172 protein-coding genes, 1 other RNA gene and 1 pseudogene (2 of these 174 only partly in view) are annotated in these 230,686 nt (G+C 41.0%); 63 read left to right on the top strand and 111 right to left on the bottom strand.

Translation table 11 applies throughout. The features are described 5' to 3' along the window. Positions 1-369, top strand: the end of a protein-coding gene (locus DSM08_RS07540) for a flavin reductase family protein (RefSeq protein ID WP_149525586.1). The gene continues 528 nt to the left of window position 1, outside the view; the window shows 369 of its 897 coding nt (coding positions 529-897); its start codon lies off the left edge, out of view; its stop codon occupies positions 367-369. Here the strand turns inward: DSM08_RS07540 and DSM08_RS07535 are convergent. After that, on the bottom strand, positions 358-2,121 hold the full coding sequence (locus DSM08_RS07535) for an aromatic amino acid hydroxylase (protein WP_149525585.1): 1,764 nt from the start codon (positions 2,119-2,121) through the stop codon (positions 358-360). The two genes, DSM08_RS07540 and DSM08_RS07535, sit on opposite strands and share 12 nt — an antisense overlap. A gap of 250 nt (positions 2,122-2,371) precedes the next feature. Here DSM08_RS07535 and DSM08_RS07530 point away from each other — a divergent pair, with 250 nt between their 5' ends. The 5 genes from DSM08_RS07530 (at position 2,372) to DSM08_RS07510 (ending at position 7,044) form a co-directional block, all read left to right on the top strand. Continuing rightward, on the top strand, positions 2,372-4,147 hold the full coding sequence (locus DSM08_RS07530; protein WP_149525584.1) for an AMP-dependent synthetase/ligase: 1,776 nt from the start codon (positions 2,372-2,374) through the stop codon (positions 4,145-4,147). Between the two features lie 210 nt (positions 4,148-4,357). After that, positions 4,358-4,675, top strand: coding sequence for a GNAT family N-acetyltransferase (locus DSM08_RS07525; protein ID WP_149525583.1), 318 nt, complete (start codon positions 4,358-4,360; stop codon positions 4,673-4,675). 54 nt (positions 4,676-4,729) lie between these two features. Further along, positions 4,730-6,058: an amidohydrolase gene (locus tag DSM08_RS07520; protein ID WP_149525582.1), complete on the top strand. Its 1,329-nt coding sequence runs from the start codon at positions 4,730-4,732 to the stop codon at positions 6,056-6,058. Between the two features lie 108 nt (positions 6,059-6,166). After that, the gene (locus tag DSM08_RS07515; RefSeq protein WP_149525581.1) at positions 6,167-6,604 is read left to right on the top strand and encodes an RrF2 family transcriptional regulator; all 438 of its coding nucleotides are present in this window, start codon (positions 6,167-6,169) and stop codon (positions 6,602-6,604) included. 50 nt (positions 6,605-6,654) lie between these two features. Beyond that, the gene (locus DSM08_RS07510; protein ID WP_149525580.1) at positions 6,655-7,044 is read left to right on the top strand and encodes a group III truncated hemoglobin; all 390 of its coding nucleotides are present in this window, start codon (positions 6,655-6,657) and stop codon (positions 7,042-7,044) included. 4 nt (positions 7,045-7,048) lie between these two features. Here DSM08_RS07510 and DSM08_RS07505 read toward each other — a convergent pair whose 3' ends face one another. Both DSM08_RS07505 and DSM08_RS07500 read right to left on the bottom strand, forming a co-directional pair. Further along, on the bottom strand, positions 7,049-7,558 hold the full coding sequence (locus DSM08_RS07505; RefSeq protein WP_149525579.1) for a thioredoxin family protein: 510 nt from the start codon (positions 7,556-7,558) through the stop codon (positions 7,049-7,051). 105 nt (positions 7,559-7,663) lie between these two features. Further along, positions 7,664-8,488 (bottom strand): endonuclease VIII, encoded by an 825-nt coding sequence (locus DSM08_RS07500; RefSeq protein WP_149525578.1) that lies wholly within the window; start codon positions 8,486-8,488, stop codon positions 7,664-7,666. Between the two features lie 377 nt (positions 8,489-8,865). Between DSM08_RS07500 and DSM08_RS07495 the strand changes: the two genes are divergently transcribed. Continuing rightward, positions 8,866-9,324 (top strand): hypothetical protein, encoded by a 459-nt coding sequence (locus DSM08_RS07495; protein ID WP_149525577.1) that lies wholly within the window; start codon positions 8,866-8,868, stop codon positions 9,322-9,324. A 144-nt stretch (positions 9,325-9,468) separates the two neighbouring features. On the opposite strand, the gene DSM08_RS07490 is transcribed toward DSM08_RS07495, so the two are convergent. From DSM08_RS07490 to DSM08_RS07470, 5 genes are all read right to left on the bottom strand, one after another. Beyond that, positions 9,469-10,377, bottom strand: a complete 909-nt coding sequence (locus tag DSM08_RS07490; RefSeq protein WP_149525478.1) for a transposase — start codon at positions 10,375-10,377, stop codon at positions 9,469-9,471. Positions 10,378-11,087: 710 nt separating this feature from the next. Further along, positions 11,088-12,554 (bottom strand): efflux transporter outer membrane subunit, encoded by a 1,467-nt coding sequence (locus DSM08_RS07485; protein ID WP_149525576.1) that lies wholly within the window; start codon positions 12,552-12,554, stop codon positions 11,088-11,090. Beyond that, a complete protein-coding gene (locus tag DSM08_RS07480) occupies positions 12,554-15,709 on the bottom strand; it encodes an efflux RND transporter permease subunit (protein ID WP_149525575.1) in 3,156 nt (1,051 codons plus the stop codon). The genes DSM08_RS07485 and DSM08_RS07480 overlap by 1 nt, the downstream gene beginning before the upstream one ends. Before the next feature lie 78 nt (positions 15,710-15,787). Next, positions 15,788-16,951, bottom strand: a complete 1,164-nt coding sequence (locus DSM08_RS07475; RefSeq protein WP_246172520.1) for an efflux RND transporter periplasmic adaptor subunit — start codon at positions 16,949-16,951, stop codon at positions 15,788-15,790. Positions 16,952-17,324: 373 nt separating this feature from the next. Beyond that, entirely contained in the window at positions 17,325-19,115 is a 1,791-nt protein-coding gene (locus DSM08_RS07470) for a chloride channel protein (RefSeq protein ID WP_149525573.1), read from the bottom strand. Positions 19,116-19,216: 101 nt separating this feature from the next. Here DSM08_RS07470 and DSM08_RS07465 point away from each other — a divergent pair, with 101 nt between their 5' ends. Continuing rightward, positions 19,217-21,376 (top strand): S46 family peptidase, encoded by a 2,160-nt coding sequence (locus tag DSM08_RS07465; RefSeq protein WP_149527672.1) that lies wholly within the window; start codon positions 19,217-19,219, stop codon positions 21,374-21,376. 146 nt (positions 21,377-21,522) lie between these two features. Here DSM08_RS07465 and DSM08_RS07460 read toward each other — a convergent pair whose 3' ends face one another. From DSM08_RS07460 to pckA, 3 genes are all read right to left on the bottom strand, one after another. Further along, positions 21,523-22,377, bottom strand: a complete 855-nt coding sequence (locus tag DSM08_RS07460) for a DUF6265 family protein (RefSeq protein ID WP_149525572.1) — start codon at positions 22,375-22,377, stop codon at positions 21,523-21,525. A gap of 434 nt (positions 22,378-22,811) precedes the next feature. Then, positions 22,812-23,840: a class 1 fructose-bisphosphatase gene (fbp, locus tag DSM08_RS07455; RefSeq protein ID WP_149525571.1), complete on the bottom strand. Its 1,029-nt coding sequence runs from the start codon at positions 23,838-23,840 to the stop codon at positions 22,812-22,814. Positions 23,841-23,858: 18 nt separating this feature from the next. Further along, positions 23,859-25,421: a phosphoenolpyruvate carboxykinase (ATP) gene (pckA, locus tag DSM08_RS07450; RefSeq protein ID WP_149525570.1), complete on the bottom strand. Its 1,563-nt coding sequence runs from the start codon at positions 25,419-25,421 to the stop codon at positions 23,859-23,861. 390 nt (positions 25,422-25,811) lie between these two features. On the opposite strand from pckA, the gene DSM08_RS07445 reads away from it, so the two are divergent. From DSM08_RS07445 to hisD, 3 genes are all read left to right on the top strand, one after another. Then, positions 25,812-28,382, top strand: a complete 2,571-nt coding sequence (locus DSM08_RS07445; protein ID WP_149525569.1) for a DUF5686 and carboxypeptidase-like regulatory domain-containing protein — start codon at positions 25,812-25,814, stop codon at positions 28,380-28,382. A gap of 743 nt (positions 28,383-29,125) precedes the next feature. Further along, positions 29,126-29,977 carry an ATP phosphoribosyltransferase gene (gene hisG / locus DSM08_RS07440; protein WP_149525568.1) on the top strand — a complete coding sequence of 284 codons (852 nt, stop codon included), beginning with the start codon at positions 29,126-29,128 and terminating at the stop codon, positions 29,975-29,977. A gap of 1 nt (position 29,978) precedes the next feature. Next, positions 29,979-31,268 carry a histidinol dehydrogenase gene (gene hisD / locus DSM08_RS07435; RefSeq protein ID WP_149525567.1) on the top strand — a complete coding sequence of 430 codons (1,290 nt, stop codon included), beginning with the start codon at positions 29,979-29,981 and terminating at the stop codon, positions 31,266-31,268. Between the two features lie 59 nt (positions 31,269-31,327). Here hisD and DSM08_RS19025 read toward each other — a convergent pair whose 3' ends face one another. Then, positions 31,328-32,332, bottom strand: a complete 1,005-nt coding sequence (locus tag DSM08_RS19025; RefSeq protein WP_187774007.1) for a hypothetical protein — start codon at positions 32,330-32,332, stop codon at positions 31,328-31,330. 252 nt (positions 32,333-32,584) lie between these two features. On the opposite strand from DSM08_RS19025, the gene ssrA reads away from it, so the two are divergent. After that, positions 32,585-32,952, top strand: a transfer-messenger RNA (tmRNA) gene (gene ssrA, locus DSM08_RS07420). 212 nt (positions 32,953-33,164) lie between these two features. Here ssrA and DSM08_RS07415 read toward each other — a convergent pair. Then, positions 33,165-33,578 carry a hypothetical protein gene (locus DSM08_RS07415; protein ID WP_149525566.1) on the bottom strand — a complete coding sequence of 138 codons (414 nt, stop codon included), beginning with the start codon at positions 33,576-33,578 and terminating at the stop codon, positions 33,165-33,167. A gap of 476 nt (positions 33,579-34,054) precedes the next feature. On the opposite strand from DSM08_RS07415, the gene DSM08_RS07410 reads away from it, so the two are divergent. Further along, on the top strand, positions 34,055-34,336 hold the full coding sequence (locus DSM08_RS07410) for a hypothetical protein (protein ID WP_149525565.1): 282 nt from the start codon (positions 34,055-34,057) through the stop codon (positions 34,334-34,336). 202 nt (positions 34,337-34,538) lie between these two features. Here the strand turns inward: DSM08_RS07410 and DSM08_RS07405 are convergent, their stop codons facing one another. The 7 genes from DSM08_RS07405 to DSM08_RS19015 form a co-directional block, all read right to left on the bottom strand. Further along, the gene (locus tag DSM08_RS07405) at positions 34,539-35,117 is read right to left on the bottom strand and encodes a hypothetical protein (protein WP_149525564.1); all 579 of its coding nucleotides are present in this window, start codon (positions 35,115-35,117) and stop codon (positions 34,539-34,541) included. Continuing rightward, positions 35,050-35,481, bottom strand: a complete 432-nt coding sequence (locus DSM08_RS07400; RefSeq protein WP_149525563.1) for a hypothetical protein — start codon at positions 35,479-35,481, stop codon at positions 35,050-35,052. Before DSM08_RS07400 ends, DSM08_RS07405 begins: the two co-directional genes overlap by 68 nt. A 189-nt stretch (positions 35,482-35,670) precedes the next feature. Further along, positions 35,671-36,198, bottom strand: coding sequence for a thermonuclease family protein (locus tag DSM08_RS07395; protein ID WP_187774006.1), 528 nt, complete (start codon positions 36,196-36,198; stop codon positions 35,671-35,673). Positions 36,199-36,214: 16 nt separating this feature from the next. Continuing rightward, on the bottom strand, positions 36,215-36,394 hold the full coding sequence (locus tag DSM08_RS19020; protein WP_187774005.1) for a hypothetical protein: 180 nt from the start codon (positions 36,392-36,394) through the stop codon (positions 36,215-36,217). A gap of 81 nt (positions 36,395-36,475) precedes the next feature. Beyond that, the gene (locus tag DSM08_RS07390) at positions 36,476-37,141 is read right to left on the bottom strand and encodes a response regulator (RefSeq protein WP_149525561.1); all 666 of its coding nucleotides are present in this window, start codon (positions 37,139-37,141) and stop codon (positions 36,476-36,478) included. Between the two features lie 5 nt (positions 37,142-37,146). Next, positions 37,147-38,853 (bottom strand): tetratricopeptide repeat-containing sensor histidine kinase, encoded by a 1,707-nt coding sequence (locus tag DSM08_RS07385; protein ID WP_149525560.1) that lies wholly within the window; start codon positions 38,851-38,853, stop codon positions 37,147-37,149. A gap of 80 nt (positions 38,854-38,933) precedes the next feature. After that, positions 38,934-39,101, bottom strand: a complete 168-nt coding sequence (locus DSM08_RS19015; protein WP_187774004.1) for a hypothetical protein — start codon at positions 39,099-39,101, stop codon at positions 38,934-38,936. Positions 39,102-39,471: 370 nt separating this feature from the next. On the opposite strand from DSM08_RS19015, the gene DSM08_RS07380 reads away from it, so the two are divergent. Together DSM08_RS07380 and DSM08_RS07375 are read left to right on the top strand one after the other, a co-directional pair. Next, positions 39,472-40,335 (top strand): hypothetical protein, encoded by an 864-nt coding sequence (locus DSM08_RS07380; protein ID WP_149525559.1) that lies wholly within the window; start codon positions 39,472-39,474, stop codon positions 40,333-40,335. An 88-nt stretch (positions 40,336-40,423) separates the two neighbouring features. Next, positions 40,424-41,233 carry a hypothetical protein gene (locus DSM08_RS07375; protein WP_149525558.1) on the top strand — a complete coding sequence of 270 codons (810 nt, stop codon included), beginning with the start codon at positions 40,424-40,426 and terminating at the stop codon, positions 41,231-41,233. A 138-nt stretch (positions 41,234-41,371) separates the two neighbouring features. On the opposite strand, the gene DSM08_RS07370 is transcribed toward DSM08_RS07375, so the two are convergent. Together DSM08_RS07370 and DSM08_RS07365 are read right to left on the bottom strand one after the other, a co-directional pair. Beyond that, entirely contained in the window at positions 41,372-41,842 is a 471-nt protein-coding gene (locus tag DSM08_RS07370) for a hypothetical protein (protein ID WP_149525557.1), read from the bottom strand. Between the two features lie 31 nt (positions 41,843-41,873). Beyond that, entirely contained in the window at positions 41,874-42,404 is a 531-nt protein-coding gene (locus DSM08_RS07365; protein ID WP_149525556.1) for a hypothetical protein, read from the bottom strand. 233 nt (positions 42,405-42,637) lie between these two features. Between DSM08_RS07365 and DSM08_RS07360 the strand changes: the two genes are divergently transcribed. The 3 genes from DSM08_RS07360 to DSM08_RS07350 are packed head-to-tail and all read left to right on the top strand — an operon-like array spanning position 42,638 to position 44,373. Further along, positions 42,638-43,282, top strand: a complete 645-nt coding sequence (locus DSM08_RS07360; protein WP_149525555.1) for a histidine kinase — start codon at positions 42,638-42,640, stop codon at positions 43,280-43,282. A 48-nt stretch (positions 43,283-43,330) separates the two neighbouring features. Then, on the top strand, positions 43,331-43,657 hold the full coding sequence (locus DSM08_RS07355; RefSeq protein WP_149525554.1) for a LytS family sensor histidine kinase: 327 nt from the start codon (positions 43,331-43,333) through the stop codon (positions 43,655-43,657). Then, a complete protein-coding gene (locus DSM08_RS07350) occupies positions 43,654-44,373 on the top strand; it encodes a LytR/AlgR family response regulator transcription factor (RefSeq protein ID WP_149525553.1) in 720 nt (239 codons plus the stop codon). Before DSM08_RS07355 ends, DSM08_RS07350 begins: the two co-directional genes overlap by 4 nt. An 84-nt stretch (positions 44,374-44,457) precedes the next feature. Here DSM08_RS07350 and DSM08_RS07345 read toward each other — a convergent pair whose 3' ends face one another. The 7 genes from DSM08_RS07345 to DSM08_RS07315 all read right to left on the bottom strand — a co-directional run bounded on the left by DSM08_RS07345 (position 44,458) and on the right by DSM08_RS07315 (position 55,178). After that, positions 44,458-44,670 carry a hypothetical protein gene (locus DSM08_RS07345; RefSeq protein WP_149525552.1) on the bottom strand — a complete coding sequence of 71 codons (213 nt, stop codon included), beginning with the start codon at positions 44,668-44,670 and terminating at the stop codon, positions 44,458-44,460. A gap of 131 nt (positions 44,671-44,801) precedes the next feature. Next, positions 44,802-45,698, bottom strand: coding sequence for a BT_3044 domain-containing protein (locus DSM08_RS07340; protein WP_149525551.1), 897 nt, complete (start codon positions 45,696-45,698; stop codon positions 44,802-44,804). A gap of 22 nt (positions 45,699-45,720) precedes the next feature. After that, complete coding sequence (locus tag DSM08_RS07335; RefSeq protein WP_149527671.1) at positions 45,721-47,754, bottom strand: RagB/SusD family nutrient uptake outer membrane protein; 2,034 nt, start codon at positions 47,752-47,754, stop codon at positions 45,721-45,723. A gap of 20 nt (positions 47,755-47,774) precedes the next feature. Then, on the bottom strand, positions 47,775-50,900 hold the full coding sequence (locus DSM08_RS07330; protein WP_149525550.1) for a SusC/RagA family TonB-linked outer membrane protein: 3,126 nt from the start codon (positions 50,898-50,900) through the stop codon (positions 47,775-47,777). A gap of 56 nt (positions 50,901-50,956) precedes the next feature. Next, positions 50,957-52,294, bottom strand: coding sequence for an IPT/TIG domain-containing protein (locus DSM08_RS07325; protein WP_149525549.1), 1,338 nt, complete (start codon positions 52,292-52,294; stop codon positions 50,957-50,959). Between the two features lie 1,229 nt (positions 52,295-53,523). Next, positions 53,524-54,432, bottom strand: coding sequence for a transposase (locus tag DSM08_RS07320; RefSeq protein WP_149525548.1), 909 nt, complete (start codon positions 54,430-54,432; stop codon positions 53,524-53,526). A gap of 140 nt (positions 54,433-54,572) precedes the next feature. Then, a complete protein-coding gene (locus DSM08_RS07315; RefSeq protein WP_149525547.1) occupies positions 54,573-55,178 on the bottom strand; it encodes a porin family protein in 606 nt (201 codons plus the stop codon). Between the two features lie 365 nt (positions 55,179-55,543). On the opposite strand from DSM08_RS07315, the gene DSM08_RS07310 reads away from it, so the two are divergent. Further along, complete coding sequence (locus tag DSM08_RS07310) at positions 55,544-57,958, top strand: TonB-dependent receptor (RefSeq protein ID WP_149525546.1); 2,415 nt, start codon at positions 55,544-55,546, stop codon at positions 57,956-57,958. A 25-nt stretch (positions 57,959-57,983) separates the two neighbouring features. Beyond that, positions 57,984-59,288, top strand: coding sequence for a DUF4374 domain-containing protein (locus DSM08_RS07305; protein ID WP_187774003.1), 1,305 nt, complete (start codon positions 57,984-57,986; stop codon positions 59,286-59,288). Between the two features lie 84 nt (positions 59,289-59,372). Here the strand turns inward: DSM08_RS07305 and DSM08_RS07300 are convergent, their stop codons facing one another. After that, positions 59,373-60,380, bottom strand: a complete 1,008-nt coding sequence (locus DSM08_RS07300) for a helix-turn-helix transcriptional regulator (RefSeq protein WP_149525544.1) — start codon at positions 60,378-60,380, stop codon at positions 59,373-59,375. A gap of 159 nt (positions 60,381-60,539) precedes the next feature. Here DSM08_RS07300 and DSM08_RS07295 point away from each other — a divergent pair, with 159 nt between their 5' ends. From DSM08_RS07295 to DSM08_RS07280, 4 genes are read left to right on the top strand one after another with little or no spacing between them, the layout of a single operon-like run. Next, on the top strand, positions 60,540-62,024 hold the full coding sequence (locus tag DSM08_RS07295; RefSeq protein WP_149525543.1) for an ankyrin repeat domain-containing protein: 1,485 nt from the start codon (positions 60,540-60,542) through the stop codon (positions 62,022-62,024). Between the two features lie 6 nt (positions 62,025-62,030). Continuing rightward, the gene (locus DSM08_RS07290; protein ID WP_149525542.1) at positions 62,031-62,516 is read left to right on the top strand and encodes a DUF2271 domain-containing protein; all 486 of its coding nucleotides are present in this window, start codon (positions 62,031-62,033) and stop codon (positions 62,514-62,516) included. Between the two features lie 9 nt (positions 62,517-62,525). Continuing rightward, on the top strand, positions 62,526-64,727 hold the full coding sequence (locus tag DSM08_RS07285; RefSeq protein ID WP_149525541.1) for a PepSY domain-containing protein: 2,202 nt from the start codon (positions 62,526-62,528) through the stop codon (positions 64,725-64,727). Next, the gene (locus DSM08_RS07280) at positions 64,669-65,700 is read left to right on the top strand and encodes an FAD:protein FMN transferase (protein ID WP_246172518.1); all 1,032 of its coding nucleotides are present in this window, start codon (positions 64,669-64,671) and stop codon (positions 65,698-65,700) included. The genes DSM08_RS07285 and DSM08_RS07280 overlap by 59 nt, the downstream gene beginning before the upstream one ends. A gap of 15 nt (positions 65,701-65,715) precedes the next feature. Here DSM08_RS07280 and DSM08_RS07275 read toward each other — a convergent pair whose 3' ends face one another. Beyond that, positions 65,716-66,696: a helix-turn-helix domain-containing protein gene (locus DSM08_RS07275; RefSeq protein WP_149525539.1), complete on the bottom strand. Its 981-nt coding sequence runs from the start codon at positions 66,694-66,696 to the stop codon at positions 65,716-65,718. Between the two features lie 161 nt (positions 66,697-66,857). On the opposite strand from DSM08_RS07275, the gene DSM08_RS07270 reads away from it, so the two are divergent. The 5 genes from DSM08_RS07270 (at position 66,858) to DSM08_RS07250 (ending at position 71,045) form a co-directional block, all read left to right on the top strand. After that, positions 66,858-67,592 carry a siderophore-interacting protein gene (locus DSM08_RS07270; protein ID WP_149525538.1) on the top strand — a complete coding sequence of 245 codons (735 nt, stop codon included), beginning with the start codon at positions 66,858-66,860 and terminating at the stop codon, positions 67,590-67,592. A 259-nt stretch (positions 67,593-67,851) separates the two neighbouring features. After that, positions 67,852-68,397: a lipocalin family protein gene (locus tag DSM08_RS07265; protein WP_149525537.1), complete on the top strand. Its 546-nt coding sequence runs from the start codon at positions 67,852-67,854 to the stop codon at positions 68,395-68,397. 43 nt (positions 68,398-68,440) lie between these two features. After that, positions 68,441-68,947 (top strand): pyridoxamine 5'-phosphate oxidase family protein, encoded by a 507-nt coding sequence (locus tag DSM08_RS07260; RefSeq protein WP_149525536.1) that lies wholly within the window; start codon positions 68,441-68,443, stop codon positions 68,945-68,947. A 77-nt stretch (positions 68,948-69,024) separates the two neighbouring features. Next, complete coding sequence (locus tag DSM08_RS07255) at positions 69,025-70,284, top strand: putative DNA modification/repair radical SAM protein (protein WP_149525535.1); 1,260 nt, start codon at positions 69,025-69,027, stop codon at positions 70,282-70,284. After that, on the top strand, positions 70,281-71,045 hold the full coding sequence (locus DSM08_RS07250) for a TIGR03915 family putative DNA repair protein (RefSeq protein ID WP_149525534.1): 765 nt from the start codon (positions 70,281-70,283) through the stop codon (positions 71,043-71,045). Before DSM08_RS07255 ends, DSM08_RS07250 begins: the two co-directional genes overlap by 4 nt. A 20-nt stretch (positions 71,046-71,065) precedes the next feature. Here DSM08_RS07250 and DSM08_RS07245 read toward each other — a convergent pair whose 3' ends face one another. Both DSM08_RS07245 and DSM08_RS07240 read right to left on the bottom strand, forming a co-directional pair. Next, positions 71,066-72,646 (bottom strand): ATP-dependent DNA ligase, encoded by a 1,581-nt coding sequence (locus DSM08_RS07245; RefSeq protein WP_149525533.1) that lies wholly within the window; start codon positions 72,644-72,646, stop codon positions 71,066-71,068. Next, positions 72,643-73,659, bottom strand: a complete 1,017-nt coding sequence (locus DSM08_RS07240) for a ligase-associated DNA damage response exonuclease (RefSeq protein WP_149525532.1) — start codon at positions 73,657-73,659, stop codon at positions 72,643-72,645. The genes DSM08_RS07245 and DSM08_RS07240 overlap by 4 nt, the downstream gene beginning before the upstream one ends. A 197-nt stretch (positions 73,660-73,856) precedes the next feature. Between DSM08_RS07240 and DSM08_RS07235 the strand changes: the two genes are divergently transcribed. Beyond that, positions 73,857-75,110, top strand: a complete 1,254-nt coding sequence (locus DSM08_RS07235; protein WP_149525531.1) for a YaiO family outer membrane beta-barrel protein — start codon at positions 73,857-73,859, stop codon at positions 75,108-75,110. A 6-nt stretch (positions 75,111-75,116) separates the two neighbouring features. Here DSM08_RS07235 and DSM08_RS07230 read toward each other — a convergent pair whose 3' ends face one another. The 5 genes and pseudogenes from DSM08_RS07230 to DSM08_RS07210 all read right to left on the bottom strand — a co-directional run. Beyond that, positions 75,117-78,521, bottom strand: a complete 3,405-nt coding sequence (locus DSM08_RS07230; protein ID WP_149525530.1) for a sulfatase-like hydrolase/transferase — start codon at positions 78,519-78,521, stop codon at positions 75,117-75,119. Next, positions 78,518-79,585 carry a hypothetical protein gene (locus tag DSM08_RS07225; RefSeq protein ID WP_149525529.1) on the bottom strand — a complete coding sequence of 356 codons (1,068 nt, stop codon included), beginning with the start codon at positions 79,583-79,585 and terminating at the stop codon, positions 78,518-78,520. Before DSM08_RS07225 ends, DSM08_RS07230 begins: the two co-directional genes overlap by 4 nt. Positions 79,586-79,592: 7 nt before the next feature. After that, complete coding sequence (locus tag DSM08_RS07220; RefSeq protein WP_149525528.1) at positions 79,593-79,952, bottom strand: response regulator transcription factor; 360 nt, start codon at positions 79,950-79,952, stop codon at positions 79,593-79,595. 3 nt (positions 79,953-79,955) lie between these two features. Further along, the gene (locus tag DSM08_RS07215) at positions 79,956-83,840 is read right to left on the bottom strand and encodes a PAS domain S-box protein (protein ID WP_149525527.1); all 3,885 of its coding nucleotides are present in this window, start codon (positions 83,838-83,840) and stop codon (positions 79,956-79,958) included. Between the two features lie 535 nt (positions 83,841-84,375). Further along, positions 84,376-85,917: pseudogene (locus DSM08_RS07210) on the bottom strand (IS1182 family transposase); the annotation flags it as partial. Positions 85,918-86,141: 224 nt separating this feature from the next. Here DSM08_RS07210 and DSM08_RS07205 point away from each other — a divergent pair. Genes DSM08_RS07205 through DSM08_RS07195 form a run of 3 tightly spaced genes read left to right on the top strand, consistent with a single transcriptional unit; the run spans position 86,142 to position 88,547 of the window. Next, positions 86,142-86,621 (top strand): HmuY family protein, encoded by a 480-nt coding sequence (locus DSM08_RS07205; protein WP_149525526.1) that lies wholly within the window; start codon positions 86,142-86,144, stop codon positions 86,619-86,621. 23 nt (positions 86,622-86,644) lie between these two features. Beyond that, on the top strand, positions 86,645-88,096 hold the full coding sequence (locus tag DSM08_RS07200) for a S8 family serine peptidase (protein ID WP_149525525.1): 1,452 nt from the start codon (positions 86,645-86,647) through the stop codon (positions 88,094-88,096). Further along, complete coding sequence (locus DSM08_RS07195) at positions 88,080-88,547, top strand: hypothetical protein (protein ID WP_149525524.1); 468 nt, start codon at positions 88,080-88,082, stop codon at positions 88,545-88,547. The genes DSM08_RS07200 and DSM08_RS07195 overlap by 17 nt, the downstream gene beginning before the upstream one ends. A gap of 78 nt (positions 88,548-88,625) precedes the next feature. Here DSM08_RS07195 and DSM08_RS07190 read toward each other — a convergent pair whose 3' ends face one another. From DSM08_RS07190 to DSM08_RS07135, 13 genes are all read right to left on the bottom strand, one after another. Continuing rightward, positions 88,626-89,303, bottom strand: coding sequence for an anaerobic ribonucleoside-triphosphate reductase activating protein (locus DSM08_RS07190; RefSeq protein ID WP_149525523.1), 678 nt, complete (start codon positions 89,301-89,303; stop codon positions 88,626-88,628). Then, positions 89,284-89,469 (bottom strand): anaerobic ribonucleoside-triphosphate reductase, encoded by a 186-nt coding sequence (gene nrdD, locus DSM08_RS19360; protein ID WP_149525522.1) that lies wholly within the window; start codon positions 89,467-89,469, stop codon positions 89,284-89,286. Before nrdD ends, DSM08_RS07190 begins: the two co-directional genes overlap by 20 nt. Further along, positions 89,453-91,567: a ribonucleoside triphosphate reductase gene (locus DSM08_RS07180; protein ID WP_149525521.1), complete on the bottom strand. Its 2,115-nt coding sequence runs from the start codon at positions 91,565-91,567 to the stop codon at positions 89,453-89,455. Before DSM08_RS07180 ends, nrdD begins: the two co-directional genes overlap by 17 nt. A 188-nt stretch (positions 91,568-91,755) precedes the next feature. Then, the gene (locus tag DSM08_RS07175; protein WP_187774001.1) at positions 91,756-93,765 is read right to left on the bottom strand and encodes a TonB-dependent receptor plug domain-containing protein; all 2,010 of its coding nucleotides are present in this window, start codon (positions 93,763-93,765) and stop codon (positions 91,756-91,758) included. Positions 93,766-93,833: 68 nt separating this feature from the next. Then, positions 93,834-94,619, bottom strand: a complete 786-nt coding sequence (locus tag DSM08_RS07170; RefSeq protein ID WP_149525519.1) for a FixH family protein — start codon at positions 94,617-94,619, stop codon at positions 93,834-93,836. A gap of 31 nt (positions 94,620-94,650) precedes the next feature. Continuing rightward, positions 94,651-95,616, bottom strand: coding sequence for a DUF542 domain-containing protein (locus tag DSM08_RS07165; protein WP_149525518.1), 966 nt, complete (start codon positions 95,614-95,616; stop codon positions 94,651-94,653). Positions 95,617-95,646: 30 nt separating this feature from the next. Next, the gene (locus tag DSM08_RS07160) at positions 95,647-96,414 is read right to left on the bottom strand and encodes an ABC transporter permease subunit (protein WP_149525517.1); all 768 of its coding nucleotides are present in this window, start codon (positions 96,412-96,414) and stop codon (positions 95,647-95,649) included. Further along, a complete protein-coding gene (locus tag DSM08_RS07155; RefSeq protein WP_149525516.1) occupies positions 96,407-97,144 on the bottom strand; it encodes an ABC transporter ATP-binding protein in 738 nt (245 codons plus the stop codon). Before DSM08_RS07155 ends, DSM08_RS07160 begins: the two co-directional genes overlap by 8 nt. Then, a complete protein-coding gene (locus DSM08_RS07150; protein ID WP_149525515.1) occupies positions 97,141-98,391 on the bottom strand; it encodes a nitrous oxide reductase family maturation protein NosD in 1,251 nt (416 codons plus the stop codon). The genes DSM08_RS07155 and DSM08_RS07150 overlap by 4 nt, the downstream gene beginning before the upstream one ends. Before the next feature lie 10 nt (positions 98,392-98,401). Further along, positions 98,402-98,851: a nitrous oxide reductase accessory protein NosL gene (locus DSM08_RS19125; protein WP_223110878.1), complete on the bottom strand. Its 450-nt coding sequence runs from the start codon at positions 98,849-98,851 to the stop codon at positions 98,402-98,404. A gap of 2 nt (positions 98,852-98,853) precedes the next feature. Further along, positions 98,854-99,450 carry a hypothetical protein gene (locus DSM08_RS19120; protein WP_246172516.1) on the bottom strand — a complete coding sequence of 199 codons (597 nt, stop codon included), beginning with the start codon at positions 99,448-99,450 and terminating at the stop codon, positions 98,854-98,856. A gap of 11 nt (positions 99,451-99,461) precedes the next feature. Continuing rightward, positions 99,462-101,450, bottom strand: a complete 1,989-nt coding sequence (gene nosZ / locus DSM08_RS07140) for a Sec-dependent nitrous-oxide reductase (RefSeq protein ID WP_149525514.1) — start codon at positions 101,448-101,450, stop codon at positions 99,462-99,464. Between the two features lie 38 nt (positions 101,451-101,488). After that, positions 101,489-101,965: a c-type cytochrome gene (locus DSM08_RS07135; protein WP_149525513.1), complete on the bottom strand. Its 477-nt coding sequence runs from the start codon at positions 101,963-101,965 to the stop codon at positions 101,489-101,491. A 270-nt stretch (positions 101,966-102,235) separates the two neighbouring features. Here DSM08_RS07135 and DSM08_RS07130 point away from each other — a divergent pair, with 270 nt between their 5' ends. Further along, entirely contained in the window at positions 102,236-102,847 is a 612-nt protein-coding gene (locus tag DSM08_RS07130; RefSeq protein WP_149525512.1) for a Crp/Fnr family transcriptional regulator, read from the top strand. Between the two features lie 232 nt (positions 102,848-103,079). Here DSM08_RS07130 and DSM08_RS07125 read toward each other — a convergent pair whose 3' ends face one another. The 16 genes from DSM08_RS07125 to DSM08_RS07050 form a co-directional block, all read right to left on the bottom strand. After that, complete coding sequence (locus tag DSM08_RS07125; RefSeq protein WP_149525511.1) at positions 103,080-105,005, bottom strand: fimbrillin family protein; 1,926 nt, start codon at positions 105,003-105,005, stop codon at positions 103,080-103,082. A 29-nt stretch (positions 105,006-105,034) separates the two neighbouring features. After that, positions 105,035-105,226 carry a hypothetical protein gene (locus tag DSM08_RS07120; RefSeq protein ID WP_149525510.1) on the bottom strand — a complete coding sequence of 64 codons (192 nt, stop codon included), beginning with the start codon at positions 105,224-105,226 and terminating at the stop codon, positions 105,035-105,037. A gap of 387 nt (positions 105,227-105,613) precedes the next feature. Then, positions 105,614-107,527, bottom strand: a complete 1,914-nt coding sequence (locus DSM08_RS07115; RefSeq protein WP_149525509.1) for a fimbrillin family protein — start codon at positions 107,525-107,527, stop codon at positions 105,614-105,616. A 46-nt stretch (positions 107,528-107,573) separates the two neighbouring features. Beyond that, on the bottom strand, positions 107,574-107,765 hold the full coding sequence (locus tag DSM08_RS07110; RefSeq protein WP_223110877.1) for a hypothetical protein: 192 nt from the start codon (positions 107,763-107,765) through the stop codon (positions 107,574-107,576). A 240-nt stretch (positions 107,766-108,005) separates the two neighbouring features. Then, positions 108,006-109,001 carry a helix-turn-helix transcriptional regulator gene (locus DSM08_RS07105; protein ID WP_223110876.1) on the bottom strand — a complete coding sequence of 332 codons (996 nt, stop codon included), beginning with the start codon at positions 108,999-109,001 and terminating at the stop codon, positions 108,006-108,008. A gap of 274 nt (positions 109,002-109,275) precedes the next feature. After that, the gene (locus DSM08_RS07100; protein WP_149525507.1) at positions 109,276-110,409 is read right to left on the bottom strand and encodes an NAD(P)-binding domain-containing protein; all 1,134 of its coding nucleotides are present in this window, start codon (positions 110,407-110,409) and stop codon (positions 109,276-109,278) included. Positions 110,410-110,630: 221 nt separating this feature from the next. Next, complete coding sequence (locus DSM08_RS07095) at positions 110,631-111,308, bottom strand: hypothetical protein (protein ID WP_149525506.1); 678 nt, start codon at positions 111,306-111,308, stop codon at positions 110,631-110,633. Between the two features lie 53 nt (positions 111,309-111,361). Then, complete coding sequence (locus DSM08_RS07090) at positions 111,362-111,799, bottom strand: hypothetical protein (RefSeq protein ID WP_149525505.1); 438 nt, start codon at positions 111,797-111,799, stop codon at positions 111,362-111,364. Positions 111,800-112,483: 684 nt separating this feature from the next. Beyond that, positions 112,484-113,986: an acyl-CoA dehydrogenase family protein gene (locus tag DSM08_RS07085; protein ID WP_149525504.1), complete on the bottom strand. Its 1,503-nt coding sequence runs from the start codon at positions 113,984-113,986 to the stop codon at positions 112,484-112,486. Positions 113,987-114,185: 199 nt separating this feature from the next. Next, on the bottom strand, positions 114,186-115,055 hold the full coding sequence (locus tag DSM08_RS07080; RefSeq protein ID WP_149525503.1) for a helix-turn-helix domain-containing protein: 870 nt from the start codon (positions 115,053-115,055) through the stop codon (positions 114,186-114,188). 143 nt (positions 115,056-115,198) lie between these two features. Beyond that, the gene (locus DSM08_RS07075; RefSeq protein ID WP_149525502.1) at positions 115,199-116,212 is read right to left on the bottom strand and encodes a LacI family DNA-binding transcriptional regulator; all 1,014 of its coding nucleotides are present in this window, start codon (positions 116,210-116,212) and stop codon (positions 115,199-115,201) included. Between the two features lie 408 nt (positions 116,213-116,620). Continuing rightward, entirely contained in the window at positions 116,621-118,240 is a 1,620-nt protein-coding gene (locus tag DSM08_RS07070) for an NADP-dependent glyceraldehyde-3-phosphate dehydrogenase (protein WP_149525501.1), read from the bottom strand. A gap of 39 nt (positions 118,241-118,279) precedes the next feature. Beyond that, positions 118,280-119,680: a glucuronate isomerase gene (uxaC, locus tag DSM08_RS07065; protein WP_149525500.1), complete on the bottom strand. Its 1,401-nt coding sequence runs from the start codon at positions 119,678-119,680 to the stop codon at positions 118,280-118,282. A gap of 11 nt (positions 119,681-119,691) precedes the next feature. Then, a complete protein-coding gene (locus tag DSM08_RS07060; protein WP_149525499.1) occupies positions 119,692-121,338 on the bottom strand; it encodes a UxaA family hydrolase in 1,647 nt (548 codons plus the stop codon). Positions 121,339-121,342: 4 nt separating this feature from the next. Beyond that, on the bottom strand, positions 121,343-122,833 hold the full coding sequence (locus tag DSM08_RS07055) for a tagaturonate reductase (RefSeq protein ID WP_149525498.1): 1,491 nt from the start codon (positions 122,831-122,833) through the stop codon (positions 121,343-121,345). Positions 122,834-122,854: 21 nt separating this feature from the next. Then, complete coding sequence (locus DSM08_RS07050; protein ID WP_187774000.1) at positions 122,855-125,374, bottom strand: glycoside hydrolase family 88 protein; 2,520 nt, start codon at positions 125,372-125,374, stop codon at positions 122,855-122,857. A 631-nt stretch (positions 125,375-126,005) separates the two neighbouring features. Between DSM08_RS07050 and DSM08_RS19010 the strand changes: the two genes are divergently transcribed. Together DSM08_RS19010 and DSM08_RS07045 are read left to right on the top strand one after the other, a co-directional pair. After that, positions 126,006-126,179 carry a hypothetical protein gene (locus tag DSM08_RS19010; protein WP_187773999.1) on the top strand — a complete coding sequence of 58 codons (174 nt, stop codon included), beginning with the start codon at positions 126,006-126,008 and terminating at the stop codon, positions 126,177-126,179. 50 nt (positions 126,180-126,229) lie between these two features. After that, positions 126,230-128,008 (top strand): hypothetical protein, encoded by a 1,779-nt coding sequence (locus DSM08_RS07045; RefSeq protein WP_149525496.1) that lies wholly within the window; start codon positions 126,230-126,232, stop codon positions 128,006-128,008. A 64-nt stretch (positions 128,009-128,072) separates the two neighbouring features. Here DSM08_RS07045 and DSM08_RS07040 read toward each other — a convergent pair whose 3' ends face one another. From DSM08_RS07040 to DSM08_RS06955, 18 genes are all read right to left on the bottom strand, one after another. Then, positions 128,073-129,272: a glycoside hydrolase family 88/105 protein gene (locus tag DSM08_RS07040; protein ID WP_246172513.1), complete on the bottom strand. Its 1,200-nt coding sequence runs from the start codon at positions 129,270-129,272 to the stop codon at positions 128,073-128,075. A gap of 6 nt (positions 129,273-129,278) precedes the next feature. Next, positions 129,279-131,087: a RagB/SusD family nutrient uptake outer membrane protein gene (locus DSM08_RS07035; protein ID WP_149525495.1), complete on the bottom strand. Its 1,809-nt coding sequence runs from the start codon at positions 131,085-131,087 to the stop codon at positions 129,279-129,281. Between the two features lie 11 nt (positions 131,088-131,098). Beyond that, on the bottom strand, positions 131,099-134,341 hold the full coding sequence (locus DSM08_RS07030) for a SusC/RagA family TonB-linked outer membrane protein (protein WP_246172512.1): 3,243 nt from the start codon (positions 134,339-134,341) through the stop codon (positions 131,099-131,101). 46 nt (positions 134,342-134,387) lie between these two features. Beyond that, the gene (locus DSM08_RS07025; RefSeq protein ID WP_149525494.1) at positions 134,388-135,524 is read right to left on the bottom strand and encodes a glycoside hydrolase family 88/105 protein; all 1,137 of its coding nucleotides are present in this window, start codon (positions 135,522-135,524) and stop codon (positions 134,388-134,390) included. A 3-nt stretch (positions 135,525-135,527) separates the two neighbouring features. Then, positions 135,528-137,675, bottom strand: coding sequence for a hypothetical protein (locus DSM08_RS07020; protein WP_149525493.1), 2,148 nt, complete (start codon positions 137,673-137,675; stop codon positions 135,528-135,530). 54 nt (positions 137,676-137,729) lie between these two features. Continuing rightward, entirely contained in the window at positions 137,730-141,311 is a 3,582-nt protein-coding gene (locus DSM08_RS07015) for a DUF4450 domain-containing protein (protein ID WP_149525492.1), read from the bottom strand. A gap of 2 nt (positions 141,312-141,313) precedes the next feature. Then, positions 141,314-142,717, bottom strand: a complete 1,404-nt coding sequence (locus DSM08_RS07010; RefSeq protein WP_149525491.1) for a glycoside hydrolase family 28 protein — start codon at positions 142,715-142,717, stop codon at positions 141,314-141,316. A 363-nt stretch (positions 142,718-143,080) separates the two neighbouring features. After that, positions 143,081-144,589, bottom strand: a complete 1,509-nt coding sequence (locus DSM08_RS07005; protein ID WP_149525490.1) for a RagB/SusD family nutrient uptake outer membrane protein — start codon at positions 144,587-144,589, stop codon at positions 143,081-143,083. A gap of 3 nt (positions 144,590-144,592) precedes the next feature. After that, positions 144,593-147,772, bottom strand: coding sequence for a SusC/RagA family TonB-linked outer membrane protein (locus tag DSM08_RS07000; RefSeq protein WP_149525489.1), 3,180 nt, complete (start codon positions 147,770-147,772; stop codon positions 144,593-144,595). A 61-nt stretch (positions 147,773-147,833) separates the two neighbouring features. Then, positions 147,834-150,575 (bottom strand): glycosyl hydrolase, encoded by a 2,742-nt coding sequence (locus DSM08_RS06995; RefSeq protein WP_149525488.1) that lies wholly within the window; start codon positions 150,573-150,575, stop codon positions 147,834-147,836. 12 nt (positions 150,576-150,587) lie between these two features. Beyond that, positions 150,588-153,551 carry a sugar-binding domain-containing protein gene (locus DSM08_RS06990; RefSeq protein ID WP_246172510.1) on the bottom strand — a complete coding sequence of 988 codons (2,964 nt, stop codon included), beginning with the start codon at positions 153,549-153,551 and terminating at the stop codon, positions 150,588-150,590. Next, complete coding sequence (locus DSM08_RS06985) at positions 153,551-154,615, bottom strand: glycoside hydrolase family 88/105 protein (RefSeq protein ID WP_246172508.1); 1,065 nt, start codon at positions 154,613-154,615, stop codon at positions 153,551-153,553. The genes DSM08_RS06990 and DSM08_RS06985 overlap by 1 nt, the downstream gene beginning before the upstream one ends. Before the next feature lie 429 nt (positions 154,616-155,044). Continuing rightward, entirely contained in the window at positions 155,045-156,631 is a 1,587-nt protein-coding gene (locus DSM08_RS06980) for an arylsulfatase (protein WP_149525486.1), read from the bottom strand. 4 nt (positions 156,632-156,635) lie between these two features. Beyond that, positions 156,636-157,427 carry an SGNH/GDSL hydrolase family protein gene (locus DSM08_RS06975; protein ID WP_149525485.1) on the bottom strand — a complete coding sequence of 264 codons (792 nt, stop codon included), beginning with the start codon at positions 157,425-157,427 and terminating at the stop codon, positions 156,636-156,638. Further along, a complete protein-coding gene (locus tag DSM08_RS06970) occupies positions 157,414-158,184 on the bottom strand; it encodes a rhamnogalacturonan acetylesterase (RefSeq protein ID WP_149525484.1) in 771 nt (256 codons plus the stop codon). The genes DSM08_RS06975 and DSM08_RS06970 overlap by 14 nt, the downstream gene beginning before the upstream one ends. A 48-nt stretch (positions 158,185-158,232) precedes the next feature. Continuing rightward, positions 158,233-160,023: a rhamnogalacturonan lyase gene (locus tag DSM08_RS06965; RefSeq protein ID WP_149525483.1), complete on the bottom strand. Its 1,791-nt coding sequence runs from the start codon at positions 160,021-160,023 to the stop codon at positions 158,233-158,235. An 83-nt stretch (positions 160,024-160,106) separates the two neighbouring features. Continuing rightward, positions 160,107-161,429, bottom strand: coding sequence for a rhamnogalacturonidase (locus DSM08_RS06960; protein WP_149525482.1), 1,323 nt, complete (start codon positions 161,427-161,429; stop codon positions 160,107-160,109). 190 nt (positions 161,430-161,619) lie between these two features. Further along, positions 161,620-162,684 (bottom strand): GntR family transcriptional regulator, encoded by a 1,065-nt coding sequence (locus tag DSM08_RS06955; RefSeq protein ID WP_149525481.1) that lies wholly within the window; start codon positions 162,682-162,684, stop codon positions 161,620-161,622. 281 nt (positions 162,685-162,965) lie between these two features. Between DSM08_RS06955 and DSM08_RS06950 the strand changes: the two genes are divergently transcribed. After that, complete coding sequence (locus tag DSM08_RS06950; RefSeq protein ID WP_149525480.1) at positions 162,966-166,670, top strand: two-component regulator propeller domain-containing protein; 3,705 nt, start codon at positions 162,966-162,968, stop codon at positions 166,668-166,670. 592 nt (positions 166,671-167,262) lie between these two features. Then, positions 167,263-169,080, top strand: coding sequence for a hypothetical protein (locus tag DSM08_RS06945; RefSeq protein ID WP_149525479.1), 1,818 nt, complete (start codon positions 167,263-167,265; stop codon positions 169,078-169,080). A gap of 495 nt (positions 169,081-169,575) precedes the next feature. On the opposite strand, the gene DSM08_RS06940 is transcribed toward DSM08_RS06945, so the two are convergent. After that, positions 169,576-170,484, bottom strand: a complete 909-nt coding sequence (locus DSM08_RS06940; RefSeq protein WP_149525478.1) for a transposase — start codon at positions 170,482-170,484, stop codon at positions 169,576-169,578. Between the two features lie 458 nt (positions 170,485-170,942). Here DSM08_RS06940 and DSM08_RS06935 point away from each other — a divergent pair, with 458 nt between their 5' ends. The 7 genes from DSM08_RS06935 (at position 170,943) to DSM08_RS06905 (ending at position 182,181) form a co-directional block, all read left to right on the top strand. Beyond that, positions 170,943-171,488 carry an RNA polymerase sigma factor gene (locus DSM08_RS06935; protein WP_149525477.1) on the top strand — a complete coding sequence of 182 codons (546 nt, stop codon included), beginning with the start codon at positions 170,943-170,945 and terminating at the stop codon, positions 171,486-171,488. A 52-nt stretch (positions 171,489-171,540) separates the two neighbouring features. Further along, positions 171,541-172,719, top strand: coding sequence for a FecR family protein (locus DSM08_RS06930; RefSeq protein ID WP_149525476.1), 1,179 nt, complete (start codon positions 171,541-171,543; stop codon positions 172,717-172,719). 209 nt (positions 172,720-172,928) lie between these two features. Next, positions 172,929-176,816, top strand: coding sequence for a SusC/RagA family TonB-linked outer membrane protein (locus DSM08_RS06925; RefSeq protein WP_187773997.1), 3,888 nt, complete (start codon positions 172,929-172,931; stop codon positions 176,814-176,816). Then, positions 176,816-178,225 carry a RagB/SusD family nutrient uptake outer membrane protein gene (locus DSM08_RS06920; protein WP_149525474.1) on the top strand — a complete coding sequence of 470 codons (1,410 nt, stop codon included), beginning with the start codon at positions 176,816-176,818 and terminating at the stop codon, positions 178,223-178,225. The genes DSM08_RS06925 and DSM08_RS06920 overlap by 1 nt, the downstream gene beginning before the upstream one ends. A gap of 13 nt (positions 178,226-178,238) precedes the next feature. Further along, the gene (locus DSM08_RS06915) at positions 178,239-179,642 is read left to right on the top strand and encodes a TlpA family protein disulfide reductase (protein WP_149525473.1); all 1,404 of its coding nucleotides are present in this window, start codon (positions 178,239-178,241) and stop codon (positions 179,640-179,642) included. 11 nt (positions 179,643-179,653) lie between these two features. Next, on the top strand, positions 179,654-180,532 hold the full coding sequence (locus DSM08_RS06910) for a S1 family peptidase (RefSeq protein WP_149525472.1): 879 nt from the start codon (positions 179,654-179,656) through the stop codon (positions 180,530-180,532). A 365-nt stretch (positions 180,533-180,897) separates the two neighbouring features. Continuing rightward, positions 180,898-182,181 (top strand): sensor histidine kinase, encoded by a 1,284-nt coding sequence (locus DSM08_RS06905; RefSeq protein ID WP_149525471.1) that lies wholly within the window; start codon positions 180,898-180,900, stop codon positions 182,179-182,181. A gap of 13 nt (positions 182,182-182,194) precedes the next feature. On the opposite strand, the gene DSM08_RS06900 is transcribed toward DSM08_RS06905, so the two are convergent. Then, entirely contained in the window at positions 182,195-183,079 is an 885-nt protein-coding gene (locus DSM08_RS06900) for an SMP-30/gluconolactonase/LRE family protein (RefSeq protein WP_187773996.1), read from the bottom strand. Positions 183,080-183,370: 291 nt separating this feature from the next. On the opposite strand from DSM08_RS06900, the gene DSM08_RS06895 reads away from it, so the two are divergent. After that, positions 183,371-183,763, top strand: a complete 393-nt coding sequence (locus DSM08_RS06895) for a hypothetical protein (RefSeq protein WP_149525469.1) — start codon at positions 183,371-183,373, stop codon at positions 183,761-183,763. A gap of 52 nt (positions 183,764-183,815) precedes the next feature. Here DSM08_RS06895 and DSM08_RS06890 read toward each other — a convergent pair whose 3' ends face one another. From DSM08_RS06890 to DSM08_RS06880, 3 genes are all read right to left on the bottom strand, one after another. Beyond that, positions 183,816-184,001: a hypothetical protein gene (locus tag DSM08_RS06890; protein ID WP_149525468.1), complete on the bottom strand. Its 186-nt coding sequence runs from the start codon at positions 183,999-184,001 to the stop codon at positions 183,816-183,818. Between the two features lie 70 nt (positions 184,002-184,071). Further along, on the bottom strand, positions 184,072-185,406 hold the full coding sequence (locus tag DSM08_RS06885; RefSeq protein ID WP_149525467.1) for an SWIM zinc finger family protein: 1,335 nt from the start codon (positions 185,404-185,406) through the stop codon (positions 184,072-184,074). Positions 185,407-185,410: 4 nt separating this feature from the next. Then, positions 185,411-188,548: a DUF6493 family protein gene (locus tag DSM08_RS06880; protein WP_149525466.1), complete on the bottom strand. Its 3,138-nt coding sequence runs from the start codon at positions 188,546-188,548 to the stop codon at positions 185,411-185,413. Positions 188,549-188,853: 305 nt separating this feature from the next. Between DSM08_RS06880 and DSM08_RS06875 the strand changes: the two genes are divergently transcribed. The 4 genes from DSM08_RS06875 (at position 188,854) to DSM08_RS06860 (ending at position 192,698) form a co-directional block, all read left to right on the top strand. Then, the gene (locus tag DSM08_RS06875; protein WP_149525465.1) at positions 188,854-189,513 is read left to right on the top strand and encodes a DUF6266 family protein; all 660 of its coding nucleotides are present in this window, start codon (positions 188,854-188,856) and stop codon (positions 189,511-189,513) included. Between the two features lie 126 nt (positions 189,514-189,639). Further along, positions 189,640-190,779 carry an alpha/beta hydrolase gene (locus tag DSM08_RS06870; protein ID WP_149525464.1) on the top strand — a complete coding sequence of 380 codons (1,140 nt, stop codon included), beginning with the start codon at positions 189,640-189,642 and terminating at the stop codon, positions 190,777-190,779. Positions 190,780-190,823: 44 nt separating this feature from the next. Next, the gene (locus DSM08_RS06865) at positions 190,824-191,639 is read left to right on the top strand and encodes a siderophore-interacting protein (protein WP_246172507.1); all 816 of its coding nucleotides are present in this window, start codon (positions 190,824-190,826) and stop codon (positions 191,637-191,639) included. An 87-nt stretch (positions 191,640-191,726) separates the two neighbouring features. Continuing rightward, on the top strand, positions 191,727-192,698 hold the full coding sequence (locus tag DSM08_RS06860; protein WP_149525463.1) for a helix-turn-helix transcriptional regulator: 972 nt from the start codon (positions 191,727-191,729) through the stop codon (positions 192,696-192,698). Here DSM08_RS06860 and DSM08_RS06855 read toward each other — a convergent pair. Genes DSM08_RS06855 through DSM08_RS06845 form a run of 3 tightly spaced genes read right to left on the bottom strand, consistent with a single transcriptional unit; the run spans position 192,681 to position 195,378 of the window. Then, positions 192,681-193,496 (bottom strand): heme ABC transporter ATP-binding protein, encoded by an 816-nt coding sequence (locus DSM08_RS06855; protein WP_149525462.1) that lies wholly within the window; start codon positions 193,494-193,496, stop codon positions 192,681-192,683. The two genes, DSM08_RS06860 and DSM08_RS06855, sit on opposite strands and share 18 nt — an antisense overlap. Before the next feature lie 3 nt (positions 193,497-193,499). Continuing rightward, positions 193,500-194,534, bottom strand: coding sequence for a FecCD family ABC transporter permease (locus DSM08_RS06850; RefSeq protein WP_149525461.1), 1,035 nt, complete (start codon positions 194,532-194,534; stop codon positions 193,500-193,502). Position 194,535: 1 nt separating this feature from the next. Next, positions 194,536-195,378 carry a heme/hemin ABC transporter substrate-binding protein gene (locus DSM08_RS06845; protein WP_149525460.1) on the bottom strand — a complete coding sequence of 281 codons (843 nt, stop codon included), beginning with the start codon at positions 195,376-195,378 and terminating at the stop codon, positions 194,536-194,538. A 318-nt stretch (positions 195,379-195,696) separates the two neighbouring features. Here DSM08_RS06845 and DSM08_RS06840 point away from each other — a divergent pair, with 318 nt between their 5' ends. From DSM08_RS06840 to DSM08_RS06805, 8 genes are all read left to right on the top strand, one after another. Continuing rightward, positions 195,697-198,045, top strand: a complete 2,349-nt coding sequence (locus DSM08_RS06840; RefSeq protein WP_149525459.1) for a TonB-dependent receptor — start codon at positions 195,697-195,699, stop codon at positions 198,043-198,045. 5 nt (positions 198,046-198,050) lie between these two features. Beyond that, on the top strand, positions 198,051-198,755 hold the full coding sequence (locus DSM08_RS06835; protein ID WP_149525458.1) for an HmuY family protein: 705 nt from the start codon (positions 198,051-198,053) through the stop codon (positions 198,753-198,755). A gap of 19 nt (positions 198,756-198,774) precedes the next feature. Next, the gene (locus DSM08_RS06830) at positions 198,775-199,335 is read left to right on the top strand and encodes a biliverdin-producing heme oxygenase (RefSeq protein WP_149525457.1); all 561 of its coding nucleotides are present in this window, start codon (positions 198,775-198,777) and stop codon (positions 199,333-199,335) included. A 6-nt stretch (positions 199,336-199,341) separates the two neighbouring features. After that, a complete protein-coding gene (locus DSM08_RS06825; RefSeq protein WP_149525456.1) occupies positions 199,342-199,938 on the top strand; it encodes a hypothetical protein in 597 nt (198 codons plus the stop codon). A 260-nt stretch (positions 199,939-200,198) separates the two neighbouring features. After that, positions 200,199-201,233, top strand: coding sequence for a DNA topoisomerase IB (locus DSM08_RS06820; RefSeq protein WP_149525455.1), 1,035 nt, complete (start codon positions 200,199-200,201; stop codon positions 201,231-201,233). Positions 201,234-201,335: 102 nt separating this feature from the next. Next, complete coding sequence (locus DSM08_RS06815; RefSeq protein WP_149525454.1) at positions 201,336-201,794, top strand: PA2169 family four-helix-bundle protein; 459 nt, start codon at positions 201,336-201,338, stop codon at positions 201,792-201,794. A 220-nt stretch (positions 201,795-202,014) separates the two neighbouring features. Further along, a complete protein-coding gene (locus DSM08_RS06810) occupies positions 202,015-203,112 on the top strand; it encodes a sensor histidine kinase (RefSeq protein WP_149525453.1) in 1,098 nt (365 codons plus the stop codon). Between the two features lie 58 nt (positions 203,113-203,170). Further along, on the top strand, positions 203,171-204,061 hold the full coding sequence (locus tag DSM08_RS06805) for an SDR family oxidoreductase (protein ID WP_149525452.1): 891 nt from the start codon (positions 203,171-203,173) through the stop codon (positions 204,059-204,061). Here the strand turns inward: DSM08_RS06805 and DSM08_RS06800 are convergent. Further along, positions 204,058-204,552 carry a CinA family protein gene (locus DSM08_RS06800; RefSeq protein WP_149525451.1) on the bottom strand — a complete coding sequence of 165 codons (495 nt, stop codon included), beginning with the start codon at positions 204,550-204,552 and terminating at the stop codon, positions 204,058-204,060. The two genes, DSM08_RS06805 and DSM08_RS06800, sit on opposite strands and share 4 nt — an antisense overlap. Before the next feature lie 128 nt (positions 204,553-204,680). Between DSM08_RS06800 and ku the strand changes: the two genes are divergently transcribed. Then, positions 204,681-205,436 (top strand): non-homologous end joining protein Ku, encoded by a 756-nt coding sequence (gene ku, locus DSM08_RS06795; protein ID WP_149525450.1) that lies wholly within the window; start codon positions 204,681-204,683, stop codon positions 205,434-205,436. On the opposite strand, the gene ligD is transcribed toward ku, so the two are convergent. From ligD to DSM08_RS06780, 3 genes are read right to left on the bottom strand one after another with little or no spacing between them, the layout of a single operon-like run. Further along, positions 205,433-207,913, bottom strand: coding sequence for a DNA ligase D (ligD, locus tag DSM08_RS06790; RefSeq protein WP_149525449.1), 2,481 nt, complete (start codon positions 207,911-207,913; stop codon positions 205,433-205,435). The genes ku and ligD overlap by 4 nt on opposite strands. Before the next feature lie 60 nt (positions 207,914-207,973). Beyond that, positions 207,974-208,633: a response regulator transcription factor gene (locus DSM08_RS06785; RefSeq protein ID WP_149525448.1), complete on the bottom strand. Its 660-nt coding sequence runs from the start codon at positions 208,631-208,633 to the stop codon at positions 207,974-207,976. A 3-nt stretch (positions 208,634-208,636) separates the two neighbouring features. Further along, complete coding sequence (locus DSM08_RS06780; protein ID WP_149525447.1) at positions 208,637-209,716, bottom strand: sensor histidine kinase; 1,080 nt, start codon at positions 209,714-209,716, stop codon at positions 208,637-208,639. A 502-nt stretch (positions 209,717-210,218) separates the two neighbouring features. On the opposite strand from DSM08_RS06780, the gene DSM08_RS06775 reads away from it, so the two are divergent. Further along, positions 210,219-210,713, top strand: coding sequence for an RNA polymerase sigma factor (locus DSM08_RS06775; protein ID WP_149525446.1), 495 nt, complete (start codon positions 210,219-210,221; stop codon positions 210,711-210,713). A gap of 624 nt (positions 210,714-211,337) precedes the next feature. Here the strand turns inward: DSM08_RS06775 and DSM08_RS06765 are convergent. Continuing rightward, on the bottom strand, positions 211,338-211,853 hold the full coding sequence (locus DSM08_RS06765; RefSeq protein WP_246172505.1) for a YciE/YciF ferroxidase family protein: 516 nt from the start codon (positions 211,851-211,853) through the stop codon (positions 211,338-211,340). A 327-nt stretch (positions 211,854-212,180) separates the two neighbouring features. Between DSM08_RS06765 and DSM08_RS06760 the strand changes: the two genes are divergently transcribed. Then, positions 212,181-213,161 (top strand): 2-hydroxyacid dehydrogenase, encoded by a 981-nt coding sequence (locus DSM08_RS06760; protein WP_149525444.1) that lies wholly within the window; start codon positions 212,181-212,183, stop codon positions 213,159-213,161. After that, the gene (locus DSM08_RS06755; protein ID WP_149525443.1) at positions 213,161-214,291 is read left to right on the top strand and encodes a glycerate kinase; all 1,131 of its coding nucleotides are present in this window, start codon (positions 213,161-213,163) and stop codon (positions 214,289-214,291) included. Before DSM08_RS06760 ends, DSM08_RS06755 begins: the two co-directional genes overlap by 1 nt. Before the next feature lie 133 nt (positions 214,292-214,424). Here DSM08_RS06755 and DSM08_RS06750 read toward each other — a convergent pair whose 3' ends face one another. Beyond that, a complete protein-coding gene (locus DSM08_RS06750) occupies positions 214,425-215,417 on the bottom strand; it encodes a transposase (RefSeq protein ID WP_149524930.1) in 993 nt (330 codons plus the stop codon). Between the two features lie 444 nt (positions 215,418-215,861). Continuing rightward, positions 215,862-217,535 carry a glycoside hydrolase family 10 protein gene (locus tag DSM08_RS06745; RefSeq protein WP_149525442.1) on the bottom strand — a complete coding sequence of 558 codons (1,674 nt, stop codon included), beginning with the start codon at positions 217,533-217,535 and terminating at the stop codon, positions 215,862-215,864. Between the two features lie 270 nt (positions 217,536-217,805). Between DSM08_RS06745 and DSM08_RS06740 the strand changes: the two genes are divergently transcribed. Next, positions 217,806-218,120 (top strand): hypothetical protein, encoded by a 315-nt coding sequence (locus DSM08_RS06740; protein WP_149525441.1) that lies wholly within the window; start codon positions 217,806-217,808, stop codon positions 218,118-218,120. A gap of 4 nt (positions 218,121-218,124) precedes the next feature. Here the strand turns inward: DSM08_RS06740 and DSM08_RS06735 are convergent, their stop codons facing one another. The 11 genes from DSM08_RS06735 to DSM08_RS06685 all read right to left on the bottom strand — a co-directional run. Continuing rightward, positions 218,125-219,048: a bestrophin family protein gene (locus tag DSM08_RS06735; RefSeq protein ID WP_149525440.1), complete on the bottom strand. Its 924-nt coding sequence runs from the start codon at positions 219,046-219,048 to the stop codon at positions 218,125-218,127. 179 nt (positions 219,049-219,227) lie between these two features. Further along, positions 219,228-220,403 (bottom strand): AGE family epimerase/isomerase, encoded by a 1,176-nt coding sequence (locus DSM08_RS06730; protein ID WP_149525439.1) that lies wholly within the window; start codon positions 220,401-220,403, stop codon positions 219,228-219,230. Between the two features lie 9 nt (positions 220,404-220,412). Then, a complete protein-coding gene (locus tag DSM08_RS06725; RefSeq protein ID WP_149525438.1) occupies positions 220,413-221,348 on the bottom strand; it encodes a DUF4434 domain-containing protein in 936 nt (311 codons plus the stop codon). Continuing rightward, positions 221,348-222,031 carry a GDSL-type esterase/lipase family protein gene (locus tag DSM08_RS06720; protein WP_149525437.1) on the bottom strand — a complete coding sequence of 228 codons (684 nt, stop codon included), beginning with the start codon at positions 222,029-222,031 and terminating at the stop codon, positions 221,348-221,350. The genes DSM08_RS06725 and DSM08_RS06720 overlap by 1 nt, the downstream gene beginning before the upstream one ends. 1 nt (position 222,032) lies before the next feature. Then, positions 222,033-222,710 (bottom strand): GDSL-type esterase/lipase family protein, encoded by a 678-nt coding sequence (locus DSM08_RS06715; protein ID WP_149525436.1) that lies wholly within the window; start codon positions 222,708-222,710, stop codon positions 222,033-222,035. A 31-nt stretch (positions 222,711-222,741) separates the two neighbouring features. Beyond that, on the bottom strand, positions 222,742-224,154 hold the full coding sequence (locus tag DSM08_RS06710) for a DUF5009 domain-containing protein (RefSeq protein ID WP_149525435.1): 1,413 nt from the start codon (positions 224,152-224,154) through the stop codon (positions 222,742-222,744). A 78-nt stretch (positions 224,155-224,232) separates the two neighbouring features. After that, complete coding sequence (locus tag DSM08_RS06705) at positions 224,233-225,411, bottom strand: copper amine oxidase (protein ID WP_149525434.1); 1,179 nt, start codon at positions 225,409-225,411, stop codon at positions 224,233-224,235. Between the two features lie 9 nt (positions 225,412-225,420). Further along, positions 225,421-226,734: an alpha amylase family protein gene (locus DSM08_RS06700; RefSeq protein ID WP_149525433.1), complete on the bottom strand. Its 1,314-nt coding sequence runs from the start codon at positions 226,732-226,734 to the stop codon at positions 225,421-225,423. A gap of 9 nt (positions 226,735-226,743) precedes the next feature. Beyond that, on the bottom strand, positions 226,744-228,138 hold the full coding sequence (locus DSM08_RS06695; RefSeq protein WP_149525432.1) for a family 10 glycosylhydrolase: 1,395 nt from the start codon (positions 228,136-228,138) through the stop codon (positions 226,744-226,746). A 65-nt stretch (positions 228,139-228,203) separates the two neighbouring features. After that, positions 228,204-229,880 carry a DUF5018 domain-containing protein gene (locus DSM08_RS06690; RefSeq protein WP_149525431.1) on the bottom strand — a complete coding sequence of 559 codons (1,677 nt, stop codon included), beginning with the start codon at positions 229,878-229,880 and terminating at the stop codon, positions 228,204-228,206. Positions 229,881-229,899: 19 nt separating this feature from the next. Further along, positions 229,900-230,686: the end of a RagB/SusD family nutrient uptake outer membrane protein gene (locus DSM08_RS06685; protein ID WP_149525430.1), read on the bottom strand. The gene runs 908 nt beyond the window's last position; 787 of the gene's 1,695 nt are visible here — the last part of the coding sequence; its start codon lies off the right edge, out of view — the gene reads right to left on this strand; the stop codon is at positions 229,900-229,902.

Raw genomic sequence — 230,686 nt, 5'->3', positions numbered from 1 at the left:
GATCTAGTCAACCAGGCAGATCTGGATCTTGTTGCGCGCTTGGGCGGAGATTGGTATTGTCGGGTAACCGAAGAAAACCTGTTCGAAGTACCAAAACCATTGAGGAAACTTGGAATCGGCGTGGACCAGCTACCCGAACACATCAGACTTTCCAGCATATTAACGGGCAATCAACTAGGTCTTTTAGCGAATATCGAAGCACTTCCAGAGGAAACTGATCTGGCAAGAAATGATTCTCACGTGCAGCAATTGCTAACCATGTGGGAAAATGATAAGGTTCAATTAACAAATGAGCTGCATCGATATGCAGCCCAGCTTCTTGACCAAGACGAAATAGACTTCGCTTGGCAGGTATTATTACTGGCATAACGTCAGACTGATATTCCTGTCTTTCGCCAAGCGTATACCATCCTGAATAAGTTTATCTAATTCAGGATGTTTTGTTTTCATCATCCTCAAATAGCCTTCTGCATCTATTGCCAAGTCTTGTTTTTCGCGATCTAAAGCGATTTCTAAAATCTCCATCGCTGCTAACCAGGTATCCGAAAAATTCGCATCTAAACCTGCCAATTTCTTGACCAAGGTATCCACATCACCTTCCGCTTCGCGCACATCGCGAATAGACTGATATACCTCTTGCAAAGCTTTAACGCGGTCCGAATAGACGCCTGCAGCAATTGGCTCACCTGTACCGGTCCCTGCACCTTCATAGGCATCCTTATCTGCGGCACCAGCAAAAACAGACACTATTTTATGACCGACGGCCATATCATAAGTTCCCCATTCGGGTTGAAAATAAACTTTGCCCGATGCATCCTTCACCGTACAATCGCTGAACGAAATTATCAATAATCGGTCATTCCGAAAAGTCAGCGCATCAACAAGGCCGCGTACCTCTAATCCTGATTCAAAATGTAACTCAGCAGGCTTTCCTTGAACTATTCCGAGTTCGCTTAACTCGTGTACCGAAAAGTCTTCTAAAGGTTTAGAAATCCCTTTTAATAGACCTACAGGCGAGCTAAAACCATCTTTATGATAATTCTTCCCGTGCCCCTCTAGCTGCTTGTCCTCGAACGCCAATGAAGTGGGACTGCTCGTCTTTACGCCAATGAGTTCTTTACTATCAGCGAAATCTACAAATACGCCCGAAACCTGCAGTCCGGAACTATATACCACGGTACAAACCGTGCGGCTATCGATCGCTTTATCAACGCTCTCTTTCCCGCCTACGCGGAAAGCCATTTGATTCGCAAATTCATCTAAGACATCGTAAACCTGATGAAAATCTGCTGTTACAAACAATTGGGGTTGAGGCTGCGTAATATCATATGCATAATTGATCGCATCTATAGTATAAGGAAGCTTACTCACTTCCGGGCGCATACAATTCGCGCTTTCACCGATTGAAGAAAGTAAGCCCGCTCCATATATTTTTGGCTCTTCCAGGGTTCCTATCAAGCCATACTCCACTGTCCACCAATGTAAGCGACTTAATAAAGCCATCTCCGAAGGCTCGCCCATATTTTTCGAGATTGCCTCAAACTTAGACTCTGCAGCATCAATTTCTTCCTGCGAGGCCCCTTCCTTCTCTTTCACGATGGATAACTCTCGAATCGCCTCATACAGTTCCATGTCTTTCCCAGAACTTAAAGCATTGGTACCGACGGATCCGAAATACTGCAGATAGTCGGCATATTCCGGCTCTCCGATAATTGGCGCATGCCCAGAAGACTCATGGATGATATCTGGAGCTGGCGTATAAGAGATATGATCTATACTACGGATATCCGCCGCAATCACCAAAACACGATGTGCTTGAAACTCCATGAATGCCGAAGGCGGAATAAATCCATCAACAGTGACGGCTCCCCAACCTATTTTTTTCAACGCATCGTTCATCGACTGCAGGTTCGGAACTTCCTCAATGCTAAGGCCTGCCTTCGTCAACCCTGGTATGTATGGGTAGTAAGCTATCTTACGCAAATAAGCGTAGTTCTGGCGCATAACATAGCGCCATACCGCCTGGTCAATCGCTGTATATCTGGAATAGTCTTGCGGAACAATGTATTTTAACAAATGCTTAGGTAGCTGAGCAACTACCGGATTATCATAATGATTCATTTATAACCGTTTTAACAAACATAATTATTTTAATTGTTAATCACAACGAATATTAGTTGGTCTAAAAACAAACGAGTTAAATGTCAGGCAGGATTATCCTTACAATCGTTTTAATTGAAAACTTAACAATTTCATAAAATTCAACCCTTTATAAACCAACATTTTTTTATTTTTGCAAACTTCTCCTCTTAGTCGATGTTTAAATGAGGAGGAAGTCAGTCCCTAAAAAAGACTGGTAATTTGAATTGAAATGGATGAAAAACTTAGACTGTTCGATCTAGCGTTTAGACAGGTCGAACTATTTCCAAACCTTGATATTTTCTCGCATAAAAAGGAAGGTGAATGGAAACCAATAAAAACCGAACAATTTTTAACGGAAGTAAATGCAATCGCTAAGGGGCTTATTGAATTAGGCGTTAAGCCAAGTGAAAAAGTAGGCCTTATTGCGGATAGTAGTGTGGAATGGCATATTGTAGACTTTGCGATTCAGCAGATTGGTGCAGTAACCGTTGCCATTTACCCTAATATCACGGATGCTGATTATCAATTCATCTTCAACGATGCAGAGATCAAACTTTGTATCGTAAGCAACAAATCCCTTTATAATCGAATTCTCTCATTAAAAGACTCCATCTACACCTTAAAATACGTGTTTGCGATGGAGAAACAGGAGAATGTTAGGCATTGGGACGAACTGAAGACCCTAGGAGAAAAGATTTCTGACGAACAATTAGAGCTCCTTCGCGATGCTGTAAAACCAGAAGATCTTGCGACTCTGATTTATACATCAGGAACGACTGGCAAACCTAAGGGTGTGATGCTAACGCATAACAACATCATGGCCAACGTGGAAGCCGCTCGTGAAATTACTCCGTGCCAGGCATACCATCGCTCCCTTACCTTTCTTCCTCCCTGCCATGCCTATGAGCGTATGGTCATCTATACCTATCTCTATATCGGTATTACAACTCATATTGCGGAATCATTAGACAAAATAGGCCAGAACATTAAGGAAGTGCAGCCACATATCATGACAGCCGTGCCTAGAATTCTTGAGAAAGTCTATGAAAAGATCATGAAAACAGGCCTTGAGCTGACCGGCATGAAGCGTAATATCTTCGATTGGGCGGTAAAAGTTGCGGAAGATTATGATCCAGACCCAAAGAAAAGAAGTTTTGGATATAATATCAAACTGAAACTTGCTAAGAAGTTAGTTTTAGATAAATGGTATGAAGCATTAGGCGGCCAGTTGATGACTGTAGCGTCGGGCAGTGCCTCTCTACAAGCCAAGCTTGCGCGTGTATTTTTAGCCGCAGGCATCCCCCTATATGAGGGCTATGGAATGACCGAAGCCTCTCCACTGATTTCTGTGAATCACTATATCAAAGGAACCCGTGTGGGCACCGTAGGTCTTCCTGTAAAATATGTGGAAATTAAGCTAGCCGAAGATGGTGAAATCCTAGTGAAAGGTCCTAACGTTATGCAGGGCTATTACAAAAATAAAGAAGAGACAGATAAGACGATTATCAATGGCTGGTTGCATACCGGTGATATCGGAACTTGGGAAGAGGGTCGTTTCTTAAAGATCATCGATCGTAAAAAGGAAATGTTCAAGATTTCCGGCGGTAAGTACGTAATCCCACAGCCGATCGAAAAGAAGCTGTTAGAATCAAACTACATCGAACAAGCTATGGTAATCGGTGATGGACAGAAATTCGCTTCGGCCTATATCGTTCCGAATTATGCGCATTTGATAGACTGGAGTAAATCTGAAGCACCAGAGCTACGTGATCTGCCGAAAGATCAGTTCTTGAAACAGGATAAGGTGGTCAGAAAAATCAATAAAGAAGTACAATTGGCGAATAAACATTTCGGAAATTGGGAGCAGATTAAGCGCCCGATTATTCTAGCAAATGAATTTACAATTGAAGATGGAGAATTGACTCCTACTTTGAAAATGAAAAGAAAGGTAATTCTCGAAAAATATAAAAAAGAGTTCGAAGATCTTTATCATACAGCAGAGTAACAAGTAATTTTACCCTGCGCGTGTTACATGAAGAGCCCCATTAGTTGATGGGGCTCTTCGTTTTTTCTGTTTTGTAAGTTTTAAGAGCCGAAAGAACTTTTATCCCTATCCGCGATTCAATGGAAACATGAAAGATTTCTTATCTTACATCAACAAGCACGAACAAAATCTTTCCGATTTTGTGATACTATTAATAAATAAAAACAGAATATGAAAGAGCAATTCGAACCCATCCCTGTAGTAAAAAACGAGGAAAAGAGCAGATTTGAGCTAGATGTAGACGGCCATATCGCCTTTATAGACTACAAAGAAACCCCCAGCAATATTGCATTGATCCATACCGAAGCACCGGAGGAACTGGCTGGAACAGGTGCCGCAGCTGCGTTAGTAGAAAAAACGTTGGTCTACATACAAGAGTCAGGCAAAAAATTATTGCCCTACTGTCCTTATGTCTTCGCATTTATTAAAAAGCATCCAGAATGGAAAACTTTGGTCGCTCCTCATTTCCCGGGATATGATAAACTCTAGCAATCGCTATATTTGAGATTGCTATTGGTAAAATCGTGAATTAAGGAAAGTGGAATGGATAAAAAAGAACATCTAAGTAGAAAAACATTTATTAGGAACACCGCATTGGGAATCGCAGGCATAGGCGCAGCGCCGCTATTGACAGGTTTTCAGCAAGTAGAATCTACAGCCAACAAAAGCAAACCGATGAAACTGTTAAAAAACGTACGCCTGGAAACAGGCTTTGAATATGACGGCGATGAAGTGGTTGCAACTAAAACAGAGCTGTTTTGTATCGAGATTGCTGATGGCAAAATTACCAGCATCAGAAAGAATGATCCTAAAGCCGACGCTTTTGATGCCAAGGGCATGCTGATGTTACCTGCATTCAAGGATATGCACATCCACCTGGACAAAACCTTCTACGGTGGGCCGTGGAAGATAGTCAAGCGCCGCTCCGGAGGGATAAAGGGAATGATTGCATTAGAACAAGAAATCCTGCCGGAGATGTTGAAAACTTCGACGTATCGAGCGGAGAAGTTAATCGAACTTTTACAATCCAAGGGTTCTAGTTTCGCCAGAAGTCACGTCAATATTGAACCAACTTCCAAACTACAATCCCTTAAAAATCTACAGATAGCGCTGGAGAATAAAAAAGCTGGTTTTGAAGCGGAACTCGTTGCTTTCCCCCAGCATGGTCTGTATTATACAGATTCCGTTCCTTTCATGAAAGAGGCAGCACAAACTGATATAGATTTTATTGGCGGTCTTGACCCCTACTCAATTGACGGATCGATCGAGAAACCCATTGATTTTACTGTACAACTCGCATTGGATCATAACAAAGGAATCGACATACACTTGCACGAATCTGGACAATCGGGAGTGGATACGATCGAATACCTCATCAAGAAGGTTTTGGAGAATCCAACTCTCAAAGGGAAAACTTATTTGAGCCATTGCTTTGCGCTGTCCGCTATCAACGCAGCCAGACAAGAGGAATTAGCAGAAAAGCTCGCTGAAGCACAAGTAGGAATTATCTCTACCATTCCGTTCGGCGGAAGAGTAATGCCGATCCCAACGCTGTATAAACATGGCGTTCATGTGGCTACAGGAATCGATAGCGTCATCGACCATTGGGGCATTTATGGCACAGGATCAGTATTAGATAAAGCCAGTTTGATGGCGCAGTTATACGGTTTTGGAAATGAATTTATGCTTTCTCGAAGCCTCCGACTTGCTACTAACAATGTTCTGCCGCTCGACGATCAAGGAAAACAGCAATGGCCGAAACTAAATGACAAAGCTAATTTTGTATTGGTCAATAGCAGCTGCTCCGCAGAAGCGGTTGCTCGAGTTCCAGAAATAGAACACCTGATACATGCCGGGAATGTAGTCTATTAACTATAATTTTCACCTCAATATCATAAAGCTTCTTATTTAAGACAAAACAGTCTTAAATAAGAAGCTTTTCTCTTATCTTTGAAAAAAGAACAATTATATCAGTAAACTATGTTCTCAAAAGCAGCTGAACACGGTATTAAAGCAATCATCTATATCGCCACGCAATCTATGGAAGGCAAGCGGGTGAAAATTGGTGAGGTATCGGAACATACCGCAACGCCCGAAGCATTTACGGCCAAAGTATTAGGGACTTTAACGAAACACGACATTCTACAATCTATCAAAGGACCTTACGGCGGCTTTGAGATGACTGCAAAGCAGATTGAGCATGTAAAGGTCGCAGATATCGTGAAAGCGCTGGATGGCGACAATATCTTTACCGGCTGCGCATTAGGACTAACGGCCTGCAATCATAAAAATCCATGCCCCATGCATGAACGGTTCGTGAGCATACGCCGTGAATTGAAAAGTATGATGGAAAGCACAACAATACAGGATCTTGCCACAGGATTGATCGCCGGAGATAGTGTGCTTATTCGTGCGTAGAAGCTAGCGAAATAGATAATATCAAATGATAACAAAAAGAAAAAGAACCCATGAAAACAGATATCCAAAATATAGAAGACATTAAACTACTTGTGAATACCTTTTATGATCATATTCGTGAGAACGAGTTATTGGGAAAGATCTTTGATAACATCATTCAAGATCGTTGGCCGGAACACCTTGAAAAGATGTACCGCTTCTGGCAAACGGTATTATTCGACGAACATACCTACTTCGGAAGCCCCTTCCCCCCTCATATGCACATGCCTATCGAAAAGAAACATTTTGATACCTGGATTGCCATCTTCAGTAAAACCGTAGATGAACTTTTCCAAGGGGAAAAGGCTGAGCGAGCAAAATGGCAAGGCGGACGCATGGCTGAAATGTTCCAGCATAAAATTGCTTACTACAAGCAGCAGAGCGGAAAACCCCTAGCTTAATATCTTATTTCGCAATCCATTCATTGAAGAAAGCTAAGACTTTCTCTTCATCGTAGCTGCTATCCTTCTCTAAATTGCCGCTCTCCCGAACCTTCAGTACCTTTCCATCTTTACCCAACACAATAAAGAACGGAAAGCCTAATGCCGGTCCATTGGGAGCATATTTCGTAAAGAAGGCTTCGTTCTTATTCTCTTTGGAATAGTTTACATGGTAATACAGGAACTTATCTTTCAATAATTTGCTGACAGCAGGATTTTGCTGAATGTAATTATTGAAACGAAGGCACCATATACACCAATTCCCCCCTGCTTGTACAATAATATTCTTATTCTCTTTCTGAGCCTGAACAATCAATTTATCCAAATCTGCCTGTGCATCCGCCTCCGGGTGGTATGGCTTCGCATAGGCGTCAATCTCCTTTGGTTTTTCCGTCTGCGCATTTACATCCATCGACCCAAGACCCAAAAACAATACGCATGCGCTGTAAACTAACGGTAAAATCTTCCCTTTCATATCAACTCTCTTTTAATTCCTGAACCTAAATTAGCTATTCTTATGTATTTTTATGCCAATTTTTTGTCAAGCTTTACTATTGATATATCATTTATTTATACCTCACTATTTCAAAGGCTGACAATTTCTACAGTAATACACAGTTCCACCCATGTAATTTTCTTTAACTATTGATCCATGGCATCTAGGACAGGGATCACGATATGTGTTCTTCGACATCAATGTCTTATAACCACCTCCACCATATAGCGTTTTTTCGGTATCGCGTCCGCCAGCCTCAATCATTGCGCGAAGTGTTGATTTTATTGACTTTAAGATGTTTATCTTGTCCTGATCGGCGAGTGATAAAATTTTGCGTTTAGGGTTAATGGGAGCCTGAAAAAGAATATCCTGTAATACGCCATTGCCAATTCCGGGGATACGTTGCTCTGTCGCTAAAAGCGCTTTAACAGATATGTTCTTCGTTTCTTTATTGATTAAGTTTTCAAAATAAGTCTTATCAAACAGCTCGCTCATAGGCGAAACACTGTTTAAACTTTTTGAATAATACTTGTTATGGAATTCTCCCTGATAAACTGCGATCATACCATACATGGCAACAGTGAGCGCGAGAAAGCTTTCATCATCAAAGGTGAGCAACAACTGATATTTAGGGGGTATCTTCGATGCATCCTTACTGTAATGAAAATTTACCCCATCATTCAGACTGATGCGAATATCATCTTCAAGAATAATATCGACAAATATTCCACACCCCTCCGCGGAGAGGATCTTTTTACCGGTCAGTAATTCATTGTATGTTAGTGGATCGCCATAGAAAAACGTGAATCTATGCGGGCTATTGGAATTAAACACATCAGTTATTGTTCTTCCGCACAATGTTTCGTTGATCTGACGTCCTAGTGTTATTGCTTCAGGTAATTCAATCATGGCTTTAATCTAAAATGTTTTCAATTGTAAAACATATATCCGTTATCCGTTCTTCATAAATGCTATTCGAATACTCGATAAGCTTTTTTTAGTTTTTTACGCTATAACATTATGAATCAAGTTTCCTGCAAAGGGCTGGCAATTCATCCTAAATAGCGATATTTCTAACGCAATATATCTTCCAAAAAGAGAATTATAAACACCTCATACACTTATGGTATTTTTGCCGTATGTAATGAGTTGGTAACGGAACTTTGTTTTACCTTTGTCTTCTGCTATCCGAAAACGACAGGCCAAATTAAGGAACGATAAAGATGTTACTGATTGATCGTTGTCGTTAGGCTGATGCTTGCTTTTTTATAAGATTTTTGTTCTAAATGAATTACTCGCACTGGTTACTTTATCATTCCTACTATCGATGGATCGTTTTAATAGCAATGCTCATCCAAATCGTTTGGGTATATATTAATCATCGCGACAAAACAACATTCGAATTAAAGCACTATCAATGGCTTGTACTTTTTTGCATGGTCTACAACATTCAATTAGTACTAGGTTGGATGCTCTACCTGACTAGCCCCATCAGCAATGCCTTTTGGGATGACCTTCCCGCTAACCTCAAGAATAGACAACTCCGCTTTTTTGGCCTCGAACATATGAGCATGATGACCTTAGGAATTATCCTAATGAATACGCTTACCTTCCTTGTTAAAAAGAAAGTCGGAACGTCAGCATTTACCTACCTTTGGAAACGCTATATATTTATTTACATCATCATACTCGCATCCGTTCCCTGGTCGTTTTCGCCCTTTACAAGCCGTCCAAACTTTAGATAGGGAACTGGTATCAGTCTAAGCCTCTTCTTACCTTATTCAAACCCATATCAAAGCCTTTTCCAAGCGGTTTTGATTGGGCTATACATTGGGTTTGAATTGGGAGAGTAAGGGTTTTAGCTAGTAGTTAGTATTTAGTAATGCGAATTAAGGGTTGAAAATAGGCTTTATGAAACAGGCTGTTAATTTACCGAACACATGTACTAATAGTCCTTTGGTAGATCTGACCTTACTTGCGTTTTGTATCTGTGTTTTTTCATTTATCCAATTAAAAAAGGATTCGATTGGTTGTCTTACCTTAGATACTGCTCTTGAAAACAGATCATTATAAGCACGATCCCTGTTTTTTAAACAATCCGGTTTTCCTTGGGTTTCCCTTATCGGAGTATACATAATTGATTTTTTTTCTTTATAAAACCACTCGAAGAATGGGGCGTCACGGTATATCTTGTCACCAAAGAACGTCCTACCTGCGATGGATGCCCAATTCTCCTTAAATATGTTCAGGTCACTTTCAGATGCCTTGCTTATTACTATGCTTTCCGGACGAGGCAGCGTGGATTTGTTATAGCTGTTGAGCGCATGAAGTTTTAATCCAAAATACCAAAGCCTCTTCGTTGAGCAGAAGCTTTTATCCATTATCTCCAGAGCTACCTTTGCCCTTCTAGTCCCACTGCAGGTTATGATGGGCATAGAGTCCAGTAGGGAAAATTCTCTGGAGCACTCTTCTGGAGCAAAGTCCTCTACAACTGACTGACAGAGAGATCTCAAAACATCAAAAAGGCGGTTGATACGGGTGTTGAATGCTACGTACGAAGTTAGCTTGGGAAACCAATCCATCAGATAATCCGAGGCGAATTTATGAATCTGCTTGATCCTTAGCCGCTGTTCCTCGTGCACACTGAATAAATAGATGGTCAAAACCTCCTGATCAGTAAAGTCAGGTTTGTTATTGTTTGAAAATCGCTGACAGTAATATTGCAGTTCACTGTCATATTTATCACACACATACTGGTATAATTTTATTAATTTTAGAGCCTTGGCCTGATTGATCATGTTGTTTAATAATGCGTAAGGAACATTATAAGTATACTGATAATCAGGCTTTTATGAAAGTTTTCACCCCTCTTTTTAAGAAGCTTTTTCCAATATATTTCAACCCTTAATTCGCATTAGTAGTTAGTATTTAGACCTATGGCGGCATTCGATGTGAGATATTAGTATTTTTTCTTTAGCAAAAATTGTCTTGAATCAGGAAAAAAAGGATTTAAGGATTGACAGGATGGGTTGTCTTTGAACCAGGAAAAAAAGGATTTAAGGGTGGGCAGGATCGGGCATTGTCGGGAAAAAAGGAATGAATTTTATTTTTCATAGGAGACATTTAGTGAAACGTCTCCTATAACGCACGATGCCCATACCGTCATCCAACACTACACTAGATCCTGTCAATCCTTAAATCCTTCCTTTCCTGGTTCAGAAAAGAATAATCCTTTCAACCCCATCCTGCCAATCCTTAAATCTTTCCTTTCCTGGTTCAAAAAAATTCCCTTTCCTAGTTCAGAAAATCATAACACAAATGCACAGTTCTAAAATCTAACATCTAACTTCTCACATCTAACAAAAGAAGCTGCCCTTTTTTGGACAGCTTGCTTTTAAGTTATCTTCACCCCATTTAGCGAGGTAAAGATAGAGGAAGTGTATCGGTTCCGATACTGTGAAGATTCTTTGTGGTTATATATCTTTAAAACGTGATTTTCACAATTAAATTATCTCCATCCGCCCCCGAGCGCACGATAAAGATCAACATAGGATTCCAGGTGTTCTTGTCGTAGTTCTACCAGGGCTAGATCGGAGTTCAAGGCGTTTCCTTGTGCGGTGATAACCTCTAAATAAGTCGCATATCCACTGCGGAACAGTAGATTCGCATTTCTAACGGCTTTTGCGGAGTTTTCGACACGTAATCTCGCAAATTCCAATTGCTCACGCAATTTATCTACGGTAATTACGGCTCCGGAAACTTCCGATACGGCTTCGACAACGGTTTGTTGTAAGGCAAGCTCTGATTTCTCACGTTCGATTTTTGCGACTTCCCAATTTGTCTTTAAGGTTTTGTTTTTAAAGATCGGTGCTGTCAATTCACCTGTGATCCCTCCTAACAATGCTCCTGGAATGGAAAACCAATTTTTTGGCAACATCGCATTCACCCCTAAGTTACCGCCTAGGGTTAATGATGGATAGCGCATCGCTTGTTGAATATTAGCTGCGGCATTGGCGGCAATCAAATCATATTCGGCCGTGCGAATGTCAGGTCTATTACGGATAATCTCTAATGGAGATCCAAGAGAAATATCCTTGTTCTCCGCAAACAGGTGTTCGAAACTTGTTCCGCGCTGGATGGAATCGGGCATCTGCCCTGTCAAAACGCGTAATGCATTTTCTTGAAGTATAATCTCTCTTTCCAGTTCGGGGATCAAAGAGGCAGCGATCAAGCGTTGCGACTCCGTCTGTTGTATCGCAAGTGAGGTGATCTCTCCGGCCTCGTATTGAAGCTTGATCATCTGCAGGGTGCTGTCGTTCAACTGCACGTTTCGTTTCGCAACTTCGATCTTTGCGTCAAGCATCAGCAGATTGAAATAGCCTTTGGCAACATCGCTGACGATCTGCGTTTGGATTGCGTTTTTCGCTTCGCGCGTATTCAGGTATTGCGCTAGCAACTGATCTTTCGAGTTTGCGATCTTTCCCCAGATATCGATCTCCCAATTAAAACCGATCTCTGTTCCAAACTGAGATAAATAAGTAAACATATTCTCCGACGCCTTCGTTCCGTGTCGCTCATACCATTTTGAAGATGGTCCTGATCCGAACTCTTTGGAGCGCCATTGCTTATTCGCTCCGGCAATGGTCATATCAACTTGGGGCAAATAGTCTAGCTTATTTCTACGAAGATCCTTATTAGCGATTTCGATATTCAACAAAGCAGTTTTCATATCGAAGTTATTGCTCAATGCCGAGTCAATCAGGCTCTTTAAGGTTGGATCATGGAAGAACTGCTTCCAAGTCGTTTTGCTTATACTTGTCGTGTCGCCAAAATAGGCTAATGTATCCCCGCGATATTGATCGGGCAAATTGAGCTCAGGCTGGCTATATTTCTGCCCGACTTTACAGCTTTGTATAAAGACGACCGCAGCAAATAAGCAGGCCAAGCTTAGTTTTGTTATTGATATCTTCTTCATTATTCTTCCTCTGTTTTTATTTTACTACGTACTAGTTCATCCAGCGATTTGAACACAACAAATAGCATTGGTATAATGAAAATACCGAACGTTACTCCGAACAGCATCCCTCCTGCAGCACTGAAACTGATGGAATGGTTACCGATTGCTGATGGTCCTACCGTCCACATTAAAGGAACCAAACCTGCCACAAAGGCTAGCGAGGTCATTAGGATTGGACGTAGACGCAATTTTGCTCCGTTGATCGCTGCATCGACAATGCTCATTCCCTTCTGCCGTTCTTGAACAGCAAACTCCACAATAAGGATAGCATTCTTTGCCAAGAGACCAATCAACATGATTAAACCAACTTGTACATAAATATTATTTTGTAATCCTACTAACGCGATTGTTCCATATACACCGATCAATCCAACCGGGACAGAAAGCAATACCGCCCATGGCAAAATATAGCTTTCGTACTGCGCCGCCAGCAAGAAATAAACGAATAGGATACTCAAAGCAAAGATGAGAACGGTCTGCGAGCCGGATTGGCTCTCCTCAAAACTCATCCCTGTCCACTCATAACCGTAGTTTCCTGGCAGCTTTTCTTCCGCATATTTTTCAATGGCAGCCATTGCATCCCCTGTACTGTAGCCTTCCGCAGGCTCAGCATTGACGGTGATGGCATTATACAGGTTATATCGGGTAATAGTCTCTGGTCCTACAATTTTCTCCAAAGTAAGTATCGTATTGATGGGCACCATCTTGCCTTGATCGTTACGCACGAAAATTGAGTTAAAGGACTCGGGATCTTTACGGAAATCAAAGTCTGACTGAACATAGACACGATATTGTCTACCGAATCGACTGAAGTCGGATGCTTGTACCCTTGCGAAGTACGAACGAATGGTAGACATTAAGCTGTTGATACTGACACCCAAGGCTTTTGCTTTCACCACATCGATATTAACTTCATATTGTGGGAAGTTTGATTTGAACGAGGTATAGGCATTTCCCACTTCGGGTAGTTGGTTCAATTCACTGATAAATGTATCGGCAACTACGTTAAAGTCACGAATATCTCCTCCCAAGCGATCCTGCAAGACCATTTCAATACCGGCAAAGTCTCCGAAACCCTGAACCGTTGGACGTGGGAATACGGTAAACTTGGCCTCGTGCAATTGGGATAGATCCTGACGGATGGTATCCATGAAGGCTGTGATATTCTTGATTTTCTTACGTTCGGCATGTGGAACCAAGTTGATATATCCCGCAGCAAATGCCGGACTGGAACTTGCATCCAAAGCATTATAACCCGATACCGTGGTCATCCCGGCAATATCTTCGTGCTTCTTCAAAATGCTATCTGCCATCCTTAACACTTCCGTGGTACGCGATAATGAAGCCCCTGGAGGCATTGCCAAGTTGTAAGTGATAAATCCATCATCCTCTGTAGGGATAAAGGCTTTAGGCGACTTATACATAGCGAATACGCCAATTGCCGTGATTAATGCTAATCCCGCCCAAGCGACATTCTTCTTTTTGATCAGGTATTTGACGCCACCAATGTATTTATTCGTGAAATTGTCAAATGCTGTATTGAAGGCTTTAAAGAAACGTCCTTTATATTTTTCAAACTTATTTTTGTCTTTTTCTTCTTCCAGTTCATCTTGCGCAGGTTTTAATAGCAAGGCACATAAAGCCGGACTTAAAGTTAGGGCGTTCAATGCCGAGATTAAAATAGCCGTAGCCAAGGTATAGGCGAATTGTCTGTAGAAAATACCGGCTGGTCCTTCCATAAATCCTACCGGCAAGAATACTGCCGCCATCACCATCGTAATGGATAGGATTGCTGATGTAATTTCCGACATGGTCGATAAGGTCGCGGCCTTGGCTTTTAAACCGGTATGGTGCATCTTCTGGTGGATGGCCTCGACGACGACGATTGCGTCATCGACCACAATACCAATCGCGAGCACCAAGGCAAACATCGTCAATACATTCAGCGAGAATCCGAAAAGCCCCAAGAAGAAGAATGTACCCACCAAGGAAACCGGAATAGCGATCGCCGGGATCAAGGTCGAGCGAAAATCCTGCAAGAAGATAAATACAATGATAAATACGAGAATAAACGCCTCAAATAGGGTGTGCTTCACTTGCGAGATAGACTCATCAATCTGATCGCGCACGGAATAGGTAATCTCGTAATTGATACCCTTAGGGAATGTTTTTGCTTGTTCTTCCAGAACTTTACGGACTTCCACATCGATATCATGGGCGTTGGATCCACTGGTCTGCGTTAAGTTCAACGTTAAGCCGGGATGCCCATCGACTTTGTTGTCCGAGTTTAGGTTGGTCGCGCCGAACTCAACACGAGCGACATCTTTGAGGTATAATACCGAACCATCTTTATTGGTTTTGATGACGACGTTTTGGAACTCTTCAGGCTGTGTGAAACGCCCCTTATGTTTGATCACTGTTTCGAAGGCTTCATCGGAGGTCTCCCCGAACTTACCTGGTGCAATTTCAAAGTTTTGATCTTTGATCGCATCAGTCACGTCTTTTGGCACTAAATTATAAAGTGCAAGCTTCTCGGGATTTAACCATAGACGCATGGCGTAGTCACGCGCTCCCAGGCGGGATACTTGAGCGACTCCATCCACACGAAGTAAGGGGCGCATCAAGTTGATCTGTGCGTATGCCTGCAAAAAGGTCTCATCATAGATGCTATCGCGATGATCAGAGAATAGGTTGATCGTCATGATAACCCCACTCTGCCTCGGCATCGTGGTGATACCAGCTTCATTTACTTCGGCTGGAATAGAACTGATGGCCTTAGAAATACGCGTTTGGACGTTTACTGAGGCTACATCAGGGTTAGTTCCTGTTTTAAAATAAACCGTCACATTACCGGAACCGGAGTTGGATGCTGTAGAGCGTATATAGGTCATGTTCTCTACCCCATTGATGGCTTCTTCGATGGGTAAGAGTACACTCTTTGCGACCGTTTCTGCAGTCGCGCCCGGATAACTCAACGATACCACTACTGAAGGCGGCGCAATTTCAGGAAATCGCGTCACAGGTAGCAATTTCATCCCCACTAATCCGAGAATAACTAATATGATAGATACAACCGTAGCCAGGACGGGTCGATTTACGAATGTCTTTAACATATAAAATATTTAGATAGACGATACTATCCTACCGCTCTGGCGAGCGGTAGAAATAGCTTGTATAAGTCTTGAGTATTCTTACTTCTTTTGTTCGATTGGGATAATGGCTGAACCGTCTGTTAGCTTATCAAAACCACTTAAAATAACACGGTCACCTTCTTGCAATCCCTCTGACACAATGTAGTTATCCTTACTCTTACCGGCAACTTTGATATTGCGACGCTGAGCCGTATTGTTCTTGTCTACAACAAAAACAAAGGTCTTGTCCTGCAGCTCGCTTGTTGCGACCTGTGGAATCTGGATTACATGGTCCTTAACTTCTGAGATTTTTAAGGTACCTGTACTTCCTGAACGCAGGATGTTGTCTGGGTTAGCAAAGGATGCACGTAATGAAATAGCCCCCGTAGTACGATCGACTTGTCCATTCACAGCGTCAACTGTGCCTTTGTATTTATAGTCCTCTCCGTCGGCGAGTACTAGCGTAACATCCGGGAAAGTTAGTTTTTTGAGTTTATCGTATTTGCGTCCTTCGATACTATCCTTCCTCGCCTGCGCTTTGGAAAAGTAGAGGAAATCAGATTCGTTCATCGCGAAATAAACGTAGATTTCTTGAACATCAGAAAGGTAGGTTAAAGGCTCTTTATCGCCCTTTGACACTAAGTTACCGATACGTTTCGGAATACGTCCGATATATCCACTAACCGGCGCTGTAACAACAGTGAAGTCTTTAGATAACTGCGCGGAGCGGACTTCTGCGTTTGCTTGATCTAATGTAGCTTTAGCAACTTGATAATCTGCCTGTGCCGATGCTAAACGAACTTCGGAGATAACCTCGTTATCTACCAATGGCTTCAAACGATCTACTTCTAACTGCGCGTTTTTTAGCTTCGCACGAGCGACCTGTTGACTCGCTACAGAATTATTTAAATCCTCTTGATAAAACGATGGGTCTATCTTGAATAGCTTCTGCCCTTTTTGCACAAAGGCACCCTCATCGACATAGATTTCCTGCAATAGCCCTTCCACTTGCGGACGGACATCGACATTCACCTTACCTTCGATAGTACCCAGATAATCTTTCACAGTAACCGCATTGTCGCGGGATACCGTGTAAACTGGTAATGCTAATGCTTTGTTGGATTCTTTTTCTTTTGATTTGCTCTCTGAACAGCTTGATAAGATACTTAATGAACTGAACAATACGAGCGTTCCTTTTAAAAATGATAAATTTAGTTTCTTCACAGTAATTGTATATGTTTAATTCTTCCTTCGTAATATTTTTATTACACTCCCCTCTTATTAACGTACTATTTAACAATTATTGTACCGTTTAACATTTGTTAACATATTATTTTATAGTTAAGAAATTGGGATTAATAGATTGTATTCGTGTTAAAACACTGGTTTTCAATGCATCTAATACCTTAGACAAACGATAGCGTTAAATAGTTGGAAAAAGTAGCTTATTTGTTCAAAGGAGTAATAAACAGTCGCTTGAATACGATTGTGTACAAGGTATGGGACGATGTAGCGTAAAGTTCAGAGGCCTATTAAGGGAAGGCTTCAATACAAAAAGCAATTGCTAAGCTAGATTAAAGGTTGTTGGTTAATCTTGTTACTCCAAATACATTCCTTGACGAACGAGAAGCCCTCTATACTTATTGAATACGGAAGACTTCGATACAAAACCTAGATATTGGTCGTCTTTATTTACGACCGGCAGTATCCATACATCATCACGATTCATTTTCGTCATCACGACTTCCATATTCTCGTTTTCTAGGATAATATCATTGGGTTTCTGGGCTAAGACAGCGAAGTTCTTGTCCTTGCCTTCCTGCTCAGCAAGTAGTATGGAGAATAGGCGCTCGCTATAGATAATACCTAAAAGCTTTCCTGAATCATCTACGATTGGAAAGATATTACGTTTAGAATGGATAATATCAGATTGGCGGTCTAAGGGCGTCTCTTCTGGTTTTAGTACAACAAAGTTAGTCTCCAAGACATAGCGTAATTTCATCATACTAAGCACCGTACGATCCTTATCCTCATAAGACAGCAAGTCGCCCGATTCCGCTAATACTTTAGTGTAGATGGAGTGCTTCATCACCGCTCTGTTGATAAAATAGGATATAGACGCAACCAACATCAGGGGCACCATGAGGGTGTATCCACCGGTGATCTCTGCAATCAAGAATATTCCTGTTAAAGGGGCATGCATTACGCCTGCTAAGGCGCCAGCCATCCCTGCCATCACAAAGTTAGGGACGTTCAACTGTACAACGCCGAGCTGATTCATGCCGAATGCGAATGCGAAACCGATTAATCCACCCATCACAAGACTAGGTCCGAATACACCACCATTACCACCGCCATTGATGGTAAATAGCGAAGCAATAGACTTGGCAAATAGAGTCAGCACGGTATAGCAGATGACTACCCAGGCCATATCTTTATAATCGGCGAATAAGCTATTCTTTACAATAGCATCAAAACGGCCATCCAATATCTGTTGGATGGTGATGTATCCTTCACCATAAAGCGCCGGGAAGATAAAGATTAAAATCCCAAGCGATACACCGCTTATCCAGACTTTATTATAAGGATTTTTAATACTGGCGAACCAATCCTTCACCCATTGGGATATCTTCGAAAAATAGACGGTATAAACGCCTATAATAACAGCTAATAACAAGTAAAAGAATAAGGCGTCTACTTCCCAACCTGTGGTTGCTGTATGGAAAAGAGGCTCGCTATATAAGAGTTTGGAAATCACTGATGCTAGCGCAGCTGAAATCAATAAAGGGATGAACGCAGGGATAGAAAATTCCGGAAGGAGAATTTCGATTGCAAAGATCATCCCAGCGACCGGGCTATTGAATGCACCGGAAATACCGGCTGCAGCACCGCAGGCTAGCAACATCGTGATCTCCTTATAGCTCAAGCCAAAGAAACGCCCGATGTTGGATCCAATTGCCGACCCAGAGTAAGCAATCGGCGCCTCCAATCCTGATGACCCACCAAATCCTACAGTTAAAGCACTCGTGACAATCTGCGAATAGATGTTGTGAAAATCAATCCGGCTAGATTTTCGGGAGATAGAATAGATAATCGGCGTGATACCGTGTTCTAGTTTCTTGCCTCGTAAGAATTTCCGTACGAAGAGTACACTTAAGAAAATACCTATTAACGGAAATATTAGATAGAGTGAGTATTTATAATGCCATTCCACATCATCCTGTAAGGAGGATGCAATAAAATGAGTCATTCCTTTCAACAATGCAGCCGCTAATCCGCCAACTATACCCACCACAAAAGCTAACACTACCAAGAAGTTCCGATTGGAAATCTTCTTCATCCGCCATTGATTGATATACTCTAGTCTTTTTAGCAAGCGCTCTCTCATATTATATGCAAATATAGAAACACTTTCTCAGATACCTAAAATGATTCAACCCTCACAAAAACATTTTGTATTTTTGGACTGAAACAAATACAATGATTATGATGAATATGTTAAAGACGGGAGTCTTGCTCTCGGCGCTAGCGCTCGGAACATTCAACTTCTCGGCAACCATTCCTGATGAAGGGATGTTCCCTCTTAGTGAATTGAGCCGTGCGGGATTGAAAAAAGCGGGTCTAAAGATTAGTGAAAAAGATATTTACAATCCGGGACAGATTGGTTTGGTGGACGCCCTTGTGCAGGTTAGTGGCTGTACGGGATCTTTCGTCTCTAGAACAGGATTAATCATCACCAACCATCACTGTGCCTTCTCTGCGGTTCAATTAGCATCAACACCAGAGCATAACTATTTGCAGAACGGCTTTGTCGCAAATTCGCACGAGCAAGAGATAGAAGCGAAAGGACTAACTATACGTATTACAGACTCTTACGAAGATGTATCAAAACAAGTTCTTGATGCTGTTGCTAATATCACGGATCCTATCCAGCGTATTGACTTAATCAATAAAAAGCGTGTAGAGTTGGCGAAAGCTGCAGAAGCTGATGACCCTACGATTAAAGCTGAGGTTTCTGAAATGTTTATAGGAAAGAGCTACGTCCTTTTCAAATACAAGACTATTGAGGATGTTCGTTTAGTATATATCCCACGTCAGGATATTGGGGAATTCGGAGGCGAAACGGACAACTGGGTATGGCCAAGACATACAGGGGATTTCTCCTTCTTGAGAGCGTATGTTGCGCCGGATGGTAAATCTGCAAAATATTCAAAAGATAATGTTCCTTACACTCCAAAGAAACACTTAAAAGTAAATCCTAAGGGAGTTAATGAAAACGACTTCGTATTTATCCTAGGTTATCCAGGACGTACGTTCCGTCATCGCCCTGCGCAATATATTGAATACCAACAGAAGTTCTTATTACCATATACTTCAGAACTCTACGATTATCAGAATCAACAAATGCTTCTTGCTGGTAAGGATGATAAAGCAACGGAACTAGCCTTAGCAACACGTATAAAACGCAACGCGAACGTAATGAAAAACTACCGTGGTAAATTGAAAGGCTTAAGAAACATCGACCTTATCAATACCAAAGAAGCGGAAGATAAAGCTTTGTTAGACTTCATCAATAGCAAGCCGGAGTTAAAACAGAAGTACGGTACGCTGATGTCGGATATCGATCAGCATTACGATATCGTATTTGCGGATGCGGAGAAAGAACTATGGTATAACAATATCTATTCTGGAATCCGTTTATTACAAGTTTCTAGCTTGGTGAACTCATTTAAAGAGGCGTTAGGAAAAGAGCTTTCAACTGCGAAACGCGAAGAACTCTTTAAAGTCAACATAGATCAGTTTAAGAAACAATTAGCTCCTCTATACGAAGGTTACAACTTAGCGGTTGATAAAACTATAGGCGGACATATGTTTGAGCAAGCATACCAATTGAACGGAGCAAACAGTATTGCGTTTGTACAGGCAAGAAACTTTAAATCGCAACAGGACGCTGCTAACTATATTCAATCAGCAATTGACAAGTCTGCGATGAACAACATGGACAATTTTGTAAGCACTGTATTGAAGAATGCATCAACACTGATGGCCTACAATGACGAATTGTTGAAATTCCAAGATGACTTGTACAAGGAGACTGCTCCATTCCGCGATGAGCAGAAACGTCGTGAAGGAAATTTGAATAAACTGATGGCAGATTATGTAGCGGTTAAAGAGCAATTCCAATCGAAGAACTTTATCCCGGATGCGAACTCTACGCTTCGCTTGACTTTCGGAAATATCAAAGGATATAGCCCAGTTGATGCTACGTACATGGAGCCATTCACCACGGTACGAGGGCTAATCGAGAAAGGCAACTCAGGTGCTCCTGAATTTGCTTATCCACAAGCTATTAAGCAAAACTGGTTAGACAAGAACTTCGGCAACTATTTCAAAAAAGAAATCAACGATGTGCCTGTAAATATCCTATACAATATGGATACTACCGGTGGAAACTCCGGATCGCCAATCATGAATGCACATGGTGAATTAATCGGGGTTAACTTCGACCGTGCCTACGACGCAACCATCAACGACTTCGCATGGAACGAAAGCTACAGCCGCTCCATCGGTGTCGATATCCGCTATGTATTATGGATCGCTGATAAGATCGATAATGCACAGTTTATCTTAAAAGAAATGGGAATTTAGTAGTAGAGATTAGATATAAGACATTAGATATTAGACTTTGATGCGCAAGCAGAAGGACCTTTATCTAATGTCTATATTATCTTAGATGTTTGATAAGGACGCTATAGGTCTTAATACTAACTACTAAATACTATCTACTACAAAAATTATCGACTTATTTTCTTTGAAAAAGGCAGATACATAGGCAGTGCTGCCGATCCGCACCAAGGGTAAATCTTAAAATCCAATAGACTATTTTTAATAGCCGGATCTGTCTTCAGGATAATCGCTAATTCTGATTCATTGGCGACATTATGGAAAATAAATAGTCCGCGGTAATTATCCTGATTCTTTCCGAACGGACCTGCAACAATTAATTTATCTTCATTTACAAGGCGATTTATGTTTGCCATGTGTCCTGTAAAGCTTTCATTGATTAGGTTCTTATCTTTGGTTTGATTAGTTCCAGTCTTCAGGACCACAAAGAAATAGGATTTCATCCCACGCTCGTCGGCGTTTAATTTCTGTGCTAAAGCTTCATCATAAGTTGTATCTACAATGGCGGTTGATGTATGATTGCCCGTAGTTACTTGACGAATCATATTAAAAGTGTACTCCTTCCCTCCTGCTCCAATTGCGACGTGCATGGTATCCTCACTAAATTTCTTATATAAAATCTTCTTAGGAAAATCATGTTCAGGGTTTAAAAAAATATAATAATCTTTACCGCTGCTGCCTTCGAACTGTATTGCTTTCCCATCATTCTGACCGATTACATTCGCCTCGAAAATGAGTTTTCCATTTGTTGCCTTCAGGTCGATATATTCGATTGTTGAGATCCCCTTACCTTCTGAGAACCCATATGAAAAGCCTTTCAGATGATCATCAGAAAGCCTATCCCAATGTTCATACAATTCTTTGCCCTCTACTTTCCATGTTCCAGAAAAGAATGAGGATATGTTTTGCTGTGCATACAAGCCTTGTATTGCCAGCAAACTGAGGAGGGTGAATAGGTGTTTCATAGTCAAATATAAGGATAGTAGTTAGTATTTAGTAGTTAGTATTAAGACCTAGGGCTGGTATTTGGGGTTAGATATTAAATGTCAGATGTTAGAGTTTAGACCTATGTCCGCCTTTTAGACTTGGAAAGGGATGATTTGGATTTATATTAAGTCTGAACTTTTGGTTTAAACAAGAAGGGAAGGTTGTCTTGAACCAGGAAAAAAAGGATTCAAGGATTAACAAGATCCTGCTCATCTTTAAAATCCTTCCTTTCTTGGTTCAAAACAGCTCATATTCCTATTCTAAAGCAAGTTCCCCGCTATTGTACCCCATATCCTTTCCCTTAACAGGACAAAAAAAATTAGACCTACTATCATCATTTCCAGTTTTTATAAACTAGAAATGACGACATAGGTCTAATTACTTAATACTAAATACTAACTACTAAAAAAAGCTATACCAAAGTTGGCTCCACGTCTGCATATTCGTGGATGTACTTTTCTACCATTTCGACCATCTTTTCACTACCGATGATCAATGGTGTTCTTTGGTGTAGTTCTTTAGGTTCGATATCCATGATGGGTGCAACGCCTGTAGATGCCTTTCCTCCAGCTTGTTCGGCGATGAAGGCTAAAGGATTACATTCATACATTAAGCGTAGTTTTCCGTTCGGATATTGTACGGTGCTTGGATAAAGAAATATCCCGCCTTGTATCATGTTGCGATGGAAATCAGCCACTAGAGAACCGATATAACGCGATGAATACGGTCTACTTGTCTTTGGATCTATTTCCTTGCAAAATTGTAAGTAATGCTTAATTGCGGAAGAGAACTGATTGTAATTGCTCTCGTTTACAGAGTACACACGACCGTCTTTTGGGATGGTCAAACCAGGATGTGACAGGCAGAATTCACCAATAGACGGATCTAGGGTAAAGCCATCGACTCCCTTTCCAGTGGTATAAACCAATACGGTCGACGAGCCGTAGATCACATAGCCAGCAGCTACCTGCTCGCGGCCAGTTTGCGCGAAGTCTATCGCTTGCACCTCTCCTTCAGCACTTTTGCGCTTGTAGATGGAGAAAATCGTACCGACAGAGACATTCGAGTCAATGTTGGAAGAACCATCCAAGGGGTCGAAGTAGACCATGTATTTTCCTACACGATAACGTTTGGTCTGTGTTAAGTCGATACCATCTTCATGCTCTTCTGAAGCTAGATAACAACATTCGCCACCACGTTTAAGCGCATCCATAAAATGGTTGTCAGCAAAAACATCAAGCTTTTGTTGTTCCTCGCCCTGCACATTGCAATTGCCTTGTTTCCCTAGAATATCGGCTAATCCAGCCTTATTCACTTCGCGATGAACAATCTTTGCCGCCAGGGAAATTGCCTGCAACAAACGGGTAAATTCACCTTTTGCGGTTGGAAATTGAGCTTGTTGCTCAATAATAAACTGTTCTAATGTTTGTATACTCATTATTCTATCCGCTTTTTTCGATTAAGCTTCCTCTAATTTGACATACTGTACATAATTTTCTTCAAACATGCCCTTTAGCTTCTCAGCCATTTCGACATATCCCTCTTGATTTGCCCATACACGTTTCGGATTTAACAGCTCCGAAGGGACGCCCGGACATTCCCTAGGCATTTGAAGATCAAAGATTGGGTGCACCTCATAACCAGCCTCGCCGATGACATTCTCCATCGCGCTGCGGATTAACTGACGGGTATAAGCCAATTGGATTCTACGCCCAACTCCATATGGCCCCGCTACCCAGCCGGTGTTTACCAACCAAACCTGAATATCTTGATGATTTTCTAATCGTTGTTTCAACATCTCTGCATAGCGCATCGGATGTAAGGGTAAAAATGCTGCTCCAAAGCATGCTGAAAAAGTTGCCGTCGGTGTTTTTACGCCCATTTCCGTACCTGCCACTTTCGCGGTATAGCCGTTGATGAAGTAAAACATCGCCTGCTCTGGCGTCAGCTTGGAAATTGGAGGCAACACGCCGAATGCATCTGCACTTAAAAAGAAAATATGCTTTGGTGCATTACAGCAGTTCTTGTCGCTTGTATTCTCAATAAATTCCAAAGGATAAGAAACGCGTAAGTTCTCGGTGATGCTGATATCATTATAATCAATCTCGCGAGTACCTGGTTTGAATTTCGCATTTTCAATCAATGCGCCAAATTTGATCGCGTTGAAAATCTGCGGCTCATGTTGATGCGTCAGGCCAATACCTTTTGCATAACAGCCACCTTCGAAGTTAAAGATTTCGTTGTCTGCCCAGCCATGCTCATCATCGCCGATTAAGTAACGCCCCTCATCTGAAGAAAGCGTCGTTTTACCAGTACCCGACAGGCCAAAGAATAGAGCAGTGTCATTATCCTTACCAACGTTTGCAGAACAGTGCATGGTAAGCACATTGTGTTTCAATGGTAATAAGTAATTCAAAGCACTGAACACACCTTTTTTAATCTCGCCGGTATATGCTGTACCGATGATCAGGATTACCTGGCGCGTTAAATCTACTGCAACGCAGTGAGATGTCGGCAAGCCAAGCTCTTCATAATCCTCCAATTGTAAATCTGAAGCCACTAAAACCGACCAATCTATGCGTTCTTGCTTCTGAATATCTGTTTCGATAAACATGTTATCGACAAAATGGCTTTGAACGGGACGTTCACAAACCACAAGGACCTGCTGCGCATAAGCTTTATGGTTGCAAGCTTGTACCGAACGGATATACAGCGGAATCTGCGATAAATAGCGGCTAACCCGATCTTGAAGTTGATCGAACAGCTCTACAGTCATCGCTTTGTTTACTTTACCCCAATTAACTTGATCGAAAGTAAACTCGTCTTTAACGATAAAACGGGACTCTGGTGAGCGCCCCGTAAATTTTCCGGTGGCGAAACTTAATGCACCACTATCCGTAAGAGTTCCTTGATTTTGTTTTACAGCGTGTTCCACTAGTTCGGGAACCGGGAGCTGGACATAGATTGGCTCTTCTGGTCGAATGCCAAGAGCCTCTAATTGAATACTGATTACGTTTGTCATTATATAGGCTTTATTTTGCGACAAAGCTAGATATATTTTTAGCAACTAAAAAAGAAAATTTAGCATATTGTATGAAATACACAATTTTAAAACACTGTATTTCAATATATTATAATTTAAAAAAATTGTCACAAGTTTTTAGCTAAAAAAAGAATTAACCTTTAGCATTTGAATATTTTTTAAATCAGACAATATAGGTTAACTCAAACGGATAAAATACGTGTAGCGTTTAACTGACACAGCAATTTGTATGTCATAACATGGAAATTTTGGCTGGAAATATCATAAAATCGTCAAAACGAAGAAATGCCTCTTTTTTATCTAAAGAATAAAGCTGTTATTTGCATAACTTTTTGAACAAAAGGATACAAAAGTCAAAAAGTAAGCATTATGAAATCACATATACAAGGCATCCTATTCGTCCTGTTTACATTCTTTGGAATTTCGGCTGCGTGGGGACAGCAGACAGTCACTGTAAAAGGTAGAGTGATGAACGCGGAAACTTACGAAGCAATTCCCTATGCATCGATCAGCATTATCGGAACCAGCAAAGAGTCGGGCGCATCATCAACCGCTAACGGTACTTTTACGCTTAGCCTTCCGAGCAATTTGAGCAAGCTGCGCATTAGTTCTGTAGGATTCGACGCGGAGGAATTTGTAGTGACAAGGGATAATGCCGGAAATGCGAAAATATTCCTATTCCCTTCTAATAAAATTGAAGAGGTCGTCATCAAGCGCCCTCGCAGGGGAAAATATTCGAATAAGAATAATCCTGCCGTTGAGCTGATCCGGAAGGTTGTAGAACATCGTGATCAAAACCGATTGACTGGTCAGTCTTTTGCCGAATTCAACCAATATGAGAAGATAAGCTTAGGTCTAAGCAATTTGGATGCGAAATTTAAAAACAAAAAGGTATTCAAAAAGTATCAATTCCTATTTCAAGAAGATGACACGGCCAGTGTCAATGGCAACTATGTATTGCCCGCATATATGGAGGAAAAATTCTCGAAGGTATATTACCGGAAAGATCCAAACGCGAAAAAGCAATACGTGATGGCGGAGAAGAAGGCACAGTTTGACCCCAAATTTGTAGACAATGACGGTTTGAGCAAGTATTTCAACCGTTTATATGATGAAGTCGAAATCTACGATAATAACATCGAGATCTTGACCAACCAGTTTTTGAGCCCGATTGCTAATAGCGCGCCTACCTTCTATCGTTTCTATATTACCGACACGATCAAAACAGCGCAGCCCAACTTGGTGGAGCTGAGCTTCTTTCCTAGGAATAAAAACGATTTATTATTTACAGGTAAACTCTACATCACATTGGATGGTAACTATGCCGTACAACGTGCTGCAATGACCGTTGCCGACGATATCAACTTAAACTTTGTGCGCGATCTTGACATAGAATTAGCCTTTGACAAAGATCACAATAATAAGTTCTACCTAAGCAAATCCAGCTTGGGCATTGACTTCGCGATTACAGGCAAAGGAAAGGGAATAAAAGGAAAACGCGTAGTGTTGATCAATGATTACCAACAAGGCGTACAACGTCCAGACAGCACCTACTTAGTTCCTGACGTATATGTTGTTAAGAAAGAGGAAGAAATCGAGGCCGAACCGGAAAGCTATTGGGCGACGTTAAGACCGGAACCGTTGAGCAAATCGGAGAGCTTGATCTACCATAATATCGATAGCCTACAACAAATGCCATCGTTCCGCACCTTTATGGACATCAGCGCCCTTTTATTATCGGGTTACAAGCAGGCCGGACCGGTAGAAATCGGCCCTGTTAATACTTTTTATTCTTATAATCCAGTAGAAGGGTTTAGATTGCGCGTCGGTGGTCGTACGACAGATCGATTAAGCAAAAGGTTCTATCTTGAGGGATATACGGCCTATGGCTTCGACGATCAGAAATGGAAGTATTTTCTAGCAGGAACTTACTCTTTGAACAACAAGTCGATTTATAATTTCCCGCAGCATTATATCCGTGTTTCGGCGTCATACGACACGAAAATCCCTGGCCAAAAATTAGAATTTATTCAAGAAGACAATGTTTTGTTATCATTTAAGCGAGGCGAAAATCAAAGTTACCTTTATAATGAGGAGTATCGGGTTGACTATAAGGTAGAATTTAGCAATAACTTTTCCGTGACCGCAGGCTTGGGACGGTGGAAACAAACCCCAGCAGGAGTACTATCCTATCGTTTACCACAAGCAGACGGCAGCTTCAACAATTTGCCACACCTTCAATCTACCGAATTCAATGTAGGGGTACGTTACGCACCTAAGGAAGAGTATTATCAGGGAAAACTATACCGTACGCCCCTATTTAACAAATATCCGATCTTCCATCTGAATTACACAGCTGGCGTTAAAGGTTTATTTGGCGGAGACTACAACTATCATTCGCTATCTGCCGATATCTTTAAAAGGTTTTATTTGTCGCAGTTTGGGTATGCTGACGTTAATTTGGATGGATCTTACACCTTCGGGAGCAATATTCCCTATCTATTCTTAAATATTCATCGTGCCAACCAAACGTATGCCTACCAGTTGCAATCCTACAACTTGATGAACTTCATGGAATTTGTATCGGATCATCATGCGAGCATCAACGTACAGTATTATATGAATGGTTTTATTTTCAATAAAATTCCATTATTAAAGAAATTAAAACTTCGCGAAGTATTTAGCTTCAAGGGTGTATATGGAGGCTTAAGAGATAGCAACAATCCTTCACTCAACAATGAGGTTTTCGCATGGCAAACAAACGGTAAGGGCGAGCAATCTAGCTTTACCTTTGGTAGCGAGCCGTATATGGAAGCAAGCGCAGGTGTATCGAACATCTTTAAAATATTACGCGTCGATTTAGTAAAACGCCTGAATTACTTAGATAATCCTGATGCTCCAGAATGGGGTGTCCGCGCCAGAATTAAGTTTGATTTCTAGGTAAGTTAGTCACTATTAGCAATACAGTTGTACGCTACGAGCGACCAACGAAAGATCACAAGCCTTTTACAACTATTACAAACACCTATCATACCCGCTCGGAAAGGGTTATGATAGGGGTTTGTATTGGGTTTGAATTGGGAGTGAAAGGGGTTATACTTGTAGTTGATATATTAGACATTAGATATTAGACATTAGATTTTAGACCATTGTCTGAACTAGGAAAGGAAGGATACAAGGATGGGCCGGATCGGGTCTGATGTCTGTTATCTGATATCTAATGTCTGTTCTGAACCAGGGAGGAAGGATACAAGGATAAGCAGGATCGGGTCTGATGTCTAATATCTGATATCTAATGTCTGTTCTGAACCAGGAAAGGAAGGATACAAGGATGGGCAGGATCGGGTCTGATGTCTGTTATCTGATATCTAATGTCTGTTCTGAACCAGGAAAGGAAGGATACAAAGGATAAGCAGGATCGGGTCTGATGTCTAATATCTGATATCTAATGTCTGTTTCATATCTAATTTCATAAAAAGGATAAAAAATATTAAAAAAGTTTGCATAAAAAAGGCTGATACATTACATTTGTTTCATTAATAATATGAAGATCACTCGCACATACCATTACAGTATCCATCATCGCCATTGTGGCGATAGATATTAGTATTGGCTCTACGCGAGGCAACATTCCCCCCGGATCGTATTTTATTATTAATTCTTTACTTACAAAAACCGACATTTTGAAAAATCTGAAAATTGCTATCCAGAAATCGGGTAGATTAAATGAGAAATCTGTACAACTATTAAAAAACTGTGGACTAGATTTCGAAAACTATAAAAGCTCTCTCATCACCACTGTATCTAACTTTAACCTTGAAATCTTATTCCTTCGCGACGATGATATCCCAGGATATGTAGAACAAGGTATTGCCGATTTAGGTATAGTCGGTGAAAATGTGATCGACGAAACGCAGTCTAAAGTTCAATATCTGCAACGCTTGGGCTTCGGGAAGTGTACTTTAAAATTAGCTATCGCCAAAGACTCTCCGATCGAACGCCTTGAAGACCTAAACGGCAAATCAATCGCAACCTCCTACCCTAACATCCTTCAACAATTTCTTAACGATTTCAAGATCAAGGCAGATATTCAAGAGATATCTGGTTCGGTAGAGATTGCGCCTGGATTGGGTTTGAGCGATGCTATTTGTGATATAGTTTCTACGGGTGGAACTCTAAAAAGCAATGGCTTGAAGCCATTTGCCGATGTTCGTTCTTCAGAAGCGATCCTGATTGCAAGAGATGGCATTGAAGAGAATCCTATTATTTGTGAACTGCTGCAACGTGTTCAATCGGTATTGCGTGCGAAAGAGACCAAATATGTGGTTTTGAATGTGGAAAAGAAAAATTTAGAGCAGATTACCGAACTATTGCACGGTGTTAAGAGTCCTACAGTTGTTCCCTTGGCGGAAGAAGGTTGGGTTGCTGTACACACGGTTATTTCGGAGGATGATTTTTGGGAGAAAATCAATAAATTGAAAGCTGCCGGCGCACAGGGAATCGTGGTGATGCCGATAGAAAAAATCATAATGTAATATGCTAAAGACTTATTCATATAATCAGCTTGATCAAGCAAAGATCCAAGAACTTACCAATAGAAACACGGACCCGAATAACGCTATCCAAGATACTGTGTCTGGGATCATCAATGAGGTAAGGACACATGGCGATGCCGCATTGAAATCCTATGCTGCACAGTTTGATAAGGTTGAATTAGAAAAATTATATTTAGACGCTTCTGATATTGAAGAATTGGCGATGGGAATTTCCCGCGACCAGATGCGCGCATTGGAAATCGCGTTTCAGAATATCCATAAGTTCCACTCCTATCAGACGAAAAGAGAACGCACGGTAGAGACGATGCCTGGCGTTAGCTGTTGGCGCGAATTGCGCCCCATCGAGAAGGTGGGGCTTTATATTCCTGGAGGGTCCGCGGTTTTGCCGAGCACGCTATTGATGTTGGGAATTCCGGCACGGATTGCCGGCTGTAAAGAAATAGTGGTTTGTTCGCCGCCACAGAATAACGGCAAGATTAACGGTTTCGTAGCATACTGTTTGAAGCTTTTACGTATTGAGCGCGTTTATTTAGTTGGTGGTGCGCAGGCGGTTGCTGCAATGGCTTTTGGCACGGAGAGCATCCCGAAGGTAAATAAGATTTTTGGACCCGGAAACCAGTTCGTGACTAAAGCTAAGAGCCTTATTCAAGGAATTACCGATGTGGCTATTGATATGCCGGCGGGTCCTTCTGAAGTATTGGTTATTGCGGATGAATCTGCGAATCCGGCTTATATCGCGGCGGACTTATTAGCACAAGCGGAACATGGCATTGATAGTCAGGCGGTGTTAGCAACGAGCTCAACATCGATTGCAGCACAAGTGAACGAGGAACTTAGCAAGCAGTTGGCTATCCTTCCGAGAAAGGAGCTGGCAGCAAGGGCGCTGGATAATTCCTACATAGTCGTATGTGATGATTTGATCAGTTGTATGAACTTCTCGAATGCCTATGCTCCGGAACACTTGATTATCGAATCGGATCAGTGGAAATCTTTGGTTAATAAGGTCCAAAATGCGGGATCGGTATTTTTAGGACATTTGACACCAGAGAGCGCGGGTGACTATGCATCCGGAACGAATCATACTTTGCCCACATCAGGCTATGCACGCTCCTATTCTGGAGTGTCTGTAGACTCGTTTGTCAAGAAGATAACTTTTCAGCACATCACCGAGCAAGGCCTAGAACAGATCGGGTCGACAGTCGAAATATTGGCGGAATTAGAAGGCTTACAAGCGCATAAAAATGCGGTAAGCATTCGAAAGAAAGCATAAAGAAAAAGGAGTCGCAGCAAACTGTGACTCCTTTTTTTATATTAAGAAATGCAGGTTTCTTATTTCTTTTTCTTCTTACCTTTTTTCTTATCATCTCCAACAATCTTATTATAGATTTCAGAGATAGCTTTCTTTAGTTTACCGAAAGATTTAGCTTGTTTCTTATCTTGCTTTTTCAGCTTCTCCTCTTTTACTTTTTTCACTTTCTTTGCCGAAACTTTTGCTTTTTTCTTATCCTTGCTGTCTTTCTTAACCTTCTCGACTTTTTTATCGTTCGCCTTTTTATCCTCTTTTACAGCTTTAGCAGCCTTCGCTTTCTTCTTATCGTCTTTTTTAACTTTAACTTCTTTTACAGGAGCTTTTTCTTTGTAGGAAGCTTCTTTCTCCAACTTAGCTTCTTGCGCCGCTGGTGCCTTCTCTACGGTTTTTGTTTCGAGCTTGCTCTCTGTAGTTGCAGGTTTTGCCGATGCTGCTTTTGGTGCGGGTGTCTTAGCCCCTAGACCATCGCCGTCAGTCTTTGGTGCTGCCGCCTTTTTAGCGGTTGTGGAGGAAGGGGTTGCTTTCGATGCTGCCGTTGTCTTGGTCGCTTGGTTTCCTGAAGTTACTGGCTTCGCAGGTGCTGCCTTTGGCTTAGCAGCTGTCGTGCTTCCGGCCGCTTTAGTAGCAGGCGCTTTTGCAGGCGTACTCGCTGCATTTGCCGCTGCAGGTTTTGCTGCGGCCCCAGCCGGTTTTGCAGCAGGCTTAGTAGCCGTTGCTGTTTTCGCTGCTGGTTTTGAAGCAGCATCTGTCGACTTAACCGCAGGTTTAGCCGTAGTTGAACTTGCTGCTTTCGCTGTACTAGCTGCTGGTTTTGCAGCATTTGCAGTTGTTGCTGGCTTTGCAGCAGCCGTTTTATTTGCTGCAGGTTTCGCTGCTGTAGTAGTAGCTTTTGGTGCTGCAGGCTTTTTAGCAGCGGTTGCAGGTTTTGCTACCGATTTAGTAGCAGGTTTAGCTGCAGTAGTCGTTTCTTTTTTATCATCAACAGCTGGGGTCGATGGATTATTAGCATTTGTTGGTTCTGCCATATTCTTTAATAATTTGCGTTTCAGTGATCCAATGGTATAATTATGTAATCTTATTTTTTGGGTGATTAAGACGTTTAATTCGTTTAAAAGCGTCATAAATTTTCAAAAAGAATAAGCGTTGCTTATCTTTTTGGTTTCTACCACTTTAAAAACCTTAATATACCAAAAATGTTTGCAATGACGTGCACAATTAAACTTTTTCTTGTTTCAGAGGTCAAATAGAATGATTACATTTGTAACCCATACATAACTGGGGTCGACCGGAATTGACAGGATAGCGATGGTTATGTAAGCATGCAGTGCATTGTTAGTCTAGCACTTAAATCTGAACTTTCAACTTTATAACTGGCGAAGAAAACTACGCCTTAGCTGCTTAAGTTAGACTTAACATAGCTATTTGTCCCGTTAGATCCTGTTCTTTGGTCTAACACCCGGGGCATCGAACAATAGAACTGGTCTTTGTGATGTTGCTAATCAAAGACGAGAAACAGCAACTACGGAGAACGGTATAGGTAAGCGACTCACCTTCCCTCTCCCGACAATTAAAGAGAAGCTAAGCATGTAGAAAGCGTAGATCATACTATGTTTGGACGAGGGTTCGAATCCCTCCGACTCCACAAGGAAATAAAAGCTCAACGAAAGTTGGGCTTTTTTTGTGGGAAGAGAGGTTGGACGGGGATTGTAAGCGTTCGACATCGAGGGGTTTAGGGTTTGAGTGCGGGATTGCGGGACTGAAACAATCCCTCCGGCTCCACAATTAGCCTGAATATCATTATCTTTCGAGCATCATCACAGAAATTGCATTACTGCAAGCACCGTAAATAGCATTTTTTTACCAATCATCATCAGTTGTTTGTTTCATTATTTGAAATTCTTTTTCAATCGCCTTTCCCATTATGACACTTTCTTTTCTAATAAAACCTTTCTTCAATCCTTTGCCATTCCCTACAGATTCTTCTATTGGTAAGTATTGCCATGTTTCCGGATCTTGCGTGTACATTGGATTTCCTAAATGAATTACAGGAGATTTTGAGGCGATATTAACAGCTGTAATCCTATATCGACCCTGTTTATAATCTAAAGTAAAGTAAGCTCTTATATCCCCAAGCGCATAGAATGATGTACTCATTCTAGAAAAACCTAATGCCGAAGGATTAGTTTTTATTCCATCCCCAAGAAATGTAATCTTATCATCGAATACTTGGATATCAGAAAACACGCGATTCCCTTTTATCGTATTAATCAAATCTTCAAATGAGACGCTTTCATCTTTATATACCTTCTGCCAATTTACTCAACCTTCATCTGTGACATAAAAATCTCCAGCTCTTAACTGAGCAAAAGATATTGTAGGAATTATTAAAAATAGTATTAGTAAGTTTTTCATATTTAGTCGGAAACTATATTATTAATTTCTTTCGTTTAAACGTTGTAAAGGATCTAATCTTTTAATTTAGTATCGCGTTAAAAGCGTTTTTGCTCAAAGAACCAATATCTCTACGCTTTCTAATATAAATATCAGATAAAATAATATATTTATACTATTTCGGGTCTGAAATCATAAAGGCTAGTAGCAATATCGCCAAGGAAGTTTATTATACTGTCGCATTACTCATCCGATTAAAACTTTTGTCCTTCTAGAATAGCAACATAGATTTATTGATTTAAATTCTACAAAGTTTCATTTACACTGTTTTTGTGCTATCTTTAAATCACCTAATTATGAAAACGACACTTTATATCTTCATGTTGCTTATGCTAGGCTTAAGTTCATGTAAAAAGAACGACGAAACTGATAAAACTCCTGAGGAAATTTACTTAAATATCGAAGGCAAAACATATTCATTATCTGAACTTACAGATATAATGGTTAAATATACTCGAGTAAGTTCCGATCGATTAGTTTATAATGCCAGCGATACTACGTTTAATATTAAAAATTATGAAGGGCTAAGGTTCAGAGTTGTTGATGTATTAAGAGATCTTAACTATGGTGTTAGATAGAAAGTCGGTTGACTATCAGCTAACAACTGTGACAATGATCCACATGACGAATATTTAATTGCATTGGAACTAGCTCCGGCCCCAATCATTGTTGAGGCGTGTGCAGACATAAATTCACTAAGCGTATATGCAATCAGTTACGATCTATAGAGTATACATTATTTTTCACAGACATGGATTAGTTCCGGGCGTAAATATTATGTCACTTAGCAGTTGATTTAAGAATAAAATCTTTCGCAAAATCTAATTTCTGTTCCGTTGTAAGACCATTAAATTCCACCATCGCTATCATTCTAATTTTATGAATCTTTGACCTGATAAGCATAATAATAGAGTTATTTCTTTTGTCAAAAAATATTCCACCGTTATTAACTCTTGTTTTGAAAATCTCGATCAAGTAGTCTTCTTCGTCGCCATTAATCATAAGAGCAGCTGCAAAATTTTTAAAACCAGACTCAAAATCACCAGCAGTGCCATCAATTACATTGTAACCGATATCTATAAATCCCGGAATTCTTGTTGATGTTCCAGGCAATAGATACGAGATCTTGAACACAGAGTTATTCTTAGTATTTTCAGCACCACTTGGATTTTCCAGGCCGATGTTTTCTCTATACGTAGATATTTCCAATGCATTACTAAGATAATTGGATTCCGATAAGTGTGCATTCGATATTTTAGTTAAAACTGTATTCTGGGCAATTAAGCCAGTATTAGCAAAGAGAAGAAATAAAATTAAAGTCCAAGGTATCATAATTCTCATTGTTGCCGATTCTAACATATTTTTTTACAACTAACTTATGACCGGCAATTTCATCCTCTTGAGACTGAAGAATTAAACTATCCTTTGTGAGCTTAAGAATCTTACTTTGATAAGATGCTTCCCCATCAATATTCTTTATTAGAGAATTTTCAATCACTTTATAATTTCCCCTTTCTAATAATCTAAGATGATCTAATTTAGAAAACAAAATGTAAGAACGTTCTGTATACGCTCTATTCGATTCAAAACTCCAAATAGATCCATAATCTGGATCTACGCTCTTCCAGTCACCAACTAAATCAGTTTCAGCACTTGTGAGACTATCGTTTTTAGAACATGAGATAAACGAAAGAAGACAAACAGTAATCAATAAATACTTCATAATGCAGTAGGTTTTAATATCTAAAGTTATTCAATTAAACAGAAAAGATGGTTAATAGTATTGCGCACGAAGACTATAATGATCATCACCCCGAGGATTCTTTTTGGCTTTATCATAATAAAGGCATGTTAAGATACTAATTTGCTTTAATCATTTATCTTTATCCCCTCTAATAAAAGAATTTTTCGGCTAATATAGACCTGATTTCCATATTCCTAGCTTTCTTTCCCTCGCTTCTACCTGCGCTTTATACAGTCTTTCTTGATATTTAACATTAGGCGGAATCGTCATTAATGTGGCATATCCATTCTTAACCATCAATTCGTTTACGAAGGTTCCATCATTCAGATAAACATAAGCGAGTGTTCGTCCATACTGATCCAAAGAATCGACGTCGAAGGTTAATTTTACATAAGGATTCGCCACTAAAATACTATCTAAATACAATTTCGACGTCATACCAAAGGGGTGCTTTTTCTTCTTAAAAACTGTTCTTGTTTCTGGCGCATCAATCCCAATTAACCTAACCTTCATATGTTCCCTTCGACTATTCATTACCCAGAACGTATCACCATCGATTAGTTTATCCACTTTAAAAATCTCTGGATTTTGGAACATTTGCTGTTCGAAATCTATATCCGCATAGAATTCATTGACAGCAACATTTTGCGTTTGGCAGGAAACAAAAATCAAGAATGTTAATAAAAGTTTATTCATAGATACAAAGTTAAAACTAAAAGCCATCGTATGTTGTAGAATCGATGATCGGATCGATAACCTCATCCTCACCTTCATTGAAATTGTCGCTATCATCCGACGTATAGGCCTTGTCTGTGATAACCTTTAAAGAAGGAATTTCATACATTACATAATAGCCTTCGCAATAGCCTCCCTGACAGTATTGATGGTCCATTTCTAGACAACTGTCCGATCAGAAATTCGATATAGTAATAATTTGTTGGTTGGTAAATCCCTGTATTCGAATGAAAATCCCCTATATAAACCCTTTATCTTTACAATAAGCAACCAGCTGTTCATTTTTGTTAAAAGCCAAAACTTCTCGCATCATGTTCAACCGCTTTTCTACACTGCTCAATCCGGAAGGCTTTATATTCCTTTGCTTAAGATGGTTTGGAATTTCTTTCTGCAAAACTCCCTCTGACAGCAGTTTTACAATTTGGATATCGATATTTGAGAATTCATAGGTATGACTTTGCTTTAAGGATTGTTTGATATCGAAGGAAACATAAGTATGCCCTTGATCGATCGCTATAAAAGCTTCCTTAAGATGTTGAGCATCGCGCCTTGCCTTGCGAACGTAGCCATCTATGCCATATTCATTAAACAATCTGTCAATGATGGCAGGTCTATCTTCGCCAGAAAAAACTATAACTTTTAAATTTGGTTGAATAACCTTGACGGCTTGAATCAGTTCAATACCACCCGCAATACGTTGCTTATTGAAATCTTCTTCGAAAGAAAGATCTGTAATCAACAAATCGAAAGCATCTCCGTCGCGTAACGCACGACTGATCCACGCTAAAGCATCATCACAGTAATATACATACTTGGCGATTTCTACCCCCAAATCACTAATGGTCCGTTGAACGGAAACATTGGTAATCTCATGATCTTCTGCAATTAATACTTTTCTAAACATAATGGTCAGTTTTGAGGAAGCGGTAAATTCAACTCTATCTTCACTCCTTTTCCCCTTTCGGAAACAAAATTAAATTTACCTTTCAACCTTTCCATACGGTTTCCCGTATTCCGGAGACCATTGCCAATTTTTCGCTCTTTGGTGAATCCGATGCCGTTATCTTGATAGAAAATATTTAAGAAATTATCCTGTTCTTCAAACCTAAAAATCAACTCATTAGCGAGACTGTGTTTCCGCATATTCACCAAGAGTTCTTGAAAAATGATCAATACTTCATTCTTCGTATTTTTAGACAATTTATTCCAAATATGTGGATCATTGCCGACAATAAAGATGTGAACTGACTCGTTAGCAAATGACTTGATTAACGTGGAGACATCAATTGCAAAACCTTCTTCAGACATTTCCTTCGTTTCATGGGAAATATCTCTGGATTTTTCGTACATAACTTCCAGTTTATCTAGAAGTTCATGCTTATTAAAATCGCTCTTATACTCCAATTCGGTCATTACACGATAAATGCCATTTGCAACAACATCATGAACTTTCTTTGAGGTTTTCAATTGTATTTCTTTCACTTTATTTTCGGCCTCCATCGTAATCTTTTGTTTTCTCCTTTTTGCCCACAAAATAAAAAATGTAAGTGCTGAAAGTACAAACCCGATTACTGCAACCATAATGACTCGCTCCTTCGAAATGCGAAGGTCTCTATCCAACACGTCCTTTTGAAGCTTTAGGTTATCGATTTTGTTTTTTTCGGCTTCATAACGAATTAATGCATACTGATTCCTCGCCTTTAATCGAGCCATCCGCACGCTATCGGATAGATGCTTATAAATTTGAAAGTAGTATTTTGATGAATCTGAATTGACCTTGATTAACTTTTCTGCAGCATTTATCTGATCAGTACTAACTTGGATCTTGCTGGCCATGTTAAAGGATTTCGAAGCATAAATTCTCGCAGAATCCAAATTTCGTCCATCATGATATTCAAATAAGTGCGAAAAACTGGAATTCACTCCCGAATCATCCGATTCATCTAAACGTATCTCTAATGCCTTATGTAAGTCAGGCAAAGGATTATATGCTTTGTCAATCCGCCACCTTGTATTCGCATAATTCGACAAGCATCGTGCATAGTTCTTATCCTTTTTACCAGCAGATTTTAAGTTCTCTTTATGAATCAAAAAAGCTTCCTTAAAACGCTTCGCACTAAAAAGTGTTACAGCTTTATTATTTTTATAGGTTTGTTCATCAATCTTATTCGCAGCATATTGCACAGCCAAATCATAATATACAATGGCTGTCTCGTTGTCGCCATAACCAGAAATTGCATTCCCCAAATTATTGTAATTAAAAGCTAACAAGTCTGAATGTGATTGATTAAGGGAATCTAAAAGCTTATCCGCCTCCAATGAAGTTTCCTGAGCGCCATAATAATCGCCTTCTTCAAACAGGGTAATAGCCATCTGGATCAAACATATCGCAGCATGAAGACTATCGCCTTCTTGTATAAAATCATCACTTGCTAAATCAAAATAAACAAAGGAACTATCATACCTTCCTTGCTCTAGGAAAGAATTTGCCTTAGCGTAGTTCTTATTGCTATCAACAGTTAATTTCGAATCAGTTTCGGCTAACTTTTGACGTTCAGAATGGCACGCTAATAATAGCAATATGCTGAATAGCAGTGTGAATAATTGACATCGCATGGATAATAATTTGGTAAACAATATTACCAAATATAAAATACAGGTAAAATTGATTTTACCTGCATTTTTAATTAGCGATCTTAGCCTAGCAGATCAGGCAAAATTGTCGGCATCGATGGTCTTGTAGGACGTACCGATCCTTTATCGCCGCTGTTTGTCTGAGGGTCACCATCATTTGTAGCTAAGGAGTTTGCATAACCTGCGGAACACACCAAAGTCAGTAGTAGAGCTACGAACAAATTTTTCATTTCTTCTAAAATTTAAGGTCAAAAAACTATCCCGATGCCATCGTTTCTAAATGGCATCAATCATTAATTTTTCAGAAGGCCTTCTGATTTTTAGGAAGAAGTAAACTCATAGGAAAATCAAACGATCTTCCTCTTTTTCAGATGATTCTCTACAAGCTTACCAAACGAATTCTCTACAGTCGCGCTAATAATAAACGAGCTATCGAAGAATTCATAGGACAAAACTACAGGCGTTTAACAGCTATAAATCAGATATTTCCGGTATTTCCGATATTTCTTATTGATTTCCGAAAACTCCTGTTTTCCAACAGACAATTTGTACATCTTAGATATTATGCTTTATTTCGAATGACGAAAACCAATTAGTTCAATGTTTGAATTCGACATCTTTAGGGAAGAAGTTTTAGCGGATTACACGAAGAAACGCAATCAAGGAGCTTTACCGACTAGCCTAGAAAATCCTTCGCCAGCGAATCTTAGAAATTATGCATCCAATAAATATCGCCAAGGACTTAACAAGGAAGACAGAACTGTCTTTGAAGAATACTTTAATTCAAATGCGAAAGCTGATGATCTCGAAAAAGCGATTAGAACTACCGATTTAGGAAGACTAAAGTCGGTTCAAAACTTCCTTAATGGTACAACAAAAATTCCAGACGAAATTATTGTCAAATTAGTTGCTGCCTTAATCGATTTTAGTCCAAGACCATTTGTAGAGTGGAGAAACTCATTTCAAAATCTTCAACATGACGAATCTAAAGCGCCTGTTGATCTTGAAATGCCTCAAATGTATAACAACGTTGAGCGTAATCAACTCTTCCAAACTACAGAGAGCGCTAAGCCGAAAAAGAAAACCAGATTAAACAAAATTCTAGCTATATCAGCAGCAAGCCTCTCCTTTGCCGCAGTAGGCTATATGACATCTTCGCAATTGAAACCTGATGGATGTATGTACTGGGACGGAGCACAATATGTAAAAATCGACTGCAAAGAAGAAATTAAACATGCGGAGAAACTAATTCTCGATCCAATAGATTTAATACATTTTAAAAAGATTACCCAAACAGATACGCTTCAGGAAGAGCATGTGAATAAAGTTTGGTATTCGAAAATCAACAATGAAGTTGAATTTTTCACAAGCGCAGGCCGGCATCCTCTTCATAAAGAAAGAACATTAAAGCCGGCAACTTGGTATATGATCAAGAAATATAAAGGCTCAAATCCTACGAAATAGTTTCAAAATAGGAGGCCCAACAATATTAAATTCCAATTTTCTATGGAATTAGCATCCTCAATTCATCATGATATAAAACCAATATATCATGAAATACTACACCATTTTAGCCTTCCTCTTCCTAATTAGCAATTCATCTTTCACTCATGCTACTGAGCAGGAACCCGACAGACTAATTATCAAAGGAGACACCATGTTGCTACATGCTTTACCGTTCGATGAATGGAGGAATCTAAATAACTATGATAAACCACTTTTTCCCGATTCCTTAGCGGGATTTTCAACAGGCTGCTGGCGAGGATATGTTGCCTATTGGGAAATTATTGATGATCAATTGTATCTAACCAACATCTATAATGAAATGAAAAATGCCAAAGCAAATCTCCATGTAATATTTGGCAAAAAGTTCAAAAACGGGCGAGTGAAAGCAGATTGGTTCTCCGACACGGTTACCGCATTTCGTGGCAAACTTCTGTATTCCGATCATGCTGTCTTCTCCAGCGTTTTCGAACATGAGTATGAATATGTTTTCGATAATGGGATATTACACAGCACTGCTTACTTCGACAACTCGATGTCTAAAAACACACCGATGTACATGGGCGATCCTCTACTATATAAGCATATCGACACGCTGATAAACTGGTCAGCATTACCTACTATTGAAAAATCAGGTCATGCCGGAGTATATCTACTCGCTAATGAAAAGGGACAATTAGATACCATACTCCATGTTTATGGAAAGTCGGAAATTTTCAGAGAAGAGGCGCTGCGTGTGGCGAAACTCATAACAAGGTTTCCGGTTATTTATCGAAGAGGAAAGCTCCAAAAACCGGATATACGCCTGGAATTCTTTTTTTCCGCAGAAAAACAAAAGAAATATCGGAAGGAGAAATAAAAAAAACTCTACCGAGGACCGGTAGAGTTAAGCTAACTCATAGGAATTAACAACGTTTTGTGTGATTTTACTTAAAAATTTAACGGTATGCGGATTAAGTTTGTTGTTTCTTCAATCTTTAACATGACCATCAAGCACCTACTTTATCGATAACTCGATCTGCCCCTCCTCTACTCCTTCTACTGCATCTTTCGAGAGAATACCTTGAGATCTCTTCATCATCTCGTCTAGCAGCTCACTACTGCCACCTGCATGCGATACTGTAATTTTTGAACTGTTCTTGTTGTAAGCCACAGTCGTCGCACTGACACCTTGACAAGATTTCAAGCTTTTGTTCAGCTGATTCAATTGATCATAACTGATTCCTTCAATCTTCACAACAGTCTTGTTCAGCCCGTCTTCCGCGTCTTTCCCTTTTCCGAAAAATCCTGTGATTTTCTTACCCACTTTACCTGCCTTATCGGCTTTATTCGCAGCGCGATCAGCGGTATTCGTTGCTCTATCTAGTTTATCGGTAGCACGATCAATCTTATCTAAAAATCCCTGTGCTTTTACTTGTGTCGCTGTTAGGCAAAACAGCATCAGTAATGATATACAAATCGCTTTCATAGTGTTCGTTTTTATAGTTTTCAAAAATGTTTTAGTTCTTATTATACGGCGCGGAGAATTCGCCCTCAGTCACCGTCAGGAATACGTCGTCTCCCTCCAATACACCCGAGAAAGTTCCTTTAACGCCCCATTTTGTCAAACTGGTAATGCTCAATGTAAAACTTGAACCATCGTTCCCGTCTCCGCGGTACCCTGTCGTACTTACAATCTTTCCGTCCACCACGTTTTGAATATAGTACTGTCCGATCAACTCAGGGCCTTCACCATTCGCAGCAACATAAGTCGTCTCTTTTGCTCCTTCATCGGAAACCAATTGAAATCCAAAACCCGGCGAAGCCATGTCTTTCGACTCACGGCCTCCAACGGTCACGAAATGTATAGTATTCCAATCGTCCGGTTTATCATTCGCACTTAAACTATGGTTGAATTCATGTAGTTTCCCATTAATCTTACAGCGAAAAAAAACCTCTGAGTCGTCCGATGAGGAGTCGTCTTTACTACAAGAAACCATCAGAAGTGCTAAAACTAGAAGTAAGCCGATTTTGTTAAGTGTGTTTTTCATTATTCTATCCATTATTGTTCTTCATTTTAATATTTCCGATTTTGGCAATGCTGCCTGATCTCCTTGCTAACAAATATGCGCTTGCCCTAACTTTATATTAGAATGAATTAAATACATTGCATAGAATTTTTAACGAACGAGCAACTATCCTCAACCTTTCAATCTGTTGATGAAAAACAATATTCTATTGAAAATTATTTAGGATATAGCAACGTATTACTAACTTGAATACTATGGTTAAATTTTTCGACAGAGAGGTTTCTCTGGTCAAGTTACAAGTCATCACCTGGCTTTTCGTGACGATTCTAACTTTTGCATCCTATCTTCAGAATGCTGATTTTGGCTACGCCTTGGTATTCACCGTCATCAATATGCTTAGTATGCTCGCGGTAATCTACGGAAATGCTTGTTTTCTTTTGCCAGCGCTATATTTTAAGGGACGTCGGCTGACCTATTTGCTTGCAACAGTCCTATTGCTCGGGACAATTTGCTTTATTCGTGTAGAACTTCGTTCTTATTTTCATGAACTTTATGTTCGAGGGGCAGATCAAAGTACGAGTTTTCAGGTTTATGCTAGCATAATGACCTCCTTAATCATTAACTATCTTTTCAGTTTTATATTCAGGCTAGCTTTGGATTACTTCAAAGTGCGCAAAGACCAAAAGCAACTTAAAGAATATACCTCCAAAGTGGAACTCGATTTATTAAAAGCACAGGTCCAACCACATTTCTTGTTCAATACGCTCAACAATATTTATTACGTCGCACAACGAGAGTCTCCTCAAACTGCCAAATTGATTGAAAAACTTGCGAATATCATGCGCTACTTTGTGGATGAAGCATCAAAAGGACTAGGCAAACTCCCCACAGATATATAGTTCCTAAAAGATTATATTGATTTAGAAAGGATGCGAATGCTGCACCCCATGCGCGTCGATATCGAAGTTAATGTCGATTCAAATGCCATCGAGCTTCCTCCCATGCTCATCATACCTTTGGTCGAAAATGTCTTTAAACATGGAATCGACAAAAGAAGCACAGAAAACTACCTCTCGTTAAAAATCCAATCCGCAGATGGAAAATTAATGATTAGGGTATCAAATAGGGTTTTCGAAGATAAAAACACCCAACAAGGTGGCAACGGCCTAAAGAATCTTATCTCCCGCCTCGACTTACTTTATGGAAAAAACTATACATTTGAAAGAACACTAACGACCAATGTCTTTAATGCCAACCTAGAGTTACCCTTATGAAAATAATTACCTGTCTAATTGTTGATGATGAGCCGAATGCGGTTCAATTGCTTGAAGACTATATTCAAAAGATTCCCTATTTGATGTTAAAACAAAAGTGTTACGACGCTTTTGAAGCATTACAATTTCTGGAGAAAGAAAAAGTCGACTTAGTTTTTCTGGATATCAACATGCCTAAAATGTCAGGTATGGAATTAGCGGCATTACTCCCGAAAGGACAGTGCATCATTTTTACATCCGCCTATGCCAGCTTCGCCTTGGAAGGCTATGAATACAATGCACTAGATTATATATTGAAGCCTATCATCTTCAAGCCTTTTGTGCAAGCGGTAGAAAAAGTTAGAGATTACTTTCAAGCCCAAACAGCAAATAAATCCTTCGTCATTGCTGAGAGCAAAAAGGAGTTTATGTTCATCAAATCCGATCGAAAACATATTAAAATTTACTACGATGATATCCTATATTTTGAAGCACAACAAGAATACGTCAAAGTAGTATTGGCAAATGACTCTCCAGTATTGGTCTATAAACGAATGAAACAACTCGAAGAACAGCTCCCTTCAAACTTTATACGAATACACAACTCATTTATCCTAAATAACAATTACCTAGACTTTATCGTGGATAACCATGCGTCGGTAAAAGGCGAAAAACTCCCGATAAGCGCTAGCTACAGAGCAAAGCTGATTGCAATTATTGAAAACAATACACTCTAGCACAACAAGAATTATGAGCTTAATGGTATAAATAACGAGAGGCTGTGTTTTTGCACAGCCTCTCCTTCATTCCCTAATCTTATTTTACTTTTGTAGAACATAACCGCAAACATAATTTCCATTCGCATCCCAAACCGAATAGTAGTATGTTCCTGGGAAGATCGATGACTCATTAAGTGAAAATGCTAGAAATGAAACTCCTGGCATAGGGTATGTTCCTGGAGGAAATCCTTTTCCACCTTTTACAGTGCTTTGTTCTTTGATCTCAAATTTCGAAAGATTCGATAATGCCTTCATACTCTTAAGTTTTAGTTTTATTTATAAATATAGAAAACACTGAATTTAAACTACTTCCATATCTAATATTCGAACATTTAAAATCTACATTTGCACTACTGGCGGATATATTCGAGAAATTATCGATGAATCTAATCCGCAACTTCCAGACGCAATTCCTCCTGCATCACAATCGGTGTTTCTCCCACCTGATATTCATATTTCAAATTGAAAACATGAAATTTCCTACCGAAAGATTCTTCTAATTGATACGTATTCGGATATCTTTCATCGCCTTCCAATTGTTTGATCTGAAGATCCTTGTAGGGCTTGATCGTCACTTTGTTATCTTCGCCAACCTCTAAGATCATCGAAGTCTTTGCAATGGCAGCCTCGCTATTTTCAAAACTCTCGTTCCCCGCAACCACGCGAACCGAATTCTTAGTCAATGGATATAACTTTTTATTTCCCGCCGTCACAATATCATTTGCCGAACCCGCCATCGTATAAAAAGCGTCGGAAGCCTGTGAAGCATAAGCATTCTTTATCTGAATCTGGTAAAGAATAGTTTTCTTTTTTTCATTGATTTCAACCGCACCGACCTCACTAGCCTTCAATGCAATAAAATAGGTCGAATCAGGAGAAAGACCATCAACCAATAGCTTTACCTGTGTCTTCCCTGTTCGTTCGCCTGCCTTGATCTGTATTTTATAATCTTCAATCTTATATTTTTCTCTAGGCAATAATTTCGCATAAAGTTTCTCATCCAAATCAAACAACGATCGGTTGTATGTATCTAATGGCTCCTGATCTTCAGCCAATTCTATTACCAAGTCGCTCTCCGGAAGGTGCGTACCGCCAACCGATGCAGCAATATATCCCAAGGTTTCTCCGCCAGTTAAAGGCACAACTTCTTGAAAAGTATTATGATAAGAACTGCTGATTAATGCGACCACATTCTTATACATTTCTTTTTCAAACAACTCGTTGTCTTTGCATGATGATAACATCCCCACTAGGGCCATCATTGCTATATATCTACGTTTCATGTGTTTTCGATTAATGTCAATATTAATATCCTGGATTTTGATCTAGCGACGGTAATCTTCTCAATTCCTCACGCGGAATGGGAACCCATACCAATTTCTTGTGAACAACGCGTTTCAAGAAGGATGAAGTCCCCGGAATCACACGTTTGTAATACGTCTCTTTGGTCGCCCCATCCGGATTCATGCCACGGATTGGTTCACGCTCGGTCTCCTCATAGATCCCCCAACGACGAACATCATAGTAACGTCTGTTTTCCCAAAGAAACTCAACCATACGCTCACGCTCAATTTCACTTTGAACCGTTTGCGGATTTCCAACTTTTGCAGCATTCAAACCCGGCAATCCAGCTCTGTATCGAACTTGATTAAAGGCATTCTTGATCGCTTCTTCATCGCGACTAACCGTATATTGTCTTCCACCTAATTCTACTGTATGGCTTCCTTTTAAATTATTCAACGCTTCGGCATAGGATAATAAGATCTCAGCATAGCGTATAATCGCATAGGATTTCTTCATACGGCGAGCACCCGTACCGCTCCACGCATCCATCGGATGAACGAACTTCTTAATAACATATCCTGTAATCGGGTAGTTTGGAGATGTTGCAGTAACGCCTCCACGTCCATCCGCATCCTGATAATAATATTTTGCAGTATAGTTATTCAACGAAGCACTCGATTCAGCTTGCCAAACTGCTTCGTTGAACCCTACAGAAGCGTAAAAACGCATTTCTCGATTTGCATACATATTGTAAACCCCAGCATTCAAAGGATATCCAGAGAATCGCTTCGCTTGCGTTGTAAAACCATTTTCCGAGTAATAACCATCAATCGTTGCCTCTTCCTTCGTGCGACCATCATCCATTAAATAAGCATCTACCACTTTTTGTGTCACGCAGAAACGACCCCAACCACCTAAAGATGGAGGAAATGCCCCCTTCGTTATTGGATCACTTATATAATCTGTATTTCTTCCCCAAATAACCTCTTTGTTGGTTGCAGGAACCGCTTCACCGGTAAATATTTCTGAATAAGAGCGAAATGCATCAATACCCGCAGCACCGTTTGGAAACTGACCATAGAAGTTCGGATCAGAAGTTACACCTTGAGGGAGTTGTTTTGTCTTATCATCAGCTATCGCGGTATAAAGCTTGTATTGCCCCAAATCCATAACGCGTTGTGCTGCTGCCGCTGCAATTGCCCAACGCCTCTCATCATATTGTTGCGATACATAATGTGCGCCATCTGTTTTACGTGTCCAGCTACCAAAGTAAGCAGCAGCTACAGGACCACCGTTAAATAATGGACTTGCATGAATCAAACGAAGACGTGCAATCAAAGCATAAGCTGCCCCCTTGCTAGGCTTTCCGAAATCTAAAATCGAAACCTCTGCAGGCAAAAATTGAGCTGCCTTTTCAAACTCTTCTACCGTGTAGTCCATGGTCTCATCGTAAGTTGCTCTCGGACGATCATAGTATTCGATAGGTTCATTTGTATTGACGATCTCATCACCCAACAGAATGGCAGGACCGTAATCCACCAAAATATTATAGTACGCATATGCACGGATAAATCGTGTAAAGCCTTCAATACGATGACGATCGGCTGTACTTAGATCGCGGGGCACATCGAGATTTGCCAATATGCTATTGCACTTACGAATAATCTTATAGTATCGACCCCATTGATTCAGGTTATAGTTATCATCAGATGACCCTGCACCGAAAAAATCCGGACTGATATTCCCAGTCACATAGTCCATTCCGTAATAAACGTTGGTGGAACCACTCCCTGTCAATCCATTGAACCCTTCATCCGTAGCCATGGGCCCGGGCGTATATCCAAATCGAACAGTGTTGGATTCATCCGGGAACATCGCGGCTGCCCCCCACATATAAGCTTCTATATTTCTTGTACTGCTAAACGCAGAGTCGATATTAAATTCATCATCAAAATAATTATCAATGTTTAGATAATCCTTACACGAGGTTGTTGAGGCAATAGCAATCAGCAAAACCGACAGTTTAGCTATTTTATTTATGATCGTTAATTTCATTTTCATTATCACTTTATCCATTAAAAATTAAGATATACTTGCATTGAGTAAGTTGATGGGATCGGATATTTTCGACCATTCCAAGCAGCTTGCTCCGGATCGAATATTTTCACCTTGTCCCAGATGTACAGGTTAGTACCCACGAATTGTAAATCAAGCGATTTTACACCTATGCGTTTCACGAAATTCGGCGATACATTATAGCTTAGTGTCAATTCTTCTAAACGGATGTATCGAGAATCCCCCTGCCAAAATGAGGAAAGCTGACTATTGTTCGCGTTATTACCATATTGTAATCTTGGAAAAAGCGCATTTGGGTTCTCAGCTAATGAAGGGTCGATACCATTCGCTACAGCGTAGTCCATCGGTATCCACCGATTATTAGGATCGGCTACTATGGAAAGTACATTACCTTCGCTGCCATTAAAGAATGGCATATACCCCATACCATTTACTTTTTTCACGTCGTTTAACTCCATCTGTTGTCCTACATAGAAGAATGATGTTCGGCCGGTACCTTTAAATAAAAGACCCAAAGTCAGATTCTTAAAGCGGAATTCACCACCAAATCCAAACATTGCTAGCGGATAGTTACTATGCGTCAAAGGAACTTTGTCTAAGGCATCGATAACCCCGTCCCCATTCACGTCTTTGTACTTGATATCACCAGGTAACACATCACCAAAAGACTGCTTCGGACTGTACTTAATATCCTCTTCGTCTTTGAATAGACCTAAGGCCTGATACCCACGAATAGACTTATGCGGGAATCCGTTAAATTCTAAATAAGGGTACTCTAAATAAGCTTGCTCCCAATTCTGAACGAGGTTTTTTGAGTAAGTGAAATTTCCTCGCAAGGTGAAGCCCATTCGATCTGATAAATTATGTGTGAAGCTAATATTTCCGTCGACACCTGAACTCCTCATACGTCCAACGTTTGCAAATGGGTTGGAAACAACACCCACATAGGAAGGAACTTGTACACGTTGCTGGAAAATACCATTACGTTGATCTTTAAAAATATCGAACACAAAATCGATCTTGTTGTTGAATAACTTCCCTTCAAAACCGATATTCGATTTTATTGCTCGCTCCCAAGCTAAATTGTCTGCACCAATACGTGTCTCATGAATTGTTTCAATTCCCGGGATTCCCCATATATTGGATTCCTTCTGGTTTACTTTTGTCAAATATGGAAATCTGATTTCTGAAATACGGTCATTACCAACTGTTCCATAAGAAGCACGGATCTTAAAATAATTAAGCCACGGCACATTCTCCTGCAAATATTTATATCCCGTTGGCACCCAACCTAAAGCAATCGACGGGAAAAATCCGTACTGTCTGCCTGGTTGGAAGTTTTCAGATCCGGTATAACCAAAGTTCACATCCAGAAGATAGGTATCACGGAATCCATAGGTCAAACGACTGGATACACCTTGATAACGCAATGGAATCGCCTCCAGGTTGTTCTTCGCATCATCAGTATGCTTCGCATCGCTCAAATAGTAATAGATCAATGCAGATGTGCGGTGATCCGTGCCAAACTGCCTATCATAGTTGATCACGGATTCAAAGTGATATTTACGATATTGTTTAATTTCCTTGGTATATTTCGCCTTCTCCTCCAATACCGTCTGCTGCATAATAAGCGATCCATCCGGAGCACGTCCTAATGCTTTGGAAAGTCCGGGCTGAACTTTTCGACGCTCCTCAAAGAAACTATGTACATCATAAGCACCCTGAGCTCTAAATTTTAAGCCCTTAACCCATGGATCGAAGTCCTGGTTCAACGCCAATGTTACCTTGCCTTTGAAGGCTTCATCCAATGCTTTACCTGTACGGTTGATCATCACATAAGGCGATGATGCATCCTCGCCGCCTAAGCCCGGCAGCATACCATTTGAATATTGTGTTGGAAGCGCCAATGGTGTTAATCGCGATTGTGCGCCCCAGATGTATTCTGTATTAGCTACCCCCGGTTGCTTTAATTGCGATAAGAAACCATCCGATCCTAAGTAAACCTTTGTTGTTTTCGTTAAGTTAACATCAAGGTTGATACGGTAGTTATATGTATTGAATCCTACATTGGAACTATATACGCTATTTGGATCAACTTTGTAAGCCGCAGACTCATTCTTTCCGCCCAAGCTTAAGAAATAACGCGCAACTTCCGACCCTCCACGGCCACTTACATAATAACTTTGTCTCCAGGAGTTTTTGTTCAAGATTTCATCTTGCCAGTTTACATTTGGATACATATCAGGATCCAGACCGTCGCGAATAATTCCCATTTCCGTTTGGTCGTACAAAGGACTTTGACCGCGCAGTGCAGTTGCCTCGTTCGCTAATGTGGCATAATCGAATGCATTTAGATATTGCGGCAATCTGTTTAAATGTGAAAGCGTAGAGTTTGCTCTCGCCGTAATTTGAATTCGATCTACCAAACCGCGTTTCGTTGTCACTAATACAACACCATTTGCTCCGCGTACTCCATATACCGCTGTTGCAGAAGCATCCTTCAAGATGGAGAAGCTTTCCACATCAGCTGGGTCAATTGTATTCAGATCGCCTTCAAGTCCATCGATCAAAACAAGTGCACTACTATTGGCTCCAAATGTACCAATACCGCGCACCCAGAATTCGGAGATGTTCTTCCCTGGTTCACCACTCGATTGCATGGAGATAACCCCGGCAGCTCTACCCCCAAGCAGATTGGCAATGGAAGGAGCAGGAGTCTGTAAACTCTTGACATCAACCGTTGTAATCGCTCCTACGGAACTTATCTTACGCTGAACATTCCCCAGCCCCACGACGATGACCTCATCGATGTCTGAGCTCTTCTCGACAAGCTCGATGATTAAATCAGCTTTCGATTCAATCGCTAAATGCTCTTGTATATCATATCCTGTATGGCTGAAAACCACTTTATCTCCATAGTTGACAGTCATATTAAAAATACCGTCGTTGCCAGTTGAAGTTCCTGCGGAAGGTTTATCCTTCACAAATATGGATACCCCTGACATGGGATCTCCCGTCGCATTCACTACCTTTCCGGCAATTGTTAATTCTTTTGTTTCCTGCGCATTCGCAATCGAGAAGATTGAACAAAAGAGCAGCAAACAGATAGCATGAAAAATCTTCATCTTTTTTATTGCTTAATTAGTTTGTGTTGGTTTTATATTTAATTGATCGGAAATGATTATTCAATCACGAGTTTTCGAATCCTAGCATTGCTCCAATCTGCGATATAGATATCGCCTTGCTCATTCACCGCAACGCCCCAAGGTTGGTTAAATAATGATTCCGCAGGGCCTCCATCTTTGTAACCTGATGTTCCAGGTCGGCCTGCCACCGTTGTCACGATATTATCTGCCGACACCATGCGTACGCAATGATTACCATAGTCCGCCACGAACATGTTCCCGTCATTATCAAACTTGATGTCTTTAGGATAATTGAATAGTGCATCTTCAATCGGTCCATCACGAAAAGCACTACCTCCAGGGGCATTCATGCGCTTGAAACCGCCAGTTCCGTTAGGATCACGTAGGTCAAGTACCGATATACCTTGTCTAAACTCAATAGGATTCGCATTGGAGTGCAATGTGATGTATAGTAACCAGGGTTTCTTAGGATTGATAGCTTGTCCATATTGTGAACCGTATGGCCCTTGGTGAACAATCTTCGCTTCCATGGTTTCTGGATTAATCTTCGCTATTTTGCCGTCGCGATAGCGGGTGTATAAATGACCATCATAAGGACAGAACGTCACAAAGTTTTTGTAGCGATCCGCATCGACAATCGATGTCAAGTCAGCCGTAGAATACTTCACATTTCGTTGTCGAGGATACCATGCTTCGCGAGGGTCAAATGTAAATATCACCTCTTTTGTCGACTCATGTGCTGCAGTTAGCATGCCCGTTGCACGGTCAACAGTCAAACCATTCGCATAAAGTATTCTTGTCGCCGATGGCGCTTCAATTAATGGTGTAACGATGTTTTCCTTCTCATTGATTCTGGCAACACCAAAGGTAGCCGGGTTGCCGCCATCGCGCCATGACATAAAAATATTACCCTCTGCATCCAATTCTAAATATTTTCCGTAAACCTCTGCTTCCGATAAGACTCCCGGTTTAAAATTCTTTTGCCCGTTTCCAGTCACCGTACTCACCTGCGCTTGTGTATGATAGGTAAAGGAATTCTCATAAACCAATGAATCTTTGCCCACGACAACCGAAATCTTAGGATCAGCGCCTGGCATGCGAGGTACAATCGCATAAATGCGATTACCGCTCGAAGAAATAATGGAAGCCTTCGCTTTATTGAAATAGACTTTAATTTTAGATGGGTCTGTTCCAAAGTTTTCGCCATCTAAAAGTATTTTAGTCCTCGCTCCGCCCTCTAACGGAAAGTACGAGCTAAGCACAATCGGCTTGGAAGGATCATGCTCACTTTTCTTCAAAGTCTCTTCGTCTTTACAGCTGTTGAGCAGGAGTAAAAACGCCAGAGGCATCATTAGTAAACTACGAATTTTCATAACGTTGAGATTAATATTTACTTTAAAAGTTTTAAAATTTCATAAGCATCTGAAAACTGAAAGCTTTCTTTCAAAAACGAAAGAGAACATAACAACAAGCGCACAGTTTAAGGTTAAAATTTATGATTGTGCTTTTTCAAAAGTTTGAGCAAAACTAGCCAATAGACTCGTTGGGAATGTTTAGAACCAGTTACTATATTGTTAATGTTGTATTAAGAGGATAGCGGGAAGGAAACTTTAATTTAACTTTTAAAAAGTACAGCATTTAAAATAAAAAGAAAATAAAAAAGAGTAACCTACAAGCAATCACTCCCCTACATAAGTCTTTTCATACCCAAATCAAAGCCCTTTCAAAAGGGTCCTGATTGGGCTTTGTATTGGGTTTGAATTGGGTTTGAAAGGGGACTGAGCAGAACTTGGTATTAGATTTTAGATATGAAATATTAGACGTTAGATATTTGACATTAGATTTTAGACGTTAGAGTGTCTTGAACCAGAAAAGGAAGGAATGCTAGGATGAGCAGGGAATTTTGTCTTGAACCAGGAAAGGAAGGATGTAAGGATAGGCAGGATCGGGTCTAACATCTATTGTCTGATATCTATTATCTAGTCTGAACCAGGAAAGGAAAGATGCAAGGATCGGCAGGATCGGGTCTAACATTTATTGTCTGATATCTATTATCTAGTCTGAACCAGGAAAGGAAGGATGCAAGGATCAGCAGGATCGGGTCTAACATCTATTGTCTGATATCTATTATCTAGTCTGAACCAGGAAAGGAAAGATGCAAGGATCAGCAGGATCTTACATTTCGTCGGATGTCGCTATGCGATTCGTAGGTTTTTAAGAGACGTTTAGTGAAACGTCTCTACGCAGTTCGTCATGATTACCGCCTATGTAGTTCAAAACCGTATAGAAGCCAATTGGACGCCAATGCGTAGAGACGTTTCACTAAACTTCTCCTCTAACCCACGACGCCCATACCGTCATCCAACATTACAAGATCCTGTCCATCCTTAAATCCTTCCTTTCCTGGTTCAAAGACAAAATGCCCTCCCTTTCCTGGTTCAAAGACAAATTTTCCTTTCTTGTTTAAACCAAAGGTTCAAAGACAAACATCCTTCCTTTCCTAGTTCAAAGACAGCCATATCATCCTAAAAAACAATAAAAAAATGGCGACCATTATCGGCCGCCATAGGTCTTTATACTAAATACTAGCTACTAATGCGAATTAAGGGTTGAAAATAGGCTTTATGAAACAGGCTGTTAATTTACCGAACACATGTACTAATAGTCCTTTGGTAGATCTGACCTTACTTGCGTTTTGTATCTGTGTTTTTTCATTTATCCAATTAAAAAAGGATTCGATTGGTTGTCTTACCTTAGATACTGCTCTTGAAAACAGGTCATTATAAGCACGATCCCTATTTTTTAAACAATCTGGTTTTCCTTGGGTTTCCCTTATCGGAGTATACATAATTGATTTTTTTTCTTTATAAAACCACTCGAAGAACGGGGCGTCACGGTATATCTTGTCACCAAAGAACGTCCTACCTGCGATGGATGCCCAATTCTCCTTAAATATGTTCAGGTCACTTTCAGATGCCTTGCTTATTACTATGCTTTCCGGACGAGGCAGCGTGGATTTGTTATAGCTGTTGAGCGCATGAAGCTTTAATCCAAAATACCAAAGCCTCTTCGTTGAGCAGAAGCTTTTATCCGTTATCTCCAGAGCTACCTTTGCCCTTCTAGTCCCACTGCAGGTTATGATGGGCATAGAGTCCAGTAGGGAAAATTCTCTGGAGCACTCCTCTGGTGCAAAGTCCTCTATAACTGACTGACAAAGAGATCTCAAAACATCAAAAAGGCGGTTGATACGGGTATTGAATGCTACGTATGAAGTTAGCTTGGGAAACCAATCCATCAGATAATCCGAGGCGAATTTATGGATCTGCTTGATCCTTAGCCGCTGTTCCTCGTGCACACTGAATAAATAGATGGTCAAAACCTCCTGATCAGTAAAGTCAGGTGTGTTATTGTTTGAAAATCGCTGACAGTAATATTGCAGTTCACTGTCATATTTATCACAAACATACTGGTATAATTTTATTAATTTTAGAGCCTTGGCCTGATTGATCATGTTGTTTAATAATGCGCAAGGAACATTATAAATATACTGATAATCAGGCTTTTATGCAAGTTTTCACCCCTCTTTTTAAGAAGCTTTTTCCAATATATTTCAACCCTTAATTCGCATTACTAAATACTAACTAATAAATACTATCTTCTTCCAAACTCGTAGCCTACGCTAAACGAGGTTACGCGATTTAAGTATTTCGTATCGGTATTCGATATATTGATTAGGCCTGCAGAACTCGAAATACTAAGATTGAAGCCGTTCATAAATCTATAGCCTACAATAGCACCTAATCCGAAGTCGAAAGGGTTAAGCTCGTCAACGCCGCTTCCCCAGTGTAAATCCACACCTTGGTTATCGCTAGTAACTTTTGCACTGATGCCATAAGCCAAATATGGTCCTCCTCCAAAAAAGAAGTCGCCGCTCCTTGTTGGCACTCTGCCTAAGAAATTCACTGGCACTTGTAAGTAAAGAAATTTGTCGATGTAATCCCCTTCCGGTAGTTTAGACTTACCGCCCTTACCTTCCAAAGAAAGTCCAGGCTGTAAGGAGAACCCTTGATTTACACGGGCATCATAATAACCTGTGACGTGGAATCGGGAAGCCATCTTGGTGGTAGCAGAATAGTCGCCTTCGCGGATAAACTGATTTGCTAAGTTGTATCCGGCGCGGAGTCCAAAATTGTTTTGAGCCATTACGCCCGTCGTCATGGCTAACACAAAAGCCATGGAAAAATAGAGTTTTTTCATGTTGGTTTGTTAAAATTCATAATTCAAGAACGCTTATTAAACTCCCGAAGGCTCGGATGTTTACGCATAAACGATCAGATAAATATAGCTATTAAGTATATATGTTGATGCCAATATTTAAAATATCATACACATAATTTTCCTATCGGATCAATCACTTTCCCCTCTATTAATTAAATGGGTGAGCCGGAGGTAAAATATCCCACAAATTGGAAAACCAAATTATGGGGAAATCTTTGGATCTACCGCTCTTGACATGCGCGCCCCATTTTCGCTAAAATCTATCCCCAAAATCGATATTACACTAATAGTTTAAAATATATCTTTGCGCTATTATTTATAATTAATCTAAATAAACAGAGCAAATGCATACACATTGGGTAAAAACATGCGGGCGATTCTATATCATTCTATTATTATTATCAATTTGCGCTTTCAATAATCTAAGGGCGCAGAATAAAAGCGGGTCGACAGGAATATTAATTAGCGGGTATGTGCTCGACAGGGAGCATAATGCCATAGCAAATGCCTTGGTTATTATTAAAGGCAGCAGACATTCAACCACAACCGACGCGAAGGGTTTTTACACCATAAAATGCAAATCAGGACAGCAGACGCTTCAGATTTCATTAACAGGCTATAAACCGACAAAAAAAACAATACATTTCAAAAACGGCTATAACGAACTAGCGCCGATTTATCTAGAGGCACATGATGACACGAAGATATCGGAGATTATCGTTGAAGGTAAATCCGCCATAAAAAACGTTAAAGAAAGCCCATTCAATGTCGCGGTTTTAGACGCGAAGAAATTCCATAATAGTCCCGTCGAATTAACGGATGTCTTGAATTGTGCTTCCGGAATCAAAGTCAGGCAAAATGGCGGGCTCGGTTCGCGAAGTTCCATAAGTTTAAATGGCTTTTCTGGACGCCATGTTAAGATCTTTATCGATGGCGTTCCAATGGATGGCATGGGTTCTGCATTTCAGTTGAACAACATTCCGATCAACCTTGCGGAGCGAATAGAGATCTATAATGGTGTTGTACCTATCGAACTCGGCGCAGATGCATTAGGTGGTGCAATCAATATCATCATAAATAAAAATAGCAAGTCGTTCGCTGATGTCTCCTACTCTTTCGGTTCATTTAATACGCATAAAACCAACATAAACTTAGGGCACACTACAAAATCGGGATTCATAGTCTTATTAAATGCCTTCCAGAATTACTCGGATAATAGCTATCCTGTTTACACACAAGTGCGAGATTTTGAAACAAGCATTATTTCCAAAGACAGCGTATGGACGAAAGCGTTCCACAATAACTACCATAACGAGACCGCTGTCTTGAAAACCGGTTTTGTTAATAAAAAGTGGGCCGACCAATTCCTTGTCGGAATTACAATAGGCAAAGACTATTCGGATATACAGAATGCCAACATCATGAAGATTGTTTATGGCGAAAAATCCAGAAAAGGAACAACGGTTATGCCTTCCCTGGTTTATACAAAAAGGAACGTATTTACGCCGGGTTTTGATGTCATGCTGACCGGAAATTATAATCGTAACTATAACCAAAATACGGATACAGCAACGCGGGAGTACAATTGGTATGGTCATTTTATTCAAAAAAAGACCATCGGCGAAGGCGTCAATTCCATGGCTGAATTTTATAATAACAACGCCAATGCCTCGCTTAATCTAATTTATAAACTCAACGAGCAGCATAGTTTTGCACTGAACGACAACTGGTCAACCTATCAACGCGAAAATGCGGACAAGAATATCATCAAAGATCAGTTTAGTTTGCCAAAAGATAATTCGAGCAATTATAAAAATGTAGTTGGGGTATCCTATAAGTACAACTACAATAAAAAGTGGGTAAGTACTATTTTCGGAAAACACTATATCCAAAGCACCACCGGTATGGTCAATGTGGGTGAAAGCGAATCCTTTCCAACATACAAAGAGATGACAGCAAAGTCAGACGCTTTCGGCTATGGTATAGCGAGCACTTTTTTGCTGAATGATTTCCAGTATAAAATCTCCGTCGAAAAAGCGCTACGCATGCCATCTGCCATTGAACTCATGGGAGACGCCGTGCTTGAACGTGCCAACGCATCATTGCGACCGGAAGTGAGTGAAAACGTAAATCTCGGCATTTCCTATCAGAAGGACTTTGCAAAGAACCATGCGGTATATTTTGATGCCAGCGGTTTATACCGGAATGTTACCGACTTTATTCAACGTCAAATCGTACCTCGTACCGGCGAGGCCAGCAGTGTAAACCATGGACAAGTCCAAAACATCGGCGTAAATTTCGAAGGTCGCTATTATTATAAACGCTTTTTCAGCGCGGGCGGTACGGTTACTTATCAAAGCTTAATCAACAAAGAAAAATACGATAAATATGGGAATGCACAATTGTCGCAAACTTATAACGATCGTATGCCCAACCAACCCTACTTCTACGCCAATGGCGAAGCGGAAATACGAATCCCCGACTTAGGCGCAAAGGCCAATCTATTCACGGTAGGCTATCACTTGCATTATGTGCATTCCTTCTTTCTTCGTTGGCCAAGCTTGGGTGAGTCAGGCGAAAAAACAAGCATCGATAAAACTCTTTCCCATGATATCATCGCCTCTTACGCCATGAAGTCAGGACGCTACAATATCAGCGTAGAAGGACGTAACATAACCGACCAGCGCCTCTATGACAATTATAGCCTGCAAAAACCAGGAAGAAGCTTCAATGTCAAACTACGCTATTTTATCATGTAATTTTTTCAAAAACAATCATATCATTATGTTCCAAACTCAAATTAAAAATCAAACAAATAGCAGACTATTTTTTACCATCTGCGCACTAGCATTCGGAACAAGCTTTACCGCATGTTCTGATGAGGAAGTACCAAAAGAGAAGCCACGTGAATCAGAAAAAGTAGAATTCTTCATCGCGGCAACGCAGGGAGAAGCGTCGTACCTACTTGCTGTTCCGGACGTGACGAAAGGTACAACGTCTATCAAAGGGAAAGGTTTAGAAGCTGATGCTTATACCGCATGGGTCTTCCCTACTCCTAAAGTTGGTATCGGATTAAAATATCAAAAAGGGGATCCTGGAATTGGTATCGGCGTTGCCTTAGGTCCTGATGGAAAAATTGTCAAAAGTGGCAGTGAGTTCCAAATAAAATCAAGATTTACCACCTACGGCCCTTTCCAAGAGAAAGTGCTATCCATCGTTGGTGGTATCAAAGTGGCAGATGATCCTAAGAACATTTATTCGACTTTCAATTTTATCGACCCTGCAAATGGAAATGCTGTTACAACGATCACGAAGAACACGACGAATTTAACTGGAAATGGAGAATATGCAACGCTTTCCGGCGTAGTACCGTTCGGTCCGAAAGAGTTCTTAACGGCACTGGTACCTTCTGTTATCAATTCAAATACGGGCAGCGGTGGTGCTTCCACCGGTGAGACGAAGTACCCTGACTCGGTATGGATTGCTTCTTACGACAAGGATCTGAATATAAAACAAATCTACGGGGATGATCGTATCGGCTATGCGTCGGGTCGTTTCCGTTCGCAGTATTACTCTTCTATTGCTCAAGACGGTAAAAATAATGTATATGTCTTTTCGCCAGCAAACGACGCTCGCTCAACAAAGCCAGCAGGTGTAATCCGCATCAATGCAGGACAAAAAACATTCGATAAATCTTATTATTGGAACCTAGAAAGCGCTGTAACGGCTGCAGGTTCGACAGACGCGAAGATAAAATTCCAGAAAGTCTACCATATTGCCGGCGACTACTTTGCATTAACCTATGTACGTCCGGCCACTACCGCTCAAAAAGGTCCAGCGCAACCCAATGATATCGCCATCTTAAATGCGGTTAACAAAACGTTCCAATGGGTGAAGGGACTTCCTGATTTCAATGCTAATCCAAGATTTGGATTACCAATTGCCGAGGATGGAAAACTTTACATACCAGTAACAGAAACAGACAAAAACCCGGCGATCTATATTATTGATGCCGCAAGCGGAACAGCTACAAAAGGCTTGGAAGTGGAAGCGAGCGAAATAACGGCAATCGGAAAACTCAGCAAATAAAGAATTGACGATTCTATCCATACACCCTTAGAGCGCGGACTTCGGTCTGCGTTCTTTTTCTAAACATTAATCATTAAGACGCTATTATGGATGATTGCAGGACTCTCGCTTCAGCAACTCGTGTGGGGTGTAGCCGAAATGCTGTTTAAATAGTTTTATAAAGTGCGAGACACTTCGATATCCAAGTCGCGTTGATAGTTCATTGACGTTATAATTATTTCCGAGTAAACTCCGGGCAAGCTCCATCCGACATTTCACAATATATGCATAAATCGACGTTCCGAACAAGGTCTTAAAGTCTCTTTTCAGGTTCTTTTCATTGTACCGAAATTGCAAGGCTAATTCGTGAGCATTTGGCGGTCTTTCCAAATTGACTTCCAGATACGATTTTATCTTTAACAGGGTATCCCTAAAGGGAGCTTCAATTTGATTGAGTTGCGCATAATTGCGACACTGATGCACGAGAAAAAGAAGTTCCTTCAACTTGATGGCGATATACAAGTAGGTATTTTTAGCGAAACGTTCCGGCGCATGGAAGATTTCTTCGATTACCTTCAACATGTGTAAGTCTAATAAAAAAGATTCATTGGGACGGTTTTCTGGAAATCCCGACAGGATATACTGATGGAACTTATCATTGATTAACCAAGTCTCCCCTGCTGTCAACGTGAGATAGTATGGTCTGGACATCTTCAGAATGATGTAGTTCAATTCCTTATTCGGAGCGATTTGCATCTTTCCACCAGCACCTTGTTCATTTAAGTAATTATGGAGCAACATCCCTATCTGGTGAGAATAATTCTGCATTCCAGCGCCATTCAGCACTGATGTCTCGCCATTTAAGTAAAAGAAAAAGCGAATATGATCGCCAGTAGCAGAAAATTCCTCCGATAAGGTCTGGGCCGATTTAAGCTTACACTCCTCGAGGAAAAAACCAGATGAGTACAACTTTTTGATGTGAATCGACGCGACATTGAAGCGTTCAAAATCTAAACTTTCCTGCTGTATTTCAGCATTTTGGCAAAATTCATCCGGAATATCCAAATCATATGCTACCGAATCGAGTTCTGGAATTCTAGAATAAAGATGCATGTGAACTAAAACAAAATTCAGTTAATTAATACGGACAAAAGTAAATAATTTAGATTTAATCTAATTAAAGTACTTAAAATTTGCTAGATTTGCTCCCGGAGTCGATACTCCCTTTATTTACTATGAAATAATAAGCGTAGACAGATAAAAAAAACAAAAATGAAAAAGCTATTATTACCTGCCTTCCTATTTTTGGGACTTTGTGCAAGCGCACAACAAAGTACCCTTTTAAATCATGATTTCTGGAAAACAAAACCTGATCTTAATACTGTAAAAGCAGAAATTGAGAAAGGGAATAGCCCTTCGCAACCCAATGCTGGTTCATGGGATCCTGTATCCATTGCCATAGTTAACGGCGCATCGACAGATGTGTTAAAATACATGATTGAGCAAGAGGGAAATGGCATCGATAAAAAAACGCACCATAGCAGAAGCTACCTTCACTGGGCAGTCGGTTCTGGAAATGCTGAATTAGTTGATTATTTAATCGCTAAAGGTTCTGATGTAAAGTATCAGGATAGTCATGGCGCATCTATTGCAGGATCTGCCGCAAGCTCCGGAACGACCAACTTCGCAATCTACGAATCGCTGTTTAAAGCGGGTGTTGACCCAAAAAAAACTTACGATGATGGAGCAAACATACTGTTGTTGGCTATCGCCATGGATGAGGATCTAAAGATTGCTGAATACTTAACAACAAAGGGACTTTCTATCAAAGATAAAGATTCCAACGGCGCAACTGCTACAGATTATGCATCTCGCTTCGGAAATAAAGCATTAATCCAGAAATTAATCGCTAAAGGCGTTCAACCTACAGGCAACGCGTTATTCTTTGCTGCAATGGGTTCGAGACAAAAATCAAATGGTTTAGATACTTATCAATACCTCGTTGAGGATTTAAAATTGAATCCAAAATCAACGAATAAAGACGGGGCAACCGTCCTTAATGCATTGGTTCGTCGTCCTGACATGGCTGTCATCAACTATTTCTTAGACAAGGGCGTAGATCCTAACATTGCAGACCGCGAAGGCAATACGCCGCTGATGGGTGCCGCGGCAGGTCGCGATGTAGCCGCTGTTGAGCTATTGATATCCAAAACAAAGGATATTAATGCGAAGAACGAGAAAGGTGAATCAGCATTAACGAAAGCGGTGTCAACTGGTGCACCCGAGATCGTACAAGCATTATTGAAAAATAAGGCCGACGTCAATGTCTTAGATAAAGATGGCAACAACCTTGCGTTTCATTGGTTCAACTCATTCCGTCCTGCCCCGGCATCGGCTGGTCAGCAAGCGGATCCTTTCGCAGAAAAATTGCAAATCTTAAAAGCAGCGGGCCTTGATGTGGCTAAGTCGCAAGAGAATGGTAGCACATTATACCACATTGCAATCACAAAAGAAAGCATGGACTTGATCAATAAAGCAGCAGAATTAAATGTTGATATCAATGCACAAGATAAAGACGGGATGACTGCACTTCACAAGGCAGCATTGATTGCAAAAGATGATGTATTCTTGAAGAAACTTGTAGAACTTGGTGCGAAGAAAGACTTGAAAACAGAATTCGATGAAACTCCATTGGACTTAGCGAGTGAAAATGATTTCATCAAAGGAAATAGTGCGGCTTTGGATCTTCTTAAATAACAGAAAATGAATAAACTATATAAAGTACTTACAGTTGTATTGTTTGTCCTGCTCGGAATGGGGACTTCCTCTGCACAATCGAGCAAGTATAAATGTATGCTGCAGATGAACAGCTACCAAGGCGAAGCAGCCTACGTTGTTATCTCGTTAATCAATCCAAAAGGTGGTTATGAGAAAACTCTTGCTGTACTCGGTCCTGACAAGCAATGGTACAATACTTTAAAAGAATGGTACAAGTTTCAAACGAAATCTAAGGAAAAATTAAGTGCTGTAACGAGTGCTTCCATCGGTGGTGGTGACCGCGCAATCAAAACCATCAGTATCGAGGATAGTAAATTGAATAAGGGCTACAAATTACGTTTTGAAACTGCCGTAGAGGAACAGAAGTATCATGTAAAGGATATAGAAATTCCATTGACGACGCAAGGTATCACTGAACGCGCAGCTGGAACAGGTTATTTACGATTTGTTAAACTAAGTAAGGTTCAATAACACTAAAATATGGTATTATCCCTTTGGCGATATGCACATCTTGCCCTAGCGATTATTTCTTCAATTTTCCTGATAATTTTATCGCTCACAGGAGTTATCCTATCGGTAAATGCCATATATGAAAAAACTCCCGATCTCCAGGTTGATAATTTTGAAACGGTAAATCTCGCGCAGGTTATCCCAAATCTGCAGGAGATTTACCCGGAGATCATATCTATCTCAGTAGACCACCGAGGATTCGTCAGCATCGATGCTATCGACGAAGAAGGCGAATCCGTAAAGGGCTATATCGATGTCAACAGTGGCGAGAAAATCGCTCCTATCGTTCAGCAAAGTTCTTTTATACAGTGGACTACTGCCCTACACCGTTCCTTATTTCTTAAAGAAACAGGGCGTATCATTGTAGCCGTCGTTTCTTTCCTATTGATTTTGATCAGTATCAGTGGTATTGCACTGATTTTAAAACGTCAAAAAGGAATCCGTCACTTTTTTGCGAAAATCCAAAACGATTTCTTTGCACAGTATTTCCATGTTGTCACAGGGCGCTGGATGCTTATCCCAATCCTACTTATTGCGTTTACAGGGACTTGTTTATTTTTATTGCGATTAGCGAGCTTCCAGGGGGAAATTCAAGAGGTAAATATCACCATCAATGAGACGGAGGAAGAGCAGGTGTTAGCGGCAAAAGATTTCCCTGTTTTTCAAAAAACTTTATTGAAAGATGTGGAACAAATTGATTTTCCTTTTATTCCAGACGATCCTGAGGAATTCTTCATCATCAAGTTAAAGGATCAATCGATCAGCGTGAACCAAATCAGTGGGGCAATTACAGAGCAGACCATCTTTCCGAAGCAAAAAGGTTGGGAAAGATGGAACCTCGACATGCATACCGGTAGAACCAACATGATTTGGGCATTTATCATAGGCATCGCCTCTATCAATATTCTGGCGTTTATCTATACCGGTTTCGTAATCACGCTCAAAAGAAGCAAGACCAAGATCAAGAACAAATTTAAAGCGGCACAAGCACAAATTATTGTTCTATATGGATCCGAGAATGGCAGCACCTTATTCTATGCAAATAAGGTCCATCAACAATTACTTGCTGCCGGCCAAAAGTCATTTATTGCCGGACTAAATCAATACCAATCTTATCCCGAAGCTAAACAACTGCTCGTTTTTACTTCAACCTATGGATTAGGAGATCCGCCGTCCAATGCTGGTAAGTTTTATGATCTTCTGAAACAGTATCCACAAAAGCAGCATGTTGAATATAGCGTAGTTGGCTTTGGGTCGAAAGCCTATGCTGACTTTTGTGCATTTGCTTTGGAGGTCGATAAAGCACTCTCTGTTCAGGAATGGGCAAGCCCCTATCTACCTGCTCATGTCGTTAATGATCGCTCTATTGATGACCTTCTAATTTGGATCAACAATTACAGCGAGAAATCGTTGCTGCCCCTAGCGACAGCGGCTTCGGTATATGCGGAGAAACAGAAGAGATTGCATAAATGGAAAGTTATTGAAAAAACGGCAATTACAGCCGACAATAGTACGTTCCGCGTCACCCTGAAGCCTCTCTCTCGCGTTAGTTTCAATTCAGGCGATTTATTAGCTATTTATCCGGCAAACGATCAACGCGAGCGTCTATATTCCATCGGTAGATGTAATAATTTGCTGCAATTGATTGTGAAGAAACATGAGTTCGGCCTGGGTTCCGGTTTCCTTTATGACCTGCAATCGGAGCAGATTATTAAAGCGCGTATGATGCCGAATAAGGACTTTAACTTTCCAAAGAAAGTTAAGGAGGTAGCCATGATATTCAACGGAACAGGTATCGCGCCGTTTCTAGGAATGATCGATCAAAACAATAAGCAAATTCCGATTTATCTATACGGTGGCTTCCGCCATGAAAATGATTGGGTGAAGGAATATCAAAAATTTGCAGAATCAAAAATAAATCAGAAACAGCTAGTTGACTATCAGTTTGCTTACTCAAGACATACCCCTGGTCAGTACGTGATGGAATTGATAGAAAAGGATGCTGAACGCTTTGCCGAACTTCTACGCAATGGTGGCTGTATAATGATCTGTGGATCGCTTGCGATGCTTCGTGACGTTGAAAAGGTCTTAAACGACATCGTAAAGGAAAGAAATGGTCAACCACTATCGTTCTATCACGACAGCAAACAAATCCTTCACGACTGTTATTAATAATATCGAGATCATGAAGCGAATCCTACTCAGCCTAACTTTTATTCTTGCGGGGCTACAAGTCAGCCTTGCACAGGTACAGATTCGTCGCGCAATGACCTTGATGGGTTCCCAATTTGAAATAACCCTAGTAGATCAGGACAGCATTGTCGCGAATAATCATATTGATCAAGCTGTTGCTGAAATAGAACGTATTGAGAATTTAATTTCTGAATGGCGCCCGCATACACAAATATCCGAAGTTAATCGTAACGCTGGAATCAAAGCAGTTCCAGTGGATCGCGAGCTCTTTGAACTCACGAAAAGGGCTTTATACTTTTCGAAAATAAGCGAGGGAGCATTTGATATCAGTATCGCTGCGTTGGACAAAGTTTGGCGATTTGATGGCAGCATGGAACACATGCCGAGTGAAGCAGAAATACAGAAATCTATCGCACATGTGGGCTATCCATATATTGAACTAGACAGCGTCCATTCTACCATATTTCTTAAAAAACCGAATATGAAAATCGGATTTGGTTCTATCGGTAAAGGCTATGCCGCCGATCGTGGCCGGAAATTGATGCAGGATTTGGACGTTCCAGCAGGTATGATCAATGCTTCTGGGGATATCGCATCATGGGGCACACAGAAAGATGGAAAACCATGGACTATTGGGGTCTTGAACCCTTTCCGATCGCATAAAATGATTAAGGTTTTAAGGTTCAATGAACATGCTGTTACGACCTCTGGTAGCTATGAGAAATATGTTGAATTTGATGATGTGCGGTACTCTCACATTATCGATCCCAAAACAGGTTATCCAGCCACTGGCGTTGTGAGTGTAACAGTTTATGGACCATCCGCGGAATTTGCTAACGGACTTTCAACCTCCATGATGGTTCTAGGAGTAAAAAAAGGCAGAAAATTAGCGAAGAGGTTTCCGGAATATAAGTTCATCATTATTTCGGATAATAAACGGATATACCGATAACGCATTTCCTTTAGTCTATGCTTTAAACTGGCTAGGACTAATTCCAAATCTTGCCTTAAACGCCGTCGAGAAATGCTTCTGGTTCTTATATCCCAATAATTCAGCAAGTTCCGCAATACGCAACTCTCCCCCCTCTAGCAATTCAATCGCGCGATCCATCTTCGTTTCACGCCAAAATGAAAAAACGGTGGTGCCAAAAACCTCTTTAAAACCCTTCTTCAAGGTGCACTCCTTGGTTCCCACTTGGTGGGCAAGATCCATTAAGGTAAAGTCTGCATCAATTTGATTAACTATAATATCTCTCGCAGCATATATCCGCTCGACCGTTGTCCTACTTAATGCCGTATCAAAATCTCCATCTTTCGAAAACTGCTCAAATTGCAACATCAATAGCTCGATAACTTTGGATTCTAAAAACATACGTTTGAAGATCCCCTGACGTTTGCAATCTAGAATATCTTTGATTATCTGGTACATCTTAGCACTGATGCGAGCATTTCTTTTACCAAATGAAGCAGATTTTCGCTGTTCTATTCGGTTTCTAAACTGATCAAATAAGGTTGTCCCCTCTGGTAAGAAGCGTTGAAAGAATGAAGGCGTAAAATTAATCTCGAACACTTGCAACTCTGGGTCATCCCACAACATATGTCCTGCGACGCAATTGCCGTAAATGATATTATGGTCGAACGCAGCGTATTCAATTGTCCCCTGTTCTAAATTCACTTGGGCAGAACTATGTCCCTTCAATGCAAAATGCATCTCTATCGTTTCAAAATCACTTTCAAAATTAAATCTGATTCGTTTCCTATGAGATAGATAACCATAACCAATATGCACACCTTCAAAAGATAATTCTCGGTAATAACCCTGATCGACCAGATAGTTCAAATCCACTAAATCATCTACGAGATCCTGGCTTCCCAGGAGTTTAACGCTAATAAAATCCTTACTAAAACTTAAAATACCCGTCTCGCTATCATACACTTTCAGATTCATTCTTCATCCTTGAGGTTATCCCTTATTTAAACTTTTTATTCCTTTATTCGAACCCACCATATTGTCGCATAGGTTACATTTGTATAAATATAAGATTAATTTAGAATGATTATAAATATCATTAAGAAAAATAACCATCTTAAAAATTAATAAAAGACGATATGCCTAGAGTTCCACAATGGATGGCAGACGCCATGGAGAAATTTTTTAGTGGCAGTTACCATGCCTCTCGAGTCACGGAAATTGAATACCTCGTACCAGAACTTAAATACGTTCGCTTTGAAGGCGATTTCTCGGGTGTAAAAACCGATTTTGTCGCGGGTAATGTGATTAAAATTAGAGTAAATGAAACTGAATTTCGGCATTATACCCCTTCCTATTTTAATAGGGAGCAGGGCGTTTGCGATATTTTATTTTATCTGCACGACAAGGGGCCCGGTAGTCGCTGGGCAGAAAAATTGCGCGTTGGTGATTCGGTGAAACTTCTTGGTCCGGGGCGCAAAATGTCCTTTGTCAAATATGCCAGTGCCCATGTCGTTATTGGTGATGAAACTGCCATCGGGCTGATGCAAAGCATCAATAACGCTTCTAAGATAAAAGCGCGTCCCTGTTTTTGTTTTATTGATATTCAGCAAAAACACAACAGTTGGCTTGAATGGATTAATTTAGAGGATTGCAGCTATACGACAGTCAATATGATGACGCTAGATGAGTCTTTTCGACAATATGCTGAGTGGATTGACAACAATAACATTCCGCCATCCTACATCGCATTTTATTTATCGGGCAACACCAGGACGATTCAGCAATTCCGAAAGGAACTTATCCGAAAAGGATACAGCAATAAACAGATACAAACTTATCCCTATTGGGCCGAGGGGAAAATCGGTCTCTAGAATTACTTTTTGTTTAAACAGCAAATTGACGAAGACAATTTGCCCTATTAATTTCCTTAAACTTGCCTGGTCCCGAATAGACGTTGAGGTCTTATTAGTAATTATTCTGGGATTGGGCGGGCTTAAGGTTTAACTTGCCTATCTCTCACTGCTTCTAAAAGCCCACAGCATATAGCACCCCTCTTCGTCAGAATCCTAAATTTCATAGCTAAAGCAAACTATTATATCCTAGAAGTTGTTTAATTAAGAAACACATACTATGAATTATAAAACCTGTCTTAAAATAGCGTTGGGCTCAGCTATATTAATTGCCCCATTTCTGATCGGCGCATGTAAATCGGTGAAAGTACCTCCAGGGGTCAATGTTGTGGACAATTTCGACATTAAATCCTATGTGGGAAAATGGTATGAGATAGCACGCTTTGACTTTAAGCATGAGAAGGACATGAACCAAGTTACTGCGGAATATTCGCTGAACGAGGATGGCACAATTAAAGTGTTGAATAAAGGCTATGACACGAAAAAGGGAGAATGGAAGGAATCGGAAGGGAAAGCGGACTTTGTTGGCGACCCTACAAAAGGTGCTTTAAAAGTATCATTCTTTGGACCTTTTTATTCAGGCTATAACGTGGTCGCTATGGATCCTGCTTATGAAAATGTATTGGTGTTTGGAGAAAGCACTGACTATATCTGGTTCTTGTCTCGAAATAAAACCATGCCTGAACGTGTTAAAGAAGCTTTTGTAAAGAAAGCGATGGATGCGGGATATGACATGAGCAGACTTGTTTGGACGGAACAGAATTAGATAAACAAAAATTATTAAGCGCCTTCGGGCAAAATTTGATACGATGAGTACAGAAAATTTAAGCAATAAAGAAGCAATCGATAAATTACGAGAAATGGTCGATAAGATTGATATCGGCATGTTGTGTAGCTTTAAAAAGGATGAGAAGCAGCCCCATGCTGTTCCAATGAGTCGACAAGAAGTTGATGAGCAAGGCAATATATGGTATTTATTTTCGAAGCAAAGTGAAACCTATCAGCATTTACAAGCTGACCGTCAAGTCTCTTTAATTTATGCCCAACCTAAAGATTATGAGTTTTTAACCATCAATGGACACGCCGAAATCTCTAGAGATGAAGCTCGCATTGAAAAGTATTGGAACAAGATGATGGAAGGCTGGTTTGAAAAAGGAAAAGAAGATCCAAACATTCAGGTGTTAAAAATCGTTCCTAACGACGCATATTATTGGGACCAGAAGTCAAATAAACTTATTACGCTGATGAAGGTAGCTGCGAACGCTGTAACCGGCAATAATTTCGATGTCGGCAGAGATGGGAAACTATCAATTTAAGAGAGATAGAATCTTAAATAACCCTTTTGTATTTGCTAATATTTTTAGTATTTTTGTTGTAATCATCTATCATTATTATGATTACAGCAGAGGAAAAGCTATCGATATTAGCAGATGCTGCGAAATATGACGTAAGTTGTAGTTCCAGCGGGGGGAAAAGAAAAAATGAGGGCGGAATCGGTGACTCATCTCGTTCAGGTATTTGTCATACCTATACCGAAGATGGGCGCTGCGTTTCCCTTTTAAAAATTTTGCTCACCAACTATTGTATCTACGACTGCGCGTTCTGCGTCAGTCGCCGCAGCAACGATATTCAGCGAGCCGCATTTTCGGTAAATGAAGTGGTTCAACTAACGATGAATTTCTATCGTAGAAATTATATCGAGGGGCTTTTTTTGAGTTCTGGAATTTTTAAATCCGCGGATTTTACGATGGAACGTCTGATGCGAATCGTGAAAAAGTTGCGAACCGAAGAACGCTTCTTTGGTTATATACATTTAAAAACAATTCCTGGTGCGAGTGAAGAGCTTATTAAAGAAGCTGGGCTTTATGTAGATCGAATGAGCGTCAATTTAGAGATTCCTACTGAGGAAGGGCTAAAACAATTGGCGCCGGAAAAAGACCATGATTCTGTTCGAAAACCGCTGCAGTTTGTAGATCAGCAAAAGATTATGCTCGCTGAGGAAAAGAAGCTAATGAAGCACGTCCCTACCTTTGTGCCTGCCGGTCAAAGTACGCAGATGGTCGTGGGAGCAACTTCAGAGACAGATTATGATATTATGAAGATTTCGTCAGAATTCTACAAGACATACCATCTTAAACGAGTTTATTATAGCGGATATATCCCTATAAATAATGAACACAGTATGCTTCCACAGGTTGGCACTACCCCTCCCCTGATTCGAGAAAACAGACTCTATCAAACCGATTGGTTGTTAAGATTTTATAATTTCAAGCTGGATGAAATTCTAAATCCTGAACATCAAGATCTGGATTTAGATATAGATCCGAAACTAAGTTGGGCTCTGCGAAATCCTCAATACTTTCCTATCGATGTCAATACAGCGGACTATGCCGCGATTCTGCGTATCCCTGGTGTTGGCCGTGGTTCGGCGCTAAAAATAATTCAAGCGAGGAAATTTGGGAAACTCTATGAGCATCACTTAAAAAAAATCGGCATTGCCTTCAATCGGGCAAAGTATTTTATGCGCTATGCCGACTCTGTAAGAAATTGGGGCGACCTTCAAATGCATGCGATCAAAACTTCGATTCTATCTTCAGGAACGAGCAAGTATCTGCCGAAGGTAGCAAGTAATCAATTAAGCTTGTTCGCATGACCTACTATATTTTTGATGGTAGCTATTTGGGCTATTTAAGTGCCTTCTTCCAGTCTTTTCAAGATAGAAAGGTGGATGCAGTTCCGATGATTGAAGAAAAGTTAGAATCAAGTTTCTTTGCTGTAAAGACTTATGTTGAGACAGATTCAGAACGCGCGAAGCGGATATTGAAGGGTTTGGAAAAGCATATAGGTAAGGAGCGTGTTTATGATTTTTATAGAAACTTTTTATCTGAGGATCCGAAAGCTTGGCATATTGGATTTAAACTTATGCGAAGCATTTTTACAAACAACCCTGGCATCTTAAAAAACTATGCGGATGCTGATGCGCTGGCCCTCTCGCAGACTATTAAGAAGATGGGGAGAGAGAGCCATAGAATGAAAGCTTTTATACGTTTCAGCAAATCGGCAGATGAGCTATACAGCGCTGTTATAGAGCCAGATTTTAATGTGTTGCCGCTCATTATCTCCTTCTTTAAAAAGCGTTTTGCCGATCAGCGCTGGTTAATATATGATGTAAAACGACGTTATGGATATCTCTATAATTTGCAGGATATACAAGAAGTCACGCTGTCTGAAGCTTCAAATAAGGATGCTGACTTAGCCATTCAGATCGAACTGGATAAACAGGAGACACATTACCAACAGTTATGGAAAGCTTACTTTAAGGCGACGAATATCGTGGCTCGCAAGAATATCAAGTTACATGTTCAGCATGTCCCTAAACGGTATTGGAAGTACTTAGTCGAGAAACAGGATTAGATAGATAATACAGGTATTGCCTATTTAATAAGTTTCTTTACCTCTTCCAACTCGTCAATTTCTTCAACCGTCTTGTCTCTTCGCCATCGAGCGATCCGGGGAAATCGTAGTGCTATTCCTGATTTATGTCTGGAACTCCATCCTATCCCTTCAAAAGCGATCTCGAATACGAGCTCAGGCTTGACAGTCCGGACAGGCCCAAACTTCTCGATTGCATTTTTGTTTACAAAGCGACTCACTTCCTGAATTTCCTTATCTGTCAATCCCGAATACGCTTTGGCTATGCTGACGAGCTTGTCGCCATCACGCACGGCAAATGTATAGTCTGTATAATAGCCGCTACGCCGTCCACTTCCTTTCTGCGCATAAATCAGCACAGCGTCAATCGATAGTGGATCGATTTTCCATTTCCACCAATCGCCACGCTTTCTGCCGGCATGATAAACAGAGCTCTTGTGTTTTAGCATCAGGCCTTCGCTATTTTTGTCTCTGGCAGAATCACGTAGCGATCCGAGCGTGTCGAGTTCTTGAAATTCGATTATCGGAGATAGCATCAGTGACCCCGCTTGATTCAGATGGAAAAGCTTTTCTAGTTGCTGTCGACGAAATGCTAGAGGTTTATCGCGCAGGTCTTCTTGATTCAGTTCGAGCATATCGTATAAGATCATAGTTACCGGAATCTCACGCCGCATTTTATCTGTAATGGTTTTTCGATTCAAGCGTTTTTGAAGGAATGTAAAGTTCAGAATTTCCCCATCAAGGAATGCTAAAATCTCCCCATCAAGCACGAAATCTCCCTGCCACTTGCTGAATTCCTCTACTAATTCGGGAAATTGATCGGTAACAAGTTCCTCTCCTCTTGACCAGATAAAGACTTCGTTGGCTCTTTTGATAATCTGTCCACGTATTCCGTCCCATTTATACTCTGCCTGCCAGTCCTGTGGATTGATCAGGGTTTTCTCTAAATTTTCTAAAGGATATGCCAGGCAAAACGGATAGGGTTTGGATAGGTTGGTGTTGACATAGTGCCCACGTATGAGCAGATCAAACTCGACATCATCTATTAGCCACTCTCCTATAATGCTGTGCGCAACTGCTGATGCATCGAGCCCGCTATGAAGAGCAATTGCATTGATTAGGCTTTTCGCGGAAATACCGACACGGAAGCTACCTCCCAGTAACTTATTAAAAATAAATCGTTCTTGGTGCGGCAGGTTCTCCCAAGCATGAAGCACAAACGCCTTTTTTTCTTCATCAGTTTTCGTGTTCAGGTCTAATATGCGGTTCATCCATTCGGACAAAGCCAAATCGATATTACCGGTTGGATTAGGCAGAAGTAAAGAGATCGTTTCTGCAAGATCTCCAACAGATGAATAAGACTCCATAAAAAGCCAATCCGGGATATCGACAATTTCTTTGACCCACTCGCGCATCAGCGTGGTACTGACCTGTCGCTTGGGTCGACGCCCGGTAAAAAGACTCAGAAACCAAAGCTTATCCCTGTTCTCCGCAACCTCCAAATATTGAACGATCGCTTCGGTTTTCAGCGATGTCTTATTAGTACTGTCTAATGTATTGATCAGCTGAGCAAATTCTTTCATATAGCTTCGTTTTCATTCATCAATGCTTCTTCCTTTTCCACGCCAAAATCCGTTTTTACTTCCTCTGCCAGTATCCCATTTTCATTTAAATATTTACTGAACACAGCGGTTTGCCCATGTGTGACATAGACTTTCTCAGCACCTGTCTCTGTGGTCACGCGCAACAGATCGTTCCAATCGGCATGGTCGCTTACGGCGAATCCTGCATCCGCGCTTCGCCATCTCCTTGCGCCCCGTACTGCCATCCATCCTGAGCAGATAGCATAGGCCATATGCGGAATCCGTTTGATTACATTGGTTCCAACAAGGGAAGGTGGAAGGATCACGATGTTTTTATCTATATGTTTTAAGTCTTCGCGAAGATCGACGGTTTGATAGTCCGGCAATACAATTCCGACGCTTTCGTAGGCTTTATTTAAGCGTGCAATAGAGCTATGCACATAGATGGGTGCCATTCCCGCCACTGCTCTCATTATACGCTGAGCTTTTCCCAGTGAATAACCTACAAACACAGAAGTCTTTCCAAACGATTGATTTTTTAAAATCCAATCCTGCAGCTGCTTATTGAGATTTTCTACTGATTCCCATTGATAAATCGGCAGTCCAAAGGTGCTCTCGGTGATGAACTCATGACAACGCACAAGTTCAAATGGGTTGCTCAGTCCATCATCTTGTAACTTATAATCACCGGACACAACAACCACTTTGCCCTTATAAGCTATTCGCACTTGAGCAGATCCGATAATATGCCCCGCGGGATGCAATGAGACCTCGACTCCATTAATGTTAATAGGCTCGTTGTAATCTACATCCTGGACTTGTATAGCTTCTCCAATACGTATCTTAAGAATGGGTGTAGTAAAGCGATGGCATAGGTAACTTCCCATTCCCGAACGAGCATGATCAGCATGTCCATGGGTAATAATTGCCCTATCTACAGGAAGCCAAGGGTCTATATAAAATTTACCGGGGATACAATAGATGCCTTGGGATCGAAATTCTATTATCTGCATATCAAGAGAACGAGCATGAGCATGCAATTGTTTGGCTAAGCCACATATCAATCGATCTTTTCCATTTTTTCAGATGGCATCGATTATCAACCTCTAGTGCACGGTAAGGAAAAAACATCACACAAATAAATTGGCTTTTTCTATACTTAAAGCCGTAAAAACAAGTAACTTTGTCCCATCTACAGAAGATTCTGCTTATGAAATCAACACTAATTAGCTTTCTTACCCTAGCCATGCTATGTTCCATTCAATTAAATGTGCTCTTTGCACAGGATGGAACTCTTAATTCTGACGAACTATTCTTACGAGCACGTACCGAAGCTTTTGACAATAAAAATTATAAGGCAGCTGTTGGTTTAGCAAAACAGGCCTTACAAAAAAGTCCCGATTATACCGACATCAGCGTATTTCTAGGTAGATTATATACTTGGATGGATCAGCCTGATTCTGCGAGGATGGTATTCAAGCAATTAGAATTAAAAAATACGACCGACGAGGATTTCCATTTAGCGTTTGGATCCTTAGAATATTGGGAAGACCAAAATGAAGAGGCCCTTCGTGTTGTGAACCGTGGTCTATCTTCACATCCTCAATCGACGGATTTATTATTGCTGAAGGCAAAGGTTTTAAATGCGTCAAAGCGCTACGCAGAAGCCAACGAACAGCTAAATGAACTGCTTGCCGTAGACCCGAAGAATAGCGATGCACGCGAATTAGTAAATGCTATCCGTGAGCAGGTTGGTGGAAATGAGATAGGCGTTACATATAATTGGATGCACTTCGACAAGCAATTTGCGGATGATTGGCATATTGTGGGTGTAAGTTATAAGAGAGGCACGCCGATTGGCTCCTTCATTTTTAGAACCAACTTTGCAAATAAATTTGGTAGCAACGGAACGCAATTTGAACTTGAAGCTTACCCACGTTTATCTAAAATGTTCTATATGTACTTAGGAACCGGCTATTCCAATAGCGACGGTATTTTCCCAAAGTTTAGAACCGGAGCCTCCTTATACGCTAATTTGCCAGCAAGCTTTGAAGCTGAAGTTGGGTATAGGCAATTGAAATTCACTGAGAATGTATGGATGTATACCGCATCCGTAGGAAAGTACTATAAGAACTTTTGGTTCAACGCTCGGACATATTTAACACCTGGCGATGATAATATTTCGCATTCCTACGCCGGTACAGTACGCTATTATACAAAAGGTGCGGACGATTACTTTGGACTTATCGTTGGCTCTGGTATAAGTCCGGAAGAGAACCGAGAGAACCTCCTAACGGACGATAGCTATAAATTGAAAACTTTTAAAACCGGATTAGAATATAACCTGAGCGTAAAAGAGAAAAACCTGTTCTCCATTTCCGGCACATACTACAATGTAGAGTATCAACCAGAAGTTAAAGACAATCAAATAGACATAACGGTTGGTTACAGACGCAGATTCTAAAATCTGCTACTGGAAAAACTTGTTGTAGATTGAATCTGGCAACAGAGAAGACGATTTGATAAACTGCTTGTTCATCTCGCGGAACGCATCAAATCGTTTTTTCGTTGTTGGATCCGCATTCGCGTCGCCAATCGCATCTTCAGACAACTTATTATCCAACTTAAATGCACGATTATCATTGATATGCACGTTGGAATACACAAAGTCAATCAGTTGAGATTTGCTTTGCATAATAGGAACCCCCATGCTCTGCTTGGCAGCACCGACGTCTAGACCCTTCCCTATCCAAGTTACCTGTTCAGGAGTTCGTAGCTGGTAATTTTCTCGATAGTAAGCTAAAATGGATGGCGCAATATCAAAATGGCTTACGGTATGATGAAACTTGCGTTTATTTTTTAATAGAGGCGAGTACACAAGTAATGGCACGTGATAACGATCGATCTTGCTCTGCAACGGTATCTCAGGCATGGCATGATCCCCAGTGATAATAAATATAGTATTTTTGAACTCTTCGCGCTGACGATAATCTGCAAAGAATTGACGCAAAGCATCATCGGCGTTGATGACCGAAATCAGTTGCTTTTTATTTTCCATTGCCAGGCCGTATTTGGCTTTGGGCAGTTTAAGCTGTTGTAAGCGCGCTTGAAAAAGTGCCTCGTATTTTTGCGCATCATTGATCAAAAACGGATTATGCGTGGATAGTGTTAGTGTAATATGGAAATAAGGTTCGGACTGCTTTTCCGACAGTGCACTTAACTGAGAAAGCACCGCTTGATCTTCATAACCCCAACTCTCGCCATTTGTACCTGGAAGTCTCCGATAGCCGGCAGGGAAGCTCGACTCATCGAGGAGTACATCTATATTATTAGCTTTTAGATACTTCGCCATAAAATCGAAGTTAGAATCTCCACCGTAAACAAACCCTGTTTTAAATCCGTTAAAAGCTAAAACATTCAGCAAGTTAAAGTGCTCAGGATAATCTTTTTGTTCAAGAAAACCGGAGGTACCAAAAGGTAGTGAACCTAGTACCGTCGGCAGTACTGAAAATGTTCTTCCGGAGGAACTTAAATTATTATCCCATACCAAGGAACTGTCTTTGAGCTGGTTTAAGAAAGGCGTAAAGTCTCCTATGTAGCCATCCGAACTGCTATATGCTTTGCCGAGGCCTTCAACTAAAATTAAAACTAAGTTAGGTGCTTTTTCAGCTTTCTGGAAATACTGGCCAAACACATCCATAGTCTGCTCATTCTGCAGGAATGGGTAAGCTGCGTTCAGTGAACCGACGGACGACTCAATCGAACTAGCAAATACACGATCTCCAATATTATCCGATAATAGATCGGCGTTGCTGTAGAGAAAGAACCCTAGCTTACTGCGTTCAGCAGTCTGCATAAAGTCATCCTTGGAGCTCCCGGTTACTGCACCAAATAAAGCGAGGTAAATCAATGCTATAAAACCCGCTGATAAAATGGAAAGCGCCTTTATCGTCGAACCCTTAATTTTACTGCTCAGGAATTTTATACTCATGATTAGGGCTAGCAGTCCTATCATTAACAGAAATACATTCAACCAATTAAGAACATTACTTGCACGAAGAATTCCAATTAGTTCTTCGGAAGAGTAAAAGAAAAGATCTGTTCCCAAGAGGTTTCGGGACTCAATAAAATAGAAAGCTAAAATTAATTGAATGGTCACTGCAGCGGCTGTAATAATTGGCAACATCCAATTGGCTAAACGCTCATGGGACAATGAAATCAAAAGATAAACTGCCGCTACTGGTAAAAGAAAAACCATAGCCGTTAGGGCATTATTGGCCAACAGCACAGCAAATGATTCCATGGTTTTGAACTGCTGAACGCTGCTTCCATAAATAAACCATTCCGCAATGCTTGTCAGCAGAACAAAGATGAGATAAACAAGCGCCACAGGACTAAATTGCTCCATGAGCCATTTGCCATAGCGCAAGGCTTTTTCTTTAAAGCTTTCGTCCTTCTCCTGCGAGAACCCTTGTCTCGTCATTTCTCCCCATCCATTCTTTTTCCTAAAATAATCGACCATACCGGCAATTCCGGCGCGTACGACCAAGGGATGGAAATAAAACGGTTCGAGGGCAGCCGTTGCAATCAGTGTGGTTAGATCTTTTCGCTTGGAATATACTTGATGGCTAACCAAATCCACCGAAACCGCATAGACGGAATACAGAATACTGGAAAATACAACGAGCAGGAATAAGGCGAAAAAGAATGTCCAATTAATAATCCCAAACAGTACAAAAAGAATGAAGATAATATAGCCTGTAAATTCCACAAAGGGACCCAAGAATTCAAAGAAAAACCAATACGGTAGGCTTAGCATACCCAGTTTACCGTATTTCGGGTTGAACATCAATTTACGATGTGTCCAAAGGGTTTCCATGGTGCCCCGCATCCAGCGGTTTCTTTGCTTTTTTAACACTTCCTTATCTTCAGGTACTTCCGTCCAACAAAGAGGATCCGGAATATTGATAACCTGATGTGGTAGATCTTTTTCAATCATGTAGCGTCTCATCCGCACGACAAGCTCCATATCCTCTCCAACGGTGCTATGGTCATATCCTCCACAGGCAAGCACAATCTCCTTGTCAAAGGCTCCAAATGCCCCTGAAATCAAAATTAATCCGCTCGCTCTTGACCATGCCATTCGGCCTAACACAAATGCTCGGATATATTCCAACGCCTGGCTCCGCCCTAACCAGGTTTTAGGCAGATTAACTTCGACCACCTTGCCATTCTCTATCTTACAATTATTCGCTAAACGAATAACACCTCCGCACGCAATTAACCGCTTATCCTCTTGCTCCATAAAAGGCTTGGCAAGCTTTAGTATCGCCTCCTGATCAATAATACAATCGACATCAATACAGACAATATAATCGCTTTTGGAAATATTTATCCCTACGTTGAGTGCATCTGCCTTACCCCCATTCTTCTTATCTACGACAATTAACTTCCTGAATGCAGGATTCTTACTCTTATAAACCTGAACTACTTCTTGAGTTTTCAAATTGCCGCTTATTGCGTAGCTTACTTTCTCTAAATGATAAGCTTCGACAAGTCTTTCGATGGAATCATCTTTAGAACCGTCATTGACAATAATAATCTCTAACTTATTGTAGTAGATCGATAACAAGGATCGCACGTTTTCTACAATTGTCTTTCCCTCATTATAAGCAGGCGCAATCAGGCTAAAACTTGGTGCATTCGGATTCGTGGCAATTAACGAATAGTCCGTATAGATATTGCCGTATTTATAACGCGTTACGGCGCCATAGGAAAATATGGCGATCCAAGTATAGACACTGAATATTCCCATTGAATAGATCAAGAATAGCCAGACAACAATTTCGTAAATGACCTTTGCTATTTCGTTCATCGCTTATTATCCAATACGTGGTTTAAAACTAGTAGATTTGGATCTCCTTCGTTAAGAGATAACCTTAAGTTATTCAAATAATTAAATTCACCTATCGAAAAAAGTGAATCAGCAATATTCACTCTTCCTCTTTGCGTAGGGTAAATACTCAACTCCTTTTTTAAAAAGTCAATCTGATCTCTTGCACGGGTATAACCCAAACCTTTGATGATCTCCTGCTGCTGTGCCTCTTCCATGAACGGAAATCGCGCCACAAGCTGTTCCGAAGTATCGAATACATCAAGACTGAACATTGTGCGTATCACTTCCAGCTGCACAGCATGATTCGGATAATTCAATATTTGAATTAAATCAGCATGTAGCTCTAGCACTTTGAATTTTTGAATAAGTTTTAGTGAAAATATGATAACGGAGGGGTTTGCGCCATAAAGCCACCTGAGCAATCTTGGAATTGCATCCTTTGGCAACTGCTTAATAAAACTGATGATACGTAACTGTTGCCAGTCGGATAGTACTCCGTTGAACTGATCCAGAAAAGCCAATCCCTCAAAGCCTTCGAAGTATACTATAGCGTATTGTGCTTCCTGCCTAACACTAAGGTGATTGTGATTCAGCATTGACTTGATTTCTGGAAGAGCCTCTTCGGCTCGCATCACCTTCAAAACCTGAATACCTCTAGCTATCAAATAGGGCTTTTTGCTCCTTAATAGTGCATAAGCTTCCTCATTCAAATGATAGATGTAGAATACGCGTTTCAATATTTGAGCAGCGACGCCGGAGAACTTGCGTTCAGATTCAACCAAGCGATTAAGAAAATAACGACGAAACTCTCTATATTTTAAGTAATACGTGATATCCTTATCGATATACACCTCATCAACAGACCCTTCTATGATGACTTTGGCTAAATACTCCTCCACCAGTTTCTTCCACAGCTGTCTGCTTTCTACGATCTTATATTCGCGAAAACTGAAAATCAAAAGGGCAAGAATAACTAAAAAAACGAGAATCAAAATTGTTAAGATTCCGATCATTAGTTCATGTAGGGTGAGTACCGGCTCCATCTTCCTCCTATGGTCTGTTCAATAATTTATTTATACGCAGAATCAATTCATTAGGACTAAAAGGTTTGATCATATAATCAGAAGCTCCCATTTCGAATGCTTCAATGACGATTTCCTCCTGTCCCATGCTAGAGAGCATGATGATTGGAATAGGTTGCTCCAACAGTTTTACTTCAGCAAGAATTTCTATTCCAGAAGCAAAAGGCATCATGATATCGCTAATGATTAAATCAATTTTTTGACTTCTTATCAATTCGATCGCCTCTTGCCCATTTCTCGTAAGAATTACTTCAAATCCTTCTTTTTTTAGTTTATGCTCAATAGTTTTAAGAATCAATTCATCATCTTCGGCTAATAACACAACCATCTTCTACGCTTTAATTTTTATTAATAGTTTCTGTAATAATTCAATTTCGTTGGTCAAATTCGATATTTCATCGAATGGTAAATTGCCATTTATAAACTTCTCCTCCATATCAGCTGCCATTCTATTTAGCAGGATCAACCCGGCTGTACTGGACGTTCCACGAAGTTTATGCAATAGCTTTTTGATCTGCGGAACGTCGCTTTCCTCGCGAGCGAGATTCAGCCGCTCTTTTTGCAGCTCCAACTCTCCTAAAACAATACCGATAAACTCTTGTTTGAAGTCGGCATCATTATCGGTCGATTCATCCATTATGCTTTCGTCGAAGTGAACAGACATTTCGACTTCGCTGACTAAATCAGCTTCTAAAGCCTGCATTGCTTTCGTCACCATAGTCTTAAAATCGCCAGCCTTAATTGGCTTCGTGAGAAAATCGGTCATTCCAACTTCTAAACATTTCTCCTTTTCACCAATGACATTCCCTGCAGTGATACCGATAATAGGCACCTGTTCGTATCCCTTCATCGTTCGGATGCGCTGTGTGGCTTCGATTCCATCCATCAATGGCATCTGAATGTCCATCAGAATCAAATCGAAAACAGATGCTTCGCAGGCTTCTACGGCAAGAACACCGTTCTCCACACTGGCGGTTTCACATTGTGGCAATACGCCCTCAACAAGCCTTAGGTTCAAAGCCATATTTACAGGGTTATCATCCGCTACAAGCACACGAAACGCTTTTTCCAGGTGCTTAGCAGACTCTTGTTCCTCAACAACAGACTTTTCGGTCGTCTGGGTTTGTCGAAGAATCCTATATAATTCTTCAGAAATAATCGGCTTTGTCAGACAATAGGAATTCTGTTCCTGACGGAATTGCGTCATATGTTCCTGATCTTCAGACGAACAATGTGAAACTAGAAGTGGGATAGGTTCGCCCTGTTGGTTCAAGAATTCTTTGATCTTTCCGATGGTTTCTAAACCATTCAATATTGGCATACGGTAATCCATCAAAATAGCGTCAAAGCGTTTTCCGTCTAGATAAAGCTGTATTGCTTCAAACCCATTGCCGACAGAAGTCGTCTTAACTCCCTTATAAGCGAGCATATGCTCAAGAATTACGCGGTTATTTACATTATCATCAACGATGAGCACATTCTCCACCGATAAGTCATCATTCTGCTCTTCTGTATATTCGTAGGGCACTTCAATCTCAAATGAGAAAATCGATCCTTCATTGACCTTACTTTCTAGCGACAATTCACTGCCCATATAGCGCAAAATATTATTGGAAATTGTCAGCCCAAGTCCTGTACCACCAAAACGCTTACTCACAGAACTATCTTCTTGCATAAAGGCATCGAATATGCGATGTTGCTTTTCTTCCGATATACCAATGCCCGTATCGCGGACCGAGAATCGAAGTCTCACTTTATCCTGCTCAATATTGGTTCTTTCAACACGAAGCTCAATTTCTCCTGTCTCGGTAAATTTCACAGCATTCCCCAAGAGGTTGATCAAAACTTGTTTTATTCGCGACTCATCAATATAAATAAGATCTGGAAGACCTTGTTCGATATTTAGGAGCAGCTCTATGCCCCTATTTTGCGCTTGGTATAGAATAACATGTATTACTTGATTGACGAGCTCATAGGGATTGTATTGGTCTATGTAGAACTCCAATTTTCCAGATTCAATCTTTGAGAAATCCAATATATCGTTAATGATAGAAAGCAGATTATTTCCCGACTCATTAACATATTTTAGATATTGCTTCTGCAAATCGTTCAGTGGAGTTTTCAATAGTAGGTCCGAAAATCCGATAACACCATTTAAAGGCGTACGAATCTCATGGCTCATATTTGCTAAGAATTCTGATTTAGCCTTACTTCCTATATCAGCAAGTTTTTTGGCATTTTTCAGCTCTTCGTTCTTAGCCACTAACTCGGATATATTTTGCGAGAATATAATAATTCCGCCGATGGTCCCATCAGGTAATCGCCATGGTCTCACTTCCCAATTGTAATGCTGGGCATGTTCATGCTCTTCACGCTTAACAACCTCATCTGTATTTTTATACGGTATTCCTTCTAAAGCTTTACGATAGATTTCCTTGCGCCGCTCTGGAATATTAGGGAATACCTCATAAAGATTACGATTTGGCACATGATTGTCGATGTAATGAAATTCTTCTTTCCACTGTTTGCTTATCGTTAGATAATTCAAATCTTGATCAAACATGGCTACGGATGCAGGCACATAATCGACGAACGTTTGCAACATAGACTCCTTTCGCTCTAGCTCCAGAAATAACTGTTTCGTTTGATCGATGTCTTGCATAATCCCAAAAACGCGCGTACATCGTCCATCAATTATCTCCGGAACACCCTTAATTCGAATCCAGATATATTCGCCCGATGCTCTTCTCAGTCGAGTTTCAATATCATAGGATTTGCCGGATAAAATAGCCGTCTTAAAGAGTTCTGATAAAGTCTGACTGTCCTCATCATCAAAGAAAGAGAATGCATTCTCAAGCGTAGGTTTAAAATCGTCGGATACGCCATGGATTTGGCGCGTAGGACCAGACCAATAAATTTCATTTTTTGCGAGGTCCACTTCCCAGCCCCCAACTTGTGCGACCTGACTACTTTGCTCTAGAATTTGTTTTGTGTGCTGAAGATCTTTCTCTAAGGTAATACGCTCGTTCATATTAAGCGCGGAACTTACGACATAGGCACTACCCTCCGCGTCGATCTCCAAAATGTTATTATATAACCAATAGATCCATTCGCCATCCTTATGACGTAACACCATCATGCCACTATCTTCACCTTTTTGCTTTATTCGCTCTAGATAGGGTTTAATTAGCGAACGATTTTCAGGAGGTACAAGATCAAGAAGATTAAGACCCTGAACTTCATGCGAAGAATAGCCTAAGACTTTTCTTCCCATTTCATTGACCCGAAGAATATTTCCATCCAAGTCATGCATACTCATCAGCCCTATACCATTCTCAAAGAAGTTCCTGAATCTCCGTTCGGAAACCAAAAGCTTCACTTTCTCAGCGTTCTCCTTACTTATGTCGCGGCCGAATGCAAAGATCTCTTTATTGTCGGGATTGTATTTTAGATTCCAATTGATGAAAGCTTCCTCTTCCGAAGGCGTTTCTGTGCGTGTCTGAACCTGTACTTCTCCATTTGTTTCTATGGTTGATTGTAGTGCTTTGAGCACAGTTTCATTTGCCTGAAGCACCTCAGGGAAACTCATGCCCACGGCTTCCCGAGTCGAGAAAGCCATGAGATCAGCGAACGCAGGATTGACTTCTTTGATTATAAAATTGTCATCGAGCACACAAATCATGTTTTGTGTTACAGAAAGTATCTGTTTAAAATACGCCGCTTGGGTCGATTTCCTCCTAGCTAATAATAAGGCTACAACAGCATCCGCTAGCTTCGCTAGTTCCGAAAGCTGTTCCTCCGATATCGTTTTGGTAACAAAATCAACAACACATAAGGTGCCTAAGGCTAAGCCACGATCGTCTAAAAGCGGAACGCCGGCATAGAACCGAATTTCAGCAGCACGAATCAATGGGTTATCCTTCGTTCTAGGATCTTGAAATGTATCTTCAATCATGAGCGGCTCTTCGCTCATCATCGTATATTGACAGACGGTATTCCTTCTTTCTACGGTTTCTAAATTAATGCCAAAACAGCTTTGAATACGTTGCATATCTTCTTCCATTATTGCGATGATGGAAGATGGACATGCGGTAATCCTGCATGCCAATTCGGCGAAAATATCGAGTTCTGGCATCTTGCCAAGTCCCATTAAACCGAATGAGTATAACATATCCAAGCGCTCTGACTCATTTGTCGGAGTACACTGCGAGTTCATGTTGCTTTCTATAGGTAGTAATTAATGCACCGCAAGATAGCGATATAAAGCGGCACAGTCCTGTTTTTTTGAGTAAAACAGATAAACTTGCCGAATAGTTTTAAAATTATCTTAACGATTCTTAAAACTTATCTATTGTTTCAAGCCTCACAACAACAGAAAGATTGGCGATTAGGTAAAAACATTTTATAGCATCGATGAAAAATGTTTCATTTTTCATGACGAACAATAGGCATAGCCTCCCAATCCAAACGATATATCATTACGCATAACCTAAATGCCATTATGAATAGGTAGATATTTTTTCTCTAAACGTACTTTTGCTATTATTTAGAATCATTACAAACAAAAAAGATGAGAATTTATTACTTATCAGAAGGTGTCTAAAAAGGCGCCTTCTTCTGTTTTATAGCTTTTGCGATTTCATTACTGTTTTCATTTTTGAGTTTTAAGCAGTAAGTCGATATTTTATGGTTTTAACGCTCCTGACTCCAATTTTTATGGTATATAGTGTTTTATCGCTATAACCATTCCCAAAGAAGACATCGTTTGCCCACTTTTTCGCCCATTTTCTGAGGTTATGGGCAATGGCCATCAATCCGAACTCCACAGCGACTTTCTCCAGTCCTTTCATTGTGAACCGGGTAAACCTGTTGTTGCTTTTCATCTGACCGAAAACGGATTCCACTTCTATGGGTCGCTTGCTTCGATGGTACATTCCCTCTTCCGATATCAGCCTTTCCCGGGCTTTATCCTTGAGCTGATTGAGTCTATGGTTCACTTCAATGAGCCGATCGCCTTTAGCTTTATGACACCCACTGCGCATCGGGCAGCCTTCGCATCGCTGAGCCTGATAACAGCTGACCTGGGCTGTGTATCCGTGGGCACTAACTCTGGTTGCATGACCGATAAAGCTGAGCTTCTGTCCTGCGGGACATACATAATAGTCATCTTGCTGGTTGTAATACAGATTCTGTACCGAGAAAGGATCCTGTTTATGCTTGCGCTTCTGTTCCACATGAAAGTAATTGTACTTGACAAAGGCAGTTATGCCCTGTTTTTCCATCAATTCATAGTTCTGCTCGCTACCATAACCGGCGTCTGCTACAAGCTGTTCGCTTTGTTTTCCGTAATGGCACTCAAAGCCTTCCAAATGTTCCGGCAGGGTTGTGGTGTCGGCAGTTGTTTGATGGATGCTGTAATGGGTGATGAACTGATCTTCGGTGCTGATTTGGGTATTATAGGCTGGCTTAAGCTGGCCATTCTTCATGTGGTCCTCTTTCATCCGCATAAACACAGCATCGGTATCGGTCTTGCTATAACTATTGCGATCTCCCAATACTTCCAGTTGCTCTTCATATTTCTCTAGTCGAGGCAAATAGTCCTCTTCAAGTTTCTTAAGTTGCTTATCAGTAGATTTATTGGCTCCTTTGAACTTGGCATTGATCGCTTCGATCTTTTCCTTCAACTGACTGCTATCGATGGCCTTGCTAACTTCTTGATTACCTAATGAAGATTGGTCTTGGGCGATCTGAGCCTCGATTTCCGAAAGAACCGAAGCAATGTTTGCTTCTAACTTTACCTTATTCCTCTCGACCGATTTCTTCCAAACGAACGTATAACGACCAGCGACAGACTCGATCTTGGTACCATCTACATATTGAACTTTCAAGCTAACATACTCCATATCATGTAGCATACGAACGATACTGGCAAACAGCTCTTGTATCTGTCCTTTAAGACGCTTTCCTCTGAAATAATTGATCGTACGATAATCAGGTGTACTGTTCCCTGAAAGCCACATGAAATGGATGTTCTCGTGAAGGGCCTGCTCGATTTTTCGGCAAGAATAGATATTGCTTAAATAGGCGTAGAACAGCACCTTAATGAGCATTCTAGGGTGAAAACTAGTGGTGCCTCCGCCTTTATACTGACGGATAATAGGTTCAAGATCCAACTGGTCAACAACCTGACTCACCAAACGAACCGGATGATTCATTGGAATACGATCTAAAATATTCTCAGGAAATAGACTCGGACTATTGGATGGAAGCGCTTTGAATTGTATGTTTGCCATATTGTTTTTTTGGGTGCACCTTAAGATACAAAATCTTAAGGACAAAAAAACAGAAAAACCCCGCCATTTTTTAATGACGGGGTTCTTTCTTTAAGAGACCTTTTTAGACAGCCTCTCTATGTTTTCTCCTCCTATTTTGTTCATGCAAAAAGGAAGACAAACCAAAACTACCAACGGATCCTATTCAAGGGGAAAAGGTCGTCAGAAATTTAAAAGCAGACTACATGACCAAGCCTTACTTTAAGTTTAGCACGGGCGAAGTGGTCAAAAAACCAGGAGATGATAACTGGGACATTTGCTTTGAGCATGCACAGCTGAAAATTAATGGTGGTACCATGGGCAACCCGGTCCGTACAGGCAATGCGAAAGCCATTATTGTGCATACGGCCTATCAGAATATCAAAGACATCCCAAATTTAAGCGACTTAAAGCAAGATGACGGCAGGACGGATTTCGCCTTAGGCTATCGCAGCGGTGGGAAAACTTGGTATTACATGGATGAAAATAATTTCTACATGCCCTATCCTGAAAAGACAATGTTTATTCAAACGGCCGATCAAAAGGGATTTGTAAAACTACAGATCTTAAGCTTCTACCGAGATATGCCTAATCTGAAAGGTGAGACTTATGAGTCCATCAGCACGCGCGCAGGCTTCTTCACCTTCCGATATCAATACATAGAGAAAGGACAACGATTCCATTAATCTACATTCAACATACCAAACATATGAAATTTAAAAGTAACTGGTCTATAATCCTAAGCTTGTGTCTCTTAACACAACCCAGCGCCTGCCGAAAGGACATCTCTCCATTTGGCACTTACATAGACCAAAAACCAGCAGAAACGGAGTATAAAGAAGCAATCATTGTTTATTTTAAAGACAAAAACAATAATAAATACACCCTTCTAGATCCGTCAAGCTACCTTAGTGACAAAGCGATACAACGCAGAAAGATACAAAAGATAGCGATTGATTCTACCGACTTACCGGTAAGCAGGAAGTATTTGAGCGAGCTTCTGAAAGAAAGTGAAGGCAAGCTACTTAACACCTCAAAATGGTTGAACTATGCGGTTATTCACTTACCAGAACATAAAGATAACTTGGAAAAGATCAAATCTTTATCCTTTGTTGCATCAATCAAAACAATTGGAGTACATCTACCTTACCAGGAACCTGTTGTACCTCCGATCAAAAACGAGACACCGTTTGCCGCAATTGCCTCTACCAACATCTTAGACACCTTGAAGGTCGGTGCTGTTAATTATGGAAAAACCTATGGTTTACTACAACAATACGAGGCTAATTTATTACACGAGAAGAAGTTCTTTGGCAAAGGAAAGACCATCGCAATTCTCAGCGAAGGGTTTGGGTATTTAGATGAAAAACCTGAACTAATCCATTTAATATCGGAGCAAAAGATCAAGGATAGTTACGACTTGCTTTATAACCGCAGCGACATCAGTACGACGACCACCAATGGTAACAATCTCCTAGCTATGCTCGGAGCCATTAATCCGCAAAAGTTTATTGGCTTATCACCAAAAGCCGACTACATTTTGCTTCGTACGGATCAGAACGGTAGTCAAGAGCCCTTTTATGAAACCAGTTGGGTCGCAGGGGTCGAAAGAGCCGATAGCCTGGGCGTCGACATCATTAGCTCATCTTGTGTCTATGGCGTGAAATTCAATCAACCTCAATTTGATATGAAGGCCGAACAAGCCGATGGTCGCTCCATCAGCAGTAGAGTGGCTGATCAGGCTTTCAAAAAAGGCATCATCACGGTTCAAATGTTTCCGCAAGAGTCCAATGGTATCACCTTTATACTCCCTCCAGCAGATGCCAAGGATATTATTACAGCCGGCAATATCAACAAGCGGAATAAGCCATTGTGGAATGTCTTGAACAAGCCAACCGCCGATGGACGAATAAAGCCTGAACTAGCTGTGCTGGCGCAAGAAATTACTGTCATCTATGGATGGGGAGACTCATACAGCACCTCGGATACCCCTCCTATTCTGGCAGGGTTGATTGCCTGCTTATGGGAAGCCTTGCCAAACAAAAATGCCAAGGAAATAAAAGAACTATTGCAACAAACAGCCAGCCAAAGTACAAATCCAGACAACAAGCTGGGTTATGGTGTACCAAACTTTAAAAAAGCATATGAACAAGCCAAATAGAAATCCAAAAACTTTGGCCATGCCAAAGCATACATCGTTAATCAGCACCGGCATAGCACTATTCCTTGCGGCATGTTCCTTAAGCTCCTGCCAAAAAGATAGTGAAGTAAACATTAAACACATCAAACAAAAACAAGCCGTCGTCGACTATATCTTGGATCTTGAAAATCTATACATGATCAAATATAGTTTTCAGTATAACGATCAATATCAGGTCACTAAGATATACCGTGGCGAGCGCCATGCCAATATCAGCCAACTGCAGCTGATTGCTGAAGCACATTACGACACAAACAACAAAAGCAACTTACCGGACTCTCTATCGACCTATAATACACGCGGGTTTAAAGTCGGAGTAATCTTGGCGAAAGATTACAACAGCGTAGGAAAGGCCAACAGCAACAAGAAGTACCAATGGCACCCGAACCCAATCTACTTTCCTTATGCTTAATAAAATTCGCTATTAAGATAGCGCATTTTATTTATAATTATTTTAAATAACTAATATTCTAATGATTTTCTAAGAAGCTCAACCACGAATGACAACCGGAAGTTTCGTAGTCTCGAAGTTCAAATTAGCGATGTTGTAGGTAGAATCTGGCAGGTCTGTTATTGTCCTTACATTGTTCAATGCGACTTGCAGGTAGTAAGTTCCACGATAGTTCAGTTCATATAGGTATTCGATCATCGCTTCGATGTTTGCACGGCTGTGCAGTGCAGAATGAACGGTAGAGCGCACTTCAAAAGAAATGTTGGAGGATTGAAGAATACGATAGGATTCCTCAAAGGCATGGAAAGTACTAGCGGCTGTAATGGCTCTAAAGTCAGCTTCCAAAGCCTTTAAATCTAAGGAAACATAGTCTATAAGATCATCATCTAAAAGCGCTGACAGCGTCTTAGGACTGCTTCCGTTTGTATCGATCTTGACTAAATAACCAAGATCCTTTGCTTTTTGGGCAATGGTTTTTACGTCTTTATGTATGCTACACTCTCCCCCGCTGAGCACCACGGCTTGCAAAAGGCCTTTCCGCGACCGCAAAAATGATATTGCGTCTTCCACACTAATCTTCCCTTTTCCAAAAACAATATCAGGGTTGTAGCAATACTGACAACGCATATTGCAGCCTACAAACCAAAAGATGCAGGCTGCTTTATGAGGATAATCGAGTAAGGTGAAGGGGGTGATATCAAATAGCGGCTTTGCCATGTTGCTCACAGAATAAGGTTCGCTCCTTATGTTCCCCTTGCTTTCCAATGTTAAAGCTTTCTACAGGACGATGGTATCCCATGACGCGTGTATAAACTAAACATTTACTACGCTCTTGCTGATGTTGCTGCAACACCTGCTGTCTTTCATCATTCAAAATTTTCATGTGTGATATCTAATTTATGTTTATTGATAATTTCTTCATCGCATTGCGGACAATATTCATGTTGTCCATTCAGGTAACCATGTTTAGGGCATACACTAAACACCGGTGTCACGGTAATATATGGCAGTTTAAAGTTCGTTAATACGGTTTTCACAAACTCTTTACATGCTTCCGAGGTACTGATTCGCTCGCGCATATAAAGGTGCAGTACTGTACCGCCTGTATATTTACACTGCAAATCATCTTGCAATAGCAAAGCTTCAAACGGATCATCAGTCTGATCGGCTGGCAACTGTGAACTATTGGTATAATAAATCTGTGGATGCGTCCCTGCTTGCAGAATATCGTCAAAGCGTTTTTTATCTTCTTTTGCAAATCGATAGGTCGTGCCCTCAGCCGGTGTCGCCTCCAAATTATAGAGATTACCCGTAGTTTCCTGAAACTCCCTAAGTCGGGTTCGGATGAAATCTAATACGTTGCTAGCAAACTCTTTTCCCCATGGCGATACGATATTCTCTTGGTCGTCCGTATAATTACGGATCATCTCATTCATGCCGTTGACACCGATGGTAGAGAAATGATTCCGGAAATGAGGGAGATAGCGCTTGGTATATGGATATAGTCCGTTGTCATACATCTCTTGTACAAACTTACGTTTCTTCTCTAAGGTAGATTTTCCGATCTCCATGAGCTCGTTCAACCGTTCATACAATTCCTTAGGCTTACCTTTATAAAGATAGCCCAGCCTTGCCATATTGATAGTAACCACACCTATACTGCCCGTCATTTCGGCACTCCCGAACAGCCCATTTCCTCGCTTCAATAGCTCTCGTAAATCGAGCTGCAAACGACAACACATACTACGAACCGCGTTTGGTTTGTATGCATCAGGATTTTCAACCCGCTCGCCTGCATCATTTAAGATATATTGGCTACCGATGAAATTCTGAAAATAAGAAGAGCCAATTTTTGCTGTATTCTCAAATAAGATTTCTACATTTTCACCCTCCCAATCAAAATCCTCGGTAATATTGACTGTTGGAATCGGGAAAGTGAAAGGTTGTCCATTCGCGTCTCCCTCCGTCATCACTTCATAATAAGCCTTGTTGATCATATTCATTTCCTTTTGGAAATGCTTATAGGTCAAATCTTCTAAATTAGCTGCGCCTCGTTCGGCGGCAAACTTATTTAGTTCCTTGTCTTGCAAGCCAAGGAATAAATGGATGCCTGACTTCGTCGGAATTTGATCTTGTAAATCTTGAGGAACATTCCAATCGAGCGTAATATTGGTAAATGGTGATTGACCCCATCTAGCTGGTACATTTAAATTATATACAAAGCTGCGGATCGCTTTCTTCACATCGATCTGACTTAATCGGTCTTTGAATACGTACGGCGCTAAGTAAGTGTCAAACGAACTAAATGCTTGCGCACCGGCCCACTCGCTTTGTAAAATACCTAAGAAATTAGCCATTTGCCCTAATGCTTCCCGGAAATGTGAGGGAGGCCTGCTGTCGACACGCCCACGAACACCATTAAAGCCTTCGTCGAGCAGTACACGCAGACTCCAACCAGCGCAGTAGCCCGTTAGGCAGTCTAAATCATGGATATGAATATCCGCATTACGATGTGCATGGCCTTCGATCCTATTGTAAACTTTATCTAACCAATAATTTGCGATAATCTTACCTGCCGTATTATTGACCAAACCGGCGTTAGAAAATGAATTGTTCGCATTCGCTTGGATTCGCCAATCATTCTGATAAATATACTCCTCGACGGCATGGCTGCTATCGACGTAAGTACTTGAATCTACAAATCGATCGATATGCTCGCGTTGCAACTTACGCGTATGTCGAAAAAGCATAAAGGAGCGCATAACCTGAAAATAACCGCCCACATAGAGCTTCTTTTCAATGACGTCTTGTATATCTTCAACATCCACGAGCGCAGACTGTCCGATATCAGTAAGTACAGATTCCATGATCTCCTCATCATAAGGAATGGACACCGACTGAAAGGCTTTCTTGATCGCGTCTTCAATTTTAAATGGCTGAAATTTCTCTAAGGAACCGTCTCGTTTAATTACGTCTTTCATATCACAATTTTGAGTTTTAAGAGCAAGAATTTTTAGGATTTACCTAAAGCTACCCAGAAGTACGCAGAATTAAAATGACACAAAACACATATTCATTTTTTTCTAAAAAACTTTCAGCAAAATAAAATCTAAGCAAAAAGTATTGGCCAATATTGATAGCCAAGGGGAATATCAAGAATAGAAAATGCTTAAAACGATAGACTTATCTGTGCTACAAAGTTTCGTCCTGGTCTCGCTATTTTCATAATATCTTGATGTCGGTAATAGTGGCGATCGAAGATATTCTCCACGCGAATGTTACTGGTCAGTCGATGTTGCTTCAGCTTGAAGGTCTTTCGCAACCCCGCGTTCAATAAAGTCGCAGACGGCGTGTGAGTATCGCCATAAACTTCAGGGCTCACTTTGTTTTGAGCAGCATAATATGCCAATTCAACCTGTCCGGTCCATCCTTTGTAGTTCAGAAGGAGGTTATTGTTATTAGTAAAAGGTGAAATCAATGGAAGTGAATTGTTGCTATTATCTATCCCTTCAGTATAAGCGATCGTAGAGATCCACTCTAAATATTTAAAAGGTTTTAGACGTAAGGCAAACTCAGCACCGACAATATTCGCAGAAGGTAGATTAGCATATTGCTTTAATCCTGTGGCACCTATGGTCATCACTTGAAAATCACTATTGATGGCGCCAGCGATGTAATCTTTGAAGAAATAATTGTAGGCAGTCGCTTCAAGTCGCATCCAAGCGTATTGGTAACTCATTCCCAAACTTGCTTGTAAAGCTTTTTCGGTTTTGAGATCCATATTGCCCAAGTAATCGTAGTTATCTAAGCGATTGAATAAATAAAAACCATAATATTCTTGTAGACTCGCACTTCGAGTAGCATATCCTACTTTAGCCATCCAATGCCAATGAGCGCTGGGCTGATAATGCCCCATCAGACTCATATTCGCTAAGTGATTGCCCCGATCTAGATTTCCATCTTTCATTCCTGATAGCTGCGCCTCCCCTTGTTCGCTATAAAGCTTCGAATGTGAGAAGCTATAATTCCCTAATAGATCGAGTCCCCAATGTTCGGAAAAAGCGAGCTTGTCAGAAATATCTAAGCTGACATTATTGCGTTGTGCATCGGGAATGGTATACATGAACATTGGACTTCCTTGTGTAGGATACATCGTCATGTTAGCGGTCAATCTATTAACATAACCACTTGCACGAGCCTGTAAATAATGCTTACCCTTTTGAAAAGAGGTTTCACTATAAAATCCAGCAGTCCAAGAAACGCCTGGCATATCCATATGCATCGGAACGCTTTCGGCCGGACGCTTAGTATCATCCATCGCATGGTCGATGTGATTAAAATATACTTTACTGCGAAGATCTGTTCCGGTCGATTTCATAGAATAAACATGGCTTATTGACGCAATGTTCGCATTTGCATAGGCGACATCCATAGTTAAAGCAGGATAACCTATATTTTGTCCGTAATCAGCTAGATATTGAGCAGTGAGCTGGTTGCGATCGTTTATCTTATATTTGAACGCCAATGATCCGTTCCATTTTTGGAATTGCGAGTGAGGAATGACCTGCATATTTGCTGCCCGATACTCATGTGCCTTTCTGAATATCCCGTTGATCAAAATACCATAGCGGTCAGTGCTGTATTGTAAAGAAGCTAAGGTTTGAATAGCCTCGGCATTCGTTTCAAAGCCAGTTCCGAGCATCCCGCTTAATTTTGGATGTTGCGATAACTCAGGGGTAGCCAATTTAAAATTAACACCGCCGGCAATACCTGCACCATAATTATTAAAGGAAGGCTCCAGATTGACGTTTATTTGTTGAAGGTTGCTAGGCTCGATATATGAACTGATCGGGTCCATCCGGTCTGTACATGCACCAAAAATTGCCATACCATCAATACTTAAATTAATCTGCGCTGCGTTGAGACTACGTATGGTTGGTTCCCAAGCATAAGCGCCCCTCCGAATCATCTGCACACCGGCAATTCTGTCCAACAACTGATCGATATTTGCTTGCTTGGAAGCGCGCTGTTCCTTTTCAAGTTGCTTATTCACGCCAACCTGGCTCGTCACTACGACTTCTTCTATTTCTACATGTTTTAGAGAGTCTTGCTCCTGATGGTGTTGAGCGAGCGCATTAAAACTTAGTGCCGATGCACTTAAAAATAATATATATCGCATGCGTTTCATAAGCTTTGAATTGAGGTACAACCACTCTGTGCCTAATCTTCGGCGCAGATTATCATTAGTTAAAAGAGAACATCAAGGAATACATCTTTTCCTAGTTCGGTAGTCCCCTCTTTGATATCGAAGAACAATCTCCAATCACCGGTCATCGTGAAATTCACTTTGCCTTTGTAACGGCCGTTGCCAGCACCCACCGGGGATATATTGTTAGGAGAACCATGGTTCATGGAAGTCATTTGGGGATCAAAGTCTAGTGTTAATCCATTCTGTTCGGGAAATGAAAACATGGTTTCCCTTTGGAAGATCATAACTTCTAAATCATTCAATCCTATTTTTGGCAATGCTGGTTCAACCAGTGCCATCACGTATCGTTTATCATTTGATGCTGTAAAAGTCTTCACCGGCACATTGCCTGTAGGCGCGGCTTTCACTTCAATCGGAATACTGATCTCTTCTCCATTTACTTTGAATTTCATCTCCCAGGAACCTGACTCACCAGAAGGCATGGTAAACACGACATACCCTTCAAAACTATTCGTTTGATTCGAATATGTTAAAGCACTCGATGGCGCTCCGTGGGTCATGGTTCCCATGTCCATAATCGGGGAGAAACTTATATTGGAAGAGCTCTGTACTCGGCCGTCCTTCGTAAGTTGAATATAAATTCTTTGATAACCGACGGTTAGATCTTTGTCGCCCATGAGGGTGATTTCTTCATCATTGCTTAAAGTAACCTTCGCAATAATTTGCTTATCTGTTTCGATCTCCACAATTGGATCATCTTTCGAACAAGACCCCATAAATAATAGCGTCATGCAAAGTGTTAGGAGATAGCTTATCTTTTTCATTGTAATATATTTTTTGTGTTTTTAATCGCTGTTAAATGCTGCTTATGCCTTCATCCTCATAGATCGTTTTTGAGTCTAAAGGAGGATCATAAGTTTTTAAAAGTTTCGGAAATAATATGTTGATTTCTAAATGAATATGCTGAAGCAGATCATTCTCAAGCGCCTTTAACTGGGCATGTAATGAAATATAAGAATAGCAAGCGTTCTTCGGCGGCACGTAATTATTCGAAATCCTACGCAATTCTCGCAACTCGGCACCTAAATCTCCATGTCCATAACGAAGGTATTGGACCAATTGACAAGCATGTTGAGTAGTGAGCGTGCTTAAGTTATGTGCTCCGGGAAACAGTTGCTTTTCTTCCGTATCAATGTGGTTATATAAGTCAGCTAAAAATACATCGACTTCTTTTGCGAAAGTGACCAACTCAGGTTGCTCACTAGCATGTACCATAGCAACTCGGTGCGCTAAATTACTGATAACGGGACCATGCTCACGTATATAATAATGATGCACATTTTTAATATATGCCGCTAGGAAATCTAACTCCCAGCTCTCGAAGTTAAGATAATTAGTCGGCGCTTCAATTTTTGCCGCCTGTGCTAGTTTAAGTTGAAGCTCGGTTTCAGTAAGATCAATGGAAGCGGCGACTTCAGCAAGAGTCTGCTTGCCAGCACAACAGAAATCAATACCCAAACTTCTTAACAGCGAGGCATTCCGAATATCCTTCGCCGCGATCTCTCCAATTGTTTCCTCAGCTTTGGAAACATGGGTCCTCCCAATCCTCACCTGCCAAATTTGAGGTCCTGATTCTAAATATTCCCATTGGAAACCATCGCCTTTCTCCGTTAATAGTTGAAAGTAAAGCGGCTTCGGATCATGATCATTCTTGATGATAAACGATTCGCCTTCAGAGAGCGCATCAAAACATTCAAATATGGTTCTTACCTTTTCCTGAGTCGTTAAATTGCAGACCTCAAGTAAATTAGAAATAATCATGGCACTTAAAATTTAACACGTTATATTATCCTATAGATCTTTTTTCTTGAAATAACGAAGGGAAAGCCATAAAGGAATAATGCACCATAATAGCATTACAAACAGCGTAATCCCCATGCCCATTGTTGTTCCGAAAAAATCTCGGAAAATTGCACCAGTATATCCCATCATGGCCGATAGATCAAGTTCCAAAAGAATCAGAATACGGCTAATGTCGATCGGGTTGAACATTGACAAGGCGACCATTAGATTTTCAATGGGATAATCCGAGAACTGGAATAACATAAACAGTACTAAGGCGTCAAAAAGTAATCCGAAGTAAAGCCATAATAAGATTGCAAGTCCGATCCCTTTTGACTTATCTCTTATCAATACAGATGTCCACATGGCAATTGACACAAATATCAACGACAACAATATACCGCATCCTATCAATGTTAAACCAGATATGCTGAATGCATATACGAAGGTTGGCACTGCGACACCAATGATAAACGATAGTGTCAAAGCACCTGCTAATCCAATAAATATACTAAGCCAAATATGAGTACGCTTAAGAGGCTGACTCACAAGCAGGTTAATAAACTCGGCGCTATTATATAAGTAAATACTTGTAAACACAATGTTCACCAAAGGAACAACAAAAAGCACAATATTCAGTAAGCTAACCAAGCCTTTTTCATAGTTATCCTCCATACTGTAGACGCTAATCGACAGCACAAGCAGCAATAACGTGTAGACTAGGATAGTCTTATTCCTCAATAGGTCAACGAATACATATCGAATAATTTTATTCATGGACAGCTCCTTTGTTAGGGTGGTTTGGCAGAGTCATTACTTGGGCAATTGCTTTCGATAATTTTTGTGTGCCTGTGTCTTCTTTTAATTGTTGCAATGTTTTGTGAAAGATCAATTGACCATCTTGCAGATAAATGATTTGTGAAACCATATCATCCAAATCACTAAGCACATGTGAACTAATAATAATCAGCTTGTTTTTATTCTTCTCTTTTTGGATTTTATCTTTCAGAATCTCGGTTGAAAGTGGATCGAGACCTGCGGTAGGCTCGTCCAGAATTAACGCTTTTGGGCAAAACATAAAGGCCAAACAGGCGCTTACTTTTTGGCGGGTACCACCCGATAGGGTCCCCATTCGCTTACCAAGCAGTGATGGCAGATTAAAAGCATGATAAAGCTCCAAATCCAACTCGCTCTCTGGCATCTTGCGGATATCTTTCATCATATCCAAAACCTGAGCAATAGTCATATTTTCAGGATATTGCCCTATTTGCGGCATATACCCAATTTCGTTCCGATAAATCCACTTCTGTTGGATATTCTGCCCTTCGAAAAGGATGTTGCCCCCACTCGGAACAACCATACCTAGAATCGTCTTTATCAAAGTGGTCTTACCACTTCCATTTGGTCCGATCAAAGCGATACACTCTCCTCCTTCCAACTGAAGATTGATATCGTTCAATGCTTTGAGCTTTCCAAACTCTTTTGTGATATGTTGAATCTGAATCATACTTTCATCGATTTCATTCGAGGCTTTTCATCTTTGAGGCTCTCGGGAGTTAAACTTGGTAATAACTTCTCTGTACGATCAAATAAGGTGACCATAAAACTTCTAAACAGTAGCATGGCCGAGGGATAGCGCTCCACTAACATAGAGAACAAACTAACAGGACGGAAAGGAATATCCCCTATCCCATCTTTATCAAGGTCGTATCCTTCATATTTGTCCCAAAAGTTATTCTCGAAATAGTTAAGCGATAAGGATCCGTTTGTGGCTACGTCAAAAGTATTCTGCATGAAATTATTGTCTTTAAATCTATTGTCCATGCAGCTTGCCTGTATTTTAATTGCCCAGCCGTTGTCCTTAAAATTATTTTGTTCAAGATGGATCCGATTGGATCCTTCCATAAAAATTCCAGTGGTATTTCTATCGAAATGGTTATTAATAATCTGGCTATCGGATATATCTTTTAGGAGAAGACCATAGGCCGCATCTCCCCAATTTTCTTCAAATCTATTATTCTCCATGTGTACATTCTTGGTGTACATCACGGCTACGCCCGCCCCATTCGAGCGGAAAGTATTCCCTACATAGCTATTATCATGTGAAAACATGAAATGCAGTCCGTAGCGAAGATTATCTTGCGACAAGTTATTCAATACATGAGTATGCGTCACGAATTCTAAGTACACGCCATCACGATGACCGATAATCTCATTTTGTTGGATATCCAAACTGTCAGATTTCCATCCGTGGATACCATTCCCGATCAGCTGTTCCGCTTTTCCATAGGCACGAATTTTATTTCCGCGTATTTCTAAGCGCTTGCAGTTCTGCGAGTAGATCCCAAAGAAATTATCATCTAGAATGTTGTCTATCACTTTGACATCATAGGTATTATAAATCTTTACCCCAGCGATATCATCCAACGATGAGTGTCCGGACGACTTGAATGTGAATCCTTTGACGAGGACGCCATGTGATTTGATAGACAAAGGCTCATATTTCTTTTGTCCATCCAGGGTTGGATTCCCTTTTCCTAAGAAAGTAATCGGTTTGTCGATAACGATATTACCTTCTTTATATAAGCCTGCATGCACTAATACAGTATCGCCCTCTTTGGCCAACGCAATCCCTTCTTTTATCGTTTTCACACGTTTTCCAACGCCTATTTCAATGGTAGCAGCATGAGAACTCGCTGCTACCATAAAATAAACAAACATTGTACTAAATATATTTAAGGCTAAGCTTTTCATCTTGTTCAAACTATTTCCACAAATCGTCCCATGTCATGGTAGTCCCACCTACCGAGGCTTTTGTTTTTTCCAAATCTGCGTTATTGCTAAAGGCAGCAATATCTCCGCGCATCGGACTCTTTAGTTTTTCACTTTTTAGATAGAACATTTTCTCTGCCGGCAACAATTTATTTGTTAAATAATCCGGCAAGAAAAATACCGCGACATCTTCCTTCTTCACTTGGTTTTCTTTAACGAAAGCGACCATGCATTGAACATCATCAAAATTATAGGCCCGACCTTTCTTCGTAAGTAGCTGTGTGCCGAAACGAGGATCGCTCACTGTCATCTTACAATACGCACATTGATCCGATCCATACTTAATCGGCTTAGGTTCATTGTTGCCTTGACAAGCTTGCAATCCAAACATCAGCAACATTAGGCTACTCAGGCATAGCAATAAAATCTTACAGCTCTTCATAATTAATTTAGTTTTGTGTTTTTTGATTTTCTCCATTCTTGCACCGTGCAATAAGCGATGATCACACCAACTAGGATAAAGATCCACCCTCCAATATCAGGGATGGAATAGGCTCCAAAGTTGAGCAACTGCTTATAGCCGATTAACGGAGGTTGGTAGGACATTCCCGGCACCTTAATGGGAGCATTGGGATCAAGGTTGTGTCCATAATTGTATTCCCATATGTAGAAATCTACCATAGCCACCACTCCGAAAAGCAAGAAGGCAAAGAATAGGAAATACAATGCTTTCCTCTTATTGCTGATTGCGACAAAAAGGAATAATGCAGCAAAGACTCCGATGATATACGGAAGTACCGTAAACTCAATAAAATCCTCTGCATGAAGTGTTTTCATACCGATATAGTGGTTCAATCCATTGATAATATCCACTTCTCCGGCCAACTTATTACTGTAAATTTGCAGTTCTAACCCTTCGGGGTATTGAGCTGCATCCAGCTCAATACGCCAAATAGGTAAGAAGATGACTGCTACTAAAGCCACCCCGCATAGCCCTATCAGGAAGCGGTGCAAAGGTGACATGTTGTAGTTAGTTTTCATCTTTGGGGGTTTTAGTTAGCATTCTCCGCAGGTAAATTAGTACCCACACTATATGTCACTGGTACATTACTTCCTTTTTTAGAGATGCGGATATATCCTTGCATTTCTTGGTGTAATGCACTACAGAAGTCTGTACAATAGAATGGGAATACACCAACACGATCCGGTACCCATTTCAAAGTCTGAGTCTCTCCTGGCATAATTAACAATTCACCATTTCTAGCACCCTTTACAGCAAATCCGTGCGGCATATCCCAGTCTTGTTCTATGTTAGTTACGTGGAAGTAAACCTCATCGCCCAGTTGAACTCCTTCAATATTATCCGGCGCAAAGTGCGAACGAATGGATGTTAAATAAACATGGACTTGATTTCCTTTTCGCTCGACGCGAGCTTCTTTCTCACCTTTTGCTGCATAAGGATGTGCATTTTCTTCGATCTTATAAATCTTCAGCGCACGTTCTTTGATCTTATCTGCACGCATCGCTTGCGCGTGGTGAGGCTCTCCGATCGTCGGGAAGTCAAGAATCAATTGCATCTTATCTCCGGAAATATCAAATAACTGTGCACTTTGTGACAATTCAGGACCTACCGGTAAATAACGGTCTTTGGTGATTTTGTTATAAGCTACGACGTATTTCGCATCTGGAGTTTTTGTATCACCGCCAGGGATCATCAAGTGACCTGTTGAGTAATAAGTAGGAACACGGTCGATAACTTTCAAGTCTTTGATGTTCCATTTTACTAATTCAGATGATACGAAGAACGAAGTAATCGCATTTCCTTTACCATCGAATTCTGTATGCAATGGGCCTAAACCTGGTTTCTCAACCTCACCATACAACGCCTCTTCGTATTTGATAATTGGAATACCACCGAATTGTCCGTCGAATTTTTTACCAGCAATTGCTTTCTGCATTTTGTCAAAAGAAAATACAGGAATCAAAGCCGCTAGTTTACCAGAACCTACGATATACTCACCTGTAGGATCCACATCGACTCCGTGTGGAGATTTAGGACATGGAATATAGTAACAAAGGCCCTCTAACTCTTCCGCATTTAAAACGATCGTTTCTGTTTTGAACTCAGTCTTTGCAGTATGAGATTTCTCATCGTACTTGTTATGTGCATACTTCAAGTTAGAAACCTTCTTGCCTTTTCCTGCTTTCAAATACTCTTCGGCTTTTTTCCAGTTAACGGCAAGAATAAAATCCTTATCGTTTTTCGAAGCATTCACTTCCAACAAAGTATTTGCTTGCTCTGTATTATAAGTCGAGAAGAAGAACCATCCATGTGATTTGCCTTTACCTGCGCGACTTAAGTCGTAGTTCACGCCAGGGGTTTCAATCTGGAATGCCAAGTCCATATTACCGTTGTCTTTATTCACGCTGACAAAGCTTAACGTACCGCGGAAATTCTTTTTATAAGAATTGATAGGCACATCACCGTCTCTATCATCCGGTGGAATAGAGAAACGAGTACCTGCTACTACATACTCTGTATTCTCAGTAATGAATGGCGATGAGTGGTTACCACCGCTATTTGGCAATTCAAGGATTTCCGCAGTACGGAAAGTTGTTAAATCTACACGAGCAATACGTGGCGTATTATTCGCATTTACAAATACCCATTTACCATCATATTCACCGTCAGTCTTAGAGATTTGCACGTGGTGCAAGTCGTCCCAAGGCACATTTCCATGTGATGTTTCCAACATTGGTTTGGTTTCCTCACTAAATCCCCATCCTTTTTCCGGATCTAACGAAAAGACCGGAATAACACGTAACAATCTACCTGATGGTAAACCGTAAACTGCTAATTGTCCACTGAAACCACCAGAAACGAAGTTGTAAAACTCGTCATATTTCCCTGGTGCAACGTAAGCTTTCTCGGCAGCATTGCCACTTACGGCTTCGCTTGCGCCTTTCGGCTTACAGGACTGGAAAGTTGACATCAGCGTCACCGCTGCCAACCCTGCTAATACATACTTTTTAAATTCCATTATATTATGAATTTGGGGTTAATAAAATGTGCTATCGATTATTTGACACCATCATTCTCACGCATGTATTCGTAAATTTGGCGAGCTTCCTCATCAGTAATATTCTGATTCGGCATACGCACCAAACACAATTCTAACTGCGCTTGTAAAGCTGGGTCTTTGTCTAACATCGGGTCTGGATTTGTAACGAAGTTCATGATCCACTCAGGTTTTCTACGTTCAGTAACGCCTTTCCATCCTGGTCCTACCAAACGCTCATCGCTCATCTTGTGGCATGATGCACACTTCACATCGGCAACTAGTTTGCCTTGAGCAGCCATCGCTGGATCTAGCTTTTCGCCGATTTCAACGTTTGTAAACTTTCCTTCTCCGCGATGTTCGTCATACGCACTCGCGTCATTGCCTGCAGGAGCACTTACCTCTGAAGTAGACTCTGCTTTTTTGCTCTCGTTGCTGTTTGATGAACATGCGTAGATAAACATCGCCATCAAACAAAATACCATTAGTTTTTTCATAGTTTGTCAGTTTTCCGCCCTCTAAGGAGGTCTATGTATTATTGTTATTACAAAGGTATCGGGAGAAGAAGTATTGATTTTATGCGTTCAATCATATTTAACGAAAGACTTCTATTCATAACAGGTAAAAAGTACCATAGCGCTTTATAAATGAGGGTGATACCGCATATTGTGATTTTAATCACAATATGAGTTGATACAAATCAGTCGATTTAAGGCCACTTGTGGATATTTTTGGTTAAAACTTATTATTTCACTAACATTTAGACTATGATTCCAATCGAAATACTTTTGGAAAAAGGAGCAGTCAAAAAGAATGTTGATGCTGGAGAAGTAATCTACAACGAGAATAGTACTTGTAATTATTACTATCAAATCCTTACTGGTCGAGTTCGCCTGAGCAATTTTCTAGACGACGGTCGCGAAGTACTCCACAAGGTGGCCTGTGCAAACGATGGATTCGGTGAAGTCGCCATTTTCGACGAGGGTCTTCACGGAATTACCGCTATCGCTGACTCCCCCACAACACTAATCAAGGTTAGCAAAGATGGATTTAAAGAAATCTTAAAAGAATATAGTAGCTTCTATCAATTCTTTGCACAAAAAATCGCTAAGGACCTCCATTTTAAGCAATTCTTAACGAGTCTCGTTTGTAATTTCGCACCAGAAGACATCTTGCTTAAGCTGATTCATAAATTGAACGAAGATCGGCAATTGATCTGCCAGGAATGCCATCGCCTGATGTTGACGAGGCAACAGCTTGCGAATATGACAGGCTTGCGCGTAGAAACCATTATCCGGACCATGAAGCAGATGGAAAGAAAGGAAATCTTGCAGATTATTAAAGGGAAAGTATTTGTCCCAGCCGATGGACTTAATTAGAAGAGATAACACGAACACATGTTATTCGTGGCGGCAGAATGTTTTGAAGTTTTTTACACTAGCTTCTTGGAAAAGTATTAATAGAGGCTACCTCGTAAACAGTTGAGTACATCTGTGAGCCAAATTAAAGAATAAAGAGAGACTACTCGCTAGGGTAGCCTCTCAATTTTAATAAGACTAAAAGTAGCTTAATGACTAGGTCTTTCGCAAGCTACAGCGAACATAAAATTCTCTAAGGATTTCTATTTATTCCCATATAATGGGAAGTTGCGATCAATCGAGCAAATACATTTGCGAAAATTACAGAATTATAGACCTTGGTATAATAGTTACCACTGTACACGCCATAGTCAAGGGATCCGGGATATGGATGCTGACCAAACGCAGTCCTTGGAACCGGAAAGTCATGTCCATCGGTCGTAGTAGCGAAAGGAAAGTAAATATAAGATCCACTGTTCTCGCCGTTCGGTTTGTTGGACGATAAAAAGCTGGTATCTCCAACATAAAAGAAATGCTTTGTCTTATGCCGAAACATTGTCACTCCACGTTGAGGGTCATAGTTTCGTGAGTGATATGAATAAATAAATACTTCTGATTCGGGGATTCCTTCTAGGTACAGCGTATGTGATCCATCTTGCCCCCAGTTGACGTTCCTGACGTCTCCAAAACAGTAATTTAAGACATCAACATCTTCAGTAGTCGTTCTATGAATGGCTCCAGCAGCATCATGAATTACAGCATCGATATGAGTACCAAATATTTTGCTCATAAAATTCTCCACGTTAACACCTGTTGATTCTATCATTAAAAAGACAACTCCTCCTCTTTCGATGTAATTATATAACGCATCATAATCAGCAGCATTAAATCCAGAAAACATTCCAGCAATAACGACATCTGGATAAGTAGCAGGATTTGCTAGTTGAGCCTGCAGTTTTCCTGCACCGACTGAAATCACCTCATGGTTAAATCCATCCACACGTAAATAATTACTTTGAGGTCCGAAATTATACGGATTTCTTAAAAATGCACCTGAAGCCAATGTTGGAACGGACGCGCCATAGCTATAGGCAGAATTTCCCTCTACATGCAAAATTGTCTTTCTTGGAAACACCTTCCACATTTTCATTACGCCATTTAATATCTTTCCTTTGCTAGAGCCTGTGTAATCCCCAAAAACAACAGTTCCACCATCAGGGAATTTTTCTGTAAGTGTTTCGGTAGTACCATTCATCAATTTTACTTTAAGATCAAAAAATTCAACTTCAAAGGATTTCGTATTGACATCTGCCGTATAATAACTCGCCACCTTTACTTGTTCAGAATCAGCATCTTTATTCGTAAAATTGAGTAAACCAATACTCTCATCGGTATAAAGGTTTCCTTGGAATGCGCCGGTCAACAAGTTGAACTCGCCACCTTTAATCGTATTTGCTGCATAGTTGGCTGAAATATCGACAATATCAGCAAACATTCCTTTTGTATCAACTTCAACTCTCAACTGAGCCATTTGGTGTTGAAAGTTAATTGAAATTGGCGTGGATCCATGCACGGAAGTTACCTCGCCACTGGCATACAACAAGGGCATATCGGGCTGTGAATAGATATTCGGTGTTTCTAGGTCGATTGACCCTAAATCAGCCTGATCGCTTGAATTATAAGAATAAGCATACCATTTATAGGTTTGGCCTTCGAAAACATCAATCTCTAATGCTACTCCCGCGCTGGCAACAACAGCTTTTTCCATGCGATTTGTCGTTGTATTAAAAAGTAATACACGGTATTTTACACCGTCGTCCATCTTAACAACCGCACTCCTCAACGAACCATTATTTGATACATTTTTAGCAGTACTATTTAAAATGCTTGGCTGTTTCAAATTCAAATCCATTTCTTCTTTAGAAGTATGGACATCCATCGTAAATTGACCTACTTTTATAGATGGTTTTGATTTACTGCTCGATGAGATACCACCAAGCTCCACGGCAGACTCTGCTTTATTGGTGGCCGGTTGGCTCTGTGCAACAATACCAGCAACATTGATAACCAATTTAGGGTCTCCGCTTTTACCGGTAAAATTCTCTTTGCTACATGAACCTAGCATTACAGCCGCAATTAATAGTCCTGCGCAGGTTAGGAACATCCTCGATGCTCCCATATTTTTTAATATTGAAATCATTTTCATGGCTAGTCAAAAAATCCCCAATCTTTGTTAATTGTTTCTTCGGTTTCTTCGGTCACCCAGGGACTCGAAATTTCCGGTCCTCCACCCGGCTGCATGGTCGCTGAGGCAGCAGCAACGCCACACTCCAGTTCGAGTTCTTCACTCGTTATGCGCGGTGGAACATAGTCTTTGATTAAAATTTTACGTTTATCCATCGTGTTTTAAATATTTTAAGCGATTTACTCAACTGATAAATCGCGTCAAATGTCAATAATGGACGGAATATGAAAGAATACCTCTATACTAAGGATATACAATAGGATATACGTCAGATATACGCTGTAGGAGAACAAGTCCACCCCCTTCACAGTATAAAACTGAAAATCAAGCTTCTAGTAATTAGGCACACAGCTCCTGTGTCCCATATGATTATTGAAATGACAAGATAGATTAGGTTGAGAGGGATTAAATTGTATCATTTGATGCCTTTTTACAAGGTTTTTTGCGAATTAAAATCGCATTATGCTTGTCAAATAGACAGTAAAAACGAAAGCTAGCGCAGGATTAGGTCCTACGCTAGCTACACACTAACACACGATAGACTAAGGAGTTCTGTCTATCCCCATATAATGGGAGGTTGCAACAAGTTGCGAAAAGATATTTCCGAAGATCATGGAATTTTCAACCTGCCATGATCCTGCTGACATCGGATAGTCTAAGGAGCCTACGCTACTTTTTACGCCATATTTTGTATGGGCGATTGGAAAGTCACTGGAATTTGCACCGGAGGTAACAAATGGCTTTTTATAGTTATAGCCCCACTGATAGTTTCTTGCAGAATTGGCTAAAAAATAGGTATCTCCAACGAAAACGAAATTCTTCGTTTTATGTCTAAACATGGTTGCGCCATCTTGTGGTGCGAAGTTTCGTGAGCTTGTGCTATAAATATCTATATCGCTCAGAGGAAGACCACTAACATACAGCGTTTTTGAGTCGTGCTGTCCCCAATTCGTTCCTCTGGCATCTCCAAAAGGCCAACTTAGATATTCCTGAAATTGATCCGTCATGGTATAAACAGCGCCTCCAGCATCATGTTCGGCTAATGATATTCCACTTCCGAATAGGTTTTGAAAAAAGGTTAAAGCCGCTTGATTGTGCGTTGTACCAGTTTCTTCGATCATAAGGAATACAGCACCGCCCTTATCCAAGTATTTTCTTAAGGCAGTGTAGTCCGTATCATTAAATTTGGGCTCCATACATGCGATAATGATATCTGGATAATTCAATGGATCGGCAAGAGCATCTGCAAGTTTTCCCGCAGCGGCATTGATTTTTGTATGTGTAAATCCTGCAATTCTAAAATAATTACTCTTTGGTCCAAAATTTAAAGGATTGTTGATAAATGCACCTGAAGCAACTTTTGTATTATAGGCCGCCGTAACATAGTGTTCATAGGTTTCGACATGCAGTATAGATTTTTGAGGAAATACGGTCCACATTTTAAGATTTCCCGCTAAAATCTTCCCTTTGCTTGAACCTACGTAATTATCGAATGTTACAATTCCGCCGTCTGGAAATTTGGAAGCAAGAGATTCAATGGCTCCATTCGGAAGCTTGATATCTAACTTAATAAATTTTACCTGATACGCATTTAGCGTAACGTCAGCAGTGTAATAGCGAGCAGCTTTAACCCGATTATTATTGGGTTCAGTAGTGATAAAACTCAGTTGTCCGACTGAAACTTCTGCAAGATTCCCCTCAAATGCACCCGTACGAATATTAAAGTTCCCCGTTTTGACATAATTCGCATTAAATACGGCTGCTAATTCTTCAATATCACCATAAACGTCCCTGGTATCCACCTCAACTTTAATTTGCGCTAATTGGTGCTGAAAATTGATATTGATGGGGGTCGACCCTACATCGTTGGCTGTTACAGTCCCATTTGCGTACAACAATGGGCGATCTGTCTTAGACTCTACCTGCGGATTATTGATATCTGGAGCGATTATGTGATCTGCCGTATTGTAGGAGTAAGCATACCACTCATATTCCTGGCCTTTATACACATCAATTTCTAGAAGTGTCCCCGCAGTTGCAATCTCAGAACGTTCAAATTTCTTCGTCGATAGATTAAAGAGCAGGATACGATATTTGACGTCATTTTCCATCCCAACAACCGCTGCCCTCGAATTTCCATGGATAGATGGACTATTCTGTGTGCTGCTTAGTCTATTAGAAAGATTGATCTGTTCAGTGTCAGATGTTGTTTGGGAATTGATTTCTACCGTAAATTCGTCAACCGCGAATGATTGGTCATTATTGTTTGAGTTCGAGGAGAGTCCACCCCTGCCCCCATTTACAGCTTTAGACAGATCATAAGCATCTTTCGTTTCTACAACTCCAGCGACTGCTATACTAAGTTTTGAAGTTTGAGAATAGTCGACATATTGATCCTTGGAGCAGGACGAAAAGATAGAGCTGCTAAATAGTAGGGTTAGCAATAAATAAAACATCCTAGATATTGTATTTATTATAGCTGTTGTCATCATATCCATTGCGCTAACCAAATAATTCCCATTCGTTGTTTTTGACTTCTTCGTCCTCTTCTGTAATCCAAGGATTGTTGTTCCCATTTCCACCCCCCGGAGAAACTGTCGCTGAACTTGTGGCAATGGAAGTCTCCATTTCAATTTCGGCCACCATAATACTTGGAGCGAGATACTCCATTTTTAGCCATTGCTTAATACTCATTATTCGCATTAGTTAATTAATATTTGTTCATAGGTTAAGAGAGCGCAAGGTTAAAGAAATCAAAAAAAAGGCAACAACATTATGCTACCACACAGGTACTTTTGAACAATACAACATACATACAACATCAAAAAAACTGAATCAACAAGCTGATAATCAAGAGCGATAAACAAATTGAAATCGGCAAAAATGAGATTTTTAGAGGAAGGAAAGAATGAGAAAGGAAGGCTTGGGGAAGCCCTATATAGAGGATTCTGAAGATTTTGTAGCGATACGATCTATCCACACATACAAATCTTCATCCGAAGCTATTTGGAACGACTTTCTTAAGCGATTCTTTTTCGTTTGCACACTTCGTATGGCAAGGTGGGTATAACTCGCGATTTCCTTTGTCGTAAAGCCAAGCTTCAACATCGCACAGAAACGAAATTCTTCCTGTGTCATGTTGGGGTTGATATCCGCCAGGGCTTCGTAGCAATCCGGGAACACCTCTTTAAACACAGATAGAAATAGGACGTTATCTTCCATCGCTAGCTTGACAAGTCGCTCGATTTGAGCAGATTGAGAATTATCATTTAATTTGCGCGTTAATTTCATAATAATTTGATCACTACGTTCTTTTTGTTCATAGAGACGCGTAATCTCACTATTTTTTGTAATGATGAAAATAGCATTGAAGCCCGTAAAAACAACCAATTGCAAGAATGTATGAATTCTGGTTCGACGAGCAAACTCCACCGATTCCCCCATTTTGATATCAAAGAGCTCGAAGTCGTAGCGGTGACCAATATAAAAGAACGTTAGCACCAGCAATAATAAGGTAAGTCCATAAAAATAATTTTTCCGTTCATTGAATAGGAAGATGCATGCGAGAAGAATGCCGAAATAATAGAATGTTAATCCATTATCAAAACCTTTGGCTGAAGAAAACACAAATATCAGGACGCTACAGAACAGGACGATGGAAAAGACGAAAGAGTCTCGAAAACGTGCTTTCGTAAAAAAGAAAAGCATTAAGATGATAATACCTAAGGAAAAAAGGAATAAGGATGTTAAGAAGAAGCCATCAAATAAATCTTTGATCGCATCAACGAAGAAGAAGATACATAGCAAGAACGCATATTGATTTAGCACCCTTGCTTTCACATATTCTAAACCTCCCAAATGTGGTGATAGATGTCGATTAGAAATAAAATCCCAGAACTTCCGTATTCCCATACTTTTATCCGATAACATAATGTAAGAATACCTTCAACACTTAAAAATTAGTTAAACCATAACTTCAAGCTACTGTTTAAAGTTATTTTAAACTTAAATTACAAATGCTGAAAAATATATTTCGTTAGTGCGCCATGCGCGTATTCATAGATACGCTAAAATAGTGAAATATAAAACACAATTCAACAACAATAAGGAAATGATATTCCTGTAAAGAAAATTATGTAGCTATTAAGCCATATGAAGATATTCGGGAGTACATCGCGGTTTAGGGAAAGTAGGCCCGTATTGTTTAGAGTTTCAAATACGCCATTAACTCCTTCGCAGCGGCTCTGCCTGCACGATTAGCACCAATGGTAGAAGAGGACGGCCCATAGCCCGTTAAGTGGATACGAGGGTCCGCAGCGACCTGTGTGACCAATTGCCCTGTCATGACGACACCGCCTTTTTCGCTAAGGAGGTTTAAGCCCGCTAAATGATCTAAGGAATGTCGGAATCCAGTGTTCCAAAAGATTACATCAGCGTCCATCGTCGTTCCATCTTCCCATCTTACGCCTGTTTCGGTTATTTCCTGAAACATAGGTTTTCGATCGAGCACACCATGTTCTAACATGTCTTCTATTGCAGGAGTGATAGGCAGCCCCGTAACAGACACGACGGATTTGGGAGGCAAACCTTCACGAACACGATCTTCTACCATCGCAACAGCTTCCCTACCGTGTTCTGGCGAAAATTCATAATGACGAAAGTCTGGAGGTCTCCGAGTGACCCATGTGGTTTGAGTAACTTTAGATATCTCTCCAAGCAGTTGCACAGCCGATATCCCGCCACCAACGATGATGACATGTTTGCCAATAAACTCATCGGCATTTTTATACTCGCCCGTATGCAATTGGCGACCTTTAAATTTTTCCCAACCCGGATATTTCGGGCAATTAGGTGTTTTCCAAGTACCGGTTGCATTAATAATTCCTCGAGCATTGAACTGTACACCGTTTGTTCGAATAAGAAAACGACCATTTCTGTCGATCACTTCAGTAACTTGAACCGGACGGATGACAGGTAAATTAAATGTTTTCTCGTAAACTTCGTAGTATTTCGGAATAGCTACATTTGCCTGTAGCTCCTTATCTTTTGTGTTAACAGCATCCGCAAATCCTAAGCCCGGTAGGTCATTAATACCATTCACATTACTGAGGGTGAGCGAATCCCATCGATGTTGCCAAGCGCCGCCAGGGCCGAACTCATCATCGAGAATGACAAAGCCCTTACCTGGTTCCAAACCTTCGCGTTTCAGGTGATAAGCCGCCGATAAGCCGGCTTGTCCTGCACCAATAACCACAATATCAACCTTGTAGAATAATTCCGGACGAACGGCACTGGATGTAGGCCTTCCTGAATCGGGTTTACCAGCTTGATTTCCCATAGGATCTGTTGTAAAATGTTAATGTGTTAATTATCTCTAACTACCACAAATTACAAAATGATTGATTGTACGCCTAATTTAATGTCATAATAAAGTGCTTCTATGACATTCCTGTGCATACTTCACAAAGCACAACTATTTAGAAATATTAATATAACCAAAAGTCCCCGAGTTCGCAGAACTCAGGGACTTTGATTATAGAGGAATATGAATATTCTGAATTAGTTTCCTAATTTAAAATTAACACCAACTGCTGTTGTTAAAATCCCTTCGAAGTTACGACCTCCGTATTCTCTATCGAAGCCATCACCAAGCAGATTTCCGCGGATGTCGATATTTAAATCTAGTTTTTCTGACATACGGATAGTTTGCAAAAACCCTACATGTGGAGAGAATCTAGTAACGGCAGGTTCGTCAAATGATGTCGTTACACCAACTCCAGCATAAGGAATCATTGTGTAGATACGATTGGCATCAAAACCCGAAATATCATTCGACCAGTTAAACATTACATCAGCTCTTAAGTTGAAGTAATTGAATCTTTGCTCTTTCAACCATTGTGAAGGATCGTATTCTACCCCATTTGAAAGGCTCTCGTCTTGAGTCAAACCCTTCATACGTCCTCCAGAAACAGCCAAACGGCCACCGAATGCGTCGGTAAACCATTTACCACCGTATATTTCAAAAGCTGGACCGATACGCTTTCCGAAGTCATATTGTTTATCATGATCTCCAAAGAATACGTTTGCTCCCACATTTGCGCCAAAAAACCAATACGACGATAAGCCATTGAATTGGTATCTTGAAACAGGCAATTTATCTTCTAACGGATTATTTGCGAATGCTGTAGAAACAAAGGTTAGCAAGGATAAAACACTAAGTAAAAATGAATTTTTCATCTGTATTAAAAATTATTATTGATTTGTTATTCTTGTAGGTAGTTTGCTTTTTTTTATTTTTTATATCTCGCTTCGTAAAAGAGCGCTTCTTTCTCTTTTATTCTCAAATACATTTCCATGTTCGAATAATCTCGTGGCAATGTCAGATATAAATTCGCGTAGTTTGTTTTCACATTTAATTGAACCGGATCTGGAAAGTTTGTTGAGTTGTTCGCATTGCTCACGTCGTACCCATAACGTGTCACCTTGCCTGAACGCTCAGTAACCACCACCACATTATCTTCAAATTTGATCTCTTGAATATAAGCCTGGCTTAAACTTTCTTGCTTATGAGTGCCCGACTCATTAGATGCAGCGTACGTTGGTTTCCAAACGGTGTTTTTTAGCTCGGTAGCTACCGTCTCTTTAACATCTGGTGGATAAACGATTGCATCATCGTCACAGCCCATTAATCCGATACAGAATCCAACGACTAGAATTCTTTTTAACATAATACTCTCAATATTTTGTGGTAAATATTCGATGCAGGCTATACAATCTTTCCCGGCATCGTTTCTAACTCATTTAATCGTGATGAAATAACCTTCCTAAATTATATCCAACACGTGTTCACTCGATAAAATAATCACAACCAAAATAAGTGCAATTGAAGCACTTAGCCAAAAATTCAAGCTTTAGCAACTTTATCACAACGAGAATATTATTTAATACATTAATAAATAAAATGCATCAGAAATAAACTTGGATAACAAAAAGTGTATTATTGAAATAATAAAGTTTTATATTTCACTTATATGTAATTTTTACCTATATCAGCAACAATCTATTAATTTTCATTTGTAAAATTATAGCCACAATTGAAAGCAAGTCTTTCCTTAAGGTCATGTAAGTTTTGTTAAATTCATCAAACCCTTAAAAAAATCGCATGTATTAGCTTTCCTCAATTTGTCTTATTGTGAGTAGGATTATCGTCACATACTTTAATCGGAATCAGATAAATCTTTCATGATTCCATTGAAACGCCAATAGGAATGAAAGTTCTTGGTGGCCTTTAAAAACAAATGCTTTTAGAAAAAAAGAGGCTAAGTAGTCAGTCTACTTAGCCTCTTTTTCTCACAATTAAGCAATTAAAATAAAGCCGTCTAATTTATTTTAATAATTAAACAGCAAGTTTTCTAAGAAATAAAATTCATCCAATCAGCATTCTCATCGTAATTCACGATAGGATCCGCGTGATTTTTGCTCATAAACTGTCCATTTAACATCGTCAGATCCATTAGCATATGCTGACGTGTTAGTTCTACTAACTGCGCATTGAAGCCTTCCATTTCTAACACGAATTGAAAACAGATCATACGTGAGATCATACGACCTAGGGTAACTAAGTCACGTTGGTTTAAGCCTCCGTCTAGATTGAAATCTACCTGCGTTTTAAAGTAGTCGACACTGATATTTGTGCGATTATAAGATTTCAAGAAAGCCAAGAAGTTGGTCTCTTTTGCTTTTCTCATGAGTTTTAACACCGCTTCTGCGATCTGCGCATATAACATCTCATTCGAACCCTCAAAAATTTGGAAAGGTCTGCTATCCACCACTGCTCTACCCGCTAAATGGTTCAAGCGATATCCGTTAGCTCCTGCCAACTGTAGACTTATCTGTGCAGACTCTTGCATCATATCTGTTACCAAAGCTTTCAACGAATTTGCCTCAACACTCATGGTCGCTAAGTCGTGTTCTATCCCACTGCTCTTAACACTAAAGGCACACATACCTGAACAGATCGTGAAGGCCGCTTGAATTCTAGCCAATTGATATTTTACGGAATCAATATTGATCAACGGTGCTCCGCCAACGATACGTTGTTGGCAATGTTGTATCGACTCATCTAATAGACGCTTGATAAAGCCCAGCCCCATACCCGGAAACTGAAGACGGCTACGGTGTAGCATATCCAACATCAATTTGATGCCGGTGCTCTCCGGGACGAGCTTCTGCTCCGCAGGAACTACCACATCGATTACATTGATCCCATAAGGAATTGCATATAATCCTAGATTATCGTAACGCTCTACCATCGGAATATGTTGAGCTTCTTTACTGTTTTCTGTAACGAAGAAATCTATATCGCGAGATAGATCTCCATTCTCCGCTTGTTTTCTTGCCGTAACCAACCAGAAGTCTGCTGCACCACTAAGGCCTTGCCAATGCTTCTCGCCTTTGATCTGATAACAATCGGCCAGCTGCTGGTATGCTGTTTTCATGTTCAAAGCATCACTACCGTAAGCTTTCTCAGTAATCATCAAACCGCCCATCGCGTTGTTTTCTAAGAACTCTTTGAAAATTCGTTCCTGCACTGGAAAGGCACCATATTTTGCCAATGGTTCTAAAAACAAGGCAATATTGATTCCGAACATTAGCGATAATGCAAGCGACTCATAAGAAGCGGCCGAAAGAACACCTAAGCATTCTTTTACCTGCACTCCTCTACCACCATGCAATTCGGGAATAGCAACTGAAAGAGGCTTCTTTTCCATAATCTTCGCAAGAAAATCCGCAGGCAAGTCACGATTTAAGCTGATCGCATTGTAATCGTACTCTTCTCTAAAAAGTTGTTTTAGGTGAGCTCTGAATGAACTAATATAGGTTGTGTAATCTTGTTGACTAATAACGTTAGACATGTTTCAATTCAATTTTACATTTAATACTTATTGTATCTACCTGATTAAGGCTCATTCGACTGCTAGGTTTATTTTTCAATAGATGTATCGCGTCGAAATATACAATATTTGACAGATGTAAAATTAGGAAGAAGTCATTTTAATGACTGTGGATATTAGGACAATAGATAGGACAAATCGTGCATTTGAAAGGAAACAACTAACTGCCTGTCTTCCGGTATTCGCTGGGTGATATACCCACAATTTTTTTGAAAATACGTGTAAAATATGACGGGTCGTCAAATTCCAGTTCATAAGCAATAGTTGCTACCGTCTTATTCGTTTCTAATAGCAATAGCTGACTGTGAATGATTGCAACCTCTAAGATCAGCTGTTTCGATGATTTCTTAAAAACTGATGATACACAGCGATTTAAATAATTTAATGAAACAGCTAACTTGTCCGCGTAAAATTTAACCGATTTTTGTTCGCTGAAATGAAGATGCACTAATTGCTTGAAGGCAATCGCAACTTCTTCTCGTCTACCAAGTGTTTCGTTCGCATCCGATAACTTGATAATTTTCAATAATGCCGTCTTAAAAATACTTTCGTAATATTCCTTATAGGGACTTTCAGTGTATATCTCTTTGTTCAATAATCGAAGTAAACTATCCAGATCGTTACTATCATTCTTGCTAAGATTCAACAAAGGTGATATCGTGAAAATATTAAGAATTTCTTGCTCTCGAAACAAGGAGGTCATGGCCTGTTCTTTGATTAGAATACAATGGCCTTGCGCAAGTTTATCCACGGAATGTATTGCCGATATTGTTCCATAATTACAGATAACCACCGCTGGCGCCTGAACTTTAAACGTGGTCGATTCTATCTGGTGAGTAAAATATCCTTCCGTTATATGAATCAATAAATTATAACCAAAAAATATGGGTGGAATCGGCGTCTTTAGATAAGGGGCAATATCTCCGAGCGCAAATATTTTAATGGGCGTTTGAATATAGGTCAGATGCTTGAGTCCATCCTCCATAAACTTCGCCACAAACTCATCCGCATTGATTTTATTCTTATCCATCAACCTGTCCTATGCTAATATTTATGCAAAAATAATTAACTCCATTCAAAGGAAAAACTTTCATGTTTCCTTTGAAACACCAACAGGGATGAAAGTTCTTGATGGCCTCTGAAAACAGACACTTTCAGAAAAAAAAGAGTTGGCTACATCTCCCTCTCGATCAATTCAACAGGCAAAACAACAGTTTTAAAATTCGTTTCTTTGCCACGTTGCTCAATCTGTTCAATCAATAGTTCTGCAGCTCGCTTACCCATTTCAAAAGCCGACTGCCGTATTGCTGTGATACCCGGCGAGAAGATATCGACTAAATTCGAATTCGTAAATCCGACGATTTCGATTGGCTTCTTCGCCAGCCTAACATTTCTTCTCAGTGCCTGTAAATACCCTGTGGTCAACTTATCGCCCGAAAGGAAAATACCATCATAATCCAATTCCGCCAAGTGATTAATTGCTTGGTCAATCTCTGACTGCTTTAATCCACCATATTCACAGTATTGGACCAGCTTCTCATCGAATTCCAAATGCTGCGAAATCAGACCCAACTTGAAGCCCTCGAGTCGCTCCTTGCTATTCGACAACTTTTTCGAAGAACTTAACAAGGCTATCCGCTTACAGCCCTTCTTTACAAGAAACTGAACACCTTCATAGGCCGCCCGCTTATTATCTGTAATGACGCGATGACTTTGCAAGGTTGCAGGCACCCGATCAAAGAAAACGATCGGCATCCCCTTTTTGATCATTCCTTCGAGATAAGCAGTATCAGAACTTTCTGACGACATCGCCATCAATAGACCATCCATGGACCTCGAGTAAAAATGTTCTACATGAAACCGTTCGCGTTCCGCAGACTCATTGGTCTGTGAAATGACAACCTGATAATTTTTATCGTAAGCAACAGACTCGATGCCGTCGATAACTTGAGAAAAAAAGTTGTTCGCTATCTCACTGACTACGATGCCGATACTATAGCTCTTCCGCTCTTTCAGCCCTCGAGCTAATGGATTCGCCCGATAGTTAACCTTAGTCGCAAAATCCAAGACCAGACGCTTTGTCTCATCACTAATCTCGTGGCTATCACGCAAAGCACGAGAAACCGTCGATGGCGACAATTTCAAAATCTTAGCAATGTCTTTTAAGGTGTAATGGTCCTGGCTCATGATGATAAATTTAGAGAATTATATTGAGATATGCATCTTGCGAGAACGAGGAATAACACAATGCAGAAGGACCAAAATGCGATGAGATACCATTCAAACTTTTTGCTGACCCTAATCAATCCCCTTCCCAAACGGTTTTGATTGGGGTTTGTATTGGGTTTGAAAGGGCTTTGAATTGGGTTTAAGTGAAACTTGCTTCGATACAACATGAACCTACTGAGAACTAAAAACAGATAAAAGCATTCATATTTGCATTGAAATAACAAGAAGGATGAAAGTTCTTGGTGCCTTTGAAAAGAGACGCGTTCAACAAAAGAAGCTACCCTGTCGGGTAGCTTCATCGATTGGTTCTTCCCATCTATAAAAGGACCAATCTTGCTAATATAAACCTATGTGTAAATCGAGGTACTAAAAAATAAATTTGGTACTCAAGAAGTTCGAAGTGCCGTCTTCAACGATTTTATTGATCAGCGCTTTATTCTCGGGTGTATCCTTGGTGGTTACTAAAGATCGAATGGAGAAAGAACGCAACGCATCGAAAACAGACAATGTCCCCTCCGCACTATCCTTCCTTCCGGTAAATGGAAATATATCCGGACCGCGCTGACATTGCGCATTGATATTCACCCTGCTCACCTGATTGACGAGTGGATCAATTAATGAACTAATCACTTCGGTTTTATTGCTAAATATGCTGACCTGCTGCCCGTGCGGCGATCCGATCAAATACTCGATCGGCTCTTCCAAATCATCAAAAGGAACGACAGGGATCACCGGACCGAATTGTTCTTCTCGATACAATTTCATCTTTTCGTTTACCGGATAAACGATTGCTGGATAAAAGAAAGACTCTAAGGTTTCCCCAGCATGAGGATTGATGAGTTTCGCCCCGTTGGCAAGCGCGTCATCCAAACATTCCTTTAAATAAGCAGGCTTTTGCGGTTCCGGTAATGGCGTTAAAACGACACCCTTCTCCCAAGGCATACCATATTTCAGTTTTTCGACTTCTTCCGATAGCTTATTTAAGAAAGCTGTTGCAATACTGCGATGCACATAGATAATCTTCAATGCTGTACAGCGTTGTCCATTAAACGAAAGCGACCCTAAAACCGTCTCTTTTACTGCCAAATCCAAATCAGCATCTTTACTGATGATGGCCGCATTCTTTGCATCCAGCCCCAAAATCGCTCGAAGACGATTGACTTTCGGATGCAATTTTTTGAGTTCATTCGCCACCCGACTTGAACCGATCAAGGTCAATACATTTATTTGCCCTGACTGCATCAACTGCGGCACAATGGTGTTTCCTCGGCCATAAATGGTATTGACTACGCCCTTAGGGAAACAACTTTGAAATGCCTCCAACAAAGGATAGTGCAACAAAGTTCCATGCTTAGGTGGCTTGAACAACAGGGTATTTCCCATAATCAATGCCGGGATAAGCGTTGTGAAGGTTTCATTCAAAGGATAGTTGAATGGCCCCATACAAAGAACCACACCTAAGGGCGATCGACGTATCTGTGCAATAATACCTTGCTCAATCTGAAAACGTGAATTATCTCTATCCAAGTCCTTAAGCGCATCGATCGTCGCATAGATATAATCGACTGTGCGGTCGAATTCTTTTTGCGAATCTGCGAAAGACTTTCCGATTTCCCACATGATCAGCTTCACGACGATATCGCGTTTCGCAATCATTTTTTGTGTGAATTGCTCCACACATGCAATTCGATCAGCAACACTCATCGTCGGCCATATTCCACGGCCGTTATCATAAGCCTTCACGGCTGCGTCGAGTGCTTCCATCGACTCCTTTTCGGTACAAACGGGATAACTACCGATACGCTTTCGTACCAATCCATCCTTGGTCTTGATACATATAGGCGAGAATACCTCGCTGCTTTTGCCCGACCAAGCATGCATAGTACCATTGCTTAAAAACTCCCGCTGATGAATCTCTTCATCGAGGGCAAACTCGGCAGGAATGTCTTCCTCCCGATAAAATAAGTTCTCTAAATCGAGTTCCATTGAATTTGGTTTAGGTTGATTAAAATTTTGTAGTAGGTTTTAAAAATTAAAGTATTGCTTTGCGTTATGATAACAGATGTCTGAAACCAACTTTCCTACCCATTCTAAATCATTTGGCAGTTCGCCGTTTTCTATATCTTCAGCGAAAATATTACATAATAGACGACGGAAATACTCATGCCTAGGGAAAGACAGAAAGCTGCGAGAATCGGTCAACATACCTACCATACAGCTCAACAAGCCCATATTTGATAAGGCGTTGATTTGTTTGGTCATCCCATCTTTTTGATCCAAGAACCACCATGCAGAGCCAAACTGCATCTTTCCGCGCACCGACCCATCATTAAAGTTCCCGATCATCGTTGCAAACAACTCATTATCTGCCGGATTCAGATTATAGATAATTGTCTTGGCTAATTGATCTTTTGAGTCTAATTTATTGAAAAACTTTGACAGGGCTTTTCCCTGCACGAAATCACCGATGGAATCCCAACCGGTATCCGGTCCGTTCTGCTCTAACATACGAGCATTATTATTTCTTAATGCGCCTAAATGATATTGCTGCACCCAGCCCTTTTCATGATCCCACTGCGCAAAATACAGCAGCATAGCGGACTTAAACTTTATTATTTCATCCTCGCTCAACGATGAGTTTTGGCGAATTTTCGAAAAGATTTGATTAATCTCAGATTCCGTAAAATCTGCTGCATAAACTTGTTCCAAACCGTGGTCAGATATACTGCCCCCGTTTTCAGCAAAATAATCATGACGCGCCTTTAGAGCATCTAAATAGCCTTGCAGATCGTCGATGGATACGTTTGCAACAGTTTCCAACTGATTGATGTAGGCATTCAACGCTTCCACCTTTTCTACCTGCATCGCTTTGTCAGGCCTAAATGCCGGCAGCATTCGGAAACTCTCCTGCTCTTTCGCAAATGCTTGATGTTGTTCCAAATTATCCAACGGATCATCCGTCGTACACAACACTTCAACGTTCATCATCTTCAACAAGCCGCGGACTGAATGACTGGAATCCTTCAACTGCTCCGCTGTTTGATCGAAAATGCGATCTGCAGAATCAGCATTTAATTGTTCGGTAATACCGAAATATCGCTGCAATTCCAAATGCGTCCAATGATATAAGGGGTTTCGCATCGTATAGGGTACGGTTTCCGCCCATTTACGGAATTTCTCCCGATCCGAAGCATCCCCTGTTATATATTGCTCGTTGATACCGTGCGTTCGCATGGCGCGCCACTTATAGTGGTCGCCGTTTAACCATACCTGACTTAGATTTTCAAATTGCGTATTATTTGCAATCTGCTCTGGAATAAGATGATTGTGATAATCTATAATTCCTAGAGGCTTGGCGTATTCATGATAAAGCTTCTTCGCGGTTTCACTTTGAAGCAGAAAATCTTGATCTAAAAATGCTTTCATTGTTGTTGTTTTTATAAACTAACTCCACGTTTCCATGGAATAAAATCGTCTTGGTTTAACAGCACAGCTTTCGGAACAATCACTCCACTAGCTGCTTGTATACAATATTCTAATATCTCCTCACCCATTTGCTCAATGCTCTTCTCACCTTCGATTACCGGTCCGGTATTGATATCGATGATATCCGGCATCCGCTTTGCCAAAGCAGTATTCGATGAAACCTTGATCACTGGACACACGGCGTTGCCTGTAGGTGTTCCCAAGCCCGTTGTGAACAAGATCAATGTTGCCCCGGAAGCTGCTTTTCCAGTCGTTGCTTCCACATCGTTGCCCGGGGTACAGACCAAACTCAACCCTGCTTTTTGCGCTGGTTCCGTGTAATCCAGTACATCCACAATCGGCGCCGTCCCGCCTTTTTTCACCGCGCCCATACTCTTGATCGCATCAGTGATCAATCCGTCGCGGATATTACCCGGAGAGGGGTTCATATGAAAACCCGAGCCCACACGTTCGGCTGATTGGCTATAAGCCTGCATCAAACTGATAAATTTCTTCGCTGCATCAGGTTCTATCGTCCGGTCGATCAGATTCTGTTCAGCACCGCAGAGCTCAGGAAATTCTGCGAGCAATACCTTTCCGCCCAAAGCAACCAACAAGTCTGCAGCATAGCCCACAGCGGGATTTGCCGAGATGCCACTAAAACCGTCCGACCCTCCACATTTCACCCCTAAAACCAGCTTATCTAAGCTCACCTCTTCCCGTTCGACCTGATTGGCAGCGACTAGGCCTTGAAAAGTCTTTGCAATCGCCAAGCGTACCATTTCCTCTTCCGTATATCCTTCCTGATGCTCAAAACTGAACAACGGCTTATCGAAGTGTGGATTACGAACCTTGATCTCCTCTATAAGTTCCTTGAGTTGCAGATTTTGACAACCTAAACTTAGAATGGTGATACCAGCTACATTCGGATGATCGGCATAAGCCGCTAAGAGTTTCCCGAGTACAACAGCATCCTGTCGTGTACCACCGCAACCACCTTGATGGGTAAGGAATTTAATACCGTCGATATTCGGGAATAAACGATGCGTATCTGGTTTTGCTTGTGCTAACTCGTCGAAGGAAGCATTCATCAAAGCATCACCCTTCAGATAGGCCTCTTTCAACGCTTGCGTATAATTCCGAAATGGTGCACTAACGGAGTAGCCTAGCTCCGCATGCATAACCTCCTTAATAAGGTCGAGGTTTCGGTTTTCGCAAAAAACAGTAGGTATAAATAGCCAATAGTTTGCTGTCCCCACTCGCCCATCCGACCGCACATAACCTCTGAAGGTTCTATCTTTGAACCGGTCTACGTTAGGCGGCTGCCATTGATAGTCAAAGGCTCTGTAAGCGTATCCATCCGTTGCATGCTTTGTATTTTCGGTACTCATGCGTTCACCCGAAGAAACCGCGTATTGCGTTTTCCCAACCAACACTCCGTACATTAGGATTGACTCCCCAGCCGCCATATCACGCATAAAAAACTTATGCTTGGCGGGAATATCTTCTTTTAGTTTATAAGTCTCCCCTTGGAAAATGATAGATTCACCCTGTGATAAATCCTGTAATGCGACCAACACATTATCAAGTGGGTCCAATTGAATAATTCTTTGCTGCATGATCTTACTTTTCTTCAAATGCTTTTAAAAACCCGTTCTGTACGATAGCATGTTTGTCTCGCTGCACTTGTTCTGCAAAACCGGAGATATCCATCAAACTTGCTCCCCACAAATCCTGATCTTCCAATAATTTCACTAATCCCTCATGTCCCTGCTGACTATAGGCGTATAATTTCCCGGCTTGATCATCTTGAAGTGTGATACTTGAACCATAGGCGTCTTGTATATATTGTCCAGCGGATTCCTTGCTGCGCATAAAAAGTACATAGGCAGCAAAGCCTAAACTCATGCTCGACAAAGGGCATTCATCTCGTTCTTTGCTCTTCAAAAGTAATGGGACATTTCGCATCCGCATCTTTGTCGTATAGTTCAATGAAATGCTCTCCCAGCGATGTTCTAAGAAAGGGTTCGCGAAACGATCCAATACCTGACGGGCAAAACGTTCTAACTCTTCCTTATTTAAATCCGGGTCGTCCATACAGGAAATAATCTCTTCCGTCAGGCTCGACACAAATCGCCGAAAAGTATTATCCTCCATAGCTTCCTTCACCGTTTTAAATCCGGCGATTATTGCCGCAGCACAGCTGAAGGTATGCGTGCCATTCAGCAGGCGTAGCTTAATCTCTTTAAAGTTCTTGATAGAAGGTACCAAATGGACTGATGCATGCTGCTCAGCAAAGCTCAATTTATGAGCTGTTCGTTCATTATTACAACTGATAGCCCACAAATAATAGGGCTCGGCCATAATCATTAAGTCATCCTCGTAGCCTAATGTCTGCTGTGCCTTTGTCTGCTGTTCGGCATTTAGTTTCCCCGGTACAATGCGATCTACTAAGGTGTCGCAGAAGTCATTCGCCGTTTCCAACCAATTCAAAAAGTCCGCTTCTAGTCCCGAACGGTCGGCAGCCTCCAAAACAAAGTGCTTTAGCTGCTTACCGTTATTGTCTATTAACTCTGTTGGCAGAATGACCATCCCTTTGGACGAATCTCCATTAAAGTGTTTGTAGCGACGGTAAAGATAGGCACATACCTTACCCGGAAAGGAAGATGGCGGCATCTCTTGAACCGTATCCGCGCTTGCCACAATCCCAACTTCAGTTGTATTGGAAATCAAGATTTGCATGTCCTCGTTCTCGGCGGATTTTAAAATTTCCTCCCATTGAGAGGAAGCTGCACATACTCTGGAAATTGCATTAATCAATACAAATTCTTCCCGAATTTCTCCGCCATCCAAACCGTTTATTGCCAACGTATAGAGATTATCTTGCTTTGCAAAGCTTTCTACGGCACCTGAGCCCGTTGACTGAACAACGAGAATGCGACCTTTGAATTCCCCCGCCTGATTTGCCTGATGGATAATAAAGTCCGGTAGCCCACGCAACAATACGCCAGTACCAAATTGTATTACCTTTTCCGGATAATCAAAGCTTTCAGCAGACGGCAGAATTACGTTTGCCGCATTCAGCTCGCTGATTATATTTTTACTTACTATCATATTGACATCCAATATTATTGTTTAATCTTTCTTTATCTGTTCTTTCAACCAGGAAACCAATTCCTGTGCTGCCTGAAAATTCTGAAATTCTGCAGGAAGCTTACGCCCGTCTACATACTCATTATATAGCCAGGGGTCACCGAGGGCAAAAACGGTTCCTTTACCATATTTTGTGGTCGCCATAACCACATCAGCCTGATGTTTTAGTAAGGCTTTTGCCGGAGCTTCCACAGAAATCGTACTCAGTTCCTTGACATAGATCTTCCTAGTCGTCTTGAAGACTTCATTTCCCGCAGGAATGATGATAGCACCTTCTTCGAAGTTCCTCCCCTTAACCCGATTCTTACTATCCAATTGAAACTGTAAACCGAACTTTTGCGCTAGCAAATTTGTTTTCTCCAATTCGCATTTACCCTGATCGTTCAATAGAAGTACCAACACGCCACCCTGCTTAACCCATTGTGCAATCTCATTCGCCTGCTGCTCATCCATGTAGTTTGGGCGCTCCGTTTCTTTTTCCGTATCCGGGTCTGCGATAATGTAGACTGATGCGTCTTTCAAGTTATGCTTTGTGCCCGCCGCGCGAAGGGTCTTTAGCTCAGCTCCCTGTTCTTCGAAAACCCTTCCTAGAAACGAAAACCCATTATTATCCTGCCCGTCCCATAGGTAATGATATGGGCGCATGGAGCCGTCTACAGCCTTCTTGTATTCGTTATTATAATAATTATCCAATACCACCTGAAAAGACTTTTGTTTACTATTCGCATGGAATGCTACCATTTCCGCTGAAGCCTGTAGAAAAGCTCCGACACCCTTTGGATCATTGGCAACGACTGGTTCGCTCATATAATAGTCGAAACTTCCGTCCCTATATTTTTTTCCACCTAGACCGGAAACTGCCACGACCTTGATTAGATCGACGCGATCATCGCCCGAAGGACGGACGAATTCATTTAATAAACCTTGATATGCTCGCTCCAGACTCTTTTGATAAGCTTTTGATATATAACCTTTACGAATCGACTTGGCCATAGCATAGACGAACATACTAGACGCAGAGGCTTCCACATAATTACCGGCTCGGCTTGGCAGATCAACGATATCATACCATACGCCTGTTTTAGGGTCCTGAACCTTGCGCACAGCCTCCATCGTCCGTTGAAGGATTGCAATAAGTTCCTTTCTTCTGGGATGATCTTGCGGAAAATAATCGAGTACATCGACTAAACCCATCGAAAACCAACCCATCCCTCTTGCCCAAAAGTGTGCGGAGGTACCTGTTTTCTGATTGGACCAGCGTTCTTTTTTAGATTCATCCCAACCATGGTACAACAAGCCGGTACGCGGATCCCTAGCATGATTTTCCATGTAGGTAAACTGGTTGACTGCATCTTCATAGATCTCCGGCAAACCCATAATTCCAGCGTATTGAACATAGAAAGGCTGTGCCATATAGAGACCATCCAACCACATTTGGTAGGGGTAAATTTTCTTATGCCAAAACCCACCTTCCTTGGTGCGTGGATGTGTCTTTAACTGATTAAATAGGGAATGACTAGCGTCTAGGTATTTCTTTTTCCCGGTTACTTCGTATAACATCAATAAGGTACGTCCGTTCTTGACATGATCTATATTATATTCATCGGCCCGATAATTACGAATATGCCCGTCCTCCATAACAAATCGATCCATCCATTGCTGTACGTAGTTAAAGTACTGTGCATCGGCAGTGTTTCTCCAAACCTCCGTGATTCCTTCTAGAACCACGCCCATATCATAAGTCCATTTTGGTCCCTTCACCGTATCCGTAAAACTATTGTCTTGAAATAATTTTTCCATCGCGGACCGCGCCATTTGCTCCGACAACGGCAAGGTTGCTAACGAGCTTGCGCGTTTCAAATCGCTTGCTAAAGCGATATGCTGTTCCCGAAGCGACTCCGCAACAATGTTCGCCAACTGCATAGCACCATTCTTATTAAGATGCGTATTATCTTCAACGCCGTTCGGATAATTTACGTGGCCCTTATCCAGATGTAAAAACAAATGTTTAGATGCCCCATCGCCAAGGCTCCTTAAAAGCTGTGACGTTTTTTTGGTCATATCGATATAGTCGACCCCTAAGCTATCAGCTACACGAATAACTGCATTGGGGTAATCCCCATGCGTTTCCAATAGTTGTCCATCTTTAAAATGGCGTCGAGCAATTGGTGTCATCAGAATAGGAATTCCTTTCTTCTCCCTGACCCCCTTTACGAACATGGCTAAATTAGCCTTATACTGAGGTATAAATAATTCCGGGTTAGGCTTTGTTATCTTTTGGTCGTTATGCCCAAACTGAATAAACACGTAATCGCCAGCTTGAATACCCCGATACACCGAATCCCAGCGTCCCTCCCTAATAAAGGATTGGGTACTCTTACCGTTCTTAGCGTGATTTTCTATGCGGATGTTCTCATTAAATAAATTGGCAAATGCTTCGCCCCAGCCGGTTTCCGGATGCTTATTCTCCGCCTTTATCGCCATCGTACTATCCCCCATCATCCAAATGGTTTTTTTCCGTTCCTGAACCAGAAAGCTACACATGCCGAAAATCAATATCGCAGTCAAAATCGAAAAAACAAATCTGTGTCGCATAGGTGAGATGTAAAAGGTCTATTTCTATTTTCTAAACTCAAGTTCCTAATTTATAATAGGGAATACTAGAAAAATGAACGCAAACGATGCCGACATCGTTTGCGTTCATAGCGTATTGAAAACCGAGTGAAAAAGATCTTCGAAATCTCTCAGAAAGCCAGACATCTCCCTGTCGTTACAAACGATTGCTATTCTATTCTTGTGAAATTTTACATAACTCAAACAATTATTTCGTTATAGGATAATTGCGAGATTCATAAATTTAAAGTATTGACTTTACCAATTAATGATCTACAAGTTGGTTTTTAGACTTTGATATTTAAAATATAGCAAAGAAACGGGATTTATACTTAATAATAATTTTTCATTAACTAATGATACATGAAATTAATCCCTACAAAATTATTACCTGTTATCTAAAAATTTTTCAATAACGAATAATCTCTAAGAAATATTACAAGCTTTAAACGAATAGTTTATCTATTATTGCATTTAATCCCGCAATCACACTGATTATATTAAACAGCAATAAAATTTTATGTGCTCGAAGCTAAAATATGTTCAACCCATTATTGTGTGTATTACCGTAGAAATGGAAGAGTCTATCGGGACGAGCTCCGCTACGATCAATACCGGCAACACGGGTAATACGCCCAAGATTGAAGAATGGGAAAGCGCGCCAAATGGCAGTTATAAGAACTACGACATGTAGTTTCGAGCAATAAATAAAACACTAAAAAACAAAATCTATTAATAACGCCAATGAATAACCCTTCATTTCTATATGGACGCATCACTTTTTTGTTGACCTTTAAAGTCGCTTTCTTATTGTTATTAACGAGTTGTAAAAAATCAGGTTCCGATAGTAAAATAGAGGAGCCCTACGTAGCAAAAAATGAGACCGTGATCGTCTTCCCACTTGATGCGATAGAGGATATAGAACCTGTTGATCAAAATAGTGGCTCCGGAGAGCCAAAATCGTCAGGATCAAGTCGTGAACAACTAAAAAAAGTAACTGTACAAAGTGAGATCGTCAGCTTAGGTGACGTAGATGCAATGATGACCATTTCAGAGGAGCTGCCTAGTTCCTATCAGAAAGAAAAAAGGATTATAAGCACATCCTCAAATCGAGCGTCTTCTTCAGGTGGGATTACAGCAGCTGGAACAGCAACCGATCTAGCGCCAGGCACCACTTACCGCGTGGTACTTTATACGGCCGACGCAAGCGGAAATCAGGTCACCTACGTGGGACAGGCCGAAGGCAAGGTCGGAACTGCGGCGATATCCATTCCTGCAAATAGAAATACCAAATACCGTTGGTATGCTTATACGAACAATAATACTAGTCCTATTCCAGCCTTCAATCAAGCTACAGGTACCGTTCCAGTGGATCCGACAGGAAATAATCCAAGCACACGTAAGGATTTCGCCTATGCAACAGGAATCATCACCACTAATAATATAAAGGACGGTCAAAACTTAATTAACGGAATAGTCTTAGCGCGTAAAACATCACGAATTATTGTGGAAGTAAATTCTCGTGGACTGTTTGCACCTATTACGCACGCCAATGTAAAATTCAAAGACAATAGCGGAGTTGTATCCGGAAATTTCAGATTGAGCGATGCCACCTTGCAAAATATTTCTACAGCGATCGCTACTAAAAACGTATATGTTCATCATAACGCGGCTTATCAAGTCCCCTTAGATGTTGACACGGTGTTGGACGAGAATACCAAGCGAAGGTACACTTTCTACACCCCAACTGACGGAGCAACCTCACGCAGTTTGGTTGTATCCATTGACACATTGAAAATAACCAGTCAACGTTTGGCAGACGCTGATGGATCTATCGGATACGTTGAACGACACTTTTATGGTAAAACATTTGAATTCCCAACCTTTGTTGCTATGCCTGGAAAAAGCTATTTTGTTTCGATCAGACTGGTTGAGTCGGCCATAACTATAGGTGCAACAAAATGGGCAAGAAGTAATACCTGGAGGGATGCCAATGGTAAATTGACACCTGCGGGACTTTGGCAATATAAAATGCGTTACGACAATCCTCTATATAGAACGACAGCAGGCGTTCCGACAACGGATTATTTTACGAGTGATGTATATTCAATCGGATCGACAGGGAAGAATCTTTGTGAATTGATGTATCCGGAGGGCACTTGGGATTTACCGACGGTTGCGCAAGTGAATGAGTTAAGAAACTTAACGTCCAAAAATATAGGTGTAGAAGGCTCCAATTGGTATATGTACATTATCCCAACGACTACAGCCGAGGGCTATCCTGGTCATCCTCACGGAAATCTGATTTTTACCCCCGTCGGCTATAAATTATCCAGCAGTGCCAACACCATGGATTTTTATCCGAATAGCGCTTTCTGGTACACAAGTACAAAAGGTTATTGGAGAACAAAAACTCCCGGAACTTTTGCGACTTTGTCTTACAGCACTAATCAAGCCATGATACTGCAAAACCAAACGATGAGCTCAGCTCGCTTAGCTAGCGTTCGCTGCGTGAGAAAATAGACAATTAGATATATTAAAAAAGAGGCCAAACTTATAACATTGGCCCCTTTCTTTTTTCTCAATATTATTTATCCATTTCCATCAACCCCATAATCAAGGGTGCAGTCGCTTTAATATCGTTGGAACGAATTCGCTCATTAACATAGTAATCAAAACTTCCATCGCGATTTCCACTGCCGCCTAAACCAGCGACAGCATTACATTGATGTAAGTTCCAAGAGCCATCCTTGTCTTTTAGCAATAGCTTTTTTTGCAAGCCCGATAAAATTCCATCTGCGACCTTCCTGTATTCCGGCGCTATATATCCCCTGTTTACTGCCTTCGCAAAAGCATACAAAAACATGCTATTGACCGATGCTTCCTGGTAATTCTTGTCAACTTTCGGTTTATCCAACACTTGCCAAAAGAGTCCCTCATCGTCCTGATATCTTGGCAGGACCTCGGCAAGATCACGAATGATCTTTAATACATCTTCTCTTCGCGGATTATCATTGGGTAAGTCGTCTAACACGTCAACCAATGCCATAAACCACCAACCTATGCTTCGTCCCCAAAAACTAGGCGATTGACCTGTTACAGGATTGGCCCATGGTTGCACTTTCGCTGCATCCCAAGCATGATAATATAAGCCAGTTTTCGGATCGTATAAATGTTTTGCAGCCCCTAATATCTGGTTTAGCGCTTCATCATAATATTTTGGTTCATTTTTATACTTGGCGTAGGACGTCAAAAAGGGAGACGCCATGTATAGGCCGTCCAGCCAAACTTGATTCGGATAAATATCCTTATGCCAAAATAGCCCATCGGGAGTACGTGGTTGCTTCTTTAGCTGATCCATAAGTTTTTCTATTGCCAAAGCATATTTCTCCTTCTTTGTTTTCTCGTACAGGGAAAAAAGCAATTTCCCTGGATTGATAAAATCCAGATGGAAGTCCTCCGGCTTGTATAAATAGATTTCGCCCTTATTATCAATGAGACTATCCATCCACATTTCTACATAATTGAAGTAAACTTCGTTCTTCGTTTTCTCATACAGTTTATAAAAGGCAAGTGCACCTAAGCCTTGGGAATACGCAAAATAAAGTCGCTTGCCGTGATCTAATTGCCACAATTCGGGGAAACGTTTCATCTCTGACTGTGCAACTTGCTCATATAGCGGCATATTCGATTTTTGTGCCGATACCTGAAGAAAAGGAATCAGTAATAAGCAGGTTATCAAGCTGCTTATTAATAATTCCCGTTTTATGGTAAGTGTCATTTTCATCAAACTTTAGTACAGCGGATGCTGTTGTCCTTGCAATCCTGGATTTGCATCCATGGTCGCAGTACTCAACGGCAACAGTTCTACTTTATTCTTTTCTAACCCTCTGAATATATTTTGTACCCAAGTAGCATTTGCCGTTAATGCATTAGCGTAAAATGCTGAATTGGCGCTATACATATCAAGCAGCGTATATTTCTTTGCCGCAAGGTCTGCCTTTTTTGCTGCATCGGGCTCCGTCACAAATCCTTCGAAAGCTAAAGCAACCGCCGGATCGTTGAAGACTTTAGCTGCAGTTTTTAAATAAGCGCGGAATCTAGGTACCGACGCGTACTTGCCGCTGTGGTTTGCAAGATCCATTAAGTCCATTTTCGCAGCCGTAAGTTTTTCCGTCAGCACGCCCCAGCGAATCAGATCGGTTCGTCTCCATCCTTCGAATCCCAATTCGAGTTTGCGCTCCTGAATAATAGCATCCAAGAAAGATTGGTAATCGGATGGCGTCTGCCCTATCTTGCTGCGATCCTGATTGAATGCTCGCAAGCGTACTTTTTCATACATCTCTTTCGCAACCGGCGTTGGACCATTTGCTAATTCATTTTCCGCTTCCGCATACATCAGCAGGACATCTGCATAACGTAAGTGTATCCAGTTGATATCGCGTTGTGCTGCCGAAACACCAACATCTCCCTTCCAGTTTACACGAAATTTGCCAATGCTATTGCTTGCATAGGTATTCATTTGGTGCAAGCTATCAGCACTTAAGGAATAATTCGCAATCGTTACATCTCGGCGGGTATCGCCTTCAGCAAACTCAAAATAATAAGTCGGAAATGCCGCCATGGCTGGCTGCGATTTGTTATAGAATGAATTGGTATGTGCGAAGATGCCATTGGTATAACCTAATCGCAGCTCGTTCCTATCGGCAGTCTTTTGCCCGTATTCATACATACTCTCATTATTGTATCTTCCGTTTACTAAATCTCTGAAAATGCTCTCGTAGCTAACCAGCGTATTTTCGCCACGATCGACAATAGCTTTACAAGCATCTCGCGCTATAGTGTAAAGTTCTTGGATGCGATTCGCATCCGTGCGTTTTGCTAATTTCACTGAAGAAGCCGCATAGGAGTTCAAGTCCCAACGCAAGGAATATCCAGCCCCATAAAGAGCAACCCTAGCCAACAACCCATATGCAGCATTCTTAGAAATACGCTCTACAGGCAGACCAGACTCCCCTTTCCAAGGCAAGAGGCTAATCGCCTTCTGCAAATCATCAACACAGCCGTCAATAATGGTATCGCGGCTAACACGCGACGATGAAAAGTTCGGCATATCTACCACAGGGATCGTCGGGTAAGGGGCGTCGCCAAAATATCGAACGACATTGAGCATATTGCTCGCGCGAATGGCGTACGCTTCACCGAGGATGCCGTCTAATTTCTTTTTTGTCGCTTCATCTGATACCGACATCAAAGGGATATTTTTGATCAATACATTCGCTTGCTCAACGCCTGCGTACATCGCACTATAAGTGGAGTTGGGCGCGATAGCCGGACTATATACATAATTCGACACTTGATTCTTTGAGTTTGTCTCGCCCTCTGTTGAAATACATTCGTCAGTACCCATTCCGAATTGATAAAATAATTCGGCATTGAAAGTACTGGTATAGGCTCCTAATATGGCCATTTCGACCTTCCCTGGATCTTCAAAAATCGTTGAGCTATCGAAGTCCTTTTCTGATGGCAATTCCAGGAAATCCTTACAAGAACTACTACTAAGAGCAATCGCAAGTCCTAATATGATGGATATTTTTTTCATGATGATATTCATTAGAATGATAGATTCAATCCCGCAACCACACTCTTTGTTCTCGGATAAGCCGAGTTATCGACGCCACGGGTCAGCAAGGATCCGCTAGCAGCAACTTCGGGGTCATATCCCGAATAATTGGTGAACGTATGGATGTTATTCAGCGTTAGATACACACGAAGGCGTTGAATCTTGGCTTGTTGAGTTAAAGTTTTTGGCAGCGTGTATCCTAGCGTAATGTTATTTATACGCAAAAAGGACGCGTCTTCCAGATAATAATCTATAGGATCGGAAATCGCAATATTGTTCGGCGAGTTTAAGCTCCAAATCTGTCTTTCGTCGGCCTGATTTGGATTCAATTCTGCTAGGCGATTTAAATCTTTCGTTTCCAATCCTGTATTTGGGTCGATCAGTGTGAATCGATTGTTCATGATACCCATAGAATTTTGGTTCGGCAAATATGGCCCCATAAAACGTTGGGTATTCATATTGAACACTTGGTGCCCATAGGCAAAATTCAAGAAAATACTTAAATCGAAACTTTTATAAGCGAACTCATTATTTAATCCGCCAAAGAATTTAGGCTCTGCCCTTCCGATTTCTGTACGATCATCTGCTGACCAAACTGGATTGCCGTTAGCATCGGTTTGACCAGCAGTAGGTAGATACTTAACATCTCCCGGTTTGATGCTCGCTCGGTTCTTTCCTTTTAATGAGGCAACACCGTCTTTCAGTTTATACGAACCATCGGCTTGTTGATCGAAATCGTCGGTGGTATATACGCCGTCATAACGATATCCGTAGAATGTGCTAACAGGTCCTCCAACCTCCGTCAAGAAACTAACTCTAGATTCATAAGAAGTAATCATACGATCCGTTCCGGCGCTTCCGAATAAACTGGTTACTTTGGAACGGTTGAACGTCATGTTGAGGCTGCTTCTCCATTGAAAGTCATCTTTCTTGATATTGACGCTGGATAAACTCAATTCGACACCTCGGTTCTGCAATGCTGCGACGTTTTGAAATTGCTTACTGTAGCCTGTCGAAGTTGGAATATTGGCTTCCAGTAACAGGTTTTTTGATTCGTTCTGATAGACATCAGCCGTGAACATCAAACGGTTGTTGAAGAAAATTGCATCTAAAGCTAGGTTTGTTGTTTGGGTCTTCTCCCATCGTAAACTGGGATTTCCCAAGGTGCCAGATGGTTTAACACCTACCAACACGGAATTATCCATTGCAACGACCGTAGATCCGTAGAGAGTTGCATAGCGCGTACTGCCAATGCGATCATTACCTGTCGTACCGTATCCTACTCTCAGTTTTAACTGATTGATGAATGTTTGATCTTTCATAAAACTTTCGTTGTGTATGTTCCATGCGGCAGATGCCGAGGGAAATGCTCCCCATTTGTTCCCTGTATTGAAAGTTGAAACTCCATCTGAGCGCACTGTACCAGTGACTAGGAATCGATCATCGAAATTATAGATTGCGCGGAAGAAGCCGGACACTAGACCATAGCGACTTGCGTCAGACTCGCCACGCTCGGTGCGTCCCGCTAAACTGACATCTTTTAATCCAAAGTTGCTTTCCGGGAATTCGTAATAGCTATGACCCAATCCTTGGCTTTCCTCATAACGAACTTCATGACCTGCCAATAGGTTCAAATGATGCTTGCCTAAATCTTTTAACCAGGACACCGTATTTGTCCACTGCCATTCATAACCTTCCGCATTGCGGATGGAGCCATACGGTCCGCGATTATTACGAGCATTCATTGTTCGTCCGTCATCCCAGAAATCATTTCTTGTTTGTTCCCATTGATAAGTTCCTGAGCTACGGAAAGTGAAGTCTTGCAAGAATTTAATGCTCACACCAGCATTTACATTCGCTAAGCGCGCCGCTCTCAAGCGATTCAATGCATCATTCATAATAATAGGGTTATAAACGTCATATTGCGAGTTTATAGCCTGCAATTCCTCTGCGATGTCAGAGTAAAGAAGTTCTTCATCGGTAAAACGGACACCACCGGTTGCTGGTTGTAAGATTGACATCTTCAACATCCCTCCTAAAGAACCACCGCCTTCGGTCTGTGCATCTTGTAACATAGAGCTGAAATTCAATTGAATAGCTTTATTCAATTGATGGTCTACCTTCGCTCTTACGCTATTCCGTTTGAAGCCAGATTTTGCAAGAATACCGTCCTGCCCAGTATGATTGTAAGAAACCATAAACTTGGTTTTCTCATTTCCGCCAGACAAATTGAGGTTGTGGTTCTGCAATACGGCTTGACCGCCAAAGACCTCATCCTGCCAGTCGATGCCAGCACGGTTTGCATAGTCACTGTGAATGCGTTGATATGCTGTCGATGCAAAATCCGGGGCTGCAGGGTCGCCACCATACATCTGTGCGTAGGCGCGTTGATTCCCCCCCAAGGTCTGAAATTCATATTGATATTTGACATAGTCTTCCACAGATAGCAGATCCAGCTTTTTGCTCAGACCTTCAAAACTTGCATAACCGTTATAATCCAGCGAAGTACGGCCGGCAGCACCAGACTTTGTGCTGATTAAGACCACTCCATTTGCACCGCGGGCACCATAGATTGCTGTTGCCGACGCATCCTTGAGGATATCGATATTCTCGATATCTTGTATATCGATTTTTGTTAGAGCGTCATCCATAACAAAGCCGTCGACGACATAAAGCGGCGAGGTAGAACCTGTAATCGATGTACCACCACGAACAAGGATATTCACCCCTGCACCAGGTGCACCACTTTGTGTGACCACGTTCACCCCAGCAATCTTTCCGGTAATCGCCTGGGCTGCCGTTGTCACAGGTATTTGCTGTATTTCCGTACCTTTAATCGAACCCACGGCACCTGTTAAGTCTTTTTTACGACTCGTTCCATAACCAATGACCACGACCTCGTCGAGGTTCTGTTCATCAGAGGTAAGTTGAATCCGAATGTTTGCGGTTGAGGCAACGGTATATTCCCTAGATTCAAATCCTACATAAGAAATCTGTAGAACATCTCCGGTTTGGGCCGCTATTTCAAATTTACCTGTAGCATCAGTTTGCGCACTAGCTTGCTTTCCTTTCACCTGAACGCTCGCCCCCTGTATGGGGTTGTTCTGATCATCCAAGATATGTCCCTGCAAGGTACTCTGCTGCGCATACGCAGTCGAGAACAGCAACATGAGGAACATCAAAGACAAGCCCAGGAACTTGGACAGTCTTTGATTGGTCGACTTATATTTCATATTGTTTGTAATTTTTGGTTAGTTATTCTTTTCTTTTCAATAGGTTTTATTTCTCTAGAAGTCGATGTATTTCGGTTCCAGCTAATAGGACGCAGCCTAAACCGTAATCTTCGAAATCTGGCATTTTATGTTTCAAGACGGGTTGTCCATCTTTTGGTTCTTTACCGGTCGATTGTACATAGCTCAAGAAACCATTGGGCTGAATAGACTCCTTGCTAATAGCCATCCAACCTTTTTCAATGGTAGGAAGGAATGTGCTTTTATCTAATATTCCCTCATTTACTCCCCAAGTCATTCCATAAACAAAGAGTGCTGTACCACTAGCCTCTTTGCCCCCATAATGATTTGGATCATGGAGACTCACATTCCAAAAGCCATCTTTTCGCTGCAACGGAGCAACTGCAGTTGCCAAATCAATAAAATCTTGCTTGTATTCGGCATAATGCGGGTCTGATTTTGGTAGCTCTTTCAGAACTAAAGCCAATGCCGCCAACACCCATCCGTTTCCTCGAGACCAATAGCAGTCCTCCCCATTCGGTTCTTTATAAGGGGGCAGAAAGTCCTTATCACGCCACCAGATTTTATCTTCTGGATTATATAAACCCCTACCTCCCTCTACGTACTTAATGTGATGATACATTTTGTACATGGCGTCGAAATATTTGCTGTCTTTATAGGTCACCCCAAGTTTGACGAAAATCGGCATCGCCATTTGAATAGCATCTATCCAGGTCCAATCAGTATATTTATCACTACGTATTATGGAGTCAATATTTTCCTTAATCGCGGCAATCCGCTCAGGCTTTGGATCTAGGCGATAAAGATCGATATAGGTCATGCCGCAATTCTGGTTATCAGCATGTCTTGTATATACTTCGCCTCTCACAGGTTTCCAATCATGTTTTTCGCCCCAAGTCACCGCATAATCGTAATATGCTTTTTGAGGATCCATGCTATACAACGCCATTAATCCTTCGTAATAAACACCACGCGTCCAGATATTTGCTGCACGCTCTTTATTGGTGACAATTCGCTTATGCGGGTCTGGCCATTTCTTCATGAAATAGCTATTCGCGGTACGCATTTGCGCTAATACTTTTTTCTTTGTTGTAAAGGTTTGTGCACTGGCGCTCAGGCTCAATAAGCCTATCATACAAGCGCTAATAATCAAGTTCTTCTTCATTTTTTATGGCATTTTCTTAAATCCTTCGGCCTTAATTTTCCAAGCTCCGTCTTTCGGGAAGCCCGGAAATTCCTGTTCCTCTCCGTCCCAACCGGCAACCATCATGGCTACGGCCGCCAATACCCCTCCATTTCCTGGGAGGTAAATACGAAGTCGCCCATCTTGATAGTTGTGACCATTTTTTAAATATGTATTGGTCTGTATATTCATAAATAGCGCATCGAGAGCTTTATTTGGCAACTTGAGCCTAGCGGCTGACATAGCGACCATTGGGAAATCCCAGCCCCATGTTTCATCCCAAAACCAGGTTTTCCAAACAGTGTCCAGCGTATTTTTTAGAACTTGCTTATCCAGTTTTGGAGATTCAGGCACCATACCCAATGCTGCCAACACCGTAGGATGGTCTGTCCTCCATTTTGGATTGGTATAGGAGTCTGTTGCTGTTTCTGTAGCGAGATAAATGTTGTCTTGTTGTGGCAATTTGGCAAGCTTGTCAATCACGTCTTGCCAATCCTTATCAATTGGCAGGCCTGAGCGTTTCTTCCATTCCTGAGCAATGCGTAGTGCCCAGTCCCAGTATGCTAATTCATAATTCGGATTCCGAGTTTCCGCGGCACGGAACACTTCCTGCGAAGGGATGACGCCAAGACCGAGATTATAGCGATCATTTGCTTTGTCGTATTCTGCAAAGTCGGCCATGAACGTCGCGGTCTCAAAGACCAGGTTGCTGTATTTCTTAATGACTTCCGGGTCCTGGTTATGGCGATAGGCCATTTCGGCAAGATAAATCAAGTGTGGTTGTTGCCAGATTAAGAAAGCGGCTACCGACGATGGGCTTTCATTTCCCTCATGATCCGTCATCTTGATCCAACGCACGCCCTTATAGCCTTGTCTTTTCGCGAGTGCTCTCGCTTTTTCCAGCGTATTGAAATAATAACCTAAGGATTTCTCCAAGTACTCTGGTCTGCCCCATAAGCCGAAGTGCACAGAATGCCACCAATGCATTTCTGTATGCGGTTTGCCGTACCAGCTGTTAAACGTTAATCCGGTTTCCTGTGGTGGGTTATCACCCGTGCATTGCACTTTCGTTAGATACTGCGACAGCACCACGCGGCGTTCTAATTCTTTTGCTCTAGGGTCTGTGCTACCTTCGAAATCAACCGCTGCACCACTTTGCCAAAAAGATCTCCAAGCTTCTCTACTGCGACCTGCCAGCTGCTGATAAGTATCCCCCTGGTTTTCTGTTGTTTTATTCTTGCTGAAGGTGAAGATGAAGTCGAAGTTATCCGATGTTCCAGCAGGTTGATAAACAAATTCATGCTGACCTGCAGAGGTAATTTTTCCATTCGTATAGTTCAATAGCGTAAAATATTCTATGCTTGACAACTTATGCGATAATACCGCCGACTTAGCATGCTGAGCAATAATGTTCGACTGATGTTTCTCGGGATGTTCATAATAAGCTCCTTCATCTAAGAAGGTGCTCGTAGGAAATGGATAGCGGACGAATACTTTAATTTTCCCTTGACTAACCAATTCCGAATTAACATGTACCGCAACTTTATCTAATACGGGATCTCCTGCCGTTAGCACTTTTACCGGTGTCCCTTCTACTGTAAAATGGCTTTCAATGATTCCCGTCCAAGGATTGAGAACTTGCTTGATCTGTTTGATATCCTCCACAGCAGCAGTTCTGCCGTTTTTCAGCGTGATCTGCAATCCCACATTTCCCAACTGAATGCGATGAGGATTAACACGATAATACTCCGTCGCTTCTTTTGCACGACCCTCTTTGTTTTGAATACTGTAAAGCGCATTTCTACCATCATTGTTGAAGTCGTAGGCTTTCAACGTTTCTTCAAACTTATATTGCCCGGTATTTGGGAAGCTATTCCATCCCCATTCACTTTGCGTGCCTAGTGAAACACCTTTTTGGTAATATTTTGGAAAAGATTGCATTCCGGTGGCATCGACTGTATAGGCGAACTGCCCGTTTCCTACAGTTAGCGAGGCAAGCGTATCCATACTTGTATTTTGTACCTGATGGCGTTCTACTACTGCCTTTCTGTCGATCTTTGTCTGCGCTGTTAACGGCTGAACAAAGAAACAAAGCGCCATCCCTATCCATTGGATCTTAAGCTTTTTTATCATGATTTATTCTTTTATTCGAGTCTCGATATTTTAGTTTATAATCTAATCCGATATTTATTGCAGGAAGCTGATTGCCATTAGTCCAACGACTACGTCGTTCGTATGAGCTCTTAGCTGGACGGAACTCACCTCTTTATCGGGGTTTAACGGTAGATCTAATAAAGTGGCTGCGCCTCCTTCTATTGCGCGTGTACTGAAACCCTTAATAGATCCGTATTCTGCCAAAGTCCCGGCCTTAAACACTTTCGCATCTTTTAATTTGATGCGATATGGAATCTCATCATCGGGCAAATCAAAAGCCTTGTCATCGTCGAGATAATCTTGTTCGATTGGCCAATAATTTGTAGGGTTTTTAAGGACTAGGCTATCGGAAGTTCCGTCGGTATATTGAACCGATAATACCGCATTGTCCATCTGCGATTGCATAGGGTTAGTTGACCCTGCTAGCAATACATAGGCCTTTTTAGCTTTAATGCTTACTGGAAAAGATGCTTGAGTTGGATAGTTATCCCACTGACTGGTGAACAGAATATTCTTTTGATCGTTAGCAATTAAGAATGGGATATCGAGAACGGCTAGTTTGCTTTCGGTTCTCGCTGCCATCAAACCGGTGTCGTCGATGTTTGCTGTGGTCAAAGGATAGCACCAATTGCCAATACCCTGCCAGGGCAGCTGCAAGGTAGGACCTTCAGGCCTTGGGCTCAGGTATTTTTGTTGAAATATCTCCTGCGCTCTTGCATTATAATGTCTTCCCATATCCCAAACAATGACATTTCCTTGGGCTGGTAAATCCCAATCCGTTAGATGCGTCTTCCAGCTATAGTCACCCAGCGACAATTCAATCTCATTGGTGCCCCTTGTCAGCTCTTCTAAAGGGAGTTTCAAATCTTTGCTTTGATTGGCTCCCAGGTCTAGTTGTTCATTCCAAGTTCCCAATGTCACCTTAAGCTCTTGCGAGCTAGTACTCCGATTTTTCAACTTCAAGACATAATCATCACCTTGCTTACTCCATTCCTGTTGAATCGGTTGGATCAAATCTACATTCACTGCACGCCACACGTTCGTTTGATCGGCGTTTGTTCGTACGAAAAAAGTACCTTTTCTAACCTTCGGATTGAATGTAATGAGCTTGCCCTGTTGATTCTTTATGAGTTGTTGAGGATCTTTTATCTCCGCAATTTCTTGCTGGGCTTGCAAAGGAATCGTCCATGTGTCCTTTAAGGCAATCTGAAAATTAGTTTCTTGTGGCAATTCCCACAGACCATTTCCTGTAATTGAAACTTGAAAGTCCTTGCCTTTTGGCGTACTGATTAGAAGGATTGGCTGATTAACAGCATCATCTTTGTATTTCCAATCCACCTGTTGGCCATTGACTTTTACCGACTGCACGTGTAGAAAAGACGAAGGTATCTCTAGTTTCAGTTTCGTTTCGATATCATAGTTATGTTTGAAGTGCAGCTTTAATTCATTGCTGCTTTTGCTATATTGATATGTCCATTGTGGGAGTGCTAAACTGGCCTCTTTCCATTCTATTGGAAAACCCGGGCGGATACTAATTTCCGCATCGAGCAAGTGAGGTTGCACGCCGAAGAGCCCTTCCACTAGTGTTCTTGCGGCCATAGCGATAGGATCGGCGAAGTCCCGATAGAGCTCACCCCGGAAAGCGTCATAATGTGATAGCTGGTGAAAGTTTCCCGGGCTCTTCCCAAAGTACATGCTTTCCAGTAAATTGCTTCGCCATAACTCATAAGCATCCTCTTGACGTCCGGCTTGCCAGAATGCCAGCGCCGCATGGAGGTTTTCAGCTAGAGCGATGTTATTTATCGACCATGTATAGGGTTGCCAGTTGGTGATCGACAAGGTATGTAAGTTATGATCATCAAATCCGTCGACCTGTATGGGAATTCTGGGGATATGGTTGTGCACATACTGCGTTTGTTGATAATGCTCGAAGGTATTCATAAATCGTGCATCAGCAGCGTGATAGATTGTCCAAAGGCCGGGGCTATCATGAAGCAATTTATTCCCCAAAGCATCCTGAAATTCTGCGAAATGACCTTTATCCTTAAGCCACAATCTGCTATACAGCGCCTTCTCAATAGCCTCTGCTTCTTTTTGATAGGGTTCTGGGTTTTTCCCAATGATGGATGCTAACTTGGCCGCCATACGGTTGGAACGCAAGTTATAAGCGGTGGTATGTGTTACTCCGCCCCCCGAATACTGCAGCCCATCACTCGCCCATATTGCACAGTAGGCATCATACAAAGCATCTCTGTCACGGTCGAAATTACGCTTCTCCCAGGCGAGATGACGCTCCAGTGTTGGCCACATCTTCGCTATGTAAGCTTTATCCCCAGTATGGTCAAAATGAGTCAGTAATTGATCGATGAAGACCAGGTTCATATCGTAATGATGTGCAATTTTATTGTTGTTGGGATTTCTGGAGATATAGCCGCTTGAGAACATCGCTGTTCCGATCTCTTCTAAATGTCGTGCGAGGTGCAATGCCGTATCCATTACGACCGGACCTTGTGCTGGCTCAGTTACTTGAGAGTTTGAATAGGCATCAAAATGCGCTCTAGCTCGGTCGTGCCATCCCAAAACATCAGCGATATAAGCGCCACGCCAAGCATTCAGCGGCATTCTCCATGCCACGGCCCCATGTAGATAGGTCGGGAACTCCCAAATTCCGTCTGCCGCTGTCACTAAAGCTCCTGCAAGGTTATTTAAATACGGATCTGGCGTTTGCAACTGCACTCTACTCAGCAACGTTTGTCGCTTTGCTTCTGCTTTATCAAATACATTGGTCAATTCGGCAGTTGACTTCTCTTTCGCTAATTTCCCTTTAGAAATCTCCAGCCAATGTGATGTATTAAGATTAGCAAAATAACCATACAAGATTGGGCTTCCATTTGGATCAGCGTTGGGCAATTGCGCTAAATTATCTAAAGCTGTAGCATTGCTTAGTTTAACGATAGCTCCGTCCGAAAAACTACCCTGAGTATGCTGCTCTTCTTCTTTGCGACCCAAGTATTGCAAGTCGAATGCATTGCCTTGAATATGGATCTTATTCTTACTAGCGTATTCCGGCAATAAATAGAATCCTGATTCAGGATCTGCGCCAATATCGCCATTTCGGCTAAATCGTGTTCCACTTGCACCTCCGTAAATTGCATAAAGACCTGCGTCTTTTGCTACGTTTCTACCACTTATTTTAAGTACTAACCCTTCTTCTTCAGCTTGCGCAAGTAGATATAGCGTTAGTTCGCCACTGCCAATTAACTTGTCTTTAATTGTATAGACCATCGCGCCGGCACGATAGCGCGTTTCGATATGATCCGCATCGTTCAGTTTCTTTCGTTCTTTGCCACGCTGTAATACAAACTGCAGATTACCGCCCATTCCGGGTAGATATAGTGCGAATTCAGGTAAATCGCCAGCCTCGACGCGCGAAGCCCGATTGTCGCCATAGAGTGCTCTATTGAATCTATTCTTCCCCTTTTTGAGCAAAAAATCTCCGGCATCTGCTGTATAATGCAATGAACGTATTTGTTCGTTGGTTTCTTTTTGTTGTGCGAACGCAACTGATGAAAAACTCATCAGCCCAATCCCTAACCAAAACTTCCACTTCTGCATAGCTATTTCAATTCTGTCAACGGTTTTCCATTGACTTTTACATTCTTAAGTTTTACATTTTTCAAATGATCTACCTGATAAGGTTTTTCCACCCCATTGATTGTACAGTTGATCATGGTGAAGTTGGTTACTGGCGATTCGGGATATGCTCTGGATAATACTGCATACTTTCCTCCCTTAGTGACTTCGAGATTTTCAACCCAGATATTGCGAATTGTTGGAATATGATCGCCTGGTTTTTCATAGAACATATTGAAACGAACTGCAGCTTCGCGATACTGTCCTACTTTGGTGTTGTAGAAAAACACGTTTTCAATAGTACCTCCTCGACTCGAGCTTGTCTTTATTCGGAGCGCACGGTCTAGATTGGGGCTATCCATAACATTGTTTAATGAATAGATGTTTCTTGCACCTCCTGCGATTTCACTGCCAATCACAACACCACCATGCCCTTCGTGCATTGTACAGTTCTCGATGATATGATTCTCCGCAGGCCGTCCGATATTTCTACCATCTTCATCGCGACCGGATTTGATAGCGATGCAGTCATCGCCCGTATCGAAGAAGCAACCGATAATCCATACATTGCTACAGGCTTCCGGGTCGCAGCCATCGTTATTAGGTCCATGGCTAACCACTTTTACATTTTCGATCAGCACATTATCGCAAAGCACTGGATTGAGATTCCACATAGGCGAATTAATCATTTTGACGCCTTCGATCCATACATTACTACAGCGATACGGTTGAATGAAATTAGGTCGCAGAAAATGTCCATCTCCAAATATCCGCTTCCTTGGATCTACTTCCTGCGCCATTTGCTGGTGTAAGACAGCACGAGCAGGCTTTTGTTCACCCGGACGACCTTCATGCCATCCATATTTTCTAGCGCCACACCAATACCACCAATGATCGTTATTCGCATTGCCGTCCAACAAGCCTTCGCCTGTTACAGCAATGTTCGTTTCTTCATATGCGTAGATAAATGGAGAATAATTCATGCACTCCATGCCTTCCCAACGGGTAAATACCATAGGATAATCGGAGCTGTCTCGGCTAAACAGCAGGGTCGAGCCTTTCAATAAATGTAAATTGACGTTGCTCTCCAAATAAATGGCTCCAGTGAGGAATGTACCTTCCGGTACTACAACACGGCCTCCACCGGCCTCACTGCAGGCTTCGATAGCTTTCTTTAATGCAGCCGTATTTTTAGTTTGCCCATCGGCAATCGCTCCAAAATCAGTAATAAGGAAATCTCGGTTTGCGAATACCGGTTTCTTAATTTTCTTCTTTAATATTTCCACCTCTCTCAAGGGTTGTTTCGAGGAGGTCCATGCTTTATCTTGTGAGAAAGACATGCTTATGCATGAGAGCAATAATACACCGATTAATAAATACTTCTTCATCAGAATAGGTTTGCGCTTAAGGTTTACAAAACATAGGTCAGAATAGCCTGCTTGGCACATTCTCGACATACAAGATATAAAATTGAACCTACTGGGTGTGTCTTGCCCTATCCTGCATTTTTAATTTAAAAACTTTAATACCAATACTTTACACAAATCAATTCGACAGAAAAATAACCACATCTTGTGGCGTCTATCGGTCGAGAATTAAATAACATTGAAATTTCAAGGATGAACATTGAGAAAAAGAAGTTCCCAACGATGATGAAAAGCTGGAATTAAGAAGAAAGGCTGTCCGATTAAATCGGACAGCCTTACAAATTAAGCTAGTATTTATAAAAAAAGTAATTGGATGCAATTGGATTAATATCCTGGGTTCTGTTGATACAGTCCAGGCTTTGTGTCAAGCTCTGACTGTGGCACTGGATAAAGAATATATTCTTTCTTAAAGTCTTCCATTTGATTCTGAACGTCCTCTTTGGCGATCCAGGCTTTCATGATAGTTTCCACTTGTCCGGAACGAATCAAATCAAACCAGCGCGTACCTTCGCCTACCAGTTCTCTTCGACGCTCTTCTAGTAACTGTGCCTTCGTTACGCCTGATAAGGTTGTTGTAAGCCCTGCTCTAGCGCGCACCTGATTAACTACCGCATCTACTTCGGTCGCTTGATTTCCTGCCGCACCATTCAATATACACTCAGCCTTCAATAATAGCAGGTCGGTATAACGATAAACAATAAAGTTAATTGGCCAGTCTGTCCGACTGGTTTTAGGAACTTTCGTGATGTCTACAAACTTTTTGATAAACGAACGAGGCTCCACCACATTACCGTAAGTATATCCATTTTGGATACTAAAGCTCTTTCTAACATCTTCGTCGACATATTTCGCCAATAAGTCTTCTGCAACCGGGCGGATCATTAAACCACCCTGCGTTCCGAAACCAAGAGATTGAAACCAGGTGTCGGGAACCAAAACCCATGGGAAAGTACTTCCCACGATCGGTGTACTTCCACTCGAATATTCGATATTAAATATAACCTCTTTGTTTCTTTCATTATCATAGTTAAAAATCGACGAGTAGCTATTCAGGAAAGCAAACTCATTGCTTTGGATGATATCATTGAATTGCGCTAATGCTTTGCTCCACTCATTGCTTCCCAACCCTGCGCCTTCTACATCCAACGCAGGCCCCGAACGCGTCATATAAACCAATCCCAAAAGCATTTTTGCAGAGAATTTATTGGCTCTGCCCTTATCTGCCGTGGCATATCCGCTAGGTGCAGGAAGGGTCTCGATTGCTCGCTCTAGGTCACTAATAATAAGGCTATAGACATCTGCAGGTGCGCTTCTAGGTATCTCCATCGCTTCATTGTTTGAAACAACTTTATCGATGATAGGTAGTTTTCCGAAGTAGCGTAATAAATCAAAGTAAAAGAAGGCACGTAGGAATCGCACTTCCCCTTCCATCCTGTTGCGTACCGCTTGATCAGTAATTACCGCCTCACCCTTATTTTGGAGCTGCTCAAGGTAATTGTTGGCTCTGAAAATACCGGTGTAATTGCTTTGCCATGCATCCACTACGTAGGGATTGGAAGCAATAGTTCGGTGAAAACTATTGATTCCTTCCCAGTCACGAACTCCACCGTCAGACACGGCGTAAAGATTATCCGAACGAGTTTCCGAGAGGTTCAACAGCCTATCTGGATAACCTCGGGTTACCGCATAAACAGCATTTAGACCTTGGTTAAAGTCGTGGGCTGTTTGGAAAAAAGTCTCTGATGTTGCGGCGGAGATTGGTTGTTGATCCAATTCCATATCGCAAGAACTCAAAAGGCTGACGCCTAATAGTATATAAAATAATTTCTTCATCGCTTAAAATGTCAAGTTAATACCAAAGGTTATAGTTTTCGGTAATGCTAGGCCACCATAATCACCCGCTTCCATATAAGTGGAGCTTCCACTTAAATTGGTGTTTGCAGCTTCCGGGTTTACCCCGCCATCGTATTTATCTCCACCCCAGTAATTCTCAAGGGATAGATATAGGCGGCCGTTAGGTAGAATTGTTGATCCACCAATACGTAGATCCTTGAAATTGTAGCCTAAGGTTACTTGTCTCAATCTCCAGTAGTCTGAAGAGTACAACCAATCCGTGTTCTTAATACGTCCGAATGTTGAATAAGCCTTCCCTACTCTGCCTTCACCAGGATCTTCCTCCGTTCTCCAACGGTCGCGATAGAATCCAAGCGCATTATCCACTGTACCCTGTCCCGTACGTCCTAATGCTCTACCTAAGAGCGAGTATAAGCTTCCACCCCATTGTCCTTGAAATAAAAAGCTTAAATCAAAGTTTTTATAACGAAGGTCATTCGTAATACCCCATACAAAATCAGGGTTAGGATGTCCTACCAATACGCGGTCGTCTGCATCAATAACGCCATCGCCATTCGCATCCACATAACGAGGATCACCGGCTGACTGCGTTCCATACATGGCAGCACCAGCATCAATATCTGCTTGTGATAGGATTCCGTCCTGCTGAACCACATAAATGCTGTACATCGGTTGACCAACTTGAAGAATACTGTGTTGAATATCGAATGAAGAAGGGATTAACAATTGCTGCTGATCACCGACCAATTTCGTGACTTCATTGCTGTTATGGCTTAAATTGAATGAGGTTGACCAGTTGAAGTCTGATTTCTGAACGTTTTGCGTACGGATTTCTAAATCCCAACCTTTACTTCTCACCTCTCCAGCATTATCCAATAAAGAACTAAATCCGGTTGCTAACATCGTCGGAACGTTCAATAACAAGCTGCTACTAGTTCTGGTGTAGTAGTCGAATGAACCTGTCACTCGCGATTTCCAGAATCCGAAATCCACACCTACGTTGACTGTTCTAGATTTTTCCCAGGTAATATCCGGGTTGATAATATTGCTGGGAGCTTGACCCGCTGCCGACGTACCATTCCAGGAATAGTGATAGTTCCCCAACAAAGCGCGACCAGAATAATCAGAAATATTGTTGTTTCCCGACTCACCATAGCTGGCACGGAATTTTAATTCGGATATGTTTTCGATATCTTTCAAGAAAGACTCTTCTGAAGCTCTCCATCCTACCGATACTGAAGGGAACCAGCCCCATTTCGTATTTAAACCGAAGCGCGATGAACCATCACGACGCACACTTGCCGATAACAGGTATTTCTGATCATAGGCATACTGCACACGTCCAAAATAAGAAAGCATAAGATTCTTGGTAGCACTCGTACTTGAAGTCGTCCCAACGGCTCCGTTCAACGTTTTAATCGCACTGGTGGTATAACCACCTTGAGAGGTGATACTGTTGCTATCGAAACGATCATAGTTGTAAGCATGACCTAGTAGAGCTTGCAAACTGTGTTTTCCCGTTTCGTACGAGTAATTCAATGTATTTTCATTGACTATTGTCTGACGTCTATACGAACTATTTTGTCCATAAGTTGCCAAGTTCGGGTTAGCTAAGCGGTTTGCCAAAGTTCCGGCAATCGTATATGGGTTATAGCTAAATCCCTGACGATCTGCATGGTCAATATTCAAAGTAGTTTTGAAGGTCAGACCATCAATAATTTGATATTGGGCATAGGTGCTGGCGATAATCCTTGCAATTTTACTTTCGCCAATGCTATAATTTAATTTAGCAATCGGATCGTTTGTCGAAGTACTCCACGGATAGCGCTCCGTTTCAAACACGTTTACTGATCCTGCTGGCTGATCCTGAACCGGTGTCATGGAATAAATTTGGTGGATAATGTTATCTTTTCCTTCCACGCCTGGATCGTTCATGATCGAATAAGTTGGCGATATATTCAGTCCTACAGTAAATTTCTTGGAAGCTTTTACATCGACATTCGCACGCATGCTGTAGTTTTTGTAGCTAAGACCCTGAATAATACCCTTCTGGTCCATGTAGTTTCCAGAAACATAATAATTAACGAAATCTGTTCCCCCCGAAGCAGATAACTGATAATTCTGTACTAAACCTTTACGATAGGCCTCATCCTGCCAGTTGATCATATATAATCCTGGATGTCCATCTTGCAACCAGCGATCGTCATACATTAGTGAAGTATTATATGTTCCATCCGGAAGCTTCAAGATAGCACGGCGTTCGTCGTTAGATTGAGATGCTGTTCTTCCCGTACCAGATGCTACCCATGCCGCATCAATCATCTCCTTAGCGCGATCGATCCACTCTTCACCGTTCAACATATCCAATTTCTTGTATGCCGAAGAACTCCCTAAATAAGTGTTGAAGTTCAGTTTGGCTTGTCCGGTCTTTCCTCGTCTGGTAGTGATCAAGACCACACCATTTGCTGCACGGGAACCGTAAATAGCAGCTGCAGAAGCATCCTTTAATACTTCGATAGACTCTATATCATTGGGATTCATATTATCCAACGGGTTACCTGAGCCATAGTTTCCAGATCCATTTTGCGATGCTGTTGCCAATGGGAATCCATCGACCACGTAAAGAGGTTCGGAACCCGCTGTAATCGAGCCTGATCCTCTGACCTGCACGCTAAGTCCTTTCCCTGGTACACCTGTTGTTTGTTTTACTCTTACGCCTGACATTTGTCCGGCTAGCGCTTGATCGACGCGGGCAATTGGACGCTCTGCCAATCCCTCTGCATTAAATTTTGAAACCGGTGCGGTCACATTCGTTCTCCGCTGCGTACCATATCCAATGACAACGACTTCATCTAGTTGTTCATCTTTCGCCTGCATGACCACACGCAAGGGCGTTTGATTCTGAATTGTTACCCTTTGGCTTTCGTAGTCTACGGAAGTAAAGAGCAAAATCTCCCCCACCTTTGCATCGATTTGAAATACACCTTCGTCATTCGTGGGCACAGAGCGCGTATCGTCTCCTTCCACTTTGACGGTTACCCCCGGCAGTGGCTGCTGTTGGCTGTTCACTACCGTACCTTGAATTGTTTGCTGGGCGTATAAGTTGCTTAAGCCTATCAACCAGAAAACGATGCAAGTACTCATCCAATACTTTAAATTCATGGCTTATTTGTTTTAGTTTATTATTTGGTTACTTCGATTGATTATTTTTATGCTTGATTTATTAGTATGCAATTAGGGTTACAGGTCCTTTCAATCCTGAATTTGCGACCGCCCATTTTCCGGCATCGAAAGGCTTATAGTCTATATTCACAAAGTTTATTTCATGGTAGTTTCGCCAAACCATTCCTTTTTTATCCATATCCCGGACGCGGTTTGCCATTAAATTGGCTACTTCAATGCGAATTTGGTTCTTGCCGTTTGTAAGGTATTCCGTCACATCGAGCTCAAATGGATTGGACCACAAAATGCCCGCTTCCTTACCATTTACAAGAATCTTTGCGCTTTCTGATAAGTTGTCAAGCTTAAGTCTGTAGGATTTATCGGCTTCTTTATTCAGCGTAATCTGCGTTTCATAGGCTGCCGATCCCGAGAAGCTTTGATAATCTGCTCCCTGCAGATCTGTCCAATAACTCAGCTTATTCAACTTCTTATTCGTCGGAAGTTTAGGGCCGCCGCTAATAAAACTTAGATTCCATGGCTGAGTGAAGACATTCACTGTTTTTTCTTGGTCCACATAATGAAACTTTGTTGCCTGTGCAGGCTCATCGGAAACCGTCACAACCCATGCGTATCCAGGTGCTAACTGAAAGCGTACTTGACCGTCTTTCATCGGTAAATCTGCTATCTTCCCGGTTTGGGGATCCAATAAAGTAACTGTCTTTCCAGTCGCATTGAGTTTTATTGATTGATCTATTGTTTTAGGACTATGGTTGACGATGTAATAGTAATGTGCATTTTTATCAATGCGTCTATGGAATTTCAGACCTGCTCTGGTCAAGCTCTCGCCAAAGATTTGTTCCGTTTCTAATGCCGAAACGACGTCTTTGGTTAAGTAGATCTTCCCTTTCCCGAACTTCTTATACTGGTTCGGCTCATCTGCTTTAAACCCTATCTTTTTCCATGTCGACAGTAACCTCTCTTTTCTTTCTACTACTTGATGAAATCCCGGAATATCTTTCGGTGCCGATTGGAATATCAATGTCGCACCTTCTTCAGCAAGCTTCAAAAGCTTGTCGAGCGTCTCTTCCGAAAAATATTGCGTCTCTGGAATAAAGATAGCTTGATAAGGCTTCGCCGCTTCATGCGTAATTAATTTATCTCCATCTGCTTGTGTTTGTTTTATTTGCTCATCGGAAATAAAATCAAAGCCATATCCTCTCTTCTGAAGATGAACACTTTCTTTGTAGAATTGTGTTGGCCATAACCAATGATCCACATGATGAACACTTAACTGCTTAAATGCTTTATCAGGTTCTTGCCAGATATCGTAGATTGGCCAATAAATCAAGAGTTCATTATCGGCTTCAGTTGTCTGCAATACAGATTGAACACGGGTGATATATTGGTTTAATCCGATCAAATGTGACCAGAAGGAGTTTTGCGTTACGAAATTGACTGAAGCGTAGAACAGCCAGCCTGGAAATTTCACTTCTTCTGGACTATAAGTTGTGCCATGATAGAACACGTGATTCACACCCGACAAAAACAAAGCTTCAACCTCTGGTTTTGTTTGTGATAAGGCGGTTTTGAAGTGTTCTGTCAGCCAAGTAAAGGTTTCAGAAGATGTAAGTTTTTTCCCTTGTGTATTTGTTGCCGAACTGGCAAACTTGAACATCATAGGATCAGGATCTACGTTTCTGACGTCGGCAGAATCCCTTTTTAAACCGGGGATATCAAAGGCACTAGAACCGAAGGTTTCACATTCTGGGATATCCGTACTAGCGTAAAGATCCAACAGATTTCCGGGCGACCCATGGGCTTGATTCTTGGAAATAGCGCCTTGAGCATTTGAAAATTCTGTGAAAGGCAAAAGAAAGTGATCACGGAGTATCCAATTAACGACTTCGCGGTAGTCGGATTTTAACCTTCCTTCTTTCTCTTTATCGTCGGTTTTTCCAGCAAATTCTAATAAGTAGTCTTCTAAAGCATATCCCTTTCTGCGCTTAAATTCAGATAAAAATTCATCCGTCCAATCGGCGCCATACACCTCATAGCTATCATTGAAGAATGACCGAACGGATTTTGGTTGGTTTTCAAGCTTCTTTTTGAAAAAATCAAAATAAGATGCTACCGATGCCTTACCCAGATGGTCGAGCGTTAATCCCTCGCCTCCAGGCGCTGCACGCTTCACTTTCTGTCCTGTTCTCCCCGAGAACAGAATCAATACTTTCATGTCTTCTGGTGCTTTCCAAGTACCTTGTTTTTGATTCAACAAGCTGCTTAGATCGACTTTGCTACCATTACGATCATACCCACTGATGGCTTGCGCCTTGGTATAAGTTTGCTTCGCATCTTGGCTTCTTAATGGGAGTGTTATTTCTTCACCTTTGCTAAGGTTTAGTTCTTCCATCAATAATTTGGTAGCGGCATATTCAACCTCTACTTGAGGACCACCAAAAGGCCATCCGGTACCCAGGTTCATATCAAGTCCCATTCCCAAGGAATTCGCTTTCTCACTGCCGTAATTCAACATGTCAAGCCATTGCGGACTTAGGAAAGGAATATATTTTTGTTCAAATCCTTTTGCGCCATAGATTGGTGTAACCTCCACCCCACCAAAACCTGCATCGGCAAGCTTTGTTAGCTCTGCTGACAAGTTTTTCTTATCGACTGCAGAACCTGGCCACCACCATCTTGTCCATGGCTTCATCTCCTTCTGAACTTGAGGCCAAGTGGTTTGGGCTTCTGCAGGAGACTGCATTAGCGCAAAGGAAACCATACTCCATATCCAATACTTTTTCATGCTCGCTAAACTTTAATTTCTTTTATATAGGTCTATTTCAATTATGCTCAAGGTACCTGTACTTCCTGCGTCATTTCGTGCGACGCCATCATCAAGTTTCTTACCGCCTATCTCGGCATGCTGATTTTCTGACTTACCCTCTGTATCACCTTTTAATTGGATCTTAACCGTAGAGCCCTCAACTGCAGGAAACTGTGCATTCCAATAACCCAAACTTGTAGTTGTCGTACCATCGAAGACCTTCTGGTCATCAACATAAATCGCTAATGGAAACACTTTTGAACGGAAGTTATTCAGCTTCATATCGATCTCGTCAATCAGGCTTTTCTTCTCCAGTTTATAACTAATCCATGCGTTCTCGATCTTTCCATCATTTACCCAATCTGTCAGTTCGTTATCATCGATGGATGCTTGCGCTTTTTGTTGGTTTGCCCCGGAAGTAACCGATGCAATAGGCAATGAGGTTCTCACAACGTTCAATGGACCGATGCCTAAACCATCTCCACGCCCCATATACGATGGTAAATTTTCAGAAGACGCTTTTTGAAAATAAGCTCCCTGTTGTTCAATATCGCTGATTTGAAAACTAAGAGAATCCGCTTTCAATCCATTTGACATTGCTTTAACGCTAACCGTGCCTGGTTTTCCAAACTGTGTTCTAAGCAAAACTCTGTTTATTCCTGCCTCTGCAGGCAATGCGGTCGAGCCGATGTAATTATTTGGGCCTTGTGCAATACCACCAATCCAGTCTATGGGTCCCGCAAAGGAAAAGTCGATCATTGGGTTGACGGTTGGACATCTTTGTCCGTTTTCATCCAATACTTCTACTTCCGCCATTACCATATCATTGCCATCGGCATATATTCCGTTTGCCCCATGAAGAAGCTTTAATTTGATTTGAGAAGGTAATCCAGCGGTTTTGAGAGTCTGTTCGCTAAGTTTGACGCCTTTAGCGTCGTAGGAAACTGCTTTTAATTCACCAGCCTCGAATTGAACAGCTGGAAAGGTAAATAAGAAACGATTAGATTGCTGTGCAGTGCCCAATTTCTTGTTGTTCAAGAAGAGTTCTACCTTATCGCCGGCACTCACGACCAATACATCTTTTACCGTTCCAGCATCATAGTTCCAATGTCCAACAATGTGCATACCCTTAGGATCTGGATCTACCCAGCCGTCCCACATGACTTGATGGGCAAAAAAAGCATCTTTCGGAATACGCATAGCATCGACCTCGCCACTTCTGCGATAGTTCTCTTCACCACGATAATGCGTATTTGAATCGGAAAATATGATATTTAAACCGCCTGAACTAACGCGCTTCCCTGTGCCCGGCCGAACACGCCAGTATTCATACCAACGACGTACAGCCTCCGCGGCGAATTGATCTTGATTCCGATTGTAGTCGCTCGCATCATTTCCCTTGTACAATGGTCCTTTTCCTTCCGGATGGTAAGGATATGTATGTTCGTCCCAATATTTTCTTAGCGCTTCATCACGCATATATTCCGTAGCGATCAAAGGGTGCTTCGCGCTTTTATTGATATAAAGCATCTCTCCACCATATTCTGCAAGCTTACTGTCTAACATTTCGCGAGAGCCGATAGCTCTGCCCCCGTATGGATCATACTGATCACGAATTGCTTTCATTTCAGCCATATGCTGTTCACTGATCGACTCATTCCCACTTTCATAAAGTATTACGCTAGGATTATTCCGATAGTAAATAATGACATCACGCATCAGTTCAGTACGCTGTTCCCAGCGACGGCCCTCAACATCTTTCTCTGCATCGCCAGCGGGAAGCATCTGCATCAATCCGACGCGGTCACACGATTCTACGTCTTGCTTCCAAGGACTGACATGCATCCATCGAACCATATTTGCATTGCTTTCGACCATTAATTGGTTGCTGAAGTCGCTAAGCCAAGGCGCAACAGATAGTCCCACACCAGGCCACTCATTACTTGTTCGCTGCGCGTATCCTTTAGCCATGATTACTTGATTATTGAGATAAAGCATACCGTCTTTAAAGGCTGTTTTTCGGAAACCGGTTTTTATCTTTCTGCTGTCAATCTGTTTATTATCGATTGAAAGACTAGACTCAACGGTATACAGATATCCATAACCCCAGTTCCAAAAATTTACCTCCTGTAAAAGAGCTTGCGAGGATAGCATGCTCTTCGTTTCTGCCGCTATCGTGAATTTCTTATCGAACGATTTCACAAGCTTGCCTTCGGCATCATATACCCTAATCTGCCAATTACCGTTTTTCACAGCCCCGCTTTCATTCGCAACTTCAGTTTCCACATGAAGATTTAACCTTCTTTTGGCAACATCGATATCTTTAGCATAAACGTATGTACCTGTGGTCTTTAAGTTGAAATAAAGAGGCAATGTTTGATACAGATTATTCTTAAAATGTATCCAGACGTTCTTAGGGATCCCACCATAATTGGCGTTGAAATTTTTGTCGTTCCATTGAAAAACGAAATTGGTTGCTTTTTCTTTGTAATCCCAACGGTTATCGGTTCGAATAGCAAGTACATTTTTGCCCTTTTTTAAGTACTTGCTAATATCTAAACCTACGGCCATGACGCCGTTTTCATGGCGAGCTATCCATTCGCCATTTAAGTAGAACTCCGCTCCAAAGCGTAGCCCTTCGAATTCCAAAAAGACCTTATCAACAGGTGCGTTATCTGGTAATTCAAATGTTTTTCTATACCATGCAATGCCGGTGCTATGTTCGTGGATAGGTTTTGAAAAAGCATCGTCTTCATTCCAAGCGTGTGGGAGAGTTACTGACTTCCATTCACTGTCGTCCAAATCCATCCGCTGAGCATTCTCCTGCTCGCCCAGCATTAATCTCCAATCAGCATTGAAACTCAGTGTCACATTGCTTTGTGCTTGCAATGCACTCCCTGAATTCAAACCAACCAGTGTCAGGACTATCAGCAATATGGTTCTCATCTCAATCATTAGTTTTTGGATAAGTATTTATAATATTCAGCACCAGCAAGTAAAAAGCATCCAAGCCCGTAATCTTCAAAATCTGGAACGGAACTAAAACGCACAGGTTGACCATCCTTTGGTTCTTTTCCGGTTCCCTGCAGAAAGCCTAAAAAACCAGATGGATGCACCGCATCCTGTACCATTCCTTGCCAAGCTCGATGCATAGGTTCAGTAAATTCCGTTTGATCAAGTATCCCTTGATTTATTCCCCAAGCCATTCCATATACAAAGAGCGCAGTCCCTGAAGTTTCCGGTCCAGTAAAATTGGTCGGATCATGAAGACTCACATTCCAAAAGCCGTCGGCACGTTGTACCTTCAACAGCGCATGCATCATATCCTTAAAATCCTGTTCGTAGAATGCTCTGTTGGGATGATCTTGCGGAAGGAGGTTTAAAACACGCACCAGCGCAGCGACCACCCAACCATTTCCCCTCGACCAATAGCAGTCTTCGCCATTCGGTTCCTGATAGGGAGGTACAAAATCTTTATCTCGCCACCATAATTTGTCTACTGTGTTATAAAGTCCTCCGCCCTCTTCATTCCGTGAGTAGAGATACATGCGATGCATATAATCGTAGTACTTTGGATCATTATACATGCTTCCAAATTTTGCGAAGATTGGCATCGCCATCTGTATAGCGTCAATCCAAGTCCAGTCGTCCACTTTTCCACTTGCTATAATTCCATCAATATTTTCTTTAATTGCCTTTATCTTGATCAGCTGTTTATCAATCTGATATAAGTCAAGATAAATTTGTCCGCATGCCTGATCATCCGCATTTCGGGTTTCTACGCCATTGCGCATATTCCATTGATGTTGATTGGCCCAGTCATCAGCATATCTGTAATATTCGATTTTAGGATCAATGGCATACAAGGCCATCAAACCTTCATAATACACTGCTCGAGTCCAGATATTGCTGGGACGCCATCTCGTCGTGTAGATAGGTTCTTTGGTATCCGGCCATTTTTTCATAAAATATGCATTTGTTTGACGGAGCACCTGCAATACATCCTCTTTTTGATTCATTGCCTTATTGCTCCCTGCCTTTTGCGCAGTACACGCAACAAACAACAAGGAAACAGCAGCAATACATACTAAATGCAATCGAATAAGAAGTGAAGAATTGTATTTTCTAGTTGGTGTCATCATTTGAACGCTATTGGAAGCACTTCAAACTCATGAGAAATAACACATGTTAGTACCTTTTTACTAGTTTATGCACAGCATACAATACTGTCGCGAAACTATTTCACATGAAGTTTAAAAGCGCAACGGTTTACGATATTGGCTATATAGCTATATTAAGAGATTTGAGATTTCGTAGCAACCTGCCGTGTCCTGTATCCATCTCGTTACAATAAGAATAAACCACTTATTATCAACTAATTGCAAACAATAGACATGTAAAAATTCTTGTAAAAAAATATCAGTGATAAGGTATTAGGTATCTAATATTTATTTACTGAGCTGTTCGTATGGGATTACACCCACACGTTTTTCCCAAGCGAGATACTCTTTCAATAAGGATTGAACTTCCTTAGGATACTTGCTGCTCAAATCTATCCTTTCAGCTCGGTCGGTTTGAAGATCGTATAATTGCCAATTTTTATCAGGATATGCCTGCACCAGTTTCCACCTTCCTTTTCTTATGGTTTTGTTACCTTCATGTTCAAAACAGATAGCTCGCTCTTCAACCCCGCTATTATTCCAAAGCGCTGCTAACGCTGTCCCTTCCATTTCCCCAATTTGCTGATTATGATGTCGTTTGGGATAATTTGCTTTTGCCCATTGTTTTAGACTTGGCATAATATCAACTAAATGCGCCGGTGTCTCTACAATAGCTCCTTTTGGAATATGATTCGGTCCGAAAGCTATGAAACTCGTCGAATTTCCTCCCTCATAAACCCAATGCTTATAAGAACGATATGGTGTGTTTGACACCGCAGCACCCATTTTTCCATAAGCAGTAAAGGATTCGGGATGACTGGCAGGAAAATTATTCGCTAATTGTATCTCTTCCGTAAATCCATCGTGATCAATAGTTTCGTGACTTGCCCCATTATCCGACAGGAAAAGTATAATCGTATGATTCAGTTGCTTCTTAGCTTTCAGAAAATCCACCAATCTTCCTACCTGTTGATCTAATCGATCAAGCATGGCCGCGTAGACCGCCATACGTTCATCCCATTGAACTTTTTCGGCCCAAGTCAACTTATCCCATCCCGGGATGTCTTCGTCGTTCTCAGGCAAGCTAGCGGAGCTTGGGATAATACCAAGTTCCTTCTGTCTGTCAAAGCGGCGCTGGCGGATAGTTTCCCAGCCTTCCATATACTTCCCTTTATACTTTAAAATCTCTTCAGGTCGAGCGTGCAGTGGCCAATGTGGTGTTTGATAAGCCATATAAGCAAAAAAAGGCTGATCCTCTTTTTCGACAAGGTGAGTTTCCAAGAAATCGATCATACGCCACGTATAAGCATCGGTACTGTAATAGTTCGCAGGTACTTCCACTTTCTCTCGATCTAGAACAATACTAAGTTTTTGGTTTTTTCGATAGGGTCTATTTGCAAAATAGCTATTTGCGCCGTCGATCAATCCGTAATATCGATCAAATCCACGTTCTAATGGCCAGTTTATAGAATCTTGACCCACATGCCATTTACCAGTCATATAAGTTCCATAGCCAGCTGTTTTAAGCAATTCAGCTAAAGTAATTGATTCCCTGTTGAGAAAACCCTGATAGGCTGGAAACGGACGCTTGTTCATCATATCGCCTATACCTGCCTGATGCGGATATCGCCCGGTCAACAACGACGCTCGAGAAGGACAGCAGCGCGCTGCATTATAAAAGTTGGTCATTATCGTTCCTTCTTTCGCCAAACTATCCAAATGTGGCGTTTGAATTTCAGATCCAAAACAGCCCAAATCAGAATATCCCATGTCATCGACCAAAATGACAATGATATTGGGTCTTTGTTGCGCTTGCGTAGCAGCGGCGAAGAAAATGGCGATTGCCGCTCCGACGATATGGGTAATCTTTTTCATACCTTTATTTCTTGATCCATTGGGCGAGTCCTAATTTCGGATTGTTAGAAAGATACGTTGCAATAAGTTTGGCGTTTAAGACTGCACCATCCTTTAAAGTGTGTGTTGCGTCTTTCGCATCGAAATAATGCGTGTTGACATATTCTTGTCCCTGTTGTTGATATGCTGTCGCTACTAAATCTTGAAGTGGGATAAAATCTGCCGCTGATTGTGTAGCGGCCTCTTCGGCCCATTTCGCATAATCACTTTTGACAACTTCATTACCCTCCCATTTATTTCTTGGTATCGGTGAACAGATAATTGCTCGTGCTCCTCGATCTTTAATGTTTTTCACAAACCGACGTAGATAAAAACCGTAGCTATACACCATCTCCTTTTGCTTCAATAAAGGATTATTAACCTCTTGGTAATCATCAGAATTACCCCGAATAGTACCTCTTGCTCTCGCAGAGTCAACAATAGGGCTGGAATCATTATGACCAAACTGCATTAATACAATATCGCCCGGTCGCAGACTATCCAATATTTGTTGCCACAGCGACCTGTTCGTAAAATATGACCTGGAGCTGGTTCCACCTAAAGCCTTATTAAACACATCTACCTTTTCGCTATCCATATAATCCGCAAGGAAGCTTCCCCAACCCCATTGTCTGTTACTCCCATTTCCCTGTCCATTCCGTACGGTTGAATCGCCGATAATGTAAACACGTTGCTTTTCCTGTTTTATCAGAAAGCTACTTAAGGTCAACATGCAACATAACGCACATATTAAAGTGATAGTTTTACTTCTGCTCATAAGATATAATACTTTGGGATAAAGAGTTTTGTAATTTTTGAATTCCTTTCATAACACTAAATGCATTATATCGCGCACCGGCATAGTTGGTATGCGTATGATCCCCTGGAAAATAAAGCCTTTTGACGGCATCCGCGCCGATCATATCATAGTAAGCAGCCGTTAATTCATTCAAATCAATGAAATCAACTTGTTGTTCCAGCGCTATCTCTTTCGCCCATTTTCCAAAATCAGCATCTGCACGTTCCGTTTTCCCATCCGGCGTCCATTTATTACGAGGGATCATCGATAGGATAATAGGGATACCTCCTTTTGCTTTCGTTTCCTTTATAAATCGACGAAGATATTCCCCATAAGTATATACGACCTCTTGCTCCTTGTTCGGCCAAATTAAAGTTAGAGAGTCCTTTCCTATTCCGCGGAGGACACCACGATACCCTTGCCGGGTCGTATCAGGCTTACTTCCCTCATTATGCCCGAACTGTATCATCACATAGTCTCCAGATTTCATTTCATCCAGTACTTTTTCCCATCTCCCTTCATTTCTAAAGGTTCTAGTACTTCTTCCTGCCATCGCTTGGTTGTCCACTTTCACCTTTGTACTATCTAGAAACTCCTGAAGAATACTACCCCATCCCCAATAGGTTTCATTCGAATTACGTACAGTAGAATCGCCAATAATAAATAATTTAGCGGGTCGATTTTGGAGAAAAAACAACCCAGTCATCATAATAAACAATAATTTTATATTAAGCATATATACTATTGATTTACAAAAAGATATTACTTTGATAGATTAAACAACTTACTCTCTATATTTCACAAGCTTTAAAGCTTGTTTGGGCACTAGTTTCATGCCCGGCCCCAAGTAAAATCCAGTATGCGGAGGTTGATTATACGCAACATTTTGCCAAGCGATGCCCAACCTATAAACAGGATCATGCATAAGGGTCGTCAAGCGAAAGGACGTTGGTATACTGCTCATATAGATTCGGAGAGATTTATTATCTGCAGAACGGAGTATTAGCTCTTCTCTCCAATCACCAAAGATATCGGCGCTCAGATTTGGCGTACGCTTGGTTCCATTGATGGATGTAGCACCTTCCGCTTGGAAGATGACACCTTCATTATACTTTTCGATTTTATTATCATCCAAAAGCTCTCGACTTAGATCGCCGTCCCACCAGATTAAGAAATTAACAAATTTAGGTCGCGGTGCGACGGGTATCCCCTGCATATTATAGACCGAATCACGGACTAACCACCACATATAAGCTCCGCGATGATTTGGGTCTATCGATGCGGCTACACCTCTGGTGACATCTTCATCAATTGACTCCGAAAACAGCAGATCTCCATTTCGGGCATCTCGAAGTGAAACGCCTGCTCCTTTGCTCGATCCTTTATGTTCATGAATAGCAAATATTTCCAAACCCGCTCTATCGGGGTCCAAATCCGAGACGTGCAATGCATCTCCATGCCCTAAACCTGAACTATAAAGTCCTTTACCATCGTCATCAACGGTCATTGACCCATAAATGATTTCATCGCGACCATCCTGATCAACATCGGCAACCGCAAGGTTATGAAAACCTTGCCCTGAATATGGATGATCAGCATCCTCGGTATCAAAAACCCATCGCTTATTCAATTTTTTACCATCGAAATCCCAAGCGACCAGCGCCGTGCGATCGTAATATCCTCGGCACATAATTAAACTTGGTTTCTTGCCGTCAAGGTATGCTATCGCCGCTAAATACCGATCCGCCCGATTCGCCTTTTGATCTCCCCAGCTATTCGCCGTCCCACGTCCAGGAACATAATCAACCGTAGATATGGCTTCTCCGGTTAGCCCGTTGAAAACTGTCAAATATTCTGGGCCCTGCACGATCTTCCCAAAGGTTATTGATTTGGGGTCCTTATCTCTATAATCAGCATCTTTATTCCCCAAGACGTTTCCAATACCGTCTTTCGTTCCATCCGCTGTTTTGCATACAAATTCCGCCTTCCCATCCCCGTCTAGGTCATAAACCATGAATTGCGTATAGTGCGCCCCCTCCCGGATATTCATTCCTAGGTTGATCTCCCAAAGTAAAGTTCCATCTAGCCGGTAAGCCTGAAATATAGGTTCATCCGTCAAACCAAGATGAGAGTTATCATGCCCTTTCCCGACCTGATGAACGATAAGCTCATACTGTCCGTCGCCATCTAAATCGCCTACGGAAGCATCACCTGCAGTATAACCAGTAGGAAGCTTTAAAGGAATCTCAAAGTAGTTTTTGATCTCCTGACCGCTCTTAATCAGAAAAGTGTCTTCAAGAACTTCTTTTCCGCCTTTAATCAAATATAATTGGTATTCTATATCGCGATTAGCGATCAAAGATGAGTCGATACAATTAGTGCCCTGAACACGGGTTTGGGTTGTCAACAGCTCCTTTCCGCTGTCGGGAGTTTTTCTGTAGATTATGAAGCGAAGGTCCGGATCATCGGAAGCCAGCAGACGCCATGATAAGAAAGCAGAGTGACTGCTTGTTTTCAAACCGACAAAACCTCTATCCAACCATTCCATTTGTCGTTGGGCAAGCAACGTGCTCATGGAACAGCAGATAATTAATATCGTAAGAAACCTTATTATTGAAAACTGAAGCATAGCCACTCTGCATTTCAACCTATAATCTATTATTTAATCATTTTCCCGTTGATAGAGACATTCTTCAATGTCAGATTCTTGATGTATTCTTTATGCAATGCGCCTTGCTTGGCCTGTATTTTAAAGTTTTCGAAATGGAAATCTCTTAATTCATATTGGTCCGAGTTTACCACGTCAAAGAATATATCGCATTGCAAGTCAATATTCTTGATGGTAATATCGTGTGCATAAGATTTCTTAATTCCTTTCTCGCCTTTTAAGTCAAAAAACTGATTCCACGGTTTGATGAACAAAACACTATTGGTCGTTCCGGAAATGTTTTCAATTAATATCTTCTCATATTCTTGAGGGGTATCCGGACGCATCTTCAACTGGAGCATTTTACGTGCGTGGTCCAAAACGTTGTTTCTGAAGATGATGTTGTAGCTATGAATAGATTCACTACCGCAAGTCAAGGCACTGTGACAGAAGCCAAATTTATTATTCTCAATGATGATGTTATAATTTGCGCCATTATCAGGATCCTCCGGTGCCTTCGGGCCTTTCCCTCCTTTCAGCGCGATAGCATCATCGTTGACCGATAGGTAACAGTTCTTGATCCAAACATGATTACAAACATCCAGATCGATCGCATCGGAGCTCGGCGCTTTAACAGGCTTTGCAGGCGCGGTAATTGTTAGGTCGAACATTTTCAAGTAATTACATTTATAAAAATGTGTTGTCCAAAAAGGAGAATTCTTCAACTTAATGCCGGATACCTGTACATGATCGCTATTCGAAACATATAGCAGGCGAGGTCGCATCTCGTCCATATTCGTACAGGATGGGTTAAATCCTCGCCTTAACCAAAACGCTTTCCAATAACGCAGACCATTGCCGTCGATCATTCCTTTGCCAGACACCGTGAACCCATCTACCTTATCAGCATTAACAAGTGCTGCAAAGTATTTAACCGTTTGGCCTTCAATTCTCGTCGTTAGGAGCTTGAAATTACTGATGTCGTCACTTCCTTTTAATACCGCTCCTTCCTCTAGATGGAGGTGAGTTTTAGGCTTAAAAAAGAGCGAACCGCTGAGGTAAATACCCCTAGGAATAACAACAACCCCTCCTTGCTTGGCAGCCTCATCGATTACAGCTTGAATCTTCTCGGTCTGTATCAGCGTACTATCATTGACGATATCATAGTCCGTAATTTTAAACTGCTTTCCCAATTGATCAATATTAGTTTCCTTGTATTCATCGAACCATGAAGGAATAACAGAACCATCCGGAAATTTATTTTGAGCATTTAAAATATTGCCAACAAGCAATAAAAGAATTAAACAAGCATAATCGGTTAGGTGCTTTCTCATGAATAGTTGTATTAGAAGTGCAGTTTATATTTCGATATCCCTTTCTGCGTTAGCAAAAGGCAAATAGTTTATATGATTATTTAATTCTAAACTAGTGAAGTTTTATTGACCAAGGCAACCCGCCCTATCCTGCCGGGAGAGGCAAAAACAGGCTAGGTTGCCTTATTACCCCCCAAAAAGGGGCATTAAATTAAACGGATGGTCGAAGCACGGTATAGAATGGAACCTCTAGACGTGCCTGACTATTGTTTAAAATACTGGCGGCAGCATACTCTCCCATTAAATTGAAATCCGTAGAGATGGTGGTTATACCATCCAGAATAAATTGCTTTAGTGGCGTTTCATTGTAGGAGATGATGCCGATTTCGGAACCTACTGCCAAACCGCTCACCTGCACCTTTTCTAACAGACCTACCAAGTCATTATCAGCCAATAATATATAGCAGGTACCCTTAGCAATTTCCTCTTCGGCTACCTCGTCCACCAGCAAATGCTCAAAAGCATACTCATGGCAGAAACGATAGAAGCCTTTGATAATAGCCTTCGGATAATCGGAATGATCAGGAAAAACAAGTTTTATGGTATCATACTTGGAAAGTGGTTCGCGTATGCTCTCCAGAGCATCATAGATATCGTTTTCGTAGCTTTCACAAATAATTGGAAAATTACCCGACAAACCTTCGACATCCCTACCTAATAACACTAATTTCTCCGTTGGGATTAGAGAAATCACCTCTGCGGCTTTGTCACGACCTTCTTTGAAATATGGAAAAACTACAAAATGATCGTAATCTTGCGATAAACCCATGATCAAAGATTTCAAATGAGAAATATCACTATTATAAACGAAAAGATCGATTGATGCTTGGTCGCCAATTTCCTTTGCCAAAGCATCATAAACAATCTTCTTATGTACACTTAACTTGTTCAAGAAAACAGCAATACGTCTACGGATAAAGGGACGCATGCACACATTGTATCCTTTGCCGGGCGTTGAAGCGATTACGCCTTCTTTCCGCAGCTTTCGATATCCTTTCTCTACAGTTTCGCGCGCTATTTGTAAAAAATAACTTAAATCATTGATAGAGGGCAATGAGTCGCCAACCTCCACGATCCCGGACCGTATAGCGTCAATAACCGCATCTGCCAACTGCACATATTTAGGCGTCGTAGAAAACGCATTGATCTTAATAAATTTAATTAAATCACTGTGCAATGAAGCACGGGTGTTAGGGGCTAAAAATAGAGTCTCCATAACAATTAAGAATATAGGTTTAACATGGACGAGATTGAGATAGCAATTGGTTATAACCTCAATTCGTATAACTCAAAATTAGTATGACTTTGGTTTTTCGACACCGTAATATTGAATCAGATTCCCCTGAAAATTGATTCAAATACCGTTTATTTTAACAAAAAACGGCAACTTTGAATAAAATTATCCCTCCGCTAGAGAATTAAGGCAAGCGAAAAATAACCCTTTCCGATATTTTTCATAGTTTAGAGTTCTATAGACTTAATACCTTCAATTTACCCGTGAGAAAGATCCTAAATATGCTGTGTATGGCTTGGCTATTCTGCCAAATAGGATTCACCTTAACAGCAAATGCTCAGTTTCTTTCCTTAAAATTCGACCATATCACTTCTGAAAATGGACTCCCACATAACACGATACATGGAATCGCAAAGGATAAGTATGGCTTTATGTGGTTCGGGACCTGGTCTGGATTATGTCGATATGACGGATATCAGATCAAAATCTACCGATATGACGCCCAAAATCCGAATACGATTGCTAATAACAGGATTCATAATATATTGTTGGACAGTAAAGGTGATTTATGGGTAGCAACATTTGAAGATCAAACACTCAGCAAATACAATTACCAGACCGACGACTTCACCCGCGTTCCATACGACAAAGGTCCAAAAGAAATCCTAGGCAAGATCAACAGGCGAGATCACCGATATAATGTCAAATTCCAATTTCAACAAACACAATGGCATCTCGACAACAATAAAACCGCTTTGGTTGAAACGTACTTACCAACAGGAGCTCAAAAACTTTATACGGAAGATCCTTCAAATCCCTGGGCAATTAATGACGCCTATATCAGCGATGTTTATCTCGACGAGCAGCATGTGCTATGGCTAGGTTCTTACTCCCATGGGATTAATAGAGCATATCTTGAGGCTACTCCATTTCATGCGCTCATGTACCATCCAGGAAGCAAACAATCCTTAGCAGAAAATACCATTCGATCGCTAACAGAAGACAGCCAGGGGAACTTATGGGTAGGAACGAGAAGCAAAGGAATTACAGTGGTAAAAAAGAACGGAGATTTCCTGCAATACAAATCCGAAAGCAACAACCCCAATAGCATACAAAACAACTACATAAAGAAAGTATTTTGTGATTCTAAGGGTATCATTTGGATTGGAAACCAAGGCGGACTTGATCGGTATGATCCTAGGACAGACAAGATAGAAAGGCTGTACCATTCCTCCGTGAAAAGTAATCCGGTTTATGGCATTATGGAAGATCGGGATGAAAATATATGGCTTGCCACTTGGAAAGGCGTGGTTAAATGGACTCGCAAGAACCAATCTTTCCGATATTATAAGTTCGATGAGTTTTTAGCAGAACCACATTTTTGGACTATCCTACAAGACCAACAAGGACGCATCTGGCTTGCATCTGAAGGCAACGGAATTTTTATAGTAAAAGAAAATGCGGAAGGAAAGCTTCAAATTTTAAAACATTTACACCACGAGGAAAAGAAAACAAATACGCTGAGCGACAATAGAATATATGCGCTATTTCAAGACAAGCAAAACGATATCTGGATAGGAACCGGAAATGGCCTGGATCTTTATCACGCAAAAAACGAGCGTATTGAAACATTAAGCCGTATTTCAAACCTATGGCCATCCGGAACAATAGCTGGTGTGACGCAGGATAAGCAAGGCTATATATGGGTCAGCCATAAACAGGGAATCTCGAGAGTTGAAAAAGCAAAAATGCAGATACGCACGTTCTCGGACACCGATGGCTTATTAAGCACAGATAATATAGAAGGCGCCATATTCAACAGCAAATCAGCGAATCGCTTGTATTTTGGAAGCAATTTAGGTGTTTGCCACTTCTCTCCAGATAGTGTTAGGACTAACCCAGAGCCTCCAAAAATTGTGTTCACAGAGCTCAATATTCTCAACGAAGCGGTCGAAGTTCAGAAGAAAATAAACGACCGCGTAGTGCTGGAACGCCCAATCCATTTGACAGAACGTATTAAGCTAACACATGCCGATAAGACATTTAGAGTAGCATTCGCTGCTTTGCATTTCACGAACCCTAACGGAAACAAATACGCCTATATGCTTGAAGGGTTCGACGCTGACTGGATCTACACGAGTTCGAACAAACGGGAAGCCAGTTATTCGAATCTGCCGCCTGGAAACTACAAGTTATTAGTAAAAGCATCCAACAGCGATGGGGTGTGGACAGAGAAAGCTTCAACCCTTCAAATCGATGTGTTACCGCCTTGGTGGGAATCACCCCTTGCCTATTTGTTCTATTTCGCAATAGGACTCTTGTTATTATATATATTTTATTATTACAGCACTCGATACACGAAGTTAAAGTCTAAACTAGCCTATGAAGCAATAATCTACGAGAAAGAGCTTGAAATGCAGGGAAATAAATTGCAGTTCTTTACAAATATTTCTCACGAAATCAAGACGCCATTAACCTTAATCCTTTCTCCGATCGAGCAACTTAAGACATGGGCCGAGCATGACAAAAAGCCTACAGAGCAACTGGAGATGATGGAAAACAATGGTCGTCGTTTATTACGCACGGTTAACCAATTGCTCGATTTCCGTAGGTTGGAAACGGGACAGGAAAAAATAACAGTAGAACATACCGACATCAATAAGTTAATAAGCAACGTCATTGATTCCTTTAAGTTGGAAGCACGCAAGAAAGACATCAACTTAATTTACCAACCTTCACGATTCACATTGACTATGCAACTTGATGCCGATAAACTCGAGAAAATAGTCATCAATTTGATCTCCAATGCTTTAAAATTCACACCAGCAAAAGGGATTGTTAAGGTACGCCTAAAAGAGAGCAGCAACCATTTAGAAATAGACGTGCTAAATAATGGGCCAAGCATTGCAGAGAATGAGTTGGAAAGTATTTTTGAGCCATTCAAACAAGGAAAACATAAAATTGCAGGAGGAACTGGTTTAGGTTTAACTTACAGCAAGTATTTAACAAGCCTCCTCGGAGGACAAATCAGTGTAGAAAGCCGCTCGCATTCAGAACGACAACCACTGACTGCATTCAAAATCCGATTACCAAAACCGTTGACCGATGATATGTTTGAGGAGCAGACTAAAGACTTTAAGGAAAGTTCAGAAAGTCAAATTCTGCCGACAACAAAGACTATAGAGCCATCTAGTACCGTATTATCAAGAAAATGTAGCATTCTGATCGTGGAAGACAATATTGAGATGAACGACTACTTAGCGGATTATTTCAGAAATAGTTATACAGTATCTCAAGCTTACGATGGTGAAGAAGGCTTTGCTGTAGCACAGAAAGTGATGCCCGACTTAATTATCTCTGACGTGATGATGCCTAAGGTCGATGGACTAAATTTTACGCAGCAAATTAAATCCAACACCCTATTGCGCCATATACCCGTTCTTTTATTAACTGCTCGTTCCCTCCAGGAGCAGGAAATTGAAGGCCTCGCTATAGGAGCAGACGATTATATCATCAAACCCTTTCAACTACCGATTCTTGCATTAAAGGTTAAAAACCAGCTCATTCTGAGATTGCGACAACAAGAACTGTTTCAACAGTGCATCAGCATTGAACCGAGCCAAGTATCGATGCAGTCGCCTGATGAAATGCTCTTACAAAAGGTATTTGCATTTATAGAAAGCAATATGAGCAATTCCGACCTGAAGATCGACCATATCGGCGAGTCGATAGGCCTGAGCCGTGCTCAACTTTATCGAAAGATAAAATCCCTAACCGGAATGGGCTTGGCAGATGTGATAAAAGAATTACGATTAAAACGAGCGCAACAGCTTTTGAAAGAGCAAAAATGGATGGTGAGCGAAGTTGGTTATCAGGTGGGATTCTCCGATCCTGAATACTTTAGAAAAACCTTTAAAGCAAAATTTGGATACTCTCCAAGTGAATATGCCAAGAGTCACTCTTCGTAACTACTAAGGTAAAATTATTACCTGCTTCATTAACTTGTTAATCGAGTCTAAAAACATTTCGTTATAGTTTAAATTTAAATTTATTAAAAACTCGCCCCTTTTTAATGAAAGTTTGAAAATATCAACCGATTGTTTTCTACAAAAACACCAATAAAACACCGATTTCGCCTAATTGATATTACTTGAATTTTTTAGGAAAGTTAATTGCATAACCAATAAATATCTACAAACAATTATCGAATTACTACAAAATAACTAAAAGAACCTTAAATGTGACGCTCGTCACATTCTTAAAAGGGCACATTTCTCTATTTTTGTACAAAATATCACACGAGCACTAATAATTTTAACTACCTGATAAAATATATAGAGATGAAGGTAAAATATGTTCGACCAATAGTTGAGTTGACAATTATCGAAATGGAGGAATCCATTGCAACGAGTTCAGCCACTGTTAATACAGGCGGTACCACAAATGAACCCAAAATCGAAGAGTGGGACAGCACACCCACCGGAAGTTTTAAAACTTACGACATGTAATTTTTAAACGCACACTACTTAACACACAAAAAGAACTATTAAAAACGCCCCCATGAAAAGGAATTCACGATTAGGTATGAATAAACCGATGCGACTAATTATCGGTCTATTATTCCTTCTATCATTAACGAATTGTAAAAAGGCGATCAATGAAGGCGAGCCTGAGGTGCCTTATGTCGCTAAAAATGAAACATCCATCGTATTTTCATTAGCGTCTATTGAAGATGCACAAGATACCGCCCCCTCTAATAGCAATGGTGAAGCCAGCGCATCTGCTGAGGGCTTACCACGTCTGAAAAAAGTGTCTGCACAAAGTGAAATCGTAAGTCTAGGTGATGTAGATGCAATTATGACAATCTCTGAAGATATTCCAGACGAATATCATCAAAAGGAAATCATCGGATCATCAGCAAGGATTTCCTCAAACGCTGAAAACAAGGCTGCTAGAGTCCTTGTTAATTTAGCCTCCGGGACGACTTACCGTGTCGTCTTATATACAGACAATGGAAGCGGAGCGCCAGGGACCTATGTCGGGCAGGCCCAAGGCAAAGTTGGAACCGCTAATGTATCGATCCCTGCAAATCGGAATACCAAATATGTTTGGTATGCTTATACCTTCAACAATACAAACAATATAAATGCCTATCCGACGACAGCTACGCCAACGTCCAGCATTGCGATTTCCCCGACATCGAATAGTAACACGGGACGTCACGATTTTGCATACTCCAAAGGTCTTATTACAACAAACAATGTCCTTAATGGAACCAACCCGATCAGAAATCTAGTATTGACTCGTAAAATATCAAGAATTATTGTCGAATTAAATTCCCGAGGGATGTTTGCTCCGATTACTTATGCTAGTCTTCGTTTTGGTAGCAACAGCGGAATGGCATCTGCCAACTTCTCGCTAAGAGATAGTTCCCTATCTAATATATCGCAGACATTAGGTGCCCTGAACGCTTATAACCATAATAGTTCAGCATTCGTGGTTCCTGTTGGCACAGACTCTGTTTTAAACCTGAATACGAAGAAACGATATACCTTTTACACGCCAACGAATGGAGTTGGTACTCGAGCTTTTACCGTTGCGATCGATACCATCAGATTGACCAGTCAACGTGTTAGAGAAGACAATACAAATTCCGTAACTCCTCAAACGACTGCGGTAGAGCGAATGTTCACCAATAAAACATTCAGCTTCCCTGCATTTATTGCGCGCCCTGGGAAAAGCTATTTCCTATCTATTAAGCTTGTAGAATCACCGGTTACTGTCGGAACAACGAAATGGGCTAGAGCGGATGTATGGCGAGACACTGCTGCGAACGCCAGCACCACTATTGGATTAAGACAAGCTTATAAATTCCGTTATGATAATCCATTATACAAAACAACGACTGCAGTACCTGCCAGTGATTATTTCACGAACGATATTTACAACGTTGGCGGAACAAGTAAAAATATTTGCGAACTAGTTTACCCGGAAGGAACATGGGATCTACCAACAACAACACAGATCGATGAACTGCAGAACCTTCTAAATAAGGAACAACCAGAAACCAGTGACTACCGTTGGTATTTAAAAATCAACGCGACCGCCGCAACTGCAACACAAGGTTATCCTAATGGCTTTTTATCATTTTCACCGATAGGTTATAAAACCAGCCAAAACGGATCCACGTTTGATTTCCATCCCGGCGACCCTACATATTTCGAGGAAACCCACGGTTATTGGCGAACAAAAACTAGAGGCACTTATGCCCAGTCTTTAAATGCAGAGGGTACCGGACCTTTATTTCAAGGTATCATGATGCCTAAACACGATATGGATGAAACACGACTTGCCCCTGTTCGCTGTGTGAGAAAATAGTATTTAGTAGTTAGTATTTAGTAATTAGACCTAGGACGTGAATAGATTTTAGATATTAGACGTTAGATATTAGAGCAAGGCGCCGATTAGGCGCCTTTGTTTTTGCTCGTTTGTCTTGAACCAGGAAAGGAAGGATGAAAGGATTGGCAGGATGCTTTGTCTTTGAACCAGGAAAGGAAGGATGAAAGGATTGGCAGGAACTTGCGGAAAGGATTTTTTTGAACTTTTCGCTTAAACAAGAAAGGGAAATTTGTTCTGAACTAGGAAAGGAAGGATTAAAAGATTATCAGGATCCTGCCAATCCTAAAATCCTTCCTTTCCTGGTTCAAAGACAAATGCATCCTGCCCATCCTTAAATCCTTCCTTTCCTGGTTCAATACAAAATTCCACAACCTCTTAAAACCAAAAGTTCAAAACAAACCGTAAAAAAATGGCAATCAATCTGGCCAGCATAGGTCTTTATACTAACTACTAAATACTAACTACTAATGCGAATTAAGGGTTGAAAATAGGCTTTATGAAACAGGCTGTTAATTTACCGAACACATGTACTAATAGTCCTTTGGTAGATCTGACCTTACTTGCGTTTTGTATCTGTGTTTTTTCATTTATCCAATTAAAAAAGGATTCGATTGGTTGTCTTACCTTAGATACTGCTCTTGAAAACAGATCATTATAAGCACGATCCCTGTTTTTTAAACAATCTGGTTTTCCTTGGGTTTCCCTTATCGGAGTATACATAATTGATTTTTTTTCTTTATAAAACCATTCGAAGAACGGGGCGTCACGGTATATCTTGTCACCAAAGAACGTCCTACCTGCGATGGATGCCCAATTCTCCTTAAATATGTTCAGGTCACTTTCAGATGCCTTGCTTATTACAATGCTTTCCGGACGAGGCAGCGTGGATTTGTTATAGCTGTTGAGCGCATGAAGCTTTAATCCAAAATACCAAAGCCTCTTCGTTGAGCAGAAGCTTTTATCCATTATCTCCAGAGCTACCTTTGCCCTTCTAGTCCCACTGCAGGTTATGATGGGCATAGAGTCCAGTAGGGAAAATTCTCTGGAGCACTCCTCTGGTGCAAAGTCCTCTACAACTGACTGACAAAGAGATCTCAAAACATCAAAAAGGCGGTTGATACGGGTGTTGAATGCTACGTATGAAGTTAGCTTGGGAAACCAATCCATCAGATAATCCGAGGCGAATTTATGGATCTGCTTGATCCTTAGCCGCTGTTCCTCGTGCACACTGAATAAATAGATGGTCAAAACCTCCTGATCAGTAAAGTCAGGTTTGTTATTGTTTGAAAATCGCTGACAGTAATATTGCAGTTCACTGTCATATTTATCACAAACATACTGGTATAATTTTATTAATTTTAGAGCCTTGGCCTGATTGATCATGTTGTTTAATAATGCGTAAGGAACATTATAAATATAATGATAATCAGGCTTTTATGCAAGTTTTCACCCCTCTTTTTAAGAAACTTTTTCCAATATATTTCAACCCTTAATTCGCATTACTAATTAAACACTATTCAAACCCCAATCAAACCCAATCCGGAGCGGTTATGAAAGGGTTATACATTGGGTTTGTATTGGGTTTGAATTGGGAGTATGTCGAAGCAGTCTCTACCCTGCCCTTAACTACATCTCACCAAGCTTGCAGGAAATAATTGTTATCACTTTTTTATTGAAACAGGTAGTTAAGTTCAAAGAATAGCGTATTTTTACGGTTACATCAATTACCTAGCTTTTATAATAGCTATACTTTTTTATTTGCCGTTCCGTTTTAACTTAAATTATACCACTGAAAAACACACACGCTAAACTAGAAGTAGCATCATAACCAAATTGGCTTTATGTTAGATTATCAGCGTCTTTTTGATAAATATTTTGTTCGACTGTCGACGTTCGCTTATCGTTGGGTGGGCAACGAAGATGACGCCAAAGATTTGGTGCAAGACGCTTTTGTGGTTTTGATGCAACGACAAGAGTCCATCCCTGCTGAAGGATCCGTAATAAAAGCTTTTCTCTACACTACCGTTAAGAATTTAGCCTTAAAACATATTCGAAATAGTCAAAGTTCAAGCAAAGCGATTGATCAGAGCCTGCTTTTCCAAGAGGAATCAGAGGATTCTATGTTGAATAGCATTATCGAATCTGAGGTTATCGGACAGCTGCATGAGGATATTGAAGAGCTCCCTGTCGGGTGTCAGCACATTCTAAAGTTGCTGTATCTGGAAGGGATGTCCTATGAGGAAGTCGCTTCCACATTTGATATATCAATCAATACCGTAAAAACTCAACGTGCTCGAGCTATTCGTATGTTAAGAGAGAAATTTCTTATGGGTATTATATTTTTATTTAGCTGTTTTGCAGCTACTTACATGCTTTTTCAAAAATAATTCACTTTCTCAATCACCCATCTTACCGTTTTCTGGTATTTAGTTTCAAATTATGATAGCAAAAGACAAAATAGAATTAGCAGAATTGATTGCTCGACTAATGCGAGGCGAAACCTTATCGACCGCAGAAGAAGATCAATTGAAGACCTTAATGGAGCTATACCCTTCATCGAAGTCATATTTTGACGAGCTATTAGCAAGAGAAACCATTCACACTGCATTTGATTACCGAAAATTGGATATGGATCACGAATGGTCAAAGGTTCTTGCAAAACAAAGTATGCAGGAGACTGAATTGCAAGAAAACATCGTTCCCTTCAAAAGGAAACCTTCGAAATGGCAATATGTTGCTGCAGCAGCAAGCATTGTAATGCTGTTCAGCTTCTTTTGGATGATTACCCAAGAGAAAAAACCATTGAACCAAGAAATTTCAAAAGTGGAAACTGCGCATAATCCCCCCCTATCGGGTGCTGTTACTTTACAGGTGGATGGTGGAGATTCTTATGCGCTATCGGGTCACGATGCCAGCAATTTGCCGGAAGGTATGGCAGTGATGGGGAAAGAACTTAAGTATCAACAATCAAATAACGCTGCATATAATCCGACACATCAGCTAAATGTACCCTATCAGAATACGATTAATTTGATTTTGAGTGACGGGACTAGGGTGTCAGTCAACGCAAATACGCAATTGACCTACCAATCAAAGTTCACCGGTAATGAGCGCAGAATAAAATTGAAAGGACAAGCCTATTTTGATGTAGCTAAAGATGCAAAACGTCCTTTCATTATTGAAACAGAGCAAATGGAAATTCAAGCCATTGGGACACAGTTCGATGTCAATGTTTATTCTAACAACGCTCAAGTTAATCTGTTGGAAGGTGAAGTAAAAGTAAGTAGCCAAGGAAAGGAGTTAGCCATCAAAGCAGGTGAGAAAGTGATTTCTGACGGTGTGAAGATGGGAAAAGCGAAGATCGAAAATATCGAAGCGGTTACTGCATGGCGCGAGGGGCGTTTTTTCTTTGCAAATCAGTCCATTGGGCAAGTTCTAAATGAAATATCTCGATGGTATGGAATTACGATTGATTTTAAAGCAACACGATACAATCATAAACGATACACTGGGGGTGTAGATAAAGCCTTAAGTTTAGAGGAAGTGTGTAAGGTTCTTGGCGATTTAACCAATTACCGATACAAAATTGAAGGCGGAAAAATAATTGTATTAGACTAACCTATAACCGAAGAAAGGAGAAAAGAATGATCTAATGATACCTAATCCATCATTATTATAAAAAGAAGAGCAAAGGTCTGCGACTCCTTTGCTCTGGAATTATTAATAGTAAAATAACCATAATCCACCACTAATTTATGAATAATAATTATTATTCAAAGGACGCCTATTCCCTAAATTTTAGAGCGATCCTTTTGAAATGCTTACTTATGATGAAACTAATGGCCATCCTTTTGACGACTTTGTTGTCATTTTCTTACGGATCAACCATTGCGCAAATTAACATTAAAGAGAAAAGTATAACGTTAGAGAATACACTAAACAGGATCAATAAGATCACGGGCATGGAGTTCATCTATGAGAACGACTTGCTCAGCGATAAAAAAATAAGTGTAGAATTAAGGAATGAGACACTTGAGGGTAGTTTATCTAAACTCTTGAGCGGACAGGGACTTCGATACTCGATATACGGCTCTACCGTTGTTATTATGCCAAAGGCTTTAACTACAACGACTGCACTATCTGCGGAAGTAGATCAACCTGGTATATACAAGGGAAAGGTCGTCGATTCGGTAAGTCGAAAAGGTGTCAGCGGCGTTACATTTTTAATCCAAAGTAACAAAATGGGGTCGATCAGCGATGATAACGGAAACTTTACGTTGCGTTTCCCATCGCGCTCGGACATCGTCACGATTACTTGCGTTGGATATAAAACGAAAGTGATGAGCATTGCTCAAATCATTCAGAACCCCTACCTAGTACTATCTAAAAGAGAGTTTAAGATAGAAGAAGCAGTTGTTGAACATAGAAATCCTAAAAACGTCGAATTAGACTTATCTCGTCGTAGACACTTGAGCTTAAGCCAGGTATTAGACGGTTCAGTACCGGGAGTGCTTATAAAACCAGTTGTCAAGACACGTCAGGAATTAACCATTAGCGGACGCGGAACAGGCGGCATCTTCGCGAATGAAAGAGAAAATTACGAATATCTAAAAAGAACAAACCATCCTTCAGTACGAGAATTCCCAACCTATGAAGATTATGAGCGGAAGTTAATGAACGACTGGTCTGGCATTACCAATGGCCGCGGACAAACTATATCGGCTAATAAATCAACTACTTTAGATGGAATTGAGATAGAATCACGTGGTGGATCGGTATTTCCAGGATCAACGAAGGGAATGCTGATTATGATCGATGGTTTCCCTCAGAAAGACTTCCCGGCAAATATGCCGATGAGCAACGTTGAAAGCATTGAAGTTATTCGTGATCCGGAGGAATGTGTAAAGTATGGTCCGCAAGGAATTAATGGTGTCGTTATTATCAAGACGATGACCGGAAAAAGTGGCAAACCGGAAATCAATTACTCTACAAATATTTATCTATCCGGTCGGCCGGATAATAGTTTGAAGGCGTTGGACTTAGCGAATACTTCCGATCTATTGGATTTCTATCAAGAGCAATATCAAAAGAACATTCTTCCATTCGTTTTTTATAATATTCCGGATACGAGAGTACCGTATGCCTACAATTTATTATACGACAAGCTGGTTAAAAATATCTCAGAAGATACCTTCAATAGCCGTTGGGACTCTCTACGTTCAATCGACAACCGTTCTCAACTTCGCGAGCTTCAACAGGGTCGCTTTATGCAACAGCATAATCTAGCGGTATCTGGTGCAATCCCTGCATTGAAATACAACATCAACGCACTTTATACCGGGCAGCGCCAAGAAACCAGAGGCAGCAAGAATACAAACCTTGATCTAAACACCAACAATCAGTTTAGATTATTCGACAATAAAGTCGAGGGACAAGTATTTTTCCGCTTTAAAACGGGTGCATTCAAGACGCCAAAATCCGGTGCCAATAATTTGCCGCCTTACCAGCTGCTCTTCGATCAAAACGGTGACTATATTTATGATTACAGCGATACCTATCGTACCGCGCTCAACACGCAGTATCTAGCTTCAGGTTTGCAGGATCATGGTAGGAACCTTTTGGAAGATCAATTGCTCAATTTCAACGAGAGCAAACGTAAAGAAATATCCGGTTTTGCGAAGCTAAACTACCGCATCACCGATAATCTGACTTGGATCAACAGTTTCTTGTATCAGAATACACAGAATGAAAGCTTAGACTTTACGGACATCAATTCTAGCGATGGTCGCCGTAACTATAATAAGTACAGCATCTTAAATCGCGATAAGACCATAACTTATTGGTTACCATTCGCTAACTATGGTTTGATCGGCGGCAGCAAAAATGAAACACTTGATGCAAGGACGGGTCTAGCATTCGAGAAAAAGATCAATGATGATCATAGCATTGAGGCGGGTGCAAGTATCTGGACAAGTTCGGAACGCTACGATCAGGATCCATCTAGAAGATTATACGGCATTGATAGTAAAGGCAATGGCGGCGACACGTTGACATTGGCTAATGCTACAGGAAATAACTTGTACCAAGAATATATGTCGACAAGTAGCCTGAATATGATTTTCCAGCCGATGAATCAACAAAACCGCAACCTTAAAATTGGTGGTAATCTAGGTTATCTATATAAGGACTTTCTATCGACCAAGTTCAACTACAATGGTGCGTTCATGCCAAATTATGGCAGAGACCCTAATTATGCAGGATTCCACGATGCATTCATTGAAACAGATTGGGATTTACATAAACATTTCAATTTATCCAACCGCATCCTCTCGCAATTGGTTATCAGAAACAAAACAGGTCTTTTGCGTTCGTCGGAACTTCCTGCGCAGCAGTCAACCAATAGAGAGTTATTATCAGACTGGGAGCTTGATAATATTCAGCTGATCAATTACCTCAGAACAAATATGAGCGACATCAACCTAAATTATACAAAGAATACCTTGTATTTAGGTTTGCTAGATGGCGATTTGACTGTCGCAGCTGGAGCTTATGTTAGCAATGAAAACAAAGTTCGCTGGTCTGGAGACGTATCCTTCGATGTGAAACGCCACTTTTTCTTTACCTCTAACTTTTTCAGCTCGTTCAAGCTAAACTATAGTTTGCAAAACTTTGATTCGTATCAGAACTTGATGATGCAGTTATCCTTGAATCAACTGTTGCCAAATTCACCAGTTCAGCCTAACTTCCTGACATTTGACCAACTGCCACCAGCTATTACCAATCATGATATCTCTATGCATTTGGGGCTACTTAAAGAACGTTTACACTTTGATTTACGTTATTATGATCGCAACACGAGCGGTTTAGTAATTGATGCATTCAATAGACCTGACCCGGCAACGGGGATGAATAACCGTTATGTGATGAATACGATGAAGTCTAAAGGTTTCGAGTTGATGGGTACTATGAAACTCATCAGAAAGAAAAACTTCGCATGGGAAATGAACGTTATTGCTGCACACAATACATTGACGAATGTTGAGGTTCCTGAATTGGGATATCTTCCGGATATGACCTATTTAACTGCGCAACGCAATGGTTACAGCACAAACGCCTTATGGAGCTATAACTGGGGAGGTCTTGACGAAAAAGGAGACCCAACGATTATCAATGGAAATGGTGAGAAAGTTAAAGCCGCAGAAGAGTCAGCCCTAGTTTATAGTGGTGTTACGATTCCTCCTCATACCGGTTCATTCACACAGACTTTCGACATCCATAATTTCTTTATCCGCACGCGTTTAAACTGGCAAGGCGGAGCGGTTGCCCGTAAATATAAACCGGCACCATCTGGCGAGTATGAGTATAACGCAGATATAGCAAATCGTTGGAAAGAAGCGGGAGATGAAGCAAAAACAGATATTCCAGTGATCCGTCAATACGATTACAACCGATTGCTGATTACTCAAAATTCGACGAACTCTATCCTTTCTACGAACGCCATTCGTTTAGAAGAAGTCCAAGTAGGTTTCTTCTTCCCGAACAAAACACTGGAAGCAATGAAGCTAAAACAACTTTCATTATCAGTTCAAGCGAACAATGTTTGGTTCAAAGCGAAGAATAAATACGGTTATGATCCGAGATCAATGTCTACAACCGGTTTGTTAATGCCAAGAATGCCAATGGAATTTTCATTCACTTTAAATGCCGTTTTATAATGAGAAAACAATCTATCGTATATAAATTATTATTCTTTGTATTTGGAATGCAGCTATTGACTAGCTGCTCCAAATACCTCGACATCAATCCTGAAACAGGAAGCAACTTGTCTGTAAAGCAATATAAAGACTTCGAAGAGGTACTGAACAACATCAGCTTTACCAACGCGAACTATGATATTGCAGAAATGCTAACCGACAATGTTTACATCTGGACGTATTGGTTAGACAATATTGCAACTGATTTCAGCTATAAGAATGCTTATTTATTGAATGAGGATTTTTGGACCGCTAATGACGTTGATAATCTGTACACCGGGCTGTATGCTAATATTGCGAATGCGAACTTGGTCATCAACGATCTTCCTCTCGCAATCGATGCGACTGAAGAACAGAAAGCAAAGCTAATTGCTATTGCTAAGATACATCGTGCCTATTTCTATCTTCAATTAGTAGGCTTTTATGGCCCAGCTTACAATCCATCCACTGCAAAGACTGATTTAGCAATTCCATTGATCAAAAATTTAGATCCAAACCAGCTTCCAAGTCGCGCATCGGTGGAAGAAATATACCAGCTCGTAGAAAGCGACATATTGGATGCCATTAACTCCAACACACTTCAAGATGAGGGTAGTGATTTGTTGCATCCGGGGAAATTAGCCGCAATGTCTGTCCTCTCGAAAATGTATTTGCAAAAAGGAGAATTTCCAAAAGCGAAGGAATATGCGGAAAAAGTATTGGCTGTCAAAAATGAGATGCTCAACTACGAGGAAGCTGAGGAATTCGACAACGGTTTTCCGGAGATGTTATTGGATTTAAAGAATCATCCAGAAATTATCTTCGCCAAAGTTGCAGAAGACACTAAGTATCTTTCAAAGATATCGGGGTCATTTCTTCTTTCTAAACAATTGAAGAGCTTATTCATCAATTATGACTTAAGAGCAGATAATTTCTTCCAAGAAGGTTGGATCTATGATACTTACAAAACCCGACGTTCTGCATCGGGAGCGATTCTTCGCTTTAGAAACAGTATCACAGTTGCGGAAATGATGTTGATTGCTGCTGAATGTGGCGCGCGCGCGGGACAGACCGCCGAACCCTTAGCATTGATCAATAAGATACGTCAAAACAGATTTTATGAAGAAGACTATGAGGCTCTAACAGGCACGACAGCCCAAGAAGTGCTGAGAGCGGTTTTAGAAGAGCGACGTCGCGAACTTGCTTTTGTTGCTGGCAGCAGACTTTTAGATCTGAAGCGTCTATACATTGCCGATAAAAAAACAATAAAGATCACACGTTGGGATGATGACGGCAAAGTAATGAAAGAAATAGAGAGCAACTCCCCTATTTTAACAATCCCTTTAACGCCAAAAGTATTAGCGTTCAATCCTAATCTACGCACTAAATAAAAACGAAAGAAAAATGAAAATCTTAACTATTTGCTCTGTTGCTTTTTTAGCGACCTTGGCAAGCAATGCGCATAGCCAAGAGAAGGGTACAACCGTAGAATCACTTTTAAAGATTCAAGACAAAAAAATACTCGAACATAAACTCGATTCACTTATTCATGCGAACGAAAAAGGAATTTACACTGTCATAAATTATTACGCAGAGAAGAGAGATTATACTCGATATGATTCTGTATCCGCGCTCATGCCTACGCTTTATCCCTATGGTCGCGCGGGATCAATCAGTATGGTCCGCAGTATAGCAGAGTTGAAAGACCTCAAAGAGGTGAAGGATAGCGTCGCAAGCTTCGAGCAAAAATATGACAAAGAGTTCTTGGACGATGCTTATCTATCTGCAGGTATTGCCTTTTCGAAGCAGAAAGCAAGTTTACCGGAGACTGTTGCTTACGTCAATAAAATTAAAAAAACATTGCAACGCATCACCGCTGCGTTAAATACAGCACGGTATATGGAGTTTCATCAATCCGATTTATTGGAAGGTTATTTGAAGTCTGAAGCAAAATGGAGAGCGAAAAATCTTAGCGCTGCGGAAATAAATAACCAGAACTATGTGCCTATTTTCCAAGATATGGAATACGCTTACTCCCGACTTTTGCAGAAGCAAGGAAATACGGTTGAAGCGCTAGCCGTTGCGAGAAAAGCTTATGAAATCCCAATTGAATCAATGCCTGAGGAACAGTTATATTATCTGGGGCTATTATTCAAACAAGAACAATATGAAGACGCCTTCCCTATTGTCGATGCATTAGTAAAGCAAGGAAAAGGTACCATCGAGCTAAAACAACAATTAGCGACTGCATACGAAAAAGTCTATAAAAAGGATGCCCAGGCTTATATTGCTGAGATTGAAAAAAATCTAAATGATGCCGTTGAAAAAGATATCGTTAAATATTCAGTTACGCAGCAAGTTCCGGATTTCGAAGTATTAGATACAAAAGGAAACAAAGTCAGTATCGCCGATTTTAGAGGAAAAACGATTGTAATAGACTTCTGGGCGACGTGGTGTGGACCGTGTAAAAAGTCTCTTCCAGCGATGCAGCGTACTGCCAACCTATATAAAGAAGATAAAGATGTGGCATTCCTTTTTATCCATACTTGGGGAAGATCAGAAGGATCGTTAGCGGAGGCGGTTAAATATTTCAAAGACAATAACTACGACATGGATCTTTACATGGATAACAAGCAAGATGATGGGTCGTTTAAAGCAGCCGAAGCGTTTAAAGTGCGAGGGATTCCACAAAAGTATGTTGTCGACAAAAACGGAGTAATCCGTTTTGTAGCTGCTGGCTTCAGTGGTGGCGAAGAGGCGGCAGTTGTTCAACTACAATCGATGATCGGAAAGACTAAGAAATTTTAAATCTGAAGCTAATGAAACTGAATAAACTTGTGCTGTTCATTGGAATGGCATTCTTTTCTAGCGCCGCAACGGGACAGGAATATATCAATTCTGTCAACCTCGTTAAGCAGATGGAATCTAGAGCAAACGCGGCATCATTTGACGCGACGAAGTTGGAGAATATGTTCAAGAATTTCCATTTGGTGCAGGAAAAGAAGAAAGTAAAGATAAAAGTACTACCTCCTTCCAATAAAGCCTTAAGTGCGGAGGAAGTATTCGAACAACGCTATCCTTCTGTATTTATGTTTGTACAGATTTACAAGGATAAAGAAGGTAAAAGGAAAATCAACGGCGCAGGAACTGCGTTTCCAATCTCGGAAGACGGCTATTTCATAATCAACAACCATATGGTCGATGAATTAGGTTTAGGAGTAGGCGATCCAGCAAAAGTTGATAAGCAAGTAAAACTGATGATGGCCAACCATGCTGGCGAACTGTTCCATATCGACTCGGTCGTAACATTCGCTAAGGAAGCCGATATCGCCATTCTCAAAGTGGATCTGAATGGCCAGAAGATTAAGCCCTTTGCATTAGGGAATGATTCTAAAACAGGTGCTGAGGTCCACGTACTCTCCCACCCTCGTAGCTTACATTACTACTTCTCCTCAGGAAAAGTTGCACGTCTTACGGAGTTTGGAGACCGTGGTATTTTCAGCAGAAAGATGGAAATCACTGCAGACTTCGCTGCAGGATCATCCGGAGGACCAATCATCGATAATAAAGGAAACATCGCAGGCTTGGTGTCATTAACAAAATCATTTTATTACGACCAAGCAAATCAAAAGAACTTACAAATGGTCATTAAAGAGACCATTCCGGTAAGTGTCATCAAAGCACTAATCAGTGAGTAACACCTAATTGTTAATAAATCCGAAATGAAAGAAGCTGTCTGATGACGGCTTCTATTGTTTGTAAAAATCCTCTAATAAATGACTTTAGTGTAGGATTTAGTCATTTTGCAAAAGACAATAAAGAATCGAAGAAACTATTCCCGTTAGCACAATTAAAGGTCTGCTAAATCCTTAAACAAGTTTACTACACTATTACTAAATAATAACAAAAAAGTCGAAGCATGCTTCGACTTTTTTGTTCTCTGTCATTTTTGAATCAAATAGATGCCATTATGAATAAACATGGATTAAAATAGATAACTTTGTCGCTCACTAGCTACAAGGACACGAGGGTGGAAAACCATTTTATTAGCAAATAATATTTTATGAACTTTTTACGAAAAGTTATAGTTCAAATCAGTGAGCTTTACGAGCGCATCATTCTAACGGGCGTGTCTGATGATATCAGCTTTCTCTTGCGCAAAGAGATCAAGATGGTGAATACAATCGCATTGTTCAGCACCATTATTATATTCATATATGGTTTATACAACATCATCCATTTCCCATTTATTGGCATCCTCAATTTCATTTGCGTAGCGAGCATCTTGTATTGTTTCCGATTAAATGGACAGCAGAAACACCAAATAGCAAAAAGTTGGATTCTCATCGTCTTTGCATTTGTGTTAATCTCGGTGAATCTAATATCGCCCAACACAACCGAATATTATTTAATCATTGTACTTACCATCGGTTTATTAGTATTTAAACAGAAGCGTACCAAAATAAGCGTCTTCGTATTGGTTTCTTTAGCGGTATTAATCCCAAAGTTTTACGTCTACCAGTTTCCTTTTATGGAGGATGTTGGCAAAGACCGATTAATTCTAAATTCTGCATTAGGCTTGCTATTTCTAACCGCATTAGTGCTGTACCATCAATCTATTCAAAATAAGTATCAAGATCATATCAAGGAGCAAAGTCTAAAGATCTTACAGCTCAACAATGATTTAAAGCATCTTCTTGCGGTAATTGCGCACGATATACATTCTCCGCTTCAAGCCACCTCCATGATGATGGATTATATTGCCAACGAAAAAATTGAAACAGAAAATCGAGAGAATTCGCTCCTGCTCGTCAATAAACAACTTAAAAGCCTAAGGTCAAATTTAGACAACCTGCTAGAATGGAGTAGAATGAACATGGGCGGAATACAGCCAAAAAAAGATAAAATTCTTTTGCATAATTTAATTTTGAATGCTGTGGAATCATTCGAAGTACGCCGTTCGGAGAAAGGAATAAAAATCATTTCGGAAATTCATCCCTCGGCGAGTATTGTTGCCGATCCGATACAGATTAGTATCGTTCTTCGCAACCTACTCGACAACGCTATAAAATTTAGCCATTCGGGAACTAATATTTTGATTTCGACAAAGGAAGCTCCTTCTGCTGTAGAGCTCTGTATAAAGGACGAAGGAAAAGGAATGTCCGAATCCCAAATCCAAAACCTTTTTCAAGGTGTTGGTGAACCAAGTTACGGCACGTTTGGTGAAAAAGGAACTGGATTGGGTCTTGTTCTAGTGAAGGAATTGGTGGAGGCTAATAATGGCGCAATCAAAGTCCATAGTCAGGAAAAGGTCGGAACAACCTTTCTTATTCAATTCCCTAAGTAAGGAACAATCGCGATTATTTCAGTTTTACACGAAGCAACCGATCGCTAGCGGTCATATAAAGGAAACCATCAGCACCGAATGCGCAGTTTGCTGTACGAATGCCTGAACGAATTCTCCCTATCGCTATACCGTCAGTACCGATAACAACAACACCATCGCCCGCCGCAGCAAACACATTCCCATTTCTATCGACTTTAATCCCATCGGCACGTATTTTTTCCGCAGGAAACGCTTTTTCAAAATCAATAAAAATTCTACCCTCGCCCTTGATGTTTGCATTCTCCAAGTCATAAACCATTAGGTAGGGTTTAGCATCATCGCTCAAAGCGACATATAGCTTGCTGCCATCAGCATTGACCGCAATACCGTTCGGACGTGCAAGATTATTGATAACCTGCTCGACTGAATTATCCGTTTTATTAACCCTATATACACCGTTCTGAGCAATTTCTCTATTGCTTGTGTCATTCAAACGCCCCGGAAGACCGTATGGAGGATCTGTGAAAAAATAATATCCTAACGGATGCTCACAAAGATCATTCGGAGAGTTGAAACGCTTTCCTTCCCATTTGCTTACAAGGGCTGTTTTCTCTTTTGTCGAAAGATTAATCTTTGTAATTCGACGATTACCATGATCGCAGGCAATCAGATCCCCTTCTTTATTGATTAGAAGACCATTTGTACCAGGTTCGTCGCTATACCATTCAGCCCCTTCATATCCTGACGGCTTTATGAAGGGTCGCAGCCCACCTTCTTTATCCCATTTGTAAATCGTATTCAATCGAGGATCGCTAAACAAAAGATAATTGCCACGCTTATTCCATACTGGCCCCTCCGCCCAAACCATGCCTTCACCCAGATTTTCAATAATAGCCTTTGCACTTATTATCTTCTGCATCCCTGGTTTTAGGATCTCAATTTTAGTAGTCTGCGCAAAATTATAAGACATAGAAAGAGAAAGTATAGAAATTAGAATCAGTAGTCTCATGCGTAGTTTAGTTTGATTGTAGACTGAAAATAAGGAAATTAATCGAAAACCATTGGGACAAAACCTACTTTTTCAATTAAACTAAATATTTTGCTCAACTATTTTCCCCCAAGTTAATCTTTCCAAATTTCCCATTTAATACCTCCACATTCCCCCTGAATAACACAAGCCTTTCCAATCTCCTCTTCCCTATCTTTAAGCATGAAAACATTCAAATCAATTATTTACGCATCTATCTTCGCTTTCATCTCTATAATCTTTATAGCTAGTTGCAGCGATAATGACGAACCTGTTATTCCACAAACAGGAAATGTAAAAGCCACCTACCGTATCGTTGGCTCATCAGGAGTAAACATTACATCCATTGTATTTCAAGAAAACAACACACCAGTAACCCGAAGAGGAGACTTCGGCGCTGAATGGACAAGCCATGAAGTAGAAAACGAGGGCTATCGCACTATCGTAAATGCGACAGCTTCTGGACCAAGCGACCAATCAACATTAAAAGCACAAATACTTATTGACGGAAAAGTCGTCAAAGAAAGTCCGTTATCCCAAGGAAAAATATTAGTTACGAGTCTTAGCCTATATTAAACATAGTAAAGGCGGTATTCAATTAAGAAATACCGCCTTTTAACTATTATTACTACTCGTCCTTCTGCTGCTTATTTTCGCTTTTCTTTTCTTTCTTATTGTGCGTAATGTCTTCGCCTTTGAATGCATTCTCCTCATGCTCTCTGCTATCTAAATTATCTTTATTCTGAACAGGCTTGTTCTGAATAGCATGGCTAGCCGGGTTCTTTGTCTTTCCTTGATTTTGATTTGTACTCATCTTCTTTTGATTTTTAGTTCAACCATCGATGTCAACTATAAAACAATCAAAAGCATAAAAAAGTTCTGTATTAATTATTAAGCATCTTAACGGCAAGTATATGCTTACAAAGACCACGCTTGCCCTGATGGTTCGTAAACCAATTACAAGTACATCGGCTCTGTTCTCCTTGAATGATCACCGTATGGATTACATCAGTGCCCACTACGCGCGCCTCAATGGAATCTCCAGTATTCCTTACAATCTCAACACCTTCTGTCGCAAGCAACTTCTTTGCATTCTTTAATCGCGGGTTCAACGATAGAATTCGCTCCATTTTAAAAGGCAAGCGACGATAGTAATGCTGATGGCTATGTAGATCATAACCTAGAAGTCCGACCGACGAAAGCGATGCCGTTAAGCTATCCATCGTCGCAAAATCCACATCATGCTCGATAGAAAGCATCGTAGGATCAAATAATTCATTGGACTTTAACAAGGAATTGACACCCATTACCCATTCATCTGGAACAGCCTGTATCATATTCTCTAAGACATTTCCTTCACCTGAAAAACCACGATAATTATCCGGTGAAAGCGCCAATGTCAAGCGCATATTCTTAAAATCTGCCACGACGGAACAACTCTCCCCTCCTAGCTCCTGGTAAACGGTCATATTGTCAATATATGGCAATATACCTTCCAACAAGCGTAGGCGTTGTATGCCGCCTATCCGAACGGAGTCTTTATTTGCAATTGGACTCAACACAAAACGGTTCGCACGCTGATGCAGAAAAAACTCCCCCTTCACATTACCGCGCGGAATGCTCTGAAAAAGTTGCACCACCTGCACTTTATTTAACCTGAACTTCTCCTCGATCCCCGCTAAATACAGCTGAACGGACGTCAATCCCTTAATCCAACGTTCCGGTAATCGCACCTTCTTCTCTACCACCTTGCCCTTATCGGTACTGATCGACACTTCCTTGCTCCCCACGCCCAACACCATCTTTTCAGTTTTCTTGACGCTATTTAAAGCGTTCAACATCGGTTCGTTAAAATCAACATTGGTGGTTCCGCTAGCAAGGAATTCCCCATCGATAGCATCTTCCAACAAGTCTAAACGTGCATAAACACCATTACATGAGGAAAAACCCTCAAATCGAATCTGGTCAGTGCCTGCAGAAACAATAGGGTCACGAAGACTCGCAGGAATCGGCCCAAAACTAGAGCGCACCACCTTCGATAAGGTCATCAGACATTTTGACGTGGTCAATGGGTCTGTTAAACTTCCCCAGAAAAAACAAGGCACTTCGTTTACCTCTTTTATCTCCGCCTGATGTGATAGCACCAAGCGCTGAATTCCCGATTGCTGCGTAAGTACCGAACTGCCCTTATAGGCTATATCAAAATCTACAGTTGCCATAATCTTATTTTAATATCTTTTTAAGTAGAGGTTGAAGGGATTTATAAGCTTCAAATCGCTTAAACGAAACCTGCAATTCCTCAGTTAACTCTAAATTGTTTTTCTGCTGCAAATCGTAAAAAAGCTCCACAAGTTTCTTCAAATTCGTAGGCATCTTTTCCTTGATTTCCAAATCTTTCAATACGGCTAGCAATAAAGCCAATAAGGCCTGATTATGTTTTGCCGATACATCCTTGCTTTGTTCCAACACATCTGCTAAACGCCCAATCGGGCCGTATTCGCCGTTCATTAAAAACAGCAAATGCTTCGCCACGAGATCTACAGGAAAGCGATTCTGATCGACAGCTTGAATAAACAATTCAACGCAGACCGCACGCACGGTTTTATCAGCGCTGAAAAAACTGCTGGCAATATAGAGTGCCGAATGATCCCGAATAATATAATACGGATATAGCATCTCTTCCAAAAATGCTTTCGTGTCTTTCGTCCCCCAAATTGCCATTCGGTTATAGGCATAGGTGTACAAAATCGCCATACTATCTGAATTTTGCGGCAATAAGCTATGCACGTATCGAACATCCAAATTACTGGCGTAATAACCAAGGTACTGATTCGAACCACGCGAAAAAAGATCTAAACCAGCGAGCAAGGTCTTGGGATAAGCTTTAAATACAGGAAACTCAATGATTAATTCATTACCAACTAAAAATGGCTCGTGAACTTTCTGTAGATAATTGTATTGCTGAATATAGTGTGGTTTGATGGACAGTTTAGGGTCAAAAGGCTTAATAACAGTGGGCGCGTTAGCAACGCTCGAGTTTTCAAATACTGAAAAAACACCGTCGGGATCACTGATGCGAGCAATCGTCGCCCATATGCCTAACAGTAAATTCTTCTCGTCCGAATTACTATCCATTATTTTCCCAAACCAATTCGACTTTTTGACACTGATTTCATCACTCAATCCAAAAGCATAACTTAATATCGAAACAATCTCCTTCGCCTCTATCCTCCCAATTTTTTCTTCAATACCAGCTAACTGCTCTTTCGGCGCTCTACTCAATGCAATCGCCAAATCGATCAAGTTCAAAGGAACCTTCGCTTTTTCATGCGCAATGATCCGATCGACCAGCACATGCGGAGCAACCCAAAACGGTTTATGTGTCGGCAGACTTAATGCTTCCAAACGGATTCCATCTCGCCATCTTTCCTGCCACATTTGCATCTGATCGTTCATTAAATTGACTAGAGAAAGCGTCTTCGCATATTTATTTTGGTATACATATATTTTTGCGCTATTCTCTTGATGGCTATAGAATATATGCGAAAAAATCTGATAACAATGAGACTCCGAATAGGTATCTCGCAGTTGCTTCAAATAAGGTGCTAATTGTTGCTTATAATCCGCCGGGAAGTCTCGAAAGTGCAGTGTCCAAGCATTCATCAAAATCTCGATTTCAATATGATCCTTGGAATGTAGCACTTTCCCCAATTGAAATAGAATATCATTCCATTCCGACGGTACGGAGATTTCTTCATCAAGCTTTACCGTCGGATCAGGCGAATAGATATAACTCTCCAACTCTCCACCAGACAAAGTCGATAATATATCCTCCTCAGTATAGTACTCCACCGTATCTCCCATGAAAGACTTCAAATCTTGCGCATTCGAACCTAACATTTGTCCGGAATACATAGCAAGTTTATCCGCCAAGGCATCCGAAGGTTTTTCTTGATGTTTCAGAATAAATTTAGTCGCCCGATCCTGCAATTGCAAGTCTGGTATCATAAACGTATCAGCAGCCAATAGATTGACCTGTTCCTTAAATTGGGGATAATCCTTCAATACCTTATCCAATTGAATCAACAAAGTCTTTACAGCACCTTTCAAATCTGTACGCATGAAAATAGGGCTTATCCAACTTAGAAATTCTCCTCGATCGAATTCAGGATGCGATAAAACAGGCTTCAACAAATTAATTGCGAAGTTTATCGGACCAGTCTCTTCCGTATGGAACATAGGGAAAATACTATGTTGATATTTTATAAGTTCTGTCTCATCGAATGCCATTTGTAGGAGCATCTCTCGGAAAAAGCTCTTCTGCACATTGTTCCAGCTTTTTGTTTGAATCTCCAAAGACTTATTGATCAAAAAGTCACGATCAATTTTGCCCTCGGCCAATAGTTTTTGAAAAACCACATGCCAGAGTAATTGGTTATCATCACGACTGTAGTCCCACTTGTAAGCGACTGTGTTGATGTTTGACGGATATTCAAAAACTAGAGGTACATCGCGCTTTACGGAAATGTCGTCCGAACAGAATTCTTCTACATAACGATCGATATTTGCAGCATCATTCACTGCTTCAGGGAAGTAGGTCACTGCGCTCACATACACTTCCGAATTGAAATGCATCAATCCTCTACGTTCCCACGCGCGCAAACTATCGTATCGGATGCTCAACCAGTCGTTGCGCTGCAATTGCTGCGCTAAATAATCTGATAACCAATCTGGCTGCGCCCATGCTAATACCGCCGCAACCTGCGGATCCTTTGTCGTGTTCAATAGCTCGACAAACTCGGGCCATGAATTCGTATCCGTTAAACTGAAGGTACCCAACGCCAAAAGATTAATTACACGTATCTGCTGCTTCGTCCCGCGTTGACCCCAAGAATAGCTGTTATGCTGCCTATACTCAGGCTCCTTATCCAAGTTGACAAAGGATGCATAAAAACGCTTCGCGCTGCGAATCTCCTTTTTCAACAATTCTAAATTACCCTTCGCATATTCCTGTAAAAACGGCAACACCGCGTCGTTTTGCGGATGTTTTATCAATTGGCGAAAAGCTCCCAATACCTCTTCTTTTCGCTGTTGCGAAGATGTCTTTGCAATAGGCTTCCCATCTTTTTGCACAGCCTTTTGCACATCCACAGTCCCATCTTCCGAATAGCCTTTCTTCGTCTTCTCGCGAACTAATTTTTCCGCATCTGCTAAACAAGCCTCCTCCGTATCGAAAGTTTTCGTCTTTGATTGTCCGTCGGTGCCGTTCCGACCATAAGTCACCGTATGGCTACTCCCCGAAGTCTGTATTTCCCAGAATTTATCCGACGTACCGTCAATATATTTTAGATGCTTAAACATAAGTTTCAGAAGTTTATAATACATATTAAAATATGAATTAAAAGAGGTAAACACAAGCATAATCAGGTCCTTAACATTATTATAACCTCAATCAGCTACAAGAATAGGACAGGAACTAATCTGTTTTTCTTTACCTCTCCTTCTACTCAATCCCATTTCAAAACCCTTTCAAACCCCTTTCATAACCATTGGAGAACCGCATCCGAAGGGGAATGATATGGGTTAATAAAGGCTTGACATTCGTTAAACCTGAATTCATCCTATATCATTAATTTAAAGGAAAATAAGTTAAAACAAATAGAAACATGGCAAGAGCAAAAAATGGTATAAATGGTAATATCTCCGGGAAAGTTGGGAATGTAGTGTTCTACGAGCGCAATGGTATTAATTATGTCAGAACGGCTCCCGCTCGACGTATCGAAAAAAATAGCTCGGAAATTGTGCAAATGACACGTATCAAATTCAAACTCGTACAGAAATATGTCATCCGGATGCTGCAGTTTGTGAAATTCGGCTTTCAGTTTGGTGCAGGGAATGGTACGGCATACAATCGCGCCATGTCTTACAACCTTCGAAATGCCGTTAAGAGCCATAAGGAGGAGGCGTTTATTGATTGGAACAATTTGGCTTTTAGCCGAGATATGCCAGACCCTATCAAGGAAATCTCCTTTTCGTTAAACCGAGCGAGCAAACAATTGACGCTGCGCTGGCAGCTCGATGATGAAATGGCGCTTCGTTTAAAGGGACATCAAATGCACACCTACATTTTGATTATTCCAAGTGACCTGGATAGTTGGAATGTGCAAGGGCTTAGTGCTGGAAATCCTATGCAAGAAATGGAAGAGACCCTGAACATATTAAGCTATGATACCACCATCGTGCATCATATTTACATCGCTTTTGCTTCCATCGAGATACCAATTCGAAGTACCAATAGCCGATATGTTGGCGCCATAGAGATGTAAAGCGAGGATTCATTATCGGGTTTCGTCAAAAAGTAGGTCAATCTTTCGTTAATATAGCCTAAACTCTCTAAATTAAGCAGTTATACAGCTAATGCATAGCCCATATACTGCTAAAACTTAAAGAGAATGACGAAACACTACTTCCCCTTACATCTTCGCATCATCAATATGGATGAAAAGCACGTCGGTGAAAAAATATACTTGACCGGAACTTTCAATAATTGGTCGGAGGAGCATGTATTGATAGGCACAATCCCCGAAAAAGGTGGCACCATAAATTATACATTGGAGGATGTCAAAGCTGGTGAGCATGAGCTTAAATTATCGCGTGGAAGTTTTAAAACCCTTTTTGCAGATGCAAGTGGACAGCTTGCTCCGGCAGAATGGATAAACCACTCGAAGGAGTCTGAATTGGAGTTGACGATTGAAGGCTGGCGAGATGACTATCCAGCGAGTACGGCGAGCGAGCAGGTCAATATATTGGATGAGCATTTTTACTTTCCGAATTTAAATGTACATCGAAAGATATTAATTTACCTGCCTAAAGATTACAAAACAACGGATAAACGCTATCCCGTTATCTATATGCATGATGGACAACACCTATTTGATGAGGCAACCTCAGTGGGCCGATCCGGTCCGGTGGAATGGAAAGTAGATAATACGATTGATGATTCGGAGCATGATGCGATCGTTGTTGCTATTTACCATGCAGCAAACTTTGATCTTCGAGCGGAAGAATATATGCTATCGGCGTCCGATGAAATCAAAAACCCTAAAGGTCAGCTTTACTTAGACGACATTGTTAACGAGCTGAAAGCTTATATTGATGAGCATTATCGAACGCTCAACGATCGTAAACATACCGCAATGCTTGGCAGTTCGATTGGGGGCCTTATCAGTATCTACGCAGGGATACTTTATCCGGAAATATTTGGCACCATCGGATCTTTTTCCCCTTCTATTTGGATGGATGAAGAACCACTTTACTTGAAAACGTTGCAGCAAATGCTAAAGCGTGCCGATGATTATAAAAGTCAAACTTTTTATTTCTACGTTGGTGGCAAGGAAAAGCGATTCGATAGAAATACCAAAGAAAACGATATGAAGAAAGAGCTAGAGAAATATGTAGAGTTTCTGACGAAGAATTATAAGGGCACAATCTTCATGGATATCAACGAGCATGGTAAACATGGCGCTGCACATTGGCAATTGGCCTTCCCTCCTTTTTTTGATTATTGGAGCTTACAAATGAAGAGCGAATAAATCAGAGCAATATTAAAAAATGAATATAAATCCCGTTCCCTTCTATGATGCAACAGCCCAAAATATCCCGTTATGTTTTTCGTGTCAGTCATAAAGAGAAACTGACGCCCCATTATATTCGTATCAAGCTTAAAGCAGATGAGGACATTGACTTCGATCAGTGTACCTTAGGAGCCAATAATAAAATCTTTATTCCTCCCAAAGGTGTTTCAGAGGTACATTTCCCCGAGTTTGACGAAACAAAGGGCGAATGGGTTCATCCATCGGAAGAATTGAAACCCATCGTGCGCACCTATACCCATCGCGCAATCGATCCAGTAATCAAAGAAATAACAATCGATTTTGTAAACCATGGCGATAATCGCCCCGCTTCCGCTTGGGCCGCTAAAGCAAAGGTCGGACAGCAGTTGGGGGTAGCCATGAAAATCCGACCGACGATACATTATCAAGATTCCGATTGGTATTTTCTGATTGGCGATGCAACCGCGATTCCCGTGATATGTTGCATTCTCGAGAGTCTGCCTCCTACGGCAAAAGGCAGTTGCCTGATTGAGGTGCCTACAGAAAAAGATATTCATCCTGAAGTTCATCATGCGGGTTTTGACATTCAATGGCTTATAAACCCACATCCGGAGCATGCTAGTGTACTTTCAGAGCTCGCAAAAGAAGTGGCAATCCCCCTCGGAGGGAGTTGCTTTGCTTATCTCGCCAGTGAATATACTACAGTAAAAATCCTCCGTAATTACTTCCGCTATGAGTTGAAATGGACAAACAAACAGTTCTACGCGTACTCGTATTGGAAGGCTGGAGATGCTGAGGATCAATCGGCTACCGAGCGAAGACAGGAGAAAGCAAGCTGATGATTTTGCAGTGCTAGTAAAAGATTAGTAACAAGCTTATTATTTATTTAGATTAATTATAAATAACTGTTATCTTTGCTAGGCAAAATGATAATTAGGGCGAAGATAAAGGAACATAATGAGTGGTTGTTTTGGGAAGAACTCTCTGAAGAAACAACCGCGCCTAATGCTTTATCTGAGAAAAATATTAGCATCAGCAAATACCCCATTAACATCAGCTCCTATCAGATCTTAAGCCGAGGAATTTTTATCATTCAGGCGGAAATGTTTTTCAGTGAAGCCGCGAGCATACAGGCAGAAATTGATAGCGAGGCGATCGTCAGCCAGTTTATTATCAGCATGAACCAGCATAATAAACCAACCTTCAGCAAACATAACATCCGCTACTTGCCGACTTTGAATGAGGAACATAATGTTCCGGAGAAGCAGAAATGCTTGTACATTCTTTTGGTCATGACGCCTAGCTTTTATCATAATTTGGTGACGATCTACAATCCACTTCATGAGCAGTTTAAGCAGCGCATGGGCCAGCGGCATGCAGTTTCTATCTTTGATCAGGACCTTCCGGCGACCATGGAAATGCTGCACACCATTGAAGAGCTGGCTAAAACAAAGGAAAAGAACGAGTTAAAGCAGATTTTCACCAATGCGAAGGTATTAGAACTTATCATGTATCAGTTTGAACAATTCGGATTGGCGGCAGCAAAAGATACCGAAGAGATTAGAACGGAGGATATCCTGAAGCTTGAAGAGGCGAAGAGAATCCTGACACAACAGTTTGTAGATCCGCCAACGCATCGTCAACTCTCCAAGATCGTCCTCCTAAATGAGTTTAAATTGCGCAATGGTTTCAAGCGCTATTTCGGAACAACCATCTACAATTTCATTACGCGCCTTCGGATGGAAGAAGCAAAACGGCTTATCCTCGACGAGGAGAAGAATATGTATGAAATTGCGACGCTCGTAGGCTTTAAGCATCAGGCTAGCTTCACGCATGCCTTCAAAAAATATTACGGTATTCTACCAAGCGATATCTTTCGATCAAATAACAGTGGCTAGCATCACAGAATTGAATTCTTGCAAATCATATTCAATCGGAATTGCTTGAATTTCCGTGCATAGATTTTTGGGATTGATCTGCACTAAACTGTCGATTCCAAAGATGGTATAAATATGTTGTTGTTTGAATACTTCGTTCGGACTTCCATACCACCATACTCTTCCCCCTTTCATCATGATTACCCGATCGCTATACTGCGCAACCATATTCAAGTCGTGCAATACCGCCATCACCGTAAAGCCAGCTTTACAGAAAGCTTTTGCAATAGCTAATGTTTGGTGCTGATATTGAATATCCATGCTGGAAATCGGTTCATCCAATAATAAGACTCCCTCCTCCGCATCCCATAACTGTGCGAGAACACGCGCCAGATGTACACGTTGCTGCTCTCCACCAGATAACTCGCGGATAGAACGATCGCGAATATGCATCAAATTACATATCTGTATGCACTCTTCCAGAATTACTTTTTCGTTAGCACAGGCATGCTTCTGATATCTACCCATCGCAACAACCTCTTCAACGATAAAAGGGATATCCATCACGTTGCTCTGATGGAGGTAGGCTCGAAACATCGCCATCTCTTTCTTTGTCATATCAGCCACATCCTTGTTTCGCAGAACAATTTGACCACTACTGCTTTTTAGTTCTCCGGCAATAAGCTTCAATAAGGTACTTTTCCCCGCGCCATTGGCTCCGATAATGCTGACAAACTCGCCTTTATCGATAAATATATTGAGATCCTTAATAATGGTTCGATTCTTAACAGCATAATTCAGTCCCTGGATATGTATCATAAGCTATAACTTTCTTTTTTCTCTTAATAAAATTCCTAAAAATACGGGTGCCCCTATTAGCGCCGTGATGACTCCAATAGGGAGTTCCAACGGCTGTATAATGGTTCTTGCGATAAGATCGGCAAGGTTCAACACGATTGCGCCGCCTAGCAGTGAAGTCGGCAGCAAAAAGCGATTGTCGACCGAACCGATCAAGCGAAGGGTATGCGGTACGAGCAGGCCGACGAAGGGAATAATTCCTCCAAATGCCACTGAAACCCCAACGGCAAGTGTGGAACAGATGATGATCAATATCTTAAGTCGCTTGGTATTTAAGCCCATCATTTCGGCTTGCGACTCACCAAGGGCGAATAGATTAAGTGCCTTGCCAAAAAATAACAAGGGAATAACGGATACGACGGCGAAGATGATGAGGATATTCACGGCCTCCCAAGTCGCACCAGCCATACTTCCTAATGACCAGAACGTAATATTTCTTAGCTGTTGTTCGCTAGCCATATAGCTCATCAAGCCTGTTGCGGCTCCTGCCAATGCATTAATTGCAATACCGGCCAGAATCATTGTCGCAATGTTCGATTTACCTTCGACAATGGAAATCCGATAAACAAGAATTACTGCAAGCGAAGCACCGATAAAGGCAGATATGGAAATCAAGTATAGGTTTAGGGAATTGCCAATTAACGCGATTAAACTGGCTTCGAATACAATAGTCAATGCGGCAAAAAAGGAAGCACCGGAAGAAATACCGACTAGCCCCGGCTCGGCCAGGGGATTACGGAAAATGCCTTGTATTGCGGTACCCGTAATCCCCAATATCGCACCAATCAACGTGCAAAAGATAATTCGCGGAATACGAATCTCCATTAAGATATTCTTTAATAGTTCATCTTCTTCGCTGATACTGCTGCCGCTCATGCTCTTCCACAATAACAGGATAACGTCTTTGAAGGGTATTTGCATGGCACCTGCTCCGAGCGAGAAAATGATAATGCAGAAGAGAAGAACGGACAGCGAAAGGTATATAAATTTGTATTTCATGCTATAGCACAAGGTCTTGAAGTTTGGCAATAGCTTCTGGTAATCGAAGGCTGTAATTATTCAATAAAGTGGCATCCATCGAGATGATTTTATGATTCTTGCCTGCATTGGTCAACTTAACGCCCGGCATCTGCTGAATACCTTCACTGCCGCCGAGGCTTGAAATCCCGAAGTTGAATAGTAGAATGACATCTGGATTGGCAGCGACCAAAGCTTCTGTATTATAAGTCTTGAAACCTGTAAAACCTTTCATGGCATTTTGGAATCCGGCTTCTTTGATCACCGCATCAATTGATGTACTCTGCCCAGCGACGCTCATGTGTCCGGTACCACGTGCATAAATGAAGAGGATTTTTTGGGAGGATTGTTTGGTCTTCTTCGCTAAATTGGATAGATCTTGGCTCAATTTGCTGGCTAACGCTATACCCTTCTGTTCTTGATCTACGGCTTTTGCAATTGTTTTGATAAAGCCTTGAAGGCCCGTGGAAGAAAACTCTTGCGTCACGAGTAAGAAAGGAATCTTCAACTTCTTCAACTGCGCTTGGATATCGGCAGACAACTCGCCTTTTAATGCTAAAACTAAGTCGGGTCGGAAGGAACTAACAGCCTCAATAGTAACGCTTCTATTCTTACTGACTTTTGGCAATTGAGAAACATAAGCGGGATAGTCGCTCGTTAAATCGACCGCGACAATCTGCTTCCCGACGCCAAGTCCATCCAATACTTCGGTGATAGCACCACTTAATGAAATGATACGTTTTGGAGCGTTTGCTTGACTTGAAAAACTGAGTGACATAAAGGTCATCAAGAGGAGAATGGTTCGTAATAATGGATAAGTTTTCATGTTATGTTGTACTAATATTGTGCACAAATAGAACACTTATTTATAATGTTTCCAAATAATCAGATTGCGCAAAATATACAAAATCAACAATTTGATTGCTTATAGTTTATTTTCATATCTTAATGATTTTCAAACCATTAACAATCAATTAATGAAATTATTATTTGCAACAAAAATCTGAATGCCACAAAAAAACATACATTTCAAACAAATCTAGCTACGTATTGAATAAAGATATTGTCGGGAATATTGGTGAATATTGCATCATTATTTAGAAACAATATAAATAGTTTGCGACTAGAATTTAAATACACTTTTATGCTTCTGGCAGTACTTTTTCAACATGCGACCCTTCATGTTTTTGCTCAACAAAAAGCAAAGATAAAAGGCTATGTTGTCGACTCTTTGGGACTGCCTATTGCGAATGCTTCGCTCCAATTTCAACCCGACCAAATTCAAGCACAAACTAACAGGAAAGGATATTTCGAAACCAGCCCTCAATATACTGGAAGCTATAAATATTATATTTCAGCAATAGGCTATCATCCTGATACGGGAAGTATTGCGCTTAAGCAGAATCAGCAAGAGTTCCAATTCCGCTTACTCAAAGCAGATCAGCAAATAGAAGAGGTTTCCATCCTGGGAACTGTGATGAGAAGACCAACCCTTATTGATCCTCGACATGCCGCAATGCCAGTCACGATCATCGATCGTAGAACGCTGGAATTGCTGGGCAGCCGTCGCTTAGACGAGGTTCTGCGTGAGCAAACCGGCATGGCGATCGTGAATAACACTGCTGGCGGCAGTCGTTCAGTCGGTGTTCAGATGCAAGGATTGTCAAGCCAATATATCATGATTCTAATTGACGGACAACCTCTTTTAGGAAGACAGTCTGGCAATATGGATTTATCAAGAATTCAGGTTTCCAATATCGAGCGTATCGAAATCATTAAGGGCGCGTCCTCCTGTCTGTATGGCAATGATGCACTAGGCGGTGCGATCAATATCATCACTCGCTTCGGAAATACACAGCCGCAACTGCATGTGCAAGCTAGTTACGGCAGCTATAACATGACTGATATTACCGCCGAAGCGGAAAGCAACTTCAACCAAAACAAAGGTTATGTATTACTATCAACCAATTATTACCGAACAGATGGATTCAACAATAATAGACGATATATGGAGGCAGGAACTACGATTCCTCCATACACTAATTTCGCTTTGCAAGGGAAAGTACGACATCAGCTAAACGAGGCTAATGACTTCCTGAGCCTGAGCTTACGCGCCAATACACGCAATTCGGAAATGATGCGAAAATATGCCAGCGATTACGAGATTTCTGATCAACAGCGAGAGACCGATATGAATGCCTCATTGACCTACGACAAGCGTTGGAATAGCCAATGGAAAAGCATGACGAACTATTACTTTTCTCACTATCGCTCAGATATCAATGTCAGTGCGCATGAAGGATTGGCTGCGTTAGCTAGCGACAAATTCCAACAGGCAATCCATAAGGTTGAACAGCAAGCAGCATATCATCGCGAAGGTCTTAACCTAACGCTTGGTGGTATGGCACAACTTGAGCAAATGAACTTGGAATCAGGTTTTAATAATCGTCATCAACTAACAGCGAGTGCCTATGGACAAGGGAACTATAGCCTTGGAAAATATACGCTACTGACCGCGGGACTACGTTTTGATCATACCGTAAATTATGGCTCGCAACTGAGTCCTAGCTTAGGTGCTACCCTAACCTTAAGCGAAGCCTTAAAATGGAAAGTAGGGATAGCCTCAGGATTCAAAGCACCAGATTTCCGAACGAGATATCAGGTCTTTTATAATCCTTCTGCGAATTATTATGTGCTTGGTAATGAGGTTTTACGTGAAACGCTCGATCAAATGGATGCTGCTGGTGAACTCTCGGAAATAAGAACCGCTGTAGTCAAGCAATTGGATCGTCCGCTGGACGCTGAAAAGAATATGTCGCTGAACAGTGGATTCAGCTACTCGCCTTTCAAGAATAGCCATATAGAGCTAAATGCATTTTACCATAAGCTCCGCAATCAGATCAATAGCATACAGGTCGCTACTGGACAGCGCAATATGGCAGTTTACTCATTTCAGAATCTTCCAAGCGCTGTCAACAAGGGTATCGAAGCGAATATGCGGGTGCAATTGTTCGAAGATGTAAATATCTCCGCAGGATACCAATACCTTATCGCAAAAGATCTCTCGATAAAAGATAGCATCAAAGCGGGCGTATGGCCGTACAATCAGAATATCCATGACCCGAAAACCGGTAACTCATATCCAGCAACGGTGGCTGATTATTGGGGACTGGAAAACCGTTCAAGACATCAATTTAATGTCGGCATCATCTATCAATATCAGCCTTGGAACATCACATTCAATGCGCGCGCCATATTTCGTGGAAAGTACCCTTTCATGGATATGAATGGCAACCGCTTTATCGATCGATACGACAGCTTTGTCGACGACCATGTGATCTACTATGCAGGTATTGAAAAGAAGTTCAAGGTATTCCCCCTATCCATTCGGGTAAACATGGATAATGTTACGAACTATATTAATTACATGATTCCAGGACAAATGGGACGACTGACCAGTGTGAGCCTATCCTATCGACTCATAAAAAAATAATGACAATGACTTATAAAAAACAACATACGTTAATCCTATTGCTGTCGCTCCTCCTGTTGACAGCATGTAGTAAATCCAATGAAGGACCATCACTCCCCCTTGAAGATGGAGTGAGCATCGTAATTGAAAATCTTGCAGGAGACGTAGATGCTTCGGTAGGCACTACTGGGCCAGGCAAAGAGAAACGAGATTTCCATACCTTCCTCTTCCGTTTCGCCGATAAAAAGCAAACCTGGCTAAAGACCGCGCAGGATTCTGCTAGCCACTTCCAGAAAACTGATTGGGACTTGGCTTTCAGCAATTATTACAACAGTAGTATCTATATCAACAATGGCGAGCAGACAGGCGCCCCTTTTACCGGCAATGCCTCAAAGCATAAGATGCTATTGCTGAAGCAAGACTATCAGAACGTCACAACAGCACCCAGCGATGCAGAATTCGACCGTAGCACTCTATACAATATCGGGATGATAATCGATGAGAGCTCTGCCGGTTGGTATAACTACAATATGACTTCTCATCTTGTGCAGGTCGCACCTAACAGGACTTATGTACTAAGACTCTCTAACGGTAAATATGCGAAGCTTCAGTTCATCAATGTCTACAAAAACAATCCACCCGTTGTTACAGACGTGAATTGGCAAGCTCCCTATTATACCTTTCGATATTTCGTACAGGAAGACGGCAGTAAAAATCTAAGAACACAATAAATTTTTAAATACAATAATTATGTTAAGCGAAAGAATCAAAGCAGCAACGAAAAACGGCCACCAAAACTTAGAAAAACAAGTGGTTTACCGTTTAAAAGCAATCGAGAATAATTTAGATTATGCAGACTTATTAAAGTTTTTCTTTTCATACTTTGAGACGTTAGAACAACAGATTGCTAACAACATTCCAGCCTCATTGGAACCATACTTCCGCGTTCGCAGAAGTGCGAAAGATATCGCCAAAGATATCGCAGTATTAGGTGCAGATTTAGCTGATCTTCCACAAGCCTTTCTTCCAGTTATTGAGAACAAGAACCAAGCTATCGGTGCATTATATGTATTGGAAGGTTCTATCATGGGCGGCCCATACATCGTCAAGATGCTACAAAAGCAGGGTATAGAGACTGGATTTAACTTCTTCCAAGGCTATGGTGAGCAGTCTGCAGAGAAATGGGCAGAGTTCACAAAGATCATCAACACGGAGGTTGCCGAAGAAAAAGATATCGAAGAAGCAATCGCGAGTGCACACAACACCTTCGAACAATTTTCTAATACATTCACAAATACCATAAATGCATAAAATATCATGATTAAAACCTTTAAATCTACCTTTCTTTTGTTTGCTGTTATCGGGTTTTCTTGGACCTCAATTACTTCTTGTTCGGATGACGATGAAGTGGTAATCCCTAAACTCAGTGATAGCGGAGCAAAGACGGAATTAGCATCCCTTACGGTGCCTCCTAACAAAAAAGTATTCTTTGACTTCAAAACAAATTCCGTTCAGGACAGTGCGAAAAGCATGGTCAACTTATCCGGAATGTATGGTTCTAATTTAAAGAACTCACGCGACGATGTCTATTCAATGGGATACTTTGATATGGAAAATACGTCCGTTGAAAAACTTACATTGAAAGATATCTTGGCGGCGAAGATAACAGCTACCAATGAGTTCAGCATTGATGCGTCAAGTGCCGGTGCACCTGCAAAAGGAGCTACTTGGATTATTTATGACTTCAAGAATAACCATGCGGTTTATCCGACTCCAAATCGTTATATCGTCATGTATAAAGGCAAAGCACTGAATGATCAAGCGGAAGAGCTTTATGTCATCAACGCTGGAAAAATAACTGCTGCTCAGGGGACTGCAGATTATAATATCAATGTGAAGAAATTCACTAAGTAAAATAAACTTTATTGATTAGTTTGGGGGATCATTTGAGAAGATGATCCCCTTTTTATGTTAAAGGAACTGTTCTTAATAAGCTTTATATATACTCCTTCTCTTTCCAACCAAAATGGAAAAATCCAAATATTCCCAAAGTATCCTCTCCTATCTCAATAGGCATTAATGTCCAAATCTATTATGCGGTTTTTATAAAGAAATCGTGCTATGCAGAACGAATTTCATTATGAAATGTTATAACAAGGATACCATTAAAATTTATGAAGATGCAGGAGGATGTTCAATCAGCAAAAGAACTGAAGAGCCATGGACTACGTTATGTGGATTGCAATAAAAATGGGATAAAACGCCTCAGGAAGGGTAAGCGATTCACCTACGTTGACAAGAAGGGAAAGACTATAAAAGATGACAAGAAGCTCAAGCGTATTGCCAGCTTAGTCATCCCTCCTGCCTGGGAAGATGTATGGATATGCTCCAGTCCCAACGGTCATATTCAGGCGACGGGGATAGATGTGCGCGGTCGCAAACAATATAAATATCACACAGCCTGGTCTTCTTTACGCAAAGACAATAAATTTGCTAATCTCATCGTGTTTGGAAAAGGACTTCCGTTACTCCGGAAACAAATCAAAAGAGATCTGCGACGAAAAGACTTAGATGAGCGTAAGGTCGTCGCACTAGCTTTAGAGATAATGGATCAGACATCGATTCGTATTGGGAATGAGCAGTATAGCAAGCAAAACGGATCCTATGGTTTAACCACCCTCAAGAACAAACATGCAGATTTTCAAAGCAACAAGGTGCTATTCGAATTTGTAGGCAAGAAAGGTATCAAACAGAAAAAGGTCCTAAAAGGTAAGAGACTGTACAACATTCTACGTTCCGTAAAAGAAATACCGGGACAACGCTTATTTCAATATTTAGATAAGAACGGACGTTCGCATACGCTAGACTCTAATCAGCTAAACCATTATTTGAAAACATTTTACCAAGAAGAGGTCACCTGTAAAACCTTTCGTACCTGGAATGCCTGCTTTTCCTTTCTAGAATATCTTTCCGAAGCCGCAACACCCGAAACAAAAAAAGAACGCAAAGAAATATTGAACAATACGATTGAGCGGGTCGCTAAATTATTAGGAAATACAAAAACAATTGCAAAGAACCACTATATAGACCCTAGGCTTATGGAAAGTTATGAAGAAGGACTCTTGGATAGCTGGTTGAAAAAGGTTCCTTCTGGGGCAAAAGAAAGGGAGAAGCATATCACAAAAAAGCTTCTTCGTATGTTGCGTTAAACGAATAAGTAAAATGCTCCCAAAAACGATATAAATACCTGTTTTACAAATGCATCAAACTAGGTTCTCCTATCGAATGTTCTTCCATCAAAATAGACTAGTATGGAAACGTTCGATAGAAAGATAGAGATATTAAGGGATGCCATTGAAATAAATAATGAGCGCATTGCAGGTTATCAAAAAGCACAAGATATCGTCCAGTCGGAAAACCTTGAGAATCTATACGCTTTATTTGGTGATTACAAACGTCAATCCGAACAATTCAAGTCGGAGCTCGCTCCATTTATTACGAAGTTTGAAGAAACTGTTGATGATGGTACGATGGTAAGCGGAAAGCTATTTAGAGCTTGGATGGACTTAAAATCATTGGTTGCCCCGTCAACATCGGAGTCTGTGCTTGCGAGTTGCGAAAAGGGCGAAGATGAATTCAAAAGCGCATATAAGAATTTGATAAACGAATCTTTATCTGACTTTCCTGAGATTGTCGATTTATTGCAAACACAGCTCAGCATGCAATTAGGAGCACATGACCACATCAAAGAATTAAGAGATAATTCATAAGGAAACTAAGACATTTCCACTTGACCAGATTGCGTTTTCTAAGGAAAGCTTCTCTGGTCATGTTGGAAGCCAAGATATATTGAAAGCACTTTTTTATTACAACAAACATCCCATGAATCCCCAGATGCATATTTGGGGATTTGCTTTTGAATAGCTTGTTTCTTACCTAAAATCATTAAATTTAAAGCAGAACAGCAAACGCGCACCATCTACTTCTTACATGCCAAAAAACGATTCCCTTAAACTGTTAATTGACGTACTGAATCATTCTCCCTTAGCCACTGCTATTTACGACAGTAGCGATCTAAATATTGCTTTTGCCAATGACGCCATGTTGACGATGTGGTGTAGCAACCGGTCGATAATTGGCAAGCCTTTAAGCGAAGCCTTTCCAAATTTTAAAGAAGAAGGGTTCTCCAGAATCTTAGAAAATGTATGGCGAACGGGCATCAGCTATAAGGCAATGGATACACCTGCGGGCATCGTAGATGGCGATGTCACCCATACGCGTTATTTCGACTTCGAATACAAGGCATTGGTCAATAGAGACAACCAAACCTACGCTATCTTAAACACCTCCATCGACGTCACTGCAAGAAACAGAGCACTTCAGTTACTTAAGAAGCAAGAGCAACAGCTATCGGACAATCATGATTTAGAGGAGATTACCAATAGTCTGGCGCATGATGCAAAGAACCCGATTGCAATTGTTCGACTTGCAATAGATACGCTAAAACAAAATCACTTAATCGATGTTCAAAAAAGAGAACAATGGTATGATATCATTGATCAGGCGATGATTAGTTTGAACACGATTATCGACAAAACAGTACAGCTAAGCGAAGCGCGGGCTTACGCTCCGGAAAAAACTTTAATCAACGTGGCTGACAATATCAAGTTTTGGTGCGAAGATGCAATACTGCTTTACAATTCTCCGAACACACGCGTGGAAACCGGTTTAATATTGCCGGTACTTGGCGATCAGGGCGGCGTTTTTCAAATCTTCAGTAATATTATTGGCAATGCCATCAAATATTCATCCTCCGTGCAAGATCCAGTAGTCCGAATCTATTCCGAAACGACCAATAAGGGTGTCGCTTATTACATTACGGATAATGGAATCGGCATTCCGGAGCATGAAATCAACGAAATCTACTACAACTTTCAGCGTGGATCAAACTCAAGTAGCCATAGAGGTTCCGGAATTGGGCTATTCATTGTAAAGCGCGTTATAAAACGGCTTGATGGCCAAATAAATATTTCTAGCAAAGTAAACGTTGGAACGGAAGTCCGCCTTTTCTTTCCAAACCAATCCTAAATTCATTGAACGATTCGAAAGCTTTATTGTTCTTTAGATAGATCAAAAACAATAGAAAATGGAAACAACGAAAGAAGGAAATCCTAAAGACTTATACCCTAGACCACCGTTTAAAAAGCAGACACAAGAACCTCCCGGAGAGACCAAGAAGATGGATCCTCGACCCGATCATGGCGAACATACCTACGAGGGTTCGGGACTATTGACCGGCAAGGTTGCTATTATTACAGGTGGCGACTCGGGGATCGGCAAAGCCGTTGCCATCGCTATGGCAAGAGAAGGTGCAGATATTATCATTTGCTACAAAGATGATATTGAAGATGAAGATGCAAAGGATACCGAGGAATATGTAAAGCAAGCTGGTAGAGAAGCCATTCTATTTAAAGGAGATATCCGTTCGGAAGAAACCTGTAAGAAAATTATCGATATCGCCGTTGAACGCTATAAGAAAATCGATATTCTGATCAACAATGCTGCCTATCAAATGAGCTATAAGAACCTGCAGGAAATCACGGCAGAAGAATGGAACAAAACGTTTGAGGTTAACCTGAGTGCTATGTTTTATTTGACGAAATACGCGCAGGAGCACATCCGCGAAGGCGGAAGTATCATTAACACAACGTCTGTTAATGCTTATGATCCGAATCCTACCCTATTGCCCTATGCTGCGAGTAAAGCTGCTATTCAAAACTTCACTTCCAACCTAGCACAGAAGTTTTTGGAAGAAGGCAATGGTATCCGAGTCAACGCCGTAGCCCCCGGACCAGTGTGGACTCCCTTGATACCGAGCACAATTCCGGACCACGAGAAATTTGGTGATAACACGCCGATAGGAAGACCCGGACAGCCGGCCGAAATTGCTCCTGTCTATGTTTTCTTAGCCTCTGCAGCTGCATCCTACGTGTCTGGAGCAACCATTCCGGCTACCGGAGGCAGGATTACGATTTAAACGATCGCAAGTAACTCATCAAGCAACGCTAAGGATGCGTTAAATGCTTTTACATAAGTATCCGCAGCATTGAGGGAAGGTAATGAATAGACTCGCGAAACGAGAATTCCATGAATATCTACAGCGATAAACACATCACCGACTTCAGCTGTCGGATGCTTTTTTGTCCCCTCATAAGCAACTCCCGTCAAAGAAATCAGGACGTCTGCAGGAATAAGCTTCTTTAAGCCGGGAATCAAAGCTTTCGTAACTTCCATCGACTCGGCAGTGTAGGTGTCGATTAAATGCTGTGGAACACGGAGCAGATTGGTCTTCACAGACTCCTCAAAACATACGATCCCCCCCTTCAAAAGATGTCCAGCGTCTACCTGCAAGCTCCAGATACTGGATAAAAAGCCTGCCGTCATGCTCTCCACAGTCGCCAAAGTCCAACCTCTTTTTACTAATTCAGCCGCTACTTTGTTCAATAGCCGATGATCTATACGTACCATAATTTATCTATCATATTGCTTATTCATAGCATTAAACACGTAAAATTGTAAATCGTTGTAGAAAATCAAATAACGGTAGAATGAACCTATCAGCCATTTAGTTGTTATACATACAAACAATCAAATTTATGAGAGCAATTTGGACAGGAGCAATAGGATTCGGATTGGTGAATATTCCGATAAAGATATACAGCGCAACACAATCGAGCAGCTTGGATTTAGATATGCTGGATCGAAAGGATCAAGCGAATATTAAATACAAGCGTGTGAATGAGAAAACCGGAAAAGAGGTTGCGTGGGAAAACATTGTCAAGGGCTATATGCTTAAAGACAAGTACGTCGTACTGGAAGACGCAGATTTCGAAGATGCCATGCCAGAAAAGAATAAGATGATCAACCTTCAGTCTTTCGTCAAGATTCAGGAGGTGGATAGCGTATATTTCGATACGCCTTACTATCTGGAGCCTCAGAAATCCGGAGAGAAAGCTTATCAGCTTTTGTTGAAAGCATTGGAGAAGAGCAAAACCGCAGGCTTAGGAACCTTTGTGATGCGCAACGTGGAAAACCTGGCGATCATCAAACCATCAGACAATATTCTTGTACTCAACAAGCTTCGCTTTGAAGAAGAAATTAGAAGCACGGAAGATCTGAAAGATAGTGGGTCGGTGAAGATCAAAAAAGAAGAAATGGATATGGCGATGCAGCTGATCAAAGCCAATAGCAGACCCTTCGATATCTCGGCGTTCAAAAATGAATACAGCAAAGAATTGCTGAAGATTATACAACAGAAAAGTAAGGGAAAGCGCGCAACCATCCGAAAGATCAATGTGGAGAATACCAAAGCATCCGACCTATTAGAAAAACTAAAAGCAAGCCTTGCTTAGAAGTTGCCAAGTGCTTTCTTAATATCGACTTTACTATTCATCAGCTCTGCCCAAGGGTCGGCAATTGCTTTTACTCGTTCGGGCACTGTATCAATGGTAAAGTCGGCTATTTGTATATCCTCATCCAGCTCTTCCCAAGTAATCGGTGTACTTACCGTTGCCATCGGTTTCGGACGCAATGAATACGGCGCAGCAATGGTTTGCCCTTGTCGATTTTGAAGAAAGTCCAGATAGATCATCCCCTCCCGTTTTTTCGGATCGCGCACCAAACTGGTCGTATCCGGATGCTGATCTTGGACAAGCTGAGCAACAAATTGGATAAAGTCGCGAACGACCTCATAATCGTAACGCTCATTGACATGCAAGAAAATATGAAAACCAGTGGATCCAGAGGTTTTAATAAATGCTGGAACCCCAGCTTTATCGAACACCTCTTTAGAGGTTCGTGCAACTGCCTTTAGCTCGTCGAAGTCAGCGCCATTAGGATCTAGGTCCAAAACTGCAAATTTAGGCTTATCGGGCTTCTTATAAGTTGATAACCAGGGATTGATTTCAATCGAACCAAGGTTAGCGATAAAAAGCAAGCTCGCCAAATCATTGCATAGAAGATAGTCTATCGTGCTATTGTTGCTCTTCGAAAACATTGGTGCTATTTTCACCCAAGATGGAAGCTGATCGGGCTCTACATCTTTTTGAAAAAAACTCTTGCCTTTTATCCCATTCGGAAATCGATTCATCGAAATCGGCCTATCTTTCACATAGGGTAGTATAAAATCGCCCATTTCTTCATAGTACGCAATCATATCTCCTTTGCGGATACCCTCATCTGGCCAGTATATCTTATCCTGATTCGTTAGCTTCACTTCCTTCTTCCCGAACTTAACAATACGCTCCTTTTCCATCGCTTTCGCCTCTACAATTTCCAGTTTTGTTTCTTCTGCTGCCTTATCTGTTCTCAAGCCTTTAAATACAGGATGCCGTAAATGCTTATCCTTTGTCCATTCCGAGTAATAAACATCACATACTAATGTAGGCTCTAGCCAAGTCACTAGTCGTTCATTCGCAACTTTTACTGTCTTATCGAAAGGTTTCGTCTTTGTGCTAAGCTTCGAAAATTCTTTATGCAGATCCTTCAGCAAGGAATCGTTGAATCCAGTTCCGCAATTGCCAATATACTTCAGCTTCCCTCGATCATATGCACCTAACACCAAGGCTCCGAAACCTAATCTGGAACCCTGAGGTTCGGTAAAGCCACAGATCACGGCTTCTTGTGTATTTCTTAATTTATATTTCAACCAAGAACTGCTGCGCTTATCTTCCAGATAACTGCTATCCTTCCGTTTGGCAATCAACCCTTCCCAATGTTGCGATTCCGCTTCCTGTATGCTCTTTTCCCTATTCATATTGAGGCTTTCGACGAATAGAATTTTCGGAAGATTGGCCTTTTTGAGCAGCAGTTCCAAAATCTCTTTTCTTTGCAGTAAATCGTACGATCGAAGATCTACGTCGTCTAATTCTAAAATATCAAACACATAATAGTGAAGCTCTAGATTTCTTGGTATAGGCTCTCCCGACTGTAAAAGCTGAAAATGTGCTTGCTTGCTTTTGTCTTCGATTACAATCTCCCCGTCCAGTACACAGTCTCGCTTTATTTTATTCAATTCCTTGACCAGGCTTGGAAACTTAGCATCCAGACTGTTGGAGTTTCTGGAAAGTAATTTTACTTTATTGCCCAAGCAGACAGCGATCGATCGAAAGCCGTCAAACTTCTTCTCATATAGCCATTCATCACCATCCGGCAAGTCAGCCGCCAGTTTCGCCAGCATGGGTTTAGGCTTATTGGCGATATCCTTTGATTTGGCTGTAGCTGATTTTGTAGTTGTCTTTCTGGCTGCCGCGCTTTCTTTTTTAAAGGCCTTCCCCTCCTCTACTATCGCCTTATCAATCAGCTTCTCCGCATCAAAAGCCTTGTCCGTAGAAAATTCGTCCTTATGCTTGATCAGCAACCAGTTGTTTCCTTCTCCCGTATGCATGCGCACCAATGCAAACTCGCCTTTCAGCCGCTTACCATGAAGATGAAATTTAATAGAACCCTTTTCCAGGTCTTCCAAGAATGTTTTTGCATTTTTGCTTTCGACAAAATCATAAGTCCCTTCATCGAAAATAGAAACCGTACCGGCGCCATAATTGCCCTTAGGAATACTCCCCTCAAAAGTCGCATAGCTCACGGGATGGTCCTCAACCTGTACTGCGAGGCGTTTGTCTTTCGGATTTAAGGAAGGACCTTTAGGCACCGCCCAGCTCTTTAATACGCCATCCAATTCCAAGCGAAAATCATAATGTAGTCGGCTGGCGTGATGTCGTTGCACAACAAAGGTTAGTTTCTTTGCTTTTGCCTTCGTATTTTCTGTCCGCCCTTCCGGTTCGCTGGTAACCGAAAAGTCGCGCTTCTGTTGATATTTCTTTAAATCTGCCATAGCTGATTAAAGAACAAGACAATAGCGCGATAGTTTGTGGTAAATTCTAAATAAGGAATCTTAGTGGATCAAACCATTCTGCACAGCAAATTTAATCAGCGCTGGCGTGTTTTTCGATTTCGTCTTATCAATCAAATTCTGTCTATGGCCTTCCACTGTTCTTTTGCTCAGGAATAACTTTTTAGAAATTTCTAAATTAGTATATCCCTCACCCAATAATTCCAGCACTTCCAGCTCTCTTGAGGTTAAATCGAGTTCTGTAGGATCTAAGTTGACAGGCTGATTGTTGTTTCTTACGATCGCTTTTTCAATAAAGCCCATTGATAGCTCTTCACACAAATATCGCCCACCGCGCATCACATGCTGAATAGCAAACAGCATTTCTTCGGCACCCACATTTTTGATCAAATATCCTTTTGCACCATATTCAAACGCTCGAGCCACATGTTGATCACAATCTAACATCGTTAAAACAAGTACTTTTATATGTGGATAACGTTCGCTTACCTCACGAATCAACTGCAGTCCATCAACTTCCTGCATCCCGATGTCTGTAATGATAACATCGACCGCCAAACCATTATCTAATAAGTCTAATACCTCTCTCCCATTATTGACGTCTCCGATAACTTGGAAGTCTTGCTGCGAGTCGAGTAATAACTTGATCCCGTTTCTAACGACCAAATGATCTTCCGCTAATAATATCTTCACCTCTGCCATTCTCTATTTTATTTTTAATGTCACTTTCACCTGTGTTCCTTCCTCTAGATCCCGAATTTCCAGAGTACCATCGTAACGCTCTACCCGACTTTTTATACTTTGCAAACCAATACCATTTCTAAGGCTTTCTTCCAGCTTTGCTTGAAATCCAACACCATTGTCGGTAACTTCGATATTGACTTGTTCGGCATCGCATCTTGTCTTTACAATAACCTGACTGGCCGAAGAATGTTTCATTGAATTGTTTAACAGTTCCTGAATAACGCGGTAGACGACCAGTAAAAAATCCTTATCCAGTCCTTCTTGATCTTCACAGATATAGCATTTCACATGAAAATCGGAAGTAGAAACCCGCTCGCACATCGATAGTATGGCGGCTTTAAGGCCAAAATCATGCAATACGGAAGGCACAAGATCTACCGAGATATTACGGACCTGAAAGATGGCGTCGTTCAACATCTTTTTTATGGGCGCAATATCTCCTGCTAGAACGTCGTTCTCGGATACGATATGTTGTAAATTTAAACGAATAGCATATAGTATTTGCGCAACACTATCATGTAGTTGCTGGCCGATACGGATGCGTTCCTGCTCTTGCGTTTCGATGATTGTCTTGTATAATTCCTTTTTTCCCTCTATCCAATTTGGGTCTGGGTAGAATCCCTTATCAAACATCAGCAGACAATATTGATCCTCATCAAACTGATTCATAAACTTCTTGACATAGGTGTCCACGGCCAAGAAGTTATTGTCTTTCTGAATAAATTTTAAAGAGAGAATAAGCGGATCGTACAAACAGTCTCGGTTCTCGAATACTGCTTTTAGTTTTAACGCATCCTCGCCATCTAAAAACTCGAAAATATGACGTCCGAGGATCTGTGGATGATGCTGGCCAAAAAGCTTCAAAAAGCGGTCGTTGATACGAAAAACCTGAAAAAACTTATCGAGAAAGACATAAGCGAAAGGCCCGTCTTTAAAGAAAAGATCAATATTCAACATCGTTTTTTGCGACTCCTCATCAAAGAGCGAGTATTGCTTCATATTGAAGTCATTGTTCAAGTTGTTTTCCTCAAGCGGTAGCATGTTAAAGAATAGTACAGTGTGTTATACAATTTAATACTCTAAATTGGTAGATAAGGGAGATCACGACATTCCCTTTTTTTGGCAGTTTTTATAAGATAAGAAAATCATTATCCTACTAAAACTCTTAAAAATACGGAAAATAATCTCTTAGAATCCACACCCAGATGCTCGATTCAAACGTTTTCCGTATTAATAAGCCTATTTCAGGTATTTCACGCAAAATAACTGCTATAATTCAACCAATTTAAAAAGCTTAAGTCTACTATAACGCTTATTAATTCCTACTTATTTTGTTATTTAATTAATAATCAACAAAAAGACTCCTCTAATCGGCCATAGGCGAACTTCTATCGCTAATTGACCTGATGTCGACTGAATCGGTAGTTTATACGGTCTGCGGGTATTTATACCCATTTTAAATTAGCATCGAAAATCTGAAAAACATACTCTAAATCAATACGTTATATCTATACATCAATTAAACACTATAAGACTACTAGATATGAAAACGACCCTAAATTCCACTATCTCAGAAAACTCGCCGATACTCAAACGGCTAGCGAACAATTTCACGAATGATCCTTTCGAAAAAGAAGATTTGGTACAGGAGACATTTATTCGCTCACTAAAGTCATTAGAAAAATTCGTTAATCACCCAAAGCTAGTTTCGTGGCTTTATGTGATTATGAAAAACATCTACCTCAACAAATATCGTCGTGAAGCCATACACCGAATCGCCGAAAAGGAAATTACCTACACACAATCATCCAACAGCAAGATTAAGAATAAAGCAGAATCAGATTTTGTAGTGAAGGATGTGCAGGATGCCCTACATACGCTATCTGAAGAAAATTACAAGATTATAAGCATGTATCTAGAAGGCTTTAAATACTATGAGATTGCAGAACATATGAACATAAAAGAAGGCACCATCAAAACCCGGATACATACCATTCGAAAGATCTTGAAAAAGAAGCTACGAGTTTACGCGGTGTAAGATGTTAGATGTTAGATTTTAGATGTTAGACAAATAGAGGGCGCCGATCAGGCGCCTTTGTTTTTGAAACCTTTGAACCAGGAAAGAAAGGATTGAAGGAATGGCAGGATGTTTTGTCTTTGAACCAGGAAGAAAAGGATTCAAGGATTGGCAGGATGTTTTGTCTTTGAACCAGAAAAGAAAGGATTCAAGGATTGGCAGGCTATTTTGTCTTTGAACCAGGAAAGAAAGGATTTAAGGATCAGCAGGATCTTGTTCATCCTAAAATCCTTTCTTTCCTGGTTCAATACAATACAATACAATACAATACAATACAATACAATACAATACAATACAATACAATACAATACAATACAATACAATACAAGAAGACAACACAAGACAAGACAAGAAGACAAGACAAGAAGCCAAGACAATACTAGAAAACATACTCTAATGTCTAACATCTAATATCTAACATCTAACATCTACCAGACTGCTTTTACTCAAACCCAATTCATAACCCTTTCAAACCCAATACAAACCCCTATCATAACCTTTTTGAAAGGGCTTTGATAGGGGTTTGATTTAATTAAAAAGGATTTATCTTCTGTCGAAGGTCGGATACGTCCTGATTATTCTTCGCTATTTTTTGTTAGCTTTTGACATAGCAACCTGCGTAAGTTTTTCGTCGGCATTCTTTTCTTGTTCAAGAATCTCTGCAAAAATTGCTGCTACATCATCATGCTGCATCAACTTGGCATAGGTGGCTAGGGAACCATAGGTTGCAATTTCATAGTGTTCTACTTTCTGTGCTGCAGCAACAAGAGCCGCATCTAAGGCTTCACTTCCTTCGAACTCGCTCATGATTTCATCGGCTTCATTCAATAAGCCCTCCATTGCTTTACATTTCTTACCACGTGCCGGAAGATCGAGTAGCTGAAACACTTGCTTGAGCTTGTCAATCTGTCCTTCGGTTTCCTGTAAATGCTCTTTAAAGGCATTCTTCAACTCTTCTCCCTCTGCTGATGAGACTAATTTCTTTAAGCCTGCCAGCAGTTGTCTCTCGGCATTGTAAATGTCTTTCAGTTCGTCTACCATTAACTCATGCAAATGCGCATTAGGCATTTTCTCACCATTTTGATTCATCTTTTTGCTCATAATTTTTCCTTTCATTTTGTTGTTTACGAAGAGTTTTAATTATTGTTACCTACTGAACAGGTTTTCTCCCCATTGGTTAACCCAAATTTCGAATCAGGTACTAGTACCTACTCCGCGGCAATAAAGTGCGCAAGCAAGCAGGTAGAATTACCTGGCAACATTCGGCCTTTATACTTCAATCTACAGTAGCTTACCACGCCTGTACTGTCGTTTAGCAATCGTCGTTTTTAAAGATACCTGCTTTGCCTTTTTCAGGAATTAGCTAAGAATTGTCTCCATTTTTTTGTACATTCAGATAATCTAACCAACGCTCAAAATATTCAAACGATGAAGATCTTTATCAACAAATTAATTCCTGAGGATGGCATGAAGATATTAGCAGATTCTGGTATCGGCATGCTGATGCCGGAAAACCCGGAGATTAGCTATGACGAATGGATCGGCTACTGCCAGCAGTGCGATGCAATTCTGAATATCGGTGCTTATAAAATCGATAAGCAGTTTTTTGATTTATGTCCATCGGTAAAGGCAGTATCCTTGTTTTCGGTAGGGTACGATCAGGTTGATTTGGAGGAAGCTACGCGGAGAGGCATCCCTGTCTCCAACACGCCCGATGTGCTGAGCAAAGCAACTTCGGATATAGCGTTCTTATTGATGTTAATGGTATCTCGACTGGCGTCCTTTCATACCAACCAGGTGCGTCTTGGCGTTCGATTTAAATATTTTAATCCGATTGCTAATCTAGGGCAAGAGCTATACGGAAAAACGCTCGGCATTTTTGGGTTGGGGCGGATCGGTCTAGAGATGGCGCTAAAATGTAAAGCTGCCTACCAGATGAATATCATTTACCATAACCGCAATCAACATCCGGATTTAGAGAAGCAAGTAGACGCAAAATATGTTTCCTTTGAGGAGTTGCTGCAGCAGTCTGATGTACTATCGATACATGCAAATTACGCTCCTGAGCACCACGGTAAATTCGACGCCAGCGTTTTCCAGCAGATGAAGCCAAATGCCATATTGGTCAATACCGCTCGCGGCGGATTTATCAATGAAGAAGATCTTTACGAAGCGTTGCAATCAGAACGTATCTGGGGTGCAGGCTTGGATGTTTCGGATCCGGAACCTATGTTGCCCGACAATCCATTATTGAAGCTAGAGCGCGTATGCGTGTTGCCACATATTGGTTCTGCAACGGTGGAAGCTCGTGGAGGAATGGCCCGAACTGCAGCGGAAAACATCGTCGCTTTTGTGGATGGGAAACCGATGCCTACTTGCCTAAACCCTGAGGTTTACGAGAAATCCTAATGAAGAAAATACTAATTGCACCCAATAGTTTTAAAGGGGCGCTTACAGCAGAAGAAGTCGCCCAAGCAATTGAAACGGGGTTGAAGGCTAGCAAAATTCAAGCTGAGCTAATCAAGTTTCCCATTGCAGATGGCGGTGACCACACATCCTATTTGCTTAGCAAGCATCTAAAGGGCAAAATGGAAAAGCGCGCTGTGAAGGGTGTCTATTTGCAGGATACGGAAGCGAGCTATGCATTGCTAGACAAGGGCAAAACTGCGATTATAGAGGTTGCAGAAACCACGGGCTTTAAATCGATTAGCGGCAAGTTGCGTAGCCCTATTGAATCGAGCAGCTACGGCCTCGGCGAGCTGATCAAATATAATCTGGATCAGGGTGTTTTGGATTTTATCATCTGCCTGGGTGGTTCAGCGAGCGTTGACGGAGGAATTGGGATGTTGCAGGCATTGGGTATGGAGTTTTTAGACAAAGCCGGAAAAGCGATCAATGCGACATCGAAGAACTATAGAGACATAAAAAGTTTCTCTCTCGACAAGCTTAAAAGGATCAGTCAGGATGCACGTTTCACTGTGCTATGCGATGTAGAGAACAAGTTGTTGGGAGCTGATGGTGCGGCAGCAGTATTTGGCCCCCAGAAAGGAGCTAGTCCTGAGGATGTGAAAGCACTAGAAGCGTTCTTGGGCTATTTCGATAAATTAACGGAGGAGATCATTGGAAAATCTTTGAATTCAGTGATTGGAGGCGGGGCCGCCGGCGGACTTGGCGCCGCTTTTATAGTATTCTTAAATGCCGACATAAAGAAAGGAGCGGCATATTTTTTCGAACTCACGAAGATTGAAGATCAGGTAAAGAATGTCGATTGGGTAATTACCGGCGAAGGCAGCATAGACTCGCAATCCTTGGAAGGAAAAGCACCGGTAGTTTTAGCCGAACTGGCACGCAAGCACAATAAACCCATAATTGGCCTGGCGGGAAATATCCCATTAGAGATTGACGAAAAGTTACAGGACTATTTTGCAGCATTGCTATCAATCGGTAATCGTCCGGAGGACTTGGAAGATGCTATACAACATACCGCCGATAATTTGACGAGAACAGCTAAGCAGTTGGGCTTATTATTGAGTCGTTGATTTAGAGAAGAAGTGTCTTGAACTAGGAAATAAAGGATGAAAGGATTAGCAGGATCCTGTTCATCCTTGCATCCTTCCTTTCCTGGTATTCTAGGTTTTTGACATATGCAAATTTTCTTTAATATTTTTTCTATCACGCTGCATAATGATAATCTTCCCGATACATCTCCTGTCGTCCGATCAAGGAAAACATGATCAAAATCAGCTTGAATTTCACATTGTTCAAGACCAACGGGTAAGCTTTGGTTGTGAGCTTCCGTTGCGCATATTCTCGGAGCGTCTTGTCATGTGTAATGGCAATCTTTGCCGCTTGGTTCAACTCCTGCTTTATGGCCTTGTTGGCCATATGCGAGACTCGCTTTCGACCGCGAATACTGGTCCCAGAAGTGTGCTCAAATGGTATCACACCGGCATAGACAGCGTATTTTCGGGGATCGGTAAAAGCCTTGAAATTCTCCGTATAAACGATCGTCATCCAGGCATTGACCGGGCCTATCCCTTTGACGCTTTTGAGGATCTGATAGTTCCTGTTGAGCGATTCATCGCTTTCGATGAGCTGTAAGATTTCTCGTTCTACTCTGTAGATCTCTTTCTTATAAACATCTATCATTGTTTTACTGACCTTCAGGATCACCTTCCCTGCGTCTTTCCCGTACATCGCCTTGCGCTCAGAGCTGCTCGCTTTGTAACCGGCCATCTCTCTCACTAGACGTTTACGAAAGGAGATCAGCTGCTTAAGATCAAATATTGTAGAATTCAATTTACCGCTTGGTTCGAGCATATAAGCCTTTTCTTCCCCATACTGGGCAATCCTAAAGGAGTCTTGCTTATCGCTCTTGCCACGGACCATGCCCATCGACTTCTTGATCTCTAGACCAGATTTGCGTGTATACGAAAGACCTTTTGACTCGCAATACTGCAGGAATCTATATTCATATCCACCAGTATATTCCATGATGAAGAAGACTTGGCTTGATACAAAACCTTTCCCTCGCATCCACTTTGCCAATTGCTTAAATCCCGAACTGTTGTTCTCGATCTTAATGAAATCATGTGTGCCCCAATGGCAGATGTCCAATGTCTTCTTAGAAACGTCGACACCTAAGGTAATACGATCTTTTTTCATGATCTAAACTTTTTAATGTAAATGATTGAAAAATTGCCCGTTACCTAGTACCTTTGAAGTACCTTTGATAATAAAACTATTCTAGTTTGGCCTTAGGCAATGAATAAGGTAGGCACAGATACCAGGAAAAGTCCTTAACGACTACTTCAAAATAATGTTCAACCTGCCTTATTCATCCTAACGCTTCCGTTAGGTAATACCTTATATCTTCTATTAAGTATTTATTCATCAATTACTCTCTGTTTAAACCAAAGGTTCAAAACAAACTTTCATTCTTTTCAAAACAAACTACTCCTTCAGATATTGACGCCCTTCTAATGTCTCATATCTAATGTCTGATATCTAATGTCTAATGTCTAACCTCTATTATAAAAATCGGCCGCAAATCTTGAATTTGCAGCCGACAAAACATCACATGATTGAAACAAAAACGATCTTTATTAATTAAAAATATCCATGCTTTTGCACATCGCCATAGTTCAGTGCAATTTCTAAACGCTTCACGATAAATATTCCGCCCTTAGAGACGACAGTTACTTGATTATCGCCTTTTAATAGGGTGTTATTCGGAATTTCATAAACATATACTTCTTCTCCATCTTGCAGACCTTTAATTCTATCGTATTTAAGGGCAAAGCTGCTGTCTAAAGGTTTTACTTCTTTACCATTGACACTGAGGTCCATCCTTGCCATTTTATCCGTACGGAGAAACAGAAGTCGAGATTGAAGGTTCTTGCTATCGGGCGCATCGCTTACGAAGATTCCGATATTGCTTTTTTTGCCATTTCCGCATGCCATGGGTAAGTCGGCTATTTGTAAAACGCCATAGGCATTCGTCACTCCGTCGGAGGCGCAATAGATCTTATTTCGGTTGGCTAACAATGTCGGGTCGCCTAAATCAGTCAATAATCGTTGTGATCTGGTTCTATTCACCAAGCCGCTTTCATTTAGCGCTTTAGCATAATCTACTTTTCCGTCGTTTTCGAAATAAAAATTAAAGAGGTACAAACCATCGCCGCCCTGACCAAGAATATGGGATGCCATTCCACGATACATGCCTTCGGAAAAGAATTCGCGCGGCTGATATCCGCCATCATCGATGGATCCGTAAACTGGTATCGTCTTTTTAAAGCCTTGAAATAAATCTTTTTTGAATTTGGCAATTGGCGTCGCCGTTTCACCTCGCCAATGCGCACCAATAGAAATGAAATCCACTAACCCCTGTCGATGCCATTCGCGAATGTCGATGCCTTTCTCCAAGCATCCTTCCACCGTTATAGGAACACGAACAGATAACAGAATATCCTTTTTCCGAACGGCCGAAACAGAGTCGACCATCAGACGTACCGATTTCACAAAGGAAGTAATCAAATGAGATTTTGCAGGTCCATCTCCTGTTTTGAACAGCACGATGAAACGCATAAAGTCTAGATCATAGCCATCGATCTGTGGATATTTTTCTAGCTGTTCGCGGATAAGATTTAACTTATGCTGACGAACTTCATCGTGAGTAAAATCTAATGCCTGCGCACTATTCATACCTTGGGTAGGATCGCCAGTATAATACTGTGGATTGTTGTACCAGAAGTCGGGATAGGATACCCGGCAATTGCTGGATGTATCTGCAAAATGAAGATCATTGACGCGGAAGCTGATAAAGGCTTCCATTCCGCGTTCTTTAGCACGGGTCAGTGAGGCGTCTATGATGTCTGTGCCTTCTTTTTCAAGGCTGAGGAAGTTGTTGTAATAGTGTTTAAAGGCATCGCGCTCGGCGGTACTTTTGTTGCAGGATAGGGTACCGTTAAGGTCATCGCCAAAGGTGCGTTCGTATTTGGAACGGTAATAGACAAAGTCGCTACCGGTACACATCATGTAGGTAGTAACAACCTTGCTGTCTGCTACGATATCGACATAACGGTTAATATCTGCGCGAGAGAGGTTAGCCTTGCGATTAAACCACATGTTGGCTAGAGCATCAGTGCCGTCGTTGTTATGGATAATACGAAAACCCTTCGCCTTTTGCTGTTCTTTGGGTTCTTGAAAGGAAGTGAATCCGAAAAAGAAAAGAACAGCAAAAAAGGACGTTAAAAGGGCCTTGTGGTTTAGGTTGATTGTCATTATTAAATGTTTTTGAGAGGGTTAATCTCAGAAGCTCCTTTGGAGCTTGTAATACAATAATAGTTAATTGAGATGAGGGAACTGTCCTGTACTTACCTTGTCCAAGAATAAAAAAACACTAAAGCGAAAATGTAGCTGTTTTAATGCACTATTGGAGCATACACCTATCTCCTTCCCTGATTCTCCGCTAAATCTCCCTGTTTCACCGCTTTACAATTGTTGCAAAATCTCAATTCTTTATCTTCAATCATCCATAAACGCTATGTAACGATGATGATAAAAGTATTTTCTAAGGTTCTATTGTCTCTAGGGGCAATCTATTTGGCGAAAGCGCAAGCACCGAACGCCCTTAAAAACGTTCCAGCAGACTCCATCATCATATCTGTTTTTCGAAACGATCAACAAAATCGAGAGGAGCTCATGAAACTTATGAACAACGAGAATTATCCGAAGGATAGTTTAGTCTTTAAAATATTTGATCTAAAAAAGCAAGATGCAAGAAATCAACAGCAAGTATTTCCTTTAATTGACCAATACATCAACAATGAATTAAACCTAGCGAAAGATGCATTAAATGGTGCCTAACACATTAGTGTATCACATTCATATGCGCATCATTCAAATCGTTGCTATCCACCGGCTTTCCTGACATTTCCAAGCAGGTTTCTTCAATCATTGTGCTCATAGTACTTAACGCAAGATCATTAGCCTCATTTCCGAATGGCTCTTCGATTTCATCAGCAATGGCTTCAAAGGCGACAAAAGTATAGGCGATAAAGGATACGATAAATGGAGTAAACCAACTCAAGCTGTCGACCAACCCGAAGGGTAATAGGAAACAATAAATATAAACTGTGCGATGAAGCAAAACGGAATAACTGAACGGGATTGGGGTTGAAGCAATTCTTTCACAGCCGCCCAGTATATCCGAGAGCTTATCAATATTTTGATCGATTCGAGCCTGCTGAATACTGTCGATGATATTCCTTTGTTTTAGATTTTGAATCCATTCTCCCATGAATTGCATGATTACCGCTGGCTTATACTTTGAGACTTTAGCAATTGCGAATAGTTCTGGCGATAATCGGGATTCAAGATCGCTGCTCGCATCCGTACCACGTAACTGATGTTTGAGAGCGAAATTGAACGCACTGTTTATTCGAACAAAAACCAATAGTTCATTTTGATCAATTCTGCCGTTTGTCAAAGTTGCGACTTGCCGCGTAAGCGCTCTGGAAACATTTAATAACGAGCCCCAGAGTTTTCTGCCCTCCCAAAAGCGCTCATAACTCGCATTATTACGGAAGCCTAGAAACAAGGCTAATACGAAGCCAAATAGCGTAAAAGGTGTTGCATCCAATGGGACTTTATAACTCAGTAACGTCCCATGAAAATAGACGACAGCCACCGACAGAAAAAACAGTAAAATAAGGCGAGGCAAAACGCGTGGAAGAACAGAACCTTCCCAAATAAACAACATTCTGAACCAATTTTCCTTTTTGCGTATAATCATAATTCTACTCTCCTCGGTATTTTGATTTGATAAGACCAAATATACCATCTTTTTAAATGGAAAGCGTTGTTGGGAACGGGTTAGAGGGATGGGGCAATTGCTATTCAGCAACATTATAAAAATCCCCGATTTTTAGTCGGGGATTTATTGAAAACTAATTAAACTTATGTATGGGAAATCTATCGCACGAATAATGCATTTTCTGTTTGCTCCAGTGTGCTGTATATCTTGTATAGCGCTCTTGGCACATGGAAACAGCCTTTCCATTTCCCACCTTTCAAGGTCAACAAAGGTTCGCCTTGTCTATTTAGATAACCATACCATTCTCCATATTCCGGATCGCTAAATCTACTAAAAGAATATGCGTCTAACTTTTCGAACCACTCTTTACAATCTTGTCGACCAGTATAGGCATAGCCTTTCGCCATACATACCAGTGCTTCTAAGTGAACCCACCATAATTTTTGATCCCATTCCAACTGTAGTAAAGGCTTATCAAGAATATCTTTGAAGTACAAGATGCCCCCAAATTGTTGGTCCCAACCGTAGTTCAATGCTCGAATGGCGACGTCAATACATCGATTCATTAAATCGGCATCCTCTCTTCTGATAGCAAGATCCATCATGAACCACATCGCTTCGATAATGTGTCCCGGATTTACTAACCTTCCTTCGAACGTGTCTGAAAAAGAGCCATCAAGATTCACGCTCTCCATAATCAAACCGGTATCGTTTTGGTAGAAAACGTCCATTACTTCATGCATCACCTCGTCGATAAGTTGATCAACGGTTCGCTTGTCGATGATATGCTCTAACTCAAGCGCAAGGTTACTTAGAATCATCGGCAATGAAAATCCTTTCAAGGAGCGCGAGTTTGGATATTGCTTATTAAATTTTCCTTTTGGATTGTCTCTACGTTCGAGAATGCGGTTAAACGTACTAACAGCAACATCAGCATAGTGATCATTTTTCTCTATCTTGTAAAGCGCAGCCAAACCCATTGTTGCGAAACAATCTGAGAAGATATTATATGGCTGAACCAAAGGTTTTCCATAGCGATCTAAGGCAAAATACCAGTCTCCATTTTCGTCGCGACCATTCTTCAAAATGAATTCTGCTCCCTGAAGCGCCATCTCCTTCCATTCGGTCTTTGGTTCAACTTCGTTGTACATGGTTGCCATCGTCCAAATTTGGCGCCCCTGCAACCACATAAATTTATCTGTATCAAACACTCCCCCCTCACGGTCTAAACAGGTGAAAAATCCTCCATATTCATTATCGTTCGAATTCTTCGTCCAAAATGGAAGGACATTCTGCAGCAATTCCTGTTTATATTTATTCACAAAATCCATCATATCTTTTGCTTATTTCAATTTTTCTAAATATTCTTTATAGCGATTAAATAAATGTCCAGCCTGCAAGTATGCAGACTGAGGACTCATAAAATGCGAGAACTCAAACGTAATCGCTTTATCGTATCCCGCTTTACGTGCAGCCTCTAACTTTAGTCTCAGTTTTTCGAATTTTATTGGGAGGAACTTTATTGGCATGTCTCTATCGAAAGATTCAGCATTTGTCCAGCACTGCATTCCGTAACGGTCCGCAAGTTTCTTATTCACAGTAAAAAAGTCTTCAAGTTCATGATAGTCGATGTGTCCATCTTGAAAAGCTACCGCATCTACGGCATGATGTATTTCATGAAAGATCTCATCCCATTCGCGTTCATGTTCTTGCAGAGAAACGACATCAGATTTGGAAAGGGTGGCCGAAGATGCCATTACCGCTTTCTTGCCATCTATCCAAGGTGAAATTAACGTTGGTAGATTATTACTCACACTTTTACATTGTTCACCTAATACTCGGAATGCAGCCGCCACCCCTTTCGTTTTTCTACTGATTTCCATACTCAGGTACCATCCGCCGAAACTCGAATAGTGCCCATATTTCGACCACACTTCTTCAATGACGTATCGGTTAGCGTCAATCTCATGTTGCATGTTTCCAGAATCCCAATATCGTCCACTATCGTATAAGCCGAAATAGAATTTCAAACCATGTTTTTCAGCTAGTTGGAGAAACATCTCTACGAGATCCTCACTAGGCGCATAGCAGCCATACTCCTTCTGCAACCAGGGGGATGGATAAGTGATGAAACGACGATATCCACTGCGAATCATAATCACCGTATCTATACCTATGGATTTCATGTGGGCAAAATCTTGATCCCACTCAGCTCTTCCCCAGTTTTGATGGGGAATATCATGGCTAATTTCGTCGATAAAAGTTCCTGTAATTCTCATTATAAATATTTCTTAGCTTTCAGATAGTCCACCCAACGGATGTAACCATCCGTATTGATATGTATTCCATCTGAAGTATAGTTTTTGTTTAGGATATCATTCTCGCCAAGTACATCGCTCAGATCAACATACGTTAAATTGTGGGTGGTAGCAAGCTTTTGAATCCCTGCATTTAAGTCTCTGATCAGCTGCGCTTTGCCTTTTAGATAATCATATTTCAATAAGTCATCGTTCATTGGCAAAGTACTCTGCACATATATTTTTGTTTTAGGACTATGCTTTTTGATTAACAGAATGATCTCTTCATAATTCTTAAGCGACCAGGCTGTTGGCAAGCCTCTTCCAATATCGTTTATTCCCATCATCAAAAATATCTTGCTCGGTTTCTTCTTGACGACATCGGCAACCCGTGCCTTCATTCCGAAGGTATTATCCCCTCCGATTCCGCGGTTTCCAATTCTATGTTTTCCGGCAATAAGCTCTTGCCAAGGACCGCGCTCTGTTATGCTATTACCGAAGAAAACAATATCAGTTTTTGTGTTCTTTAATCCTTGATACAACTTCTCACGCGACTCATAGTACCAATTATTATATGAGCTATCACGACTCACATCCTTTTTCTCCTGCGCGGATGCTGTAGTGAAACAAAACAGGATTGTCAGCAATAAAAAACTAGCTCTCATATTATAAGTATTTTTTAGATTTTAGATAGTTGATGTAAGGAATATATGCTGCAACTTCTAGGTGGATTCCATCAGGAGTTATCTCTGCTTTAAGCTGTCCTTTTTCATCCGCTATGACAGGATACAGGTCTACGAACGTTACATTCTTGTTTTTCACAGCAATCTGCGTCAATTCAGCATTGATCTTCAGAATATCTTCATTCCGTACTTGCTTAAATGCCTCTATCAATTTCGCATCATTTATAGGCATAAGACTGCTCAAATAAATCTTCGTTTTAGGAGACTCTGCCTGTACCCTTTTTATGATCTTACGATAATTTTCCAAAATATTAGAAACCGGTACATTTCTTTTCAGATCATTGACGCCAATCATTACAAATAACTTCTTTGGTTGATGACGTATAATTTCTTCCAGTCGAGCGACAACCCCAAAGGAGATGTCTCCACTAATACCTCGGTTTAGAATGGGTAGTTCAGGCGCGATATCTTCCCAGCGTCCTGCTTCCGTCAAGCTATCCCCTAGAAAGATTACTGCCCCTTTCTTTACGGGCATTTTGTTAAATAATGCTAACCGCTCAGTATATCCAGAGAACACATAATTACTGTCGATGGCTACCTGCGCATTTAAGTTTTTACTAGACAAACCTAGCAGGAGTAAACTAAGATATCTTAACTTCATTTGTTGTTTCGTTAATGTGTATATTATTGTATTATGAACGCCAAAACCATTGCTTCTTTGTACAGTAACCGGTAATAGCAATCATTAGGATTATAAAAACCGTTGTTTTAATGAGCCCTAGATATGGACTGCTTACAGCCAACTGATCTAACCAAGGAAGGATGTGCAAGAGTCCCAAAATAGGTGTGATAAAGAACGCTGAAACACTATAAGCGATCATCGGGTTTTGACCGCATCGAACCAAAGACTTTACTACAATATTGTTCTCACAGAAAGTCACTAGATAATCACAGGTCAAATAAAATAAAAAAGCTAGTCCACTTGTTATAAACCAATAGCTAAATGAAGAAGGATCCTTTTTTATGCCGCCATCAAGTGGTTCGAAGAACAGCCCTACTGTTGAAAAAATAAAACCACAGAAAACTAACTGTTTATAGAAAACAATTTTATCCTCATTTTTATCCTTCAGGAAATAATAAAAAAGTATACCGAACGCTACGTGTCCCACTAAGTCTACAGTAATCCAGCGCTCGTATAAACACAGGACATGAAAAGCGACGAAAAGAAAAGATAGCAGTCCTAAAATCAATGTTGCTTTCCGTTCGGAAGCTGTGAATTCCCTTTGAAAAATCTCTCTATTCTTCCAGATGAGATCCCCTAAAATAGAGCCGGGCAATACGATGCACAGATATTTCAAGTATGCGAAGTTGTAGAACCAATGTAGTTTCGGATGAAAGTTCCATATCGCGGATGTCCAGCTACCTGCAATATCCTTGCTAAACCAAACGCCCATAAAACAAACTAAGATGGCGATTCTTAGATAAATGCTATTTGCGGAAAGCACCCATAACAGTGTCCCAAACACCGCCATGTTTGCTAGAACGAGTATAATTATATTGCTCTTTTCCTTATGAAAAGTATTGCCAATGACCTCACTATGATAATATGCTAAGGCTGTAAGCATTAGAAATCCCAATATTTGCAACCCGTATTTTTTAAAGGCTTTGCCTTCAAAGCGCATAAATAACAAGAAAAAGGCACCGAAAGCAGCTAACGCTGATAGATAGTTTACAATGTTGTTTCCTGTTAAATTATCAGGTGTTAGGTAGGCTAGTGCAATCGAAAAGACCAATAATAGCAATCCCCTCCGAAGCACGATCTTTGTAATAGACGCATATTGCCGTGCTTCCAAAGATTTCTTGAGGGCAAACGGGAATGCCGCACCCATTGAAAATAGAAAAAAAGGAAACACCAAATCGACCCAAGTAATGCCTGGTCGATCAGGGTTGAACTTAAAGTCCGGTGGACCAACCTGAGCATGATACATCCATCCTGGAAATTCAGCTGTCCATGGTATAACCGCAGCTATGACCATCCCGACAATCGCCAATCCTCTTAACAGATCTATACTGAGATTTCTATACTTTTTCTGAGACGTATTCACAATTTTAATTCGTAATTCCTATAAAGCACTGCTGCTGCAGCGCAGCAACAGTACCGGTTTAGTTGATGTACCTGTCGTTTATTTTAAATCTATTGGGACTAAAATCATCGGTGTTGGTAAGCAAGATGCTCCTGGAGGAGAATAGGTAAAATTGATCTCCTGTATCTCTTTGCTTGGATCTGGTTTATAGATCTTAATTAAAATAGCTTCCGGTGCTGCTCTCGTCACTAACTGATTCGATGGATATTGATTTACAGACTTTTTACCCTGCGCATCATATACTTCCATTGTCAATCCCATACCACCGCACCATTGATTATCAGCGGAACGGCTATTCCAAGTAATTAAGGCTAATCCTTTTCCATCTGTGCTTTTCCACTTGATGTTTGTATCATACAACACCCCGTAGTTACCCGCGTTCTTTGCAGGTTGCTTATCTGCTCCTATCGTTCCAGTAATCCATGGATCATCTTCGCCATCAGCGATAATTAGCTGTTGTACACCTTGTTTGGTATCTATAGTATCAGCACTTACAATCTTGTAATTTGACACTGGGAATATCCCGCGACCGGCATTTACATGGCTGAACGGAATAATAGTATCGATTTTGGAGAATGCTTCTGCTGTATTTTGCTCAGGTGAGGTCTGCACGACAGATATGAGCGCCGGCTGATCAACTACAAATTCGTAAATACCATGCACTAGCTCATCATACTTTGCGATTTGCTTCTCCATTTGATCATCAATAGGAACGACTTGCCCGGGCTTGATGACTTTAACCATATCTACTTCCTCCGACTTGAAATAGTCTTCTAAGCCTTGCTTTCCAATTTTAAAATAATTGGTGCTTGGGGCTTGTGAAGAAAACTTCAGCATTCTCAAATGCATATCTTCTTTACCTAAGTTCTTAATCACTGCATTGATTTTTCTGGGAATCTGCGTCGGCTCTTTCACACCATTGACATTGTAAACATAAAGTCTTACTGCCCCTGGAGCAACTTGTTCCTGCATGGCAATAGCTTCCGGAATACGGATATATTCTGGATCGTCAGAGATCAAAAACTGAGGACCTGGAGTAACAGTTTGCTTGAAAGCAATCTTCTTAAAATCTGGTTTCAAAAAATCCTTAAGGATAACAGTCTCTCCTTCCTTTGCAGCTCTAAGCGTTTTGGAAATTGCGGATAAGTTTTCTTGTGCCACAGATGCCTGCTGGAACAAGAACGGAATAGCAAGTAATGCGATAAATCTTCTTAGCATATTTATATTTTATTTTTTTAACCCTTCTTTTAAATAATCCCACCATCCGTAATTGATAACATGGACGATGTCAAAGATCATGGAACCTTCAGATTTAGCTCTACACATCTTCAAAGCTTTTACAAACTGCTCTGGATGACCCTTGTATTGTTCAACATAGAGTCCTGCATAGACTGGGGTCTCTCCCATTGTTACACGGTTAACTAATTCAGCAGAACCTTCTACTGTATACCAATCTTCCTGCGCAACTGTCAGTCCCGACTCTAATTGTTTCTCATCAGTTTTCTTTTTGATCTCAGACTTTTCAACTTCGAAATAGTAATTGCCGGTAGTAAACAAGTCAAGTGCATCCGCGTAGGCATAGTTCTTATATTCTGACGATGCCCATGCGAACTCCTTTGATGGATCATATTTTTTACTAGCGAAATTGACACCAACGTCATAGTATAGTGGATACCAAGAACCTGTATAGTCTCCAAATACAATATTGGGGTTGATGTTCTTCAACTCTTCGCGAGCTTCGTAAATAAAATCATGTATAATCTTCGCTCTCCAAGTCAGCCAGTCTTGGAAATGAACACCATCAACGCGTTTCTCTCCCTGATATTCGTAGATATCTGCAGGAAATTTTGCTAATGGTCTACCTAAATAATTCTCAAAGGCTTTTCTACTTGCATCAGAGAAATCAGCATTCAGATTGTCGAATCTAACACGATCGAGGATAATGCCGTCCAACTTCGGATACATGGCTACCAATTCCTTAAGAATCGAAAGTTCGTACTGACGTACTTCTTCTAATACAGGATTGATCATCGCAGAGTATTTATTCTTCTGATCCGTAATCAACTTAAAACCTGTAGGCAAATAAGATGTCGTACGCCAATGCGCTTTACTAGCATCGTCATATACAACGCCTCTATCAAAGAAATTATGACCAGCCACAAAAACATTCGTCGAGGCATGAATCTTTAATCCTAATTGATGTCCTTGTTCAATAAAATAGTTCAACATATCCCACGAAAGGTCCTTCTTAGTCTTCGATTCGCCCCATGATGTCATCACTGGCGCAATCTTACTTGGGTAAAGAACCTCTCCCGTTATAGGTTTAACATCTACCACGATATCAGTTACACCGACTTCTTTGGATTTCTTCAAATAGTAAATAATAGAATCCTTATGGCAGAATCGATCGAAGTTTGCCGTAGCGTCAAACCAAAGGATATTCCGATCGATAAACGGCTTTTCCTTGATCGCCTGTTCCTTTTTAATTACACAGGAACTAAATAATATTGATAAAATAAAGGCTATACTAACTATTCTCATGTTTTCTTCTTAATTCTTTACACCTTCTTTAACGGCATCAAACAACTCTTGCTTTAACATATTATATTGTGGGGCATACATATGAACCACATCAAAAAGCATTACCCCTCCCGACGTTCTCGATAGAATATACTTTATGGCTTTACTGATTTCTTGCTTATTTGCATAATTCACATTGCCGACATCAATACTTCCATAAATCGGTGCTTTTTTCTTTGTGATATAGTCTATTCCATTGAGCGATCCTTCAATACTCCACCAATGGTATTTCAAGCTTGCTGTCGCAGGATTATCTGCTAAACGAATTTGCGTAAAATAGTTTCCAGTCATCAACATATCTAGCTCTTCAAAATAACCTGTAGCACCGTAGCCTGGATACGCCCAGTCGAAACGCAAATCAAAATCTTGAAAAGGATCGTAATCCTTGCTCGCCCAATTTACTCCCACTTGATAATAAGTCGTATACCAAGCTCCTACATATGCACCAAACTGTACATCCGGTTTCACTGATTTAACAGCTTGTCGAGCCTTCTTAACAAACTCCTGGATGACACTGGTTCTATAAACTAGCCATTGTTTATAATACTTACCTGTTGTGTTTGGTAATAGTTGACCAGACTGTTCCTTCCAAGAACTCACGATATCAGTTGGAAAGTTCATCTTTTCCGCTTGGGTATCGTTATATTTTTCCTTCATGAAGGCAATAAACTGCTGTTTACTATAGTCTGAGAAGTCAGCATTGATATCCGTATAACGAGCGTAATCTAGCATCAGTCCATCAAGGTCGAATTTACCTGCGATTTCCTTAATCATATTGAGTACTCTATCTTGGACCTCCGGTTGTGCGGGATTGACAAATATATTCTTACCTGTTTCCGAAATTCTTCCTAGCTGCCCCTGCGTGTTTTTTACAACGATAGACTCATACTTTTCTTTAAAATCCGCATTGTCAAACGCATGCCCGATTTTTCTACTGCCGTCTCCCTCAACGAAGGTGACAATAGACAGATACGCTTTCATTTCACGCTTTTTAGCTTCTGTAATCACGAATTCAACGTAGTCCATGGGCTTGGTTTTCCCGTCTAAATTTGTAAATTCTTTGGCATAGGTACTATTGTACATCGTATATCCCGAACTCGGTTTAACATCGATAACCAAGCCCGTTACACCACAATCCTTTAGGATATCCAGTATTTTGATGATCTCCTCTTTACTATTGAACTTCCCGTAAGTACCAAATACATTCGATCTAGCGTCGACCCATACTAAGACTTGCTTGCCGGTTTCATTGGTTGGAGGTGTCTCAGGATCTGGTTTTTCTATCGGAGTTTCTCCGCCAGAATCCTTGGAACAAGAACCAAAAGCAACGATTGCTAAGGCTGCGAATATTGATTTCCATTTCATATTTCAATTCCTTTAAATTAGCAGCAATGAGCACATTGCTGCTAATAGCTAAATAATCCGTTCTCTTATAAATCCACACAGTCATACTGAACACCAACTACATAACCGTTAGTGAACATAAAGTATAAGTATAGATAGAATCCATTGTCCGATACAGCCATAATGACATCACCTGTACCATTTGCATTTGCTGGTTGGAGTGTCCCGCTCCGACCGTAGGTACCTTTAGGCGCTGCCCAAACTAAACCAGGCGTTGTTGCCAAAGATGGATTTCCAGAGAATCCTCCTTCTGTATCAATCAAGAAAACCTGATCCGCAGATCCCCAATCAAAACTGTTGATATGGTTGTAAGCAACATACTTACCGTTATTGAAATTGATAAAGTCTACTGAGTTTGCGATAAAGTTAGGCTCCAGTCTTTCCAGATTAGCAGCAACTGAATTAGTCACTCCGTTGAAACGCGCTAGTCTATTGTCCGAATAACCTACGCCGTAGTATTCGTTTGTTGGATCTAATGGATTTGTATAAATGATATCGATATTATTATTCGACCATTGGTAATCACTTATCGTTACGATGGTAGGCGTATTGGATACCAACGCACCGTTAGTTACTTGCCAACGAGCAAAGGTTTTATCCCCTTCGCCGTGGAACGGCGCAGTAATCAGTGCATTCTTCGTTACATCACCAATAATGGAAACCCTTCTTCCTAACTTTTTACCAGCAGCATCCCATTCGATATAAGGCACCAATGGAGCATCAACTGAAGTTGCTCTATACAACTTGAATACATTGCCGTCATTAGGAACTAGATTGTTCAAGAAGAAATTACCCGCATCATCAGACGTATTATTAAAATTCTTTAAACCTCCTTTTTTATCGCCTAGTTCTATTGCTCCTATCTTCTCTCCTGTAAAGGCATTGATGTAAAGCGAGTTTTCACCTCTTGTATTCAATACCAAATGCTTACCCACAACCGCTAAACTATTGGTCATATTATTCACGGTAATCCCTAAATCAGCATTCAGTTTCTTAGCGAACATAATCTTAGCACTGTTTGCACGAATTCCTTTCGGAAGCTTCACAGCATCAACAGCTTTTAGACTGTAAGTGCGCTTGGCGTCGCCCGCAGAAGTTACCGTAAATGGCAGATCAGTAGCTAAATTAATTGTCGATCCATTCGTAATGGAACCCTGCGCATGTTTGTTTAGTGAATAAGTAAGTTTTGGATTCACCAACTGCGTACCTGGAACAATGGAGAAATTCACCACATTACCAACTATAATAGCATCAACCTCTTGCGGAACACCCGTCTGATCTTCAAAATTAATGCTCGCTCTAACAATATCCGTATTACCTTTTTTGTTGGCAACAATCACATATTGTTTAGATGACCCATCTCCAGCGATCACTGAAATATTGATTGGTTTTGTTAAATCCGAAATGCCTTCTAATGATGGTTCAATACGCGAATCCACCGGAATAGAAGCCTTTAATAGAACCTTTGACAAGTCAACTTCATCGTCCGAATTGATAGGATAATAGTAATCAATGTCCACATAAACTGTATCATTGCTAATACGGCTATTGAATAACCTTTCGCGCCCGGAACCATCTAATGTTGCATAAAAATCCGCAATTTCAGACTTATCGTTCGGCTCCACATAATCTGGCTTTTGACAAGAACTGAATGTCACGGCTAATAATAGGCCTGCCAGTGTATATCTTATAATCTTTTTCATAATTTTTACTGGTTAAAGATTACCAACCTTGAATTTGTGTTAAACCTAAATTAACTTGTACTTCGCTCTCGGGAATTGGTAAATAATATAATTTTCCCGTGAAACTACGATCAGAAGCGTCTGCTGGAACAACTTCGTAAGTAAAGCCCGCCCCATCTGGTGTAGGCTTATGCCCTGTCATTTTCTTGCCATTAAGTTCGATGTGCGCCTTTCTCCAGCGGCGTAAGTCCCAAAAACGGTGACCTTCAAACGCCAATTCTACGGTACGCTCATGCTCTATCACTTCCATTGCTTTAGCAAGATTTGGCAGCGAAGCTGCCGGTAAGCCACGCTTTTCACGTAAGGCTGTTAAAGCGGTCGATGCAGCAGCGAATTCGCCCAATTGTGCTTTCGCTTCCGCTAAGTTTAAGTATACCTCAGCAAAACGAAGCTCGATCCAACTTTGCGTACTCTTGTTAACAACAAACGTAGTATTGTTAGGATCCAACATTTTTCTCGCATAATAACCTGTAACCGTCCTTTTCGGATCTCCTTGTTGACCAAATGGAATGAAACCTTCATTCACATCGGCGATGCTAGTATTGATAGTTCTCCCCTTCCAAGTAGCACCATTATAAAGAATACTCGCATAGAAACGCGGCTCACGGTTTTCATAAGGCGCTGCTGCATGTGCAGGATTATCCCATGAAAACTTACTACCGTCTTTCATCTCAAATTCATCCACTAATTCCGCAGTCGGAACGCCATAAACCAAGGTGTTTCCTAAAGCGTCTTTTGGTGGAGCATATCCTAAATCATATTGATGC

The sequence above is a fragment of the Sphingobacterium hotanense genome (assembly GCF_008274825.1).
GTDB classification, from domain to species: domain Bacteria; phylum Bacteroidota; class Bacteroidia; order Sphingobacteriales; family Sphingobacteriaceae; genus Sphingobacterium; species Sphingobacterium hotanense.
This window is presented reverse-complemented; position numbering and strand designations above follow the sequence as displayed.

Bases quoted from the DNA above. Each gene is read 5' to 3' on its own strand.
- DSM08_RS07535 (WP_149525585.1), bottom strand. From the start codon at position 2,121: ATGAATCATTATGATAATCCGGTAGTTGCTCAGCTACCTAAGCATTTG.
- DSM08_RS07530 (WP_149525584.1), top strand. From the start codon at position 2,372: ATGGATGAAAAACTTAGACTGTTCGATCTAGCGTTTAGACAGGTCGAA.
- DSM08_RS07525 (WP_149525583.1), top strand. From the start codon at position 4,358: ATGAAAGAGCAATTCGAACCCATCCCTGTAGTAAAAAACGAGGAAAAG.
- DSM08_RS07520 (WP_149525582.1), top strand. From the start codon at position 4,730: ATGGATAAAAAAGAACATCTAAGTAGAAAAACATTTATTAGGAACACC.
- DSM08_RS07515 (WP_149525581.1), top strand. From the start codon at position 6,167: ATGTTCTCAAAAGCAGCTGAACACGGTATTAAAGCAATCATCTATATC.
- DSM08_RS07510 (WP_149525580.1), top strand. From the start codon at position 6,655: ATGAAAACAGATATCCAAAATATAGAAGACATTAAACTACTTGTGAAT.
- DSM08_RS07505 (WP_149525579.1), bottom strand. From the start codon at position 7,558: ATGAAAGGGAAGATTTTACCGTTAGTTTACAGCGCATGCGTATTGTTT.
- DSM08_RS07500 (WP_149525578.1), bottom strand. From the start codon at position 8,488: ATGATTGAATTACCTGAAGCAATAACACTAGGACGTCAGATCAACGAA.
- DSM08_RS07495 (WP_149525577.1), top strand. From the start codon at position 8,866: ATGAATTACTCGCACTGGTTACTTTATCATTCCTACTATCGATGGATC.
- DSM08_RS07490 (WP_149525478.1), bottom strand. From the start codon at position 10,377: ATGATCAATCAGGCCAAGGCTCTAAAATTAATAAAATTATACCAGTAT.
- DSM08_RS07485 (WP_149525576.1), bottom strand. From the start codon at position 12,554: ATGAAGAAGATATCAATAACAAAACTAAGCTTGGCCTGCTTATTTGCT.
- DSM08_RS07480 (WP_149525575.1), bottom strand. From the start codon at position 15,709: ATGTTAAAGACATTCGTAAATCGACCCGTCCTGGCTACGGTTGTATCT.
- DSM08_RS07470 (WP_149525573.1), bottom strand. From the start codon at position 19,115: ATGAGAGAGCGCTTGCTAAAAAGACTAGAGTATATCAATCAATGGCGG.
- DSM08_RS07465 (WP_149527672.1), top strand. From the start codon at position 19,217: ATGAATATGTTAAAGACGGGAGTCTTGCTCTCGGCGCTAGCGCTCGGA.
- DSM08_RS07460 (WP_149525572.1), bottom strand. From the start codon at position 22,377: ATGAAACACCTATTCACCCTCCTCAGTTTGCTGGCAATACAAGGCTTG.
- pckA (WP_149525570.1), bottom strand. From the start codon at position 25,421: ATGACAAACGTAATCAGTATTCAATTAGAGGCTCTTGGCATTCGACCA.
- DSM08_RS07445 (WP_149525569.1), top strand. From the start codon at position 25,812: ATGAAATCACATATACAAGGCATCCTATTCGTCCTGTTTACATTCTTT.
- hisD (WP_149525567.1), top strand. From the start codon at position 29,979: ATGCTAAAGACTTATTCATATAATCAGCTTGATCAAGCAAAGATCCAA.
- DSM08_RS19025 (WP_187774007.1), bottom strand. From the start codon at position 32,332: ATGGCAGAACCAACAAATGCTAATAATCCATCGACCCCAGCTGTTGAT.
- DSM08_RS07410 (WP_149525565.1), top strand. From the start codon at position 34,055: ATGAAAACGACACTTTATATCTTCATGTTGCTTATGCTAGGCTTAAGT.
- DSM08_RS07405 (WP_149525564.1), bottom strand. From the start codon at position 35,117: ATGTTAGAATCGGCAACAATGAGAATTATGATACCTTGGACTTTAATT.
- DSM08_RS07400 (WP_149525563.1), bottom strand. From the start codon at position 35,481: ATGAAGTATTTATTGATTACTGTTTGTCTTCTTTCGTTTATCTCATGT.
- DSM08_RS07395 (WP_187774006.1), bottom strand. From the start codon at position 36,198: ATGAATAAACTTTTATTAACATTCTTGATTTTTGTTTCCTGCCAAACG.
- DSM08_RS19020 (WP_187774005.1), bottom strand. From the start codon at position 36,394: ATGGACCATCAATACTGTCAGGGAGGCTATTGCGAAGGCTATTATGTA.
- DSM08_RS07390 (WP_149525561.1), bottom strand. From the start codon at position 37,141: ATGTTTAGAAAAGTATTAATTGCAGAAGATCATGAGATTACCAATGTT.
- DSM08_RS07385 (WP_149525560.1), bottom strand. From the start codon at position 38,853: ATGCGATGTCAATTATTCACACTGCTATTCAGCATATTGCTATTATTA.
- DSM08_RS19015 (WP_187774004.1), bottom strand. From the start codon at position 39,101: ATGAAAAATTTGTTCGTAGCTCTACTACTGACTTTGGTGTGTTCCGCA.
- DSM08_RS07380 (WP_149525559.1), top strand. From the start codon at position 39,472: ATGTTTGAATTCGACATCTTTAGGGAAGAAGTTTTAGCGGATTACACG.
- DSM08_RS07375 (WP_149525558.1), top strand. From the start codon at position 40,424: ATGAAATACTACACCATTTTAGCCTTCCTCTTCCTAATTAGCAATTCA.
- DSM08_RS07370 (WP_149525557.1), bottom strand. From the start codon at position 41,842: ATGAAAGCGATTTGTATATCATTACTGATGCTGTTTTGCCTAACAGCG.
- DSM08_RS07365 (WP_149525556.1), bottom strand. From the start codon at position 42,404: ATGAAAAACACACTTAACAAAATCGGCTTACTTCTAGTTTTAGCACTT.
- DSM08_RS07360 (WP_149525555.1), top strand. From the start codon at position 42,638: ATGGTTAAATTTTTCGACAGAGAGGTTTCTCTGGTCAAGTTACAAGTC.
- DSM08_RS07355 (WP_149525554.1), top strand. From the start codon at position 43,331: ATGCGCGTCGATATCGAAGTTAATGTCGATTCAAATGCCATCGAGCTT.
- DSM08_RS07350 (WP_149525553.1), top strand. From the start codon at position 43,654: ATGAAAATAATTACCTGTCTAATTGTTGATGATGAGCCGAATGCGGTT.
- DSM08_RS07345 (WP_149525552.1), bottom strand. From the start codon at position 44,670: ATGAAGGCATTATCGAATCTTTCGAAATTTGAGATCAAAGAACAAAGC.
- DSM08_RS07340 (WP_149525551.1), bottom strand. From the start codon at position 45,698: ATGAAACGTAGATATATAGCAATGATGGCCCTAGTGGGGATGTTATCA.
- DSM08_RS07335 (WP_149527671.1), bottom strand. From the start codon at position 47,754: ATGAAATTAACGATCATAAATAAAATAGCTAAACTGTCGGTTTTGCTG.
- DSM08_RS07330 (WP_149525550.1), bottom strand. From the start codon at position 50,900: ATGAAGATTTTTCATGCTATCTGTTTGCTGCTCTTTTGTTCAATCTTC.
- DSM08_RS07325 (WP_149525549.1), bottom strand. From the start codon at position 52,294: ATGAAAATTCGTAGTTTACTAATGATGCCTCTGGCGTTTTTACTCCTG.
- DSM08_RS07320 (WP_149525548.1), bottom strand. From the start codon at position 54,432: ATGATCAATCAGGCCAAGGCTCTAAAATTAATAAAATTATACCAGTAT.
- DSM08_RS07315 (WP_149525547.1), bottom strand. From the start codon at position 55,178: ATGAAAAAACTCTATTTTTCCATGGCTTTTGTGTTAGCCATGACGACG.
- DSM08_RS07310 (WP_149525546.1), top strand. From the start codon at position 55,544: ATGCATACACATTGGGTAAAAACATGCGGGCGATTCTATATCATTCTA.
- DSM08_RS07305 (WP_187774003.1), top strand. From the start codon at position 57,984: ATGTTCCAAACTCAAATTAAAAATCAAACAAATAGCAGACTATTTTTT.
- DSM08_RS07300 (WP_149525544.1), bottom strand. From the start codon at position 60,380: ATGCATCTTTATTCTAGAATTCCAGAACTCGATTCGGTAGCATATGAT.
- DSM08_RS07295 (WP_149525543.1), top strand. From the start codon at position 60,540: ATGAAAAAGCTATTATTACCTGCCTTCCTATTTTTGGGACTTTGTGCA.
- DSM08_RS07290 (WP_149525542.1), top strand. From the start codon at position 62,031: ATGAATAAACTATATAAAGTACTTACAGTTGTATTGTTTGTCCTGCTC.
- DSM08_RS07285 (WP_149525541.1), top strand. From the start codon at position 62,526: ATGGTATTATCCCTTTGGCGATATGCACATCTTGCCCTAGCGATTATT.
- DSM08_RS07280 (WP_246172518.1), top strand. From the start codon at position 64,669: ATGGTCAACCACTATCGTTCTATCACGACAGCAAACAAATCCTTCACG.
- DSM08_RS07275 (WP_149525539.1), bottom strand. From the start codon at position 66,696: ATGAATCTGAAAGTGTATGATAGCGAGACGGGTATTTTAAGTTTTAGT.
- DSM08_RS07270 (WP_149525538.1), top strand. From the start codon at position 66,858: ATGCCTAGAGTTCCACAATGGATGGCAGACGCCATGGAGAAATTTTTT.
- DSM08_RS07265 (WP_149525537.1), top strand. From the start codon at position 67,852: ATGAATTATAAAACCTGTCTTAAAATAGCGTTGGGCTCAGCTATATTA.
- DSM08_RS07260 (WP_149525536.1), top strand. From the start codon at position 68,441: ATGAGTACAGAAAATTTAAGCAATAAAGAAGCAATCGATAAATTACGA.
- DSM08_RS07255 (WP_149525535.1), top strand. From the start codon at position 69,025: ATGATTACAGCAGAGGAAAAGCTATCGATATTAGCAGATGCTGCGAAA.
- DSM08_RS07250 (WP_149525534.1), top strand. From the start codon at position 70,281: ATGACCTACTATATTTTTGATGGTAGCTATTTGGGCTATTTAAGTGCC.
- DSM08_RS07245 (WP_149525533.1), bottom strand. From the start codon at position 72,646: ATGAAAGAATTTGCTCAGCTGATCAATACATTAGACAGTACTAATAAG.
- DSM08_RS07240 (WP_149525532.1), bottom strand. From the start codon at position 73,659: ATGCAGATAATAGAATTTCGATCCCAAGGCATCTATTGTATCCCCGGT.
- DSM08_RS07235 (WP_149525531.1), top strand. From the start codon at position 73,857: ATGAAATCAACACTAATTAGCTTTCTTACCCTAGCCATGCTATGTTCC.
- DSM08_RS07230 (WP_149525530.1), bottom strand. From the start codon at position 78,521: ATGAACGAAATAGCAAAGGTCATTTACGAAATTGTTGTCTGGCTATTC.
- DSM08_RS07225 (WP_149525529.1), bottom strand. From the start codon at position 79,585: ATGGAGCCGGTACTCACCCTACATGAACTAATGATCGGAATCTTAACA.
- DSM08_RS07220 (WP_149525528.1), bottom strand. From the start codon at position 79,952: ATGGTTGTGTTATTAGCCGAAGATGATGAATTGATTCTTAAAACTATT.
- DSM08_RS07215 (WP_149525527.1), bottom strand. From the start codon at position 83,840: ATGAACTCGCAGTGTACTCCGACAAATGAGTCAGAGCGCTTGGATATG.
- DSM08_RS07205 (WP_149525526.1), top strand. From the start codon at position 86,142: ATGACCAAGCCTTACTTTAAGTTTAGCACGGGCGAAGTGGTCAAAAAA.
- DSM08_RS07200 (WP_149525525.1), top strand. From the start codon at position 86,645: ATGAAATTTAAAAGTAACTGGTCTATAATCCTAAGCTTGTGTCTCTTA.
- DSM08_RS07195 (WP_149525524.1), top strand. From the start codon at position 88,080: ATGAACAAGCCAAATAGAAATCCAAAAACTTTGGCCATGCCAAAGCAT.
- DSM08_RS07190 (WP_149525523.1), bottom strand. From the start codon at position 89,303: ATGGCAAAGCCGCTATTTGATATCACCCCCTTCACCTTACTCGATTAT.
- nrdD (WP_149525522.1), bottom strand. From the start codon at position 89,469: ATGAAAATTTTGAATGATGAAAGACAGCAGGTGTTGCAGCAACATCAG.
- DSM08_RS07180 (WP_149525521.1), bottom strand. From the start codon at position 91,567: ATGAAAGACGTAATTAAACGAGACGGTTCCTTAGAGAAATTTCAGCCA.
- DSM08_RS07175 (WP_187774001.1), bottom strand. From the start codon at position 93,765: ATGCGATATATATTATTTTTAAGTGCATCGGCACTAAGTTTTAATGCG.
- DSM08_RS07170 (WP_149525519.1), bottom strand. From the start codon at position 94,619: ATGAAAAAGATAAGCTATCTCCTAACACTTTGCATGACGCTATTATTT.
- DSM08_RS07165 (WP_149525518.1), bottom strand. From the start codon at position 95,616: ATGATTATTTCTAATTTACTTGAGGTCTGCAATTTAACGACTCAGGAA.
- DSM08_RS07160 (WP_149525517.1), bottom strand. From the start codon at position 96,414: ATGAATAAAATTATTCGATATGTATTCGTTGACCTATTGAGGAATAAG.
- DSM08_RS07155 (WP_149525516.1), bottom strand. From the start codon at position 97,144: ATGATTCAGATTCAACATATCACAAAAGAGTTTGGAAAGCTCAAAGCA.
- DSM08_RS07150 (WP_149525515.1), bottom strand. From the start codon at position 98,391: ATGAAAAGCTTAGCCTTAAATATATTTAGTACAATGTTTGTTTATTTT.
- DSM08_RS19125 (WP_223110878.1), bottom strand. From the start codon at position 98,851: ATGAAGAGCTGTAAGATTTTATTGCTATGCCTGAGTAGCCTAATGTTG.
- DSM08_RS19120 (WP_246172516.1), bottom strand. From the start codon at position 99,450: ATGAAAACTAACTACAACATGTCACCTTTGCACCGCTTCCTGATAGGG.
- nosZ (WP_149525514.1), bottom strand. From the start codon at position 101,450: ATGGAATTTAAAAAGTATGTATTAGCAGGGTTGGCAGCGGTGACGCTG.
- DSM08_RS07135 (WP_149525513.1), bottom strand. From the start codon at position 101,965: ATGAAAAAACTAATGGTATTTTGTTTGATGGCGATGTTTATCTACGCA.
- DSM08_RS07130 (WP_149525512.1), top strand. From the start codon at position 102,236: ATGATTCCAATCGAAATACTTTTGGAAAAAGGAGCAGTCAAAAAGAAT.
- DSM08_RS07125 (WP_149525511.1), bottom strand. From the start codon at position 105,005: ATGGGAGCATCGAGGATGTTCCTAACCTGCGCAGGACTATTAATTGCG.
- DSM08_RS07120 (WP_149525510.1), bottom strand. From the start codon at position 105,226: ATGGATAAACGTAAAATTTTAATCAAAGACTATGTTCCACCGCGCATA.
- DSM08_RS07115 (WP_149525509.1), bottom strand. From the start codon at position 107,527: ATGTTTTATTTATTGCTAACCCTACTATTTAGCAGCTCTATCTTTTCG.
- DSM08_RS07110 (WP_223110877.1), bottom strand. From the start codon at position 107,765: ATGAGTATTAAGCAATGGCTAAAAATGGAGTATCTCGCTCCAAGTATT.
- DSM08_RS07105 (WP_223110876.1), bottom strand. From the start codon at position 109,001: ATGTTATCGGATAAAAGTATGGGAATACGGAAGTTCTGGGATTTTATT.
- DSM08_RS07100 (WP_149525507.1), bottom strand. From the start codon at position 110,409: ATGGGAAATCAAGCTGGTAAACCCGATTCAGGAAGGCCTACATCCAGT.
- DSM08_RS07095 (WP_149525506.1), bottom strand. From the start codon at position 111,308: ATGAAAAATTCATTTTTACTTAGTGTTTTATCCTTGCTAACCTTTGTT.
- DSM08_RS07090 (WP_149525505.1), bottom strand. From the start codon at position 111,799: ATGTTAAAAAGAATTCTAGTCGTTGGATTCTGTATCGGATTAATGGGC.
- DSM08_RS07085 (WP_149525504.1), bottom strand. From the start codon at position 113,986: ATGTCTAACGTTATTAGTCAACAAGATTACACAACCTATATTAGTTCA.
- DSM08_RS07080 (WP_149525503.1), bottom strand. From the start codon at position 115,055: ATGGATAAGAATAAAATCAATGCGGATGAGTTTGTGGCGAAGTTTATG.
- DSM08_RS07075 (WP_149525502.1), bottom strand. From the start codon at position 116,212: ATGAGCCAGGACCATTACACCTTAAAAGACATTGCTAAGATTTTGAAA.
- DSM08_RS07070 (WP_149525501.1), bottom strand. From the start codon at position 118,240: ATGGAACTCGATTTAGAGAACTTATTTTATCGGGAGGAAGACATTCCT.
- uxaC (WP_149525500.1), bottom strand. From the start codon at position 119,680: ATGAAAGCATTTTTAGATCAAGATTTTCTGCTTCAAAGTGAAACCGCG.
- DSM08_RS07060 (WP_149525499.1), bottom strand. From the start codon at position 121,338: ATGCAGCAAAGAATTATTCAATTGGACCCACTTGATAATGTGTTGGTC.
- DSM08_RS07055 (WP_149525498.1), bottom strand. From the start codon at position 122,833: ATGATAGTAAGTAAAAATATAATCAGCGAGCTGAATGCGGCAAACGTA.
- DSM08_RS07050 (WP_187774000.1), bottom strand. From the start codon at position 125,374: ATGATGGGGGATAGTACGATGGCGATAAAGGCGGAGAATAAGCATCCG.
- DSM08_RS19010 (WP_187773999.1), top strand. From the start codon at position 126,006: ATGTGCTCGAAGCTAAAATATGTTCAACCCATTATTGTGTGTATTACC.
- DSM08_RS07045 (WP_149525496.1), top strand. From the start codon at position 126,230: ATGAATAACCCTTCATTTCTATATGGACGCATCACTTTTTTGTTGACC.
- DSM08_RS07040 (WP_246172513.1), bottom strand. From the start codon at position 129,272: ATGAAAATGACACTTACCATAAAACGGGAATTATTAATAAGCAGCTTG.
- DSM08_RS07035 (WP_149525495.1), bottom strand. From the start codon at position 131,087: ATGAAAAAAATATCCATCATATTAGGACTTGCGATTGCTCTTAGTAGT.
- DSM08_RS07030 (WP_246172512.1), bottom strand. From the start codon at position 134,341: ATGAAATATAAGTCGACCAATCAAAGACTGTCCAAGTTCCTGGGCTTG.
- DSM08_RS07025 (WP_149525494.1), bottom strand. From the start codon at position 135,524: ATGAAGAAGAACTTGATTATTAGCGCTTGTATGATAGGCTTATTGAGC.
- DSM08_RS07020 (WP_149525493.1), bottom strand. From the start codon at position 137,675: ATGATAAAAAAGCTTAAGATCCAATGGATAGGGATGGCGCTTTGTTTC.
- DSM08_RS07015 (WP_149525492.1), bottom strand. From the start codon at position 141,311: ATGCAGAAGTGGAAGTTTTGGTTAGGGATTGGGCTGATGAGTTTTTCA.
- DSM08_RS07010 (WP_149525491.1), bottom strand. From the start codon at position 142,717: ATGAAGAAGTATTTATTAATCGGTGTATTATTGCTCTCATGCATAAGC.
- DSM08_RS07005 (WP_149525490.1), bottom strand. From the start codon at position 144,589: ATGAAGAAATTATTTTATATACTATTAGGCGTCAGCCTTTTGAGTTCT.
- DSM08_RS07000 (WP_149525489.1), bottom strand. From the start codon at position 147,772: ATGAATTTAAAGTATTGGATGAGTACTTGCATCGTTTTCTGGTTGATA.
- DSM08_RS06995 (WP_149525488.1), bottom strand. From the start codon at position 150,575: ATGAAAAAGTATTGGATATGGAGTATGGTTTCCTTTGCGCTAATGCAG.
- DSM08_RS06990 (WP_246172510.1), bottom strand. From the start codon at position 153,551: ATGATTGAGATGAGAACCATATTGCTGATAGTCCTGACACTGGTTGGT.
- DSM08_RS06985 (WP_246172508.1), bottom strand. From the start codon at position 154,615: ATGAATCAAAAAGAGGATGTATTGCAGGTGCTCCGTCAAACAAATGCA.
- DSM08_RS06980 (WP_149525486.1), bottom strand. From the start codon at position 156,631: ATGAAAAAGATTACCCATATCGTCGGAGCGGCAATCGCCATTTTCTTC.
- DSM08_RS06975 (WP_149525485.1), bottom strand. From the start codon at position 157,427: ATGAGCAGAAGTAAAACTATCACTTTAATATGTGCGTTATGTTGCATG.
- DSM08_RS06970 (WP_149525484.1), bottom strand. From the start codon at position 158,184: ATGCTTAATATAAAATTATTGTTTATTATGATGACTGGGTTGTTTTTT.
- DSM08_RS06965 (WP_149525483.1), bottom strand. From the start codon at position 160,023: ATGAGCACGTTGCTTGCCCAACGACAAATGGAATGGTTGGATAGAGGT.
- DSM08_RS06960 (WP_149525482.1), bottom strand. From the start codon at position 161,429: ATGAGAAAGCACCTAACCGATTATGCTTGTTTAATTCTTTTATTGCTT.
- DSM08_RS06955 (WP_149525481.1), bottom strand. From the start codon at position 162,684: ATGGAGACTCTATTTTTAGCCCCTAACACCCGTGCTTCATTGCACAGT.
- DSM08_RS06945 (WP_149525479.1), top strand. From the start codon at position 167,263: ATGAAAAGGAATTCACGATTAGGTATGAATAAACCGATGCGACTAATT.
- DSM08_RS06940 (WP_149525478.1), bottom strand. From the start codon at position 170,484: ATGATCAATCAGGCCAAGGCTCTAAAATTAATAAAATTATACCAGTAT.
- DSM08_RS06935 (WP_149525477.1), top strand. From the start codon at position 170,943: ATGTTAGATTATCAGCGTCTTTTTGATAAATATTTTGTTCGACTGTCG.
- DSM08_RS06930 (WP_149525476.1), top strand. From the start codon at position 171,541: ATGATAGCAAAAGACAAAATAGAATTAGCAGAATTGATTGCTCGACTA.
- DSM08_RS06925 (WP_187773997.1), top strand. From the start codon at position 172,929: ATGATGAAACTAATGGCCATCCTTTTGACGACTTTGTTGTCATTTTCT.
- DSM08_RS06920 (WP_149525474.1), top strand. From the start codon at position 176,816: ATGAGAAAACAATCTATCGTATATAAATTATTATTCTTTGTATTTGGA.
- DSM08_RS06915 (WP_149525473.1), top strand. From the start codon at position 178,239: ATGAAAATCTTAACTATTTGCTCTGTTGCTTTTTTAGCGACCTTGGCA.
- DSM08_RS06910 (WP_149525472.1), top strand. From the start codon at position 179,654: ATGAAACTGAATAAACTTGTGCTGTTCATTGGAATGGCATTCTTTTCT.
- DSM08_RS06905 (WP_149525471.1), top strand. From the start codon at position 180,898: ATGAACTTTTTACGAAAAGTTATAGTTCAAATCAGTGAGCTTTACGAG.
- DSM08_RS06900 (WP_187773996.1), bottom strand. From the start codon at position 183,079: ATGCAGAAGATAATAAGTGCAAAGGCTATTATTGAAAATCTGGGTGAA.
- DSM08_RS06895 (WP_149525469.1), top strand. From the start codon at position 183,371: ATGAAAACATTCAAATCAATTATTTACGCATCTATCTTCGCTTTCATC.
- DSM08_RS06890 (WP_149525468.1), bottom strand. From the start codon at position 184,001: ATGAGTACAAATCAAAATCAAGGAAAGACAAAGAACCCGGCTAGCCAT.
- DSM08_RS06885 (WP_149525467.1), bottom strand. From the start codon at position 185,406: ATGGCAACTGTAGATTTTGATATAGCCTATAAGGGCAGTTCGGTACTT.
- DSM08_RS06880 (WP_149525466.1), bottom strand. From the start codon at position 188,548: ATGTTTAAGCATCTAAAATATATTGACGGTACGTCGGATAAATTCTGG.
- DSM08_RS06875 (WP_149525465.1), top strand. From the start codon at position 188,854: ATGGCAAGAGCAAAAAATGGTATAAATGGTAATATCTCCGGGAAAGTT.
- DSM08_RS06870 (WP_149525464.1), top strand. From the start codon at position 189,640: ATGACGAAACACTACTTCCCCTTACATCTTCGCATCATCAATATGGAT.
- DSM08_RS06865 (WP_246172507.1), top strand. From the start codon at position 190,824: ATGATGCAACAGCCCAAAATATCCCGTTATGTTTTTCGTGTCAGTCAT.
- DSM08_RS06860 (WP_149525463.1), top strand. From the start codon at position 191,727: ATGATAATTAGGGCGAAGATAAAGGAACATAATGAGTGGTTGTTTTGG.
- DSM08_RS06855 (WP_149525462.1), bottom strand. From the start codon at position 193,496: ATGATACATATCCAGGGACTGAATTATGCTGTTAAGAATCGAACCATT.
- DSM08_RS06850 (WP_149525461.1), bottom strand. From the start codon at position 194,534: ATGAAATACAAATTTATATACCTTTCGCTGTCCGTTCTTCTCTTCTGC.
- DSM08_RS06845 (WP_149525460.1), bottom strand. From the start codon at position 195,378: ATGAAAACTTATCCATTATTACGAACCATTCTCCTCTTGATGACCTTT.
- DSM08_RS06840 (WP_149525459.1), top strand. From the start codon at position 195,697: ATGCTTCTGGCAGTACTTTTTCAACATGCGACCCTTCATGTTTTTGCT.
- DSM08_RS06835 (WP_149525458.1), top strand. From the start codon at position 198,051: ATGACTTATAAAAAACAACATACGTTAATCCTATTGCTGTCGCTCCTC.
- DSM08_RS06830 (WP_149525457.1), top strand. From the start codon at position 198,775: ATGTTAAGCGAAAGAATCAAAGCAGCAACGAAAAACGGCCACCAAAAC.
- DSM08_RS06825 (WP_149525456.1), top strand. From the start codon at position 199,342: ATGATTAAAACCTTTAAATCTACCTTTCTTTTGTTTGCTGTTATCGGG.
- DSM08_RS06820 (WP_149525455.1), top strand. From the start codon at position 200,199: ATGAAGATGCAGGAGGATGTTCAATCAGCAAAAGAACTGAAGAGCCAT.
- DSM08_RS06815 (WP_149525454.1), top strand. From the start codon at position 201,336: ATGGAAACGTTCGATAGAAAGATAGAGATATTAAGGGATGCCATTGAA.
- DSM08_RS06810 (WP_149525453.1), top strand. From the start codon at position 202,015: ATGCCAAAAAACGATTCCCTTAAACTGTTAATTGACGTACTGAATCAT.
- DSM08_RS06805 (WP_149525452.1), top strand. From the start codon at position 203,171: ATGGAAACAACGAAAGAAGGAAATCCTAAAGACTTATACCCTAGACCA.
- DSM08_RS06800 (WP_149525451.1), bottom strand. From the start codon at position 204,552: ATGGTACGTATAGATCATCGGCTATTGAACAAAGTAGCGGCTGAATTA.
- ku (WP_149525450.1), top strand. From the start codon at position 204,681: ATGAGAGCAATTTGGACAGGAGCAATAGGATTCGGATTGGTGAATATT.
- ligD (WP_149525449.1), bottom strand. From the start codon at position 207,913: ATGGCAGATTTAAAGAAATATCAACAGAAGCGCGACTTTTCGGTTACC.
- DSM08_RS06785 (WP_149525448.1), bottom strand. From the start codon at position 208,633: ATGGCAGAGGTGAAGATATTATTAGCGGAAGATCATTTGGTCGTTAGA.
- DSM08_RS06780 (WP_149525447.1), bottom strand. From the start codon at position 209,716: ATGCTACCGCTTGAGGAAAACAACTTGAACAATGACTTCAATATGAAG.
- DSM08_RS06775 (WP_149525446.1), top strand. From the start codon at position 210,219: ATGAAAACGACCCTAAATTCCACTATCTCAGAAAACTCGCCGATACTC.
- DSM08_RS06765 (WP_246172505.1), bottom strand. From the start codon at position 211,853: ATGAGCAAAAAGATGAATCAAAATGGTGAGAAAATGCCTAATGCGCAT.
- DSM08_RS06760 (WP_149525444.1), top strand. From the start codon at position 212,181: ATGAAGATCTTTATCAACAAATTAATTCCTGAGGATGGCATGAAGATA.
- DSM08_RS06755 (WP_149525443.1), top strand. From the start codon at position 213,161: ATGAAGAAAATACTAATTGCACCCAATAGTTTTAAAGGGGCGCTTACA.
- DSM08_RS06750 (WP_149524930.1), bottom strand. From the start codon at position 215,417: ATGAAAAAAGATCGTATTACCTTAGGTGTCGACGTTTCTAAGAAGACA.
- DSM08_RS06745 (WP_149525442.1), bottom strand. From the start codon at position 217,535: ATGACAATCAACCTAAACCACAAGGCCCTTTTAACGTCCTTTTTTGCT.
- DSM08_RS06740 (WP_149525441.1), top strand. From the start codon at position 217,806: ATGATGATAAAAGTATTTTCTAAGGTTCTATTGTCTCTAGGGGCAATC.
- DSM08_RS06735 (WP_149525440.1), bottom strand. From the start codon at position 219,048: ATGATTATACGCAAAAAGGAAAATTGGTTCAGAATGTTGTTTATTTGG.
- DSM08_RS06730 (WP_149525439.1), bottom strand. From the start codon at position 220,403: ATGATGGATTTTGTGAATAAATATAAACAGGAATTGCTGCAGAATGTC.
- DSM08_RS06725 (WP_149525438.1), bottom strand. From the start codon at position 221,348: ATGAGAATTACAGGAACTTTTATCGACGAAATTAGCCATGATATTCCC.
- DSM08_RS06720 (WP_149525437.1), bottom strand. From the start codon at position 222,031: ATGAGAGCTAGTTTTTTATTGCTGACAATCCTGTTTTGTTTCACTACA.
- DSM08_RS06715 (WP_149525436.1), bottom strand. From the start codon at position 222,710: ATGAAGTTAAGATATCTTAGTTTACTCCTGCTAGGTTTGTCTAGTAAA.
- DSM08_RS06705 (WP_149525434.1), bottom strand. From the start codon at position 225,411: ATGCTAAGAAGATTTATCGCATTACTTGCTATTCCGTTCTTGTTCCAG.
- DSM08_RS06700 (WP_149525433.1), bottom strand. From the start codon at position 226,734: ATGAGAATAGTTAGTATAGCCTTTATTTTATCAATATTATTTAGTTCC.
- DSM08_RS06695 (WP_149525432.1), bottom strand. From the start codon at position 228,138: ATGAAATGGAAATCAATATTCGCAGCCTTAGCAATCGTTGCTTTTGGT.
- DSM08_RS06690 (WP_149525431.1), bottom strand. From the start codon at position 229,880: ATGAAAAAGATTATAAGATATACACTGGCAGGCCTATTATTAGCCGTG.